At 74.2% G+C, this 228,435-nt stretch carries 208 protein-coding genes, 4 tRNA genes, 4 pseudogenes and 2 riboswitches (2 of these 218 running past the window's edge); of the genes and pseudogenes, 139 read left to right on the plus strand and 77 right to left on the minus strand.

The window, feature by feature from the left end; translation table 11 throughout:
* From DNL40_RS04150 to DNL40_RS04225, 16 genes are all read left to right on the plus strand, one after another.
* Nucleotides 1-462, plus strand: partial view of a flagellar basal body-associated FliL family protein gene (locus DNL40_RS04150; RefSeq protein ID WP_111249993.1) — the 3' portion only. The gene continues 66 nt to the left of window position 1, outside the view; the window shows 462 of its 528 coding nt (coding positions 67-528); the start codon falls outside the window, past its left edge; its stop codon occupies nt 460-462.
* Nucleotides 463-708: 246 nt separating this feature from the next.
* Nucleotides 709-1,656: a flagellar motor switch protein FliM gene (locus tag DNL40_RS04155; RefSeq protein ID WP_245885652.1), complete on the plus strand. Its 948-nt coding sequence runs from the start codon at nt 709-711 to the stop codon at nt 1,654-1,656.
* Nucleotides 1,653-2,381 carry a flagellar motor switch protein FliN gene (gene fliN / locus DNL40_RS04160; RefSeq protein WP_111249994.1) on the plus strand — a complete coding sequence of 243 codons (729 nt, stop codon included), beginning with the start codon at nt 1,653-1,655 and terminating at the stop codon, nt 2,379-2,381. The genes DNL40_RS04155 and fliN overlap by 4 nt, the downstream gene beginning before the upstream one ends.
* Nucleotides 2,381-2,884 (plus strand): flagellar biosynthetic protein FliO, encoded by a 504-nt coding sequence (locus DNL40_RS04165; protein WP_111249995.1) that lies wholly within the window; start codon nt 2,381-2,383, stop codon nt 2,882-2,884. The genes fliN and DNL40_RS04165 overlap by 1 nt, the downstream gene beginning before the upstream one ends.
* A complete protein-coding gene (gene fliP, locus DNL40_RS04170; protein ID WP_245885653.1) occupies nt 2,881-3,567 on the plus strand; it encodes a flagellar type III secretion system pore protein FliP in 687 nt (228 codons plus the stop codon). The genes DNL40_RS04165 and fliP overlap by 4 nt, the downstream gene beginning before the upstream one ends.
* A 1-nt stretch (nt 3,568) precedes the next feature.
* Nucleotides 3,569-3,841, plus strand: a complete 273-nt coding sequence (gene fliQ, locus DNL40_RS04175) for a flagellar biosynthesis protein FliQ (RefSeq protein WP_111249997.1) — start codon at nt 3,569-3,571, stop codon at nt 3,839-3,841.
* A gap of 1 nt (nt 3,842) precedes the next feature.
* A complete protein-coding gene (locus DNL40_RS04180) occupies nt 3,843-4,619 on the plus strand; it encodes a flagellar biosynthetic protein FliR (protein ID WP_179950931.1) in 777 nt (258 codons plus the stop codon).
* Nucleotides 4,616-5,797: an EscU/YscU/HrcU family type III secretion system export apparatus switch protein gene (locus tag DNL40_RS04185; protein WP_111249998.1), complete on the plus strand. Its 1,182-nt coding sequence runs from the start codon at nt 4,616-4,618 to the stop codon at nt 5,795-5,797. The genes DNL40_RS04180 and DNL40_RS04185 overlap by 4 nt, the downstream gene beginning before the upstream one ends.
* The gene (gene flhA / locus DNL40_RS04190) at nt 5,794-7,860 is read left to right on the plus strand and encodes a flagellar biosynthesis protein FlhA (RefSeq protein WP_111249999.1); all 2,067 of its coding nucleotides are present in this window, start codon (nt 5,794-5,796) and stop codon (nt 7,858-7,860) included. The genes DNL40_RS04185 and flhA overlap by 4 nt, the downstream gene beginning before the upstream one ends.
* Nucleotides 7,832-9,103, plus strand: coding sequence for a hypothetical protein (locus tag DNL40_RS04195; RefSeq protein WP_111250000.1), 1,272 nt, complete (start codon nt 7,832-7,834; stop codon nt 9,101-9,103). Before flhA ends, DNL40_RS04195 begins: the two co-directional genes overlap by 29 nt.
* A 61-nt stretch (nt 9,104-9,164) precedes the next feature.
* Nucleotides 9,165-9,473, plus strand: a complete 309-nt coding sequence (gene csrA, locus DNL40_RS04200; protein WP_111250001.1) for a carbon storage regulator CsrA — start codon at nt 9,165-9,167, stop codon at nt 9,471-9,473.
* 67 nt (nt 9,474-9,540) lie between these two features.
* Nucleotides 9,541-11,940 (plus strand): chemotaxis protein CheA, encoded by a 2,400-nt coding sequence (locus DNL40_RS04205; protein ID WP_111250002.1) that lies wholly within the window; start codon nt 9,541-9,543, stop codon nt 11,938-11,940.
* Entirely contained in the window at nt 11,937-12,356 is a 420-nt protein-coding gene (locus DNL40_RS04210) for a chemotaxis protein CheW (RefSeq protein ID WP_111250003.1), read from the plus strand. The genes DNL40_RS04205 and DNL40_RS04210 overlap by 4 nt, the downstream gene beginning before the upstream one ends.
* Nucleotides 12,357-12,447: 91 nt before the next feature.
* Nucleotides 12,448-14,145, plus strand: a complete 1,698-nt coding sequence (locus tag DNL40_RS04215; protein WP_111250004.1) for a methyl-accepting chemotaxis protein — start codon at nt 12,448-12,450, stop codon at nt 14,143-14,145.
* A gap of 99 nt (nt 14,146-14,244) precedes the next feature.
* Nucleotides 14,245-15,348, plus strand: a complete 1,104-nt coding sequence (locus DNL40_RS04220) for a substrate-binding domain-containing protein (protein WP_111250005.1) — start codon at nt 14,245-14,247, stop codon at nt 15,346-15,348.
* Complete coding sequence (locus DNL40_RS04225; protein ID WP_111250006.1) at nt 15,348-16,958, plus strand: methyl-accepting chemotaxis protein; 1,611 nt, start codon at nt 15,348-15,350, stop codon at nt 16,956-16,958. The genes DNL40_RS04220 and DNL40_RS04225 overlap by 1 nt, the downstream gene beginning before the upstream one ends.
* Before the next feature lie 152 nt (nt 16,959-17,110).
* On the opposite strand, the gene DNL40_RS04230 is transcribed toward DNL40_RS04225, so the two are convergent.
* Complete coding sequence (locus DNL40_RS04230; protein ID WP_146252012.1) at nt 17,111-19,054, minus strand: putative bifunctional diguanylate cyclase/phosphodiesterase; 1,944 nt, start codon at nt 19,052-19,054, stop codon at nt 17,111-17,113.
* Nucleotides 19,055-19,256: 202 nt separating this feature from the next.
* Between DNL40_RS04230 and DNL40_RS04235 the strand changes: the two genes are divergently transcribed.
* The 16 genes from DNL40_RS04235 to DNL40_RS04305 all read left to right on the plus strand — a co-directional run bounded on the left by DNL40_RS04235 (nt 19,257) and on the right by DNL40_RS04305 (nt 36,044).
* On the plus strand, nt 19,257-20,861 hold the full coding sequence (locus DNL40_RS04235) for a methyl-accepting chemotaxis protein (RefSeq protein WP_111250008.1): 1,605 nt from the start codon (nt 19,257-19,259) through the stop codon (nt 20,859-20,861).
* A gap of 41 nt (nt 20,862-20,902) precedes the next feature.
* Nucleotides 20,903-22,000: a protein-glutamate methylesterase/protein-glutamine glutaminase gene (locus DNL40_RS04240; protein ID WP_111250009.1), complete on the plus strand. Its 1,098-nt coding sequence runs from the start codon at nt 20,903-20,905 to the stop codon at nt 21,998-22,000.
* Complete coding sequence (locus DNL40_RS04245) at nt 21,997-22,902, plus strand: CheR family methyltransferase (RefSeq protein WP_111250010.1); 906 nt, start codon at nt 21,997-21,999, stop codon at nt 22,900-22,902. Before DNL40_RS04240 ends, DNL40_RS04245 begins: the two co-directional genes overlap by 4 nt.
* A complete protein-coding gene (locus DNL40_RS04250; RefSeq protein WP_111250011.1) occupies nt 22,899-23,282 on the plus strand; it encodes a response regulator in 384 nt (127 codons plus the stop codon). Before DNL40_RS04245 ends, DNL40_RS04250 begins: the two co-directional genes overlap by 4 nt.
* Nucleotides 23,279-23,764, plus strand: coding sequence for a chemotaxis protein CheX (locus DNL40_RS04255; protein ID WP_111250012.1), 486 nt, complete (start codon nt 23,279-23,281; stop codon nt 23,762-23,764). Before DNL40_RS04250 ends, DNL40_RS04255 begins: the two co-directional genes overlap by 4 nt.
* The gene (locus DNL40_RS04260) at nt 23,761-24,123 is read left to right on the plus strand and encodes a response regulator (protein WP_111250013.1); all 363 of its coding nucleotides are present in this window, start codon (nt 23,761-23,763) and stop codon (nt 24,121-24,123) included. Before DNL40_RS04255 ends, DNL40_RS04260 begins: the two co-directional genes overlap by 4 nt.
* On the plus strand, nt 24,120-24,608 hold the full coding sequence (locus tag DNL40_RS04265; RefSeq protein ID WP_111250014.1) for a hypothetical protein: 489 nt from the start codon (nt 24,120-24,122) through the stop codon (nt 24,606-24,608). The genes DNL40_RS04260 and DNL40_RS04265 overlap by 4 nt, the downstream gene beginning before the upstream one ends.
* A 321-nt stretch (nt 24,609-24,929) precedes the next feature.
* On the plus strand, nt 24,930-26,429 hold the full coding sequence (locus DNL40_RS04270; RefSeq protein WP_245885654.1) for a sugar transferase: 1,500 nt from the start codon (nt 24,930-24,932) through the stop codon (nt 26,427-26,429).
* A gap of 185 nt (nt 26,430-26,614) precedes the next feature.
* On the plus strand, nt 26,615-29,107 hold the full coding sequence (locus tag DNL40_RS04275) for a glycosyltransferase family 2 protein (RefSeq protein WP_111250015.1): 2,493 nt from the start codon (nt 26,615-26,617) through the stop codon (nt 29,105-29,107).
* Nucleotides 29,107-30,771 (plus strand): chitinase, encoded by a 1,665-nt coding sequence (locus DNL40_RS04280; protein WP_111250016.1) that lies wholly within the window; start codon nt 29,107-29,109, stop codon nt 30,769-30,771. Before DNL40_RS04275 ends, DNL40_RS04280 begins: the two co-directional genes overlap by 1 nt.
* A gap of 217 nt (nt 30,772-30,988) precedes the next feature.
* Nucleotides 30,989-31,573 carry a CAP domain-containing protein gene (locus tag DNL40_RS04285; RefSeq protein WP_146252013.1) on the plus strand — a complete coding sequence of 195 codons (585 nt, stop codon included), beginning with the start codon at nt 30,989-30,991 and terminating at the stop codon, nt 31,571-31,573.
* 109 nt (nt 31,574-31,682) lie between these two features.
* Nucleotides 31,683-33,131, plus strand: a complete 1,449-nt coding sequence (locus DNL40_RS04290) for an NCS2 family permease (RefSeq protein WP_111250018.1) — start codon at nt 31,683-31,685, stop codon at nt 33,129-33,131.
* A 184-nt stretch (nt 33,132-33,315) separates the two neighbouring features.
* On the plus strand, nt 33,316-34,482 hold the full coding sequence (locus DNL40_RS04295; RefSeq protein WP_111250019.1) for a nucleotide sugar dehydrogenase: 1,167 nt from the start codon (nt 33,316-33,318) through the stop codon (nt 34,480-34,482).
* A gap of 7 nt (nt 34,483-34,489) precedes the next feature.
* Nucleotides 34,490-34,675 (plus strand): hypothetical protein, encoded by a 186-nt coding sequence (locus DNL40_RS16150; RefSeq protein ID WP_146252014.1) that lies wholly within the window; start codon nt 34,490-34,492, stop codon nt 34,673-34,675.
* Nucleotides 34,672-35,295, plus strand: a complete 624-nt coding sequence (locus DNL40_RS04300; protein ID WP_245885655.1) for a DUF2238 domain-containing protein — start codon at nt 34,672-34,674, stop codon at nt 35,293-35,295. The genes DNL40_RS16150 and DNL40_RS04300 overlap by 4 nt, the downstream gene beginning before the upstream one ends.
* A complete protein-coding gene (locus DNL40_RS04305) occupies nt 35,292-36,044 on the plus strand; it encodes a glycosyltransferase family 2 protein (RefSeq protein ID WP_111250020.1) in 753 nt (250 codons plus the stop codon). The genes DNL40_RS04300 and DNL40_RS04305 overlap by 4 nt, the downstream gene beginning before the upstream one ends.
* Here the strand turns inward: DNL40_RS04305 and DNL40_RS04310 are convergent.
* From DNL40_RS04310 to idi, 7 genes are read right to left on the minus strand one after another with little or no spacing between them, the layout of a single operon-like run.
* A complete protein-coding gene (locus tag DNL40_RS04310) occupies nt 36,034-36,927 on the minus strand; it encodes a prenyltransferase (RefSeq protein WP_245885656.1) in 894 nt (297 codons plus the stop codon). The genes DNL40_RS04305 and DNL40_RS04310 overlap by 11 nt on opposite strands.
* A complete protein-coding gene (locus tag DNL40_RS04315; RefSeq protein ID WP_111250021.1) occupies nt 36,924-37,235 on the minus strand; it encodes a lycopene cyclase domain-containing protein in 312 nt (103 codons plus the stop codon). Before DNL40_RS04315 ends, DNL40_RS04310 begins: the two co-directional genes overlap by 4 nt.
* On the minus strand, nt 37,232-37,555 hold the full coding sequence (locus DNL40_RS04320; RefSeq protein WP_111250022.1) for a lycopene cyclase domain-containing protein: 324 nt from the start codon (nt 37,553-37,555) through the stop codon (nt 37,232-37,234). Before DNL40_RS04320 ends, DNL40_RS04315 begins: the two co-directional genes overlap by 4 nt.
* A complete protein-coding gene (gene crtI, locus DNL40_RS16270) occupies nt 37,552-39,129 on the minus strand; it encodes a phytoene desaturase family protein (RefSeq protein WP_150131896.1) in 1,578 nt (525 codons plus the stop codon). Before crtI ends, DNL40_RS04320 begins: the two co-directional genes overlap by 4 nt.
* Nucleotides 39,126-40,010 (minus strand): phytoene/squalene synthase family protein, encoded by an 885-nt coding sequence (locus DNL40_RS16275; RefSeq protein WP_150131897.1) that lies wholly within the window; start codon nt 40,008-40,010, stop codon nt 39,126-39,128. The genes crtI and DNL40_RS16275 overlap by 4 nt, the downstream gene beginning before the upstream one ends.
* Entirely contained in the window at nt 40,007-41,047 is a 1,041-nt protein-coding gene (locus DNL40_RS04330) for a polyprenyl synthetase family protein (protein ID WP_111250023.1), read from the minus strand. Before DNL40_RS04330 ends, DNL40_RS16275 begins: the two co-directional genes overlap by 4 nt.
* Nucleotides 41,044-41,595, minus strand: coding sequence for an isopentenyl-diphosphate Delta-isomerase (gene idi / locus DNL40_RS04335; protein WP_111250024.1), 552 nt, complete (start codon nt 41,593-41,595; stop codon nt 41,044-41,046). The genes DNL40_RS04330 and idi overlap by 4 nt, the downstream gene beginning before the upstream one ends.
* Nucleotides 41,596-41,774: 179 nt before the next feature.
* Here idi and DNL40_RS04340 point away from each other — a divergent pair, with 179 nt between their 5' ends.
* Both DNL40_RS04340 and DNL40_RS04345 read left to right on the plus strand, forming a co-directional pair.
* Nucleotides 41,775-42,230, plus strand: a complete 456-nt coding sequence (locus DNL40_RS04340; RefSeq protein WP_111250025.1) for a MarR family winged helix-turn-helix transcriptional regulator — start codon at nt 41,775-41,777, stop codon at nt 42,228-42,230.
* A gap of 61 nt (nt 42,231-42,291) precedes the next feature.
* Entirely contained in the window at nt 42,292-43,635 is a 1,344-nt protein-coding gene (locus tag DNL40_RS04345; RefSeq protein ID WP_111250026.1) for an MFS transporter, read from the plus strand.
* A 21-nt stretch (nt 43,636-43,656) separates the two neighbouring features.
* On the opposite strand, the gene serC is transcribed toward DNL40_RS04345, so the two are convergent.
* Nucleotides 43,657-44,802: a phosphoserine transaminase gene (serC, locus tag DNL40_RS04350; protein ID WP_111250027.1), complete on the minus strand. Its 1,146-nt coding sequence runs from the start codon at nt 44,800-44,802 to the stop codon at nt 43,657-43,659.
* Between the two features lie 89 nt (nt 44,803-44,891).
* On the opposite strand from serC, the gene DNL40_RS04355 reads away from it, so the two are divergent.
* From DNL40_RS04355 to DNL40_RS04370, 4 genes are all read left to right on the plus strand, one after another.
* The gene (locus DNL40_RS04355; protein WP_111250028.1) at nt 44,892-45,608 is read left to right on the plus strand and encodes an iron-dependent transcriptional repressor DtxR; all 717 of its coding nucleotides are present in this window, start codon (nt 44,892-44,894) and stop codon (nt 45,606-45,608) included.
* A gap of 157 nt (nt 45,609-45,765) precedes the next feature.
* Nucleotides 45,766-45,939, plus strand: a riboswitch (cyclic di-AMP (ydaO/yuaA leader).
* Complete coding sequence (locus DNL40_RS04360; protein WP_111250029.1) at nt 45,927-46,745, plus strand: C40 family peptidase; 819 nt, start codon at nt 45,927-45,929, stop codon at nt 46,743-46,745. It overlaps the preceding riboswitch by 13 nt.
* A gap of 227 nt (nt 46,746-46,972) precedes the next feature.
* Nucleotides 46,973-47,139, plus strand: a riboswitch (cyclic di-AMP (ydaO/yuaA leader).
* Nucleotides 47,140-47,895: a C40 family peptidase gene (locus DNL40_RS04365; protein ID WP_111250030.1), complete on the plus strand. Its 756-nt coding sequence runs from the start codon at nt 47,140-47,142 to the stop codon at nt 47,893-47,895. It begins immediately after the preceding riboswitch.
* A 214-nt stretch (nt 47,896-48,109) separates the two neighbouring features.
* A complete protein-coding gene (locus DNL40_RS04370; RefSeq protein WP_111250031.1) occupies nt 48,110-49,084 on the plus strand; it encodes a universal stress protein in 975 nt (324 codons plus the stop codon).
* A 106-nt stretch (nt 49,085-49,190) separates the two neighbouring features.
* Here DNL40_RS04370 and DNL40_RS04375 read toward each other — a convergent pair whose 3' ends face one another.
* The 8 genes from DNL40_RS04375 to DNL40_RS04410 form a co-directional block, all read right to left on the minus strand.
* The gene (locus DNL40_RS04375; protein WP_111250032.1) at nt 49,191-50,030 is read right to left on the minus strand and encodes an ABC transporter permease; all 840 of its coding nucleotides are present in this window, start codon (nt 50,028-50,030) and stop codon (nt 49,191-49,193) included.
* A complete protein-coding gene (locus DNL40_RS04380) occupies nt 50,027-51,109 on the minus strand; it encodes an ATP-binding cassette domain-containing protein (protein WP_111250033.1) in 1,083 nt (360 codons plus the stop codon). Before DNL40_RS04380 ends, DNL40_RS04375 begins: the two co-directional genes overlap by 4 nt.
* 139 nt (nt 51,110-51,248) lie before the next feature.
* On the minus strand, nt 51,249-52,556 hold the full coding sequence (locus DNL40_RS04385; protein ID WP_425450756.1) for an aspartate aminotransferase type Ic: 1,308 nt from the start codon (nt 52,554-52,556) through the stop codon (nt 51,249-51,251).
* Nucleotides 52,557-52,609: 53 nt separating this feature from the next.
* On the minus strand, nt 52,610-53,476 hold the full coding sequence (gene ddaH, locus DNL40_RS04390) for a dimethylargininase (protein WP_245885658.1): 867 nt from the start codon (nt 53,474-53,476) through the stop codon (nt 52,610-52,612).
* 10 nt (nt 53,477-53,486) lie between these two features.
* On the minus strand, nt 53,487-54,224 hold the full coding sequence (locus DNL40_RS04395) for a hypothetical protein (protein ID WP_111250034.1): 738 nt from the start codon (nt 54,222-54,224) through the stop codon (nt 53,487-53,489).
* 25 nt (nt 54,225-54,249) lie between these two features.
* Nucleotides 54,250-54,819 carry an OsmC family protein gene (locus DNL40_RS04400; RefSeq protein ID WP_111250035.1) on the minus strand — a complete coding sequence of 190 codons (570 nt, stop codon included), beginning with the start codon at nt 54,817-54,819 and terminating at the stop codon, nt 54,250-54,252.
* A gap of 76 nt (nt 54,820-54,895) precedes the next feature.
* Nucleotides 54,896-55,321: a MerR family transcriptional regulator gene (locus DNL40_RS04405; RefSeq protein WP_111250036.1), complete on the minus strand. Its 426-nt coding sequence runs from the start codon at nt 55,319-55,321 to the stop codon at nt 54,896-54,898.
* 112 nt (nt 55,322-55,433) lie between these two features.
* Nucleotides 55,434-57,623, minus strand: coding sequence for an amylo-alpha-1,6-glucosidase (locus DNL40_RS04410; RefSeq protein ID WP_218925996.1), 2,190 nt, complete (start codon nt 57,621-57,623; stop codon nt 55,434-55,436).
* Nucleotides 57,624-57,754: 131 nt separating this feature from the next.
* On the opposite strand from DNL40_RS04410, the gene DNL40_RS04415 reads away from it, so the two are divergent.
* The 5 genes from DNL40_RS04415 to DNL40_RS04435 all read left to right on the plus strand — a co-directional run bounded on the left by DNL40_RS04415 (nt 57,755) and on the right by DNL40_RS04435 (nt 62,098).
* Entirely contained in the window at nt 57,755-58,939 is a 1,185-nt protein-coding gene (locus DNL40_RS04415) for a glycosyltransferase family 4 protein (RefSeq protein WP_111250037.1), read from the plus strand.
* Nucleotides 58,940-59,047: 108 nt separating this feature from the next.
* Entirely contained in the window at nt 59,048-59,968 is a 921-nt protein-coding gene (locus DNL40_RS04420) for a hypothetical protein (RefSeq protein WP_146252015.1), read from the plus strand.
* 93 nt (nt 59,969-60,061) lie between these two features.
* On the plus strand, nt 60,062-60,877 hold the full coding sequence (locus DNL40_RS04425) for a thymidylate synthase (protein ID WP_146252016.1): 816 nt from the start codon (nt 60,062-60,064) through the stop codon (nt 60,875-60,877).
* Between the two features lies 1 nt (nt 60,878).
* A complete protein-coding gene (locus DNL40_RS04430; RefSeq protein WP_111250040.1) occupies nt 60,879-61,418 on the plus strand; it encodes a dihydrofolate reductase in 540 nt (179 codons plus the stop codon).
* 167 nt (nt 61,419-61,585) lie between these two features.
* On the plus strand, nt 61,586-62,098 hold the full coding sequence (locus DNL40_RS04435; RefSeq protein ID WP_111250041.1) for a hypothetical protein: 513 nt from the start codon (nt 61,586-61,588) through the stop codon (nt 62,096-62,098).
* Nucleotides 62,099-62,258: 160 nt separating this feature from the next.
* Here DNL40_RS04435 and xylB read toward each other — a convergent pair whose 3' ends face one another.
* On the minus strand, nt 62,259-63,746 hold the full coding sequence (xylB, locus tag DNL40_RS04440) for a xylulokinase (RefSeq protein WP_111250042.1): 1,488 nt from the start codon (nt 63,744-63,746) through the stop codon (nt 62,259-62,261).
* Between the two features lie 178 nt (nt 63,747-63,924).
* Nucleotides 63,925-65,082: a xylose isomerase gene (gene xylA, locus DNL40_RS04445; RefSeq protein WP_111250043.1), complete on the minus strand. Its 1,158-nt coding sequence runs from the start codon at nt 65,080-65,082 to the stop codon at nt 63,925-63,927.
* A gap of 87 nt (nt 65,083-65,169) precedes the next feature.
* Between xylA and DNL40_RS04450 the strand changes: the two genes are divergently transcribed.
* The 4 genes from DNL40_RS04450 to DNL40_RS04460 all read left to right on the plus strand — a co-directional run bounded on the left by DNL40_RS04450 (nt 65,170) and on the right by DNL40_RS04460 (nt 68,478).
* On the plus strand, nt 65,170-66,363 hold the full coding sequence (locus tag DNL40_RS04450; protein WP_342766631.1) for an ROK family transcriptional regulator: 1,194 nt from the start codon (nt 65,170-65,172) through the stop codon (nt 66,361-66,363).
* A 94-nt stretch (nt 66,364-66,457) separates the two neighbouring features.
* Nucleotides 66,458-66,530: transfer RNA gene (locus tag DNL40_RS04455), tRNA-Arg, on the plus strand.
* A gap of 240 nt (nt 66,531-66,770) precedes the next feature.
* Nucleotides 66,771-66,941, plus strand: coding sequence for a hypothetical protein (locus DNL40_RS16335; protein WP_179950932.1), 171 nt, complete (start codon nt 66,771-66,773; stop codon nt 66,939-66,941).
* A gap of 463 nt (nt 66,942-67,404) precedes the next feature.
* Nucleotides 67,405-68,478, plus strand: coding sequence for a beta family protein (locus tag DNL40_RS04460; RefSeq protein ID WP_111250045.1), 1,074 nt, complete (start codon nt 67,405-67,407; stop codon nt 68,476-68,478).
* Here the strand turns inward: DNL40_RS04460 and DNL40_RS16980 are convergent.
* The 5 genes from DNL40_RS16980 to DNL40_RS04480 form a co-directional block, all read right to left on the minus strand.
* Nucleotides 68,412-69,086 (minus strand): sce7726 family protein, encoded by a 675-nt coding sequence (locus DNL40_RS16980; protein ID WP_146252017.1) that lies wholly within the window; start codon nt 69,084-69,086, stop codon nt 68,412-68,414. The genes DNL40_RS04460 and DNL40_RS16980 overlap by 67 nt on opposite strands.
* Before the next feature lie 57 nt (nt 69,087-69,143).
* A complete protein-coding gene (locus tag DNL40_RS04465) occupies nt 69,144-70,112 on the minus strand; it encodes a hypothetical protein (RefSeq protein WP_111250046.1) in 969 nt (322 codons plus the stop codon).
* Nucleotides 70,109-70,609 carry an ImmA/IrrE family metallo-endopeptidase gene (locus DNL40_RS04470; protein ID WP_111250047.1) on the minus strand — a complete coding sequence of 167 codons (501 nt, stop codon included), beginning with the start codon at nt 70,607-70,609 and terminating at the stop codon, nt 70,109-70,111. The genes DNL40_RS04465 and DNL40_RS04470 overlap by 4 nt, the downstream gene beginning before the upstream one ends.
* Nucleotides 70,610-70,814: 205 nt before the next feature.
* Nucleotides 70,815-72,044 carry a saccharopine dehydrogenase family protein gene (locus DNL40_RS04475; RefSeq protein WP_111250048.1) on the minus strand — a complete coding sequence of 410 codons (1,230 nt, stop codon included), beginning with the start codon at nt 72,042-72,044 and terminating at the stop codon, nt 70,815-70,817.
* A gap of 50 nt (nt 72,045-72,094) precedes the next feature.
* Nucleotides 72,095-72,811 carry an SIR2 family NAD-dependent protein deacylase gene (locus tag DNL40_RS04480; protein WP_111250049.1) on the minus strand — a complete coding sequence of 239 codons (717 nt, stop codon included), beginning with the start codon at nt 72,809-72,811 and terminating at the stop codon, nt 72,095-72,097.
* A gap of 69 nt (nt 72,812-72,880) precedes the next feature.
* Between DNL40_RS04480 and DNL40_RS04485 the strand changes: the two genes are divergently transcribed.
* Nucleotides 72,881-73,330: an acyl-CoA thioesterase gene (locus tag DNL40_RS04485; RefSeq protein ID WP_245885659.1), complete on the plus strand. Its 450-nt coding sequence runs from the start codon at nt 72,881-72,883 to the stop codon at nt 73,328-73,330.
* A 9-nt stretch (nt 73,331-73,339) separates the two neighbouring features.
* Here DNL40_RS04485 and DNL40_RS04490 read toward each other — a convergent pair whose 3' ends face one another.
* From DNL40_RS04490 to DNL40_RS04500, 3 genes are read right to left on the minus strand one after another with little or no spacing between them, the layout of a single operon-like run.
* Nucleotides 73,340-73,906 (minus strand): GNAT family N-acetyltransferase, encoded by a 567-nt coding sequence (locus tag DNL40_RS04490; RefSeq protein WP_111250050.1) that lies wholly within the window; start codon nt 73,904-73,906, stop codon nt 73,340-73,342.
* A 37-nt stretch (nt 73,907-73,943) separates the two neighbouring features.
* Nucleotides 73,944-75,296 carry a permease gene (locus DNL40_RS04495; RefSeq protein WP_245885660.1) on the minus strand — a complete coding sequence of 451 codons (1,353 nt, stop codon included), beginning with the start codon at nt 75,294-75,296 and terminating at the stop codon, nt 73,944-73,946.
* On the minus strand, nt 75,293-76,096 hold the full coding sequence (locus tag DNL40_RS04500) for an ABC transporter ATP-binding protein (RefSeq protein ID WP_111250051.1): 804 nt from the start codon (nt 76,094-76,096) through the stop codon (nt 75,293-75,295). Before DNL40_RS04500 ends, DNL40_RS04495 begins: the two co-directional genes overlap by 4 nt.
* A 111-nt stretch (nt 76,097-76,207) precedes the next feature.
* On the opposite strand from DNL40_RS04500, the gene DNL40_RS04505 reads away from it, so the two are divergent.
* On the plus strand, nt 76,208-76,729 hold the full coding sequence (locus tag DNL40_RS04505) for a mycothiol transferase (RefSeq protein ID WP_111250052.1): 522 nt from the start codon (nt 76,208-76,210) through the stop codon (nt 76,727-76,729).
* Nucleotides 76,730-76,738: 9 nt separating this feature from the next.
* Here DNL40_RS04505 and DNL40_RS04510 read toward each other — a convergent pair whose 3' ends face one another.
* The gene (locus DNL40_RS04510; protein ID WP_111250255.1) at nt 76,739-77,965 is read right to left on the minus strand and encodes an MFS transporter; all 1,227 of its coding nucleotides are present in this window, start codon (nt 77,963-77,965) and stop codon (nt 76,739-76,741) included.
* A gap of 379 nt (nt 77,966-78,344) precedes the next feature.
* Between DNL40_RS04510 and DNL40_RS04515 the strand changes: the two genes are divergently transcribed.
* Both DNL40_RS04515 and DNL40_RS16160 read left to right on the plus strand, forming a co-directional pair.
* Nucleotides 78,345-82,655 carry a hypothetical protein gene (locus tag DNL40_RS04515; RefSeq protein ID WP_245885661.1) on the plus strand — a complete coding sequence of 1,437 codons (4,311 nt, stop codon included), beginning with the start codon at nt 78,345-78,347 and terminating at the stop codon, nt 82,653-82,655.
* Between the two features lie 119 nt (nt 82,656-82,774).
* Nucleotides 82,775-82,990, plus strand: coding sequence for a hypothetical protein (locus DNL40_RS16160; protein WP_146252018.1), 216 nt, complete (start codon nt 82,775-82,777; stop codon nt 82,988-82,990).
* A 52-nt stretch (nt 82,991-83,042) separates the two neighbouring features.
* Here DNL40_RS16160 and DNL40_RS04520 read toward each other — a convergent pair whose 3' ends face one another.
* Nucleotides 83,043-83,870 carry an enoyl-CoA hydratase/isomerase family protein gene (locus DNL40_RS04520; RefSeq protein WP_218925997.1) on the minus strand — a complete coding sequence of 276 codons (828 nt, stop codon included), beginning with the start codon at nt 83,868-83,870 and terminating at the stop codon, nt 83,043-83,045.
* Nucleotides 83,871-83,989: 119 nt separating this feature from the next.
* Here DNL40_RS04520 and DNL40_RS04525 point away from each other — a divergent pair, with 119 nt between their 5' ends.
* A complete protein-coding gene (locus tag DNL40_RS04525) occupies nt 83,990-84,382 on the plus strand; it encodes a winged helix-turn-helix transcriptional regulator (protein ID WP_111250054.1) in 393 nt (130 codons plus the stop codon).
* Between the two features lie 40 nt (nt 84,383-84,422).
* Here the strand turns inward: DNL40_RS04525 and mscL are convergent, their stop codons facing one another.
* The 3 genes from mscL to DNL40_RS04540 form a co-directional block, all read right to left on the minus strand.
* Entirely contained in the window at nt 84,423-84,896 is a 474-nt protein-coding gene (gene mscL / locus DNL40_RS04530) for a large conductance mechanosensitive channel protein MscL (RefSeq protein ID WP_111250055.1), read from the minus strand.
* Nucleotides 84,897-85,021: 125 nt separating this feature from the next.
* Nucleotides 85,022-85,753, minus strand: a complete 732-nt coding sequence (locus DNL40_RS04535) for an SAF domain-containing protein (protein ID WP_111250056.1) — start codon at nt 85,751-85,753, stop codon at nt 85,022-85,024.
* Nucleotides 85,754-85,917: 164 nt separating this feature from the next.
* On the minus strand, nt 85,918-86,169 hold the full coding sequence (locus tag DNL40_RS04540) for an FmdB family zinc ribbon protein (RefSeq protein ID WP_111250057.1): 252 nt from the start codon (nt 86,167-86,169) through the stop codon (nt 85,918-85,920).
* Nucleotides 86,170-86,305: 136 nt separating this feature from the next.
* Between DNL40_RS04540 and DNL40_RS04545 the strand changes: the two genes are divergently transcribed.
* A complete protein-coding gene (locus DNL40_RS04545; protein WP_179950933.1) occupies nt 86,306-88,963 on the plus strand; it encodes a penicillin acylase family protein in 2,658 nt (885 codons plus the stop codon).
* A gap of 65 nt (nt 88,964-89,028) precedes the next feature.
* Here the strand turns inward: DNL40_RS04545 and DNL40_RS04550 are convergent, their stop codons facing one another.
* The gene (locus tag DNL40_RS04550) at nt 89,029-89,679 is read right to left on the minus strand and encodes a 5-formyltetrahydrofolate cyclo-ligase (protein ID WP_111250058.1); all 651 of its coding nucleotides are present in this window, start codon (nt 89,677-89,679) and stop codon (nt 89,029-89,031) included.
* Nucleotides 89,680-89,780: 101 nt separating this feature from the next.
* On the opposite strand from DNL40_RS04550, the gene DNL40_RS04555 reads away from it, so the two are divergent.
* From DNL40_RS04555 to DNL40_RS04565, 3 genes are all read left to right on the plus strand, one after another.
* Nucleotides 89,781-90,392, plus strand: a complete 612-nt coding sequence (locus tag DNL40_RS04555; protein WP_425450757.1) for a GNAT family N-acetyltransferase — start codon at nt 89,781-89,783, stop codon at nt 90,390-90,392.
* Nucleotides 90,393-90,477: 85 nt separating this feature from the next.
* The gene (locus DNL40_RS04560) at nt 90,478-91,761 is read left to right on the plus strand and encodes a hypothetical protein (RefSeq protein ID WP_111250060.1); all 1,284 of its coding nucleotides are present in this window, start codon (nt 90,478-90,480) and stop codon (nt 91,759-91,761) included.
* Between the two features lie 79 nt (nt 91,762-91,840).
* Nucleotides 91,841-91,916: transfer RNA gene (locus DNL40_RS04565), tRNA-Ala, on the plus strand.
* On the opposite strand, the gene DNL40_RS16340 is transcribed toward DNL40_RS04565, so the two are convergent.
* Nucleotides 91,905-92,111, minus strand: a complete 207-nt coding sequence (locus DNL40_RS16340) for a hypothetical protein (protein WP_179950934.1) — start codon at nt 92,109-92,111, stop codon at nt 91,905-91,907. The two genes, DNL40_RS04565 and DNL40_RS16340, sit on opposite strands and share 12 nt — an antisense overlap.
* 199 nt (nt 92,112-92,310) lie before the next feature.
* On the opposite strand from DNL40_RS16340, the gene DNL40_RS16345 reads away from it, so the two are divergent.
* Nucleotides 92,311-92,745 (plus strand): DUF3592 domain-containing protein, encoded by a 435-nt coding sequence (locus DNL40_RS16345; RefSeq protein ID WP_179950935.1) that lies wholly within the window; start codon nt 92,311-92,313, stop codon nt 92,743-92,745.
* A gap of 90 nt (nt 92,746-92,835) precedes the next feature.
* Nucleotides 92,836-94,191 carry a Na+/H+ antiporter NhaA gene (nhaA, locus tag DNL40_RS04575; RefSeq protein ID WP_111250062.1) on the plus strand — a complete coding sequence of 452 codons (1,356 nt, stop codon included), beginning with the start codon at nt 92,836-92,838 and terminating at the stop codon, nt 94,189-94,191.
* Between the two features lie 5 nt (nt 94,192-94,196).
* Here nhaA and DNL40_RS04580 read toward each other — a convergent pair whose 3' ends face one another.
* Genes DNL40_RS04580 through DNL40_RS04615 form a run of 8 tightly spaced genes read right to left on the minus strand, consistent with a single transcriptional unit; the run spans nt 94,197 to nt 101,347 of the window.
* Entirely contained in the window at nt 94,197-94,712 is a 516-nt protein-coding gene (locus tag DNL40_RS04580) for a Na+/H+ antiporter subunit E (RefSeq protein WP_179950936.1), read from the minus strand.
* Nucleotides 94,709-96,487, minus strand: coding sequence for a complex I subunit 5 family protein (locus DNL40_RS04585; RefSeq protein WP_218925998.1), 1,779 nt, complete (start codon nt 96,485-96,487; stop codon nt 94,709-94,711). The genes DNL40_RS04580 and DNL40_RS04585 overlap by 4 nt, the downstream gene beginning before the upstream one ends.
* Nucleotides 96,484-98,007, minus strand: a complete 1,524-nt coding sequence (locus DNL40_RS04590) for a proton-conducting transporter transmembrane domain-containing protein (protein WP_111250064.1) — start codon at nt 98,005-98,007, stop codon at nt 96,484-96,486. The genes DNL40_RS04585 and DNL40_RS04590 overlap by 4 nt, the downstream gene beginning before the upstream one ends.
* On the minus strand, nt 98,004-99,485 hold the full coding sequence (locus tag DNL40_RS04595; protein WP_111250065.1) for a complex I subunit 5 family protein: 1,482 nt from the start codon (nt 99,483-99,485) through the stop codon (nt 98,004-98,006). The genes DNL40_RS04590 and DNL40_RS04595 overlap by 4 nt, the downstream gene beginning before the upstream one ends.
* Nucleotides 99,482-99,766, minus strand: coding sequence for an NADH-quinone oxidoreductase subunit K (locus DNL40_RS04600; protein WP_111250066.1), 285 nt, complete (start codon nt 99,764-99,766; stop codon nt 99,482-99,484). The genes DNL40_RS04595 and DNL40_RS04600 overlap by 4 nt, the downstream gene beginning before the upstream one ends.
* Nucleotides 99,763-100,677, minus strand: coding sequence for an MnhB domain-containing protein (locus DNL40_RS04605; protein WP_111250067.1), 915 nt, complete (start codon nt 100,675-100,677; stop codon nt 99,763-99,765). The genes DNL40_RS04600 and DNL40_RS04605 overlap by 4 nt, the downstream gene beginning before the upstream one ends.
* Nucleotides 100,674-101,096 (minus strand): monovalent cation/H(+) antiporter subunit G, encoded by a 423-nt coding sequence (locus tag DNL40_RS04610; protein ID WP_245885662.1) that lies wholly within the window; start codon nt 101,094-101,096, stop codon nt 100,674-100,676. Before DNL40_RS04610 ends, DNL40_RS04605 begins: the two co-directional genes overlap by 4 nt.
* Complete coding sequence (locus tag DNL40_RS04615; RefSeq protein WP_179950937.1) at nt 101,093-101,347, minus strand: MrpF/PhaF family protein; 255 nt, start codon at nt 101,345-101,347, stop codon at nt 101,093-101,095. Before DNL40_RS04615 ends, DNL40_RS04610 begins: the two co-directional genes overlap by 4 nt.
* A 121-nt stretch (nt 101,348-101,468) precedes the next feature.
* Here DNL40_RS04615 and DNL40_RS04620 point away from each other — a divergent pair, with 121 nt between their 5' ends.
* Genes DNL40_RS04620 through DNL40_RS04630 form a run of 3 tightly spaced genes read left to right on the plus strand, consistent with a single transcriptional unit; the run spans nt 101,469 to nt 103,995 of the window.
* Nucleotides 101,469-102,395 (plus strand): metal ABC transporter substrate-binding protein, encoded by a 927-nt coding sequence (locus DNL40_RS04620; RefSeq protein ID WP_111250068.1) that lies wholly within the window; start codon nt 101,469-101,471, stop codon nt 102,393-102,395.
* Nucleotides 102,392-103,126 carry a metal ABC transporter ATP-binding protein gene (locus tag DNL40_RS04625; protein ID WP_111250069.1) on the plus strand — a complete coding sequence of 245 codons (735 nt, stop codon included), beginning with the start codon at nt 102,392-102,394 and terminating at the stop codon, nt 103,124-103,126. Before DNL40_RS04620 ends, DNL40_RS04625 begins: the two co-directional genes overlap by 4 nt.
* Nucleotides 103,123-103,995 (plus strand): metal ABC transporter permease, encoded by an 873-nt coding sequence (locus DNL40_RS04630; RefSeq protein ID WP_111250070.1) that lies wholly within the window; start codon nt 103,123-103,125, stop codon nt 103,993-103,995. Before DNL40_RS04625 ends, DNL40_RS04630 begins: the two co-directional genes overlap by 4 nt.
* On the opposite strand, the gene DNL40_RS04635 is transcribed toward DNL40_RS04630, so the two are convergent.
* Together DNL40_RS04635 and DNL40_RS04640 are read right to left on the minus strand one after the other, a co-directional pair.
* Entirely contained in the window at nt 103,973-104,278 is a 306-nt protein-coding gene (locus DNL40_RS04635) for a hypothetical protein (protein ID WP_111250071.1), read from the minus strand. The two genes, DNL40_RS04630 and DNL40_RS04635, sit on opposite strands and share 23 nt — an antisense overlap.
* A gap of 40 nt (nt 104,279-104,318) precedes the next feature.
* Entirely contained in the window at nt 104,319-105,905 is a 1,587-nt protein-coding gene (locus tag DNL40_RS04640) for an FAD-dependent oxidoreductase (RefSeq protein ID WP_111250260.1), read from the minus strand.
* A 79-nt stretch (nt 105,906-105,984) separates the two neighbouring features.
* Here DNL40_RS04640 and DNL40_RS04645 point away from each other — a divergent pair, with 79 nt between their 5' ends.
* The gene (locus DNL40_RS04645) at nt 105,985-106,557 is read left to right on the plus strand and encodes a helix-turn-helix domain-containing protein (protein ID WP_111250261.1); all 573 of its coding nucleotides are present in this window, start codon (nt 105,985-105,987) and stop codon (nt 106,555-106,557) included.
* 73 nt (nt 106,558-106,630) lie between these two features.
* On the opposite strand, the gene DNL40_RS04650 is transcribed toward DNL40_RS04645, so the two are convergent.
* Nucleotides 106,631-107,800 (minus strand): GTP-binding protein, encoded by a 1,170-nt coding sequence (locus tag DNL40_RS04650; RefSeq protein ID WP_111250072.1) that lies wholly within the window; start codon nt 107,798-107,800, stop codon nt 106,631-106,633.
* 110 nt (nt 107,801-107,910) lie between these two features.
* On the opposite strand from DNL40_RS04650, the gene rpmB reads away from it, so the two are divergent.
* Both rpmB and DNL40_RS04660 read left to right on the plus strand, forming a co-directional pair.
* The gene (rpmB, locus tag DNL40_RS04655) at nt 107,911-108,147 is read left to right on the plus strand and encodes a 50S ribosomal protein L28 (RefSeq protein ID WP_111250073.1); all 237 of its coding nucleotides are present in this window, start codon (nt 107,911-107,913) and stop codon (nt 108,145-108,147) included.
* Between the two features lie 65 nt (nt 108,148-108,212).
* Nucleotides 108,213-109,505: a YibE/F family protein gene (locus tag DNL40_RS04660; RefSeq protein ID WP_111250074.1), complete on the plus strand. Its 1,293-nt coding sequence runs from the start codon at nt 108,213-108,215 to the stop codon at nt 109,503-109,505.
* A gap of 58 nt (nt 109,506-109,563) precedes the next feature.
* Here the strand turns inward: DNL40_RS04660 and DNL40_RS04665 are convergent, their stop codons facing one another.
* Genes DNL40_RS04665 through DNL40_RS04680 form a run of 4 tightly spaced genes read right to left on the minus strand, consistent with a single transcriptional unit; the run spans nt 109,564 to nt 111,378 of the window.
* Entirely contained in the window at nt 109,564-109,914 is a 351-nt protein-coding gene (locus DNL40_RS04665) for a hypothetical protein (RefSeq protein ID WP_245885663.1), read from the minus strand.
* Nucleotides 109,911-110,387, minus strand: a complete 477-nt coding sequence (locus DNL40_RS04670) for a hypothetical protein (protein WP_111250075.1) — start codon at nt 110,385-110,387, stop codon at nt 109,911-109,913. The genes DNL40_RS04665 and DNL40_RS04670 overlap by 4 nt, the downstream gene beginning before the upstream one ends.
* Nucleotides 110,384-110,713, minus strand: coding sequence for a hypothetical protein (locus tag DNL40_RS04675; protein WP_111250076.1), 330 nt, complete (start codon nt 110,711-110,713; stop codon nt 110,384-110,386). The genes DNL40_RS04670 and DNL40_RS04675 overlap by 4 nt, the downstream gene beginning before the upstream one ends.
* On the minus strand, nt 110,710-111,378 hold the full coding sequence (locus DNL40_RS04680; RefSeq protein ID WP_111250077.1) for a DJ-1/PfpI family protein: 669 nt from the start codon (nt 111,376-111,378) through the stop codon (nt 110,710-110,712). The genes DNL40_RS04675 and DNL40_RS04680 overlap by 4 nt, the downstream gene beginning before the upstream one ends.
* Nucleotides 111,379-111,530: 152 nt before the next feature.
* Between DNL40_RS04680 and DNL40_RS04685 the strand changes: the two genes are divergently transcribed.
* The 7 genes from DNL40_RS04685 to DNL40_RS04715 all read left to right on the plus strand — a co-directional run bounded on the left by DNL40_RS04685 (nt 111,531) and on the right by DNL40_RS04715 (nt 117,426).
* Nucleotides 111,531-112,472, plus strand: coding sequence for a GlxA family transcriptional regulator (locus DNL40_RS04685; RefSeq protein ID WP_111250263.1), 942 nt, complete (start codon nt 111,531-111,533; stop codon nt 112,470-112,472).
* Nucleotides 112,473-112,538: 66 nt separating this feature from the next.
* Nucleotides 112,539-112,988 carry an SRPBCC family protein gene (locus DNL40_RS04690; protein WP_111250078.1) on the plus strand — a complete coding sequence of 150 codons (450 nt, stop codon included), beginning with the start codon at nt 112,539-112,541 and terminating at the stop codon, nt 112,986-112,988.
* A 118-nt stretch (nt 112,989-113,106) separates the two neighbouring features.
* Nucleotides 113,107-113,760 (plus strand): DsbA family oxidoreductase, encoded by a 654-nt coding sequence (locus DNL40_RS04695; RefSeq protein WP_111250079.1) that lies wholly within the window; start codon nt 113,107-113,109, stop codon nt 113,758-113,760.
* The gene (locus tag DNL40_RS04700; RefSeq protein ID WP_111250080.1) at nt 113,757-114,014 is read left to right on the plus strand and encodes a hypothetical protein; all 258 of its coding nucleotides are present in this window, start codon (nt 113,757-113,759) and stop codon (nt 114,012-114,014) included. Before DNL40_RS04695 ends, DNL40_RS04700 begins: the two co-directional genes overlap by 4 nt.
* A gap of 13 nt (nt 114,015-114,027) precedes the next feature.
* Nucleotides 114,028-114,210 (plus strand): hypothetical protein, encoded by a 183-nt coding sequence (locus DNL40_RS04705; RefSeq protein ID WP_111250081.1) that lies wholly within the window; start codon nt 114,028-114,030, stop codon nt 114,208-114,210.
* A 91-nt stretch (nt 114,211-114,301) separates the two neighbouring features.
* A complete protein-coding gene (locus DNL40_RS16350; protein ID WP_179950938.1) occupies nt 114,302-115,852 on the plus strand; it encodes a hypothetical protein in 1,551 nt (516 codons plus the stop codon).
* Entirely contained in the window at nt 115,849-117,426 is a 1,578-nt protein-coding gene (locus DNL40_RS04715; protein WP_245885664.1) for a family 20 glycosylhydrolase, read from the plus strand. Before DNL40_RS16350 ends, DNL40_RS04715 begins: the two co-directional genes overlap by 4 nt.
* Before the next feature lie 64 nt (nt 117,427-117,490).
* Here DNL40_RS04715 and DNL40_RS04720 read toward each other — a convergent pair whose 3' ends face one another.
* Nucleotides 117,491-119,254: a dolichyl-phosphate-mannose--protein mannosyltransferase gene (locus DNL40_RS04720; RefSeq protein ID WP_245885665.1), complete on the minus strand. Its 1,764-nt coding sequence runs from the start codon at nt 119,252-119,254 to the stop codon at nt 117,491-117,493.
* A 35-nt stretch (nt 119,255-119,289) separates the two neighbouring features.
* Between DNL40_RS04720 and rsmI the strand changes: the two genes are divergently transcribed.
* Nucleotides 119,290-120,192 (plus strand): 16S rRNA (cytidine(1402)-2'-O)-methyltransferase, encoded by a 903-nt coding sequence (rsmI, locus tag DNL40_RS04725; RefSeq protein WP_111250082.1) that lies wholly within the window; start codon nt 119,290-119,292, stop codon nt 120,190-120,192.
* Between the two features lie 27 nt (nt 120,193-120,219).
* Here rsmI and DNL40_RS04730 read toward each other — a convergent pair whose 3' ends face one another.
* Nucleotides 120,220-120,819, minus strand: coding sequence for an isochorismatase family protein (locus DNL40_RS04730; protein WP_111250083.1), 600 nt, complete (start codon nt 120,817-120,819; stop codon nt 120,220-120,222).
* Nucleotides 120,820-120,942: 123 nt separating this feature from the next.
* Here DNL40_RS04730 and DNL40_RS04735 point away from each other — a divergent pair, with 123 nt between their 5' ends.
* The 8 genes from DNL40_RS04735 (at nt 120,943) to DNL40_RS04770 (ending at nt 132,238) form a co-directional block, all read left to right on the plus strand.
* Nucleotides 120,943-122,430, plus strand: coding sequence for a PQQ-dependent sugar dehydrogenase (locus DNL40_RS04735; protein WP_111250084.1), 1,488 nt, complete (start codon nt 120,943-120,945; stop codon nt 122,428-122,430).
* A gap of 65 nt (nt 122,431-122,495) precedes the next feature.
* Nucleotides 122,496-124,280: a methionine--tRNA ligase gene (metG, locus tag DNL40_RS04740; protein ID WP_111250085.1), complete on the plus strand. Its 1,785-nt coding sequence runs from the start codon at nt 122,496-122,498 to the stop codon at nt 124,278-124,280.
* A 73-nt stretch (nt 124,281-124,353) separates the two neighbouring features.
* The gene (locus DNL40_RS04745) at nt 124,354-125,292 is read left to right on the plus strand and encodes a TatD family hydrolase (RefSeq protein ID WP_111250086.1); all 939 of its coding nucleotides are present in this window, start codon (nt 124,354-124,356) and stop codon (nt 125,290-125,292) included.
* The gene (locus DNL40_RS04750; protein ID WP_245885666.1) at nt 125,289-126,689 is read left to right on the plus strand and encodes a resuscitation-promoting factor; all 1,401 of its coding nucleotides are present in this window, start codon (nt 125,289-125,291) and stop codon (nt 126,687-126,689) included. The genes DNL40_RS04745 and DNL40_RS04750 overlap by 4 nt, the downstream gene beginning before the upstream one ends.
* Before the next feature lie 166 nt (nt 126,690-126,855).
* Nucleotides 126,856-128,493 (plus strand): resuscitation-promoting factor, encoded by a 1,638-nt coding sequence (locus DNL40_RS04755; protein WP_245885667.1) that lies wholly within the window; start codon nt 126,856-126,858, stop codon nt 128,491-128,493.
* Between the two features lie 474 nt (nt 128,494-128,967).
* Complete coding sequence (locus DNL40_RS04760; RefSeq protein ID WP_111250087.1) at nt 128,968-130,299, plus strand: resuscitation-promoting factor; 1,332 nt, start codon at nt 128,968-128,970, stop codon at nt 130,297-130,299.
* Between the two features lie 36 nt (nt 130,300-130,335).
* Nucleotides 130,336-131,244: a 16S rRNA (adenine(1518)-N(6)/adenine(1519)-N(6))-dimethyltransferase RsmA gene (rsmA, locus tag DNL40_RS04765; protein ID WP_111250088.1), complete on the plus strand. Its 909-nt coding sequence runs from the start codon at nt 130,336-130,338 to the stop codon at nt 131,242-131,244.
* Between the two features lie 52 nt (nt 131,245-131,296).
* Entirely contained in the window at nt 131,297-132,238 is a 942-nt protein-coding gene (locus tag DNL40_RS04770; RefSeq protein WP_111250268.1) for a 4-(cytidine 5'-diphospho)-2-C-methyl-D-erythritol kinase, read from the plus strand.
* A 4-nt stretch (nt 132,239-132,242) separates the two neighbouring features.
* Here DNL40_RS04770 and DNL40_RS04775 read toward each other — a convergent pair whose 3' ends face one another.
* Nucleotides 132,243-133,244: an acetylxylan esterase gene (locus DNL40_RS04775; RefSeq protein ID WP_111250089.1), complete on the minus strand. Its 1,002-nt coding sequence runs from the start codon at nt 133,242-133,244 to the stop codon at nt 132,243-132,245.
* A 220-nt stretch (nt 133,245-133,464) separates the two neighbouring features.
* Here DNL40_RS04775 and DNL40_RS16985 point away from each other — a divergent pair.
* The 5 genes and pseudogenes from DNL40_RS16985 to DNL40_RS04795 form a co-directional block, all read left to right on the plus strand.
* A pseudogene (locus tag DNL40_RS16985) lies at nt 133,465-133,854 on the plus strand (ATP-binding cassette domain-containing protein); the annotation flags it as partial.
* On the plus strand, nt 133,834-135,201 hold the full coding sequence (locus DNL40_RS04780; RefSeq protein WP_425450759.1) for an ABC-F family ATP-binding cassette domain-containing protein: 1,368 nt from the start codon (nt 133,834-133,836) through the stop codon (nt 135,199-135,201). The pseudogene DNL40_RS16985 and the gene DNL40_RS04780, both read left to right, overlap by 21 nt.
* A 58-nt stretch (nt 135,202-135,259) precedes the next feature.
* Nucleotides 135,260-135,847, plus strand: a complete 588-nt coding sequence (locus DNL40_RS04785; protein WP_111250091.1) for an alpha/beta hydrolase — start codon at nt 135,260-135,262, stop codon at nt 135,845-135,847.
* A 119-nt stretch (nt 135,848-135,966) separates the two neighbouring features.
* On the plus strand, nt 135,967-136,881 hold the full coding sequence (locus tag DNL40_RS04790) for a hypothetical protein (RefSeq protein ID WP_111250092.1): 915 nt from the start codon (nt 135,967-135,969) through the stop codon (nt 136,879-136,881).
* Nucleotides 136,878-137,333, plus strand: coding sequence for a GntR family transcriptional regulator (locus DNL40_RS04795; RefSeq protein WP_111250093.1), 456 nt, complete (start codon nt 136,878-136,880; stop codon nt 137,331-137,333). The genes DNL40_RS04790 and DNL40_RS04795 overlap by 4 nt, the downstream gene beginning before the upstream one ends.
* Here the strand turns inward: DNL40_RS04795 and DNL40_RS04800 are convergent.
* A complete protein-coding gene (locus DNL40_RS04800; RefSeq protein ID WP_179950939.1) occupies nt 137,308-138,420 on the minus strand; it encodes an RDD family protein in 1,113 nt (370 codons plus the stop codon). The two genes, DNL40_RS04795 and DNL40_RS04800, sit on opposite strands and share 26 nt — an antisense overlap.
* A gap of 140 nt (nt 138,421-138,560) precedes the next feature.
* On the opposite strand from DNL40_RS04800, the gene DNL40_RS04805 reads away from it, so the two are divergent.
* Nucleotides 138,561-139,154, plus strand: a complete 594-nt coding sequence (locus DNL40_RS04805; protein WP_111250095.1) for a hypothetical protein — start codon at nt 138,561-138,563, stop codon at nt 139,152-139,154.
* Here the strand turns inward: DNL40_RS04805 and DNL40_RS04810 are convergent.
* The 3 genes from DNL40_RS04810 to DNL40_RS04820 form a co-directional block, all read right to left on the minus strand.
* Nucleotides 139,151-140,350 (minus strand): MFS transporter, encoded by a 1,200-nt coding sequence (locus DNL40_RS04810; RefSeq protein WP_111250096.1) that lies wholly within the window; start codon nt 140,348-140,350, stop codon nt 139,151-139,153. The two genes, DNL40_RS04805 and DNL40_RS04810, sit on opposite strands and share 4 nt — an antisense overlap.
* 43 nt (nt 140,351-140,393) lie before the next feature.
* The gene (locus DNL40_RS04815; protein ID WP_111250097.1) at nt 140,394-140,921 is read right to left on the minus strand and encodes a MarR family winged helix-turn-helix transcriptional regulator; all 528 of its coding nucleotides are present in this window, start codon (nt 140,919-140,921) and stop codon (nt 140,394-140,396) included.
* A 66-nt stretch (nt 140,922-140,987) separates the two neighbouring features.
* Nucleotides 140,988-141,596: a TetR/AcrR family transcriptional regulator gene (locus DNL40_RS04820; RefSeq protein ID WP_179950940.1), complete on the minus strand. Its 609-nt coding sequence runs from the start codon at nt 141,594-141,596 to the stop codon at nt 140,988-140,990.
* Nucleotides 141,597-141,775: 179 nt separating this feature from the next.
* On the opposite strand from DNL40_RS04820, the gene DNL40_RS04825 reads away from it, so the two are divergent.
* The 11 genes and pseudogenes from DNL40_RS04825 to DNL40_RS04880 all read left to right on the plus strand — a co-directional run bounded on the left by DNL40_RS04825 (nt 141,776) and on the right by DNL40_RS04880 (nt 153,110).
* Nucleotides 141,776-141,847 (plus strand) — tRNA-Gln (locus DNL40_RS04825).
* Nucleotides 141,848-141,975: 128 nt separating this feature from the next.
* Nucleotides 141,976-143,427, plus strand: coding sequence for a bifunctional UDP-N-acetylglucosamine diphosphorylase/glucosamine-1-phosphate N-acetyltransferase GlmU (gene glmU, locus DNL40_RS04830; RefSeq protein WP_245885693.1), 1,452 nt, complete (start codon nt 141,976-141,978; stop codon nt 143,425-143,427).
* Nucleotides 143,427-144,410, plus strand: coding sequence for a ribose-phosphate diphosphokinase (locus DNL40_RS04835; protein ID WP_111250100.1), 984 nt, complete (start codon nt 143,427-143,429; stop codon nt 144,408-144,410). Before glmU ends, DNL40_RS04835 begins: the two co-directional genes overlap by 1 nt.
* A gap of 173 nt (nt 144,411-144,583) precedes the next feature.
* Complete coding sequence (locus tag DNL40_RS04840) at nt 144,584-146,620, plus strand: glycosyltransferase family 4 protein (RefSeq protein WP_111250101.1); 2,037 nt, start codon at nt 144,584-144,586, stop codon at nt 146,618-146,620.
* Nucleotides 146,617-147,954 (plus strand): oligosaccharide flippase family protein, encoded by a 1,338-nt coding sequence (locus DNL40_RS16355; RefSeq protein ID WP_179950941.1) that lies wholly within the window; start codon nt 146,617-146,619, stop codon nt 147,952-147,954. The genes DNL40_RS04840 and DNL40_RS16355 overlap by 4 nt, the downstream gene beginning before the upstream one ends.
* Before the next feature lie 259 nt (nt 147,955-148,213).
* The gene (locus tag DNL40_RS04855; protein ID WP_111250103.1) at nt 148,214-148,816 is read left to right on the plus strand and encodes a 50S ribosomal protein L25/general stress protein Ctc; all 603 of its coding nucleotides are present in this window, start codon (nt 148,214-148,216) and stop codon (nt 148,814-148,816) included.
* Between the two features lie 129 nt (nt 148,817-148,945).
* Entirely contained in the window at nt 148,946-149,548 is a 603-nt protein-coding gene (gene pth / locus DNL40_RS04860; RefSeq protein ID WP_111250104.1) for an aminoacyl-tRNA hydrolase, read from the plus strand.
* A 16-nt stretch (nt 149,549-149,564) separates the two neighbouring features.
* Complete coding sequence (locus tag DNL40_RS04865) at nt 149,565-150,095, plus strand: DUF4190 domain-containing protein (RefSeq protein WP_111250105.1); 531 nt, start codon at nt 149,565-149,567, stop codon at nt 150,093-150,095.
* 160 nt (nt 150,096-150,255) lie between these two features.
* A pseudogene (locus tag DNL40_RS04870) lies at nt 150,256-151,403 on the plus strand (DUF1972 domain-containing protein).
* On the plus strand, nt 151,400-152,137 hold the full coding sequence (locus tag DNL40_RS04875) for a CDP-alcohol phosphatidyltransferase family protein (protein WP_111250106.1): 738 nt from the start codon (nt 151,400-151,402) through the stop codon (nt 152,135-152,137). The pseudogene DNL40_RS04870 and the gene DNL40_RS04875 overlap by 4 nt, the downstream one beginning before the upstream one ends.
* On the plus strand, nt 152,130-153,110 hold the full coding sequence (locus tag DNL40_RS04880; RefSeq protein WP_111250107.1) for a glycosyltransferase: 981 nt from the start codon (nt 152,130-152,132) through the stop codon (nt 153,108-153,110). Before DNL40_RS04875 ends, DNL40_RS04880 begins: the two co-directional genes overlap by 8 nt.
* Before the next feature lie 40 nt (nt 153,111-153,150).
* On the opposite strand, the gene DNL40_RS04885 is transcribed toward DNL40_RS04880, so the two are convergent.
* Nucleotides 153,151-154,170: a glycosyltransferase gene (locus DNL40_RS04885; protein ID WP_111250108.1), complete on the minus strand. Its 1,020-nt coding sequence runs from the start codon at nt 154,168-154,170 to the stop codon at nt 153,151-153,153.
* 149 nt (nt 154,171-154,319) lie between these two features.
* Here DNL40_RS04885 and DNL40_RS04890 point away from each other — a divergent pair, with 149 nt between their 5' ends.
* The 5 genes from DNL40_RS04890 (at nt 154,320) to DNL40_RS04915 (ending at nt 163,069) form a co-directional block, all read left to right on the plus strand.
* Nucleotides 154,320-155,309 (plus strand): glycosyltransferase family 2 protein, encoded by a 990-nt coding sequence (locus DNL40_RS04890; protein ID WP_179950942.1) that lies wholly within the window; start codon nt 154,320-154,322, stop codon nt 155,307-155,309.
* A gap of 87 nt (nt 155,310-155,396) precedes the next feature.
* Complete coding sequence (locus DNL40_RS04895) at nt 155,397-156,233, plus strand: hypothetical protein (RefSeq protein ID WP_111250110.1); 837 nt, start codon at nt 155,397-155,399, stop codon at nt 156,231-156,233.
* A 208-nt stretch (nt 156,234-156,441) separates the two neighbouring features.
* Nucleotides 156,442-160,647, plus strand: coding sequence for a PKD domain-containing protein (locus DNL40_RS04900; RefSeq protein ID WP_218925999.1), 4,206 nt, complete (start codon nt 156,442-156,444; stop codon nt 160,645-160,647).
* A gap of 59 nt (nt 160,648-160,706) precedes the next feature.
* Nucleotides 160,707-161,963, plus strand: a complete 1,257-nt coding sequence (locus DNL40_RS16360; protein WP_179950943.1) for a hypothetical protein — start codon at nt 160,707-160,709, stop codon at nt 161,961-161,963.
* The gene (locus DNL40_RS04915; RefSeq protein WP_179950944.1) at nt 161,960-163,069 is read left to right on the plus strand and encodes an acyltransferase family protein; all 1,110 of its coding nucleotides are present in this window, start codon (nt 161,960-161,962) and stop codon (nt 163,067-163,069) included. The genes DNL40_RS16360 and DNL40_RS04915 overlap by 4 nt, the downstream gene beginning before the upstream one ends.
* Before the next feature lie 69 nt (nt 163,070-163,138).
* On the opposite strand, the pseudogene DNL40_RS16685 reads toward DNL40_RS04915, so the two are convergent.
* Nucleotides 163,139-164,125, minus strand: a pseudogene (locus DNL40_RS16685) (glycosyltransferase family 4 protein); the annotation flags it as partial.
* Nucleotides 164,122-165,657 carry a tyrosine-protein kinase domain-containing protein gene (locus DNL40_RS04925; protein WP_179950945.1) on the minus strand — a complete coding sequence of 512 codons (1,536 nt, stop codon included), beginning with the start codon at nt 165,655-165,657 and terminating at the stop codon, nt 164,122-164,124. The gene DNL40_RS04925 and the pseudogene DNL40_RS16685, both read right to left, overlap by 4 nt.
* A gap of 182 nt (nt 165,658-165,839) precedes the next feature.
* Between DNL40_RS04925 and DNL40_RS04930 the strand changes: the two genes are divergently transcribed.
* From DNL40_RS04930 to mfd, 3 genes are all read left to right on the plus strand, one after another.
* Nucleotides 165,840-167,129, plus strand: coding sequence for a glycosyltransferase (locus DNL40_RS04930; RefSeq protein WP_111250116.1), 1,290 nt, complete (start codon nt 165,840-165,842; stop codon nt 167,127-167,129).
* Between the two features lie 139 nt (nt 167,130-167,268).
* A complete protein-coding gene (locus DNL40_RS04935) occupies nt 167,269-168,192 on the plus strand; it encodes a DUF4190 domain-containing protein (RefSeq protein ID WP_111250117.1) in 924 nt (307 codons plus the stop codon).
* A 166-nt stretch (nt 168,193-168,358) separates the two neighbouring features.
* Nucleotides 168,359-171,964, plus strand: a complete 3,606-nt coding sequence (gene mfd, locus DNL40_RS04940) for a transcription-repair coupling factor (protein ID WP_111250118.1) — start codon at nt 168,359-168,361, stop codon at nt 171,962-171,964.
* A gap of 26 nt (nt 171,965-171,990) precedes the next feature.
* Here the strand turns inward: mfd and DNL40_RS04945 are convergent, their stop codons facing one another.
* The gene (locus DNL40_RS04945) at nt 171,991-172,587 is read right to left on the minus strand and encodes an arsenate reductase/protein-tyrosine-phosphatase family protein (RefSeq protein ID WP_111250119.1); all 597 of its coding nucleotides are present in this window, start codon (nt 172,585-172,587) and stop codon (nt 171,991-171,993) included.
* Nucleotides 172,588-172,724: 137 nt separating this feature from the next.
* On the opposite strand from DNL40_RS04945, the gene DNL40_RS04950 reads away from it, so the two are divergent.
* From DNL40_RS04950 to DNL40_RS05000, 11 genes are all read left to right on the plus strand, one after another.
* Nucleotides 172,725-173,180: an FAD synthase family protein gene (locus DNL40_RS04950; RefSeq protein WP_111250120.1), complete on the plus strand. Its 456-nt coding sequence runs from the start codon at nt 172,725-172,727 to the stop codon at nt 173,178-173,180.
* A gap of 112 nt (nt 173,181-173,292) precedes the next feature.
* The gene (locus DNL40_RS04955; protein WP_111250121.1) at nt 173,293-176,832 is read left to right on the plus strand and encodes an endo-1,4-beta-xylanase; all 3,540 of its coding nucleotides are present in this window, start codon (nt 173,293-173,295) and stop codon (nt 176,830-176,832) included.
* Nucleotides 176,833-177,268: 436 nt separating this feature from the next.
* A complete protein-coding gene (gene eno, locus DNL40_RS04960; RefSeq protein ID WP_111250122.1) occupies nt 177,269-178,549 on the plus strand; it encodes a phosphopyruvate hydratase in 1,281 nt (426 codons plus the stop codon).
* A gap of 437 nt (nt 178,550-178,986) precedes the next feature.
* Nucleotides 178,987-179,577 (plus strand): septum formation initiator family protein, encoded by a 591-nt coding sequence (locus DNL40_RS04965; RefSeq protein ID WP_111250123.1) that lies wholly within the window; start codon nt 178,987-178,989, stop codon nt 179,575-179,577.
* A gap of 42 nt (nt 179,578-179,619) precedes the next feature.
* A complete protein-coding gene (locus tag DNL40_RS04970) occupies nt 179,620-180,129 on the plus strand; it encodes a DUF501 domain-containing protein (RefSeq protein ID WP_111250124.1) in 510 nt (169 codons plus the stop codon).
* Nucleotides 180,130-180,132: 3 nt separating this feature from the next.
* A complete protein-coding gene (locus tag DNL40_RS04975) occupies nt 180,133-180,750 on the plus strand; it encodes a hypothetical protein (RefSeq protein WP_146252021.1) in 618 nt (205 codons plus the stop codon).
* A gap of 122 nt (nt 180,751-180,872) precedes the next feature.
* Entirely contained in the window at nt 180,873-181,814 is a 942-nt protein-coding gene (locus tag DNL40_RS04980; protein WP_111250271.1) for a Ppx/GppA phosphatase family protein, read from the plus strand.
* A 187-nt stretch (nt 181,815-182,001) separates the two neighbouring features.
* Entirely contained in the window at nt 182,002-182,334 is a 333-nt protein-coding gene (locus DNL40_RS04985) for a PadR family transcriptional regulator (protein ID WP_111250126.1), read from the plus strand.
* A complete protein-coding gene (locus tag DNL40_RS04990) occupies nt 182,334-183,626 on the plus strand; it encodes a hypothetical protein (protein WP_111250127.1) in 1,293 nt (430 codons plus the stop codon). The genes DNL40_RS04985 and DNL40_RS04990 overlap by 1 nt, the downstream gene beginning before the upstream one ends.
* 88 nt (nt 183,627-183,714) lie before the next feature.
* Nucleotides 183,715-185,205, plus strand: a complete 1,491-nt coding sequence (locus tag DNL40_RS04995) for an NAD(P)/FAD-dependent oxidoreductase (RefSeq protein WP_111250128.1) — start codon at nt 183,715-183,717, stop codon at nt 185,203-185,205.
* A gap of 209 nt (nt 185,206-185,414) precedes the next feature.
* Nucleotides 185,415-185,488, plus strand: a tRNA-Leu gene (locus DNL40_RS05000).
* A 3-nt stretch (nt 185,489-185,491) separates the two neighbouring features.
* Here DNL40_RS05000 and DNL40_RS16690 read toward each other — a convergent pair.
* Together DNL40_RS16690 and DNL40_RS16695 are read right to left on the minus strand one after the other, a co-directional pair.
* On the minus strand, nt 185,492-186,151 hold the full coding sequence (locus tag DNL40_RS16690; RefSeq protein ID WP_245885668.1) for a helix-turn-helix domain-containing protein: 660 nt from the start codon (nt 186,149-186,151) through the stop codon (nt 185,492-185,494).
* A gap of 14 nt (nt 186,152-186,165) precedes the next feature.
* Nucleotides 186,166-186,411 (minus strand): hypothetical protein, encoded by a 246-nt coding sequence (locus DNL40_RS16695; RefSeq protein ID WP_245885669.1) that lies wholly within the window; start codon nt 186,409-186,411, stop codon nt 186,166-186,168.
* Nucleotides 186,412-186,607: 196 nt separating this feature from the next.
* On the opposite strand from DNL40_RS16695, the gene DNL40_RS05010 reads away from it, so the two are divergent.
* Complete coding sequence (locus DNL40_RS05010) at nt 186,608-187,855, plus strand: MFS transporter (protein WP_111250130.1); 1,248 nt, start codon at nt 186,608-186,610, stop codon at nt 187,853-187,855.
* Nucleotides 187,856-187,998: 143 nt separating this feature from the next.
* On the plus strand, nt 187,999-191,145 hold the full coding sequence (locus tag DNL40_RS05015) for an efflux RND transporter permease subunit (RefSeq protein WP_111250272.1): 3,147 nt from the start codon (nt 187,999-188,001) through the stop codon (nt 191,143-191,145).
* A 76-nt stretch (nt 191,146-191,221) separates the two neighbouring features.
* Here DNL40_RS05015 and DNL40_RS05020 read toward each other — a convergent pair whose 3' ends face one another.
* The 3 genes from DNL40_RS05020 to DNL40_RS05030 all read right to left on the minus strand — a co-directional run bounded on the left by DNL40_RS05020 (nt 191,222) and on the right by DNL40_RS05030 (nt 195,294).
* On the minus strand, nt 191,222-193,315 hold the full coding sequence (locus tag DNL40_RS05020; protein ID WP_281268426.1) for a catalase: 2,094 nt from the start codon (nt 193,313-193,315) through the stop codon (nt 191,222-191,224).
* Between the two features lie 141 nt (nt 193,316-193,456).
* Nucleotides 193,457-194,308: an ABC transporter permease gene (locus DNL40_RS05025; protein ID WP_111250132.1), complete on the minus strand. Its 852-nt coding sequence runs from the start codon at nt 194,306-194,308 to the stop codon at nt 193,457-193,459.
* Nucleotides 194,305-195,294 (minus strand): ABC transporter ATP-binding protein, encoded by a 990-nt coding sequence (locus DNL40_RS05030; RefSeq protein WP_111250133.1) that lies wholly within the window; start codon nt 195,292-195,294, stop codon nt 194,305-194,307. Before DNL40_RS05030 ends, DNL40_RS05025 begins: the two co-directional genes overlap by 4 nt.
* Nucleotides 195,295-195,575: 281 nt before the next feature.
* Here DNL40_RS05030 and DNL40_RS05035 point away from each other — a divergent pair, with 281 nt between their 5' ends.
* The 3 genes from DNL40_RS05035 (at nt 195,576) to DNL40_RS05045 (ending at nt 198,846) form a co-directional block, all read left to right on the plus strand.
* A complete protein-coding gene (locus DNL40_RS05035) occupies nt 195,576-196,427 on the plus strand; it encodes a Bax inhibitor-1/YccA family protein (protein ID WP_111250134.1) in 852 nt (283 codons plus the stop codon).
* A 129-nt stretch (nt 196,428-196,556) separates the two neighbouring features.
* A complete protein-coding gene (locus DNL40_RS05040) occupies nt 196,557-197,381 on the plus strand; it encodes a TrmH family RNA methyltransferase (protein WP_111250135.1) in 825 nt (274 codons plus the stop codon).
* 58 nt (nt 197,382-197,439) lie between these two features.
* A complete protein-coding gene (locus DNL40_RS05045) occupies nt 197,440-198,846 on the plus strand; it encodes a cystathionine beta-synthase (protein WP_111250136.1) in 1,407 nt (468 codons plus the stop codon).
* Nucleotides 198,847-198,992: 146 nt separating this feature from the next.
* Here DNL40_RS05045 and DNL40_RS05050 read toward each other — a convergent pair whose 3' ends face one another.
* Nucleotides 198,993-200,969: a glycoside hydrolase family 15 protein gene (locus DNL40_RS05050; RefSeq protein ID WP_111250137.1), complete on the minus strand. Its 1,977-nt coding sequence runs from the start codon at nt 200,967-200,969 to the stop codon at nt 198,993-198,995.
* Between the two features lie 68 nt (nt 200,970-201,037).
* Nucleotides 201,038-202,045 (minus strand): DMT family transporter, encoded by a 1,008-nt coding sequence (locus DNL40_RS05055; protein WP_245885670.1) that lies wholly within the window; start codon nt 202,043-202,045, stop codon nt 201,038-201,040.
* 82 nt (nt 202,046-202,127) lie between these two features.
* Between DNL40_RS05055 and DNL40_RS05060 the strand changes: the two genes are divergently transcribed.
* Entirely contained in the window at nt 202,128-203,033 is a 906-nt protein-coding gene (locus DNL40_RS05060) for a LysR family transcriptional regulator (protein WP_111250138.1), read from the plus strand.
* Between the two features lie 42 nt (nt 203,034-203,075).
* Nucleotides 203,076-203,477 (plus strand): FKBP-type peptidyl-prolyl cis-trans isomerase, encoded by a 402-nt coding sequence (locus DNL40_RS05065; protein ID WP_111250139.1) that lies wholly within the window; start codon nt 203,076-203,078, stop codon nt 203,475-203,477.
* A gap of 77 nt (nt 203,478-203,554) precedes the next feature.
* Here the strand turns inward: DNL40_RS05065 and DNL40_RS05070 are convergent, their stop codons facing one another.
* From DNL40_RS05070 to DNL40_RS05085, 4 genes are all read right to left on the minus strand, one after another.
* The gene (locus tag DNL40_RS05070) at nt 203,555-205,471 is read right to left on the minus strand and encodes an adenylyl cyclase (RefSeq protein WP_111250140.1); all 1,917 of its coding nucleotides are present in this window, start codon (nt 205,469-205,471) and stop codon (nt 203,555-203,557) included.
* 120 nt (nt 205,472-205,591) lie between these two features.
* Nucleotides 205,592-206,836: a class I SAM-dependent methyltransferase gene (locus DNL40_RS05075; RefSeq protein WP_425450760.1), complete on the minus strand. Its 1,245-nt coding sequence runs from the start codon at nt 206,834-206,836 to the stop codon at nt 205,592-205,594.
* A 6-nt stretch (nt 206,837-206,842) separates the two neighbouring features.
* Entirely contained in the window at nt 206,843-207,259 is a 417-nt protein-coding gene (locus DNL40_RS05080) for a DUF5997 family protein (protein WP_111250141.1), read from the minus strand.
* Nucleotides 207,260-207,278: 19 nt separating this feature from the next.
* Nucleotides 207,279-208,835: an amidohydrolase family protein gene (locus tag DNL40_RS05085; protein WP_218926000.1), complete on the minus strand. Its 1,557-nt coding sequence runs from the start codon at nt 208,833-208,835 to the stop codon at nt 207,279-207,281.
* Nucleotides 208,836-209,013: 178 nt separating this feature from the next.
* Between DNL40_RS05085 and DNL40_RS05090 the strand changes: the two genes are divergently transcribed.
* Nucleotides 209,014-209,949, plus strand: a complete 936-nt coding sequence (locus DNL40_RS05090) for a LysR substrate-binding domain-containing protein (protein ID WP_111250142.1) — start codon at nt 209,014-209,016, stop codon at nt 209,947-209,949.
* A 150-nt stretch (nt 209,950-210,099) separates the two neighbouring features.
* Nucleotides 210,100-211,158: a hypothetical protein gene (locus DNL40_RS05095; protein ID WP_111250143.1), complete on the plus strand. Its 1,059-nt coding sequence runs from the start codon at nt 210,100-210,102 to the stop codon at nt 211,156-211,158.
* Nucleotides 211,159-211,260: 102 nt separating this feature from the next.
* Here DNL40_RS05095 and DNL40_RS05100 read toward each other — a convergent pair.
* A pseudogene (locus DNL40_RS05100) lies at nt 211,261-211,569 on the minus strand (ATP dependent DNA ligase); the annotation flags it as partial.
* Between the two features lie 155 nt (nt 211,570-211,724).
* Here DNL40_RS05100 and DNL40_RS16990 point away from each other — a divergent pair.
* Nucleotides 211,725-212,264: a DUF262 domain-containing protein gene (locus DNL40_RS16990; RefSeq protein ID WP_111250144.1), complete on the plus strand. Its 540-nt coding sequence runs from the start codon at nt 211,725-211,727 to the stop codon at nt 212,262-212,264.
* Entirely contained in the window at nt 212,252-213,301 is a 1,050-nt protein-coding gene (locus tag DNL40_RS05110; protein WP_111250145.1) for a hypothetical protein, read from the plus strand. The genes DNL40_RS16990 and DNL40_RS05110 overlap by 13 nt, the downstream gene beginning before the upstream one ends.
* Nucleotides 213,302-213,341: 40 nt before the next feature.
* Here DNL40_RS05110 and DNL40_RS05115 read toward each other — a convergent pair whose 3' ends face one another.
* A complete protein-coding gene (locus DNL40_RS05115) occupies nt 213,342-214,907 on the minus strand; it encodes an ATP-dependent DNA ligase (RefSeq protein WP_245885673.1) in 1,566 nt (521 codons plus the stop codon).
* 103 nt (nt 214,908-215,010) lie between these two features.
* Entirely contained in the window at nt 215,011-215,691 is a 681-nt protein-coding gene (msrA, locus tag DNL40_RS05120) for a peptide-methionine (S)-S-oxide reductase MsrA (protein WP_111250147.1), read from the minus strand.
* 148 nt (nt 215,692-215,839) lie between these two features.
* Here msrA and DNL40_RS05125 point away from each other — a divergent pair, with 148 nt between their 5' ends.
* From DNL40_RS05125 to ilvA, 4 genes are all read left to right on the plus strand, one after another.
* Nucleotides 215,840-216,529 carry a YdeI/OmpD-associated family protein gene (locus DNL40_RS05125; protein WP_111250276.1) on the plus strand — a complete coding sequence of 230 codons (690 nt, stop codon included), beginning with the start codon at nt 215,840-215,842 and terminating at the stop codon, nt 216,527-216,529.
* A 9-nt stretch (nt 216,530-216,538) separates the two neighbouring features.
* Nucleotides 216,539-217,753, plus strand: a complete 1,215-nt coding sequence (locus DNL40_RS05130) for a cystathionine gamma-synthase (protein ID WP_111250148.1) — start codon at nt 216,539-216,541, stop codon at nt 217,751-217,753.
* A 69-nt stretch (nt 217,754-217,822) separates the two neighbouring features.
* On the plus strand, nt 217,823-219,091 hold the full coding sequence (locus DNL40_RS05135; RefSeq protein ID WP_111250149.1) for an AI-2E family transporter: 1,269 nt from the start codon (nt 217,823-217,825) through the stop codon (nt 219,089-219,091).
* A gap of 43 nt (nt 219,092-219,134) precedes the next feature.
* Nucleotides 219,135-220,358 carry a threonine ammonia-lyase gene (ilvA, locus tag DNL40_RS05140; RefSeq protein ID WP_111250150.1) on the plus strand — a complete coding sequence of 408 codons (1,224 nt, stop codon included), beginning with the start codon at nt 219,135-219,137 and terminating at the stop codon, nt 220,356-220,358.
* A gap of 84 nt (nt 220,359-220,442) precedes the next feature.
* Here the strand turns inward: ilvA and greA are convergent, their stop codons facing one another.
* Together greA and DNL40_RS05150 are read right to left on the minus strand one after the other, a co-directional pair.
* Nucleotides 220,443-220,925, minus strand: coding sequence for a transcription elongation factor GreA (gene greA / locus DNL40_RS05145; RefSeq protein ID WP_111250151.1), 483 nt, complete (start codon nt 220,923-220,925; stop codon nt 220,443-220,445).
* A 202-nt stretch (nt 220,926-221,127) separates the two neighbouring features.
* Nucleotides 221,128-221,616 carry a DUF4307 domain-containing protein gene (locus DNL40_RS05150; protein WP_111250152.1) on the minus strand — a complete coding sequence of 163 codons (489 nt, stop codon included), beginning with the start codon at nt 221,614-221,616 and terminating at the stop codon, nt 221,128-221,130.
* A gap of 120 nt (nt 221,617-221,736) precedes the next feature.
* Here DNL40_RS05150 and mca point away from each other — a divergent pair, with 120 nt between their 5' ends.
* The 3 genes from mca to DNL40_RS05165 are packed head-to-tail and all read left to right on the plus strand — an operon-like array spanning nt 221,737 to nt 223,837.
* Nucleotides 221,737-222,618: a mycothiol conjugate amidase Mca gene (mca, locus tag DNL40_RS05155; protein WP_111250277.1), complete on the plus strand. Its 882-nt coding sequence runs from the start codon at nt 221,737-221,739 to the stop codon at nt 222,616-222,618.
* Nucleotides 222,615-223,031, plus strand: a complete 417-nt coding sequence (locus tag DNL40_RS05160) for a hypothetical protein (RefSeq protein ID WP_111250153.1) — start codon at nt 222,615-222,617, stop codon at nt 223,029-223,031. The genes mca and DNL40_RS05160 overlap by 4 nt, the downstream gene beginning before the upstream one ends.
* Complete coding sequence (locus DNL40_RS05165) at nt 223,028-223,837, plus strand: carbon-nitrogen hydrolase family protein (protein ID WP_111250154.1); 810 nt, start codon at nt 223,028-223,030, stop codon at nt 223,835-223,837. Before DNL40_RS05160 ends, DNL40_RS05165 begins: the two co-directional genes overlap by 4 nt.
* A 13-nt stretch (nt 223,838-223,850) precedes the next feature.
* Here the strand turns inward: DNL40_RS05165 and trhA are convergent, their stop codons facing one another.
* Nucleotides 223,851-224,516, minus strand: a complete 666-nt coding sequence (trhA, locus tag DNL40_RS05170; protein WP_245885694.1) for a PAQR family membrane homeostasis protein TrhA — start codon at nt 224,514-224,516, stop codon at nt 223,851-223,853.
* Nucleotides 224,517-224,909: 393 nt separating this feature from the next.
* Between trhA and DNL40_RS05175 the strand changes: the two genes are divergently transcribed.
* From DNL40_RS05175 to DNL40_RS05195, 5 genes are all read left to right on the plus strand, one after another.
* Nucleotides 224,910-225,671, plus strand: a complete 762-nt coding sequence (locus tag DNL40_RS05175) for an isoprenyl transferase (protein WP_111250155.1) — start codon at nt 224,910-224,912, stop codon at nt 225,669-225,671.
* On the plus strand, nt 225,668-226,132 hold the full coding sequence (locus DNL40_RS05180) for a MarR family winged helix-turn-helix transcriptional regulator (protein ID WP_111250156.1): 465 nt from the start codon (nt 225,668-225,670) through the stop codon (nt 226,130-226,132). Before DNL40_RS05175 ends, DNL40_RS05180 begins: the two co-directional genes overlap by 4 nt.
* Nucleotides 226,133-226,181: 49 nt before the next feature.
* Nucleotides 226,182-227,384: a glycerate kinase gene (locus tag DNL40_RS05185; RefSeq protein ID WP_111250157.1), complete on the plus strand. Its 1,203-nt coding sequence runs from the start codon at nt 226,182-226,184 to the stop codon at nt 227,382-227,384.
* A gap of 126 nt (nt 227,385-227,510) precedes the next feature.
* Nucleotides 227,511-227,918 carry a transferase gene (locus DNL40_RS05190; protein ID WP_111250158.1) on the plus strand — a complete coding sequence of 136 codons (408 nt, stop codon included), beginning with the start codon at nt 227,511-227,513 and terminating at the stop codon, nt 227,916-227,918.
* A 232-nt stretch (nt 227,919-228,150) separates the two neighbouring features.
* Nucleotides 228,151-228,435, plus strand: the beginning of a protein-coding gene (locus tag DNL40_RS05195) for a ferrochelatase (protein WP_111250159.1). 867 nt of this gene lie beyond the right edge of the window; the window shows 285 of its 1,152 coding nt (coding positions 1-285); its start codon is at nt 228,151-228,153; its stop codon lies off the right edge, out of view.

The raw sequence follows: 228,435 nt of genomic DNA on the forward strand, positions 1-228,435 counted from the left end.
AAGCCCGTCAAGGAGGAGGCCGTCGCGGCCGAGGAGCCGGCGAAGCGGCCCCGGGGGCGCAGGGCGCTGGCCGTGGTCGGTGCGCTCGTGGTCGTCGCCCTCCTGGGTGCGGGCGCCGCCTGGTGGTGGCTCGGCCGCGACAGCGAGCCCGCGCCGCCGCCTCCCCCGGAGCCGGGGGAGGTCATGCAGATCGACCCGATCAGCATCAACCTGGCCAACGGCCGCTACCTGCGCCTGGGTCTGGGCCTGCAGCTCACCGCGGACGCCGGCGGCCACGGTGCCGGCCCGGACGCGTCGATCGCGCTCGACCACGCCATCAGCCTGTACTCGGGGCGCGACATCTCCGAGGTGGCCGACCCGGTGACACGCGAGGAGCTCAAGCAGACGCTCGCCGAGCAGCTCGAGCACGCCTACCACGGGGAGGTGATGGACGTCTATCTGAGGGAGTTCGTCTACCAGTGACGGTCACGGCACGGCCCGCCAGGGCTGCGGCCACCGTCCGGCGGGCTCGGCCCGCCTCACGTTCACGGCGCCACGGAGGGCGCCACACCGCCCCGCTCCGCCCCGGCACGACGCCGCCGGCGGGACCGGCCCACGAGGGGTCCGGCGCGGGGATCCGGGGCACGGGCGTGCCCCCACGGCCTCTCGTCGTGCGCTCTCACCCGTCGTTTTCCTCACACCTGCCCGCAGACGTCCGATGAGGGGCGCGTGACAGTCCCAGGCCCCAGCATCGTGCGTGCCGGACGAGGTGCGCGCGCCGTGCGCTCGAGCGAGCCGGTCCCGTACGACTTCCGCCGCCCCCTGACCATGTCCCGTGAGCACGCGCGTGCCCTGGAGATGGCGTTCGAACGGTTCGGCCGCCAGTGGGCCACGCAGCTCACGGCCCGGCTGCGCGCCGTCACCGAGATCACTCTCGAGGACCTGGCGCTGCGGCCCTACGACGAGCACGTCGCCTCGCTGCCGACGCCGAGCGTGCTGGTGGTCTGCTCCGCCGGCGAGCTGCGCCAGACGGCGATCCTGCAGCTGCCGCCGCCCATGACGCTGGTGTGGATCGACTACCTGTACGGCGGCACCGGAGCGGGCGACGACCGGTTCGAGCGGGAGCTCACCGAGATCGAGGTGACCCTGCTGCGCGACCTGGTCAACGCCGCGTTCTCGGACCTGTCGTACGCCTTCGCCTCCGTGCTGCCGCTGGAGGTGTCGTTCCGCAGCGTGCAGTACAACGCCCAGTTCGTCCAGGCCGTCGCGGCCGGCGAGACGGTGCTGGTCGCCACCTTCACCGTGCGGCAGGGCGAGCGCACCGACACCGCCACCTTCATGCTGCCCGCCGAGCTCCTCCTGGCCGCGCTGCGTGCCTCGGAGGGCACCGCGCAGGGCTCGGAGGCCGACCAGCACGCCGTCGCCATCGCCCAGGCCGAGCTCGACCTCGCTGTCAGCGAGGTGCCTGTCGACGTCGCCGTCCGGTTCGCGCCGGTCACGGTGCGCCCGCGGGACGTGGTCTCGCTCGAGGTCGGCGACGTCCTGCCCCTGTCCCACCCGCAGGAGCGACCGCTGGACGTCGTCGTCGACGACGTCGTGCTCGCCCATGCCGCCGTCGGGACCCGCGGGTCCCGCCTTGCCTGCCAGGTCGTCGCTATCGAGGAGACACGCTCATGAACACCACCGTCACGCCGAGCCGCGCCGCCGGTCCGGCGGCCGAGCAGGCCGCCTCCGCCGCCGCTGCCGCCGCGGCGCTGGTCCCGGCCACGGTGCCGCTCGTCGCGGTGCCCGCGTCGGACGGCGACCTGCCGCCCGCGACGGCGAGCGCCCAGGTGGCCTCGTTCGTCGGTGCCACGAGCGCCGAGCTCGCCCTGGTGGCCGACGCCGCGATCTCGGAGGCGCTGGCGGCCGACGCCGGTGCCGCCGGCGCGCTGAGCCCGGCGGACGCGCTGCGTCCGGCCCTGGAGGCCGCCGCTCAGACGCTGGGTGCTGGGCTGCTGGAGGACTCGCGCACCGAGGTGGCGGGCGACGTCGTCGCCGAGGACACGCTGGTGTTCGCGCTGCAGCACGAGGGCACCACGCTGGCCTGGTTCACGCTGCGGGCCCGCGGGGAGCGCGTGGCCCCGCCGGCTGCGGCTCCGGCGGGCGGCGCGCGTGCCAGCATGCGGATGCTGTACGACGTCGAGATGACGCTGACGGCCGAGATCGGTCGCACGCGCCTGCCGGTGCGGCACGTGCTCGACCTGGTGCCCGGCTCGCTGCTCGAGCTGGACCGCACGGCCGGCAGCCCGGCGGACGTCATGGTCAACGGCCGGCTCGTGGCCCGCGGCGAGGTCGTCGTCGTCGACGAGAGCTACGGGATCCGCATCACCGAGATCGTGCCGGGATCGGACGTGGGGTGATGGGGGACGCAGTCATGCTCCTCCTGCGCGTCGTCCTGTCCTTGGGCGTCGTGCTGCTCCTGATCTGGTACCTGGGCCGTCGGCTCGGTCAGGGGCGTGCTCCGGCCACCGGCGAGCACGAGGTGCGCGTCGTGGCACGGCAGCCGCTGGGCCGGCACGCCGGTGTCGCGGTGCTGGGCATCGGGGAGCGCCGGCTGCTGGTCGGGTTCGGCGAGCAGCAGGTGAGCCTCCTGGGCGAGCTCGACGCCGTCGCCGCTCCGGCGGCGGTGGCGGGCGACGTCGTGGGGGCGGAGGACGGGACGGTGACGGGGGCCGGCGTCGTCGCGCCGCCGTGGCTGCCGGTGCCGGTGCCGGCGCTGGCCGGTGCGCGCGCGCCACGGCACGTCGCGGCGAGCGTGCCGGACGACGGCGCGGGCGGCTCCCCGCTGGCGGGGTCCGTGCTCGACCCGCACACGTGGCGCCGCGCCGTGCGCGCGGTGCAGGAACGCACGGTCCGCCGGTGAACCCGGACCTGGGCGACACCGTCGCCGTCACCATCAACGGCGTCAACGGGACGCCGAGCAGCTCGATCGTCGTCCTGCTGGCGATCACCCTGCTGTCGGTCGCCCCCGCGCTGATCCTGATGACCACGAGCTTCACGAAGATCTTCGTGGTGCTCGCGCTAACCCGGAACGCGCTCGGCCTGCAGGGCGTGCCGCCGAACCAGGTCATCGCCGGCCTGGCGCTGTTCCTGAGCCTGTTCATCATGGCGCCCACGGTCAGCGGCGTGAACGACGCGGGCGTGCAGCCGTACCTGGACGGCAGCCTCACCTTCACCGAGGCGGTCGACGCCGGCTACGGCCCGCTGCGCGACTTCATGCTGGCCCACACCCGCGAGTCCGACCTGGCGCTGCTGACCCGGGCGGCGGGCCTGCCCAACCCGGCCACGCCCGCCGACGTCGGCTTCGCCCAGCTCGCGCCGGCGTTCCTGCTGTCGGAGCTGCGCGCGGCGTTCATCATCGGCTTCGTCATCTTCGTGCCGTTCCTGGTGATCGACCTCGTCGTCTCCTCGGTGCTGATGGCGATGGGCATGATGATGCTCCCGCCCGTCATGGTCTCGCTGCCGTTCAAGCTGCTGCTGTTCGTCATCGTGGACGGCTGGGGCCTGATCGTCACCGCGCTCGTCGGCTCCTATGGGGGAGGCTGACGTGGACACCGCCGCAGTCCTCGACCTGGGGATGGACGCCCTCGTGCTGGCCGCCAAGCTCGCGGCCCCCGTGCTCATCACGTCGCTCGTGGTCGGGTTCGTCGTCTCGCTCGCGCAGTCGGTCACGCAGATCCAGGAGATCACGCTGTCGTTCGTGCCCAAGGCCATCGCCGCGGCGATCGCGCTGGTGGTGTGCGGCAACTGGATGCTGTCCGAGCTCGTGACGTTCACGCGCGAGCTGTTCACCCGCATCCCCGCCCTGGTGGGTTCCTGACATGGGACCGAGCGACCCCGTGGCGGTCACGCTGCCGCTCGGAGCCGTGGAGGCGACGTTGCTGGCGGGCGTGCGGTTCGCCGCGTTCCTCGTCATCGCGCCGCCGTTCGCCCAGCGGGGCATCCCCTCGATGGTCAAGCTGACCCTCGCGTTCGGCCTGGCCCTGGCGGTGGCCCCGCGCCTGGACCAGGAGCCGGCCTCGAGCACCGGCGCGTTCGTCGCAGCCCTGGTGCTCCAGGCCGTGGCGGGGGCCGGGCTCGGGTTCCTCGTCGCCCTCGTGTTCTCGGCGGTGCAGGCCGCCGGTGGCCTGATCGACCTGTTCGGCGGCTTCCAGCTCGCCACCGCGTTCGACCCGATGAGCATGACCAGCGGCGCCCCGTTCGCCCGGCTGTACCAGTTCGCGGCGCTCGTGCTGCTGTTCGCCTCGGACGGCTACCAGGTCGTGCTGGCGGGCCTGGCCCGCAGCTTCGACGCTATCCCCCTCGGCACGTCGCCCGTGACCGGCGCCCTCGCCGAGTCGGTGGCCACCGGGCTGTCCCAGATGTTCCTGTCGGCGGTGCAGATCGCCGGGCCGCTCCTGGTGGTCCTGTTCCTCACCGACGTCGGCCTCGGCCTGCTGACCCGCGTGGCCCCCGCCCTCAACGCCTTCGCCCTGGGCTTCCCGCTCAAGATCATGGTGACCCTCACGCTGGGGGCCTTCGCCTTCCTCGCCCTCGGCGGCGTGGTCCGGGCGCTGACCGGCGACGCGGTCGACACGATGCTGGGGGTGAGCCCGTGAGCGACTCCCAGGAGCGCAACCTCCCCGCCACCCCGCAACGCATGAAGGAGGCGCGGCGCAAGGGCAAGCTGGGCCGCTCCCAGGACCTGTCGGCCTGGGTGGGCCTGGCCGCCGCCGCCGTCACCCTGCCCCTGGTGCTCGACGCCGGGGCCGCCGCCGCCCAGGAGCAGCTCGCCGTCGTGCGCGACGTCGCCGCCAGCCCCGACACGGGCGTGGCGGTGCGGGCGCTCGGCGACGGCCTGCGCTCCATCATCGGTGTCCTGGCGCCGCTGCTCGCCGTCGTCTTCGGCGTCGTCCTGGCCGTCTCGATCGCCCAGGGCGGCCTGCGGCCGCGCCAGATCCGGCTCCACTTCGACCACTTCAAGCCCGTCAGCGCCGCCAAGCGGCTCTTCGGCGCCCAGGCGTGGTGGATGGCCCTCAAGACCCTCCTCAAGAGCGCGCTGGTGGGCGTGGCCGTCTACGTCGCCATGCGCGCCCTCGTGCCGCTCCTCGCGGTGTCCGGCGACCTCACCCTGGGCCAGCTGTTGTGGACCGCCACGGACGGCGTCAAGGACCTGCTGCTGTGGGGCGTCGGGGCCGGCATCGCGATGGCCCTCCTCGACCTCGCCGTCGTCATCCGGCGCAACCGCAAGCAGACCCGCATGACGCTGCGCGAGTTCAAGGACGAGAACAAGCGCACCGAGGGCGACCCGCTCCTCAAGGGCGCCATCCGGTCCCGCCAGCTCGCCATGAGCCGCAACCGCATGATGGCCGAGGTCGCCGACGCCGACGTCGTGCTCGTCAACCCCACCCACGTGGCCGTGGCGCTGCGCTACCAGCCCGGCGCCGGCGCCCCCCGCGTCGTCGCCAAGGGTGCGGGCGCCGTCGCCTCCGCCATCCGCGCCCGCGCGCTGGAGAACCGCGTGCCCCTGGTGGAGGACGTCCCCCTGGCACGCGCCCTGCACGCCGCCTGCGACATCGGCCAGGAGATCCCCGAGTACCTGTTCACCGCCGTGGCCCGCGTGCTCGCCTTCGTCATGAACCTGCGTCAGCGCGGCGCCGCCGCCGGCTCCCACCGGATGCCGCAGGCCAGCACCGTGCCCGAGGCCCCGCCCCGGCGCCCCGGTCACCGGGGCCCGCCCCGGCACGCCCGCACCCCCCGACCCAGCCAGCCGACAGCCACCAGGAGCGCCGCGTGAGAAACAGGTCGATCTCCCAGCTCGCGGTCCCCGTGGGGGTCGTGGGCATCGTGATCCTGCTGGTGGTGCCGCTGCCGCCGGCGCTGCTGGACGTGCTCATCGCCGTCAACATCACGGCCTCGCTCGTCATCCTGCTCACCAGCATGTACGTGCGCCGCCCGCTCGACTTCTCCGTCTTCCCGTCGCTGATCCTCGTGTTCACGCTGTTCCGCCTCGGGCTCAACGTGGCCTCCACGCGGCTCGTGCTCGGCGACGGCTACGCGGGCGAGGTCATCGGCGCGTTCGGCCACTTCGTCGTGGGCGGCTCCCTCGTCATCGGCCTCGTGATCTTCCTGATCCTCGTGGTCATCCAGTTCGTGGTCATCACCAACGGTGCCGGCCGTGTGGCCGAGGTGGGCGCCCGCTTCACCCTCGACGCCATGCCCGGCAAGCAGATGGCCATCGACGCCGACCTGAACTCCGGGCTCATCGACGAGGACGAGGCACGCCGGCGCCGCGCGGACGTCACCGCCGAGGCCGACTTCTACGGCGCCATGGACGGTGGCTCCAAGTTCGTCAAGGGCGACGCCATCGCCGGCATCGTCATCACCGTCATCAACCTCATCGGCGGCATCATCATCGGCGTCGCCCAGATGGGCATGCCGGTCACCGAGGCCGTCGAGCGGTTCAGCCTCCTGACCGTGGGCGACGGCCTGGTCACCCAGATCCCCGCCCTGCTCCTGTCCGTCTCCACCGGCATCGTGGTCACCCGGTCCACGGCCGAGGGCGACATGGGCTCCGAGGCCACCAAGCAGCTCTCGCAGTCGCGCACCGCGCTGTACATCGCCGGCTCCGGGGCCATCGGCCTCGCCCTGCTGCCCGGCATGCCCAAGGTGCCGTTCCTGCTGGTGGGTGCCGCGCTCCTGCTGCTGGCCCAGCGGGCGGCGGCCACCGCCCGCAAGGCCGAGGAGGAGGCCCAGGCGGCCGCCGTCGTCCCCGCCGGGTCCACCCCGGCCGGGGACTCGCCCGAGGAGCTGCTCGACCAGATGCGCGTGCACGCCCTGGAGATCCGCCTCGCCCCCGACCTCGTGGAGCTGGTGGGCCAGGGCCCCGACCAGGACCTGCTCGGCCGGGTGCGCGGCCTGCGCCGTCAGCTCGCCCTGGAGCTCGGTGTCGTCGTGCCGCCCGTGCGCACCCGCGACAGCGTCGACCTGCCGCGCTCCACCTACGCGATCTTCGTGGCCGGCGTCGAGACCGCCCGCGGCCTCGCCCCCGCCGGCCGCCTGCTCGCCCTCGGCGACGACCTGGGCTCGCTGCCCGGCACCCCCGTCTCCGAGCCCGTGTTCGGACTGCCCGGCCGGTGGATCCCCGCCGAGCTGCGGCACGCCGCCGAGATGAGCGGCGCCACCGTGGTGGATCGTGTCTCCGTGCTCATCACCCACCTCGGCGCCGTCGTGACCGACAACGCGCCGCGCCTGCTCAGCCGCGAGGACGTCCGTCTGCTCACCGACGGGCTCAAGAGCGTCAGCCCGTCCGTGGTGGAGGAGCTCGTGCCCGGCCTGCTGTCCCTCGGCGAGGTGCAGCGGGTGCTGCAGGGCCTGCTGGCCGAGCAGGTCTCCATCCGGGACCTCGGCCGCATCTACGAGGGCATCGCCACCCGCGCCCGCACCTCGACCGAGCCCGAGGGCCTGATCGAGGCGGCCCGCGCCGCGCTGGGCCCCGCCCTGACCGCCAAGCACGTGCACGACGGCACGCTGCGCGTGGTCACCCTCGACCCCGCCCTCGAGCACGCCCTGGCCGAGTCCGTGCGCCCCGGCGACGCCGGCAGCCAGCTCGTGGTCGAGCCCGCCCGGCTCGACTCCCTGCTGTCCCAGCTGCGGCGCGCCGTGGCCGACGCCGAGGCCGACGGCCGCGACGTCGTCCTCGCCTGCGTCCCCGCGCTGCGGCCGGCCCTGCGCCGGCTCGTCGCGCTGGCGCTGCCCCGCCTGCCCGTGCTCTCCTACAGCGAGGTCACGGCCGCAGGAGCCGCCGTCGAGAGCGCAGGGGTGGTGAGCGATGGCCACGCGATTGCTGCTCGAGGGTGACGACCTCGCCGAGCTGATGGCCCACGTGCGCGGCGAGCTCGGGCCCCGCGCCCGCGTCGTGCGCGCCGAGCGGGTGCGTACCGGCGGGTTCGCCGGGTTCTTCGCCCGCGAGCGCTACGAGGTCACCGTGGACGTGCCCGACGACGTGCCGCTGCCCGAGCAGCCCGCCCCGCCCCGGCACCTGCCGCCCGGGTCGCTGCGGCCGCGCTCGTTCGAGGAGCTCATCGGTGCGGCCGACGCCGCCGACACCGTGACCGGCGCCGCCCGGCCGGCGGCGGCCGGCGGGGCCCCGGGCGCTGCTCCCGGCGGCGTGCCGGGCGGCGTCGCGGCGGGCTTCGACGGCAGCGTGCCCGCTGGTGCGCCGGGGGATGCCGACGTGCCCGGGCTCGACCGCGCACCCGTGCCCACGCCCTCCACCACCGGGGAGGACTTCGCGACCCTGCTGGAGCAGGTGCGCGGCATGGCGGGCCTGCAGCCCGAGGCCGACGTCGTGGTGCCCCCGCCGCCCAGCGGCTTCACGCCGATCGAGGCGCCCGTGGTCGACTCGTCCGCCGTCCGGACCCTCGGCGACCGCGACCCCGCCGGACCCGCCGGCGACCTCGCGAGCCACCTCGCCGCCCTTGGCGTGCCCGCCGAGCTGCTGGAGCCGCCCGTCACGTTCTCCGGCGTGCTGGGCCGGCTGCCCGGAGCGGTGATGCCGCTGCGCACCGCGGGCGCCGTCATCGTCGTCGTCGGCCCCGGCGCGGACGCCCTGGCCACCGCCGCGCTCCTCGCCGACCGCTGCGGCGTGCCCGAGACCGGGCGCGCCCACTGCGGCGACGTGCCCGTCATCGTGCCCACCGCGGGCGTCGGCCGCCGCCTCGGCACCGCCCCCGACGTCACCGCGTGGCGCGCCGGCGCCGAGCGGGCCCCGTACCCGGGCGTCCTGGCCGTCTGCCTCGACGCCCACGCCCGCGAGCACACCGAGGCCGTGGCCCTCCTGCGCGCGGCCCACGCCCGCCAGGTGTGGGCGGCCGTCGACGCGCACGAGAGCCTCACCGACACCCGCGCCTGGCTCGACGAGCTCGGTGGCGCGCGCACCGTCGACGCCCTCGCGCTGCGCGGCGCCCTCACCGCCGTCCGGCCCGCCGCCGCCCTCGCCCTGCCCGTCCCCGTGGGCTGGATCGACGGCGTGCCCGCCACCCGCGTCGCCTGGGCCGCGCTCCTCAGCGCCGCTCTCGACGACCCGGTGCTGTGGTCCTGACCGGGCACCGCGGGCCGGACCACGTGCCCGGCACCCGCCCGGGGCGCGATAGGGTCGCCGCATGCTGGTGCTGAGTCGACGGGTGGGCGAGAGCCTCGTCATCGGTGGCGGCATCACGGTCACCGTCGTCGAGGTGCGCGGCGAGACGATCCGCCTGGGTATCGACGCCCCGCGCGACGTCCGCGTCAACCGTGCCGAGGTCGTCGCCGCCGTCGAGGCCGAGAACGCGGCCGCCGCAGGGGCCGACGACGTCGCCGCCGACGCCCTGCGCGCGCTCGCTGCCGGGGTGCGCAGGCCGCAGGACCCCTCCGGCGACGCCCGCGGGGGAGACGCACGCCACGACGGCGCGGGGCAGGAACCCTCAGCCTGACCCGGGCGCATCCGATAGGTCCTTCGACCAGCCGGGATCCGACCACCGGCCGGTGGGAGGCCCAGTCATGGATGACGTGGACGAGATCGTCCGGGAGTTCCTGGTCGAGAGTCACGAGAACCTCGACCAGCTCGACCGAGACCTGGTGGCGCTGGAGAGCGACCCAGGGTCCCGCGGTCTTCTGAGCAGCATCTTCCGCACGATCCACACCATCAAGGGGACCAGCGGGTTCCTCGCGTTCAGCAAGCTCGAGCGGCTCACCCACGTCGGGGAGAACCTCCTCGTGGAGCTGCGCGAGGGTCGCCGCGTGATGGACCAGCCCACCACCGACGTGCTGCTGCACCTCGTGGACACCGTGCGCTCGCTGCTGTCCGCGATCGAGGCGGACGGCACGGAGGGCGACGTCGAGATCGACGCCGCCGTCGCCGCGATCCTCGCGGTGCAGGAGGGGACCCCGGGCGCGAGCGCCGCGGGCGAGCCGGCCGCGGGCGAGCCCGCGCAGGACGTCGCGGCGCCGGCGACGCAGGGCGACGGCGAGCAGGGCGGCGGCGAGCAGGGCGGCGGCGAGCAGCCCGCCCCCGCACAGCCTGCGGGCGAGGCGTCCGCGGCCACCGAGCCGCCCGCCGCTCCGCAGGTCGAGACCCCTGCACCGGCCCCCGCTCCCGCACCGCAGCCGGCGCACGACGCCGCGGCCGAGGCGCACCCCGAGGAGACCAACCTGCTGCGCTCGGCGGCGGACTCCTCGATCCGCGTCGACGTCGAGGTGCTCGACGAGCTCATGCGGCAGGTGGGCGAGCTGGTGCTGACCCGCAACCGCATCACCCGTATCGCGGGCGCCCGCGACACGGACACGGAGCTGGTGCGCTCCTCCCAGCAGCTCGACCTCATCGCGGCCGAGCTCCAGGAGGGCGTCATGCGCACGCGCATGCAGCCCATCGAGCACGTGTGGTCCAAGATGCCGCGCGTCGTGCGCGACCTCGCCTCCGTGGTGGGCCGTGAGGTCTCCCTGCAGATGACCGGCGGGGACACCGAGCTGGACCGCGGCCTCCTGGAGGCCGTCAAGGACCCGCTGACGCACCTGGTGCGCAACGCCGTCGACCACGGCATCGAGCCTCCGCAGGAGCGTGCCGCCAGCGGCAAGGACCGCCGCGGCACCCTGTCGCTGCGGGCGTACCACTCCGGCGGCCAGGTGGTCGTCGAGGTCGCCGACGACGGCCGGGGCATCGACCCGCAGAAGGTCGCCGCCAAGGCGGTCGAGCGTGGTCTGCGCACCCCCGACCAGGTCGCGGCGATGAGCCCCGCCGAGCTGCTGCAGCTGCTGTTCCTGCCGGGCTTCTCCACCGCGGAGAAGGTGACCAACGTGTCCGGCCGCGGCGTCGGCATGGACGTGGTGCGCACGCGCATCGAGGCGATCGGCGGCACGGTCGACGTCGAGTCCACCGTGGGCACGGGCACCGTGTGGCGCCTGCGCATCCCGCTGACGCTCGCGATCATGCCGTCGCTCACCGTGGTCTGCGACGGGGACGTCTACGCCCTGCCGCAGGTCAACGTGCTGGAGCTCGTCGCTCTCGACGTCCAGCGCACCGGTGCCGGCATCGAGCACGTGCACGACGCGCCCGTCTACCGGCTGCGCGGCGAGCTGCTGCCGCTCGTGCCGCTCGCCAACGCCCTCGGGCTGCAGGAGCGCGGCGCCGAGCGCGAGCGCTCGGCCGGCGTCATCGTCGTCGTGCAGGCCGACAGCCAGCGCGTGGGTCTCCTGGTGGACCGCGTGGTCAGCACCGAGGAGATCGTGGTGACCCCGCTGTCGCCGCGCCTGAAGGCCATCGGTGTCTACTCCGGCTCCACCGTGCTGGGCGACGGCAGCGTCGCCCTCATCCTGGACGTCCAGGCCATCTCGCGCTCCGCCCTGGCGCGCGACGGCGACCTGGGCCCCGGCACGTCGTTCGCCGGGCAGGAGACGGTGGTGGAGGAGTCCTCCACCGTGGAGCAGGTGCTGGTGGCGGGCGTGGGCGGTCGCCGCCTGGCCATGCCGCTCGCCTCCGTCGCCCGCCTGGAGAGCCTCGCGGCGGACCAGGTGGAGCAGGTCGGCGGGCGCGAGGTGGTCCGCTACCGCGGCTCGATCCTGCCGCTGGCACGCCTCGACCGCCTGCTCGGTACGTACACGCAGGAGACGGACACCCTCCTGGTCATCGTCTACTCGCAGGCCGGCCGCAGCGTCGGCCTGGTCGTGGACGAGATCCTCGACATCGTCGACGACGACGTCACGCACCGCAGCGACATCGAGGACGTCGGCCTGACCGGCTCCACCGTCATCGGCGACCGCGTCACCGAGCTCCTCGACCTGCGGGCCGCGGTGCTCGCGGCCGACCCGGCCTTCGAGCTGGCCGTCGCCGCGTCCGCCGAGGGGGACGACCACCTGTTCGACGGCCTGCGTGCCGAGTCCGAGCCCGCGGGAGCCACCCGATGAGCAGCTACGTCACCTTCACCATCGACGACGCCCTCTACGGCATCGACGTCCTCCAGGTCCGCGAGGCCCTGGTCGCCCAGGAGCGCACGCGCGTCCCGCTCGCTCCCGACGGCATCGCCGGGCTGGTCAACCTGCGCGGCCAGGTCGTCCTCACGGTCGACCTGCGCCCGCGGCTCGGGCTGCCCCCGGCAGCCGACGACGCCGAGCGGATGATGGTCGTCGTCCAGACGGACGGCGAGCCCACGAGCCTGCTCGTCGACCGCGTCGGTGACGTGGTCGACGTCGCCCCCGAGCGGTTCGGCCCGCCGCCGGACACGCTCGACCCCACGCTGCGCCCGCTGATCCGCGGGGCCTGCCGGCTCGAGGAGCGGCTGCTGCTGGTCCTCGACGTCGACGAGGCCGCCACCGTCGCCTGACGCGCTCGCGTCCTGCATCCCCTGCGCCACCCCGTCACCACCTGAGTCCCCGCCGCCCATCGCCCGGCGGGACCGAACCCCGGAGCACCACATGACCACCGCCTTCGCCGCGGCCCCCGCGGAGACGTCCGCACCGACCGCACCCTTCCCACCCGTCGCCACGGCGCCGGCCTCTCCGGCACCGCAGGCTCCCACCCCGGCGGGCGGGGGTCGCGGGCCCCGCCGCCTGCGCGACCTGCCCATCGCGGTGCGCGTCGCCTCGGCCCTGACCGTCATGGGCGTCGCCGTCGTGTCGGTGACCGTCATAGCCATGTCGAGCAGCACCACGCTGGCCGCGGACGTGGAGGACCTCGGGGAGAACATCATCGCCCCGCAGGCCTACCTCGTGGACGCCCAGCGCTGGTTCCAAGCCAGCCGGGCACGCGTCCTGGAGTACGGCATGGTCGCCCCTGAGGAGCGCGAGGCGCTCGCGCAGGACCGCGCCGGGTTCGACGCGGACGTGCTCAAGGACTTCGAGGACTACGAGCCCTTCGTCATCGACCGTGACGTGTTCGACGACCTGCTGGACGCCTACGCGCGGTACCAGGCCGCGGCGGACGCCATCGAGCCGGCCGCGGAGCTCGGCTCCGCCGGCTACCACGCGGCCTACGCGGAGCAGGTGCGCCCGCTGACCACCGAGGTCGGCGACGCCCTGCAGGCCCTCGTCGACTCGCGCAACGCGAAGGTCGGCGACCGGATCGACGAGGCGATGACCCTCTCCGCCGCGACCGACCGCGTCGTGCTGATCGTCGCGGGCCTCGGCCTCCTCCTCGGTGCCGCCATCGGCACCCTGCTGGTGCGCGGCCTCGTCCGGGACCTGCGCAAGGTGCAGCGCACCATCGTGGCGATGGGTTCCGGGGACCTCACGGTCACCGCGGACGTCGCCTCCCGTGACGAGCTCGGGCGCATGGCCGAGTCCCTGGGCAGGGCGCAGACCGCCCTGCGAGGGACCCTGTCCGGGGTCGTCGAGTCCTCGATGACGGTGGCCTCCACCGCCGAGGAGCTCTCCGCCGGGTCCAACCAGGTCGTGGCGGGCTCCGAGGAGATCAGCGCCCAGGCGGGCGTGGTGGCCGCGGCGGCCGAGCAGGTGAGCCGCAACGTGCAGGCCGTGGCCGCCGGTGCGGAGCAGATGGGTGCCAGCATCCGCGAGATCGCGCAGAACGCGTCGGAGGCCGCCAAGGTCGCCTCGCACGCCACCGGCGTCGCCGCCACCACCAACGACCAGGTGTCCAAGCTGGGCGTCTCGTCGCAGGAGATCGGCAACGTGGTCAAGGTGATCACGTCGATCGCGGAGCAGACGAACCTGCTGGCGCTCAACGCCACGATCGAGGCCGCCCGGGCCGGTGACGCGGGCAAGGGCTTCGCCGTCGTCGCCGGGGAGGTCAAGGACCTCGCCCAGGAGACGGCGCGCGCGACGGAGGACATCGCCCGCCGCGTGGAGGCCATCCAGGCCGACACCACCGGCGCGGTGGCCGCCATCGGGGAGATCAGCCGCATCGTGGCCGAGATCAACGACTTCCAGCTCACGATCGCCTCGGCGGTGGAGGAGCAGACCGCCACCACCAACGAGATGTCGCGCAGCGTCGCCGAGGCCGCCACCGGCTCCGGCGAGATCGCCGCCAACATCACCGGCGTCGCCGGGGCCGCCTCCGAGTCGTCCCGCGCGCTGGCCGCCAACGGCCAGGCCATCGCCGAGCTCGCACGGATCTCGGAGGACCTGCGCGCCAGGGTCTCCACCTTCACCTACTGACTGGCGGGCCCCCGGCGCGGTGCGCGCCGGGGGCCCGTGAGCCGGCGACCGCCGGCAGATCACCGACGATCGCACCACCCGAACCGAGGAGACGCATCGATGCGCATACGGATCGTGGCCGCAGCCCTGGCGGCCGGAGCCCTCAGCCTCACGGCCGGCTGCTCCGGCCCAGGCTCACCGGGAGAGTCCGGTGGTTCGGGTGGTTCGGGTGAGACCCCGCTCGTGGGCGTGGCCATGCCCACCACGACGTCGGACCGCTGGATCGACGACGCGGAGAACCTCCGCAACCAGTTCGAGTCGCTCGGCTTCGACGTCTCCGTCGAGTTCGCCGAGGACGACCCGGCAACCCAGGTGGAGCAGCTCGCCGCCATGGTCGAGGCCGGCGCCGACGCCCTGGTGGTCGGCTCCGTCGACGGCAAGGCGCTGACCGGCGTCCTGGCCGACGCGCACGCCGCCGGCATCCCGGTCGTCTCCTACGACCGGCTCATCCGGGACTCCAAGGACATCGACTACTACGCGTCCTTCGACAACGCACGCGTCGGCGTCCTCCAGGGCACCGCGCTGCTCACCGGCCTGGGGATCCTCGACGCATCGGGGGCGCCCACCGGCGTCACCGGCCCCTTCAACGTGGAGCTGTTCGCCGGCTCGCCGGACGACAACAACGCCACCGTGTTCTACGACGGCGCGATGTCCGTGCTGCGGCCGTACCTCGACGCCGGCGTCCTCGTGGTGCCGTCCGGCCAGACCGACTTCGAGTCGATCGCCACCCAGGCGTGGAGCGCCGACGAGGCCGCCGCGCGGATGGCCACCCTCGTGCCCGCCTACGGCGAGGGCCGCACCCTCGACGGCGTGCTCTCGCCCTACGACGGCATCTCCCGCGCCGTCCTCACCGCCGCAGCGTCCATCGGCCAGCAGCCCGTCGTCACCGGGCAGGACGCCGAGATCGACTCCGTGAAGCTCATCGCCCAGGGCACGCAGTACGCCACCGTCTACAAGGACACCCGCCAGCTCGCCGAGGTCACCGTGCAGATGGTGCAGGCCCTGCTGGCCGGGAGCGAGCCCGAGGTCAACGACACGACGTCGTACGACAACGGCGCCAAGGTCGTGCCCTCCTACCTGCTGGCACCGCAGGCGGTGACGCAGGCGAACTACACGAAGGTACTCGTCGACAGCGGGTACTACACGGCAGAGGAGATCCGCTGATGTCGCTCGAGGCCGCACCGCGCCGCCGCGGTGCCTGGTTCTGGGACCGCCCGCTCGCCACCAAGTTCGCCACGGCGATGCTGGTGCTCGGCGGGGCCTTCTCGGTGGTGGGCGGGGCGGGAGCGCTCGCCCTCTGGCGGGCCGCCGACGACCTGGCCGAGATGTCCGAGCTCAACACCGAGCTCCAGCGCTCCTTCTCCGAGCTCCAGGTGGACCAGGCGCGCAGCCACCTGCTGCTCCACCGCGCCGCCGGGGCGGACGAGTCCACCCGGGCCCAGTACCTGACGTCCCTGAGCTGGGTCGACGACGACGTCAAGGCGCAGATCGCCGTCATCGAGCGGTTCCCCTCGGCGAGCACCCCGCAGTGGCACGACTTCCGGGACCGTTGGGACGCCTGGACCGCCTACCGTGACTCCACGCTGCTCCCGCTGGTCGAGGCCGGCGACGCCACCGCGTTCGACGCGGCGCTGGCGGCCGACGTCGCCGCCGACCCGGACTGGGCCGGGCGGGCCCTGGCGCTCGCCTCGGCGCAGACGGACGCGGACGTCGTCGCCATCCAGCAGGCCGGGCAGACGCAGGCGCGCACCATGATCGCGGTGCTGGGCGTCACGTTCGTGGTCGCGGCGGCGCTGTCGGTGGCCCTCTCCGTCGCCATCGTGCGCCGCATCAACCGTTCGGTGCGCTCGGTGGGTGCCTCGCTCGAGGCGATGGGTGCCGGCGACCTCACGCAGCCGGCCGTCGTCGAGTCGCAGGACGAGATCGGCCGCATGGCCGCCTCCCTCAACGACGCCCAGCAGAACCTGCGCACCGTGCTGGCGGGCGTGGTCGAGACCTCTCGCTCGGTGGCCGCCGCGGCCGACGAGCTCTCCCAGGGCTCGGACGGCATGGCCGCCGGTGCCGAGGAGACGTCCGCCCAGGCGGGCGTGGTGGCCGCGGCCGCGGAGCAGGTCAGCCGCAACGTGCAGGCGGCGGCCGCCGGTGCCGAGCAGATGGGTGCCAGCATCCGCGAGATCGCGGAGAACGCGTCCCGGGCCGCGAAGGTCGCCGCCGAGGCCACCGGGGTCGCCGCCGAGACGAACGACCAGGTGGCCAAGCTGGGCACGTCCTCCCAGGAGATCGGCAACGTCGTCAAGGTCATCACGTCGATCGCGGAGCAGACGAACCTGCTGGCGCTCAACGCGACCATCGAGGCGGCGCGCGCCGGGGAGGCGGGCAAGGGCTTCGCCGTCGTGGCCGGTGAGGTCAAGGACCTGGCGCAGGAGACGGCCAAGGCCACCGAGGACATCGCGCGGCGGGTCGAGGCCATCCAGGCCGACACCACCGGCGCGGTGGCCGCCATCGGGGAGATCAGCCGCATCGTGGCCGAGATCAACGACTTCCAGCTGACCATCGCCTCGGCGGTGGAGGAGCAGACCGCCACGACGAACGAGATGTCGCGCTCGGTGAGCGAGGCAGCGGCAGGCTCGGGCGAGATCGCCGCCAACATCACCGGCGTCGCCGCCGCGGCCTCGCAGTCCTCGCAGACCGTGGCCGAGATCGGCACGTCGGTCACCTCGCTCGCCCAGGCGGCCGAGGACCTGCGCGAGAAGGTCGCGGCCTTCAGCTACTGACGGGCCGGCTGTCCGCAGCACGCACGACGGCGCCCCACCCGGTCCTGACACCGGGTGGGGCGCCGTCGTGCCGTGCTGGTGCTCGCCGCGGGGTCGCGATGGCCGCGTGCTTCGGCATGGTCGGCAGCGCTGCCGACGCCGGACGGTGCGGCTCAGATGCGCGGGCGCAGCGTGTTGAGCGCCTGCACGTACTGCGCGTCCTGCGGGCGCGGCTCGGGGCGCCCGTACAGGTAGCCCTGGATCTCGGTGCAGCCGTCGTTGCGCAGCCGCTCGAGCTCCTGCTCGGTCTCGACGCACTCGGCCACGGTGGTCAGGCCCATCTCGCGGGCCATCGAGATCAGGGCGCGTACCACCGTCGCGGAGGCGGGGCTCTCGCTGGACTCACGGACGAACGAGCCGTCGATCTTGATCTTGTCGATGTGGAACGCGATCAGGTGCGAGAGGGAGGAGTACCCGGTGCCGAAGTCGTCGAGGGCCACGCGCACGCCCAGCGCGGTCAGCTCGGCGAGCTCCTGCGTGCTGGCCTCGGCCCTGGTGAACATCGCGGTCTCGGTGATCTCCAGCTCGAGCCGCCCCGCGGGGAGCCCGGAGGCCGCCAGGGCCTCGCGCACCTCGCCCACCAGGGTGCCGCGGCCGAGCTGCTCGGCCGAGATGTTGACCGCCACCCGTGCTCCGTCGGCCCAGGTGGTCGCGTCCTGGCAGGCGCGGGTCAGTACCAGGCGGCCGAGGTCACCGATGAGCCCCGACTCCTCGGCCACCGGGACGAACTGGTTCGGCGGCACCCAGCCGCGGTCGGCGTCGTGCCAGCGCACGAGCGCCTCGCGGGCGGTGACGCGGCCCGTCGTCGCGTCCACGATGGGCTGGTAGAAGACGAAGACGCGCTCCTCGTCGGCCAGGGCGCGCCGCAGGGCGGCCTCGAGGTCGATGCGGGCGGTCAGACGGCGCTCCATCTCCTGGTCGAACACCCGCACGGTGCCCTTGCCGGCGTCCTTCGCGGCGTACAGGGCGATGTCCGCGCGAGCCAGCAGCGCCTCGCCGTCGGTGCCGTGCGCGGGAGCCAGGGCGGCGCCCACGGACGCGCCGATCCGGGCGGTGCGGGCCGTGTCGAGGTCGTAGGGCTCGCTGAGCGTGGCGACGATCTCCGAGCCGAGGGCCTCGCCGCGCGCACGGTCGTCGTGGGGGAGGAGCACTGCGAACTCGTCGCCGCCCAGGCGTCCCACCGACACGCGGTGGCGGCGCGCGGTGCGCTCCAGGCGGCGCGCCACCTCGGCCAGCAGCACGTCGCCCGCCTGGTGGCCGAGGGTGTCGTTGACCGTCTTGAACCCGTCGAGGTCGACGAACAGCACGGTGGCGCGCGGGTCGGGACGGTCGAGGGCCGAGTCGAGCGCCTGCGTGATGGTGTACCGGTTCGGCAGGCGGGTGAGCGGGTCGTTGAGCGCGAGGTCGGTGATCTGGCGCTGGGAACGTCCCTCGCGCTCCTGCGCCAGGACCAGGCGCCGCAGGTTCCGCTCGCGCGAGCCGGCCACCGGCAGCGCGGCGGCGAGGAGGAACGCCGTCTCGAGCCCGACCGCGAGCAGGAGCGGCTCGCCCGAGACGGCGAGCACCAGCACGGCGACGCCGCCGGGCGCGAGCACGGCCAGCAGCATGCTGCGGCGCGAGTACGTCAGGCACACGAGGCAGGCCACGAGGGAGACGGTCGCGAAGTGGGCGACGTACACGCGCTCGGCGAGGTCGGCGTACCGGTAGAGCGCCAGGGCCCAGCCGACGAGCCAGACGGCCATCCACAGCACCGCCTGGCGGTTCCAGGTCAGCCCGCGGGTCACGGCCTGCTCCGTGACGCCCGGGGCGCGGCGTGCCAGGCGCAGGGCCACGACGACGACGGCGGCCGCGGTCACCGGGACCAGGCCGGCGAGCAGCACCACCGGCGGGACCCGGTGCTGCATCAGCACGGCGGTGACCCACACGTTGGCGGCGCAGGCCAGGTAGAGAGGGACGGCCGTGCGGCGCACCGACTCGAGCTGGGCGACGCGCAGCGCGACGGAGTCAGGTGGCAGCGCGCTCGCCGAGCGTGCCTTGGTCCACCTGCTGATCACCATGCTCGTCACTTCCCTCGCTTCGCTGCGGCGCAGCCTCGGGAGACCCATCGGCACGTGTCAGCTTCCGTGAAGGGCCCTGGGGGGAGGGGCGGCCGGACTTCGCCCGTCAGAAAGACGGCGGGTCGACCTTCACATCGGCCCCAGGTGACCGATGAGAGGGGCGCCCACGGAAGGGCACTCCCGTCCCACTCATGGAGGAACCATGGCCGACGCCGGCACGCTTGCGCGACCGTCGAAGCTCGTCCTGCGGACGATCGGTGCGAAGGTCTTGGCCGCGCTCGCCGTCGTCATCGTCGCCCTGCTCGTCATCAACACCGTGGCCTACGCGGGGCTGACCTCGGCGCAGGAGCGTGCCGAGGACGCGTACGAGCACAGCCTCGTGCCGATCGTCGCGCTGAGCGAGATCCAGCGCTCCTACCAGGGTGACCGTGCCCGGGTGATCCAGTACGGCATCGCCGACGAGGAGACGCGCGCAGAGCTGCGCAGCGAGCTCGTCGAGCGTCGCCAGGACCTGGACGCGCAGATCGAGGCCTACCGTGACAACGCCGTCTCGCAGGACGCGGTGGACGACATCGACGCTGCGCTGGACGCCTACTACGACGCCGCGCTCGACACGCTGATCCCGCTGGCCGACGCCGGTGACGCGGCCGGGTTCGCCACCTACTTCCAGGAGACGATCCGTCCGCTGACGACGGACGTCGTCGAGGCGATCCAGGCCGAGGCCACCGGCCAGGCCGACCGGGCCGCGGCCGAGAACACCGAGGGCAGCGCCGAGATCGCCTCCACGGTGGTGCGCATGCTGGTGGTGGGTGTGCTCGGTGTCGTGCTCTCCGTGGTGTTCGTGCTGCTGCTGACCCGCTCGATCACGCGACGCATGCACGTGCTGCGGGGGGCGCTCGAGCGGGCGGCCGCCGGCGACCTGACGCCGCCGCCCGCGGTGGGGGGCAACGACGAGATCGCGACGCTGGCGCAGACGCTGAGCGTGACGCTGGAGCGCCAGCGCGAGGTGATCGCGGGCGTCACCGAGACCTCCGCATGGGTCGCCTCTGCGGCGCAGGAGCTGTCGGCCGGCTCGGGGCAGGTCGCCGCCGGTGCCGAGGAGACGTCCGCCCAGGCGGGCGTGGTCGCTGCGGCAGCCGAGCAGGTCAGCCGCAACGTGCAGGCCGTGGCCGCCGGTGCCGAGCAGATGGGTGCCAGCATCCGCGAGATCGCCCAGAACGCCGCCGAGGCCGCCAAGGTGGCCGCGCAGGCGACCGCCGCGACCAAGGACGCCAACGAGGCCGTGTCGCGCCTCGGGTCCTCCAGCGAGGAGATCGGCAACGTGGTCAAGGTCATCACGTCGATCGCGGAGCAGACGAACCTGCTGGCGCTCAACGCGACCATCGAGGCCGCCCGGGCGGGCGACGCCGGCAAGGGCTTCGCCGTCGTGGCCGGTGAGGTCAAGGACCTGGCGCAGGAGACGGCCAAGGCCACCGAGGACATCGCGCGGCGGGTCGAGGCCATCCAGGCCGACACCACCGGTGCCGTGGGCGTCATCGGCCTCATCGACCAGATCGTGGCGCAGATCAACGACTTCCAGCTGACCATCGCCTCGGCGGTGGAGGAGCAGACCGCCACGACGAACGAGATGTCGCGCTCGGTCAGCGAGGCAGCGGCAGGCTCGGGCGAGATCGCCGCCAACATCACCGGCGTCGCCGCGTCCGCCTCGCAGTCCTCGCAGACGCTGGGGCAGATCGGCAGCTCGGTGGAGGACCTGGCGCGGATGGCGGCCGACCTGCGCGCACGCGTCTCCGCCTTCACCTACTGACCCGCACCCGTGCGGCCCTCCGGGGCCGAGCAGGAGGAACCATGACTCCCATCAGGGTGCTGGTGGTCGACGACTCCGTCGTCATCCGCCGACTGGTGACGGACGCGCTCTCGCGCGACCCCGGCATCGAGGTCGTCGGTGTGGCCGCCAACGGCAAGATCGCCGTCAACAAGGTCGAGCAGCTCGCGCCCGACGCCATCACGATGGACGTCGAGATGCCCGAGATGAACGGCATCGAGGCGGTCCGCGCGCTGCGGCGCGCGGGCCACCGCATGCCGATCGTGATGTTCTCGACCCTGACCGACCGCGGGGCCGAGGCCACGCTCGACGCTCTCGCCGCCGGCGCCACCGACTACGTCACCAAGCCCGCCAACGTGGGCAGCCTGGCGCAGTCGCTGGCGCGGGTCTCCGAGGAGCTCGTGCCGCGGCTGCACGCGCTCGTGCCGGGTCGTGGCCCGAGCGTCCGTACCCCGGGGCCTGCCCCGGCGACGGCGCCCCGCGCCCCGCGGCTGCCCGTCGTGCTGCTCCCGCCGCCCCCGCCGCGCCCCGTGCGGGCCGTGGTCGTCGGGTCCTCGACCGGCGGGCCCGAGGCCCTCTCGCAGGTGCTCGGCTCCCTGACCCGGCCGCCGTCGGTGCCCGTGCTCGTCGTCCAGCACATGCCGCCCCTGTTCACCCGGCAGCTCGCCACCCGGCTCGACCGGCTGGGCCCCGCCCGGGTCGTGGAGGCCACCGGCGGCGAGAGCCTCGAGGCGGGCACCGTTTACATCGCCCCCGGAGACCACCACCTGGTGCTGCGCCGTGAGGGCGGGCGCCTCGTCACGGCCCTGGACGACCGCCCCCCGGTGAACTACTGCCGGCCCTCGGTCGACGTCCTCTTCGACTCCGTCGCCGACCACCTCGGCGGTGACGTGCTCGCCGTGGTGCTCACCGGCATGGGCAGCGACGGGCGCACCGGCGTGCGGCGCCTCGTCGAGGCCGGTGCCACCGCCGTCGTGCAGGACGAGCAGTCGGCCGTCGTGTGGGGCATGCCGGGCGCCGTGGCACTGGCGGGCCTGGCCCACCAGGTGCTGCCCCTGCCCGAGATCGCGGGAGCCGTGGAACGCCACCTGTCGGGTGCCCAGCTGGGGAGGACGGCATGAGCCTGTCGGCGGAGAGCTTCGAGCACGTGGCGGACCTGGTGCTGCGTCGCAGCGCCATCCGCCTCGCCCCCGGCAAGGAGTACCTGGTCGAGACGCGCCTGCTCGGCATGGCCCGCGAGCGCGGCCTGGCCGACGTCGAGGAGCTGGTGCGTCAGGTGCGCGCGAGCGGTACCGAGGCAGACCGGGAGCGGATCGTCGAGGAGCTGACCACCAACGAGACCTCGTGGTTCCGCGACCAGCTGCCGTTCGAGTCGCTGCGCGAGCACGTGCTGCCGCGCATCGTCGCCGAGCGGGGGCCGGCCGCGCGCGTGCGCGTCTGGTCGGCGGCCTGCTCCACGGGCCAGGAGCCGTACTCGATCGCGATGACCGCGGCCGAGGTGCTGCCCCCCACCGCGTCCGTCGAGATCCTTGCCACCGACCTGTCGGACCAGGTGCTGGCGCAGGCCCGCAGCGGCACCTACAGCCAGCTGGAGATCAACCGTGGCATGCCCGCGTCGATGATGGTCCGCCACCTGGTGCGCTCCGGCGCCCAGTGGCAGGTGAACCCCGACCTGCGCCGCAGCGTCACGTTCCGCAAGCACAACCTGCTGGACATGCTGCCCCTCGGGCCGTTCGACATCGTCTTCCTGCGCAACGTCCTCATCTACTTCGACGTCGCCGTCAAGCACGACATCCTGCGCAGGGTCGCCCGCGTCATGGCGCCCGGCGGCGTCCTGGTCCTCGGGTCCGCGGAGACGGTGTTCGGCATGGACGGCGAATGGAGCCGCGTGCAGGCCGGGCGCGGCTCGCTGTACGTGGTGCAGCGGCCTGCGACGGGCGCCGTCCCGTCCGTGGCCACCGGCATGACCCACACCCACCGAGCGGCGGTCGTACCCGCCCTGGCCCGAGGAGGGCAGGAATGAGAGCACTGGTGATCGACGACTCGCGTGCGATGCGGCGGATCGTCTCCGGGATCCTGAAGGACCTGGGACTGGAACCGTACGAGGCGGAGCACGGGCAGGCGGCCCTCGCCCTGCTCGAGGACGGCCTGGACCCGGCCCTCGCGTGCGTCGACTGGAACATGCCCGTGATGGACGGTCTGACGTTCGTGACCTCCGTGCGGGCGCGTCCCCAGTGGCGGTCCATGACCCTCATGATGGTCACGACCGAGTCGGAGCAGTCGCAGATCGTGCGTGCCCTGGCGGCCGGCGCCCACGAGTACCTCATCAAGCCGTTCACGCCCGACGCGATGCGAGCCAAGCTCGAGATCCTGGGCCTCGTCCGGACGGAGACCCACGCATGAGCCCTATCGCCGTCGGTGAGCGGGAGATCTTCGAGATCGCTCGCGAGGTGTTCGACGCCATGATCCCCGGTGGGGGAGCGCTCGAGGAGTGGCACGGCGACCTGCCCGTGCAGCACGAGCCGCTCACCGCGTGGGTCGCGTTCCACGGCCCGTTCTCCGGTCGCGCGGTGCTCAGCTCGGAGCGGGGCACCGTGGACGACCTGGCGAGCGCGCTGCTGGGCCTCGGCCCGGACGCCGTCGTGGGCGACGAGGACCGCCTCGACGCGTTCGGCGAGATCGCCAACATGGTGGGCGGCAACCTCAAGTCGCTGCTGCCGTTCCCCGGCACCCTGGGCCTGCCCGAGGTCGCCGCCGAGCCGCCCGCGGACGGCGTCCTGCTGGAGAAGCTGCGGCTCTCCTGGGGAGGCCGCCCCATCGTCATCACCCTGTGGTCGACGGACTCTGCCGCCGCGGCCCTGAGCGAAGGGAGCACCCTGCAATGATCCGAGCACTCGTGACCGACGACAGCCGCGTGATGCGGCAGATCGTCATCCGCACGCTGCGTCAGGCCGGCTATGAGTGGGAGATCCGCGAGGCCGCCAACGGCGCCGAGGCGCTGGAGGCCATCCGGGAGGACGAGCCGGACGTCGTCCTGTCCGACTGGAACATGCCGGAGATGACCGGCATCGACCTGCTGCGGCGCCTGCGCGCCGAGGGGTACGGGACGCCGTTCGGGTTCGTGACCTCCGAGGGCTCCCCGGAGATGCGGCAGACGGCGGAGGCGGCCGGTGCGCTGTTCCTCATCGCCAAGCCGTTCACGCCGGAGGCGTTCCGCGACGTCATCGAGCCGGTGCTCGCATGAGCGCAGAGACGCCGCTGCCGAACGCGCAGGAGCTGCGCGAGCTGGCCGAGGGTCTCCTGGGGCGTGAGGTCGACGTCCTGACGGGCGGGAGCATGGTGGACCCGGCCGCCGAGGGCGGTGCGCTGGTCGGCACGTACGTGGACCGGGGGATGCGCCTGCAGGCCCTGGTCCTGTTCGACCTGCCGCTCGCCGCGCACATGGGGGCCGCCATCGGTCTCATCCCGGCCGGGGCGTCGGAGGACGCCGCGGAGGGGGGCTTCCTGCCGCACAACCTGGCCGAGAACGCGGCGGAGGTGCTCAACGTCGTCGCTTCGCTGTTCAACACCGAGACGTCGCCGCACCTGCGCCTGGACACGGTCTACCTGCCGGGGGAGGCGCTGCCGAACGACGTGCAGCCCTGGGTGATGTCGTACGTGCGCCGGATGGACCTGGACGTGAGCGTCGCCGGGTACGGCAAGGGCCGCTGGTCCGTGCTCGTGCTCTGACCTGCCACGGCGCGCACGGGTGCGCCGCCATCTCCTGCGGGGCGTCTGCCCCTGGCCGGGTCTGGTCCGACAGCCGACCGTCGAGAAGCGGCGGTGACTGTCGGCCGCCCTGGCCCGGGCGCGGCGTGGACGCTCTTCAGCACACCCATCGGCCGGGCGTGGGGGACGTGAGGAATCCCACCGGGTGAATCGTGCCGCCTGCCGTGGGTGAAAGCCTCCGCGGCGCATTTTTCCGCGCGCAGACGGCTCATAGAGTCGGAGACCAACGGCGCGGGGGCAGCCGGGAACCGAGGGACCAGCGGTCGACCGAGGGAGCCCGACGTGAGCACTGCGACTCCAGGGCGGCTCACCAGCGCGCGTGCGAAGAACCGCGCGCGGTGGCTGCGCGAGGTGCGGGACCTGTTCGGTGCCCAGCCGTGGCACCTGTCCTACCGTCGCCGCCTCGCCCTGACCGACCTGGCCGTGCTCGTGGTGGCCGTGGGCCTGGCCCACGCGCTGCACCACGTCGTGCCCGGCGCGACGGCGGGCTCCGCCACGGCGCGCACGGCGCTGAGCCTCGCCATCGTCGTGGCCTGGATGGTGGGGCTCGCCGTCGCGCGCAGCTATGACCCGCGGGTGCTGGGCTCGGGACCGATCGAGTACCAGCGCGTCTTCGACGCCTCCTGGAAGCTGTTCAGCGTGGTCGCCGTCGGTGCCTTCCTCGTCTCGGCGGCGGGCGTGCGCAGCTACCTGCTGGTCACGCTGCCCGTCGGGCTGGCAGGGCTCCTGGCCGAGCGCTTCCTGTGGCGTGGCTGGCTGCACGGGCGGCGGTCCGAGGACGCCTTCACCACCGCCGTCCTCGCCATCGGCCTGCGCGAGCAGGCCGAGCGGCTCATCCGCGAGATGAACGGGCGGCCCGGCTCCGGCTACCGCGTGGTGGGGGTGTGCGTGCCGGTGGGGGAGGTGCGGGCGGGGGACGAGGTGGCCGGTGTGCCCGTGCTGGGCGACCTCGCCACCGCCGGCGCCATCGCGGCCCAGGTCGGCGCCGATTGCGTCGCCGTCAGCGGGTCGGACGCGATCACCTCCGACGTCGTCCGCCGCCTGGGGTGGGAGCTCGAGCCCGTGGGGGTGGACCTCATGCTCACCGCCGAGCTCGCCGACGTCGCCGGGCCGCGCATCACGGTCACCCCCGCCCAGGGCGTCTCGCTGCTGCACGTCGACGCGCCACGGTTCGCCGGCCCCAAGTTCCTCCTCAAGGCCGTCATGGACTGGACCGGCGCCGCGCTGCTGACGGTGGTGCTGGCGCCCGCGCTCCTCGGCATCGCCCTGGCCGTCAGGCTGACCAGCCCCGGGCCCGTGCTGTACGGCCAGGACCGGGTGGGTCGCGGCGGGCGCACGTTCCGGATGCTCAAGTTCCGCAGCATGAGGGTGGGCGCGGACGCCGAGCGCACCACCCTGCAAGAGGCCCGCAACGACGGGGCGGGGCCGCTGTTCAAGCAGCGCGACGACCCACGGGTCACGCCCCTGGGGCGTGTGCTGCGCCGCTACTCCCTCGACGAGCTGCCCCAGCTGTTCAACGTGCTCTCGGGGAGCATGAGCCTGGTGGGCCCGCGCCCGCCGCTGCCCGCCGAGGTCAGCCGGTACGAGGCGCGGATGCGGCGCAGGCTGCTGGTCAAGCCCGGCCTCACGGGGCTGTGGCAGGTGGGCGGCCGATCGGACCTGCCTTGGGAGGAGTGCGTGCGGCTCGACGTCTACTACGCCGAGAACTGGACCCCGTTCGGCGACCTCCTGATCCTCGCGAGGACCGCCAAGGCCGTCTTCGGAGGTCAGGGCGCATATTGACCCAGTGGGTGAGCAGCATCACCCGGGTGAGTTGGTTGAAGGGGGGATGACCGTAGCCCCGACGCATGTGAACATGCTGACGTGCCCTGCTCTCACGTCGCTTCAGCCTGCCCGCGTACCGCCCCTGCGGGCGCCGCCGGTCTGCGTGCCGGCCTGCGCCGTGCCCTCCCCTGGGAGGCGGCCGCATGAGCCGCCGCCGACAGTGGGGCGCCGAGCGCCGCACCGAGCCGCTGCCTATCCAACACCCTCGGCCGACGACGGGCAAGATCGCCCGCTCGCGCGTCGCCATCGTGCTGACCGTGACGTTCTGGCTGCTCTACGTGATCTCCACGGTGCTGCGCGAGTTCATCGACTCCGACGCGGGCTTCCGCTTCTCCGTCGAGGCCGTCGCCTACGTCGTCACCGTCTCCGCGCTCGGGTTCAGCGCCCTGATGTACCTGCTGGCCCGCGAAGGTGCACTGACCCGGTTCCGGGACCACCAGCGCACCACCCGCTCCGAGCTCGACCGCTTCTTCGCCCGGCGCACCCCGAGCCTCACCGTGCTCGTGCCCTCCTACGCGGAGGAGACCGACGTCGTGCGCGCGACGCTGCTGTCGACGGCGCTGCAGGAGTACCCCGACCTGCGCGTCGTGCTGCTCCTCGACGACCCCATCAACCCCTCCAACCCGGCCGACGCAGCGCGGGTCGAGGCCACCAAGAGCCTGCCCGAGCAGATCAACCGGCTCCTGGCCACCCCGCGCCGCCACGTCGAGGAGGCGCACGCCCGCTTCGTGGCCGGCCGGCCCGAGGGCACCGACCCGCAGACGCCGGCCACGCCCGCCGAGGTGCAGGCGCTCGCCGCCGAGTACCGGTGGGCGGCCCGGTGGACGGTGCGCCTGGCCGCGGTGGAGCGCACCGACGACCACGTGGGCACGTTCCTGGACGAGCAGGTCTACGGCAAGCTGGCCGAGGACCTGGAGACGACGGCGGCCGCCATCGAGGCCGGCGCCGTGGACGGCCAGGTGCTGCCCGTGGCCGCCCTCGACCGCTTCTACCAGCGCATGGTGCGCATCTTCACCGCCGAGGTGTCGGTGTTCCAGCGCAAGGCGTGGGTCAGCACGTCCCACGAGGCCAACAAGGCCATGAACCTCAACTCCTACCTGGCGCTCATGGGTGGCACCTACCGCATCGAGCAGACGCTCGACGGCCTGGGCCTGGCCGAGGTGGAGCCGGGTGACGAGCACGTGCTCACCGTCCCCGACAGCGACTACGTGCTGACCCTCGACGCCGACTCGGTGCTGCTGCGCGAGTACTGCCTGCGCCTGGTGCACTTCCTGGAGCAGCCGGGCAACGAGCGTGTCGGCGTCGTGCAGACGCCGTACTCGGCGTTCCGCGGCGCGGCCACCCGCATCGAGCGGCTCGCCGGCGCCACCACCGACATCCAGCACATGCTGCACCAGGGCATGACGCAGTTCGGTGCCACGTTCTGGGTGGGCGCCAACGCCGTCATCCGCAAGAGGGCGCTCGACGACATCGTCGAGGTCGAGTCCGTGGGTGGCTACGAGGTGCGCCGCTACATCCAGGACCGCACCGTCATCGAGGACACCGAGTCCAGCATCGACCTGGCCACGCACGGGTGGACCCTCGTCAACTACCCCGAGCGCCTGAGCTACAGCGCCACGCCGCCCGACTTCGGCTCCCTCGTGGTGCAGCGCCGCCGCTGGGCCAACGGTGGCCTGCTGATCATGCCCAAGTTCTTCGCGCACGTGCGGACCAAGCGACGCCAGGGCACGCCCGTGCGCCTCGCCGAGCAGTTCCTGCGGGTCAACTACATGGCCTCGACGGCGTGGGCCAGCGTCGCCCTCGTGCTGCTGCTCGCCTACCCCTACGACGGGCGCCTGCTGAGCCCGCTGGTGCTGCTCATGGCCGCCGGGTACTTCATCTCGATGGCCTCGGACCTCAAGCAGTTCGGCTACAAGCGCTCCGACGTGTTCCGCATCTACGGGTTCAACCTGATCCTGCTCACGGTCAACCTCGCCGGCGTGCTCAAGTCGCTCCAGCAGGCCGTGACCGGTGCGAAGATCCCGTTCGCCCGCACGCCCAAGGTCAAGGACCGCACCGCGGCGCCGCTGCTGCACGTGATGGCGCCGCTCGTCATCGTCGGGTTCTCGGTCTTCTCGTTCGTGCGGGACTTCCAGCTGCAGAACTGGGGCAACGCCGCGTTCGCCGGGTTCAACACGGTCATGGCGTCGTACGCGATCGTCGCCTACATCGGCGTCGGGGCGCTGCTCGTGGACATCGGGCGCGGCCTGGTCGGATGGTTCTGGGTCGACGTCCCCGACCGCAGGCCGCAGGGGCCGCCCGAGCGCGGATGGCACTCCGTGCTGACGGTCGGCTCCAGCGCCGACGGCACCGCCGCGCCGCTCGAGCTCGCCGCGCGCGAGAGCCTGGCCCACGCGCGCGCGACGGCGGTCGCCGCCGTGCGGCACGGGCAGGGCGCGCTCCTGCTGGAGGCGCCCGTGGTGGACGAGGCCGTCGTCGAGGAGGTCGTGGCCGCCGAGCTCGAGCAGTTCGAGCGCGAGGCCGAGCTGGCGCTGCAGGCCGCCGCCGGAGACCTCGGGGCCGAGCCCGACACCCCGCCGGCCCCCGAGCCCGGCACCGACCAGACCCGAACCCCTGAGCCCGACGGAGGCCGCTGATGGCACGACGACTCTCCCGCTGGCGGGTCGCGTTCGCCGCGACGGTCGCGGTGGGCCTGGCCGGCGCCGGCCTCATGACGGTCCAGGAGCGGCGCAGCGCCGCACAGGCCCCCGACGTGGTGCCCGCCTGGTTCGCGCCGTACGTGGACGTCACCGCCACGCCCTCGTACGCGTTCGAGCGCCAGGAGCAGGTGCGTGACGTCGTGCTGTCGTTCGTCGTCGCCGACTCCGCCCGCCCCTGCGTGCCCAGCTGGGGTACCCACTACACGATGGACGAGGCCGGCGAGTCCCTCGAGCTGGACCGCCGCGTCGCCCGCCTGCGCCAGCTCGGCGGGGACGTGAGCGTGTCGTTCGGCGGGCAGATCAACGACGAGCTCGCGGTGGCCTGCACCGACGACGGGGCGCTGCGCAAGGCGTACTCGCGCGTGATCGACCGCTACGACCTGACGCGGATCGACCTGGACATCGAGGGCGAGGCGCTGCGCGACGGCGCCGCGACCGACCGGCGCGCCCGGGCGATCGCTGCCCTCCAGGCCGAGCGCGAGGCGGCCGGCGAGCCGCTCGAGGTGTGGCTCACCCTCCCCGTGGCCCCCACCGGTCTGACCGACGAGGGCTTGCGCACCGTGACCGGGACGCTCGCCGGCGGTGTCGACCTCACCGGTGTCAACGTCATGACGATGGACTACGCCGAGAGCCTGCCCGCCGGCACCTCCGTGGTGGACGGCAGCAAGCAGGCGCTCGAGGCCACCCACCAGCAGCTCTCCCGCGCGTACGCCAACGCGGGCGTCTCCCTCACGAGCGAGGAGGTGTGGCACCGCGTCGGCATGACTCCGATGATCGGGCAGAACGACGTACCCGCCGAGGTGCTCACGGTGCGCGGCGCCGAGCAGCTCGCCGCGTTCGCCGTCGACAAGGGCGTGGGCCGTGCGTCCATGTGGTCGGCCAACCGTGACCGCGAGTGCGGCGGCAACTGGGGCGACCTCACCGTCGTCTCCGACTCGTGCAGCGGTGTGGAGCAGGAGCCCGGCCAGTTCCAGGCGGCCTTCGACGTCGTGGGCGCCGAGCGCGAGCCCGAGGACGGCGCCTCGGCGCGGCCGTCGGCGTCGGCCAGCCCCTCGCCGTCGGCCACCCGGGCCGCGGGAGACGACGCCCCGGGGCCGCGTGCGACCCCGGTCGACGACCCGGCCACCAGCCCGTACCCCATCTGGGACGAGAACGCGGGGTACGTCGCCGGCACCAAGGTGGTGTGGCGCCGCTACGTGTACACCGCGCGCTGGTGGACCCAGGGTGACGTGCCCGACGACCCGACCGTCTCCGTCAGCGACTCCCCGTGGCAGATCCTGGGACCCGTGCTGCCCGGCGAGACGCCCGAGCCCGAGCCCACCTTGCCCGAGGGCACCTATCCCGCCTGGGACGGGCAGAAGCCGTACGAGGGCGGTGCGCGCGTGCTGCTCGACGGCATCCCGTACCAGGCCAAGTGGTGGACGCAGGGCGACGACCCCCGCGCCAGCCTCGCCGGGGACAACACCTCCCCGTGGCGGCCCCTGACCTCCCTGGAGGTGGAGAAGGCGGCTGAGGAGGCGGGGACGGCCCCGGCCGAGGAGGGTGCGGGCGAGAGCGCCGAGGAGAGCGGGGAGGGCCCGGAGGCTCCGGCCGAGGGCTGACCACGGGACCGAGGCCCGGGACGGCGACGCCGTCCCGGGCCTCCGTCGTCCCACCGCTGCGCCCCTGTGCCGCTGCGCCCCTGTGCTCCGTGCGCCTGCACGGCCGACCCTCCCGGCGGGGTGCCGTCGTCTGCCACGATGGGCCACCACGGCAGGACGGCTGATGGAGGACGACGTGCCGCAGAGACCCGCACGGTGGGCTCGAGGTGGTGGGACGGTGCTCGTGCTGCACCTCGTGGTGCCCCTGGTGGCGGCGTGCGCGCCGGCGGGCGCGGCGGTGCCCGAGCCGGTGGTGGTGACGGTGACGCAGACGCCGTCGGTGCGGGTGGCCCCGCCCGCTCCGGCACCGGAGCCCGCAGCTGAGCCGGCACCCGAGCCGGCACCCGAGCCGGCGCCGGAGGAGCCCGACCTGACCGACCCCGCCGTCTACGCGGCGCTCGTGCAGGAGGGCGTCGACAGCAGCCGTGAGGAGGCCGGGCTCGCCGCGCTGCGGCACGACGAGTGCGCGGCACGCGTGGCCCACGAGCGGGCGGCAGCCCTGGCCGGGACCGGCGAGCTCGTGCACGCCCCGCTCGAGGGCGTGATGGACGAGTGCGGCCCGGTCCGCAAGGTCGCCGAGAACCTGGTCCGTTCCGGGTACCCGCCGGCCGGGGCGGTGGAGGCGTGGCTCGGCTCGCCGGGGCACCGCGCCAACATCCACGACCCCGGGCTGGACTCCGGCGCCGTCGGGTGCGTGGACGACGGGCCGCCGGGCCGGGCCCCGCAGATGCTGTGCGCGCACGTGTTCCTCGGCCTGCCGTAGCCCCACCACCTCCCGTCTCAGCGGGGTGCGTGTTAACACGTGGTCACGATCCGGCCACGCGACCTGGGAACTCATCGGTCCGCCGAATCGTTCTGGCACGATTGCGCCCATGGCGAACTCCACCAGCGCGCCGGCCTCCGAGCTCAGCGCGATCGACCGCTTCTTCAAGATCACCGAGAGAGGCTCGACCGTCGGCACGGAGATCCGTGGCGGCCTCGTCACCTTCTTCGCGATGGCCTACATCGTGGTGCTCAACCCGCTCATCATCGGCACGGTGCAGGACGGCACCGGGCAGTACCTGGGCGGCGGGGACGAGCCCAACCTCGGCATGATCGCGGCCGCCACGGCGCTCGTCGCAGGCGTCATGACCATCCTCATGGGCGTGCTCGCCAACTACCCGATGGCGCTCGCTGCCGGCCTCGGCCTCAACGCCGTGGTCGCGTTCTCCATCGCCGGCCTGCCGGACGTCACGTGGGCGGATGCGATGGGCCTGGTGGTCATCGAGGGCGTCATCATCCTCGTGCTCGTGCTCACGGGGTTCCGCGAGGCCGTGTTCCGCGCCGTGCCCGTCGAGCTCAAGACGGCGATCGGCGTGGGCATCGGCCTGTTCATCACCCTCATCGGCCTGGCCAACGCCGGGTTCGTCACCGGTGACGGCGCCACCGTGCTCGCCCTCGGGAACCTGGGCACGTGGCCGATCCTCGTGTTCGTCGTCGGCCTCGTGCTGACCATCGTGCTGTGGGTGCGCAAGGTCAAGGGCGCGATGCTCATCGCCATCCTGGTGGCCACCGTCCTGGCCGTGATCCTCGAGAACACCCTCCACATCGGGGCGCGCTCGGAGGAGAACCCGGCCGGCTTCAACTCCGCGCCCACCTTCAGCGGCGTCGTCGAGGTCCCCGACTTCGGCATCCTGGGCCACTTCTCGCTGCTCGGCTCGTTCCAGAGCATCGGCGTCGTCACCGTGATCCTGCTGGTGTTCTCGCTGCTGCTCGCCGACTTCTTCGACACGATGGGCACCATGGTGGCCGTCGGCGGCGAGGCCAAGCTGCTCGACGAGCAGGGCAACCCGCCCAAGACCAAGCAGATCCTCGTGGTCGACTCCGTGGCCGCCATCGCCGGTGGCATGGGCAGCGTCTCCTCCAACACCAGCTACGTGGAGTCCACCGCCGGCGTGGGCGAGGGCGCGCGCACCGGTCTCGCGTCGGTCGTGACCGGTGGCCTGTTCCTCCTCGCCACGTTCCTGTCGCCGATCGTGGCGCTGGTGCCCTACGAGGCCGCCGCCCCCGCCCTGGTGTTCGTCGGGTTCCTCATGCTCACGCAGATCGCGGGCATCGACTGGAAGAACGTCGAGATCGCCATCCCGGCGTTCCTCACGATCATCACGATGCCGTTCACCTACTCGATCGCCGACGGCATCGGCGCCGGCTTCATCGCGTTCCTCATCATCAAGCTCGCGCTGGGCAAGGTGAAGCAGGTCCACCCGCTCATGTGGACGGCGTCGATCCTGTTCGTCCTGTACTTCACGCTCGACCCGATCCGGGCCGCGCTGGGGCTCTGACCCGGTCCGGCACCCGGCCGGGCGCACGACGACGGCCTGCCGCCCTGCGAGGGCGGCAGGCCGTCGTCGTCCACGTGCCGTTCGCCTGCCGTCCACCACGGCGTCGCTCCTCCGTCCTGCCGGAGGCGGGCGGTGCTGGCACGATGCGGTGAGCAACGTCCGCAGCAGCAGAGAGCAGGTACCCGTGAAGATCGCGATCGCCGGAACCGGCTATGTCGGTCTCTCCAACGCCGTGGTGCTGGCCCAGCGCCACGACGTCGTGGCGGTGGACATCGACCCGGCCAAGGTCGAGAAGATCAACCGCAGGCAGTCGCCCATCGTCGACCCGGAGCTCGAGCAGTACCTGCGCGAGGAGCCGTTGTCCCTCCGGGCCACCACCGACGCCGTCGACGCGTACTCCGGGGCGGACCTCGTCGTCGTCGCCACCCCGACGGACTACGACCCTCAGACCAACTACTTCAACACCCGGTCCGTGGAGTCCGTCGTGGCCCAGGTGCTCGAGCTGAGCCCGGACGCCACCGTCGTCGTGAAGTCCACCGTGCCCGTGGGTTTCACGGGCCGCATGCGCGAGGCGCACCCCGGTGCCGCCGTCTTCTTCTCCCCGGAGTTCCTGCGCGAGGGCCGGGCCCTGCACGACAACCTGCACCCCTCGCGCATCGTGGTGGGGGACCGCGGCGAGCGGGGCAAGCTCTTCGCCGACCTCATGCTGGAGGGTGCGGTCGACAAGGACGTGCCCGTGCTGCTGACGGACGCCACGGAGGCCGAGGCGATCAAGCTGTTCGCCAACACCTACCTGGCGCTGCGCGTCGCGTACTTCAACGAGCTCGACACGTACGCCGCGACCCGCGGCCTGAACACCGCGCAGATCATCGAGGGCGTGGGCCTGGACCCGCGCATCGGGTCGCACTACAACAACCCGTCGTTCGGGTACGGCGGGTACTGCCTGCCCAAGGACACCAAGCAGCTCCTGGCGAACTACCAGGACGTTCCGCAGAACCTCATCTCGGCCATCGTCGAGGCGAACACCACGCGCAAGGACTTCATCGCGGCGGACATCCTGCGGCGCGAGCCCCGGACCGTCGGCATGTACCGCCTGATCATGAAGTCGGGCTCCGACAACTTCCGTGCCTCCTCGATCCAGGGCGTCATGAAGCGGCTCAAGGCCAAGGGCGTCGAGGTGATCGTCTACGAGCCCACGCTGGAGGAGGAGAGCTTCTTCAGCTCCGAGGTGGTGCGCGACCTGGACGCCTTCAAGGCCCGGGCCGACGTCATCGTGGCGAACCGACGCTCCGACGCGCTCGTGGACGTCGAGGAGAAGGTCTACACGCGCGACATCTACGGCCGGGACTGACCGAGCCTTGCGCCCCGGCCTCAGGAAGCTCGCCGTCGTGGTGGCGGTGCTCGCCGTGCTGCTCGCCGCCGTCCGGATCGGGTACGTGGTCACACGCCACGGGTTCTGGGACGACCGGCTCGGTTCCGCCGGGGCAGTCACGCCGACGCTGCCGACGCTGCTCTCCGCCGACGGGGAGGCCGCGTGGGTGTGACGAGGGGTCTGACGGGCGGGCTGAAGGGTGGGCGTGGTGCTCCGGCCGTGCTGGTACCGGGCGACGTGGTCCGCGCGGTGGCGGCCGTCAGCGTGGTCGTGGGCCTCGCACGCTTCGGCGTGATCGCCGGCGCGCTGTTCCTGCTGGTGCTCGGGGGTGCCTTCCTCGCACGTGCGCTCGCCCTGCCCACGGCGCTCGACGTCGGGTTCGGCGGGACGATGCTCGTCGCCGCGTGGGCGGCCCAGCTGGACTGGTACCTGGCGATCAGCTGGCTGGACCTGGTGGTGCACGCGGTCGCGACGGGGCTGGTCGCGGCGGTCGCCCACCGCCTCCTGGTGCGCCTCGGCGCAGCGCCTCCCGTGGAGGGGCCGCCGCTCGACGCGCCGCCGGTGCGGCGTGAGCGCCGGCCCCGGCTGGGCGCCGGTGTCCTGACCGCGGCGGCGGGCACGGCGCTGGCCACGCTGTGGGAGCTCGGCGAGTGGGCGGGCTACACCTACCTCGACAGTCGGATCCAGGTGGGCTACGACGACACCGTCGGCGACCTCGCGGCGGGGACCGCAGGCGCGGTCGTCGCGGGTGTGCTGGTCGCCCGGGCGGGTCTCCGGGGAGCGCGCTCATGACCGCGTCACGCCCCACCGTGTCGGTGGTGATCCCCGTCCGTGACGACGCCGTCGCGCTGGAGCGCTGCCTCGACCGGCTCGCCCGCCAGACGCGGCCCGCGGACGAGGTGGTGGTGGTCGACAACGCCTCGGACGACGACTCGGCGGCGGTGGCACGGCGGTACGGGGCCCGGGTGGTGGAGGAGCCGCGGGTGGGCATCCCGCACGCGGCCGCGACCGGGTACGACGCCGCCACGGGGGACGTGATCGTGCGCTGCGACGCGGACTCGGTGCCGGGCCCGCGGTGGCTGGAGCGGCTGGTGGGGCGGCTGGCTGACCGCGAGGACCTCGACGCGGTGACCGGGGTGGGCGTCTTCCACGACGCGCGTCCCGGTCTGCGCGTCCTGACGGCGGTCGTCTACCTGGGTGCCTACTACGCCGCGACCCATCTGGCGCTGGGGCACACGCCGCTGTGGGGGTCCAACATGGCGGTGCGCCGGCGCACCTGGGTGGCGGTGGCGGGGCAGGTGCACCGTGACGAGGACGTGCACGACGACATGGACCTGGCGTTCGTGCTCGGTCCCCACCGCCGCGTCCGCCTGGTCCCGGTGAGCGTCGGGGTGTCCGTGCGTTCCGTGCGCGGGGGCGCGCAGATGCGCCGGCGCTTCGCGCGCGCCCGGCGCACCCTCCAGGTCAACTGGGCGGTCAGCCCGCCGTGGCGGCGCTGGGCCGAGCGGTGCGGGGCTCCTGGGCAGGTGCCTACGCGGTGAGCGTGACCCAGATGAACAGCTGGGTCACGAGGAACCCCGTCACGTAGTTCAGCCAGAGGAACCGGCGCCAGCCGGCGTGCGCCCGCTCGCACTCGCCGTCGGTCAGCCGCAGGTAGGGCGCCACGTTGAGCACGTACGGGACCACGAGCACCGCGGAGAGCAGGCCGGGCCAGGGGAGGGCGAGCAGGACGGCGCCGCCCACCACGTACGCGGCGAGGGCCAGGCGCACGGTGCCCGCCGCACCGAGCCACGTGGCCACCGACGCGATGCCGCCGGCACGGTCCGCCTCGATGTCCTGGACGGCCCCGAAGGCGTGCGACCCGACGCCCCACAGGAAGAACCCGGCGAGCGCCGCGACGTGGTCGGCCGGTGACGCCCCGGCGAGCGCGAGGCCGAAGCAGGCGGGCCCGACGAAGTGGGTGCTGGAGGTGACCGAGTCCAGCAGCGGGCGTTCCTTGAACCGCAGCACGGGCGCCGAGTACGCCACCACCGCGGCCACGCACACGCCGAGCACGAGCGCCGACGTCGTGCTCCCCAGGACCAGCAGCGCCACGAGGAACGGGAGGTTGCTCGCCACGGCGGCGACGATCGTCACGCGGTGCACCGTGCGGTCGAGCACCACGCCCTCGACGCCGCCCTTGCGCGGGTTCCGCAGGTCGGACTCGTAGTCGAACACGTCGTTCACGCCGTACATCAGCAGGTTGTACGGGACGAGGAAGTACAGGACGCCGACCACGAGCGCGGCGTCGAGGCCGCCGCCGGCGAGCAGGTACGCCGCACCGAACGGGTAGGCCGTGTTGACCCAGCTCAGCGGCCGGGACGACGCCACCACCTGGGCGATCGGGCGCGGGGCTCTGCCGCCGGACACGGTGGGGGCGCTCACTGGGACTCCTCGGGTGGTGCGAGCAGAAGGGCGAGAGCGGGCAGCCCGATCCCCGCCACGAGCGGCCAGGCGAGGTCCTCGACCGGCGCCTGGCCCAGGCGCACCCCGGACAGGTGGGAGTGGTCGTAGCGGAAGAGGTCGGCGGCGATCATCACGTTGTCGAACACGATCGTCAGCACCACGAGCGCCACCACAGTGGCTGCCGTCGCGAGCCACCAGCGGCGGTCGGGGCGGCGCAGCACGGCCGCGGTCGCCAGCGTGGCGAGCGCGAGCCCGAGGAACGGGAGAGCCATGGTCGCGTACGTCATCGTGGCCGCCTGCTGCGCGTCAGGTGGAGCACCAGGCGGTGCAGCACCATGGTGAGGTAGCACAGGAACACCACGAAGAAGATCTCCTCGAGGGGCAGCTCCGGTGCGACCTCGATGCCGGTCATGCCGGGGGACTGGCCCCGCTGGTAGACGCCGGCGGCGATCGCGACGACGTCCCACAGCAGGAAGACGAGGGCGCCGCAGCCCACCACGACGGCCGCACGCCCTGGCCGGGCGAAGAGGAACAGGCGCCACCGGTGGTCCACCAGGCCCATGCAGACGGTGGATCCCACGATGCAGGCGAGGTAGACCCAGCTCACGCCGGCCCCGTGGCGGCCGTGGGCACGGGCAGCGGCGTGGTCGACGTGTCGCCTCGCACCCGCTTGAGGACGAGCTCGGCGCTGATGAGGCACATGGGCAGCCCGATGCCGGGGATGGTGCCGTTGCCGGCGTACAGGAGGCCGTCGATCGTGCGGGACGCGTTCTGCGCCCGGAAGAAGGCGCTCTGGCGCAGCACGTGCGCCGGGCCGAGCGCGCCGCCGGACCAGGCGTTGAGGTCGGCGGCGAAGTCGGCGGGTCCCAGCGTGCGGCGCACGACGACGCGGTCCTGGAGGTCGGGCACGCCGAGCGTCGCCGCCATGCGGTGCAGGACGCCGTCGACGGCCTTCTCGACCGCGGGGGAGCCGGCGCCGTCCAGACCGCCCCGGCCGATCCCGGGGTCGGCGGGGACCGGGACGAGCACGAAGAGGTTCTCGTACCCGGGGGGAGCCACCGTCGGGTCGGTGGCAGACGGGCGGCAGACGTACGCGGAGGCCGGGTCGGGCACACGCCTCGAGCCGCCGAAGACGTCGTCGAAGTTGCGCCGCCAGTCGTGGGTGAAGAACAGCGAGTGGTGGGCGAGCTGCGGCAGATGCCCTTCCACGCCGAGGAGGGCGAGCACCGCGCCGGGGCCCGGGTCGCGCCGGTCCCACCAGCCGGTGTCGTACGTGCGCAGGTCCTGCGGCACCAGCGAGGTCTCGACGTGGTGCAGGTCGGCGGCCCCGACCACCAGGTCGGCCTCCCACGGCTCGTCGCCGGCGCGCACGCCCCGCACCTGGGGGCGGCGCCCGCCCCGGCGGACCTCGACGGACGTCACGGGCGTCGAGGCGTGCAGCCGGGCCCCGGCTCGCCGGGCGACGCGCACGAGCGCGTCGACCACGGTGCCGAAGCCGCCCTGGGGGTAGTACACGCCGTCGGCGAGGTCGAGCCAGCTCATCAGGTGGTACAGGCTGGGCGCCCGTTCGGGGGAGGTCCCGAGGAACACCGCCGGGTACCCGAGCACCTGGCGCAGCCGGTGGTCGGCGAAGCGGGCGGCGGCGTGCGCCTCCAGCGAGCGGGTCAGCAGGCGCGCCAGGCGGGGGGCCTGGCGGAGCACGTCCGGCGCGAGGAGGGACGTGCGCGAGGCGAAGGTGCCGTACAGGAACCGGTGGACGGCGAGGTCGTAGACCTCGCGGGCCGAGTCGAGGTACCGCTCCAGCGCACGCCCGGCTCCCGGTTCGAGCGCCTCGAACGCTGCGACGTTGGCCTCGGCGTCGGCGCGGATCTCGAGCGGCTCGTCGAACCGCTCGAAGTGGACCCGGTACCCGGGGTCGAGGCGCACCAGGTCGAGCTCGGCGTCGGCGCTGGTGCCCATGAGACGGAAGAAGTGGTCGAACACCTCGGGCATCAGGTACCACGACGGCCCCGTGTCGAAGCGGAAGCCGCCGTGCTCCCACGTCCCGGCACGGCCGCCGAACGTGGCCTGCTGCTCGAGCAGGTCCACCGACCAGCCCTCCTGGGCCAGCAGCGCCGCGCTGGCGAGGCCGGCGACGCCGCCGCCCACCACGACGGCGCGGCCCGGGGTGCGGGCGCTCACGGCCGGCTCCGCAGAAGCTGCCGCGCCACGACGCGCGCCTTGACGGGCCCGGGGACGCGGATCCGCTCCGTCCGGATCTGTGCGACGGGTGCGCGGCCGATGCGGTCCGCGAGCTCGGTGAACAGGGCGTGGGCCAGCGCGACGGCGTTGCGGCACCCGTCCGGGAGGCCGGCGACGGCGACGCGTGCGGCGCGCAGGTCCTCGGTGATGTCCGCCAGGAGCTCGTCGCGCTGCGCGGCGGTGAGGTGGTCCGGGTCGATGCCGGGGAAGTAGCAGCGGCCCAGGTCGTCGTGGTCCGCGGCCAGGTCGCGCAGGAAGTTGAGCTTCTGGAACGCGGCGCCCAGCCGGCGTGCGCCGGGCGCGAGCAGCGCGTAGGAGCCTGCCGGGTCGGGCTCGTCGCGCAGGAAGGCGCGCAGGCACATCAGCCCCACCACCTCGGCCGACCCGTAGACGTAGGCCTGGAAGCTCTCCCGGTCGTGCACGTGCCGCTCGAGGTCGGTGCGCATCGAGGCGAAGAACGGGACCACCAGCCCGGGCTCGATGCGGCACTCGACCGCGGTGCGGGCGAAGGCGTGGACGACGAGGTTCGCGCTGTGGCCGCGGTCCATGGCGGCCAGGGTCTCGGTCTCGAGCGCGTCGAGGAGCGCGCGCCGGTCGTCGTCGGTCGCGCCGGGGCGTGGCGCGTCCACGAGCTCGTCGGCGATCCGTACCAGCGCGTACACGTTGCGCACGTGGGTCCGCACGGGCTCGTGTAGGAGCCGGCACGCGATGCCGAAGGACGTGGAGTAGCGCCGGATGACGAGGCGGGCGCCCTCGGCCGCGACCGCGTCGTACCGCTGTGCCGGCGTGACCGCCGTGGCACGGTGCTGGATCAGGCTCATGCCGCGGTCCTCTTCCCTCGATCGAGCACGGAGGCCACCCAGCCCGCCGCCGTCGTGCCGATGCCCGCCTCCTCGGCCCGGGAGAGGCCGTGGCGGACGTGATCCAGCGCGGCGTCCTCGACGTGGGCACGCGACCCCGACTCCTCGAGCGCCTGCCGCACGTGGCGCACGTCGTCGACGGTCGCGGCGGGGCTGCCCCACACCGGCCCGAGCACCGCCCAGGCCGGGGTGGACCGCGCGTGGCAGACGAGGAGGGTGAGCTTGCCCTCGCGCAGGTCCGCCACCGGGTCCTTGCCGGTGGACCCGGCGTCGTCGAACATGCCGGCGAGGTCGTCGAAGAGCTGGAACGCGACGCCGAGCGAGCGCCCGGCCTCGCCGAGGATGTCGACCGTGGCGGTGTCGGCGTCGGCGAGGACGGCGCCGACCTGCATCGGCAGCACGAACGAGTAGTCGGCGGTCTTGCGGTAGGCGAGCTCGAGCACGTCGCGGTGGGCGGGCCAGGCCCCACCCAGCGTGAGGCGCACGTCGGTCAGCTCGCCCGCGGCGGACGTCGTCAGCGCCCGGGTGACCCTGTCGAGCACCTGCACGGTCACGTCGGCGGGGGCGGGGAGCGTCGCCACCGCGCGGAGCGCGCCGCTGAGCGCGAGGTCACCGGTCAGCACGGCCCCGGCGACGGCGTAGGTGGCAGCGCCCCGCGCCGTCGCGCCCTGCGCCCTCGCAGCCGCGCGGAACCGGCCGGGGACGCTGGGGGCGCCACGACGCACGTCGTCGCCGTCGATCAGGTCGTCGTGCACCACGAACGCCGTGTGCAGCAGCTCGATCGCCGCAGCGGCACGGACGAGGGCCGCCTGCCTGCTCCCGCCGAGGCCCTCGTGGACCTCTGCGGCCAGCCGGGGCCGCAGCCGCTTGCCCCCCGTGACGGCCTCGTCCAGCGCGGTGCGCAGGGCCGCGGCCTCGGTGTCCGGGGCGACGCCGCGCCACAGCTCCTCGACCTGCCGGTCGAGCGCCTGCTGCAGCTCGGCGTCCCAGGCGGTCATCCGGATCCCAACGGCCAGGCGCCGGAACGCTCCAGCTGTGCCAGCTGGGAGACGAGCCAGGGGCTCAGCGCCCAGGGCGCCGCCGTGACGGCGCGGGACAGCTCATCCTGGGTCGCCCAGCGCAGCTCGGCGACCTCGTCGGGGGCCGGGGAGATCTCGCCGTCGAAGGTGGCGGCGTAGACGGGGCACAGCTCGTTCTCGACCATCCCGCCGGGGTCGACCGCCCGGTAGCGGAAGTCGGGCAGCAGGCACCGCACGTCGCGCACCGAGATCCCGAGCTCGTCCTGCGCGCGCCGCTCGACGGCGTGCGCCACCTCTTCACCCGGGCGGGGGTGGCCGCAGAAGGAGTTGGTCCACACCCCGGGCCACGTGCGCTTCGTGACGGCCCGGCGCGTGAGCAGCACGCGGCCGTCGGCGTCGAGCAGGTAGCAGGAGAACGCCAGGTGCAGGGGCGTGCGGGTGGTGTGGACCGTCGCGCGGGGCGCGGTCCCGGCCGGGCGGTCGTGCTCGTCCAGGAGCACCACCAGGTCGTCCGCGAGCGTTTCCATGCCGTCCCCGTCCTCGCCTTTTCGCTAGACAGGCTAGCGACGTCGACCGACAAGTTAACCGGGGGTGCCGGGGGCGGCAACCGGAGGCGGGGTGCCCGGACGCCCTCCCGGCGAGGAGGGGTGCCGGTGTGACGCACCAGCCAGGTCGTTACCGCGGGTAATGACCTAGACTAAGGGGCATGTCCGTCGTCACGCCCTCTCGCCACCGAGCCCGTACCGACGCCGCGGGCCTGGGCAGCGACCTGCGGGTCTCCCTCTCTCGCGTCACGCGCAGGCTCCGGGCCGAGCGGGGCGAGGCCGACCTCTCCGTCGGGCAGTTCGGCGTCCTGACCACGCTCCTGCGGCACGGCGAGATGTCTCCCGGGGCCCTGGCGTCCCACGAGCACGTCAAGCCGCCGTCGATGACCCGGACCGTCAACGGCCTCGTCCAGGCCGGCCTGGTCGAGAAGGTCGAGCACCCCACCGACCGCCGCCAGGTGGTGGTCCGGCTCACCGACGTCGGCCGGCGCGAGGTCACCGAGACGCGCCGGCGCCGTGACGCCTGGCTCGCCCAGCAGCTCAAGGCGCTCACCACCGAGGAGCGCGAGACCCTCGCCCGGGCCTCCGAGCTGCTCACCCTGATCGCGTCCCGATGACGCAGCCCTCCGCACCGGACGCACCCGCCACCGTCAGAAGGATCGAGATGACCGCCCCCCGATGAGCGCCACGTTCTCCTCCCTCCGCTACGTCAACTACCGCCTGTGGTTCGGTGCAGCCCTCGTCGCCAACGTCGGCACCTGGATGCAGCGAGTCGGCCAGGACTGGATCGTCCTGACCGACCTCACCCACAACTCCGGCACGGCCGTCGGCACCGTGACCGCGCTGCAGTTCCTGCCCTTCCTGCTCCTGTCGCCCTACGCCGGCGTCCTCGCCGACCGGCTCCCGCGCCGTCGTCTCCTCATGGCCACCCAGGGCGCCATGGGCGTGCTCGCCCTCGTCCTCGGCACGCTCGTGCTGACCGGGGTGGTCGAGCTGTGGCACGTGTACGTGCTGGCCCTGCTGCTCGGCGTCGTCTCCGCCCTCGACGCCCCGGTGCGCCAGACGTTCGTGGCCGAGATGGTGCCCGCCAGCAAGCTGTCCAACGCGGTGGGCCTCAACTCCGCCTCGTTCAACGCCGCCCGGCTCATCGGCCCGGGCGCCGCGGGCCTGCTCATCGCCGCCGTCGGTTCCGGCTGGGTCTTCATGATCAACGGCATCACCTTCGCGGCCACCATCGCCGCGCTCGCGTGCATGCGGGTCCGCGAGCTGCGCATGCTGCCGGCCGCACCACGGGCCAAGGGGCAGATCCGCGAGGCCGTGCGCTACGTGCGCGGCCGCTCCGACATCGTCGTGATCATGGTGGTCATGGCCGTCGTCTCGACGTTCGGCCTCAACTTCCAGCTCACCAGCGCCATGATGGCGCGCGTCGAGTTCGGCAAGGGTGCGGGGGAGTACGGCGTCCTCGGTTCCGTGCTCGCCATCGGGTCCCTGACGGGTGCGCTGCTCGCCGCGCGCCGTGACCGCCCGCGCGTGCGGCTCGTGCTCGGGGCAGGGTTCGCGTTCGCGATCGCGACGGCGGTCAACGCCCTCATGCCCACCTACCTGGGTTACATGCTCATGTGCATCCCGGTGGGCCTGGCGTCGCTGACCATGATGACGGCGGCCAACGCCACGCTGCAGATGTCCACCGACCCCGCCATGCGTGGCCGCGTCATGGCGCTGTACATGATGGTGTTCCAGGGGGCCACGCCCATCGGGTCACCGATCGTCGGTTGGGTGGGCGAGGCGTTCGGGCCGCGCTGGTCCATCCTCGTCGGCTCCGTCGCCACGTTCGTCGTGTGCGCGGCGGCCACCGTGTGGGCCATCCGCAGCTGGCACCTGCGGGTGCGCTACCGCGTGCGGCAGCGGCCCCACCTCGAGGTCGTGTACCTCGACAAGCCCTCGGTGGCCGCCGTGGCGCGCGAAGAGGTCCGTGACGAGCTCGCGAGCACCGACGCGCAGCACGCCAAGTCGAGCGCCTGACCTCCCCTCCTGGGGGAGGGGTCAGGCGAGCTGGGCGACGACGTGGTCCACGCACGCCGTCAGCGCGCGCACGTCGTCCGGCTCCACCGCGGGGAACATGCCCACACGCAGCTGGTTGCGGCCGAGCTTGCGGTAGGGGAAGACGTCGAGCACGCCGTGGTCGCGCAGCGCGGCGATCACCGCGCCGGCGTCGATCGCCTCGTCCAGGTCGATCGTGCCGACGACGGTGGACCGGTGGGAGGGGTCGGCCACGAAGGGCGTGGCCCACTCGCGCGCCTGCGCCCAGCCGTACAGCGCCGCCGCCGACTCCGCGCTGCGGGCCGCCGCCCACTCCAGGCCGCCCTGCTCCAGCAGCCACTCGACCTGGTCCGCCAGCATCACGAGCGTGGCCACGGCCGGGGTGTTGAGCGTCTGGTCGGCCCGCGCGTTCTCCACCGCCGTCGTGAACGACAGGAACTCCGGCACCCAGCGGCCCTCGGCCGCCGCGCCCGCCTCCACCTCGGCTGCCCGGGCCACCGCGGCGGGCGAGACGATCGCGAGCCACAGACCGCCGTCGGCGGCGAACGCCTTCTGCGGCGCGAAGTAGTAGACGTCGGTCTCGGCGAGGTCCACGGGCAGCGCGCCGGCGCCCGAGGTCGCGTCCACCACCGTCAGCGCGCCCCGCTCGGCCGACCCGGGCGCACGCACGGGCGTGATCATCGCACCCGTCGAGGTCTCGTTGTGCGGGGTGGCGTGCAGGTCGACGGCGTCGTCACCGGCGGGCGAGGCCTCCAGCAGGGCCACCGAGCCGGGCTCCGCGGCAAGCACCTGCGGGGCGGCCAGGAACGGGGCGCGTGCCGTGGCCGCCGCGAACTTGCCGCCGAACTCCCCGAAGACGGCGTGCTGGGCGCGGTGGCGCACCAGGCAGGCCGCCGCCACCTCCCAGAACGCCGTGGAGCCGCCGTTGCCCAGCACGACCTCGTAGCCGTCGGGGAGCGCGAACAGCTCCGCCAGGCCCCTGCGGACCCTGCGGACCAGGTCCTTGACCGGGGGCTGGCGGTGGGAGGTGCCCAGCACCCGCGCACCTGCCGCCACGAGCGCGTCGACCTGGCCGGGGCGCACCTTGGACGGCCCCGACCCGAACCGACCGTCAGCAGGCAGGAGATGGGCGGGGATGGTCACTGGCATACGAATAGACTAGGCGGGGCCGGGAAACCGAGTGCGGGGCGTCCACCCGGTGGCAGCGGCGCGGCCGAGAGCGATCGAGAGGAGAGGTCGTGACCGACCTGATCGACACCACAGAGATGTACCTCAAGACGATCTACGAGCTCGTCGAGGAGGGCATCACCCCGCTGCGCGCGCGCATCGCGGAGCGGCTCGGCCACTCGGGCCCGACGGTGTCGCAGACGGTCGCCCGCATGGAGCGTGACGGCCTCGTCGTCGTCACCGGCGACCGCCACCTCGAGCTCACCGACCGCGGCTACGACAAGGCCCGGAAGGTGATGCGCAAGCACCGCCTCGCCGAGCGCCTGCTGACCGACGTCATCAAGCTCGACTGGGAGCAGGTCCACACCGAGGCCTGCCGCTGGGAGCACGTGATGAGCGAGGCCGTGGAGAAGCGGCTGGTCACGCTGCTCGACCACCCGCAGCACGACCCGTACGGCAACCCCATCCCGGGCCTGTCCGAGCTGGGGGAGGACCTCGCCGAGGTGCCCTACCTCTCCGGTGTCATCTCCCTGCCCGGGGTGTTCGAGGCCGCCGCGCTGCGCGGGGAGACCGCCGGCTCCGTGAGCCTCGTGCTCCAGCGCATCGCCGAGCCGCTCCAGGTCGACGTCGAGCTGCTGGCCCGGCTCGCCGAGGCCGGGCTGGTGCCCGGCGTGGAGATCACGGCCACCCACGGGGCCGGCGCCTACACCGTCACCGTGGACGGCAGCGGCACGGCCCTCGACCTGCCGGAAGACCTCGCGCGGCACCTCTTCGTGGCCGCGCGCTGAGCCGCGCAGCCTGACCCGCAGCACGGACCGGCCCCGCTCGCAGCGCGAGCGGGGCCGATCTCGTCAGCCGTGACCGAAGCGTGACATCCGCCAGCAAGTCCGGTACGGTCCTACCGCACCCGGGGTTCTCCCTGGGGGCGCACGGTCGGACGCCGAACCCTGTCACCGGCCGGGCACAGACGAATTCCCAGGACAGGGACGGGGGACCCAACAACGGGCGTCGTCAGACGTCCTCGGGGTGAAGCCGACGCCAGGCCCACGGGCCAGCGCGGCCGGGTGTTTCTCCCACCCGAACCCGACAGCTCACCTCGTAGGCCGATGGAGAGGTTGACCTTGAGCGCACGTCCGACCAGCGCACGCCACCGCGCCGCGCGTCGTCCCGTGACCCCCCTCACCGAGCTGGCCCAGCAGAGCGCCGGCGTCGTCGGGCGCCGCGCCGCCGTCGTGGCCACGGCCGGTGGACTCATCATCTCGACGTTCGGCGGCGCCACCGCCGCCCAGGCTGCTCCCGCGCCTCAGGACGCGACGCGCCTGAGCACGGTCGACCTCGGCAAGCTCACCGAGCAGGCCCGCGAGGCCCTGTCGGCCGCGCCTGCCGTCACGGTCGACGCCGACGCGCAGGTGCAGGTCGAGGCCGTGACGGCCGAGGGCATCGCGGCCGTCGAGGTCACGCCGGCCCCGCGGCCGGAGCCCGTCGTCCGCGCGGCCTCCGCCCCGTCCCGCAGCGCCGAGCGCGCGGCCGCCCCCGGCGCGCAGGCCACCTCCGCGTCCGTCGGCGAGGTCAGCGCCGCCCCGAGCTTCGCGTCGGGCTCGGCCGTGGTCTCGATCGCCTCGCGCTACGTGGGCGTCCCGTACGTCTCGGGCGGCTCGACGCCGGACGGCTTCGACTGCTCGGGCTTCACCTCCTACGTCTACGCGCAGGTGGGCATCAACCTGCCGCGCTCCTCGGGCGCCCAGCGTTCCGCCGGCACCGTGGTCTCGGCTGCCGACGCGCAGCCGGGCGACCTGATCTGGACCCCGGGCCACGTCTCGATCTACGCCGGCAACGGCATGCAGATCGACGCCCCGCGCCCGGGCAAGACGATCCAGTTCCGCGGGATCTGGCAGTCGAACCCGACGTTCATCCGCGTCGGCTGACCTGCACCGCGCAGACTCTCTCCGTCCCGAGGCCTCGCCGCACGCACAGTGCGGCGGGGCCTCGTCGTCGGCATCAGCGCCGCTGTGCCTCGGCGGCGTGATCGTTCGCCGTCTCTTCATCCGTAACTCAAACGTGACTTTCGGTCGAGCGTCCGATACGGTGCAACCACCTGCCGGGCACACCGCTCGTCAGGACCTCGACCGGACGCCGAGCCCTGTCACCGGAAGAGGACCGCAGACCGACCGCATGACAGGGGCGGGGGACCCAATTTCGGGCGGCTGAGACAGCGTCCTTGGGGTGAAGCCGAGCAAGGCCCTCGGGCCGAGCGAGGCCGGGTGATTTCTCCCACCCGAACCCGACAGCTCACCTCGTAGGCGGATGGAGAGGGAACACGTGACCGCTCGTACGTCGCGCGCCCGGCACCGCGCCGCGCGCCGCCCGCTGACGCCGCTGTCAGGGATCAACGAGAACGCTGCAGTCGTCGGCCGTCGCGCCGCCGTCGTCGCCACCGCCGGTGGCATCATCGTCTCGACCTTCGCCGGCGCCACCACGGCCCAGGCGGCTCCGGTCGAGAACAAGTCCGCCAAGCTGAGCGCCGTCGACCTGGGTGCGCTCACCGCGCAGGCCCGCGAGGCTCTCGCGGCCGCCCCGGTCGTCACGGTGGCCCCGGACGCGCAGATCGAGGTCGAGGCCGTCACGGCCGAGGGCGTCGCAGCCGTCGAGGTGACCGCCCCCAAGGCTGCCTCCGTCGAGCGTGCCGCGTCGGGTGCCTCGCGCACCAGCGAGCGCGCCGAGGTCTCGTCGTCCACGTCGCAGGCCGCGTCGATCGCGCTGCGCTACGTCGGGGTCAAGTACGTGGTGGGCGGGTCGAGCCCCAGCGGCTTCGACTGCTCGGGTCTGGTCACGTACGTGTACCGCCAGCTCGGCGTCTCGCTGCCGCACCAGTCGCGCGCGATCCGCGACTCGTCCAAGACGCAGGTCATCTCGCGCTCCGAGGCCAAGGCCGGCGACCTCATCTGGTCCCCGGGTCACATCTCGATCTACCTCGGCAACGGCATGCAGGTCGAGGCGTCGCGCCCCGACGGCTGGAACGTCTCGGTCCGCAAGATCTGGCAGTCGAACCCCACCTTCCTGCGCGTCGTCGGCTGACGCTGCTCGCAGGCTCGCTGTCCTGACGACGCCCCGGTGCGCCCTCGTGGCGGGCCGGGGCGTCGTCGTCCCTGCCGACGGGCGCTCGTCCCGCGCCGCCGCAGGTGGCACGTTCCGCCCGCTCGCATCCCCCTTTGCCTGGTCATTCGCTACGCTTTAACAAACGCCCGGGCGGACGGACTCCTGGGCGCACCGTCGACGGCGGAGGTGCGAGATGACCCGACCGGAGATCGTCCTGGTGGGGGTGGACGGCTCTGCCCCGAGCCTCCACGCCCTCGACTGGGCCGCTGCGTACGCCGAGCGCGTGGGGTGGGGGCTGCACATGGTGTGCAGCTACTCGCTGCCCTCGTTCACCGCGGCGTCGCTCGACGGCGGGTACGCGGCCCTGGACGACACCGCGATCCAAGAAGGTGCCCGGGCGGTGCTCGAGGAGGCTCAGGCGCGCGTGGCGGGCCTCGGTGTCCCGGTCACCGCCTCGGTGGCCACGGGGGACGCAGCGGGCGTTCTCGTCGAGATGTCCAAGGACCACGGCCTGGCGGTGGTGGGTACCCGCGGCCGGGGCGGCTTCACGGAGCGGCTGCTCGGCACCGTGTCCTCGGCGCTGCCTGCGCACGCGGCGTGCCCCACCGTGGTGGTGCCCTACCGGGACGGGAGCTCCGGGACAGCGACCGAGCGGCGTGACGGTGACACCGTGCACGAGGTGCGCCGCATCGTGGTGGGCGTGGACGGGTCGCCGTCCGCGGAGGCGGCGCTCCGGTACGCGGTGCAGCAGGCCGAGGTGTGGGATGCCGAGCTCGTCGCGGTGGCGGGCGTGCCGGTGGGTGGCAGCGCAGGCGTGCTCGCCTGGCTGCCGTCGCAGATCGACCACGAGCAGGTGCTCGCCGACATCAAGGCGGGGCTCGACGTCATCGTCGACCGGTACGAGGCCGCGCACCCGGGCCTGCGGATCAAGCGGATCGTGCTCGACGGCACCGGTGCGGAGCTGCTGACGGAGTTCTCCACGGCGGCGGACCTGCTGGTGGTGGGCTCGCGAGGCCGGGGCGGGTTCCGCGGGTTGCTGCTGGGCTCCACGAGCCAGGCGGTGCTGCACCACGCGGCGTGCCCGGTGCTGGTGGTCACGCGCCGGTGCGCGGAGGTGGACGACGACGGCGGGGCCGACGCCGCGCCCGAGGACGCCCTGACCTCGTAGGGCCCCGTCCCCCTCGCCACGTGGTTGTGGGCGGGAGACTCGCCGCAGACCTGAACGGATTGCGGCGAGTCTCCCGCCCACAGCAGTGAGGGCCGGGGGTGGGAGGTCAGCGGCGGGTGCGGTACAGCCGCATCGTGATCGGGCCGAACACGGCCGTCAGCACCACCGAGGCCACGAGCACCCACGTGATCTCGCCGGCGTCGGCCTGGCCCGCCATGAGCCCGCGCACGGCCGTCACCAGGTGCGAGACGGGGTTGATCTCGACGAACCGCTGCAGCCCGCTCGGCATCGTGGACGGGTCCACGAAGATGTTCGACGCGAACGTCAGCGGCATCAGCACCATCATCGACACGCCCATCACGGCGTTGGGGGTGCGCAACAGCAGGCCCAGGATGGTGAAGATCCAGCTCAGCGAGAACGCGAACACCAGCAGCAGGAGCACGCCCAGCACCACGCCCACCACGCCGCCGTCGGGCCGGAACCCGAGGATCAGGCCCAGGCCGATGCACATCACCGACGCGATCGAGTAGCGCACCGTGTCACCGAGCAGGGCACCCACGATCGGTGCGGGCCGCCACAGCGGCAGCGAGCGGAACCGGTCGAACACCCCCTTGGTGATGTCCGTGTTGAGCGTGTAGCCGGTGTACACCGTCACGATCACGATGGTCTGCACCAGGATGCCGGGCAGCAGGAACTGGATGTACGCCTGGGTGGAGCCGGCCAGCGCCCCGCCGAACAGGTACGTGAACATCAGCGTGAAGATGACGGGGGAGACCAGCACGTCGAAGAGCTGCTCCGGCACGTGCTTGATCTTCAGCAGCGCACGCCACCCGAAGGTCAGGGTCATCGACAGGGCCGAGGGGCGGGGCGGACGCTCGGGCAGCGCGATCGCCTCGCGCAGCCGTGCCACCGAGGGCTGCGTCTCGTCGGTCGTCTGCGTGCTCATCGGGCCACCTCCTCGGTGCCGGTCGTGGTGGCTCGCCGCCGCCCGGCGTCGGTGCCGGCGGCACCGTCGTCGCTCCCGCCGGTGCCGCCCGTGCCGTCGCGGGGCTCGTCCTCCTCGGCCGGCCGCCCCGTCAGGGCGAGGAACACCTCGTCCAGGCTCGGCTGGCCCAGGCTCATCTCGGGCACCTCGACGCCGGCCTCGTGCAGCGCGGGCAGCAGGCGCGCGACGGCGGCACCGCCGTCGTCGGGCACCCGTGCCGAGAGGGCGTGCGGGTCGGAGGCGAGCGTGACCTCGCCCAGCAGCCGCTCCGTGATCTCGGCGGCCCGCGCACGGTCCGTGGGGCGGGCGACGCGCAGGTGCACCGCCCCCTGGCCCACGGAGCGCTTCAGCTCGCTCGAGGTGCCCTGCGCGATCACCGTGCCGTGGTCGATGACGGCGATCTGGTCGGCGAGCTGGTCGGCCTCCTCCAGGTACTGCGTGGTCAGCAGCACGGTGGCGCCGTCCTCGACCAGCACGCGCACGATGTCCCACACCTGGTTGCGGCTGCGCGGGTCGAGGCCCGTGGTGGGCTCGTCCAGGAAGAGCACGCGCGGCGCGAGCACCAGGGAGGCGGCGAGGTCGATGCGCCGCCGCATGCCGCCCGAGTACGTCTTGACCTGCCGGCCGCCGGCGTCGGTCAGCCCGAACGCCTCCAGCAGCCCGTCCACCCGGCGCCGGGCCGCGGCCCCCCGGAACCCGAAGAGGCGGGCGAGCATGAGCAGGTTCTCCACGCCCGTGAGGTCCTCGTCCACGGAGGCGTACTGCCCCGTGAGCCCGACGGCGGTGCGGACCGCGTCGGCCTCGCGCACGACGTCGTGCCCCAGCACGCGCGCCGTGCCGGCGTCGGGCGCGAGCAGCGTGGCGAGCATGCGCACGATCGTCGTCTTGCCGGCCCCGTTGGGGCCGAGCAGCCCGAACACGGATCCTTCGGGGATGGCGAGGTCGACGCCGTCGACCGCCTTGGTGGTCCGCTTGCCGGAGGTGAAGTGCTTGACGAGGCCGGAGGCCTCGACGGCGAGCGGCGGTGAGAGGTCGGACATGGGTGCTCCCTGCTTTCGTCGACGGCTACCACGCTACGACGGGGCACCCACACCGAACTCATCGGCCAGCACGAAAGCTCGCGGGTGCGGCTCTGGCCCGGTTCCCGCGGGGAACCAGGCCAGAGCCGCACCCACAGCGTCAGGGGGTGGTGGCGTGCGCCGCCTTCTCGGCGGCGGCCAGCAGCACGCACGTGGCGACGCCGTCCATCGCCACCTCGACCTCGGCCAGCGGCGGCATCGACGGCGCGAGCCGGATGTTGCGGTCCTCCGGGTCCTGGCCGTACGGGAACGTGGCGCCGGCCGGCGTGAGCGCGATCCCGGCCTCCTTGGCGAGCTGCACCACGCGCGCGGCAGTGCCCGGCTCGACGTCGAGGGACACGAAGTAGCCGCCCTGCGGGTCGGTCCACGAGGCCACGCCCAGGTCGCCCAGCCGCTCCGCCAGGATGCGCGTCACGGCCGCGAACTTGGGCGCGAGGATCTGGCGGTGCTTGCGCATGTGCTCGCGCACGCCGTCCGCGGTGCCGAAGAACAGGGCGTGCCGCAGCTGGTTGACCTTGTCCGGCCCGATCGACTGGACCGACAGGTGCTTCTTGTACCAGGCCACGTTCGCGGGAGAGGAGGCGAAGAACGCCACCCCGGCCCCGGCGAACGACACCTTGGAGGTCGAGGCGAACATCAGCACGCGGTCCGGGTTGCCCGCCTCGGCGGCGAGGTCGATCGCGTTCGCCGTCTTGGTCTCGTTCTCGGTGAGGTGGTGGATCGCGTACGCGTTGTCCCAGAAGATGCGGAAGTCGGGTGCGGCCGCGGGCATCGACACCAGGCGGCGGGCCACGGCCTCCGACACCACGGCGCCGTCGGGGTTGGCGTAGGTGGGCACCACCCACAGGCCCTTGACGGTCGGGTCGTCGGCCACGAGGGCGGCCACGGCCTCGACGTCGGGCCCGTCCGGCGTCATCGGCACGGTGACCATCTCGATGCCGAACGCCTCGCACACCGCGAAGTGCCGGTCGTATCCGGGCACCGGGCACACGAAGCGGACCTTCTCCTCCCGGCCCCACGGGCGCTCGGAGCCGGGCACCCCCCACAGGAACGCGTACGCCACGGCGTCGTGCATCAGCGTGAGCGAGGCGTTGCCGAGCGCCAACAGCTGCTCGACCGGGACGTCCAGCAGCTCGGCGAAGATGCGGCGCAGCTGGGGCAGGCCGTCGAGGCCGCCGTAGTTGCGCACGTCCACGCCGTCGGCGTCCGTGTGCACGCCGACGCCGGGCAGCGACAGCATCGGCTCGGCCAGGTCGAGCTGCTCGGCCGACGGCTTGCCGCGCGTCAGGTCCAGCCTCAGGCCACGGGCCTGGAGCTCGGCGTACCGGTCGCGCAGCGCCGGCAGCATCGCGGCGAGGTCGGCGGCACCGGGGGAGGGGGAGGTGGACGACGGCGCAGGAGTGCTCACGTCGCCAGGCTAGTCGCCACGGCGGCCGTCGCGCCCACCCACGGCACCGGTGGTCAGGCGGACCGCGGCTCGCCCCGCACCACGAGCGTGCAGCACTTCGCGCCGCCACCCCCGCGCAGCAGCTCGGACGTGTCCACCCCGATCACCTCGTACCCGCGCTCCTTCAGGCCGCCCTCGTACCCGGTGGCCGCCGGGTTGATGACCACGTGCTCGCCGTCGGCCACCGAGTTCAGGCCGAGCACGGCGGCGTCCTCCTCCGAGACCAGCAGCGCGTCCGGGTACAGGGTGCGCAGCACCTCCTGCGACCGCGGCGAGAACGCGGCGGGCAGGTAGGCGACGTCCACCTCGTCGTCGGAGGCGACGCCGCCCGGCCCGACGCCGTCGCCGCCCCGCAGCACCGTCAGCGCCGTGTCCAGGTGGTAGAAGCGCGGGTCCACCAGCTCCAGGGACACCACCTCGCGGCCCCACAGCACCTCCATCTCGGCGTGCGCGTCGACGTCGGTGCGGAACCCGTGGCCCGCCAGCACGCGGGAGCCGGCCAGCAGCACGTCCCCCTCGCCCTCGTTGACGTACCGGGCCTTGGCCGTGACGTAGCCGTGGTCGGAGAACCAGCGCAGGTACGCCGGGCCCTCCGCCGCCCGCTCCGGGTAGCGGAACCACGACTCGTACACGATGCCGTCGATCACCGTGGCGCCGTTGGCCGCGTACACCATGTCGGGCAGGCCGGGCACCGGGTCGATCTCCTCGACGGTGTGCCCCAGGTCGCGGTGCACGTCACGCAGCCGCTCCCACTGGGCCACCGCCAGGGCGTTGTCCACCGGGACGGACGGGTCCATCCACGGGTTGATCTCGTAGCTGACGGAGTAGTAGGTGGGCCGGCACATCAGGTAGCGGCGCCGCCCGGACGCGAAGGAGGTCACGCGCCCAGCATCACGGCTGGTGCTCCACCACGCGCGGGAAACGGTCCGGCGGCGGCCCGAACGCCTTGCGCGACTGCGCCACCACCCCGTGACCGAGAGCCCGCCCGCCGGCCACGCCCACGACCGCGCCCACGCCGAACGGCACCAGCCGGCCCAGTGCCAGCGACCCCTGCTTGGCCACCTGCCGGCGCAGGAACCGCCCCGCGAGCGCCTTGTTGACCTTGCGGACGCTGCCCTGCGGCATCGACGTCAGCAGCACCTTGCCCCACGCCGTCGTGGACCCGCCGATCGCGGACTCCACGTCCTTGGCGCCCTTGTCACCCAGCACCGTGGCCAGCAGCAGCGCGCGGCGCCGTGGCACGTCGTCGATGTCGATGCCGTGCACGTCCGCCACCGCCAGGGAGAACGCGGCCGACGCCGCGAAGAACGTCGCGATGTCCGCCGTCGTCAGCGCCACGCCCGCCGCCGTGCCGACGGCGGGCACCGCCGCCGCGGCACCGACCGCGCCGCCCGTCGTCGCCACCACCGCCAGGTACTCCTTCTCCAGGAGCTGCACGATGCGTGCCGGGGACGCCTCGGGGTTCTTCCGCCGCAGCTTGTCCACGTGCCTGTGGATGGTGGACGACGGCACGGTCACCGCCTTGCCCACCATCGTGTCCAGGAACGTCGTCGGGCGGTACTGCTCCCAACGGCTCGTGTCGACGTCCTGCCCCGCGTCCTTCGTGACGTCCTTGCCGTGCTCGGCCACGCTCGTCCTCCCCGTCTCGGCGTCCTTACCCCACCGTGCCCTGCTCGGCGCCCTCCTCGCGCGTCGGGGGCACGAACTCCGCCGGCGGCACCAGCGCCCCGGCCTTGAGCGTGTTGCCCACCGTGCACGCCCGGTCGATGGACCGCTGCGCCAGCAGCAGCGTCTTGTCACGCGTCTGCTCGTCCAGCGAGGACAGGTCGATCTCGAACACCTCGTGCAGCACCGGGTAGCGGTCCTCCGCCATGTCCTTGGGGCCGTCCACACGGATCGTCACCTTGTAGTCGTCACCCAGCACGCGGGAGAGCTTCAGGTCGCTGCTCATGCCCGCGCACGCCGCCAGCGCGATCTTCAGCAGCTCGCCGGGCGTGAACACCGCACCGGCGCTCGCCGGACCGATCGCCACGGTGGCGCCACGGCCCGAGTAGCCGGTGTAGGTGCGGGTGCCGTTGCGCTCCACCCACAGCGGGTCCGACGGCGTCGGCGTCACGGGAGCGACGTCGTCGAGCGAGGCCGGGTCGACGGCAGACGTGGCGGCCGGTGCCGGCGGGTCGGCCGGGCTCGGCGTGGCAGAGGGGTGCGATGACTGCTCGGACATGGGGTCGATCCTTCCACCGGTGTGCGCTGGGCGTGCGGTGAGGTCAACACCCTGGCAGCGGCCGGCAGTCCCGGTCTCAGCCCTCGTGCCCTGCTCCGGGCGCTGCCGCGCCGGCCTCGCCCCGTGCTCCGAGCCCCGCGTCGCGCCGCGCGTCGGCCAGCTCGTCCGCCTGCCGCGAGAGCTGGTCCTCCAGCTCGCCGACCCGGCGGCGCAGCTCCAGGATCTTGCGCACCCCCGGCAGCGTCACGCCCTCCTCGCCGAGGGTGATCACCTCGCGCAGCCGCTCGATCTCCCGCGCCGAGTACCGCCGCTGGTTGCCCTCCGTGCGGTCCGGCTGCACGATCTCCAGCGCGTCCAGGCGGCGCAGCTGGGCGGCAGGCACGTCCAGCAGCTGCGCCACCTGACCGATCGTGTAGAACGGCTGGTCGGCCGGGACGGCGGGCGAGGCGCCGGCGTCGTCCTCCACCGCACGCACCTCCTCGTCGGGGTCAGGCAGCTCCATGCTTCCGGTCGATCCTACGGACCCGCTCCGGCAGAACCCAGCGCGCCCGGCCCGCCGCGGCCGGGCCTGCCGCGGCCGGGCCCGGCCGGCCGCGGCGGTCCGGGGAGCGCGCTCAGCCGACGTCCACGCCCGCCTCGTCCGCGGACACCGAGAGCCGGTCGTCGCCCACGGCGAGGTTGTCGATCCGCACGGTGCCGACCCGGCCCTCGGTGTGGCCGGCGCTCACCCGGGCCCCGTCCCCGCCGGGCTCCAGGTCCAGCGAGATCCGCAGGACCTCGAACGGCACCGCCGCCGCCCACGCCTGCGGCGAGCACGACGTCGGGTACGGCACCGGGACCGGCTTGTCGTGCCGGTCGAAGCCGCAGAACAGCTCCGGCAGGCGCCCGTCGAACGCGCTCGCGGCGTCCACCAGCCCGTCCGTGACGCGCGTGGCGGCGTCGCGGCGCCCGTAGGCGGCCATGCCGGCGGCGGCGAGCACGGTGTCGTGCGGCCACACCGACCCGCGGTGGTAGCTGACGGGGTTGTATCCGCGCTCGCCGGAGCCGAGGGTGCGGATGCCGAACCCCGTGAACATGTCGGGAGCCAGGAGACGCTCGACGACGGTGTCGGCCACGGCGTCGTCCACGATGCCGGTCCACAGGCAGTGGCCCACGTTGGAGGACACGACGGCGAGGGGGCGCTTGTCGCGGTCGAGCGCCATCGCGTACGTCCCCAGCTCGGGCAGCCAGTACGCCTCGTGGAAGAGGCGGCGCAGCGCGTCGGCACGGGCCCGCCACGGGGCGGCCTCCTCGGGCCGGCCCAGGTGCTCGGCGAGGAACGCCCGCGCGCGGTAGGCGGCGTGCACGTACCCCTGCACCTCCGCGAGGGCGATCGGGGCGGCGGCCAGGGCGCCGTCGGCGTGCACCATCGCGTCGCCGCTGTCCTTCCAGCCCTGGTTGAGCAGGCCGCGGTCGGTGCGGCGGGCGTACTCGACGAACCCGTCGCCGTCGACGTCCCCGTGCTCGAGGATCCAGGCGAGCGCGGCGTCGACGGCCGGCACGAGCGGCTCGATCTCCTCGCGGGAGGCGCCCCAGCGGGCGGCCTGCCCCACGAGCATGACGAACAGGGGAGTGGCGTCGACGGAGCCGTAGTAGACGCTCTGCCCGCCGAGAGCGAGCGAGAGGTCGGCGCCCAGGCGCACCTCGTGGAGGATCTTGCCGGGCTGCTCCTCGGAGCGGGCGTCGTCCCGGGTGCCCTGGAGGCGAGCGAGGGTGCGCAGCGTGCCCAGCGCGAGCCCCGGGGCGAAGGGCAGGGTCATCCACCCGGTGAGCAGGGAGTCGCGGCCGAACAGGGCCATGAACCACGGGGCACCCGCGGCCACCACGTCGTCCTCGGGGTGCTCGGGGTCGACGATGCGCAGCGCGCCCAGGTCCTCCTGGCTGCGGGCGATGGCGTGGGCGAGCGCCGGGTCGTCCACCCGGATCTCGGGCGTGGAGTCGCGCCAGCCCTGCATGCGCCGCACGGGACCTGAGGAGGCGACCGGCGCGCCGAGCGGGAACGACGCCGCGATCTCGTCGCCGTCGACGCTCGCCACCACCTCGACCGTCGTCGTCCACTCCTGGCCGGGCTCGATCACCACGGACCAGCGCAGACGGCCGGGGGCGGCGACGGCCCCCTGGGCGCTGACGCGCACGCCGCGCGAGACGGGACCCTCGAGCCATGCCACGAGGTCGCTGCCCACCGCGCGGCGCCCCACGGGCCGCGAGCCGCGGTGGCGGCCGTCCTTGACCTCGAACAGGTCGGCGAAGTCGCTCTCCACCTCGAGCTCCACGTCGACGGCGGCGGCCTCGAGCCCGTGGTTGCGCAGCGTGACGTCCTCGCGCATGCCGTGGGCCACGAGGCGGTGGCGCTCGACGACGACGGTGGGTTCGAGCCCCTGGGCACGGCCGGCGGAGCGGCCCACGAACGTGGCCTCGAACGGCTCCGACCCGATGGCCGACAGGGAGTCGACGGGCACCCCGTCCACGAGCAGGCGCCAGCGGGACAGGATGCGGGTGTCCTGCACGAACAGGCCGTGCGCGGCACCCGGGTCGATGTCGCCGTCGAGGGCGCTGACGCAGAACGAGGTGCCCTCGACGAGGGTCATGGAGGGGCGGGCCACGGGCGCCACGCTGCGCGGCACGGGGGCGCTCGTGCCGGGGCCGGTGGCGGCGGGCTCGAGGGGGCGGTGCCACGCCTCGGCGCTGGCCGCCGTGCTGGGTGCGGGGGGCGTCCCGTCGTCGGTGGCGTCCGTCGGGGTGCCGGTCGTGGTCGGCGTCGTCATCACAGACCTCCGGTCGGTGAGTCTTGCGCGTTCGTTGACACTCACTTATAACCCGAGTTGCAGGTTTGTTCCCACCCGAGAGGAGACCCGCGCCCTCGCCCGTGGTCTCCCCGGCACCGTAGGGAGGTTCCATGTCGCTCTCGCCCACGCTCACCACGGCCACGGCCGAACCGGTGGCCCGCCCGCAGCCCGCGCCCGCGCCGTCCGACGGCGCGCCGCTGCGCATCGGCATGGTCGCCCCGCCGTGGTTCTCCCTGCCGCCCGCCGGGTACGGCGGCACCGAGGCCGTCGTGGCCGGTCTGGTCGACGCCCTCGTGGAGCGCGGGCACGAGGTGGTGCTCGTCGGGGCCGGTCGCAACGGCACCGCCGCACAGGAGTTCCACGCCGTCTACGACGAGCCGCCCACCGCCCGCCTGGGCGAGCCCCTGCCCGAGGCCGTCGCCGCGGCACGTGCCCGCCAGGTTCTCGACGAGGCCGGGGTCGACGTCGTGCACGACAACACCCTGTGCGGCCCCCTGCTCGCCGCCGGGCGCACCACCCCCACCGTGGTGACCATGCACGGCCCGGTCACCGGGGAGAACGGCAGGTACCACGAGCTGCTCGGCTCCACCGTGTCGGTGGTGGCGATCTCCGACGCCCAGCGCCGCGCCAACCCGCGCATCGCCTGGTGCGGCACCGTGCACAACGCCATCGACGTCGCCTCCTTCCCGGTGCGCGCCGACAAGGACGACTACGTGCTGTGGATCGGCCGGTTCAGCCCCGACAAGGCACCGCACCTGGCCATCGACGCCGCCCGGGAGGCCGGCCGGCCCATCCTCCTGGCCGGCAAGCTCAACGAGGCCGCCGAGCGCGACTACTTCGAGGCGCAGGTGCGCCCCCGCCTCGGCGACGGCGTCGAGTACGTGGGCGAGGCCGACGCCGCCACCAAGCGCGACCTGTTCGCCGGTGCCCGCTCCCTCGTGTTCCCCATCCAGTGGGAGGAGCCGTTCGGGATGGTCATGGCCGAGGCGATGGCCTGCGGCACCCCCGTGGTCGCCACCCGCCGCGGCTCCGTGCCGGAGGTGGTCGACGACGGCGTCACCGGACTGGTGCTCCAGCCGGAGGCCGGCGTCAGCGAGATCGCCGCCGCCATCGACGCCGCCGACGCCCTCGACCCGTGGGCCTGCCGCCGCCGCGCCGAGGAGCGGTTCGACCTGTCCGTGATGGCTGCCGGGTACGAGCGCGTCTACCGGTCGCTCGTCGAGCCCGCCGAGCCCGTGCTCGAGCAGGACCGTGTGGGCGAGGAGGGCGCCGACGGCGTGGAGCTGGCCGCGTGACGGAGCGCCGGCCTGTGCGTCGGCCCGTGCCCAGCGCGGCGCTGGCCGGGTGCTGGCCGGAGGGCTCTCACGATGCGGCGGTCCACGGCCGCTGCGACGATCGAGAGCATGAGCGGACGCGAGCACGCCGATGACCCCGGGCGCCCGGCCTCGCCGGGCGCTCAGACGCCGCGCACGCCGCCGGCGGGCCTCCCCTCGGCCGACGAGGAGACCTGGACGCCTCTGGCGGACGAGGCCGCCGGCGTGCCGTCCACCGGCCGGCCCGCGGGCGCACCGCCGTCGGACGTCTCGTCCCCGGCTGACCCGGGCGGCCCCGGCGGCGACCTCCCGGCGGCCGTGCCTCCGCGCGGCACCGGGGCCGGGGCCGGGGTCGCCTCGCCCGGCTCCGGGGCGTCGGGCTCCGGAGCGTCAGGGACCGGGACAGGGGCGCCGGGCGCCAGCGCGCCGGGAGCGGGCGCGGCGGACGCCGGCCCCGACACCGCCCCCCGCACCGGCGAGCGTCCGGCAGAGGACGAGCAAGGCATCGACTGGCGGTTCGTGGGCCGCCGGGTGCTCGTGTGGCTGATCCTCGCGGCGGCCGCGCTCGTCGTCGTCCTGATCCTCATGCAGATCATCCCGCGCTGGTGGGGCCAGGTCGTCGGCGACATGGTCGACGGCACCACCCCGCTCGGCGTGTGGTGGGGGCTGTTCTTCGGAGCCGTGTTCACCGGCGTGCCGCTGGCCGTCGCCTGGCAGGCCGCCCGCCCCGGCCGCACCTGGAGCCTGCGCGTCGCGTTCCTCGTGATCGCCCTCGTGCTCGCGCTGCCCAACCTGTTCACCCTCTCGGTGGTGCTCGGCACCAACGAGGCGGCCGTGGCCGGGCAGCAGCTGCTGAACGAGAACGCCCCGGCGTTCCGCGCCGCCACCGCCTGGGGTGTGGCGATCGGCGCGATCGTCGCCGTCGCCGTCCTCGTGCTGTGGGCGGGCTACCGACGGCGCGGACGCGAGCTCAAGGAGCTGCGCGAGTCCGAGCACCCGCACGGTCGCTGACGCCACGGGTGCCGCCGAGGGAGCCCGGCCGGTGGTGATCGCCACGGCCCGGTTCCCCGGTCCGCCCCCGGGCTCCGACCTAGACTGGCGGCCATGACCGAGCCGGCGGCGCCCATCCCCACCCCGTACGAGGACCTCCTGCGCGACGTGCTGGAGAACGGCACCCACAAGTCCGACCGCACCGGGACCGGCACCACCAGCGTGTTCGGGCGGCAGATCCGCTATGACCTGTCCCAGGGGTTCCCGCTCGTCACCACCAAGCGCGTCCACATGAAGTCCGTCGCGTACGAGCTGCTGTGGTTCCTGCGCGGGGACTCCAACGTGCGCTGGCTCCAGGAGCACGGCGTCAGCATCTGGGACGAGTGGGCCTCGCCCGAGGGCGAGCTCGGCCCCGTCTACGGCGTCCAGTGGCGCTCCTGGCCCACCCCCGACGGCCAGCACGTCGACCAGATCCAGGGCGTCATCGACCAGATCCGCGTCAACCCCGACTCGCGGCGCCTCATCGTCTCCGCCTGGAACGTGGCCGAGCTGAGCGACATGGCGCTGCCGCCCTGCCACCTGCTCTTCCAGTTCTACGTGGCCGACGGCAAGCTCTCCTGCCAGCTCTACCAGCGCTCCGCCGACATGTTCCTCGGCGTGCCCTTCAACATCGCCTCCTACGCCCTGCTCACCCACATGGTCGCCCAGCAGACCGGCCTGCAGGTGGGCGAGTTCGTGTGGACGGGCGGCGACTGCCACGTCTACGACAACCACGTGGAGCAGGTCCGCGAGCAGCTCACCCGGGACCCCTACCCGTACCCCACGCTCCAGCTCGCCCCGCGCGACTCGATCTTCGACTACACCTACGAGGACATCACCGTGGCCGGGTACCAGCACCACCCCGCCATCAAGGCCCCCGTGGCGGTCTGACGTGATCGCGCTCATCTGGGCCCAGGCCCGCGACGCCCACGGCCGCCCCGTCATCGGCGCCTCCGGCACCATCCCGTGGCGCGTGCCCGAGGACTTCGCCCGCTTCAAGAGCCTCACCACCGGCCACCCCGTGGTCATGGGCCGCCGCACCTGGGACTCCCTGCCCCGCAAGCCGCTGCCCGGCCGCACCAACCTCGTCGTCACCCGCCAGACGGGGTGGGCCGACGACGGCGCCACCCGGGCAGGCTCCCTCGACGAGGCGCTCGCGCTCGCGGCCGAGGCGCCGGGCGGCGACCAGGTGTGGGTGCTGGGCGGCGGGGAGATCTACCGCGAGGCGATCGAGCGTGACCTGGCCGACCGCATCGAGGTCACCCAGGTGGACCTCGAGGTCGAGGGGGACACGTTCGCCCCCGCCGTCGACCCCGCGCAGTGGCGCCTGCCCGACGACGGCGAGGTGCCTGGCGCCGCCGAGGGCGGCTGGGCGACGTCGTCCGGCCCCGGTGAGCTCGCCTACCGGTTCCGCACCTACGTGCGCCGCTGAGGCGGTCGGCCGCTGGCAGCTGGCCGGTGCGCCGCGCGACGGGTCTGCCGCGCTGCGTCTGCCGCGTCGGGGAACCTGCGCGCGGTGCGGCCCGTTCGACCAGGTGACCGGCCGATGCCGAGTCCGCCGGCGCTGAGCGCCGGCGCCGACCTCCGAGGAGCCGCCCGATGCCGTCCACGCAGGCCACGACCGTCCCGACGCGCGTCCAGGTGCTGACCGCGCTGGCCGCCGGGGTGGCGACCACCGCCTACTACGCCACGCCCGACTTCATCAGCAGCCGGCGTGCCCGCGGATGGGTCAAGGCGGGGCTCGCCCTGGCCAGCGCCGCGACGTCCGTGCCGGCGTTCCGTGCCGACCAGGCCGCCGCCCGCGCTTCCGCCCAGGAGGCCGCCCGTGCTGCTGCCACCGAGGCTGCGGCGACCAGCGAACCGGTGCCGGAGTCGGACGTCGAGCTGGGCGGCGGGGTCAAGGCCGCCATCGTCGCCTTCGGTGCGGTGGCGGTGGCGGGCACGGTGGCCGGGGCGGTCGCCATCGAGAGGTGGGTGTACCGCAAGGGGGAGGCGCGGGCGGCGGCCGGCAAGGCGCTGCCGCACACAGGACCCGCGCTGCTCTACGGCGTCGTCGCCGCGGGGCTCTCCCTGGCCCCCGACGTCTCCCGGTGGGGGAGCGCGCGGCGCTGAGCCTGGCTGCCCGCCGGAGGCGGCGCCCGCCGGGCACGCCGTCGTCGGCGCGGCTCCGACACGCCGCCCGTGCCGGCCTGCTCCCGGCACCAGACGCGACGAGGCCCTGCCGCCGGTGATCGCTCACCGGCGGCAGGGCCTCGCCGTGCGGAGGCGTACCTCAGACGAGGTCGCGCACCGCCGCGTACTGCTCGCGGATCACCGGCTGCGGGTCGGGCTCCAGCACCTTCGCGATCGTCGTCGACCACTGCGGCGCGTCGACGTCGGACCCGGCGGTCGCGGCGGCGAGCACCCAGGCGGCCTGGCGGGCGGCGCCGTCGGCTACGTACTCGCCCGGCTCGGGGATGGAGATCGGCAGGCCGAAGATCTGCGGCGCGATCTGCTGCACGGCCGGGGACTGCGCCGCACCGCCGATGAGCATGACGCGCTCGATCGGCACGTCGAGGGCGCGCAGGGCGTCGAGGCCGTCGGCCAGGCCGCACAGCATGCCCTCGATGTAGGCGCGGGCGATGTGCTCGCGCGTCTGGTTCTTGAGCCGCAGGCCGTGGAGCGTGCCCGTGGCGTCGGGGCGGTTGGGGGTGCGCTCGCCCTCCAGGTAGGGCACCAGCACGAGGCCGTCGGAGCCGGCCGGGGCGGCCAGGGCCAGGGAGGCGAGCTCGTCGAAGTCCGCGCCGAGCACGGAGCGGGCGGCGTCGAGCACGCGGGCGGCGTTGAGCGTGACGGCGAGCATGAGGGCGTTGCCGGTGGCGTCGGCGAAGCCGTTGATCGCACCCGAGCCGTCGGCCGTGCGCTTGGGGGCGACGGCGGAGACGACGCCGGAGGTGCCGATGGAGATGGCGATGTCGCCCGGCTCCATGCCCAGGCCCAGGGAGGCGCCCGCGTTGTCCCCGGCGCCGGGGCCGACGAGCGCGCCGCCCTCGACGTCGGCGCCCGCGACGGACGGGTGCGCGGTGGCGCCCGCCTCGGACGGCGCGACCACGCGCGGCAGCACGACGTCGTCGCGGCCCAGCGCCATGCGCAGCAGGTCGGGGCGGTACGCGCCCGCGCCGCCGTCGGCCTCGGCGTCGTAGTAGCCGGTGCCCGAGGCGTCGGACTTGTCGGTGAAGAGCTTGTCGAGCTGCGGGCCCAGCGGGGACTCGCCCTCGGGGCCGTAGCCGGCGATGCGCCAGCTCAGCCAGTCGTGGGGGAGGGCGACGGCGGCCACCCTGGCGGCGTTCTCCGGCTCGGCGTCGCGCAGCCAGCGCAGCTTCGTGACCGTGAGCGAGGCGACGAGCACGGAGCCGACGGCGTCGGCCCAGGCCTGAGCGCCGGCCTCGCGGTCGCCGTCGCCCAGCTCGGTGATGAGCTGCTCGGCCGCCTCGGCGGAGCGCGTGTCGTTCCACAGCAGGGCGGGGCGGATCACGCGGCCCTCGGCGTCGAGCGCCACCATGCCGTGCTGCTGGCCGCCCACCGCGACGGCGGCGACGTCGGCGAGGCCGCCGGCCTTCTCGGCGGCCTCCTGGAAGGCGTCCCACCAGTGGCGGGGGTCGATCTCGGTGCCGTCCGGGTGCTTGGCCGAGCCGCTGCGCACCAGGGCGCCCGTGTCGGCGTCGCGGACGACGATCTTGCAGGACTGGGTGGACGTGTCCACGCCGGCGACGAGGGGCATCGGTGCTCCTAGGGCGTCTGTGAGGCTGCGAGGGGAGGGGAGGCTCGGGGTCCTGCGGCGGGCTGGGCGCCGTCGGACGGACGGCGAGCCCCGCCGTCGGGCACGAGGCCGACGGCGGGGCTCACCGGTCGATCAGCGTGCTCCCCGGCGGGCCGGGGAGCACGGCGGCACCGCGGTCTTAGCCGATGAGGTGCTTGAGGGCGAGCTGGTGCAGCTGCACCAGGCCCTCGTGGCGCTCGGCGAGCTCGTCGGCGTTGGGGTCGGCCTCGGCGAGGAACGACTCGAACGACTCGCCCTCGGCCAGGGTCGGCTGCGCCGACTCGAAGATGCCGGCCTTCTCGAACGCGGCCTGGACCTCGGCGTCCTCGCGGTACGCCTTCGCCTTGGCGGCGAGCAGGTCGTAGGTGGCCATGTTGGCGGCGGCCGACTCCCAGACGCCGTCGAGGCCCTCGGTGCGCGACGGCTTGTAGTCGAAGTGGCGGTAGCCCTCGTAGCGCGAGATGCCGCCGTTCGGGGTGCCGTTCTCGAGCAGGTCGACCGTGAAGAAGGCCGAGAGCAGGTCGCCGTGGCCGAACACCAGGTCCTGGTCGTACTTCGGGCCGTGCTGGCCGTTGAGGTCGATGTGGAACAGCTTGCCCGCGTACATCGCCAGCGCGAGGCCGTGCGTGTAGTTGAGGCCGGCCATCTGCTCGTGGCCCGTCTCCGGGTTGAGGCCCACGATGTCGCCGTTGTCGAGCGTGTCGATCAGCGCGATGGCGTGACCGATCGTCGGCAGGAAGATGTCGCCGCGGGGCTCGTTCGGCTTGGGCTCCAGGGCGATCTTCATGTCGTAGCCCTTGGACTTGATGTAGGCGGCGACGGTGTCGATGCCCTCCGCGTAGCGGGCGTGCGCGGTGTGGAGGTCCTTCGAGTTGTCGTACTCGGTGCCCTCGCGGCCACCCCACATGACGAACAGGCCCGCGCCCATCTCGGCGGCGAGGTCCACGTTCTTGAGGACCTTGCGCAGGCCGAAGCGGCGGATCTCGCGGGAGTTCGACGTGAAGGCGCCGGCCTTGAAGATCGGGTGCGTGAAGGTGTTGGTGGTGACCATCTCGCAGACCAGGCCGGTCTCCTCGGCGGCCTTCTTCACCGAGTCGATGTGCTGGCGGCGCTCGTCCTCGCCCGCACCGAAGGGGAAGACGTCGTTGTCGTGGAAGGTGAAGGCAGACGCGCCGAGGTCGGCGAGCTTGCGGATCGACTCGGCCGGGTCGAGCGCGGGGCGGGTGGCGCTGCCGAAGGGGTCGGCGCCGTTCCAGCCCACGGTCCACAGGCCGAACGAGTACTTGATGTCGCTCACGGTGTCTCCTCATCGAGCCGCGCCGCCTCGGCGGGCGCATTAGTTGTACGGCTGAACTATTGCGTGATGCTCCGCTACAGTCAAGGCGTGACACTCGACCCGCCGACGACGCCCCGGGGAGCCGCGGCAGCGCGCCAGCACAGCCTGCGCGAACGCAACCTCGAGCTGGTCGCACGGGCCGTCTTCGAGTCGCCGGAACCACTCTCGCGTGCCGACGTCGCCACGTCTACCGGGCTGGCCCGGGCCACCGTGTCCACGCTGGTAGACCGCCTGGTGGCAGGGCGTCTGCTCACGGAGCTGCCGCCCGTGGCCGCCCAGCGGGCAGGGCGGCCGGCGGTGCCGCTCGCACCCGCCGCCCGGTCCGTCGTCGGGCTCGGGCTCGAGGTCAACGTCGACTACCTCGGCGCGAGCGTGATGGACCTCACAGGGGACACCGTCGACGAGCGCGTGGTGCCCGGCGCCTTCCACGACAGCGACCCCGCCACCGTGCTGCCCCGGCTCGGCGCCCTCGCCCAGGACCTGATCGCCGACGCCGAGGCGGAGGGCATGCGCGTCGCCGGTGCCCGGCTCGCCCTGCCCGGCCTCGTCGACGCCCGCACCGGGCTGCTGCAGGTCGCCCCCAACCTCGGCTGGTCGTCCGTCGCACCCGTGCCCCTGCTCGGCCTCGGCGACCTGCCCGTCGACGTCGCCAACGAAGCCAAGCTCGCCGCCCTCGCCGAGCTCACCGGCGACGTCTCGCCCTCCTTCCTCTACGTCTCCGCCGACGTCGGCATCGGCGCCGCCGTCGTCGTCGACCGCCACCTGTTCCTGGGGGAGCGGGGCTGGAACGGCGAGATCGGGCACGTCGTCGTCGACCCCTCCGGGCCCCGCTGCTCCTGCGGGGCGTTCGGCTGCCTCGAGCAGTACGCCGGCAAGGAAGCCCTCATGAAGGGCGCCGGGCTCGCCGTCGACGCGCCGCTCGAAGCGCTCGTGCACGCCCTCCAGGCGCACGACGACGGCGCCGTCGGTGCCGTGCGGCAGGCAGGGGCCGCGCTCGGCTCCGCGCTCGCCGACTTCGTCAACCTCGTCGACGTCGGCACCATCGTGCTCGGCGGGGCCTACACCACGCTGCTGCCGTGGCTGCGCGACGACGTGCGGGCGCTCCTGGCCGAGCGCGTGCTGTCGGCGCCGTTCGCGCCCGTGGAGGTGCAGGCCGCGGAGGCTGGGCCCTACGCAGCGATGGCCGGCGGGGCGAGGGAAGTGCTGCGCGACGTGCTGGCGAGCCCCGCCGACTGGGTGTGAGGGTGTGGCTGCCGGGTCCCGGTAGGCTGTGGGCGGTTCGCCCGAGGGTTCGTGCCCGACGGCGGGTTCGCGCTGGCCTGCGTGGTCGGTGTGAGCGCCTGTAGCTCAGTGGATAGAGCACCGCTCTCCTAAAGCGGGTGTCGGCAGTTCGAATCTGCCCAGGCGCACAGTGTTTGAGGCATCGACCCTTCCCGGGCCGCCGCGACGACCGCACGACGGCCCAGATGGTGCCGCACGTTCTGTGTGGTGGGGGCCCTGCGCGTGAGAGAGCGGGGGAACCGAGCGAGCGTCAACATGGACGTCGGAACGCTGGGCGTCATCGGGATCAACGCCGACAAGGCCAAGGTCGTCTCGATAAGTGGTACATCGCCGGGCCGGGCACCGGCATAAAACCGAAGGCCGGGGACGTGCTGCCGGTGGTGGTCGTCAAGGACAACGGCAGCGTGGTCAACCTCAAGGCGTTCCTCAACGGCACCGCGGACTCTTGGCTGCCGGGCGTCGCCCCCCCCCGCCGACGTCACGCCGGTCTGATGACCAGTGCTCGGATCCTCATTCGCCACAGCCAGGACATGCGCTAGCAGCTTCGAACGGCTTGCCGGCCGACGACGCGTCGTGGCAGTTGGAGCCCAAGGGCGACTCTCGAAGGCGACCGCGGCGAGCTCGCGGTGTGCCAGGGACCGCCCGGTACGGGAGGCGCGTCTGGCGTTCGCTCTCGTGAGGGAGGACGCGTGACCTCGCTGGGGCATCTGGGGCGGCACGTTGCCGCAGGACCGCGAGGTGCTGGCCCGGGCTGGCGCACCCGCTGACAGGGCTCGCGCAGGGCCGACTAGAACAGCCCGCAGAGCCGACGGCCCTACCGCGCTCGGGGCGGGGCAGGTCTACGTGCTGTGTGGCACGACAGCGAGCAGCGACTCCGCCACTGGTCAGGACGCTGACGTCATCGGGTGACTTTCAAACACCCGGCTCGGCGTTCCCGACGAGACGTCGGACATCTGCCAGTCTAGAAGCCCCTAGGCGGACTCATGGAAAGTTGCGCATCAGATGGCCGACAAGTACGTCCCGACGCTCAAAGCCCGGGAAGCCGAGATCAAGGCCCTGCTCGCCTCGCCGCGATCCCTTGACATCACGCCACTCTTCGAGCTCCAGCCGGCCTCGTTGGCGCAGGTGGATCCGACTACAGGACTTCAGAAGCGGTCAAAGGGGACAGCGACCGACGCGTCGTACTTTCTCGACGACGTCGCACGGCTCTGGGACGGGCCACTATACGTGGATATCAGCCGCATCGCGCAGGTTAACGAGCGAGCTCAGTGGTGGCGCCTACTGGCGGCACTTAACAGCGTTGCCAAACCTCCGTTGGAACTCATCCCGGTCGTCGCACTCGCCGACACAATGCTGACGATGCATGCCGCGGCAGACGCCGCGAGAACGTCCGGGAGGCTGGGACTGAGGATTCCCATGCACGCCATGCGCGGCGGCGCAAGTGCGATCACAGGAACTGTGACAGCGCTTGCAACCGAGGCTGCAATTCCCGAGGGAAGTGTCGACGTAATCCTGGATTGGTCCGACACGCTCGAGACGACTCAACTTGACCAGCTCGAACTGGAGACACGACGCGCGATCGCAGCAATCGGCCAGTGTGGAGAACTCGTGACCATCGGAACGCCCAATAGCGGCTCGTTTGTGCAGGTCGGAGATTGGACTGTCAAACGTCGCGAGTGGTGGCTCTGGCTAAGGCTTAGGAGTGCAGGCATCAACGTGACGTACGGCGACTACGCGCTGTACCCGCCCAGCGACCCGGTACCTGTATCTCCGCGGTACGGTCATCTTAGGTACTCCAGCGAGGATCGCCTTCATGTTCACCGACGGGCGGTGCCGTCGTCTGGTGGAGGCCTGGGTGGCGCATTCGAAGCATGCTGCAAGCACCTAACAGGTAGCACCCATTGGATGGGTTCGACATTCAGCAGGGCTGATCAGCGATTCTCCGACATCGCCGCGCGTGCGGATAAGGAATCCCAGCCCGGCAAGTGGCGGCAGTTGGCGACCGAGCATCACTTTTCTCTCGTTGCTCGCCAGCTCGCTAGTCCCCCGCCGCCACCGCCGCCAGGCACCTTGTGATCTTTGGAGAGTTCGCACTCTCTTTGCTCTATTCGAGGCAACAAGGCGCGACGTCGCCAATCATTTCGTGCGAGCATCGCGCTTCGAGCAATCCGCATGAGCATTGGACGCGGGACCGCGTCAGCGAGCCTAATTCTCATGCTGTCCACTGGTAGGCGAGTGGCGTCGCGCTCGCCTACCTGTCGCAGAGCCGCCACGAGCGCATCACGGGGCATGAACGAGAGGACTGCCAACGGGTTCACGCTCGGATTGAGTGCGCCGCCCCTAATGCGCCGGAGCTTTACTTGGCCCGAAGAGTTTTCGGCAAGCCACACGCTCCACCAATCGGGCGCCATGCGGAGCCCTGACGCCACGTGGCGTGCTGTCAACACAAGCGCCGCTCGCTCCGCTACGGCCTCGTAAGCCGAGACTTGGCGCGGAAAGCGCGCCAGCGAGTCCGACTGGCTCTTGATCTCGAAGGCGGTAAGCCGATCTGCGATCATCAGCGCGTCTATGCGTGCAGGGACACTCCAGCGGACGTCGACTTCTGGCACCAGGAGGTATCGCCTACCAGCGTGTCGCTTCTCGATGTCCAGAACCAGTGCAGCGCGCACATCGGCATCACGCACGAAGGGTCCCCTGGCGGCCTTGCTGCTGCTGTGCGGGCGGCATTGTACGAAACTCGATCATGATTGTACGACTTCATCGCCCAAGGGGGCGTCCTGCTCCAGGTTGTCGCCGGTGTCGCCTTCGGGGAGCACCGTCTCGGCGCCTTCCATGCTATTTGTTCGCAGATCGTCGAGAGTATCGACCGGTGTATTGCGAAACTCGACATGGCCGGAGTCGGGGAGGTAGATGCCGGATGGCCAATCAGGCTTACCCAGGCACTCCCTGCAGAGGTTCACCACGTCGATCGGTTCGACAGTTTCTGAGTGGATCCTCGCCATCGCAACATACACGGAATCAAGACTGTGCCGATCGAGGGCAAATAGCGGATACTCTCGGCCATTCCAAACACCCTTGAACTCGCGAGAGTCGAGGAGCCGGAGATCGGAAACAGGGAACTCGTTGCGCACACCACTGTCGACGGCGCATTGTGCCAGTGCCCATGCGGTCTCTACGGATAGGGTGAAGTATCGATTTGAGCAGGCCGACAGCACCCGAAAGCCGGTGTCGATAGAGGGGCCGAAGTAGTCGTACAGATAGTTCGGCGACCGCGTCGTGAGTGCCTCGTCGTTTAGTTCTACGACACCCTTGTCCGACTTCTCGATTGTCGGATCCCGCGGTATGGAACTCTCGCTGTCTGGGCCAGGGAAGGTGGCGATAAATGCACCGCCCTTGGTCTTCATGCCGACATCCCGCAAGGGGCCCTTCTCGTACGCGTCCATGGTCTCAACCCAGATTCGGGTGGCGCGAAACACGTCCGTTTCCGTTGTGACGGGAGTCGTAAAGATCAGTTCGTCACCGACAGGCTTCCAAAGATCAAACCCAGGCGCGTACTTCTTCTCTAGCGTCAGTTCGCCGAGAATCTGAGGGAACTCCCGATAAAACGAAAGGAAGGCTTCCTGCCATAGAGGCTCGCGCTGCTTATATTGGGTCGAGCCAACAAGGTCGCAGGACAGAAAGAGTAGCGATCGCGGAGTTGCTTTCGTCATCGGAGACCAAGAACCTGCGCGCGCACCTCCACGGCGGCGGGCGACACTTCAAGAATTCGGGCAATTGCGTGTGTGTCGCCTCTGAGCCGGGCGTAGGTCTTTCGAAACGGTTCCGCTGGCATCAACAACGAAGCGGCAAAGACGTTCGCCTGCGTCTCCACATCGTTCCTCTCGCCACGGCCAAATATGGCGCCGTCTGCTCGCTTGGCGTGCAGATAGTGCAGGAAGTAGTGACCTAACTCGTGTGCGATCGTGAAGCGATCTCGACGCGACGAGGTCACGCGCGGAAGGTAGATCACGAACTGGCCTTCGCGAATGACACGGAGCGACTCTCTGGTATCTCCGATTGCGATCGATCCGCCCAGTTCTCGTACGAGTGCGCGCACGTCGGCGGTACCGGCACGGTCGTAGATGTTGTAATGCTCGCCAATGCGCTCGGCGTATTCGCGTATTGCCGCATTAGACAACCGTGTCGGCTCGGCGGCGAGGGACGACATGGGCACCTCCCGGCTTGTGGGACCTCATTATAGGGTCGCCTGGAGGCGCCCCGCAGCAGGCTACGCCGCGCCTCCACGAAAGAGAATGCCACCACTGACAGGCCTCGTTCGCTGGAAGCGGCGCTGTGTGGCTGGGAGTCGCTGGTCCGGTTGCGAACGATCGGAGACCCAGTGAAAGAGCCGGGCCGCGCGGACGTGATGGTGCTCACCGCCGAGCTGCCTCGTACGTGTGCCCCGCGGCGCGCAGCCGCTCGACCAGCGCGTCCCCGATGCCGGTGGCCGGCGTGAGCGAGCCCGCCCTGTCCGGCAGCCGGCCCCCGTCGAACGCCAACGCCAGCGCCGACTCTCCGAGCATCACGGAAGTCGCCGCGTACCCAGGATCCCCAGGCCCGGCGGCGACAGCCTCGTAGCGTTCGCCGGCCGCCGTCACCGCCCGGAGCTCCATCCGGAACCACCCGGTGCGCCGCGTCTCCTCGTCGGGACCCCTCCCAGAGCCAGGCAGCACCCGGTCGAGCAGCGCCCGGGCGGGCGGCACGGCGAACGCCGCCCCGGCGACGCCCAGCCCGGCCGTCAGGCCGAACGCCCTGAACGCCCCGCGAATGCCGCGGCCCACACCCGCGACCTCCCCGTACCGGAGATCCCGCCCGTAGGCCCAGCCCTGCAGGGCGTTCGACCGTCGCACCACCCGGGTGTTGACGGAGGCCATGGGGAAGGGCGCCACCCAGCGGCCGTCCGTCAGCCGGCTCGGACCGGGGGAGTCGGCCGGCTGGGGTGTGTCCGGCTCGGCGTCGCGGTCCGGGCTGAGCGCGTATGGGTCGGCGAGCAGCCGCCGCACGGACGCGTCGTGCGCGGCGAGCTCGACGAGGCCGCGCATCGACGCCACGGTTCCGCCGCTGACGCCGCCGCGGGCTCGCGCCACCGTCAGCACGTGGCCGAGCGGCCCGGCGCCGTCGGCCTCGACGCGCCGGTGCAGGGTCAGCACGGCCAGGTCGGACGGGACGGAGTCGTACCCGCAGCAGTGCACCAGCCGCGCCCCGGACGCCCGTGCGACGGCGTCGTACCGGTCGGCCGCCTGGCGGATGAAGGGCACCTCGCCGGTGAGGTCCGCGTAGTGCGTCCCCGCCCGTGCGCAGGCCTCCACCACCGGCAGGCCGTGGCGCAGGTACGGCCCCACCGTGCTCACGACGACGCGAGCAGAGCCCGCCATCGCCGCCAGCGACGCCGGGTCGGACGCGTCCGCCACCAGCACCGGCCAGTCCTGGCCGCGGGCCGGAAGATCGGCGCGCGCCTGCTCGACCTTCTCGCGTGTGCGCCCCGCGAGGGCGATGCGCGCGTCGTCGGGTGCGTGCTCCGCGAGGTGGGCGGCGACCAGCCGCCCGACGAAGCCGCTGGCGCCGAAGACGACGATGTCGTGGTCGCGGGGGTTGCTCGTCATCCGGGATGGTCCCCCCGCCGCGGGCCGCGCCGCAACCGGCGGCACGGACGTCAGGTCGCCAGCAGCTCGCCGACGAGCGCCGGCACGGCCTCGTCGATCGGTTCGCGCAGCACCTCGGTCGCCAGCCGGTCGTACGGGGTCGGCTGAGCGTTGACGACGACGAGGTCGGCGCCGGCCTCGAGCGCGAGCATCGGCAGGTTCGCCACGGGGTAGACGGTCAGGGACGTCCCGATCGCGATCATGAGGTCGCACTGAGACGCAGCCTCAGTGGATCGGCTCAGGGCGTCGGCGTGCAGCAGCTCGCCGAAGTAGACGATGTCGGGCTTGAGGATGCCGCCGCACTCGGGGCACCGGGGGTCGGGCTCGGTGGCCAGCCGCTCCAGCACCGCTGCCGTCTCGCGCTGCCACCCGCACCCCATGCAGGACGTCGTGCGGAGGGTGCCGTGCAGCTCCACCACCTTGTCGGGGGAGTGCCCGGCAGCCTGGTGCAGCCCCTCGAAGTTCTGCGTGAGCACGGTGCCCAGCACGCCGGCCTCCTCGAGCGAGACCAGGGCTCGGTGCGCCGCCGTCGGCTCCGCCCGCCATGCCGGGTGCCCCGCCCACTCTCGCCAGCCGGCCTCGCGGACCGCCGCGTCCGCCCGGTAGGCGTCGATCTCCAGCAGCCGCGCCTGCTCGGGGCGGCGGGTCCACACCCCTTGCGGCCCGCGGAAGTCCGGGATGCCGGAGCCGGTGGAGATCCCGGCGCCGGTGAGCACGGTGACGTTCACACGGTCACGCTAGGGGGTGGCCGAGCGTCCCGGCACGGTGTCTCGGGATGAGGGGCATATCCTCACTCGGTGACCACGAGTGAGACCGAGTTCCACCCTGCCCGCGTGTCCATGCAGGTGCGGTGGTCGGACGTGGACCTGTTCGGCCACGTCAACAACGCCGCGTTCCTGCGCTACCTGGACGACGCGCGGTTCTCGGCGTTCACGCGCATGGGGGTCGACGAGCTGGGGGCGCTGACCGAGGCGCTGCTCGTGGTCGTGAAGCACGAGATCGACTACCGCGCCCCGCTCACGTTCACGCAGGTGCCGGTGGTGGTCGAGGTGTGGGTGCCGCGCATCGGCCGCTCGTCGGTGGACTTCTGCTACCGCGTGACGTCGGGGGAGACGGAGCACCTGGTGGCCCGCTCACGGATGGTGCAGCTCGACCGGGACACCCACCGGCCGCGCCCCTTCACCGACGAGGAGCGCACGGCGTTCGAGGCTCACCCCGGCCCGGAGCTGGATCTGCGCTCCTGGTAGCGGCGAAATTCAGCCGAGCTCTCGCCGCATGATCCACCGCTGCCGGTGCCCGCTGTGCCCGGTGGTGGGTGCTGCCCGCTCGAACCCGTGCGCCTCGAACAGCCGCGTGGTGCCCACGTAGGCCGAGATGGTGTCCACGCGCTCGGTGCCTTCGGCGTCGACCGGGTAGCCCTCGATCACCTCGGCACCGTGCGCGCGGGCGTGCTCGACGGCGCCGTCGAGCAGGTGGTGCATCAGCCCGCGGCGCCGGAACCCGGCCCGCACCACGAAGCAGACCGCCACCCAGGCGTCGCGCTCGTCGAGGAACGGGATGGTGCGGGAGTTCATCAGGCGCCGGTACGTGGAGCGCGGTGCCACCGAGCACCAGCCGGCGACGTCGTCGTCCACGTACACCAGCACGCCCGGCCCGGGCTCGGACGAGCACTCGGCCCGCATGTAGCCGGGGCGTTCGAGGTTCTTCACCCGGGAGTCGCGGTAGCTCACGCACCAGCAGCCGCCGGCGTCGGGCCTCTTCGTCCCGACCACCTCGGCGAAGTCGTCGAACCGCCCGACGGCGGGGCGGACCTCGATGGTCATGCGCGCCACCGTAGGCCCGCCCGCCCACACGGGCGCGCTACAGCACGCGCTCGGGCCGTGCCAGGATCCCGGGCACCAGCCGCGCGGCCACCGACGCGCCCGCCCGCACCAGCGCGAACCCGGCCACGAACACCAGCGCCACCACGGCCACGGCCACGGGCTGCACGAGGATCGCCGCCCCCAGGATGGGCAGCACCAGCACCGCGGAGACGACGGCGGACCCCACCACCACGGTGGCCAGCACGGACATCACGGACCGGCGGGACGCCTCGGCCAGCACGGTGCGGGGCACGCCCAGCCGGTCGAGCGAGACCAGCACCCGACCACGGTCGATCGTGGTGGCGGCCTGGTTGATGGCCACGGTGCAGGCCACCATGAGGAACGACGCGACGAGCGTGACGAACACGCCGGTGCGGATGTCCTCGAAGAGCCACGCCTCCTCGCCGGTCATCTCGCCGCCAGCGGCGTTGACCAGAGCGAGCCCGGCTCCGGCAACCACGCCGACGAACGTGGTCACCGAGACGCCGGCCACCTGCCGCCACGCGGCCTTCGGGTCCTCGAGGATGGTGCGCGCGGCGAGCAGCCGCGGCACGGTGGTCGCCTTGCGGTGCAGGCGCCGGGCGCGCACGCGCACGTACCAGGGGCCGACGGCGTCGAGGGCCAGCAGGCCGCCGCCGAACGCCATCGCGACGGCGACGAGGATGGCGAGGAACCCGCCCAGCTGGCCGAGGGTCCCGAGCCCCGCCATCGCCGCCACCCCCGCGAGCACGACGACGAGGGCGACGACTGCGCGCCGGCCCCGGGCGGTGCCGGGCTGCTGCCGGGTGCGCACGCCGAGCGGCGTCAGCACCACCTTGCGCAGCCCGACGGCGGCCGAGAGCGCCGCGGCGAGCGCCACGGCGGCCCAGACGAGCGGCAGCCAGTACCAGGCGAGCCACATCTGCGAGCCGACGGGCTGCCCGGCGAACCGCAGCAGGCCCACCAGCGGGGCGGTGGCGGCGTAGAGGGCGGTGCCGGCCAGCGCTCCGGCGAGGGCGACGGCGGCGGCCTCGAGCACGGTCAGCAGCGACACGGTGCCGGTGGTGGCCCCCAGCAGGCGCAGGGAGGAGAGGCGTTCGTCGCGGCGTCGGGCGGACAGGCGTGCGGCGGCGGCACCCAGGGTGAACAGGGGCACCACGAGCAGGGCCAGCGCGAGCACGGCGAGCGCCTGGTAGGTGCCGGCGATGTCTCCGTCCATGCGGAAGAACACCTGGGAGCCGCCGAGCACGAGCAGGAGCAGCGCGGTGACGAGGGTGAAGGAGACGAGGGGGAGGGCGGCGGCGAGCCGGTCGCCGCCCTGGCGGCGGGCGAAGAGGCGCGCGAGGACGAAGGTGGTGCGCAGGTCGTTCATCGCCGGGCCTCGTCGTACGGGGCCGCGACGGTGGTGTGCTCGACCTGGCCGCCGCGGACGGTCGCGACGCGGTGCACGGCTTCCCCGCCGCCGGAGCCTCCGGCGCGGGCGGCCCGGCGCTCGTCGGCGACGACGCGCCCGTCGCGGAGGGTGACGACGCGGTCGGCGCGGGCGGCGACGCCGGGGTCGTGGGTGACGACGACGAGGGTGCGGCCCTGCGCGACGGCGGCGAGCAGCAGGTCGAGCACCTCGGCGCCGGTGGTGGAGTCGAGGGCGCCGGTGGGCTCGTCGGCGAAGATGAGGCGGGCGCCGGTCACCTGGGCGCGGGCGATGGCGACGCGCTGCGCCTGGCCGCCCGAGAGCTGGCCGAGGCGGCGGTGCTCCATGCCCTGCAGGCCCAGGTGGGCGAGCCACTGGGCGGCCTCGCCCTCGGCCTGGTGGCGCGGCACGCCGGCGAGCATGCGGGCGACGGCGACGTTCTCCAGGGCGGTGAGCTCGTCGAGGAGCAGGCCCTGCTGGAACACGAAGCCGAGCTCTTCGCGGCGCAGACGGGCGCGCCCGGCGTCGTCGAGGGCGTGCACGGCCACGGGACCGGAGGCGGCGGCGAGGGTCACGGTGCCCGCGGTGGGCCGCAGGATGCCGGCGAGGGTGTGCAGCAGGGTGGTCTTGCCGGAGCCGGAGGCACCCATGATCGCGACCGACTCGCCGGGCAGCACGTCGATGTCGACGGCGTCGAGGGCGGGGGTGGCGCTGCCCGGGTACTGCACGGTGAGGCCGCGGGCGGTCAGGATCGGTGTCATGGCTCCAGCCTGGCCGCGGAGGCCGTGGTGGCGCGTCGCCCCGCGAGCGGATCCTGGCGGCGGCGTCGTCATCCCAGAGTATGAGCGGCGGTCCACCGCTAGCGTGGCCGCATGCCGCTCTCCGACGTCGAGCCGCAGCTCGACTCTGCCGACCCCGCCGCCCAGCTGATCGCCTACCTCGACTACTACCGCGGGGTGGTGGAGCGGAAGATCACGGGGCTGTCCGAGGAGGAGCTGACCACGAGCCGCCTGCCGTCCGGGTGGACGCCCCTGGAGCTGCTCACCCACCTGGTGCACATGGAGCGCCGCTGGTTCGTGTGGGGCTTCCTGGGGGAGCAGGTGCCCCAGCCGTGGGGTGACCACGCCGGGGGAGACCCGGAGGCTCCGTGGCAGGTGCCGGACGGCGCCACGGCAGCGTCCCTCCTGGCGGCGCTGCACGAGGGCGGTCAGCGCACGCGGGCGGTGCTGACGACGTCGGACCTGGCCGAGCGCGGCGCGGACGGCGGGCGGTTCGCGCACGAGCCGGCGCCCACGCTGGCCTGGATCGGGTTCCACGTGCTCCAGGAGTACGCACGGCACGCGGGGCACCTCGACGTCGCCCGGGAGCTGGCGGACGGCGCCACGGGCGAGTGACCCGCGCCGTCAGGCGTCGGCGTCGGCGTCGGCGTGCGAGATCTTCTCCAGCTGGCGCCACACGAGGGCGAGGGTGATCCCGGCGCCCACGAACGCGAACCAGAACGGGGCGGTGAGCCCCCAGCGCTCGGCGATGAGGCCGCCGAGGCCCTGGCCCACCACCATGCCGCCGAACACGCACATGACGTAGACGGAGCTGACGCGCCCCTGGAGGCGCTGGGGCACGGCCCGCTGGCGCACGGTGTTGGAGACCGTGCCCCACACGAACGCGTAGGCACCGAACTCGACCATGATGGCGATGGCGAGCCAGCCGGTGGTGGTCAGGGCGAGGGCCAGGTGGGTGAGCACCTCGAGCAGGAGGCACACGCGCATGACGGCGGCGAGGGTGAAGCGCTTCTCGATGCGTCCGTAGAGGGCGGTGCCGACGAGGCCGCCGACGGCGGCGGCGGTCGTGAGCAGGCCGTAGCCGACCTCGCTCATGCCGAGGTGGTCGCGGGACCAGAGCACGAGCACGGCCCAGGCGGCGGCCCAGGTGACGTTGAACGAGAGGATGACGAGCGCGAGGGTGCGCACGGGGGCGTTGGCCCAGATCCAGCGCAGGCCCTCGGCGATGTCACGGCGCACGTGGGTGGGTTCGCCGTCGCGCACCTGGAGCAGGCCGGGGGCGCCGTCGGGGGCGGGGGACGCGGAGATGCGGGCCACGAGGACGACGGCGAGGGCGACGCACACGACCTGCACGACGAAGGGCCACACGGCGCCGGCGGCGAAGAGGAACGCGCCGACGGGCGGGCCGAGGAGCTGGTTGCCGGTGAGGAACCCGGCCTGGAGCCGCTGGTTCCCGGTGCCGAGGTCCTTCCTGGCGACGAGGGAGGGCAGCAGGGTGGAGGAGGCGGTGTCGGCGAACACCTCGGCGACGCCGTACAGGAACATGGCGGCGAGCACGACGGTGACGTTGACGGTGCCGGTGGCGATGGTGGTGCAGAGGGCGGCGACCACGAGGGCGCGCAGGGCGTTGGCGACCATGACGACGCGGCGGCGGTCGAGGCGGTCGGCGAGGGCGCCCGCCCACAGACCGAGCACGAGCCAGGGCAGGCGCTGGAGCATGGCGGCCATGGCCACGAGGAACGCCGAGCTGGTCTGGGAGGCGACGAGGAGGGGGCCGGCAGCGAGGGCGATGCCGTCGCCGACGTTGCTGGTCCACGACGACGTGACCAGCCAGCGGAAGGGGCGGCCCATCCGCGGCGGGAACAGGATCTCGACCGCACGGCTCACGTGGGGAACCGTATGCCACCCCGTGCCCGGCGCTGCAAAGCATTTCACCTGCGGAAATGTTCGAGTGGCGGTTGACGTCAAGCCGAGGTAAGGGCCAGACTCTCTTCTGGCAGCGCGCATCGCCCGCCCCCTGCGCGGTGCGCGCTGCCCTCGACCGGGTCTTTCCCGGCGCGATGCCCTTCGGACCCCCTGCCGAAGGGCATCGTCGTATCCGGGACCTGCACCGCCGCGCGGTCGCGTGCCTGCCGCGCCGCGCCGCTGCGAACCCACGGCGTGGTGCCGTTCACCGCCTCCCGGCGTGCCGTCGCCACCAGGACGCCGCCACGCCTCTAGCGTGGCTGACGTGAACGCCGTCCGACGAAACTCCTCCGCGCGCGCGGCCCAGCCGTCGGCCGCGTCGTCGGCCCAGGACTCCCGCCCCGACGCGCCGGAGCGTCCGCGCCTCGTCACGCCCCCCACCCCTGAGGAGGCGGTGGCCCGCGCCCTGGAGGGCTGGCGCGAGCGGCTCGTCGACCAGGTCGGCGGGTCCACGCTGGCCGACGTCGGCCTGCTCGGCGAGGCGGTCGTCGACCTGTCCGCGGCGCACCCTTCGGGCGTGGCCCAGCTCTTCGCAGGCCGCCCCACGCGCCTGTCCAACCTGATCCGCGAGCGCGCCGCGCTCCCCGCCGCCCGCCGCCGGGCGCGCGCCGTCGCCTCCCGCTCGGCCGAGCACGCCCAGCGCTACGGCCTGGCCCCCACCTACCTCGCGATCGGCGTCGCGACGTGGACGGAGCCGGTCGACGAGCCGGACCCGGCCGACCACCCGTCGCAGGACGTCGCCGCGCTCGCTCGGGTCGCGGGCCGCCGTGCGCCCCAGGCGCTGCCGACGGCTGCCGACGACACCGAGCTGGTGCTCACCCAGTCGCTCCCGCTGGTCACGATGTCCGACGCCGGCCGGATCGAGCTGCCCGGCCTGACGGCGGGCGCCGGCACGGCCGACGGCCGGCGCGCCGGAGAGCTCGACCGCTCGACCGAGGGTGCCGCGCGCATCCGGGTCGTCCACGCCCCGGTGCTGCTGCGGCCCGTCACCCTCACCCCGCGCGGGGAGGGCGAGGGCGACTACGACCTCACGCTCGAGGCGACCGCCGAGATCAACCCGGTCGTCGCCCGCACGCTGCGCGCCCGGGGTGCGCTGCTCGACCCGGCGGCCCTCGCTCAGGCCACCTTCTCGATGGGCGGGTTCGACCCCACGGACGTGCTCGACCGCATCGGCGCGCTGGGCGACGCCGTCCTCGAGGGCTTCGAGCTCGACCGCCGCATGCTCGTGGGCACGTTCGTGCACCCCGGCCAGGCGCTGGTCGACGACGTCGACGAGCTCGCCCCCACCCTGGTGCGGCACGAGGTCGTGGCGGCGCTCGCGGGCGTGGAGGCGGCGGCCGAGGCGATCGGCTCGCTCGACGTCCCCGCGATGCCCGGCGGCGACCCCGAGCCTGCGTACGAGCGGGGCGTGGGCGACCTGGACCCGCACCAGCGGCACGTGGTCGACGCTCTCGCCACGGGTGGTCACCTGTACGTGGACGCTCCTGTGGGGGCGGACGTCGCGGGCACCGTGGCCGCCATCGTGGCCGAGGCCACCGCGGCGGGCCGCTCCGTGCTGTACGTGACGGGGCACCGCCGTGCCGCGGACGCGCTGGCCGCCCGCCTGGGCGCCCTCGACCTCGAGGGCCTGCTGCTGGACGTGCCGCCGATCCCGACGTGGCGCCAGGACGTGGCCCGCCGCCTGCTGTCCGCGATGGCCACGGAGCCGGAGCGGTACGACGAGGAGGGCATGGCCCGCCTGCGCGACGCGCTCATCGGCGCGCGGGCCCAGCTCTCGGCGTACATCACCGCGCTGCACCAGGTGCGCGCCCCCTGGCAGGTCTCCGCCTACGACGCGCTCCAGGCCCTGGCCCGCCTCACGTCCGAGCGGCCCTCGCCGTCGACGGCGGTGCGCCTGGCCCCGCAGACGGTGCTGGCGCTCGACGCCGAGCACCGCCGCGCGGTGGCGGCCGACCTGGAGCGGGCCGCCGCGCTGGGCGCCTTCACCCTGCGCTCGACCTCGACGCCCTGGTACGGCGCGCCGCTGCTGACTGACGAGGACGCCCACGAGGCGCTCGTGCGCGTCAACCGCCTCAAGGACACGACGCTGCCGCAGCTGCGCCGCCAGGTCGCCTACGTCACCGAGGTGACGGGCCTGACGCCGCCGACGACGGTGCGCCAGTTCGGCGAGCAGCTGCAGATGCTGGGCGGCATGCGCGGCACCCTGGACCTGTTCCACCCGATGGTGTTCGAGCGCACGGCCGCCGACCTGGTGCAGGCCACCGCCTCGCGCCGGTGGCGGTCCGAGCACGGTGTCGAGATGGGCTGGTTCACGCGCCGGCGGCTGCGCAAGCGGGCCAAGGACATGGTGCGTCCCGGCATCCGCGTGCCGGACATGCACGCGGCGCTGTGCGAGGTGCAGGCGCAGCGGGAGATCTGGTCCCAGCACTCGGAGCGGGGCGGCTGGCCCACGCTGCCCGAGGGGCTGGCCACCATCGAGGACACCCACGAGGCCGTGCGCATCGACCTCGACGCGCTCGAGCCCGTGCTCGGCCCCACGCCCCTCGGCGGCGGCCTCCAGGACGTGACCCTCGACGTCCTCGCCGACCGCCTCGAGCGGCTGTCCGCCGACGCCGAGGCCCTCGACACCCTGCCCGAGCGGACGGCGTCGCTGCGCCGGGTGGTCGCGGCCGGCGTCGGCGAGCTGGTCGAGGACCTGGCTGCCCGCCGCGTCGAGCCGCACCTCGTGGCCGCCGAGCTGGAGCTCGCCTGGTGGAGCTCGGTGTTCGAGCAGATCCTCGCCGCCGACCCGGCCCTCGCCGGCCAGGACGGCGCCGGGCTCGACGCCCTCGCCCGCCGCTTCCGCGAGCTCGACCGCGCGCACGTCGCCTCCCTGTCGGCACCCGTGCGCGCCGCGGTGCGCGCTCATCTCGGCGCCGCCATGCGCGACGACCGGGACGGTGCCGAGGCGCTGTTCACCGAGCTGGTCGAAGGCCGCCTGACGTCGCTGCGCGAGCTGGCCACCCGGCACGGGGACGTGCTGCGGCGCCTGCGCCCCGCCGTCGTCTCCACCCCGACGCTCGTGCCCCACGTGCTGCCCGCCACCCGCACCGTCGACCTCGTGGTGCTCGACGCGGTGCAGCACGTGCCGATCGAGGCCGTGGTGCCCGCCGTCGCGCGCGGCCGGCAGATCGTCGTCGTCGGCGACACGCGCTCGGCGTCCGGCTCGGCCGTGCCCGAGCTCGCCGGGGTGCTGCCCACCGTGACGCTGCAGCCGCGCGAGTCGCGCCGCGACCCCGAGCTGACGCGCCTGCTCGCCCGCCACGGGTACGCGGGCCTCGTGCGGCCCGCGCCCCTGCCGCGTGCCGAGGCGCTCGTGCACCTCGACCTCGTGGACGGGGCCGGCATGCCCGACCCGGCGTCCGGCACCGTCGAGTCCACGCAGGCCGAGGTGGACCGTGTCGTCGAGCTCGCCATCGAGCACGCCCTGACCCGGCCCGAGGAGACCCTCGGCATCGTCACCGTGACGGCCGTGCACGCCGACCGTATCCGCGAGGCGCTGCTGGCCGAGGTGCGCGCCAACGCCGCGCTCGCCCCGTTCTTCTCCGGCTCGCGGCCCGAGCCCGTCGTCGTCGCAGACATCACCGGCGTCTCCGGGCTGTCCCGCGACGCGATCGTGCTGTCGCTCGGCTTCGGCCGCACGCCCCACGGGCGAGTGCTGCACCGGTTCGGCGTGCTGGGGGAGGACGGCGGCGACGCCATGCTGCTCGGTGCGCTCGGCGCCACCCGCAAGCGCCTGCGCGTGGTCAGCTGCTTCCCCGCCTCCGACCTCGACCCCGAGCGCCTGCGCGGCGCCGGCCCCCGGCTGCTGGCCGAGGTGCTCGACTTCGCCCAGCAGCGCTCGGCCGTCGCCGACCAGGTCCAGCTCGGCAACGGCGTCGACGTGTCCAGCACCCCCGACCGCCTGGTCGTCGACCTCGGCGAGCGCCTGTGGCGCCTCGGCTACCTGGTCGAGACCGACTACGGCCTGCCCGACGGCGACCGCATCCCGCTCGTGGTCGGCCACCCCGACCTGCCCGGTGAGCTGCTCGTCGCCGTGCTCACCGACGACGCCGCGTACGTGGCCGAGCCGTCGGTGCGGGTGCGGGACCGCCAGCTCGCGGAGCGGCTCGAGCGGCTCGGCTGGGTGGTCACCCAGGTGTGGAGCGCTGCCGCGTTCCTCGACCCCGACGGCGAGGCCGACCGCGTACGCCGGTTGGTGCAGCGTGTGCGCGACGAGCGCATCGGCACCGCCGGTGGGCTGGTGCCGCCGCGCGAGATCGTGGTGCCCGTGCTCCCCGTCGAGGACGACGTCGCCACCGAGGCGTTGGTGCCGGACGGCGACGGGCTCGTCGCCGAGAGCCTCGCAGGCGGCACCCAGCCGGTGGCAGGGGAGCCGGACGAGGGGCAGGCCGGGGGGGCCGCCGGGGCCGAGCTCGCGCGCCGCACGCCCGGCCCCGTGCCGGCTGCCGACCGCGTGCCGGTCGACGACGTTCCGGCAGACGGTGTGCCGACCGACCCTGGCACCGGGACCGCCGCCGTCGGGCAGGAGCCGTAGGGAACGACCGACCGCAGCCCCTCGCGGGTGCTCCGGCCCGGTCCGCCTCACGACGGGCCGGGCCGGAGCCGTCCCGCGGAGGGCGCGGGGACGGGGAGCGCGGGGGGACAATCATGGGTGTGAGCGAGAACGCCGGACAGCCGGAGAGCCCCCCGCCCGCGGCGCGCCCGGAGGCGGAGCAGCCCGCAGCCCCGCGCCGTCGTCACCGTCGCGTGGTGCGTCAGGGCACGGAGCGGGAGGCGGTGCTGGGCGTGCCGTCGGACGAGCGTGGCGGCCACGGCGAGAACGACGACCGCCTGCTCAGGGACGTGCCGCCGCACTGGGGCCGCCGGTAGCACGGCACCGAGGCCCGGGCGGTGCGCGGCCGGGCCTCGGCGCCGGGGTCGGCTAGGCCCTGAGCGCGCGGAAGAGGCTCTCGAGCTCCTGTTCGCCCTCGCGCGTCTGGGCGCCACCCGCCAGCCCGGACCCCATGAGCTCTGCGGTGGCGGGCCGGAAGACGAGGCCGGACCAGGCGTCGTTCTCCCGTGCTAGTCCTTCCGCGTGGTCCGTGGGGCGGATCGCGTGCTTCGCGGCTGCCACCACGCCGTCGGGGAGGGCTGCGATGTTCTCGGCCAGGCGGTCGACGAACTGGTCGAGCTCGTCGTCGGGCAGGGCGCGGTTGATCCAGCCGTACCTCTCGGCGGTGCGGGCGTCGAAGAGGTCGGCGCCGAGCACGATCTCCAGGGCGCGGTTCCGGCCGACGCGCTCGGTGAGGTACTGGGTGGCCCCGCCGCCGGGGACGATCCCCATGAGGGCCTCGATCTGGCCGAGCCCGGCCGTACCGATGGCCGCGAACGCCATGTCTGCGGCCGCGACGAGCTCGGCGCCGCCTCCGCGTGCCTTGCCGGCGAGCTTCACGATGGTGACCTGCGGCTGGCGACGCAGCTGCTCCCCGACCGCCTGGAAGACGTTGACGCCCTCCGGCAGGTCGGCCATGAGCCCGGCGAGCGACTCCGGCGTGGCCGTCATGTCGACGTGGGCGAGGAAGAAGTCCGGGTCGGCACTGGCGAGCACGACCACACGCACGGTGTCGTCGTCCGCGAGCGTGTCGAGCAGGTGCCGCAGGTCGGTCATGACCGCGACGCTCAGGAGGTTGATCGGCGGGTTGTCGATCGTCACCTCCATGACCGCGCCTGTCCGCTTCAGCCGCAGCGTCTGGTATCCACTGTCGTTCAACTGTCCACTCCTGGTATGCGATGAGACCTTGGTTCCTCTTGCATACCGATGGTGAGATGGACCAGAGAGCGCGTCAATGACGCACTCTGGGCATACCAGGGATCGTGGAGGGTACCGACATGGCCACAGGCTCCGTCTACCAGGACGTCTCAGAGCACGACGTCTCGTTCCGCTCGGACTGCCCGAGCCGGCCGATCCTCGACCAGATCGCCGACAAGTGGTCGATGATGGTGATGGCGGTCCTGGTGAGGCCGCGACGGTTCAACGAGATCAAGCGACGGCTCGAAGGCGTCACCCAGCGTGTGCTGACGCAGACGCTGCGGCGGCTCGAGCGCAACGGGATGATCGAGCGGCGCGTGCTGCCCACCTCACCGGTCGGCGTCGAGTACTCCTTGACCCCGCTGGGGGAGTCCCTGCGCGAACCGTTCGGTCACCTGTACGACTGGACGGTCGCTCATGCCCCCGAGATCCAGTCGCACCAGCGCGACTACGACGAGCGCGCCCAGCGCTGAGCCTGCCGGTACGCCGAGGACTGGCGCCCGGGCCTGACGCTCAGGCCTGGGGGCCGGAGGGCGGGCTGTTGGGGGTGCTGCGGCCGGACTGCGCGGCGAGCAGGTCGCGGATCTCCTGCAGCAGCAGCACGTCCTCCGCGGGAGCCTCGGGCTCCGGCTCCTCGCCGGACTTGCGCAGGTTGGAGAGCCGGTTGATCGGCAGCACCACGAAGAAGTAGAGGGCGGCAGCCACGATCAGCAGGTTGATGACCGCGGTCAGGATGGCGCCGAAGGCGATGACCGACGGCTCCACCATCTCGCCGTCGATGCCCTCGTAGGCGCCGCGGATCTCCCACTGCCACACCGAGGAGAAGTCGGGCTGGCCGAAGATCGCGCCGATGAGCGGGTTGAGGAAGTTGTCCACGAGGGACGTGACCAGCGTGGTGAACGCGGCGCCGACCACGACGCCGACGGCGAGGTCGATGGCGTTGCCGCGGAGCACGAACTCCTTGAAGCCGTTGAGCACGCTTCGCATGGTGGGTCCCCTCTGGTGGTCCGGGTGCGGCGGGAGCCGTACGGGCTCCCGGGCAGGAGCCGTCCGCTCGGATTGTTGACGGGTCCGGGCGGTACCGCAACGGCAGGCCGTGCGGCGCGGGGTGCTCAGGGCACGAGCACCGCGGCCACGGTGCCGCTGCCGGACGCCGCCGACAGGGCCGGGGCGTCGTCGGGAGCGACGGCGACGAGCGTGACGGGGGCCGGGCCGCTGCTCGCGGCGGGGCCGGCGAGGAGGCCGCCGGACCCGCCGGCGTCGGGGGCCGTGCGGGTGGCGCCGGGCAGCACGAGGGCGCGGCGGGCGAGGTAGGCGTGGCCGCTGGCGTCGTCGTCGGGCCCGACGACGTGCGCAGCGGTGGTCACGAGGTCCACGCGGTCGCCCGGGCGCAGCAGGGCGGTCGCCGCGGCGTCGAGCCGCACGGGCACGACGACGGTGCCGGCCGGAGCCTGCGCCACGACGTCGCCGCCGGCGACGAGGGCCGCGGACAACGGCATTCCGGCCTCGATCGGGACAGCGGGCACGCGCCCGACGGCGTCGGCGGGGTCGCTGAGCACGTCGGCCGGGACGAGGGTGGCGGGCAGCTGCCGCACCTCGATGTCGCCGTGCGCCACCTGCGCGCCCGGGGCGAGCCGGTGCGTGGGCACGACGACGTCGCGGACGGGGAGCGGTTCGGGGCGCAGCGCCTCCACGGTGCTGGTGGCGGCGATGCCGCAGCAGAGCGCGACGACGGCGAAGCGGGAGCGCCACAGCAGACGGCGCAGCGCCCGGCCGTGGCGGTGCGGGCTGGTGCCGGTGGTGCCGGTCGGGGGCGCAGGCGGGGTGTCTCGGCGGGGCCACATGAGCCGGACGGTAGGGGTGCCCGGCTGCGTCCCGGGGTGCCGTCCGCGCCGGCCTGTGCACGCAGGGGCCGGCGGTGGTGCTGGGGGCAGCGCCTGGGGGCGAGACGACGACGGCGCGCCCCGGGAGGACCGGGGCGCGCCGTCAGGTCACGGAGGAGCAGACGTCAGGCGGACGCCTTGGAACCGCTGCTGCTCGACGAGGTCGAGGAGCTGGACGAGCTCGAGGACGAGCCCGACGAGCCGCGCGAGTCGGTGCGATAGAAGCCCGACCCCTTGAACGTGACGCCCACGGACCCGTACTGCTTGCGCAGGGCGCCGCCGCACTCGGGGCACTCGGTCAGGGCGTCGTCGCTGAACGACTGGTGGATGTCGAAGGCGTGGCCGCAGTCGGCGCACCGGTACGCGTAGGTGGGCACGGGCTCTCCTCGGAAGACGGACTCGTGGCGGGTGCGGCGGCGGCTCGGGGACCCGTGCCTCTGGCACTCGCGCTTACCGAGTGCCAATGATACGCGCGCGCCGGGCATCCGTGGGCGTCGCGGTAGTCTCGCCTGCGTGTCCGCCCCCACGACGCCCGCCGAACCGTCCGAGCAGTCCCCGACGCCCGCGCCGAGGCGGAGCAGGAGCAGACTCCGCCGGGCCGTCGTCGGCATCGCCGTCATCGTGCTGCTCGCCATCGTCGCCACCGTGACGTTCACGGCCGTGGTGATCCGCCGGCCGCTGCCCGAGACCTCGGGCAGCCTCCAGCTCGACGGGCTGGAGCGCGAGGTCACCGTGACGCGCGACGAGCAGGGCGTGCCGCGCATCTACGCCGACACCGCCGAGGACCTGTTCCGCGCCCAGGGCTACGTCCAGGCGCAGGACCGCTTCTTCGAGATGGACTACCGCCGCCACGTGACCTCCGGGCGCCTGGCCGAGCTGGTGGGCGACGTGCCGGCCGCCATCGAGGCGGACAAGGTGGTGCGCACGTTCGGCTGGCGCCAGGTGGCCCAGCAGGAGCTCGACCTGGTCTCGGACGAGACGCGCTCCTACCTGCGGGCGTACGCCGAGGGCGTCAACGCCTACCTCCAGGGCCGTGACGCCGGCGACATCGCCTTCGAGTACACGGTGCTCGGCACCACCGCCCAGGTGGAGCCGGAGCCGTGGGACCCGGTCGACTCCCTCGCGTGGCTCAAGGCGATGGCGTGGGACCTGCGCGGCAACTACGACGACGAGCTGGACCGGGCGCTCGCGTACTCGACCCTCGACGACGTCGCCCTCGTGAACGAGCTCTTCCCGCCCTACGAGCAGGGCGGGAACGCGACCGTGCTCGACCCGGCCGACCTCCCGGAGAGCGAGTCCGGTGGGGCCGGGGCGCCGGTCGACGTGGCGACGGCCCAGACGACGTCGTCCCCCGCGGGCCCGAGCGTGCGCGGGGCGCGGGTCGACGACGCCCTGGCGTCCGCGCGGGCCGCCCTGGAGGCCGTGCCGGTGCTGGTGGGCCGCGGTGAGGGCACGGGCTCCAACGCCTGGGTGGTCTCGGGCGAGCACACGTCGTCGGGCGCGCCGATGCTGGCCAACGACCCTCACCTGGCGCTGGGCGCGCCCGGCATCTGGGCCCAGGTGGGCCTGCACTGCACCACCGTGGGCGCTGACTGCCCGTTCGACGTCGCCGGGTTCTCGTTCGCCGGGTTCCCCGGCGTGATGATCGGCCACAACGGCCAGCTCGCGTGGGGCCTGACCAACATGGGCGCCGACGTCACCGACTTCTTCGTGGAGCGGGTGCGTGGCGAGACGTACCAGCGCGGCGAGGAATGGGTGCCGCTCGAGGTGCGCCGGGAGACCATCCGCGTGGCCGGGTCGGCGGCGGTGGACATCGACGTGCGCTCCACCGTGCACGGTCCGGTGATCTCCGACGTGCTCGAGGTGGGAGCCGTGACGGGCGCGCCGTCGGCCGCCGGCACCGCGCTGGGCAGCTACGCCGTCTCGCTCGCGTGGACGGCGCTGACCCCCGGGCGCACGGCCGACGCCGTCTTCGCGCTCAACACGGCGCAGGACGCCGAGGACGTCCGCGAGGCAGCCGCCCTGTTCGACGTGCCGGCGCAGAACATCGTGTTCGCGACCGCCGACGGCCACATCGGGTACCAGGCCCCGGGACGCATCCCCGTGCGTGCGGAGGTGCCGGGCAGCCCGGTCCCCTCCGACGGATCCTGGCCGCGCGACGGCCGCGACCCCGCCTACGACTGGCAGGGGTGGGTTCCGGCCGAGCAGATGCCGCGGGCGCTGGACCCCGAGAGCGGGTTCATCGTCACCGCCAACCAGGCGGTGCTGCCCGCGGGAACCGGCCCGTTCCTCACGAACGACTGGGACTACGGGTTCCGCTCGGAGCGCATCCGGGCCCTGCTGACCCAGCAGATCGACTCGGGCCGGCCGTTCGGGGTGGAGGACTTCAACAACATCCAGAACGACGACTGGAGCCCCTACGCCCAGGTGCTGCTCCCGGCGCTGCTGGACGTGCAGCTCGACGACGACTACGACGCGGCCGGTCAGGAGCTGCTGCGCGGCTGGGACGGGCGCATGGCCGCCGACTCGGCGCCCGCCGCGTACTTCGCCGCCGTGTGGCGCAACCTGCTCCAGGCCACGTTCTGGGACGACCTGCCGCAGGACATGCGGCCCGACGGCGGCGACCGGTGGCTGGTGGTGCTGCGCACCATGCTGGAGAACCCCGACGACCGCTTCTGGGACGACCGCTCGACGCTCAACGTGGTCGAGTCGCGCGACGAGATCCTCACGCAGGCGCTCGTCTCCGCCCGGCGGGACATGACGGTGGAGATGGCCAAGGACCCCAGCCGCTGGAGCTGGGGCAAGCTGCACACCCTGCGCCTGGAGCACCCGATCCTCGGCGGCGAGGGCGTGCCCGGCCTCGTGCGCGAGCTGGTGAACCCGTCGCCGGTGGAGATGTCCGGCTCGTCCTCGGTGGTCAACGCGACCGGGTGGGACGCGGGCACGGGCAGCTTCGCCGTGCGCACCGGTCCCTCGATGCGCATGGTCGTGGACCTGGGGGACATCGACGACTCGACGTGGGTGACCGTGACCGGCACCTCCGGCCACCCGGCGTCCAAGCACTACGCCGACCAGCTCGGTGCGTGGGCGGAGGGGCGCACCTTCCCGTTCGCGTTCACGCGGGACGCTGTCCAGGAGACGGCCCGCGAGGAGCTCACGCTCACGCCGTGACCGGTCCGGTGGGCTGACGGCGCGCTGCGCCCGTCAGCCCACCGGTCGCCGCCTGTCCACGAGGCTCAGCGCAGCGTGTGCCAGCCCTCCGGGGTGGCGACGGCGTCGACGGGGATGTCGTGCTCCTCCGAGGGCAGCGGCCGCTCGGCCGCGTCGTAGACCTCCTCGGGGAACACCATCGCGACGACGGTGACGCCGTCGCGCTTGAGCTCGAGCACGCGGTCGTACCAGCCGCCGCCCTGCCCGAGCCGCACGCCGCGGCTGTCGACGGCGAGCGCTGGGGCGATGACGACGTCGGCCTCGGCGACGGCGTGCGCGCCGAGCGCGGGACCCGGCGGCTCCGGCGGGCGGCCGGGGGCACGCTCGCGCAGCTCGTCGGGGCCGGTGTACTCGGCCCAGTCGCGGGCCAGGCCAGCCCCCAGCACGGGCAGCAGCACCCGCGCCCCGCGCGCCGCGAGGCGTTCGAGCAGCACGCCGGTGCCGGGCTCGGTGGTGCGGGCGGCGTAGGTGGCGACGCACACGGCGTCGCGCACGGCCGGCACCGTCTCCAGCACGTCGGCGAACGCGACCGCTGCCTCCGCCCGCTGCCGTGAGGTGCGGGCGGCGCGCTGCGCCCGGATCGCGCGACGCAGCTCGTCCTTCGCGTCAGCGGTCTCCATCCCGGTGATCAGCGGGTACGGCTGGTGCGTGCTGCTGCCGTTGGGGTCGCCGCGCATGCCCTCATTGTGTCAGTCTCCGTCCCACACGATCGACGGCGGGACGAGGGGGACCGGTGGCACGATCGACGGCGCACGACAGGACGAGAGGGCTGACAGCCGTGACGAAGGCGTGGCCGGTGACCCTTCGCGAGGACTCGACGCGGGGCTCCGTGGTGCTGCGACCGCTGCGGCGGCGTGACGGCAACGACTGGATGCGCCTGCGCGCCGAGAACCATGCGTGGCTGGAGCCGTGGGAGGCGACGTCGCCCGGTGGGCAGTCGGCCAGCGCGACCTTCGGCGAGTACGTGCGCCTGCTGGGCCAGCAGGCGAGGTCGGGCTCGACGCTGCCGTTCGCCGTCGAGCTCGACGGCGCGCTGGTGGGCCAGCTGACGGTGTCCTCCATCACCTACGGGTCGTTGTGCTCCGGCTCGATCGGGTACTGGGTCTCGCGCGACGTCGCCGGACGCGGGGTGATCCCGACGGCGGTGGCCATGGCCACCGACTACTGCTTCGCGGTGCTGGGCCTGCACCGGGTCGAGATCAACATCCGCCCGGAGAACGCCCGGAGCCTGCGCGTGGTGGAGAAGCTGGGGTTCCGCGACGAGGGGCTGCGGCGCCGATACCTGCACATCCAGGGGGAGTGGCGCGACCACCGCACGTTCGCGCTGACCACGGAGGACGTGCCCGGCGGGCTCCTGGCCCGGTGGCAGCAGCGGCGCGACGCCGGGTGAGGCGGGTACCCGCCTGCGCACGGTCTTGACAGACACGCCGCGATCACTCCACGCGAGCGGCGCGTCGCTCGCCTAACGTCGTGGCGTGGAAACTCCGGCAGCAGGTCTCGCAGCGCTCGCGCTGTTCGTCCTGGTGCTCGGCTTCTGGGTGCCGCAGCGCGTGCAGCACCGGCAGCAGCTGCTCGACTCGCGTGCGGAGGACAGGTTCTCCGGCGGGCTGAGGGTGCTGGCGGTCGCCGCCGACGCCGGCTTCCGGGTGCCGGAGGCTCCCGCCCTGGGGCGGGGACCTGTGATGCTGCTCGACGTGGCCGACGGCGGCCCGGGGGCGGCACGGCCGTCGTCGGGGCTCCCGCAGCTGCCGGCAGGGTCGGGGAGCGGACGAGGGGAGTCATCGATGGTCGAGCCCAAGGCCGCCGAGGGGCGCACGCCGCGCCTGACCGTCCTGGAGCTGCGGGCGCAGCGCGCCCGCCGTCGTCTCACGCTCACGCTCGCCCTGCTGGTGGCCAGCGCCGCCGTGTGGGCGCTCGCGGCCACCACCTCTCTGCCCTGGTTCGCCGGCCTGGTGCCCACCGCGCTGCTCGTCGCCGTGCTGGTGCTCGGACGGGTGGCAGCCGTGCAGGCGCGCAAGGCGGACGCCCGCTGGGAGGCCGAGCGGCGTGCCGCCCAGCGCCGTGCCCTCGAGGCGCGGGCGCTCGCCGCCGGTGGGCCCCGCGCCCCCCGCAACCACGTGCGGGTGACGGGCCGTGCGGTGCACGGCTCGACCGCCCTGACGCAGATGATCCCGCGTGCCCGCGTCGTCGACGGCAAGGCCGAGGCCCCCGGTTCCGCGCCGGCCTCCCGGCCGACCCCACGCGTGCAGGGGACCGCCGAGGCGGCCCGCACGGAGCAGCCGGCAGAGGCGCCGTCGTCGGGCACCGCCGAGGCGCAGCCGGCCGAGCCCCCCGCGGAGCGTGCTACCAGCACCGCGCCCGAGCCGGGCGCGGCCTGGGAGCCGCGGCCGGTGCCGCTGCCCACCTACGTCACCAAGCCCGAGGCCCCCCGCCCCGAACCCAAGCCGATCTCGGGCACGACGCCGGCCGTCTCGACCGGGTGGTCCACCTCGCCGTGGCAGCGCGTCGAGGACAAGGGCGAGGACGTCGCCGAGGCGACGACGTCGTGGTCCCTCGGGGCGACGCAGGACGCCGCCCTCGGCCAGACGGCGACCCCGGCCCCGCACCGGGCGGCGACGTCGCTCGGCGAGCAGGGCGTGGCCGAGGCCGTCATCGAGGCGCTCTCGGCCGACTCCGAGCCGTACGAGCCGCGCGTCAAGACCGAGACGCTGGGCCTGCCGCTCGACCAGATCCTGGCCCGCCGCCGCGCCGCCGGGTGACGTGCGCCACCTGCGGCTCAGCAGGCCGGTGGCGATTTGCGATCCGGGCCGCCGCGGGTGTTAATCTAGGGCGCACCTTGGGGCTATGGCGCAGTTGGTAGCGCGTCTCGTTCGCAATGAGAAGGTCGGGGGTTCGAATCCCCCTAGCTCCACCACCGAGGGCCGCTGACCTGCCGACACCATTGTTGTCGGCAGGTCAGCGGCCTTTCGCGTGTGGACGGCACCGGGGCGCTCACGGTGGCCAGGACGCGGACCTGCGCCTGCTGCTTGCGGATCGCCGGGGACGTCGTGGCCACGTGCTCGTTGAACGCGACGTCGTCGTCGGCGGTCAGTGCGTACTCCAGCAGCACGGGGGCGATCCTTCCGGAGCCGGAGCGCTGCTCGGAGGGTCGGCGTCGTCCGGCGGCGGGGACCGGCCATCGGCCCTGGCAGGATCTCGGCCATGAGAACCAGCGTCTGCCGCGACGGCGTGGGTGCCGCCGCTCCCGTGCTCCGAGACCTGGCCCCGGCCGCAGCAGCGGCCCCGTCGACGGCGACGGAGGGCTGAGCGTGCATCCCTATGGGGTGGTCGCGCTCGCCGTGGGCGGGGCGTGCGCTTTTGGTGGTCTCTTCTTCCTGATCGGCTGGGTCCGCTCCCGCCGTGCACGGGACTGGGTGCGTGCCCGGGGCATGGTGATCAACCGCCGGACCGGCCTGCCCAGCGGATTCCCGTCGCAGTACCCCACGTTCGAGTGGTACGACGCGCACGGCCGCCGCCACCAGCACACGTCGTCGGTGCGGCAGTCCCCGGCTCCGTTCCCGGGCCGGCAGGTGGACGTGCTCTACGACCCGGCGAACCCGAGCCGGGCGCAGATGGACACGTGGGCTCAGTCCGGGCGTGCGTTCATGGTGGTCGGGATCGTCATCGCGTCGGTGGCGGTGCTGGGTGGTGCCTTCGCCGCGTTCGTGGTCTCGATGGTGCTGGAGGTGCGGCCCACGGGCTGAGCGGCCTCTGGGGAGGCGTAGGTTTGTTCTGATGTCTCGGGCAATCGTCGAGGAGACGTCGTCCCATCTCCCCGCCGACCTGGAGCAGCCGTGACCGAAGCGCGCACCCCGCAGCACCCCGCCCCGGTGGCGAGCGAGCCGCAGGAGCACCGGTCGCGCGACCGGCTGGGCCGGCTCAGGCGCGCGCTGAGCCGCGAGACCACGGGCGGCGCGCTGCTGCTCGGTGCGGCGCTGCTGGCGCTGGTGCTCGCGAACTCGCCGGTGCGCGAGTGGTACTTCCGGGTCTCCGAGGCAGAGCTGGGGTTCGGCCACCTGCACATGCCGGTCGCGGCCTGGGCGGCGGACGGCCTGCTGGCGGTCTTCTTCTTCACCGTGGGCGTCGAGCTCAAGCACGAGTTCGTGGCCGGCTCGCTGCGCAACCCCAGGGAGGCCGGCGTCCCGATGCTGGCCGCGGTGGGCGGCATGGTGATGCCAGCCCTGATCTTCACGGTGCTGGTGAACCTGCTGGGTGACCCGGGGGCGGTGGGCGGCTGGGCCATCCCGACGGCGACGGACATCGCGTTCGCCCTCGCCGTCCTGGCCGTGTTCGGCAAGGGGCTGCCGCTGGCGATCCGCACGTTCCTGCTGACGCTGGCGGTGGTCGACGACCTGCTGGCGATCGTGGTCATCGCGGTCTTCTACACCTCGGAGCTGCACCTGGGCTTCCTGGCCGCCTCGCTCGCGGTGGTCGTGGTGGCCGGTGCCGTGTTCCGCTCGCGCCGTCCCCGCTGGTGGCTGCTGCTGCCGCTCGGGGCGGTGGCGTGGGCGTTCATGCACGCGTCGGGCGTGCACGCCACGGTGGCCGGCGTGCTGCTGGGCTTCACCGTCCCGGCGGTCGTGGTGCACGGCGAGCGCGTGCCGCGCACCACGCACCACGAGCACGCGCTGCGGCCCTGGTCGCAGGGGCTCGCGCTGCCCGTGTTCGCGTTCTTCGCCGCGGGGGTGGACATCGTGGACGCCGGTGGCCTGGGGGAGATCCTGCGCCAGCCCGTGGTGCTGGCGATCACGGCGGGGCTCATCGTGGGCAAGTTCGCCGGCATGCTCGGCGTGACGGCGCTGGTCACCCGGTTCACGCCGTTGCGCCTGGCGCAGGGCATCGGCGTGCGGGACCTGCTGCCGATCGCGTTCCTCGCCGGCATCGGGTTCACGGTGGCGCTGCTGATCTCCGAGCTGTCGTACGGCCAGGGGTCGGAGCACACGGACGCGGCCAAGTTCGCCATCCTGGCCGCCTCCCTGATCTCCGCGGCGCTGGGGGCGGTGTGCCTGCGCTGGGACGCCCGCAAGGCCCGCTCGCAGGACATGAACCGGGACGGCGTGGCCGACGACGTCACCACGCTCATCGGCGACCCGGACGTCGAGGAGCAGCAGGCCGTGCGCGCCGACGAGAGGCCCGGTCCGCGCCCCTGACACGGTCAGTCCTGCTCGCCCTCCGGGGGCGGCGCTGGTGAGGGCGGCACGACGAGGGCGATCCGCCGCTCGAGCTCGGCGATGGTGGCGTCCACGTCCAGGTCGGGGCTGATGACGTGCACGTCCATGCTGTCGCCGTGGAGCCGGGCGGAGACGGTGCCGGGCATGAGGTTGAGCACGAACGCCAGCGCCGCCCGCGCGCCGGGGGTGGGCAGCGTGGTGGTGTGGGAGCGCCAGTACGGGTCGACGTCGGGCCCAGGCAGGGTCAGGGCGCGGCGGGCGACGTCGACGCCGCCGACGACGGAGCGCCACAGCACCCAGCCGGCGAGGCCCGCGGCGGCGAGGAACCTCCCGGGGGTGAGGGGGGTGCCGGGGCGAGGCCGGCCGGTGACGGCGTAGCTGAGGGCGACGGCCACCGGCACGGTGACGAGCCCGTAGCCCACGACGGTCGGGTCGCCCTCGACCACCGCCCACCAGGCGGCGCCGAGGCCGAGCAGGCGCAGCAGCACGGATCCGGTCACGGGGAGCTCCCTCCGGTCAGGGCGAGCAGCAGGCCCGCCGCGGCGAGGAAGAGGAGCACGGCGCCGGAGGCCTCCCACAGGCCGAGGCGGGCCTGGACGGCGCTCAGCGCGGGCAGGGGCGAGGGCGTGGCGGCCAGGGCCGTGCGCACGCGCCCTGTCACGGAGCCGAGCCGTGCCGCCGCCCGCCGCAGCGCCCGGCCCACGGCGAGCGCGGCCCGTTCCTCGACGGCGACGACGTCACCGGGTGGCACCACGTCGCCGCGCGGGTGGGCCAGGGGGGAGTCGTCGAGCTCGCGGCGGCGGGCCAGGCGGGCGGCGGCGAGGGCGAGGGCGACGCCGAGGAGCACGGGCCAGGACTGGGCCCACAGGGTTCCGGGGGAGAGCCACCCGGGAACGGCCTGGGGCGGGTCGAGGCGCTGGGCGAGCCAGGCGACGGGGACGACGGCGACCACCGCGGAGGCCGCCCACACGCCGTCGCGCACGGGGGCGCTGTGCTCGCCCTTGCGCTCGCGGCGCCACAGCACCACGGCGCACCGGGCGAGCAGCAGGGTGGAGCCGAGCCCGAACCACGGCAGCACGTCGGCGAGCGCGGCACCGCCCGCGGCGGGGAAGGTGGCGTCGCCCACGGCCTCCTTGGCGCCGTACTTGGCGACGTACCCGCTGGTGAAGGGGGCACCGGCGAGGGAGAGACCGGCGACGGCGAGAACCGTCGTCGTCGTCCACCGGGGCACACGCTCGCTGCTCCACACCTGGACGCCCAGGAACAGCGACGCCTTGGTGACGCCGTGGTGGACGGCGTAGACGACGGCGGCGAGCACGCAGGCGTGGGCGAGCCCGGGCTCGGCGAGGGCCACGCCCACCAGCACGGCGAGGAAGCCCATCTGGCTGATGGTGCTGTAGGCGAGGATCACCTTGGGGTTGTCCTGCAGCAGGCCGGCGACGACGGCGAGGAACCCGCCCAGGAGGGCCAGCAGCACGAACGTGGTGCCCCAGCCGGGGCTGGCGTCCTGCCCGAGGGGCAGGAACCGCAGCCAGCCCACCAGCCCCGCCTTGACCATGACGCCGGAGAGCACGGCGCTCGCGGGGGTGGGGGCAGCGGAGTGGGCGAGCGGCAGCCACACGTGCAGGGGCGCGGTGCCGGCCTTGACGCCGAACCCGACCAGCAGGAGGGCCACGATGAGGTCGCGACGCTCGGAGGCGGCGACGGCGGCGGGAGCGTCGGCGAGCACCAGGCCGCCGTCGGCGGTCACGAGCGCCATGGCGGCGAGCACGGCGCTCTCGCCCAGCACGGTCATGACCATGTAGATGCGGGCGGCGCGGCGGGCGCCGGCGGTGCGGTCGTGCAGCACCAGGGCGTACCCGGTGAAGCTCATGACGGTGAACGCGAGGTAGAAGGTCACCACGTCCGCGGCGGCGACGACGCCGACGCTGGCGGCGAAGCACACGAGGAGGAACCCGCTGAGCACGGGGCCGCGCCGCGCCCCGGAGCGGGGCACGAACGCCAGGGCGACGGCGTACAGCACCACGGTCAGGGCCAGCAGGGGCCGGGCGACCTCGTCGAGGTGCGCGCTGACGCCGAGCAGCAGCCAGTCCAGGCGCACGACCTCGTCCCCGCCGGTGAGCGTGAGGGTGGCGGCGGGCAGGGTGGCGAGCCACGCGGCACGGCAGACGGTGTCGCGCAGCGCCCCGGCGCGGGGGCCGGAGACGAGGGTGGCGACCATGAGCAGCAGCGCGACGGCGAGCGGCAGGCCGAGGGCGAGGACCCAGAGCGTCACGGGTAGCTCCCCTCGGCGATGATGCGGGCGATCTGCCACGGCGAGTAGTCCCACCCGGCGAAGACGCCGCACGCGAGGGTGAGGGCTGCGGTGATCAGGGCGGGCACCAGGAGCGAGGCGGGGGCCTCGATGCTGCGCACGCGGTGGGGCTCGGTGACCCACCGGGCGCCTTCCTCCGGCGGCCGCACCCACAGGGTGTGGATGACGGGCAGGAAGTAGGCGGCGTTGAGCAGGGTGCTGGTCAGGAGCACGGCCAGCACCCAGGGTTCACCGGCATCGAGCCCGCCGAGCGCCAGCGGCCACTTGGACACGAAGCCGGCGAGGGGTGGCAGGCCGATCATGCCGAACGCCGCGACGGTGAACGCGATCGCCGTCAGCGGCATCCGGCGGGCCACCCCGGCCAGCTGGCTCACCTTGGACAACCCCAGCACCTCGGCGAACAGCCCGGCGCAGAAGAACAGGGTGATCTTCATGATGCCCTGGTGGAAGATGTGCGTCAGGGCGCCCGCGGTGGCCACCGGGGACAGCAGGGCGGCACCCAGGGTCACGTAGGAGAGCTGGGACACGGTCGAGTAGGCCAGCCGCTTCTTCAGGTCGTCCTGCGTGAGGGCGCGCAGCGAGCCGTAGACGATGGTGACGCCGGCTGCGACGGCCAGGACGTGCAGCAGGCCCAGGTCGGCGAAGACCCGCAGCCCGAACACGTCGTGGACCACGCGGACGATCCCGTACACGCCCGCCTTGACCACGGCCACGGCGTGCAGCAGCGCGGAGACGGGGGCGGGCGCCACCATCGCGACGGGCAGCCAGCGGTGCAGCGGGAAGATCGCGGCCTTGACGCCCAGCCCGGCGAGCAGCACCAGACCGATCGCGGTGGCCGTGCCGGGCCGCTCGGCGGCGAGCTCGGCGACGGCAGCGGCGCCCCCGGCGGTGAACTCCACCGGCCCCACCAGCACCGTCAGCCACACCACGCCCAGCAGCACCAGCACCCCGCCGCCGAGCGTGTACGCCAGGTAGGTGCGGGCGCCGTCGAGCGCGGCGCGCGTGCCTCGGTGCGCCACCAGCGGGTAGGTGACCAGGGTGAGCATCTCGTAGAAGAACAGGAAGGTCAGCAGGTTCCCGGCCAGGGCGATGCCCACGGTCGCGGTGACGCACAGGCTGAAGAACCCGAAGAACCGGCTGCGGTGCGGCGCCCCCTCGAGGTACCCGATGGCGTAGACGGTGGTGACCAGCCACAGCAGCGAGGACAGCGCGGCGAAGAACAGGGAGAACGTGTCGGCGGTGAGCACCAGCTCCACGCCGGGCAGCCACGGGAACGCCGCGCGCTGCACCTGCCCGGCCACGACCAGCGGCACCAGCACCGCCACGAGCGCCACCTTGGCCACCGCCCCGGCCATGTTGAGGGTGGTGCGCAGCCGCACCTGGTCCTCGCGCAGGAAGAAGATCACGAGCCCGGGCACGAGCGAGGTCAGCAGCATGACCACGGGCAGCACGCTCTCGTGCACCTGGGCGTCGGGGTTCATGCCAGCCCCCTCGGTGCCGTGTCGGCCACCAGGCCCGCCAGGCCGCCGGCCAGCACGCTGAGCACGACGGCGGCCACGGCCAGCGCCAGCGGCACGGCGGCCTGCACGGTGGGCACCGCGGCGGGCGGCGGCTCCGGAGCCTGCTCCCCGGCGTCGGCCGGCGCCGAGACCGCCCGCAGCACCACGGCGGTGTAGCCCACCGTGAGCAGGCCGCCGGCGAGCAGCGCCGCCACCCACCACCACTGGCCGCTCTCGACGCCCGCGGCGAGCAGCTGCCACTTCGCCGCGAACCCGAGCGTGGGAGGAAGGCCCGCCAGGCTCACCCCCGCGACGCCCAGCGCGGCCACCACCCAGGGCCGGTGCCGCATCGCGCCCCGCAGGTCCTCCAGGTGGTCCGACCCGTAGGCGGCGGTGAGCACGCCTGCCGCGAGGAACATGGCCGCCTTGGCGAGCCCGTGCGCGACGACGAGCAGCAGGCCGCCGCTCCACGCGGCGCGGGCGGCCTCCCCGCCCGGTGCCATCAGCGGCAGCACCAGGGCGAGGTAGCCCACCTGCGTGACCGTGGAGTAGGCGACGATCCGCTTGAGCCGCCGCTGCCGCAGCGCCATCAGCCCGCCCCACAGCACCGCCGCCGACCCGGCCACCCCGCTCGCTACCGCCAGGACGTGCGCGGCTCCGCCGGCGGCCGGGGCCAGCGCCACCCAGAACCGCCACAGCACCACGAGCGCCGCCTTGACCACCAGAGCGGACAGCACCGCGCTCACGGCGGCCGGGGCGGCCGGGTGCGCCACCGGCAGCCACGAGTGCAGCGGGAACAGCGCCATCTTGGCGCCCATGCCCACCAGCGTCAGTGCCAGGGCCGCCGTGAGCAGCGGGCCGGGTGCGACGCGCCCGGCCGCCGCCGACATGTCCAGGGTGCCCGCCTCGGCGTACACCAGCGCGATCGCCAGCAGGAACAGCAGCGATCCCACCACGGCCACGAACAGGTACCGCAGCGCCGGGCCCGCCGACCTGCCCTTGCCCAGCGCCACCAGCGAGACCGCCCCGACCGTCACCAGCTCCAGCAGCACGTAGGCGTTGAAGAGGTCCTGCGTGACGTAGACGCCGTGGAGCGCGGCCCACAGCCCCAGCCACAGCGGCCAGAACGCCGGGCCACCGCCGGCGTCGTCCCGCACGGCCACCGTGACGCTCACGGCCACGCCCACCAGCGTGGTCAGCACGAGCAGCGCGGCGCTGGCGGCGTCGGCCCGCAGCACGATGCCGAGCGGTGGCTCCCAGCCGGCGAGCGCCACCCGGACCTCGTGGCCCGGGGCGGTGGCCACACCGCCGACGACGACGGCGCAGGCGAGCGCGGTCAGCGCCGCCGTCGTGAGCCCGACGGCGGCCCGCACCCGGCCGCGCTCGCGGGGCACCACGGCCGCGACGGCACCGGCGGCCAGCGGCCCCAGCACGAGGGCCGGCAGGAGGAGAGCGCTCACGGCGCCTCCTCGTCCTCGGGAGCCTCCACCCGCCGCACCAGCGCCAGGGCCAGCCCGGTGATGGCGGCCATGATGACGATGCCGGTCAGCACCAGGGCCTGGGCCACCGGGTCCGGCTCCGTGCCGCGGGTGGCGAGCACGAGCAGCACGATCATCACGCCTGCCGAGGCGACGTTGAGGGCCACCACCCGGCGCACCAGGTCACGCGCGAGGAGGTGGGCCACGAGCCCCACCACGAGCACGGCGCAGCCCAGCGCCAGCAGCAGCTCCAGACGCGTCACGACGGCACCCGCCGGGCCTCGCTGTTGGCCACGAAGACCTGCGCCAGGCCCACGCCGATGCTGACGGCCAGCACCGTCTCGACGGTGAGCACGGCTGCCCCGGCCCACCGCGGATCGAGCACCAGCCACCCCTGGCCGAGCATGGCGGTGCCGGCGGCGAGCGCCACGAAGGCCAGCACGCCGGCCACCGTCCAGGCCCGGGCGGCCGTGCCCTGGGAGGCGGCGAACCGGGCGCCGGCCACGAACGCGACCACGAGGGCGCCGGCGAACATCGCGCCGGCCTGGAAGGCGCCGCCGGGGCGGCTGGTGCCTGCCAGGAGCAGCCAGGTGCCGAGCAGCACGAGGGCAGGCAGCAGCACGCGGGCCAGGGCCGTGACCGGGGCGGGCACGGGGTCGGGGGCGCGCACGGGCGTGCGCACGAGAGCCCCGGCCCCCGCGGCCGCGAAGACGAGCACGGCCGCCTCCAGGAGGGTGTCCAGGCTGCGGAAGTTGAGCAGCACCGCCGTCACCGCGTGGTCGGCGCCCGCCCCGTGGATCTCCTCGGCCACCGCGGCGGGCAGCAGGCTGGGCTCGTCGGGCACCGCCCGCACCACCACGGTCAGGGCCGCGAGGGCGACCGCGCCGGCCAGCAGACCGACGACCACGGCGGTGCGCCCGGCCCGCCGTCCTGGGCGGGCGGGGTCGGCGGTCAGGGTGTCCATCAGCAGCGCCCCGGCCACGCCGGAGCCGAGCGCTGCCTCGGCGAGGGCGATGTCGGGGGCGTCCAGCCGTGCCCAGAGCACGGCGAGGACGACGCCGAGCACGAGGAAGGCGGAGACGGCGCCGCGCCGGCTCGGCAGCAGCACGGCGACGAGGGCGACGGCGAGGACGGCGGCGGCGAGCACGACGTCGAGGACGGAGGCGGGGCTCACGGAGCCTCCCGGGTGGCCGGCGCCTCCGGCTCCGGCGTGGTCTCCGGCCCCGGCCCCGGCCCCGGCTCCCGCTCCGGCTTCTCCTCGGCGCCCGGCTCGGGGCGGGCGGGCGCGGCGAGCAGGTGGCTGTTGGCTGCCGTGCCCAGGAGCGCGAAGAGCCAGACCAGCACGAGCTTGGCCACGATCCCGCCCGCGCCGCCACCTCCGCCGGCGATACCGCCCCCGTGCGCGAGGGCGTGCACCACCAGGCCGGCGGTGATGAAGCCCAGGCCCAGGTTGTCGGCCTTGGCGACGCCGTGCAGGCGGGTGGGCAGGTCGGCGAACCGCAGCAGGCCGAGGGTCCCCGCCACGACGAAGAAGCAGCCGGCCGCCAGCAGCAGCACGGCCAGCACGTCGGCCACCGCCACCACGGCCGTCACCGCTCGGCCGTGCCGCGGGTCACCACGACGACCACCACGGTGGCCAGAGCCACCAGCACGAGGGCGGCGTCACGCAGGGCCGCCGTCTGCGTGAGGGTGGCGAGCACCACGAGCAGCGCCGCACCGGTGGTGCCGAGCAGCGCGAAGGCGGTCACCCGGTCGCGCGTGCTCGGTCCGCGGGCGGCGCGCCAGAGCCCGGCCAGCACGCACAGGAGCAGCACGGTCGCGACGGCGTGCAGTGCGATCTCCATCGGGACGATGTTTCCCCAGGTCGCACGTCCTCACCACCGCACGCCCGCGTCTCGTCCTGGCGGGGGTGCCCGACGGGGTGCGCGTGTGGCGAGCGCACCCCGTGGCGGGATATTTTTCGGTATGCCGAAAAATCCTCGTGGCACGGTCCGGGCAGCCCTCACCGTGCTCCTGGCAGCGGTGCTCGGCGGGTGCGGTGCCCAGGGAGGTGCGAGCGAGCCCGACGACCGCCCCGTGGTGCTGACCACCTTCACGGTGCTGGCCGACGTCGCGCGGAACGTCGCCGGCGACGAGCTGCGCGTGGAGTCCCTGACCAAGGTCGGGGCGGAGATCCACGGCTACGAGCCCACCCCCGGCGACGTGCGCCGCGCGTCGGGCGCGGACCTGATCCTCGACAACGGCCTCGGGCTCGAGGCGTGGTTCTCCCGGTTCGTGCAGACGGTGGACGTGCCGCACGTCGTCGTCTCCGAGGGGGTCGAGCCGATGAGCATCACCGGGGACGCGTACGCCGGGCGGCCCAACCCGCACGCCTGGATGAGCCCGCTCAACGTGCAGGTCTACGTCGACAACATGGCCGAGGCGTTCACCGCGCTCGCCCCCGAGCACGCCGAGGTCTTCGCCGCCAACGCCGAGGAGTACAAGGAGCAGCTCCAGCAGGTCCAGGACGACCTCGTCTCGGCGCTCGCGGCGGTGCCGCCCCACCAGCGCGCGCTCGTCACCTGCGAGGGCGCGTTCTCCTACCTGGCGCGCGACGCCGGTCTGACGGAGAGGTACATCTGGCCGGTCAACGCGGAGCAGCAGGCCACCCCGCAGCAGATCACCAGCACCATCGAGTTCGTCCGCGACAACGAGGTGCCGGCGGTGTTCTGCGAGTCCACCGTCTCCGACCGGCCCATGCGCCAGGTGGTCGAGGCCACGGGTGCCGCGTTCGGCGGCCAGCTCTACGTCGACTCGCTCTCCGAGCCGGACGGCCCCGTCCCCACCTACCTCGACCTGATCCGGCACGACGTCGACACGATCGTCGCGGGGCTCACCGGGAGCACGTCGTGACCGCCATCGAGGTGCGTGACGTGACCGTGCGCTACGGCGACGTGCTGGCGCTCGACGGCGCCTCCCTCACGGTCCAGGCCGGGCGCGTGTGCGGACTGGTCGGCATGAACGGCTCGGGCAAGTCCACCCTCTTCAAGGCCGTCATGGGCGACGTGCGGCTGGAGGCGGGGCGGGTGCTGCTCGACGGCGCCGACCCGCGGGCCGCGCGCCGGCAGGGTCACGTCGCCTACGTGCCCCAGCGCGAGCACGTGGACTGGGGCTTCCCCGTCTCCGTCCACGACGTCGTGATGATGGGCCGGTACGGGCACCAGGGGACCACCCGCCGCCCCCGTCCCGCCGACCGGGAGGCCGTGGCCCACGCCCTCGACCGCGTCGACCTCGCCGGGCTCGCCGACCGGCAGATCGGCCGCCTGTCCGGTGGCCAGCGCCGGCGCGCCTTCCTCGCCCGAGCGATCGCGCAGGAGGCCCGCACGCTGCTGCTCGACGAGCCGTTCGCCGGGGTGGACAAGCGCTCGGAGGCCACGATCGTGCGGCTCCTGCGCGAGCTCGCCGCCGAGGGCCGCACGGTGCTCGTCTCGACCCACGACCTGCAGGCGCTGCCCGAGCTCGCCGACGAGGCCGCCCTGCTGCTGCGCCGCGTCCTGTTCCACGGCCCGGTGGCCCAGGCGCTCGAACCGCGCAACCTCGGCCGGGTGCTCGGCCTGGACGTGCCCGAGGAGGCGGCCCGGTGAACCCGCTGGACCTGCTGCTGGAGCCGCTGGCCTACGACTTCATGGTCCGGGCCCTGGCCACCACGGTGATCGCCGCCGTGGTGTGCGCGCTGCTGTCGTGCTGGCTGGTGCTCGTGGGCTGGTCGCTCATGGGCGACGCCGTCTCGCACGCCGTGCTGCCCGGCGTGGTGCTCGCCTACGCGTTCGGAGCGCCGTTCGCGCTGGGGGCGCTGGTGTTCGGGGTGCTGGCCGTGGTGCTCATCGGTGCCGTGCGCTCCACGGGCCGCGTCAAGGAGGACGCCGCCATCGGCATCGTGTTCACCACGCTCTTCGCCCTCGGCCTGGTGCTGGTCTCCGTGACTCCGAGCCACACCGACCTCAACCACATCGTGTTCGGCAACGTGCTGGGCGTCTCGAGGGCGGACCTGGTGCAGGTGGCCGTGCTGGCCGCCGTCGCGCTCGTGGTGCTCCTGGTCAAGCGGCGGGACCTGACGCTCTACGCGTTCGACCCCACCCACGCCCACGCCATCGGGCTGTCCCCGCGGCGGCTCGGTGCGCTGCTGCTGGGGGTGCTGGCGCTGACCGCCGTCGTCGCGCTGCAGGTGGTGGGCGTGATCCTGGTGGTGGCGATGCTCATCATCCCCGGCGCCACGGCGCACCTGCTCACCGACCGGTTCGGGCGCATGCTCGTGCTCGCCCCCGCCCTGTCTGCCCTGTGCTCGGTGACGGGGATCTACCTCAGCTACTGGCTCGACGCCGCCTCCGGCGGGCTCGTGGTGCTGGTCCAGGGAGCCGTGTTCGCGCTCGTGTACCTGCTGGCGCCGCGGCACGGGCTGCTGGGGCGCCGGCTCGCCGGCCGGCGTCGGCTCAGGGCAGACGCCGGCCGATGACGACGCCCACGGCCAGGCCGACCAGCAGCAGGCCCGCCCCGACGAGCAGCAGGCCCGGGGTCGGCGACGGGGAGATCGTGAGGGTGCTCTCCGAGAGCGGCGCGTAGGCGAACCAGGCCACCGACGTCTGGGCGCGCGAGGTGAGCCACGAGCCCGCCCCCAGGGCCACGACGCCGAGCACCACCGCGGTCCGGGCCACCACGGTGGCCGAGACGTGCGAGCCGCCTCGCGCGGGCGGAGGGCCGGGGAACGGCACGGGACCGTGGTGCGGCGTCGTCGTCATGGACCACACCCCACCAGCCGGCCCCGCGCCCGTCAACGACTCAGCGCCGCCGCAGCAGCACCACGCCGTCCTCCAGCACGGCCTCCTGCCCGTCCGGGCCGGTCGCCGCGCGGTCGCGGGTCTCGGCGAGCACCACCTCCCAGGCGCCCGGGTCGAGCGCGATCTCCTCGACCTGCTCCTGCGGGCTCAGCAGCCCGGTGTGCGCCTGGTGCTCGTGCTCCCCGCCGGCGTCGGGGCCCGCGGCCCACGGCGGCACCGTCGCGTGCGTGACCACGAGCAGGTGGCCGCCCGGCACCACCGCGGCGGCCGCACGGCGCAGCACCTCGGCCCGTGGCAGGTGCACCGGGGACTGGAAGAACGCCGCGGTCACCAGGTCGTACGCGGCGCTGGGCTCCCACGCGGAGAGGTCGGCCACCTCGAACCGCGCCTCGTCGTCGGGCAGCCCGGCGGCTGCGGCCGCGCGACGCGCACGGTCGACGGCGGTGGCCGAGATGTCGAGGCCGGTGGCCCGCCAGCCCTGCCGGGCGAGCCAGACGACGTCGGCGCCCTCGCCGCAGCCGAGGTCGAGCGCACGCCCGGGCTCCAGGCCGGAGACGACCTGGACCACCGTCGCGTTGGGGCGGCCCGACCAGACGTTCCCGGCGCCGGCGTAGCGCTCCTCCCAGAACCGGGCCGGGTCCTCGCCGTCGTCCACCGGAGCTGCGGCGGCGGTGTCGAAGTCCTCCGCGACCAGCGCGGCGTTGGCGGCCGCGCCGGCAAAGCTGCCCGTGCCCAGGGACAGCGGGACGTTCGCCCCCGCGTTGACCACGTTGCCGGCAGCCCAGACGCGCTCATGGCTGGTGCGGCCCGTCGGGTCGACGGTCAGGAAGGATCCCCACGGCGTCTCGGTGCGGTCGAGGCCGAGCGGAGCCAGGAAGCCGTCGTGGGGCAGGGGCGCCCCGGCGGTGAAGATCGCGTCGACGACGGTCTCGTCGCCGTCGTCGGTGCGGACGAGCAGCGCGCCGTCAGGGCCGTCGGTGACCTCGGTGACCGCGGCGGGTCGCAGCTGGATGCCCCGGGAGCGCAGGCGGTGGGTGGTGGCCGGGTCGAGGGGGCCGAGGCCGGCGGTGAAGACGACGAGGTGGTCGGTCCACTGCCGGACGAGCTCGGCCTGGTGCAGGCCCTGCGGGGAGGTCGTCAGGACGCCGAGGCGCTGCCCGCGCACCTCCCAGCCGTGGCAGTAGGGGCAGTGCAGGACGGTGTCGCCCCAGCGTTCTGCGAGGCCGGGCACGTCGGGCAGCTCGTCGGAGATCCCCGTGGCGACGACGACGGCGCGGGCCGTGAGCGTGCGGCCGCCGGCCAGGGTCAGGAGCAGGCCACGCTCCGCGTCCTCGACCCGCTCCACGATGCCGTCGAGCACCTCGACGCCGTAGGCGGCGACCTCCTCACGACCACGCCGCATGAGGCCGGCCGGGGGCACGCCCTCCTGGCCGAGGACGCCGTGCATGTGGTCGGCGAAGCGGTTGCGGGGGCTGCCGGCGTCGACCACCAGCGTGCGGCGGCGGGCCCGGCCCAGCATGAGCGCGGCGCTCAGCCCTGCGGCGCTGCCGCCGACGACGACGGCGTCCCAGGTGTTCTCGTTCTCCATGTCCCCACCGTCCGCCACTGCGTGACAAGATGGCAACGATCCTTGCGGAAACAGCAAACAACTTCTGGCGGTGGGTGTGGTGGCGAGCGAGCTCGACGAGATCGGTCCCCGGCTGCGCGCTGCACGGCACGCCCGCGGCTGGACCCTGGGGGAGCTGGCGTCCCGGGCCGGGATGTCCGCCAGCACCCTCTCCCGGCTCGAGTCCGGCAAGCGCCAGGCCAGCCTGGAGCTGCTGCTCCCGCTGACCCGACAGCTGGGCGTGCGCATCGACGACCTGCTGCCGGCCGACCCGCCCGACCCGCGCGTGCGCCGGCCCGTCATCCGCCGTGACGGCCTGGTCATCGCACCGCTGGCGCCCGAGTCTGCGCCGGTGCGCACCTACAAGATCACCTACCCGCCCGGCGTCGGCTGCCCGGAGCAGCGCACGCACGCCGGCTACGAGTGGCTCTACGTGCTCTCCGGCCGGTTGCGCCTGCGCCTCGGGGAGCAGGACCTCGTGCTGACGCGCGGGGAGGCCGCCGAGTTCGACACGCGCGTCCCGCACGCCGTGTCCGCGGTCGGGTCGCGTCCGGCCCAGGTGATCAGCATCTTCAACGACGACGGCGTGCGCATGCACGTGCACTCCCCGTCGTCGCCTGCCCCCGACGCCTGAGGGCGGGGGCGGGTGCCCGCCCCCGCCTCCCGCTGCGGCCCTGCACGCCGCCGTCCTGGGCCGCGGGCACGGCTCACGCGGCGCGCGCCCCCAGCCACGGGGCGAGGACGTCGGTGCTGCCCAGCCAGCGCAGGCCGCCGTCGGCGCACTCCTCCGGGGTGGCGAGGGACTCGTAGAACGCCTCCACGAGGCGCTGGCGCCGGGCACGGGCCTCGTCGGGGTCACCTGCACCGAGCACGACGATCCGGGTCACCGGGGTGGTGCCCGCCGCGGCCTCGTCCCAGGTGCCGAGGTCCGCGACGCACAGCTGGCCGCCCGCCCCGTCCCACAGGCACACCGAGTCGGGCCGGTCGGGCACGTGGAACACGCCACGGCTGCGCAGCCGTTCGGGGCTGAGGCGCTCGACGTTGGCCAGGAGGCGCTCGGGGTGGAACGGCAGGGGCGACTCGAGCACGAGGGTCCAGGAGCGGTCCCCGGTCGCGTCCTGCACCTCCCGCCCGGTCTCGCTGCTGGGGGCGCGGGTGCCGTGCGCACCGAGGGGGTGGGCACGGCGCTCGGCGGCGGCAGGGTCGTGGCGCGCGGTCATGACGTGAGCGGTGGTGAGCTCGAACAGGCCGTCGACGCGCCGGGACTCGCGGGCGCGCAGGCCGTCGAGCAGACCGGACCCGGTGGGGTCGGCGCCGGTGGTGACCACGAGGTCCACCTGCTCGAGCTGGGCGGCGAGCGCCTCCCCGACGGCGCGCTCGTCGTCGTCGGTCATGGCGAGGTCGCGGTCGCCCACCAGGTCGTCGCCGAGGAGGTCGTGCTCGAGGGTGTCGAGGTCGACGGCGGCGAGGGTGCTGGAGAGGTGGAGCAGGTCGAGCTCGCCGCCGGGCTCGCTGAAGGCGGCGAGGGCGCGGGCGACGGGCAGGGGCTCGGCCGTGGTGGGCAGGGCGAGCACGAGGGAGGTCCACCGGCCGTCCGCGGCGAGCCGGGCGAGGGTGGGGACGGCGTCCTCGCGGACGCTGCACGAGAGGCACGCGTGCTCCAGGGGAACGGTCTCGTCCTCGATCACGCCGGTGGAGTCGAGGACGACGCGGCGCAGCGCTCCTTGGTCGGGCAGCAGGTCGTGGCGCACCGCGACGGTCCCGGGCGAGTCGAGCACGAGGCCGGTGAGGGTGGACTCGCGCAGCACGGGGTCGACGGCGGCGAGCAGACCCAGCGGCACGGTGCTGGGCCGGGACGAGGGGAGGGGTGCTCGCATCGGAGGATCCAATCTAGTTGAGAACCATTCTCGACAGTGCTTCACTCTACTCACGTGAGAACGGTTCTCATCAAACCGCCGCGTGGCGGTGGACACCGGAAGGACCCCAGATGTCAGCCCGCTGCCAGGTGCTCGGCACCGTCCCCGGCTTCGGCCACTCCATCTCCCACTCCCACGCGCGCACCAAGCGGCGGTGGGACCCCAACGTCCAGAAGAAGCGCTACTGGGTGCCCTCCCTCGGCCGACACGTGACCCTGCGCGTCAGCGCCAAGGGCATCAAGACCATCGACCGCAAGGGCATCGACGTCGTCGTCGCCGAGATCCTCGCCCGCGGCGAGAAGGTCTGAGCCCACCGCCCGCCCTCGCAGGGAGGGGCTCCCGGCGGGCGCGACGGCGTGCGAGGCTGCGTGCCATGCCCGGCCGTCACACCCACGCCCGCTCCCGCCGTGCGCTCCTCCCGCAGATCTCCGACCAGGCTCCCGACCAGGCGCACGACAAGGTGCTCGCGCCGGACCGCGCTCACGGGCACGGGCACGGGCACGGGCACGGGCGGGCGGCCCCGGTGGCACCCCGCGTGCGGTGGACGCTCGCGGCGATCCTGCTGCCGGCGCTGCTGGCGACCCTGTGGGGGATGGTGGCGCTGTGGCCGTCTGCCGCCGACGTGCCCGACCGGGTGCCGGTCGTGGCCGGCGGTACGCGGTTCGCCGACGTCACCGTCACAGGCCCGTTCGACCCGGAGACCAACAGCTATCCGGTGCGCGCCTCCGACGGTTCGCCGTCCACCATGACCTCCCCGGGAGAGCTCATGGTCATCGAGCCGGGGGACCAGGTGCGCGCCCTGTACGTGGGCGACGTGCCCACCGAGCCGGACCCGTACGTCTTCCTCGACTTCCGGCGCCAGCTGCCGCTCGCGCTCCTCGCCGGGGCGTTCGTGATCGCCGTCGTCGCCGTCGCCCGGTGGCGCGGGCTGGCGTCGCTCGGCGGGCTCGCGTTCGCGTTCGCCGTGTTCGTGGCCTTCACCGCGCCCGCCCTCCTGGCAGGGAGGCCGGCGCTCGCGGTGGGGCTCGTGACGTCGTCGGCGGTGATGTTCGTGGTGCTCTACCTGGCCCACGGGTTCTCCGCCCGCACCACCACGGCGCTGCTCGGCACGCTCGTGGGGCTGGGGCTCACCGCGGCCCTCGGCACGTGGGTGGCGCACGCCGCGCACATCAACGGCGTCACCAACGAGTCCGCGACGTGGCTGCCCACGGTGGCGCCGGACGTCGACCTGCGCGGGGTGGCGCTGTGCGGGCTGATCCTCGCGGGCATGGGGGTGCTCAACGACGTGACGATCACGCAGGCGTCGGCCGTGTGGGAGCTGCGCGAGCTCGCCCCGCACGCACCCCGGCGGGTGCTGTTCGCCCGTGGAATGCGCATCGGCCGCGACCACATCGCCTCCACCGTGTACACGATGGCGTTCGCCTACGTGGGCGCGGCGCTGGTGGTCATCCTCAACCTCTGGCTGCTGGACCAGCCCGTGGTCAGCGCCCTGGCGTCCGGGGAGATCGCCGAGGAGGTGGTGCGCACGCTGGTGGGTTCCATCGGCCTGGTGCTGGCCATCCCGGCGACGACGGCGATCGCCGCGGCAGTGGTGCCCTCGGCGTCGCGTGCTCCCCGTGAGCCCCGAGAGCACGCGACCGAGCCTGTCGCCGGGCTGTCGCGCTGAGCGCAGGCTCGTCGGCCGCGGTCGTGCCCACGCGCCGTCGTGCTCGCGCTGGTCCTGCTCACGCGTCCGTCGCGCTCCTGCGGGCGCTGCGCCGCAGCGCGCGCTCGGCCAGCAGGCCGCCGACGCCGGGCACCAGCCCGCTGAGCCACACCCCGCGCCTTCCGCCGGCCACGCCCAGGGCCGCCACGATCACGGCCAGGTAGAGCATGCCGTGCAGCGGCCCGACGGCGCTGCTGACGGCGGGGGAGTGCACGGTGGCGAGGTTGCCGAGCAGCACCAGCAGGCTGCCGAGCTCGGCGGCACCGAGCACCCGCAGCGCGGTGCGGCCCCGAGCGGGCCGGGTCTGCGCCACCTCGTCCTCCAGCACCTCGTCCGCCGCGGCCTCGTCCTTCGCCGCTCGCTCGTTCACAGCCCCGCCCCGGTGGTGGAGCCCGGGCGGTAGATCATCAGGACCACCACGACCGCCCACAGCAGGTTGAAGACGCCGGTCAGCATGGCCAGCCGCCGGGCGGTGGCCGTGGCGGCCGGTGCCAGCGCGGGGGCGTCGAGCGCGGCGACGACGGTGCGCTGACCGGGCAGGACGGCCGCGACCAGCACGGCCGCCGCCGCGGCGGTCAGGGCCATCGACACCACGAGCCAGGCGTCCCCGAGCACCCCGAGCGCGGCGCCGGTGGCGTACCCCAGCACGGGCACGGCCACGCCGACCACGGCGTAGGCGCGGGTGATGCGGTGCAGCAGCCGCACGGGGGCAGCCGCCTGGACGTCTCCGGGGGCGGCGAGGGCGTGGCGGGCCAGCCGGGGGAACATGCTGGCCGCGACGGCCACCGGCCCGACGGCCAGGATCGCGGCCAGCACGTGGAGGGACAGCAGGAACGCGGTCATGCGGGCCTCCGCGTGCCGGTGACGGCGGTGCGCGGCAGGCGGCCGGCGCGGGAGGTGCCCGCGAGCGTGTCACCGGTGACGACGACGTCGAACCGCAGGTGCAGGCGCATCGGGCGGGTCACGCTCTGGTGCCACGTGGCGTGGACGCCGTCGTCGGGGGCATCACCGGGGGCAGCGGAGCGGGCGAGCGCGATGCCCTCGAGCGGCACGGCCTCCGCCGCGGTGGCGGCGGTGCCCGTGAGGTCCTCGGTGAAGGTGTAGACGGCCTCGACGGTGCCGACGGGGGTCTTCATGCGCACGTCCCACGTGCCGGTCAGGGCGCTCACGCGTGCGTCTCCTGCCCGGACCGGTGGGTGGCACGCCAGACGGTGCCGCGCCGTTCGTGCTCGAAGAGGCGCTCGACGGCGATGGCCACCTGGGGACCGTGCTCGCGCTCCAGGAGGTGCAGGGCGAGGTCGAGGCCCGAGGTGACGCCGCCGGAGGTGACCAGGTCGCCGTCGTCGACCACGCGGGCGTCGACGACGGTGACGCCGGTGGCGTCCAGGACGTCGAGCCCCAGGTGGTGGGTCACGGCGTTCCGGCCCTCCAGGAGGCCCGCCATCGCGAGGGCCAGCGAGCCGCCGCACACGGCCGCGACCGTGACGTCGGGGTTGCGCAGGGCACGCTCGAGGAGCGGTGCGGCACCGCCGGTGGCGAGGCGGGAGAGCAGCACGGGGACGGTGGTGACCTCGTCGGGGTCGCCGTCCACGGGGCCGGAGGCGCCGGGCACGATCACGTAGCCGGGCCGCTCGGGGTCGAGGGCAGAGGTGGCCTGCAGGGTCAGGCCGAGCGTGCCGGAGATGACCGGGCCCGGGCCGTCGGCACTGACGAGCTCGACGGCGAGGCCGTCGGCGCCCGCGGCCTCGCTGCCGGCAGCGAGCACCTCGAACGGGGCGACGACGTCGAGGGGGTCGAACCCCTCGAACAGCAGGATCTGGGCGGTGCGTGGCACAGGACCTCCGGGAGTCGGGTCGGAGCGGGCAGCACCATGCTGGGCCGCGGCGCCGCCACGCGACCACTGGCCCTCGTGCCAATGAACGACGGGATCTGGCCAGCGGTGTGGTCACGGCCACAGCCCTCGCCAGCACCCGTAACATGCGGAAGATGCTCACCGTCGCCGTCGTCGCCCTCCCCGACACGATCGCCTTCGATCTGGCCACCGCCGTCGAGACGTTCGGGCGCACGTACCTGCCCGACGGCCGCCCCGCCTACCGCGTGGTCGTCTGCGGGACCGAGCCGCAGGTGCAGGCCGGGCCGCTGCGGCTGGCCACCGACGTCGGGCTCGAGGCGCTGGAGCACGCGGACACCGTCGTCGTCCCCGGCCGCAACGACCCGGGCGTGCCGAGCCCGCCCGCGGTGCTGGACGCGCTGCGGAGGGTGGCGGCCGACGGCACCCGTGTCGCCTCCGTCTGCGTCGGCGCCTTCACGCTCGCCGAGGCCGGGCTGCTCGACGGGCGGCGGGCCACCACGCACTGGCGCGCCGCTGACGAGCTCGCCCGCCGGTTCCCCGCCGTCCGTGTCGAGCCGGACCGCCTCGTGGTGGACGAGGGGCAGGTGCTGACCTCCGGCGGCGCCTCGGCCGGCATCGACCTGTGCCTCCACATGGTGCGGCGCGACCACGGCGCCGCCGTCGCCGCCTACGCGTCCCGGCTCGCCGTCGCGCCCCTGCACCGCAGCGGCGGGCAGGCCCGCTACATCGTGCGCAACACCCCCGGCCGAGCGTCCGGCTCCCTGGAGCCCGTGCTCGACTGGATCGAGCAGAACGCCCACCGGGACCTCACGCTGGAGGACCTCGCCCGGGCCGCCCGCACCAGCGTGCGCACGCTCAACCGGCGCTTCCACGCCGAGACGGGCCAGAGCCCCGTCGAGTGGCTCACCGGCGTGCGGGTGCGGCACGCGCAGGAGCTGCTGGAGAGCACCGACCACGGCGTCGAGCGGGTCGCCCGGCAGGCCGGGTTCCCCAGCGTCAGCAACTTCCGGGTGCAGTTCCGGCGGCTGGTGGGGGTCAGCCCGCGGGAGTACCGCGCGGCGTTCGCCGGCGGCTGACGTCTCGCCCTGCGAGCGGCACGGACGCGGGTCACGGTGAGGTGGTCGCCGACGGAAGGAGACCCCATGGCCAGCGTGACCAAGTCGATCGACGTGGACGTCCCGGTGCGCACCGCGTACGACCAGTGGACGCAGTTCGAGCAGTTCCCCCAGTTCATGGAGGGCGTCGAGGAGATCCAGCAGCTGGACCCGACGCACACCCGCTGGAAGACCAAGATCGGCGGGGTCGAGCGTGAGTTCGACGCCGAGATCACCGAGCAGCACCCCGACGAGCGGGTCGCCTGGAACAGCACCAGCGGACCGGATCACGCCGGCGTGGTCACGTTCCACAAGCTCGGCGACTCCCAGACCCGCGTCACGGTGCAGATCGAGTGGTCGCCCGAGGGTGCCGTCGAGGCCGTGGGCAGCGCCCTGCAGCTCGACGACCGCCGCGTGGCCGGCGACCTCGAGCGGTTCAAGGAGTTCATCGAGAAGCGCGGCGTCGAGACCGGCGCCTGGCGTGGCGACGTGAGCTGACCGCCCGTGCGCCACGGGCCCCGGCCGGCACCCGCCGGCCGGGGCCTCGCGCGCTCCGGGCCGCCACGCTGGGAACAGTGCCGGGAACAGTGCCGCACGGCACGAGGTTGACGCGCACATGAGCGACCCCGTGAAGGTGGACATCTGGTCCGACGTGCAGTGCCCGTGGTGCTACATCGGCAAGCGCCGGTTCGAGGCGGCCGTGGCGGCGTTCGACGGCGAGGTCGAGGTGGAGTTCCACTCCTTCGAGCTCTCGCCCGACACCCCGGTGGACTACGAGGGCACGCCCGCCCAGTTCCTGGCCGAGCGCAAGGGTCTGCCCATGCCGCAGGTCGAGCAGATGATCCAGCAGGTCACGGACATCGCCGCCTCGGTGGGCCTGGAGTACGACTACGCGCACATGCACCAGACCAACACCGTCAAGGCGCACGAGCTCATCCACTACGCCAAGGCCCACGGCCGGCAGGCGGAGATGAAGGAGGCGCTGCTCAAGGCCTACTTCGTCGACGGCGGCCACGTGGGGCGGGTCCAGGACCTCGCCGACCTCGCCGCCGGCATGGGGTTCGACCGCGACGACGTCGTGGCGGCGCTCGAGGCCGGCACGTACACCGCCGACGTCAAGGCCGACGTGCAGCAGGCCGCCGCCTACGGCATCAACGGGGTGCCCTTCTACGTGTTCGACGGGAAGTACGGCGTCTCCGGCGCCCAGGAGCCCGCGACGTTCGCCCAGGTGCTGGCCCAGGTCGCCGCCGAGAGGCAGGGCGTCGCGTGAGCGGCGCGCCGCAGGCCCTGCCGGGCCTGACCATGCTCGGAGGTTCCGGCGTCGTCTGCGAGGGCGACGTGTGCTTCGTGCCCGGCGCGGCCCTCGCGCCCGCGGCCGACGGCGCAGCCCGGCGCTCGCTGCTGGACGCCCCGGCGGAGGCCGGACGCACGGCGACGAGGAGCACCTCGGGCACCTCGGGCGCTGGCGGGGCCGCTGGCTCTGACGGCTCTGACGGCTCTGACGGCCTTGACGGCACGGCCTGACTACGCTCGGGCCATGCAGTACACGGTGCGCGTGACACGGCTCGCGGCAGGCTGGCGGGCCGACGTCGAAGGGCTCGACGGCGGCACGGTCGAGGTGGCCGAGTGGGCTCAGCTCGACCCCGAGGTGCGTGCGCTCGTCGCCGACCTCACCGGCGTCTGGATCGAGGACCTGGACCTGGAGTGGGCCGACGCCTGAGACCGGCGAGCCGTGCACGTCTGGTGCAGAGTGATGTTCGTCGGGTGCCAGGCATCGACCCGGGAGCGGGTGATACGACAGTATGGGTGCCGTGGATCTCCGGAAAGACCGATTCGTCCGTGCTGCCCTGATCCCCACGGTGATCGTCGTGGCGCTGGCCAGCGGCTGTGCTCCCTCGTCTGCCGACGCGAGCCCCGACCCTTCCGGCAGCCCCGCGCTCCAGGTGCGTGAGCTGGGGATCCACTCGCTCACCCTGCCCTCCGGCGACCCGGGCGAGCTGGCCGTCACCACCAGCCAGCTCCTCTTCGACCGTGCCCCCGTCGTCGTGCTGGCCACCGCCGGCGACGAGTCGGCGGCCCCGGCGCTCGCCGCCGTGGCGACCGCCCTGAACGCGCCGGCGCTGCTGGTCCACTCCGATTCGGACACCGCGCCGGCCGTCGAGGCCAAGCGGCTCGGTGCGCAGGCTGCCGTCGTGGTGGGCGAGGACGTCGAGGAGCTCCCGGCGCAGGACCCGGCGATGACCGGGGCCCAGGAGCCCGTCGAGGACCTCGCCGCCGCGGCGCAGGTGGTGGCCGAGCGGGCGGGTCTGCACGTGGTCCGGCTCGACCCGGACGCCGTCCTGCGCAGCGAGCCCGGCGGTGGAGCCGAGGGCGCGGCCGGGACGGCCGGCGACGCCGCCGCGGGTGAGCAGGCCGCGCCCGGTGTCGTCGCCGACGACGCCGTCGGCACCCTCGACCCCCGGCGCCTGAGCGCGCTGCGGGAAGAGCTCGCGGAGGCGGCGCCGGCGGTGCGCGACCCGGAGCTGCTGACCGAGGTGCTCGCGCTCGTCGACCCGCAGCCGGGCCAGGAGGCGGCGCTCGCGACGCTGCGCGCGGCCGGCGCCGTCCTGTACGCGGTGCCGGGCGGCGATCCCGGTGCCAGCGCCGAGGCGGTGCAGATGATCCACGACGCCCAGGCGCTGACGGTCATCGGCGTGGGCCCGTCGTTCGACGACGCCGACCGGTTCACCTGGCAGGTGCGGGCCGCGGAGAAGGGCCAGCAGCTGCCCACCGGCACCCAGCGGTTGCTGCCGGCCCGCTTCGACGCCGTCGCCACCCGGCTGGGCCGCACCACGCAGCAGACGCTCGCCGCCACCGACTCCCTCGGCGAGACGGCGCCCGGTGCGGGCGCCGCGGACGCCCCGGTGGTGCCGACCCTGGTGCTGCGCGCCTCCGCACGGCAGACGGCCCCCGGCCCCGACGGTCAGTACCTGCGGGCCGAGGCCGTCGAAGACCTCGAGCCGGTGGTCGCGGCAGCCCAGCAGGAGGGTCGGTACGTGGTGCTGGAGCTCGAGGGCGGGGCGGTCGCGCTCGACGACCAGGTCCGCGCGCTGGCGCCGCTGCTGGCCCGTGGGGGCGTGGGCGTGCTGGTGCACCCCGAGCAGCGCCGCTCGGGCGCCGGCGTCGTCAAGGGCGGCAGCGTGCCGGTCGCCGAGCTGCAGGCCACGGTCGACTACCTTGCGGGGATGGTGACCAAGTCGGCGCTGCCCCAGACGTTGCTGGCCGTGAGCGACCTCGACTCGGCGGTGCAGGACGCGGACGAGCTCGTGGCCCGGCCCCAGGTGGCCGTGATCGACGCCGACGAGCTGCGGTCCCGCCGGTGAGCGGCGCGACCGGAGGCCCGACCTCGCCGGTGCTGGGCCTGGTGCCCTGGCCCGTGTCGGTGGAGCCGCAGGGCGGTGAGCCGCTGGCGCTGCAGGCCGTGCGTCTCGACGTCTCGGCGGCCGGTGACCCGCCGGTCGGATGGTCGCCGCTCGTCGCCGAGCTGCTCGAGCCCGCGGGGATCACGGTCCGGTCAGGCGGGGACCAGCCTGCGTCGGGCGGGAGCCAGGAGGCGCCCGGCGTGCTGCCGCTGGTGCTGCGCCTGACGGACGACGCCGGCCCTGGGGCGGCGGCAGGGCATGGCGCCGGTGCTCCCGACGGCGTGCGCGCCGGTGGGGCCGCGACGAGCGACGAGCGATACACGCTGACCGTGAGCCCGGAAGGCGTCGTCGTCGCGGCGCCCCAGCCGGTGGGCCTGCTGCACGGGGTCCGCACGCTGCGCCAGCTCGTCACCGCGGACGGCTCGGTGCCGGCGGTGGTGGTGCGCGACGCGCCGCGCTACCCGTGGCGGGGCCTGTCGGTCGACGTCGTGCGGCACTGGTTCGGCCCTGCGGTGCTGCGCCGGGTCGTCGACCTGGCCGGGGCGTACAAGCTGAGGGTGCTGCACCTGCACCTGACCGACGACCAGGGCTGGCGGATCGAGATCCCCTCGCGCCCCGCGCTGACCGAGCGGGGCGGCCGCACCCAGGTGGGCGGCGAGCTGCCCGCCGGGGAGCGCGGGTACCTGACGGTGGACGAGTTCCGCGAGCTGCAGGAGTACGCCGCGCGGCGCTTCGTGACCGTGGTCCCGGAGATCGACCTGCCGGGCCACACGAACGCCGCCACCCACGCGTACGGGGAGCTGACGCCCGACGGCGTGCCCACCGACGCGTACGGGGGCATCGAGGTGGGCTTCTCGCGGCTGTGGGCCGACAACCCTGCCACCGAGCCGTTCCTGCGCGACGTGCTCGGTGACGTGGCAGCGATGACCCAGGGCCCCTGGGTGCACGTGGGCGGCGACGAGGCCCCCCAGCTCGACGTCGCGGAGTACTCCGCGATCATGGACCTCGCCCAGCGCGTCGTCCGTGAGGCGGGCAAGACGCCTGTGGCGTGGCAGGAGGCCGCGCGGGCCGGGATCGAGCCGGGCACGGTGCTGCAGTTCTGGGACCCCAAGGTGGAGACGGGCGTGGAGCCGTTCACGCGTGCCGCCGAGGCCGGGGCCCGGTTCGTGGCCTCGCCCGGGTCGAACGCCTACCTGGACATGAAGTACACACCCGAGCACCCGCTGGGCCTCGAGTGGGCCGGGCACGTGGAGCTGCGCGACGCCTACGACTGGGAGCCGGCCGAAGCCGTGCCCGGGGTACCGGCCGACGCCGTCGAGGGGGTCTCGGCCGCCGTCTGGACGGAGACGCTCACCACGCAGGACGAGCTGTTCTCCATGCTGCTGCCGCGGCTGCCCGCGGTGGCCGAGCTCGCGTGGACCACGCCGTCGGGCCGCGACTGGGAGTCGTTCCGGGTGCGTGTGGCCACCCACGCCCCCGGCTGGCGGACCCAGGGCTGGTCGTTCCACCCCACCCCGCAGGTCGACTGGCCCTGAACTGGCCCTGAACTGGCCCTGACGCGGGGCGGGGCGGGTGGCGCGCCGCCTGCACCCGGGCCGTCTACACCCAGGAGGGCAGGCGCACCACGTTGCGCCAGTAGTCGAACGAGACCTGCTCCGCCGTCCACAGCGGGTAGAACGCCGCGGAGACGGCGCAGATCGCCGCCACCACGAGGCCGATCACCAGGATCACGGTGCGGTGCCGTCGCGGCCGGCGCTCGGTGTGCTCAAGGGCTATCACCCCGACGTACACGAGGGTGAGCACCACCCAGGGCGTGAACACGATCGAGTAGAAGGTGAACACGGTGCGGTCCAGGTACTGGAACCACGGCAGCCAGCCCGCGACCGTCCCGGACAGGACGGCCACGGCCCGCCAGTCGCGGCGCGTCACGCCCAGCACGACGACGGCCACGATGGCCAGGGCGGCCAGCCACCACAGCAGCGGGTTGCCGAGCGAGGTGATCGCGGCCGCGCACCTGCTGGTCGCAGTGACCGGGCAGTCGCCCACGCCCGGGTCGTCGCTCTGCCAGTAGAACGACGTGGGCCGCCACTGGACGATCCAGCCGATCGGGCTGGCCTTGTAGGCGTGGTCGGAGTCGAGAGTGGTGTGGAACCGCCACATCTCCGCGTGGTAGTGGGTGAACGAGCGCAGCGCCTCCGGCAGCCAGGTGACGCCCTGGCCGGGGTTCTGCGCCGCCCACTGGCGCATGTACGCCCCGGGGGTGGCGAACCACGACCACCAGCTCGCCACGTACACGACCACGGCGGTGGGCACCATCTGCAGGAAGGCCGGCACGCCGTCGGCGAGCAGGGAGTCCTCCCACCAGCGCCTCACGCCCGCGGAGCGGCGCGCCGCCATGTCCCACGCGACGGTGAGGATCCCGAACACCGCGAGGAAGTACACGCCCGACCACTTGACGCCGCAGGCCAGGCCGAGCGACACCCCGGCGGCCAGGCGCCACCAGCGGAACCCGAGCCGTGGGCCGTACAGCAACGAGGTGCGGCCGGTGCCGGCCACGCCGGCGTCGACGATCGCGGCGACCCGTTCGGCCAGGCGCCGGCGTGCCCACTCCCGGTCCATGAGCAGGCAGCCGAACGCGATCAGCACGAACAGCATGAGGAACTGGTCGAGCAGGGCGGTGCGCGAGTGCACGATCGCCTCGCCGTCCACTGCCAGCAGCAGCCCTGCGACGAGGCCCATCGCCGTGGAGGCGAACAGCCGCCGTGCGATGCGGATCAGGAGGAACACCGCCACGATGCCGGCCACGGCGCTCGCCAGGCGCCAGGCCGTGGAGCTCTCCGCCCCGCCGCCGAGCTGGATGCCCAGCGCGATCAGCCACTTGCCCACCTGCGGGTGCACCACGTACGCGGCCTGGTCCAGGTAGGTGTCGACCTGCCCGGCCTCGAACGCCGGGTTGGGCTCCGGCGGCCACTGCGCCTCGAAACCCAGGTTCCACAGCGTGTAGGCGTCCTTGACGTAGTACGTCTCGTCGAACACCAGGGTGTGGGGGCGCCCGAGCTGCCACAGCCGCACCGCCGCGGCGACCAGCACCACCACGACGGTTCCGAGCCAGCCCCACACCTGGTCGTGGTCGGAGCGGCCCAGCACCACCCGGCGGTGGCCCAGGAGGGTGCGCAGCAGCCGGTCGCGTGTGGGCAGCAGCTCCAGCGGGTGCGCCGACGTCGGGGCGAACAGGGGCTGCTCGGCCCGCAGCTCGCCCAGGTGGCGGGCCCGCACGGGCGGCGGAGCGCCCACGAGAGGGGACTCGGCGCTGACGGGTACGGGCTCGGCGCTGGCGCGGGCGTCCCGGGAGGCGTCGGTCACCCGGGCATCGTAGGGGCCGTGGGATCGTAGGCACCATGACCTCCCACCCCGGTGACCTCGACGACGTCCCTGGCGCCGGTGCGGAGGCGGGCGCGCTCGTGCTGGCCGCGACCCCGATCGGCAACGTCGAGGACGCCTCCCCGCGCCTGCGCCGCCTGCTCGCGACCGCCGACGTCGTCGCCGCCGAGGACACCCGCCGTCTGCACGCCCTCGCGGACCGCCTCGGCGTCACCGTCCGCGGCCGCGTCGTGTCCTCCCACGAGCACAACGAGGCGGCCCGAGCGGACGAGCTGCTCGACGTGGTCGACGGCGGCGGCACCGTCGTCGTCGTCACCGACGCCGGCATGCCCACCGTCTCCGACCCGGGCTTCCGCGTGGTGGCCCGTGCCGTCGAGCGCGACCTGCGCGTCACCACGGCGCCCGGGCCGTCGGCGGTGCTGACCGCGCTCGCCCTCGCGGGCCTGCCCACGGACCGGTTCACGTTCGAGGGGTTCGCGCCGCGCAAGCCCGGCGAGCGCGCCCGGGCGCTGGCGGCGCTGGCCGCCGAGCCGCGCACGATGGTGTTCTTCGAGGCGCCGCACCGCATCGCGGCCACGCTGGAGGCGATGGCGCAGGCGTTCGGCACCGACCGGCCCGCCGCCGTGTGCCGAGAGCTGACCAAGACGTACGAGGAGGTGCTGCGCGGCCCGCTGGGCACGCTCGCGGCCGACGTCGCCGCGCGCGCCGAGGCCGGTGACGGCCTGCGCGGCGAGATCTGCGTCGTCGTCGGTGGCGCGCCGCCCGTCGAGGCGCCCAGCGCCGAGTCGCTGGTGGACGAGGTCCTCGAGCGCGTCGCTGCGGGGGAGCGGCTCAAGGAGGCCGCGGCGGACGTCGCCGCGGCCGCCGGCGTCTCCCGGCGCGACCTGTACAACGCCGCGCTCGCCGCACGGCAGGGATAGTCGACGCGGCGAGCGTGCGCCGTCGGGTCAGACGGCGGCGCTGTCCGCCAGCTCCACGCCCGCCTCCCGCAGCTCGGCCCGGGCGGTCACACCCTGCTCGGCCGAGACGGGGATCGTCAGGTCGGTGAGCACCCGGGCAGAGAACCCGGCGGCCACGGCGTCGATCGCCGTGTGCTTGACGCAGTGCGACTCCACCAGCCCCACCACGTCCACGGCCTCGACCCCGGCGTCGCGCAGCACCTGCACCAGCGGCCGGCCCTGCTCGTCCACGCCCTCGAAGCCCGAGTAGCCGTGCGCGTACTGGCCCTTCTTGACCGACGCGTCCGGCCGCAGGTCCGCCAGAGCGGGGTGCAGCTCGGCGTTCGGGGTCCCGGCGATGCCGTGCGGCGGCCAGCTGTCCACGTAGTCCGGCTCGTCGCTGAAGTGCGGGCCCGGGTCCACGTGCCAGTCCTGCGTGGTGACGACGGCGGCGTACCGGTGGCGGTGCCCCCGCACGTACTCGGCGACGTCGGCGGCGACCTGGTCGCCGCCCTCCACGGCGAGCTCGCCGCCCTCGCAGAACGTGGGCTGGACGTCGACCACCAGCAGGGCACGCCGGGTGGGCTGGACAGGGGTCTCGCGCGGCATGGTCGTCCTCCGTGCTCTCGGGTGCGTTCGAGCCTAGCCCGCGCCCGGGCGCTCGCCGAGGTGGCGTGGCCCACGGGCCGGGCCGGGTGGTCCGGGGCGTGACGCCCCGGGCAGGATGGGGTGATGGAGCACGCCGCGTCCCGGACGCCCGACCGCCGCTGGCCCCGCCGCCGCTGGCCCCGCCGCCGGTGCCACCGTCCGCCCGCCGCGCCGACGGTCGTGCTGCCCGTGGTGCTGTCCCTGGTGCTGGCGGCGTGCGGTGCCGGGGGAGAGGCCGGGGAGCGGGTGACGCCGCCGATCTCCCCGCCCGCGCAGACGGCGCCGCCGTCCGCCCAGCCCGAGGCGCCCGCGGGTGGGGTGCCCGAGGCGCACGAGGGCGCGGTGACCGCGCAGGTCCGGACGGTGGCGACGGGCCTGACGACACCCTGGGGCCTCGCCCGTCTGCCGGGTGGCTCCCTGCTGGTGAGTCTGCGCGACGAGGGCCGGCTCGTGGTGGTGGACCCGGCCTCGGGCAGCGTGGACGAGGTGACGGGCCCGGGGGCGGACGAGCTGGCCGAGCAGACGGTGGCCAGGGGCGAGGGCGGGCTGCTCGGCGTGGCCGTCGCGCCGACGCCGGCCGACGCCGTCGGCCGCACGCCCGCCGGCGGCGACACCGTGCCGCAGGCGCGCGACGACACCGTGCCGCAGGCGCGCGACGACACCGTGCCGCAGGCGCGCGACGACACCGCGCCGCAGACGCGTGACGGCGCCGTGCCGGAGGCGCGCGACGGCGGCTCGCCCGCCGACCGCGTGGCGGTCTACGTCTACCGCACGGGCGCCGACGACAACGCGGTGCTGCGCGGTGTGCTCGACGTCGGCAGCACACCCACCCTCGGTGCGCTGACGCCGGTGGTCGAGGGCATCCCCACCGGGTCGTCGCACGACGGCGGGCAGGTGGCGTTCGGCCCGGACGGTCACCTGTACGTGGCCACGGGCGACGCCGGAGACCGGGAGAGCGCGCAGGACCTGGGCTCCCTGGCGGGCAAGGTGCTGCGCGTCACGGGCACCGGGGAGCCCGCACCCGGCAACCCGTTCGACGGCTCGCCCGTGTGGAGCCTGGGGCACCGCAACGTCCAGGGCCTCGGCTGGGACCCCGCCGGGCGCATGCTCGCCAGCGAGTTCGGTGCGGCCGCCTGGGACGAGCTCAACCAGGTGGTGCCCGGCGGCAACTACGGCTGGCCCGACGTCGAGGGAGCGGCCGACGGCGAGGTGGAGCCCGCCTACCCGGGCGGGCCGCCGGTGGTGGACGGGTTCGTGGACCCGCTCGTGACGTGGCCGCCGGCCGACGCGTCGCCGTCGGGCCTGGCCGTGACCGCAGAGGGCGTGTACCTGGCGGCGCTGCGCGGCGAGCGGCTGTGGCGGGTGCCGCTGCTCGGCACGGACGGCGCCACCGCCGGCGAGGAGGTGCGGCTGGGTGAGCCGCAGGAGCTGCTCACCGCCGCCGGGCGGCTGCGCGCCGTCGTCGCGGACCCGGACGGGTCGCTGTGGGTGCTGACCAGCAACACCGACGGCCGCGGGGCGCCGGGAGCCGACGACGACCGCCTGCTGCACGTCACGCTCGCCCCGTCCTGAGCGGGGGTCGCACGCCTGCCGAGACGGCCTCGCGGCCCCGGTCGGGGCCCGTAGGATCGGGGACCATGACCCACATCCTCTCGGCCGTGGCGTGGCCCTACGCCAACGGCCCGCGGCACATCGGCCACGTCGCCGGCTTCGGCGTTCCCTCCGACGTCTTCAGCCGGCACATGCGGATGGCAGGTCATGACGTGCTCATGGTCTCGGGCACCGACGAGCACGGCACCCCGATCCTCGTGCAGGCCGAGCAGGAGGGCGTCACGCCGCAGGAGCTGGCGGACCGCTACAACCGGGTCATCGTCGAGGACCTCACGTCTCTCGGCCTGACCTACGACCTGTTCACCCGCACCACGACGCGCAACCACTACGCCGTGGTGCAGGAGATGTTCCGCACGGTGCACAAGAACGGCTACATGGTCGAGAAGACGACCATGGGGGCCATCTCGCCGTCCACCGGCCGCACCCTGCCGGACCGCTTCATCGAGGGCACCTGCCCGATCTGCGGGTACGACGGGGCTCGCGGCGACCAGTGCGACAACTGCGGCAACCAGCTCGACCCGATCGACCTGAAGAACCCGCGCAGCCGCATCAACGGCGAGACGCCCAAGTTCGTCGAGTCGAACCACTTCTTCCTCGACCTGCCCGCGTTCGTCGACGCGCTGGGGGACTGGCTGCGCGGCCGCGAGGGCTGGCGCCCCAACGTGCTGAAGTTCAGCCTCAACCTGCTCGACGACGTACGCCCCCGGGCCATGACGCGTGACATCGACTGGGGCATCCCGGTGCCGCTGCCCGGCTGGGAGGAGAACTCGACCAAGCGGCTGTACGTCTGGTTCGACGCCGTCATCGGCTACCTGTCGGCGTCGATCGAGTGGGCCCGCCGCACCGGTGACCCGGACGCGTGGAAGCAGTGGTGGACCGAGGAGAACGCGCGCTCGTTCTACTTCATGGGCAAGGACAACATCACGTTCCACTCCCAGATCTGGCCGGCCGAGCTGCTGGGCTACGACGGCAAGGGGACCAAGGGCGGGGCTCCGGGCCCGTACGGCTCGCTGCAGCTGCCGACCGAGGTGGTCAGCTCGGAGTTCCTGAACGTGGAGGGCCAGAAGTTCTCGTCCTCGCGCGGCGTGGTCATCTACGTGCGCGACATGCTGGCGCGCTACCAGCCGGACGCGTTCCGCTACTACGTGGCCGCTGCCGGTCCGGAGACGCAGGACGTCGACTTCACCTGGGACGGGTTCCTGCGCCGCACCAACGACGAGCTGGTGGCCGGCTGGGGGAACCTGGTCAACCGCACGGCGAGCATGGTGCACAAGAACTTCGGCCAGATCCCGACGCCGGGCGAGCTGACCGACGTCGACCGTGCTGTGCTGGCCACGACGCAGGCGGGGTTCGCCGAGGTGGGCCGGCTCATCGAGTCGCACCGTCAGCGGGCCGCGATCGCCGAGGCCATGCGGGTGGTCGGGGACGTCAACCGCTACGTGTCGGAGACGGAGCCGTGGAAGCTCAAGACCGACCCGGAGCGCCTGGGCACGGTGCTGCACACGGTGACGCAGGCGGTGAGCGACTGCAACACGCTCCTCTCGCCGTTCCTGCCGCACTCGGCGCAGACGGTGCACGAGGTGCTGGGCGGGACGGGCACGTTCGCCCCGCAGCCGCGCATCGACGAGGTCACCGACCTCGACGACGACTCGCGCCACTACCCGGTCATCACGGGTGACTACGCGTTCCCGGCCTGGGAGTCGCGGCCCGTCACGCCGGGCACCCCGATCGACAAGCCGACGCCGGTGTTCACCAAGCTCGACGACTCGATCGTCGAGGAGGAGCTCGAGCGCCTGCGCGAGAAGGCCTGACGAGGCCCCCGACGAGGTCGTCAGGACCAGCGCACGCCGTGGCGTGCGCTGGTCCTGACGCGTGAGGAGCGAGATGGCGCGCACGCGCGAGCGGGGTTTCCCCGTGGACCCGGAGCCGCTGCCGGTGCCGGTGGTGGACGACCACACGCACCTGGAGTCGATCGCCGGCGTGCTGCCGGACGACGTGGTGGCGCCCACGGTGGCCGAGCACGTGGCGCGGGCGGCCGCGGCGGGGGTGGACCGCATGGTGCAGGTGGGCTGCGACCTGCCCTCGGCGCGGTGGACGGACGCGCTGCTGCGGGAGGCTCCCGCCGACGGGGCGCGGGACGTGCGGGGCGCCCTGCTCGGCGCCGTCGCGATCCACCCGAACGAGGCGGTGCTGCACGCGGACGCGCACGACGTCGGGCCGGACGGCATGACGTACGAGCGCGCCGAGCACCACCAGGTGCCCCTGGACGACGCGATCGCGGAGATCGCGCGGATCGCGCGCGGCAACGAGCGGGTCCGGGCGATCGGTGAGACGGGCATGGACCTGTTCCGGTCCGGCCCGCGGGGGGCGGCCGTGCAGCGCGAGTCGTTCCGCGCGCACGTGGCGCTGGCCAAGGAGCTGGGCCTGGCCCTGCAGATCCACGACCGTGACGCCCACGCCGAGGTGATCGAGGTGCTGCTGGCGGACGGGGCCCCGGAGCGCACCGTCTTCCACTGCTTCTCGGGCGACGAGGAGATGGCCCGCCTGTGTGCGGAGCACGGCTGGTACCTCTCCTTCGCGGGCCCGGTCACCTACAAGGCGAACGACCACCTGCGGGCAGCGTTGCGCGCGGTGCCGCTCGAGCTGGTGCTCGCGGAGACGGACGCGCCGTACCTGACGCCGCACCCGTTCCGGGGGCAGCCGAACGCCCCCTACGCGGTGGCGCACACGGTGCGGGCGATGGCGCAGGTGCGCCAGGTCGCGCTCGAAGACCTGTGCCGGGCGGTCTCCGCGAACGCCGAGCGCGTCTATGGCCCCTGGTGAGAGGGCTGCTGACCCGCTACGGTCTGGTGCTCGTGGCACGGACGGGACGCGGGACGCACGCGGGCGGCAAGGGCCGCCGGTACGCCGCGCCCGCCCCGCGGCACGGCGGCCGCGCGGCTGAGTCTCCCGAGGGCCTTGCGGGCGGTCGTGCGTCCGCCAGGTCCGCCTCCCACAGGTCCTCCAGCGCCGGGTCGTCGTCCGGCGGTCGCACCTCCGGCGCCCGCGCTGTCGGCGGCCGCCGTGCCGCGGCGCCCGAGGGGCGGCTGCGGCGGGTGCTGCACGGCGTCGTCGTGCTCGCGCTGGTGGGGTCCACGGTGGCGCTGAACGACGCGCACAAGGCCGTGATCATCGACGACGACGGCGTGGTGCGCCACGTGTCCGCGTACGGCCGCACGGTGGCGGACCTGCTGGCGTTCCAGGGCGTGCCGGTGGAGCACGGCGACGAGGTGACTCCCGCGATGGACGCGCGCGTCGGCGACGGCGACACGATCGTGGTGCGCTCGACGCGGACGGTGACCCTGGAGGTGGACGGGCAGACCTCGACGTTCCAGACGACGGCGCTCACGGTGGGGGACCTCGTGGCGGCGCTGGGCTCGCGCGGGGACGGCGCCGTGGCCTCGGCGTCGCGCTCCGAGACGCTGGGCCGCGAGCCCGTGCGCGTCTCCACGCGCAAGACGGTCAACGTGGTGGTCGACGGCGTGGTGCTGCCGATCCGCACCACGCGCGCCACCGTGGGCGAGCTGCTCACCGACTCCGGGATCGCGCTGGGGGAGCAGGACGCCACGTCGGTGCCCCTGCAGGCCGCCGCGGTGGACGGCATGGTGGTGCTGGTGTCGCGGGGCTCGACCGGTTCGGACACGGTGACCGAGGTGCTGCCGTTCGAGACGCGCACCATCGAGGAGCCGAACCTGCCGCAGGGCTACCGGCAGGTGCGCACCACGGGCCGCCCCGGGCAGGCGGTGACCACGTACGAGACCAGGGCGCTCGACGGCGCGGAGGTGGAGCGCACCGTGGTGGAGCGCACCGTGACGCGCGAGCCGCGCGACGAGGTGATCGTGGTGGGCACCATGGACCCGGCCAAGATCCGTGTGGACCCGGGCTCGGCGAAGGCGGCGGCGCGCGCCCTGCTGGCCGAGCGCGGCTGGGGCGACGACCAGTTCGCGTGCCTGGACCGGCTGTGGACCAAGGAGTCGAACTGGCGCGTGAACGCGGCGAACCCGTCGTCGAGCGCGTACGGCATCCCGCAGGCGCTGCCGGGCTCGAAGATGGCGTCGGCGGGGGCCGACTGGCGCACGAACCCGGTGACCCAGATCCGCTGGGGTCTGGGGTACATCTCCGGCCGGTACGGCACGCCGTGCGGGGCGTGGGCGCACTCGATGGAGCGCGGCTGGTACTGAGACGGGGCAGATTCGCCCGGTGACATTTCCGGACAACGTGGGGCGGGTACGGCGAAACGCCGGGTCCAGCAGTTGGCGTCAGATAACGGCGAGGTTACGGTCGCCTGCAGGAATGTTCTGCCCCACGCTCCCCCGACCGGGTGGGCGGCGACCGATCTGGACCCGTGTGACTGCTCCGAACCCCGCTCAGCCCGACCGCCCCGCGCCGCACTACGGCGCGGGTGCCGAGCCGATGCCGGCCCGCCGCACGGCCCGTCCCGGCCTGGGTGCCGAGCCGATGCCGGCCCGGCGTGCGGCCCACCTCGGCCCGGCCCGCCCGTCGTCGCCCGGTGAGGGCTCCCCGCTCTCGCGCGGGCGCCACCTGGTGGTCGGCACCGTCCAGGCACCGGAGATCGAGGTGCTCGTGAGCCCGCCGGCCACGCCTGGAGCGGTCGTGTCGCCGTGGGCTCGCACGGGCGCGCGGCGGGCGCGGGGCGAGGAGCGGACGGGCCGGCGCCGCCGCCGTGCGCCGCTCGTGGCGGCCCTCACGGCCGCGGCCGTGGTCGCCGGCGGAGCGGTCGCGTACGGCAGCGCCCGCAAGACGATCACCCTCGACGTGGACGGCAACGTCACCCAGGTCACCACGCTGGCCGGCTCGGTCGAGGGGCTCCTGCGTGCCGAGGGCGTCCGGGTGGGCGACCGTGACGCGGTGGCCCCGGCCGTGGAGTCGCCGCTGCGGGACGGCGCCGAGGTGGTGGTCCGGTACGGCCGGCTCGTGACCCTCCTGGCGGACGGCGCGCAGTCGGACGTGTGGGTCACCGCGCTGGACGCGAACGAGGCGCTCTCGCGCCTGTCGGCCCGCGGCGACGACGTGCGGCTCGTGGCGTCGCGCTCGGGCGACCGCCTGTCATTGCCGCTGCGGCTGGTCGCCGACGGCGGACCGGTCGCCGTCGTGGCCGACGGGGAGGCCCGGGCCACCCGGGACGCGGGCGCGGGCCTGGACTCCCTGCTCGAGTCGGTGGACGTCGACGTGGACGCGGACGACCGCGTCAGCGTGCTGGACGCCGCCGACGTCGAGCACGTGGCCGGGGTGTCCGCCGTCGAGGCGGGCGGAGCTGCGCCGCAGGTGGCGCTGCTGGTGCAGCGGGTCGAGGTGCAGGATGTCGAGGAGATCACGCCCCTGCCGTTCGAGCGGGTCGAGCAGGAGGATCCCGACCGGTTCTCCGACCTGCCGCCCCGTGTCACCCAGCAGGGCGTCGAGGGTGCGCACACCAAGGTCTTCCGGGTGACGACGGTCGACGGCGTGGAGGAGTCCCGCGAGCTCGTCTCGGAGGGGGACACCACCCCGCCCGTGGACGAGGTGGTGGTGACCGGTACCAAGGAGCGTCCCGCCGAGACCTCGCGCGCACAGGCGGCTCCGCAGCAGGAGTCGCGCTCGGGCTCGGCGAGCGGGCCGGCGTCGTCCGCCCCGTCGGCCGGGGCTCCGGCGGCGGGTGCCGAGGTGCAGGACGGTCCCGCGGACGCGGCGGCCCCGGAGGGGGCGGCTCCGGAAGCGGCGCCGGCGCCCGCCCCGGCTGCGCCGACGGACGACGTGTGGGCCCGTCTCGCCCAGTGCGAGTCCGGCGGTCGCCCCGACGTCGTCTCCTCGAACGGGCTCTACCACGGCCTCTACCAGTTCAGCGTCTCCACCTGGCAGTCGGTCGGGGGGACGGGGCTGCCCTCGCAGGCGTCGCCGGCCGAGCAGACCGAGCGGGCCAAGATCCTGCAGGCACGCTCGGGCTGGGGCCAGTGGCCCGCGTGCTCGCGCAAGCTCGGCCTGCGCTGACGGGGAGCCGCTCCGCCCGCGGACGACGGCCTCGGCGCGGCTCCTTCCGTGCCCTGGTGCAGAGCGCTCACGTGGCCCGGCCCCCTCGCGGGGCCGGGCCACGGCCGTGCTCCCCGCCGGTGCTCGTGAGGGTGGGTCCGGTCACCTTTTCGCTCTCAGGACTTGGCGTTCGATAACGAAGCGGTTACGGTCGAGTGTCTCTCGGGCGCTGGAGCGCCACGGAGTGTAGGCCCCCCTGCCTTGCACGACGGCGCCCTGGCGCGAGACGACAGGCCCCGGAGCGCCTCCGGCGGGCGAGAAGAGCCCGCCAGGCCCCGGGAGCCCGACCGCCGGATCGGCAGGTCGAGCCCGCCCGCGTGCCCCGGGACCCTGGTCCCGCCGCGCGCCGCGACGCCCCGGCGTCGTCGCGGAGGTCCACCGTGACCGACACCCGCTCGACCGACCGTGCCCGGGACAGCACGACGACTGGACCTGATGAACAACGCTGCACAGCCCGCCGCCGCCCCGCAGGGGCCGCAGGCGGACGTCACCCCCGAGAACACCACCACCCCGACGCGTCGCCGTCTGCGCCGCCTGCCGGTCGTCGCGGGCCTCGTGGCCGCCTCGCTCGCAGCCTCCGGCGGCGCCCTGGCGTACGGCAACGCCCGCAAGACCGTCACGCTCGACGTCGACGGCCAGGTCACCACGGTGGCCACGTTCGCCGGCTCCGTCGACGGCCTCCTGCAGGCGCAGGGCGTGCGCGTGGGCGACCGCGACGCCGTCACCCCCGCCGCCGACGAGCGGCTCACCGAGGGCGCCGACGTCGTCGTGCGCTACGGGCGCGAGCTCACCCTCCAGGCCGACGGCCAGGAGTCGCAGGTCTGGGTCACCGCGCTCGACGCGGACGAGGCGCTGTCGGCGCTCTCCTCCCGCGGCGGCGACGTGGCCCTCGTCGCGTCCCGCTCCGCCGACCGCAGCGACATCGGCCTGCGCCTCGACGCCGACAAGCCTGTCGCCGTCGTCGCGGACGGGGAGACCCGCACCGCCGAGGACGGCGCCGCCGACGTCGAGCACGTGCTCGACGCCGTCGACGTCGAGCTGGGCGAGCAGGACCGCGTCCGCGTGACGGACGCCGCCGCTGCGGGCGTCCAGCCGCAGGACGGCGCCCCCGCGCCGGGCGTGGCCGTCGTCGTCCAGCGCGTCGCGCAGGAGGACGTCGCCACCGAGCACCCCATCGGGTTCGAGACCCAGACCACCGAGGACGGCGACCTGTACGAGGGCGAGTCCAAGGTGGTCCAGGAGGGCAAGGAGGGCGTGCGCACCGTCGTCGAGCGGGTGGTGACCGTGGACGGCCAGGAGGAGTCCCGCGAGGTGCTCTCCGACGACGTCACGGCCGAGCCCGTCGCCAAGATCGTGGCCAAGGGCACCAAGGAGCGCCCGGCACCCCAGCCGGTGGCTCCCCGCTCCTCGGGCTCCTCCAGCGGTACCTCCGAGGAGGCCGCCACCACGTCCGGCCCGTCCGTGAGCGGCTCGCCGCGCGCCATCGGCCAGCAGCTCGCCGCAGCCCGCGGCTGGACCGGCGAGCAGTGGTCGTGCCTCGACTCGCTCTTCCAGAAGGAGTCGGGCTGGAACCCGTCGGCCGCCAACCCGTCGTCCGGGGCCTACGGCATCCCGCAGGCGCTGCCCGGCTCGAAGATGGGCTCGGTCGCCGGTGACTGGCGCACCAACCCGGCCACCCAGATCACCTGGGGCCTGAACTACATCGAGGGTCGCTACGGCACCCCGTGCGGCGCGTGGAGCCACTCCCAGGCCAAGAACTGGTACTGACCGGCCCCGCGGAGCCCTGCCGATAGGCTCTGCTGCATGAACTCACGCCCAGGCGCCCTGCTCGGTCCCGCGGAGATCCGCGAGCTGGCAGGGCGTCTTGGTGTCCGCCCCACCAAGACGCTGGGGCAGAACTTCGTGCACGACGCCGGCACGGTCCGCAAGATCGTGCGTGCCGCGGGTGTGGAGCCGGGGCAGCGCGTCGTCGAGGTGGGGCCGGGGCTCGGCTCCCTGACCCTCGGTCTGCTCGAGGCGGGGGCGTCCCTGGTCGCCGTCGAGATCGACCCCGTCCTCGCGGGCCAGATCGCCGCCACCGTCGCCGAGCGGCTGCCCGGCGCGGACTTCGAGGTGGTGCTCTCGGACGCCCTCGACGTCACCTCCCTGCCGGGCGAGCCTCCCACCGCGCTCGTGGCGAACCTGCCCTACAACGTGGCCGTGCCCGTGCTGCTGACGATGCTCGAGCGGTTCCCCACCCTGGAGCGGGTGCTGGTCATGGTGCAGGCCGAGGTGGCCGACCGGGTGGCCGCCGCCCCCGGCTCGAAGGTCTACGGGGTGCCCTCGGTCAAGGCGGCCTGGTATGCGCGGGCCTGGCGCTCGTTCGACGTCAGCCGCAACGTGTTCTGGCCGGTGCCCAACGTGGACTCCGCCCTGGTCGCGCTCGAGCGGCGCGAGCCACCGGCCACCTCCGCCACCCGCGAGGAGGTGTTCGCCGTCGTCGACGCCGCGTTCGCCCAGCGACGCAAGACGCTCCGCGCGGCGCTGTCCGGCCTGTTCGGGTCGGGGGCGGCAGCCGAGACGGCCCTGCGCGCGGCGGGGGTGGACCCGTCGGCCCGCGGAGAGACGCTCGGGGTCGAGGAGTTCGCACGCATCGCCGAGCAGCGGCGTGCCGCGGGCGCGGACCCCGACGGCGTGCAGCACGGCTCAGCCCCTGGCACGGTGGGGGCGTGAGCCGCCCCATGCCGTCGAGCACCCCGTCGACCGCCCTGCGGGGACGCCGCCCGTGAGCCGTCACCGCCTCACGGCAGCACCGTCCCCGTCGGTGCGCGTGCGCGCGCCCGGCAAGGTGAACCTGTCGCTGCGCGTCGGGCCCGTGGGGGAGGACGGCTACCACCCGCTGGTGAGCGTGTTCCAGGCGGTGAGCCTGTTCGAGGAGGTCACCGCCACGCAGGTCTCGCCCGGTTCGGGCGTCTCGCTGACCGTCGAGGGCCCGCAGGCGGCGGGCGTGCCGCTCGACGCGACCAACCTGGCCTGGCGCGCCGCGGACGTCCTGGCCCGGCACGTCGGCGTGGAGCCCGACGTCGCGCTGCACGTGCGCAAGGGCGTGCCCGTGGCGGGCGGCATGGCGGGCGGCTCGGCGGACGCGGCAGCGGCCCTCGTGGCCTGCGACGCGCTGTGGGAGACGGGCGTGCCCCGCAGCGAGCTCGGGGTGCTGGCCGCGCGGCTCGGCGCCGACGTCCCCTTCTGCCTCCTCGGGCACACCGCCGTCGGCACGGGCCGCGGCGACCTGCTGACCCCCGCCATGACGCGCGGCGAGTTCCACTGGGTGTTCGCCGCCTCGGAGGAGGGGTTGTCGACCCCGCGCGTGTTCGCCGCCTACGACGAGCTCACCGGTGGCCAGGCGCCGCCCGTGGGCGTCGAGGACGACACCGCGCTGATGCAGGCGCTGCGCGCCGGCGACCCGACGGCGCTCGGAGCGGCCCTGCACAACGACCTGCAGGAGGCGGCACTGTCCCTGCGCCCCGACCTGCGCCGCACGCTGGACCTGGCGCGGGAGGCCGGGGCGCTGGGAGCGCTCGTCTCCGGCTCGGGCCCTACCGTGGCGGCCCTGGCCCGGTCGCGCCAGCACGCCCTGGCGATCGCTGCGACGTGGACCGCCGAGGGCGCGGCCGACACGGTGTGGACCGCGACCGGCCCTGCCCACGGCGCCCGCGTGGTGGGCTGACGCCTCAGCCCAGGTGCTCGCGCAGCCACGCGAGCTGGGGCGGGAACCGGTAGGCCTGGCCGCCCTCGTGGTCGTTGTACGGGTACACGTCGATGCGCCGGGTGTCCCCGCCCCAGGCGTTGAACGCCGCGTACACGGTGGACGGCGGGCAGGTGGTGTCCATGAGGGCCACCGAGAACAGTGCCGGCGCGGTGGCGCGGCGGGCCAGGTTCACGCCGTCGAGGTAGGAGAGCGTGCGCCACACCGTCTCCTCGGCGGCCGGGTGGCGGTGCACGGACAGGTACTTGGTGATCTCGCCGTAGGGGTGGGAGTCGGTGATCTGCACGGCCCGGCGGAAGTGGGCGAGGAACGGCACGTCCGGCATCGCGGCCGAGACCCCGGTGCCGGTCAGGGCCGTGAGCGCGGCGACGGCGACGGTGCCGCCGCCGCCCTGGCTCGCACCTGTCACCGCGACGCGCGCCGGGTCGACGCCCGCCACCTGGCGCAGCGCGTCCACGGCACGCACCCCGTCGGTGTAGAAGCGGCGGTAGAAGTGGTCGTGCGGGTCCTCGATGCCGGCCGTCATGAACCCGGAGACGGACGCTCCGCGCCCCACCGGGTCCGGCGTGGAGCCGCCCCCGCCCCAGTGCGACCCCTGCCCGCGGGTGTCCATCACCAGGTGCGCGAACCCGGCGGCCGCCCACTCCAGCCGCTCGTGGGGCAGGCCGCGGCCGCCGCCGTAGCCGAGCAGCTCGACGACGCCGGGCAGCGGGCCGTCGCGGTCGACGTCGTGGTGAGCGGGGCGCACCAGCCACCCCTTGATCGGGTGCCCTCCGAACCCGGGGAACGTGACGTCGTCCACCACCACCTGGGTCAGGCCCGTCTCGACGCGCTCCAGCGTCGGGGCGCCGCCCAGGGCGCGGGCCTCGGCCACCGTGCTCGTCCAGAACTCGTCGAGGTCGGCGGGCTCGGCGACGTCGGGCGCGTAGGCCTCGAGCTGGTCGAGAGGCATGTCGAACTGGGCCATGAGGGTCCTTCCTGGGGGCGCGGCGCCGGGGCGTCGCGCGTGTCGGCGGTGACGGAGCGAACATATCGTTTCGACAGGCCCGTCCGGTGGTCCGGCCCACGGTCCGTACCCTTGTCGGGTGGCACATCTCCTCGGCGCGGACGGCATCGCGCTCACGATCGGCACCCGGACGCTGCTGGCCGACGTCTCGCTGGGGCTCGACGACGGCGACCGCGTGGGCGTGGTCGGCCCCAACGGCGCCGGCAAGTCCACCCTGCTGCGCATGCTCGCCGGCACGACCGCGCCCGACGCCGGTCGTGTGACGCGCGTGGGCGGCTCCACCGTGGGCGTGCTCCAGCAGCGCGACGACGCCGCTCCCGGCGCCTCGGTGCTCGATCTCGTGCACGGCCAGGCGGCCACGCACGAGTGGGCCTCGGACGCCCGCGTCCGTGCGGTGCACGACGGCCTGCTCGCCGACCTCGACCTGGAGCAGCCCGCCTCCACGCTGAGCGGCGGCCAGCGCCGTCGGGTGGCGCTCGCGGCCCTGCTCGTCACGGACCCGGACGTGCTGCTGCTCGACGAGCCCACCAACCACCTCGACGTCGAGGGCGTGGACTGGCTGGCCCGGCACCTCCAGGAGCGGTACGGGCGGCCGGGGGCGCGCGGCGCCCTCGTCGTCGTCACGCACGACCGCTGGTTCCTGGACGCGGTGTGCTCGCGCATGTGGGAGGTCGTGGGGGACGGGCGCGTGGAGGGCTACGAGGGCGGCTATGCCGCCTACGTGCTGGCCCGTGCCGAGAGGTCGCGGCAGGCGCAGGCTGCCGCCGAGAAGCGGGACAACCTGCTGCGCAAGGAGCTCGCCTGGCTGCGGCACGGGGCGCCGGCCCGGACCTCGAAGCCGAAGTTCCGGCTCGACGCCGCGGCCGCGCTCATCGCCGACGAGCCGCCGCCGCGCGACCCCATGGAGCTCACGCGCATGGCGACGCGCCGCCTGGGCAAGGACGTGCTCGACCTGGAGGACGTGACGGTCACCGTCGGCGAGGGCGAGAGCAGCAGGGCCCTCCTCGACGACGTCACCTGGCGGCTCGGACCCGGCGACCGGTTCGGCGTCGTCGGGGTCAACGGGGCGGGCAAGACCACCCTGCTGTCCCTGCTGGCCGGGCGGCGGGAGCCCGACGGCGGCCGCGTCAAGCGCGGCAAGACGGTCGAGGTCGCGGAGCTGAGCCAGGACGTCGGCGAGCTCGACGACGTCGGCCATCTCACCGCCGTGCAGGTGGTGGACCGTGAGAAGTCGTCGGTGGTGGTGGGCGGCAAGGAGCTGACCGCCGGGCAGCTCACCGAGCGCCTCGGCTTCACGCGTGAGCGCGCCCACACCCCGGTGCGCGACCTCTCGGGCGGCGAGCGCCGCCGTCTGCAGCTGCTGCGCCTGCTCGTGGCCGAGCCGAACGTGCTCCTGCTGGACGAGCCCACCAACGACCTCGACACGGACACGCTGGCCGCGCTGGAGGACCTGCTCGACGGCTGGACCGGGACGCTGATCGTGGTGTCCCACGACCGCTACCTGCTGGAGCGGGTGTGCGACCGGCAGTGGGCGCTGCTCGGTGACGGCAAGATCCGCGACCTGCCGGGCGGCGTCGAGCAGTACCTGGACCTGCGCCGGGCCGCGCAGGGCGGGGCGTCGTCGTCGCCTGCTGCGGCGGTGCCCGACGGCGGAGCGCCCGCAGCGGGCGAGGGTGCCGCGGGCAGCGTGCCCGCGCCGTCCGCCGCCGACGTGCGGACGGCGAAGAAGGAGATCGCCCGCATCGAGCGGCGGCTCGCGCGCATCGCCGACGACGAGAAGAAGCTGCACGAGAAGATCGCCGCCGACCCGACGAACTTCGAGGCCGTGGCCGAGCTGGACGGCCGCCTGCGCGAGCTGGCGGCCGAGAAGGAGGAGCTGGAGCTCGCCTGGCTGGAGGCCGCCGAGGTGGCTGGCTGACGGGCCGGGCACGCCGCCTGCGGCCGCGAGCGGCGCGGCTCCTTGCCATGCTCGGGGCATGGCCGACTTCACTCTCCTGACGCACGACGGCGACCCGGACCGGGTCGCGACGATCCTGCCCGGCCAGGGCTACACCGCCGACGGCCCCCTGCTGGCGTACGCCGCGGCGGTGCTGCGCGACGCCGGGTGGAGCCTGCGCACGTTCGTGTGGGACTCCGGGCCGAGCGGGCGTGACGAGGCGCGCGAGACGTACACGCGTGTGGTCCGCGAAGGGCTCGACGCCGCCCCGCACGCCAAGCACCTCGTGGTGGGCAAGTCGCTCGGCACCCTGGCGCTGCCGGTGTGCTCGCTGCTGAGCGTCCCCGGCGTGTGGATCACGCCGCTGGTCTCCGACCAGGGCACGGTCGACGTGCGGGACGCCGCGCTGACCCTGCACGTCTCCGGCCTGCCGACCGTGCTGGCGGGCGGCTCGGACGACCCGCTGTGGGACCCGGTGGTCGCCGCGAAGAGCGGCGCTCGCGTGGTCGAGGTGGCTCACGCCGACCACTCGCTCATGGTGCCCGGCGACTGGCGTGCGTCGTTGGCGGCGCTGGGTGAGGTGACGGCGGCCGTGGCGGAGCTCGCCGAGCAGGTGGCCGGCTCCTGACGTGAGCTCCGGGCGGCACGGCGACGGGTAGCGCGGGGCGGGCTGGCTCGTGCGACGCCTTGTGCGTGGGGAGCTCCATATGCTCCAATGAGGCAACGCATTGATTCATTGGAGACCTGATGGCTGCCCTGCTCGCGCTCGTCCTCCTCGCCGCCGTCCTGGGGCTGGCATCCGTCCTCGTCGCCTCGCAGCGACGCGGCCCGGCCGCTCACGCCCCCGCGGTCGCCGTCGCCGCGCGGCGCCACGAGACGCTCGTCTCGCTCGCCGCTGTCCTCGCCAGCGTCGCCACGGTGCTGGCGATCACCTCCGCACCGTTCGCCTCCGGGCCGCTCCACGGCACGGTCCCCGGGCCGCCCGGCGGGCTGGAGGCCACCTCCCCGTTCGTCGGCGCCGTCGTCCTGTGCCTGGTCCGCGCGCTCGGGGAACGCACCTGGCCGCGCCCGCGCGGGGTGCTCCGCAGCGCGGTGCTGGTCCGGCGCACCGTCGCAGACGTCGGCGGCTGGCGGTTGCGCACCTTCCTCGCCACGGTCCTGGTCACAGCCGCCGCCCTCGTGGTCTTCGGCCTCACCGCTCGCCCCGACGGGAGATCGGTGGCCTCCCCGAACGTGCTCGACGAGCACGGCGCCGTCGTGGGGTGGGGAGCGTCCGGCCCGTATCCGGGCTGGGCCTACGGCGTGCCCCTCCTGGTGGCGCTCGGCCTCGCCCTCGCCGCGGTGCTCGTCGTCCTGGGCGTCGTCACCCGCAGGCCGCCGCTGGCCCTGGTGCCGGCCGAGCACGACGACGCCGTGCGGCGCACCAGCGCGGCCCGGGTCCTGGCCGGCGCGCAGGCGTGGGCCGGGAGCGGCGCGGGGCTCGTGATGCTCGTCGCGGCGAGCGCGCTGCACAGCGCCGAGCGGCCCGGCCCCTCCGTCACCGTGCTCGTCGCCGGGCTCGTGCTGCTGAGCGGGTCTCTCGTGGTGGCGGCCACCGCGATCCCCGCCCGAGCGCCCCGGCGGCCCGAGGCCACGTCCGGCACCGTGCCGGTGAGCGCGTGACCGCCCTCACCGTCGACGTCTCGGCGCCCACGCCCGTCTACGAGCAGATCCGCGCCCAGGTCGCCGGGCTCGTCGCCGTCGGTGCCCTGCGCCCCGGCGACCGGTTGCCCGCCTCCCGGGACCTCGCCCGGGACCTCGGCATCGCCGTCGGCACCGTGCAGCGCGCCTACCGCGAGCTCGAGGCGCAGGGCGTCGTCGCCTCCCGCCGGCGCGTGGGCACCGTCGTCACCGGCACGACGGCGGCCGGCACCGCGCCCCCAGCACCCCGGGAGCCCGCCTCGCCCGCCGGGACGGCGTCCGCCCAGCCCCCGACGCTGCTGGACGACGTCCGCTCGCTCGTGACGCGCGCACGCGCCGAGGGCATCCAGGACGGTGAGCTGCTCGCGCTCGTCCGCGGGGCGCTCACCGAGGACGAGCGCGGGGACGTCACCAGCCCGAGGGTGCCGCGCTGAGGACCAGCCGGTCCACGGTGCACGTCGCCACGACCTCGCCGTCCAGCACCAGCGCGGACGTCAGCCGCACCTCGTTGCCCAGTGCCCGGGCCTGGACCGTCTCGGGGCCCGGCTGCGAGGTGCGGCGGGCAGTCTCCAGCGAGACGACGGCCTCGGCCCGCGCCGTCGAGCCGGTGTGCTGGACCAGCAGACCGTCCACGTCCCCGACGCGGGTCTCGGTCTCCGTCGTGCCCGTGCCGTCCGGGCGGGCGGCGGACACGGTGAGGACGGCGTCCTCCACGTCGAGAGCCTGCGACCCGGCCCGAGACGACTGCGACCACCGCCAACCGAACGTCACGTCCCGGCTGTCCGGGGCCGAGCGCACCATCCACAGGCGCCGCTCGCGGTCCCAGCGGTCGTCGACCTCCACCACGACCGGCTCCGCCGTCACCCGCTCGTCGGTCACCTGCGGCACGCACTGCGCCGAGCCGACCCTGGAGACGCCTCCCGCCGACCAGGAGGGGATGGAGAAACCCACGCCCAGCGCGCAGACGAGCGCCGCCGCAGCCGTGAGCGCCACGTGCCACCCCCGGTTCAGCCGCGTGGGGTGGCGCAGCACCACCACCGTGGCCATCGCCGAGTCGGCGAAGGTGCGACGCTCGGCGTTCCACAGGGGGCGCAGGTAGCCGATCATCAGGAGGGCGTCGACCAGGTGGAAGACGGCCCGCGCGACGGTCCGCAGGAACCCTGCCGGGCGCAGGTCGCCGTCACGCACCACGGCGATGCCCACGACGAGCTTGCCGGGCGTCCACCCGGTGTCGCCCTGGAGCCCCAGCAGCAGCACCGCCACGATCACCAGGGCGAACGAGGACGTCCACGGCTGGGCGGCATCGACGTCGGCGTCCCAGAGGGTGGGCCACAACGTCGGTGCGCCCACGTCCGGGCCGGCGAAGAACCACGCCGCGCCCACCAGGAGGGACTGGTCCAGCACCGCTGCGAGCACGCGCCGGGTCCACGACGCGTGCACGACGCCGGTGACCGTCAGCTCCGCCTCCTCGGCGGTGGCCGACGGCGGAGCGGCGGGTGGCACGGTCCCTGCGCTGGTCACGGGCCGACCTTCCCAGCACGGGGCGCCGCAGGGAAAGCCGCTGGCGGGAACCCGCCGGGTGAGGTGCGGTGCGCCATCCCCGGGCGGGGAGCCCGTCGTGCGTCCGGCAAGGGTCGCTCCCCCTGGAACACAGGGAGGGCATGACCGTTCTCGTCGCGGCCGTGCGCCGCGCCGCCGCCCTCGCCGGTGCGGGCCTCCTGCTCGCGGGAGCCGCCGCGTGCGCCGCACCCGACGCCGTCCGCCAGCCCGGGCAGGCGCCGCCGTCCCCGGTGCCGCCGAGCCCGGCCGTGACGACGGCGCACGGCCCCGCCGGGGACGACACCGCACCGCCGCCGTTCCTGGTGCGGTACGGCACCGCAGAGCTGCGGCTGACGCCCCACACGTACTGCCTGACCGACCCTCTCGCAGGCTCCGGCTGGATCGGGTGCGCGGACGGTTCCGACGCGGACCCGGTGCCCCTCGGCTCGCCGCAGGAGGTCTTCGTCCTCGTCCCGGTCGCCGGCATGGACCGGCTGGTCGTCACGCAGGTGGGCGACGGCGCACCGTGCGCGGGCTGCCGAGTCCAGGCCGAGGTCACGAGCCTCGGCGACGGCTGGTGGCAGGTGCGTCCGCAGGGCCCGGCGGGCGACTACGACGTCGAGATCTTCGCCTACGGCGAGGAGGCCGGTGACCTGGTCGCCAACGTCCGCTGGTCGAGGCTCCCTGGCGAGAGCGCACCGGGGGCGGGCGGCTAGCCGCGCACCGGCCGGGTGGCCACGAGCATCATGCCGCCCATGACCGTGAGCACGCCCAGCACGAGCAGCAGCGGCGCCGTCCACCCGTCGGAGCCCGGGCCGGTCGAGGCGGTGTGCACGGCTCCGAGCACGGTGGGCGCGAGCGAGGCGCATGCGTAGCCGGTGGTCTGCACGATCGCCGAGGCGCGGCGGGCGGCGGCCACGGACGGGGCACGCTGGGCCATGAGCGTGAAGATGAGCGTGAAGCTGCCGCCCTGGGCCGCCCCGGCCAGGGCCACCCACAGGCCGGTGGCGCCCGGGGCCAGGAGCATGCCCGTGGGCAGGGAGAGCCAGCACAGGCTCACCACGGCCGACACGGCCCGCGCGGGCACCCTCCGGGACAGCGCCAGGGGCACGGCGAAGGAGCCGGCCACCGCGCAGAGCTGGAACGGGGCGGCGGCCCCGCCGGCTGCCGCGAGGTCCAGGCCGAGGCGCGAGTGCAGGATCTCGGGCAGCCACGCGGTGATCGCGTAGTAGGCGAACGCCTGCCCGCTGAACGCGACGCACAGCACGGCGGTCAGCACCGCCATCGGGCGGCCGAGGTGCGGCGCGCCCGAGCCGTGCTGTGCGCCGTCGAGCCGGGCGGCGGGCGCCGTCGAGCGCATCGCTCCACCCCACGCGGCGGTGGCGACGACGGCGAGCACGCCCCAGCCGGCCAGCGCCCACTGCCAGCCCCACACCGCGGCCAGCGGCACGGTGAGGGTGGTGGTGAGCGCGGAGCCCAGGTTCATGGTGGCCGAGTAGGCGCCGGTCACGGCCGCGGAGCGGTCGCGGAAGTCGCGGGCGATGACCACCGGCACGGCCACGTTGCCCACGGTGATGCCCGCGCCCAGCACCGCGGTCCCGGCGAGCGCGGCGGGCACGCTGCCGGCCGAGCGCAGCAGCTCCCCGGCGAGCACCCCCACCACGGCCACCAGCACGGACCGCTCCGGTCCCAGGCGCGCCAGCAGCAGCGCGGCCGGCGGCGTGAGGAGGGCGAAGCACAGCACGGGCACGCTCGTCAGCAGCCCCGCCTGGGCAGGGGTGAGGGCGAGCGCGTCGGAGACCTGGCCCACCACGGGCGGCAGCGACGTCAGCGGGGCTCGCAGGTTGAGCGCCACCAGCAGGAGCGCGGCCAGGAGGAACCAGCGCGCACGGCCGGTTCTCCCTGGGTTCACCCGGTCACGCTACCCCTGCGGCGGCGTTGCCCCCGGCTGCGGCTCACTCGTCGAACTGGGCGGCGACGGTGCGCAGCAGGGCGGCGAGCTGCGGGCGCTCCTCGGGGGAGAGCGCGTCGAGCACGCGCGCCTCGACCTCGAGCAGGTCGGTGAGGGCGGCGTCGACGCGCTCGCGGCCGGCCGGGGTGAGCTGGACGAGCACGCCGCGGCGGTCGTCGGGGGAGCGGTGGCGCTCCACGAGGCCGTGGCTCTCGAGCCGGTCGATCCGGTTGGTCATGGTGCCGCTGGTCACCAGGGTGGCCGTGACCAGGGCGCCGGGGGACATGCGGTACGGGTCTCCGGCGCGGCGCAGCGCGGAGAGCACGTCGAACTCCCAGGCCTCCAGGCCGTGACGGGCGAACGCCCCGCGGCGGGCGCGGTCGAGGTGCCGGGCGAGCCGGCTGACCCTGGAGAAGACGGCGAGCGGCTCGACGGCGAGGTCGGGACGCTCGCGCTGCCAGGCCTCGACGATGCGGTCCACCTCGTCGGGGCGGGACGCGTCGTGCGCGTCGTGCGGTGCGGGAGCCTCCATGGAGGGAGACTACAACCGATCTCTCGACGTCAAGACTCTTGACGTGACGCGTGTGTCAGGTCGGGGTCACTCCCGCGGCCGGGGCTTGGTCAGCACCGGCTTCTTCTCCATGCCCTTGAGCCCGTTCCACGCGAGGTTGACCAGGTGCGCGGCCACCTCGGCCTTCCTGGGCGAGCGGGCGTCCAGCCAGTACTGGCCGGTGAGCGCGATCATCCCCACCAGCATCTGCGCGTACAGGGGTGCGACCCGCGGCTCCAGCCCGTTCTCCTTGAACTGGGCCACCAGGATGTGCTCCACCTGCGTGGCCACGTCGCCGATCAGGGAGGAGAACGTGCCCGTGGCCTGCGCCACGGGGGAGTCGCGCACCAGGATGCGGAAACCGTCCTCGTGCGCCTCGATGTAGTCGAGCAGCGCCAGGGCGGTGCGCTCCACCATCACCTTCGGGTGCCCGCCCTCGGCGAGGGCCCCGGTCAGCGCACCGGTCAGGCCCTGCACCTCGCGGTCGACGACGACGGCGTAGACGCCCTCCTTGCCGCCGAAGTGCTCGTACACCACGGGCTTGGACACGGCCGCTCGCGCGGCGATCTCCTCGACGCTGGTGCCCTCGAAACCTCTCTCGGCGAACAGGCCGCGGCTGACGGTCAGCAGCTGTTCCCGTCGCTCGCTGGCGGTCATGCGAGAGCGGGGGGTACGTCGGTTGTCGGCGGCCACGGCCCTCATCCTGCCCGACTCGGGGCCGGAGCGGGGCGGCCCGGGGTGCCGCGGCTCACCGTCCCGGCACCGGAGCACCGTGCGGGACCTGGCAGACTGTCGGGGGACGTGGGACGGTGGCTCGCCACCGCAGGACGGCCCGTTCCGCCTTGGTGTAATCGGCAGCACAGGGGTTTTTGGTGCCCTTGGTCCAGGTTCGAGTCCTGGGGGCGGAGCTCGCGGCGTCCCACCCCGCGCAGACGCCAGAGCCGAGAAGAGAGGCACCCTCGTGTCGACCGAGACCTCGCCCGCCACGACGCCGCCCGCCGCCGTCGTCGTCCTCGCCGCAGGTCAGGGCACCCGCATGAAGTCCGCACGCCCCAAGGTGCTGCACGCCGTGGGCGGGCGCACCCTGCTGGGGCACGCGATGGCGGCGGGCCGCGCGCTCGCGCCGCAGCACCTCGCCGTGGTGGTGCGCCACGGCCGCGACCTGGTCGCCGCCGAGGTGGAGCGGGTGGACCCGCAGGCCCTCGTGGTCGACCAGGACGACGTGCCGGGCACCGGCCGCGCCGCCCAGGTGGGGCTCGCGGCGCTCGACGCGCACGTGGGCGGCGAGCTGACCGGCGCCGTCGTCGTCACCGCCAGCGACGTGCCGCTGCTCGACGGCGCCACGCTCGGCCAGCTCGTGGCCGCCCACCACGCCGACGGCAACGCCGTCACCGTGCTGACCACCGTCGTGGAGGACGCCACCGGCTACGGCCGCATCGTCCGCGAGGACGGCACGGGCGACGTGCTGGCCATCGTGGAGCACAAGGACGCCACCGACGAGCAGCGCCAGGTCCGCGAGATCAACACCTCGATCTTCGTCTTCGACGCCGACGTGCTGCGCCGCGGGCTCGCCTCGGTCACGCAGGACAACGCCCAGGGCGAGATGTACCTGACCGACGTCGTCGCGTTCGCCCGTGCGGAGGGCCGCCCCGTGCGCGCCGTCATCACCGACGACCCCACCTCGGTCGAGGGCACCAACGACCGTCTCGCGCTGTCGGTGCTGGGCGCCGAGCTCAACCGCCGCACGCTCGAGCGGTGGATGCTCGAGGGCGTGACGGTGGTGGACCCGGGCAGCACCTGGGTCGACGTCGACGTGGAGCTCGCGCCCGACGTCACGCTGCTGCCGGGCACCCAGCTGCACGGCGCCACCAAGGTCGAGGGCGGTGCCACCATCGGCCCGGACACCACGCTCACCGACGTCGAGGTCGGCGCCGGGGCCACCGTGGTGCGGACCCACGGCTCGCTGTCCGTGATCGGTGCGGGCGCGAGCGTCGGGCCGTTCGCCTACCTGCGGCCCGGCACCGTGCTGGGCGACAAGGGCAAGATCGGCACGTTCGTCGAGACCAAGAACGCCGAGATCGGCGCCGGCTCCAAGGTGCCGCACCTGTCGTACATCGGGGACGCCACGATCGGCGAGGGCTCCAACATCGGTGCCGCCACCGTGACGCTCAACTACGACGGCGTGAACAAGCACCGCACCACGATCGGCTCCCACGCGAAGGTGGGCGGCGACAACATGCTCGTGGCCCCGGTGACGGTGGGCGACGGCGCCTACACCGCCGCCGGGTCCGTGATCACCCGCGACGTGCCCGCCGGCGCCCTGGGCGTCAGCCGCGCCCAGCAGCGCAACGTCGAGGGCTGGGTCGAGCGCAAGCGCCCCGGCACGGCGGCCGCCGACGCCGCCGCGGCTGCGCGCCGGGCCGAGGGCCAGCACAATTCCACCACCACCGATGACGGCGTCGCCCCGACCGAAGGAAGCAGCAACTGATGAACAACTCGATCCACGGCGCCGGTGACCGGGAGCTCGTCCTCGCGGCGGGCCGCGCGCACCCGGAGCTGGCGGAGGCGGTGGCCAAGGAGCTGGGCATCGCGCTGCTGCCGGTCTCCGCCTACGACTTCGCCAACAGCGAGACGTACGTGCGGTTCGGGGAGTCGGTGCGCGGCACCGACATCTTCCTGCTGCAGCCGCACACCGCGCCGGTCAACCAGTGGCTCATGGAGCAGCTGCTCATGGTCGACGCCGCCAAGCGCGCCTCGGCCCGCACCATCACGGCGGTCACGCCGTTCTACGCCTACGCCCGCCAGGACAAGAAGAGCCGCGGCCGCGAGCCCATCTCGGCCCGCCTGGTGGCAGACCTGCTGCGCACCGCGGGTGCGGACCGCATCATGAGCGTCGACCTGCACACCCCGCAGATCCAGGGCTTCTTCGACGGCCCGGTCGACCACCTGTGGGCCATGCCGGTGCTGACGGACTACGTGCGCACCCGCGTCGACACCTCGAACGTCACGGTCGTCTCGCCCGACGCCGGCCGCATCCGTGTCGCCGAGCAGTGGGCCGCGAAGCTGGGCGGCGGCCCGCTCGCCTTCGTGCACAAGACGCGCGACGTGACGCGCCCCAACACGTCCCACGCCAACCGCGTGGTCGGTGACGTCGAGGGCAAGGAGTGCGTGCTGGTCGACGACCTGATCGACACCGGCGGCACCATCGCCGAGGCCGTCAAGGTGGTGCTCGACGCGGGCGCCAAGTCGGTCATCGTGGCCGCCACCCACGGTGTGCTCTCGGACCCCGCCGCCCAGCGCCTGTCGGAGTGCGGCGCTCTCGAGGTGGTCGTCACCGACACGCTGCCGATCGAGCCCGCCAAGCGGTTCGGTTCCCTGACGGTGCTGTCGATCGCGCCGCTCATCGCCCGTGCGATCCGCGAGGTGTTCGACGACGGCTCGGTCACGAGCCTCTTCGACGGCAACAGCTGAGCCCGCGGCGCCGCCCTGGCGCCCCGCCCCCTGGTGCGAGAGACGCCCGGCCCTCGTGGCCGGGCGTCTCTCGTGCTGCCCGGGTGAGCGAAGGTGAAACCGGCGGCGGCCGGGGGTGAAACGTGCGCCCGCCCCCTTGTGGCCGCACGGGCGCGGACGGCGAGCATGGCCGGATGGCACGGCTTCTCGCGGGGCACGTCCTGATCGCGCACCCGTCGACCGAGCTCTACGGCAGCGACCTGCAGACGGTCGAGACCGTGCGCGCCTGCGTGGAGGCAGGGGCACGGGTGACCGTCGTGCTGCCTGGCCCGGGGCCGCTCGTCGCCCGGCTGGAGGAGGCCGGCGCACGCGTGGTGGTGGTGCCGTTCCCGGTGGTCCGCAAGGCAGCGCTGCGCCCGGCGGGCCTGGTGCGGCTCGCGCTCGGGGCGGCTCGTGCGCTGCCCCGGGCGGTGGGCGTCGTGCGTCGCGCGGGTGCCGACGTCGTCCTGGTGAGTACGCTCACCGTGCCCTGGTGGGTGCTGGCCGGGCGCCTGGCGAGGGTCCGCGTCGTCGTGCACGTGCACGAGGCCGAGGCGGACGCCCCGCGCCCGGTGCGGGCTGCGCTGGCCGCGCCGCTGCTGCTCTCCTCGGCCGTGGTGGCGAACTCCCGGGCCGCGCGCGACGTGCTCGTCGGTGCCGTCGGGCGGCTGGCCCGCACCACCCGGGTGGTGCACAACGGCGTGCCCGGCCCTGCCCGGGCGCCGGAGCCGCGCCCGCGCTCCGCGGGCGACCCGGCGCACCTCGTGCTCGTGGGCCGCCTGTCCCCGCGCAAGGGCACCGACGTCGCGCTCGAGGCGCTCGCCCTCCTGCGCCGCGACGGTCGCGAGGTCACCCTCACGCTGGCCGGCACCTGCTTCGCGGGCTACGAGTGGTTCGAGCGGCGGCTGCGCGACAGGGCCGGCGAGCCTGACCTCGTGGGGGCCGTCACGTTCGCGGGGTACGCCGACGCGTGGGAGCAGCTCGCCGCCGCCGACGTCGCCCTGGTGCCCTCAAGGGTCGAGCCGTTCGGCAACGTGGCCGTCGAGGCGATGCTGGCCCGCAGGCCGGTCGTCGCGTCGCGGACTCAGGGCCTGGCCGAGATCGTGCGCGACGGCGTCACAGGCCTCCTGGTGCCGCCCGGCGACCCGCGGGCGCTGGCTCGCGCCGTCGCCCGCCTGCTCGACGCTCCGGACCAGGCCCGTGCTCTGGCGCGGGCGGCGCACCGCGAGGCGCGGGAGCGGTTCTCCGTGACCCGGTACCGCGAGCAGGTGCGGGCCGTGCTCGCGCCCGCAGCGGCGCCGTCGGTCGCCCGCAGCCTGGCCAAGCTGCTCCTCACCGACCTGCCGGGGGCGGGGCGGCTGCTGCGGGCCCTGGCCCGGAGCGCCGCCCTCGCGGCCCGCAACCGGTGGAGCTCGGCACCGCTCACCGGCGACGCCCCCGTCGACCTGTGCGTCACCACGTACGGCCGGCGCGCCGCGACGGTGCACCTCGCGCTGGAGTCGGTGGCGGCCGGGACGGTACGGCCCCGGCGCGCGATCCTCTGGGTCGACGAGGAGCGCCTGGTCACCGCCCCGCCCGCCCCGCTGCGCCGCCTGCGCGCGCGCGGCCTGGAGATCCGCCGCTGCGAGGACCTGGGGCCGCACAAGAAGCAGTTCCCGTACGTGACGGCGGGTGGGCCGGGCCCGTTCGTCACGGCCGACGACGACGTGCTCTACCCGCGCGGGTGGCTGGCCGGGCTCCTGGCCGCGCACCGGCGGCTGCCCGGCTGCGTCGTGGCCCACCGGGCGCACCGGGTCACCACCGTGGCCGGCACGATCGGGCCGTACGCGGGGTGGGTGGCCGAGACCGCCACGGAGCCGTCGGCGGCGACGCTCCCCACCGGGGTGTCCGGGGTGCTGTACCCGCCCGCGATGGTGGCAGCGCTGCGCGAGGCGGGCCGGGCCTTCCTGGCCGTGGCCCCGCGGTGCGACGACGTGTGGGTGCACGCCGTCGCCGTCCGCGCCGGCGTCGGGGTGGCCCAGGTGTCCGCCACGCCCCGCGACTACCTGCTCGTGCCCGGCACCCAGGCCGGCGCTCTGTTCCAGGAGAACGGGTCGGGCGGCGGCAACGACCAGGCGGCGGCCGCGGCATACGTCGGCGAGGTCCGCCGTGCCGTCCTGCGCGACGCCGCCCCGGCCGGGTCGGTGGCGTGACCGCGGGCCCCGCCGCCCCGCCGGCCGCCCGCACCGGGCTCTCGGGCGCCATCGCCACGCTGGCGGCGGGCAACCTCTTCCCGGCGCTGGTCTCCGTCGCCACCGGGCCCGTGCTCGCCCAGGCCCTCGACCTGGAGGGGCGGGGGCAGGTGGCCGCGGCCATGGCCCCGTTCACCCTCGTCACGTCGATCCTCACGTTCGGCGTGCCCGAGGCGGCCACCTACGCCGTGGCCCGCGCGCCCGGTCTGGCCCGCACGGTGCTGCGGCGCAGCTCGTGGCTCATGGCGGGCGCGGGCCTCCTCGCGGTCGCCGTCGTGTGGCTCCTCTCGCCGTTCCTCAGCGGCGGGCAGGACGCGATCCGCAGCCTCATGCTGCTCGCCTCCTGCGCGCTGGTGCCCCAGCTCGTCGTCGGGAGCCTGCGCGGTGCCGCCGCGGGGCTGGGCCGGTGGCGGGCGCTCGCCGCGGAGAAGGTGCTCAGCTCCGTCACCAAGCTCGTGGTGCTGGTACCGCTGTGGCTGACCGGCCACCTGACGCCGCTGACGGCCACGGTGGTGCTCGCGGGCCTGCCCCTGCTCGGCGCGGTGCCCTACCTCCTGGTGCTGCGCGGGACGGGCCCGGTGGTGGCGTCCCCGCCGGCGCAGGTGCGGGCCGCGGGGCTGCTGCGGTTCGGGCTGCGCGTGTGGGCGGGGTCGCTGGCCGGGGTGCTGCTCATGCGGCTCGACCAGTCGCTCGTCACGCCGTTGTCCGACGCCGACCAGGCGGGCCTGTACGCCGTGGCCGTCGCCGTCGGGGAGCTTCCTCTCCTGCTCAGCGCGGCCGTGCGGGACGTCACCTTCGTCAGCGAGGCCGCCGGGTCCGACGACGCCCGCCTGGCCCGCACGTCCCGGGTCGCCACCCTCGTGTGCGGCGCTGTCGCCCTGGGAGTCGGGCTCACGATGGGGTGGTGGCTGCCCCTGCTGTTCGGTGCCGCGTTCGCGCCCGCGGTGCCCGTGACCGCCGTCGTCCTGGCGGCCGTGGTGCTCGGCATCCCGGGCTCGGTGGCCGGCAGCGCGCTCGGGGGCAGGGGCCGGCCCGGCCTGCGGTCCGTCTCGCTCGCCGTGGCCTGCGCGGTCAACCTGGTGGTGCTGCTCCTGCTCGTCCCGTCGACCGGCGCCCTCGGCGCGGCCTGGGCCACGCTCGTGGGCAACGCCGTGGCGGCGGGCATGAACCTCGTCTTCGCCCGTGCGGTGCTCGGCACGGCCGTGCTGCCGTTCCTCGGTCTGCGCCGCGGGGACGTCGGCGTCCTGGTCGCGGCCGGGCGCCGCATGCTGGGTGGCGCCCGACGGCGTCGCTGAGCGCCGCGTTTTCGTCCTCCCGCCCGGGCCGGGTACAGTATTCCGGTTGCCTCGGCGAGGGACGTCTGGCGGGCGCGCGGAACACGCGACGACCGTAGGGCTCCGTGATCGACTGGGCGGTCCGGCACGGTGCATCGCACCGCAGCCGCCGCGCCCACGCGCGCGTCCGTCATGTGTCCCGCGCCGACGCAGCCGCCCTCTCGTAGACCTTCCGCTGGTGATGCCAGCGGCACCATCAGCGATTCTCAGGAGTATCCCCATGGCTGACACCAAGCTCGTCGCCGAGGCCCGCACCGAGTTCGGCAAGGGTGCGGCCCGCCGCATCCGCCGTGAGCACAAGATCCCCGCGGTCCTCTACGGTCACGGCACGGACCCGGTCCACGTGACCCTCCCGGGCCACGAGTCGATGCTCGCGCTGCGCCAGGCCAACGCGCTCTTCACCATCGAGCTCGACGGCAAGGAGCAGCTCGCGGTCGCCAAGGACGTCCAGCGCGACCCGGTCCGCAACATCATCGAGCACATCGACCTGCTCATCGTGAACAAGGGCGAGAAGATCGCCGTCGACGTCAACGTCGTCGTCACCGGTGAGTCGGCCCCCGGCACCATCCACGTCGTCGAGGCGCAGACCCTCTCGCTCGAGGCGGAGGCCACGCACCTGCCCGAGTCGATCGAGGTCTCGATCGAGGGCCTCGAGGCCGGTGCGGTCGTCACCGCCGCCGACGTGAAGCTGCCGTCCGGCTCCGTCCTGCTGACCGACGCCGAGCACGTCGTCGTCACGGTCACCGAGCCCCGCGGGACCGAGGACGAGTCCGCCGAGGGCGAGGCCGCCGAGGGTGCTGAGGCGCCCGCCGAGGGCGAGTGACCCTCACCTGATCCAGCGCCGAGGCGCCCGGTACCCTCGTGGGCCGGGCGCCTCGGCGTCTCCCCGGCCGGATGCGCCGGGCCGGGCGCGCCCGCTCGCGCCTGCCCCGGCACGTGAAGGAGTGCGCAGATGTCGGATGGCCCCTGGCTCGTCGTCGGGCTCGGCAACCCCGGGCCGCAGTACGCGGGCAACCGCCACAACGTCGGGCAGATGGTGCTCGACCTGCTGGCCGAGCGGGCCGGCACCCGGTGGGCGCGGCACGCCCGTGCCCAGGCCGTCGTGGGGGAGGGGCGCCTCGGCACGCTCGCGGGCGGCCGCCCCGGGCCCCGCGTGGTGCTCGCCAAGCCCACGACGTACATGAACACCTCCGGGGGGCCCGTCGCCGGGCTCGCCAAGTACTACGGCATCGAGCCGGGCGGCGTGGTGGTGGTCCACGACGAGGTGGACATCCCGTTCGACACCATCAAGCTCAAGACCGGTGGTGGCGAGGGCGGCCACAACGGGCTGCGGGACATCACCAAGGCGCTCGGCACCAAGGACTACCTGCGCGTCCGCGTGGGAGTGGGCCGCCCTCCGGGCCGCATGGACACCGCCGACTTCGTGCTCAAGGACTTCTCCAGCACGGAGAAGAAGGACCTGCCCATCCTGGTCGACGACGCGGCGGACGCCGTGGAGATGCTGCTGACCGAGGGGCTGCTGGCCGCCCAGGGCAGGTTCCACACGAAGGCCTGACCGGTAGCATCCGACCATGAGCTCTTCGGACCCGTACAACCCTCCGCCGGCGGGCGGCGAGGGCCGTGACGAGACGAGCGGCGCCGGGCAGGCCGGCTGGTCGCAGCCGTCGCCCGGCTACCAGGCGCCGCAGGGCCCGTCCTCCGGCTCGCCCTACCCCGGCGGCGGGCACAGCCCGTACCAGGGGTACGAGCAGCCCGGATCGCAGTCCTCGTACGGTCAGTCCCCCTACGGTCAGTCCCCGTACGGGGCGTCGTACGGCCCCGCCGCGCAGACCGACGGGCTCGCCGTCGGTGCGCTCGTGTGCGGCATCGTCGGCCTCACCGTGGTCCCGGTGCTGGGCAGCATCGCCGCGGTGGTCCTCGGCCTGATGAGCCTGAGCCGGCTGCGCACCAGCGGCCAGGGTGGCAAGGGGCTGGCCGTCGCGGGCCTGGTCATGGGCGGCGTCGGGGTGCTGGGCGCCCTGCTGCTCGTGGTGCTGGTGTTCGGGCTGCTCGGTCTCGCGGCCTCGGCGCCCTGGGGCTACTCGATGGGGTCGTTCGTCTGACCTCGCTGGGCGCCGGCTGGGAATTCACCCGCTGTTTCGCCCGCAGAATCCCTCACGCCCCCGGGTGAGGCGCATCTAGCCTGGCCAGACCGCCGTGGTCTCCTCCGCGGCGGACGCCGGGAAGGTGGGCCTCGTGGCGAGGGACGCTCTGACGATCGCGATGGTGGGCACGCGGGGCGTGCCGGCCCGGTACGGCGGCTTCGAGACCGCGGTCGAGGAGATCGGCTCCCGGCTGGTGCGGCGCGGTCACCACGTGCGGGTGTACTGCCGGGCGGGGGCCGCGCGGCCGCCGCTGGACGAGTACCTGGGGATGGAGCTCGTCACCCGGGGGGGGCGCTGCGCACCCGCACCCTGGAGACCCTGAGCCACACGGCGCTCTCGGTGGCGCACCTGGCACGGCACCGCACCGACGCGGCGTTCGTGTTCAACGCGGCCAACGCCCCGCTGCTGCCCGTGCTGCGCGCGGCGGGCGTCCCGGTGGCCACCCACGTGGACGGCCTGGAGTGGCAGCGCGCCAAGTGGGGCCCGGTGGGGCGGCGCTACTACCGCGTGGCGGAGACGGCGGCGGTGCGGCTCTCGGACGCCCTGATCGCCGACGCGCAGGGCATCGCGGACTACTACCGCCGCGAGTACGGGGTGCCCACCGCGCTGCTGTCCTACGGGGCGCCCCTGCTGGTGGACGTCGCCTCGGACCGGGTGGAGGACCTGGGGCTGGAGCCCGGCGGGTACCACCTGGTGGTCGCGCGGTTCGAGCCGGAGAACCACGTGGACATGATCGTGGAGGGCTACGTGGCCGGCGGGGCGGTGCTTCCGCTCGTGGTGGTGGGGTCGGCGCCGTACGCCCACGGGTACACCCAGCGCTGTCACGACCTGGCGGCGGGTGACCCGCGGGTGCGGTTCCTGGGCGGGGTCTGGGACCAGAAGCTGCTCGACCAGCTCTACGCCCACGCGCTGACGTACGTGCACGGGCACTCGGTGGGCGGCACCAACCCGTCGCTGCTGCGGGCGATCGGGGCGGGCACCGCCACGGTGGCGTACGACGTCGTCTTCAACCGGGAGGTGCTGGGCCGCGGCGGACGTTACTTCTCGACCGCCGCGGGCCTGGCCCGGCACCTGGAGGAGGCGGAGGCCGACCCAGGGACCACGCGCGCCTCGGCCGAGTACCTGCACCGCCGCGCCCACGGCTACGACTGGGACGAGGTGGCCGACGGCTACGAGGCGCTGGCGCGCGAGCTGGCGGCAGGGCGGGCTCCGGGCCCGTGGCCCTCGGCGCGTCGTGGCGCGGTGGCGCACGAGGAGCAGGCGTGACCACGCTCGCGCCCCGGGAGACGTACCGGCAGACGCTGGCGCGGCTCGCGGGGGCGCAGAAGGGTGCGGCCCGCAGCGCTCCCGCGTACTCGCGGTTCGTCAACCGCCGTCTGGGCCGGGTGCTGGCGGCGTGGGCGTACCGGGTGGGGCTGAGCCCGAACGCGGTGACGGGGATCAGCGCGTGCTTCACCTTCGCTGGCGTGGTGGCGCTGGCGGTGCTGCCTCCGGCCTGGGGGGTCGGGGTGGCTGTCGCGCTGCTGCTGGCGCTCGGGTACGCGTGGGACTCCGCCGACGGTCAGGTGGCCCGGCTGACGGGTCGTGGCAGCCCTGCGGGCGAGTGGCTCGACCACGTGGTCGACGCGGTCAAGGTGGTGTCCCTGCCTCTGGCGCTGCTCGTCGGCTGGTACCGGTCCGGGGCGGTGGAGGGCCTGTGGCTTCTGGTGCCGCTGGTCAACGCGGTGGTCAGCAGCGTGCTGTTCTTCGGCATGATCCTCACGGAGCAGCTGCGCCGCGCCCGGGGTGTCACCTCTCGGGCGCAGGTGACGGGCCGGATGCCGTGGCTGCGCTCGGTGCTGGTGCTGCCCACCGACTACGGCGTGCTGTGCCTGACGTTCCTCCTGTACGGCGCGACGGCGGTGTTCGCGGCGGTGTACGCGGTGGTCACCGCGCTCACGCTGGTGTTCGTGCTGCTGGCGCTGCCCCGCTGGTTCCGGGAGATGCAGGCGGATGCCTGAGGGCCGGCGGGGCGTCGTCGTCGTCAGCTACGGCAGCAGCGCCCTGCTGGCGCGCAACCTCGTGGCCAGCACCGTGCCGGGCGACGTCGTCGTGGTGGTGGACTGCTTCACCGACGACGGCGAGCGGGCGGCCGTGGCTCGGCTCGCCGAGCGGCACGGGTGGCTGCTGGAGGCTCCGGCCACGAACCTGGGGTTCGGGGCCGGCACGAACCGGGGTGTGGCCCGGGCGCTGGCTGCCGGCGCGGGCAGCGTGCTGCTGCTCAACCCGGACGCCCGCATCGCACCGCCCGACGCCGCCCGGCTGCACGAGCGCGTGGAGCAGGACCCGGGCGTGCTCGTGGCTCCACGCATCCTGCGGCCGGACGGGACGCCGTGGCTGGTGCGGACCGCCCGCATGGACTGGGGTGACGGCACGATGCGCCCGCGCTCGGCGCCCGACGGCGGAGCGGACGCCGGTGTCCTGGAGTGGTTGTCCGGGGCGTGCCTGGCCGTGGGGGCACAGCTGTGGCGGAAGGTCGGGGGGTTCGACGAGGAGTACTTCCTGTACTGGGAGGACGTCGACCTCTCGCACCGGGTGCGCCTGGCCGGCGGCACGCTCGCCGTCGACGGCGTGGCGACCGCCCACCACGACGAGGGCGGCACGCACCCGGGCCGGCGCCGTGGCCGGGCCAAGAGCGAGACGTACTACTACTTCAACGTGCGCAACCGGCTCGTGTTCGGTGCGCGGTGGCTCGACGACGCCGGCTACCGCGCGTGGGTGCGGACCGTCCCGCGCGCGGTGCGTGCGGTGCTGCTGCAGGGCGGGCGGGCCCAGCTCGTCACCGGTGCAGCACCCTGGCGCGCCGCGGCCCGCGGCGTGCGCGACGGGCTGGCGGCGGGGCGCCGGGTGCGGCGCGCGGCCCGAGGCAGAGGCGGGGCGCCGGGGGAGCACGGGGCACCGGGGACAGGCGGTGCGGTGCCGGTCGGCGCCTAGGCCGGCCCGCGCGCGGCGGCTCAGAGCGCCGCGCGGCGGCTCAGCGGGTCCCCGGGCTCGCGGGGGTGCCCACGGCCCGCCGGTACACGCGGGCGTGCGCGGCACCGGCGTGCGCCCACTCCCGCCCAGACAGGTCGGGAGCCGCCGCGCGCGGCTCCCGGGCTGCCCGCAGGGCGCGCTCGAGGGCGGCGCCCGTCAGCGTGCCCTCGAACGTGTGCACCCAGCCGGGGCCGGTCTCGGCCGCGAGCAGGCGGTTGACCTCGTTGTCGGGCACGAGCACGGGCCGGTCCAGGGACAGGGCGGCGAGCACGGACCCGGAGTTGTGCATGAACCGGTAGGGCAGCACGACGAGCTCGGCGGCGCTGACGGCCTCGACGAGCTCCGCGTCGCCCAGGAACGCCAGGTGCGTGGAGATGCGCGGGTCGCCCGCGGCGGCCGCCTCGATCTCCGCGACCAGGTCGTCCGACGACGGCCGGCCGGCCACCCCGAGCGTCAGCGACGGGTCGGTGGTCTCCGTGAAGGCCCGCACCAGCGCCTCGACCCCCTTGTACCGCCGCACCAGGCCCACGTACTGCAGGCGGCCCGGCACCGGCTCGCGCGTGGGCCGGCCGTACCAGTCGCGGTAGTGCCCGTGCGGCACGAGCGTCGCCGTGGCCCCGGCCGGCACGGGGGTGTGCTCGTTGAGCACGACGGCGTGCCGTGTCAGCCGGTCGAACCAGCGCAGCAGCAGGCGCTGGACGCGGGTGGAGTCCTGCGGCAGGCCCACGTTGTGCACCGTGCGCACCACCGGGGTGCGCGTCAGCGTCAGGCGCAGCAGCAGGAGCAGCGTGACCAGCTCTCGCGCCGCCCGCCCGGCCCGCCTGCGGCCGTCCATGAGCACCTCGGGCCAGTGCAGGTGGACCACGTCGTAGGAGCCCAGGAGCGCTCGTCGCGTGCTGAACGGCACCAGCTCCACCCCGGGCGTGGCTCGCAGCGCCCGCACCAGCAGGGTGATGTACGGGTTCGTGGTCGCGCTCGGCTCGCGGTGCGACGCCAGGACGGTGACGGTGCGGCCGGCCATCGTGCTCCGATCTGCGGGCGACGGCCCGGCACCCGCCGGCGGGTGCCCGGGGGTGAATCCCCGCCGGGCCCGAGCCGCCGGGGCGCGGGTCGGACTACGTTACGGTAACCGCGCCACGCCGCGGTGCCGACGGCCCGTGGGGGTGAATCGTGGGGGACCAGACCGCTGCCGGTGCCCGCGTCACGGTCGCCGTGCTGACCTACCGGCGGCCGAGCCAGGTGGCCGCCCTCGTCCCTCTGCTCCTGAGCCAGCTCGACGCGCTCGAGACGGCCGTCCCGGGCGCTCGTGGCCGCCTCGTCGTGGTGGACAACGACCCCGCGGGCAGCGGACGGGCGGCCGTCGAGCGGGTGGTGGGCGGGGCTGACCGCCGGCTGAGGTGCGTGGTCGAACCGGCTCCTGGCATCTCGGCCGCCCGCAACCGTGCCCTGGACGAGGCGGCGCCGAGCGACGCCGTCGTCTTCGTGGACGACGACGAGACGCCTGCGGCGGGCTGGCTCACCGCCCTGGTGGGCGCGTGGCGCCGGTACGCGGCGGGCGCGGTGGCCGGCCCCGTGGTCTCCGTGTTCGCCGAGGAGCCCGACCCGTGGGTGCGGGCGGGAGGCTTCTACGACCGTGAGCACCGTGCTGTCACGCCCACGGGTCGGCGGCTGGGCTCGGCCGCCACGAGCAACCTGCTGCTCGATGCCGCGACGGTCCGTCGGCTCGGGCTGCGCTTCGACCCCGCGTTCGGCCTCACGGGTGGTGAGGACAGCCGGTTCACGGCCGCTCTCACCGCGGCGGGCGCCCCGCTGGTGTGGTGCCGCGAGGCGGTGGTGACCGACCACGTCCCGCCCGAGCGGGCGACCCGCGCCTACGTGCTCCACCGGACCACCGCCCTGGCGGACGCGACCGCCCGGGTGCGGCTGCTGGAGCACCGCGGGGGGCTGCCGCGTCTTCTGGGCCGTGCTCGCGTGCTGGCGACCGCGGCGTGCCGGGCCGGTCTCGGCGTCGCGCTGTGGGGCCGCGGGCGGTGGCGCGAGGTCGTGCTGCGGCGTGCTGCCGTCCGTGACGACGCCCGCGCGCACCGTCACCTGGCCCGGGCCCGGGGGGAGCTGTTGGCCGCCGTCGACCGTCACGTGCAGCCGTACGCGCGCACCTGATCCCGGTCGGCATGGCGGGTGAAGGCCGGGGGTGAATCGCGCCCGGGGCGGGTGCGCGTGACGCGCGGCTCGCTAGCGTGATGAGGCATGTCGGCCAGGCGGAACGGCGCGGAGGGTGGTGGCACCGGAGACCCCGGTGCCACCGGTGGCACCCGCGGCGCTGGCGCCCGTGCCGCTCACCCGGCTGCCGTGCGTCGCGCGGCGCTCCTGACGGCGGCGGCCGTCGTGGTCGCCGTCGTGGTCGCGATCGTCCTCGCAGCCGGTGCGGGGCGCTGGGGGCGTGACGGCGGCGACGCGGGAGCGGCCGGACCGGTGGGGGCCTCGTCGTCGGCATCCCCTGACGGCTCCGCGCGAGCCGGTACCGGATCCGGGGCTTCGGCGCCCGCCGCCGACGACGGCGCGGGGCGCACGGGCAGCGCGGGGGACACGGGCGGCGCGGGGGACACGGGCGGCGCGGGGGGCGCAGGAGGCACCGCCGGTGCGCAGGGTCCGGCGTCGGCCCCAGTGGTCGACGCCGACGGGCGGCCGGTGCTGGCGCCGGTGCCGTTCACGGCCACGCCCGAGCCGGTGCCCGGGGTGCTGGTCTCGGTCTCGGACGTCGAGGCGGTCGAGGGGGAGGCGTGGCTGCCGGGGGAGGCGAAGGGCCCGGCGCTGCGGTTCACGATCGAGCTGACCAACGTGACGGCCGAGCCGCTGGACGCCCGCACCGTGGTGGTCAACGCCTACTCGGGGGACGACCTGCTGCCGGCGGCCCCGCTGACGCGACCCGGGGCGCGGGCGTTCCCCCGCGAGGTGGCGCCGGGAGTGGGTGCGGTGGGGGCGTACGTGTTCAGCGTCCCGGCCGAGCGGCGGGCGGCGGTGCGGCTCGAGGTCGACCTGGGGGTCGGTGCGCCGGTGGTCCTGTTCGAGGGTCCGGTGGGCTGAGCGGCTCCGCGATCGGCCGGGGTGGTTGCCTGCTGAGGGTTCGGGGCCGGTAATCACCCGCGACGGCAGAGCATTCACCCGGTCGGGGACGCGACGTCTGTGAGGCGCGTCACTACTGTCGAAGGGTGCGCCGCTCGCGGCACGCCGAGAGACCGCTCCCGGCGGCCGCCCGCAGGCGACGCGACCCTGTGAGGTCAGTGTGACGTCAGTGGTGAACCTCCCCGCCCGGCTCGTCCGCCGGGCCTGCGCGGCGCTGGGCGCCGCGGCCCTGCTGCTCGGTGCGGCACTGGTGGGGCCTGCTCCCGCGGCCGCCGACGACGCCCTGCCGCCGCTCCCGGAGACGGTGTCGGCCGACTCCCTGCCCACCGTCCAGATCGACGACGGCGTGGTGTGGAAGCAGGTGGTGGTGGGCGGCACGGTGTACGTGGGCGGCAACTTCCAGAACGCCCGCCCGGCCGGCGCCGCCAAGGGGCAGAACCTGGTGCGCCGCACGCACCTGCTGGCCTACGACCTCGCCACGGGCGTGCTCACCTCGTTCGCCCACACGCTCAACGGCGACGTCACCGACATGGCGGCATCCCCGGACGGGCGCCGGCTGTACGTGGTGGGCGGGTTCACCAGCGTGGACGGCCAGACCCGCAACCGCATCGCGGCGTTCGACCTGCCCAGCGGGGCGCTGAGCACCTCGTTCGCCCCCAGCATGAACGGCAACACCCGTGCGGTGGCCGCGACCGACACCACCGTGTACGCCGGCGGGTACTTCTCGGCCGTCAACGGCACCCGCAAGTACCGGCTGGCGGCGATGAACGCCTCCAACGGCTCCGTCGTCCCCGGGTTCACGCCCGTGGTGGACGACAACCAGGTGATGTCCATCGTGGTCGCCCCGGACCAGCGCTCCGTCGTCGCCTCCGGCAGCTTCACGTCCGTGAACGGCTCGAGCCGGCCGGGCTACGGCCTGGCCCGGCTGGACGCCGCCACCGGAGCCTCGCTGCCGCTGCCCGTCAACGACCGCATCCGCAACGCCACCGACAACGCCTCGATCATGCGGCTGACGAGCTCCGGCGACTCGTTCTACGGCGTGGGGTGGGCCTGGAACCGGGACGGCCAGGTGTACGGCACCACCGAGGGCACCTTCTCCGCCCGGTGGTCGGACGGCACGCTGCGCTGGCTGGAGGACTGCCACGGGGACACGTACGACGTCGCGGTCGGGCACGGCGTCGTCTACACCGCCAGCCACAAGCACTACTGCGGCAACAGCGGAGGGTTCCCCCAGACGGACCCGTGGACGTACCACAAGGCGACGGCGTTCACCGAGGACGTGCGGGGCGTCAACACGCGGGACATCTACGGCTACCCCTCGCACGAGGGCACGCCCCGGGGCGAGATGCTCAACTGGTTCCCCGACACCGAGTGGGGGAGCTTCACCAGCTCCAGGCAGTCGACGTGGAGCGTGACCGTCACCGACGGCTACGTCCTCTACGGCGGGGAGTTCCCCTCCGTGAACGGCCAGCGGCAGTACGGCATCGCCCGGTTCGCCACGCGTGCGCAAGCCCCCAACAGGGTGGGGCCCGAGGGCAGCGGGGCGGCGCTCGACCCCACGGTCGTGTCCGTGGTGCCCGGCACCGTGCGCGTCTCGTTCCCCACCACGTGGGACCGTGACGACAAGACGCTGACGTACCGCCTCTACCGGGACAGCGACACGGGTGCCCCGGTGCACGAGAAGCAGGTCACCAAGAACTTCTGGGACGACGTCCGGGAGTCGTTCGTGGACACCGGCGTGACGCCGGGCGCCACCCACCGGTACCGCGTGGCGGTGTCGGACCCCTGGGGCAACGTCAAGCGGTCGGGATGGGTGTCCGTCACGGTCGCCGCGGGCACGCTGAGCACGTACGCGTCGACCGTGCGGGCAGACGGCGCGTCCAGCTACTGGCGCCTGGGCGAGCCGGCGGGCACGGTGGCCGCCGACTGGGCCGGCGACCGCGACCTGCAGCTCGGGGACGGCGTGGTGCGCGGCACGCCCGGCGCCGTCCCGGGCGACGCCGACGGTGCCACGACGTTCGGCGGCACGCCGACGGCGACGGGCGGCACCACGGTGCGCACGCCGGGCCCCGGCACGTTCACGCTCGAGGCGTGGTTCCGCACCACCACGACCCGGGGCGGCAAGATCGTCGGGTTCGGCAGCTCCCCGACCGGGGACTCCGGGTCCTACGACCGGCACGTCTACATGACCGACGGCGGCCAGCTCGTCTTCGGCGTCTACCCCGGGCGGGTGCAGACGGTGTCGTCGTCCGCCGCGTACAACGACGGCGCCTGGCACCACGTGGCAGCCACCCTGGGCCCCGACGGGATGCAGCTGTTCGTCGACGGGACGCGCGTCGCCCAGCGCGGAGACGTGACGGGTGCCGAGCCGTTCGACGGCTACTGGCGGGTGGGCGGCGACAACCTCGGGGGCTGGCCCTCGGCGCCCACCAGCAGCCGGTTCGCCGGGGTGGTGGACGACGTCGCCGTCTACCCGGCGGTGCTCACCGCGGCGCAGGTGCGCTCGCACCTGGCGGCCGCCGGCGTCACGGTGGACGTCCCGCCCCGCCCCACCGACGTCTACGGCGGTCTGGTCTACGACGCCGACCCCGCCCTCTACTGGCGGTACGACGAGCCCGCGGGTGACGCCGTGGCCGACTCCGGCACCCAGGGCAGTCCCGGCCGGCTCGACGGTGCCTGGTCGCGCGGGGAACCGGGGGCGCTCGCGGACGGCACGGGCACCGCGGTCCGGTTCTCGGGCCCGGGCAACGTCTACGCGCTGGGTGCGGTGGACGACCCCCAGGGGTTCACGCTGGAGACGTGGGTGCGCACCACCTCGACGCAGGGCGGCAAGGTGATCGGCCTGGGCGACCGGCAGACGGGCCTGTCCGGCTCGTACGACCGGCACGTCTACATGCAGGACGACGGCCGCCTCGTGCTCGGGGTGTGGACCGGGGTGTCCACCAAGGTGACCACCGCCCGGCCCTACAACGACGGCGCCTGGCACCACGTGGTCGCGTCGCAGGGCCCCGAGGGCCTGCGGCTGTACGTCGACGGGGCGCTCGAGGGCTCCGACCCGCAGACGGGCAACCAGCAGCACAGCGGCTACTGGCGGGTGGGCGGCGACACCACGTGGGGGTCGACGTCGCCGTACCTGGCCGGTGCGTTCGACGAGACGGCGGTCTACGGGCGCGTGCTGTCGCCGCAGGAGGTGGCGCTGCACCACGAGGCGGGGGTCACCGGGAAGGTGCCGAACGTGCCCCCTGCCGTCGCCCTGGGCGTCACCGCCACCAAGCTCGACGTCGTCCTCGACGGCTCCGCCTCCCACGACCCGGACGGCACGCTGACCGCCTACGAGTGGGACCTCGGGGACGGCACCACCGCCACGGGTGTGACGGCCACGCACACCTACGCCTCGCCCGGCACGTACACGGTCACGCTCACCGTGACCGACGACCGCGGCGCCACCGCCACCGCCCGCCAGGACGTGACCGTGGTGGCCAACGTGGCGCCGGTCGCCGCGTTCGTCCCGGCGGTCACGGGCCTGCGGGTCGACGTGGACGCCACCGCCTCCCACGACCCGGACGGCACGATCGAGTCCTACGAGTGGGACCTCGGGGACGGCACCACCGCCACGGGCGCCACCGCCTCGCGCACGTACGCCGCCGCCGGCACCTACACCGTCACGCTCACGGTCACCGACGACGACGGCGCCACGGCCACCGCCCGCCAGGACGTGACCGTCGAGGTGCCCGCCGTCGTCGCCCAGGACTCGTTCGGCCGCACCGTGACCTCGGGGTGGGGCACCGCTGACGTGGGCGGCGCCTGGTCGACCAGCGGGGCGGCGTCCAGCTTCTCGGTGGGTTCCGGCACCGGCAGGGTGCAGCAGGGTGCGGGAGCCACGCGGGCCGCGCAGCTCCAGAGCGTCTCGGCGGCCGACGTCGAGCTCTACGGCGAGCTCGCGGTGGACAGGATCGCCGACGGCGGCGGCACCTACGTCTCCTTCACCGCCCGCACCGGCGGGTTCTCCAGCGAGTACCGGGCCAAGGTGTGGGTCAGGTCCACCGGCGCGGTGCAGCTGCAGCTCGTGGCGCTGCAGACCAGCGAGACCACCCTGGCCGCCGCCAACGTCGCCGGGCTCACGCTGGCCCCCGGCGAACGCCTCGCCGTGCGCGCCCAGGTGGAGGGCTCCGCCCCGACCGCGCTGCGGGCCAAGGTGTGGAAGGTCGGCCAGGCGGAGCCGCCAGGGTGGCAGCTGACCGGGACCAGCGCGGTCGCCCTGCTGCAGGACGCCGGAGGGGTCGGCGTCGTCACCACGGTCAGCGGGTCGGCCACCACCGGGACCTCGACCATCACCGTCGACGACCTGCGCGTCGGCCCGTTGCCACGGCCCTGACCGGCCCTGACCGGCCCTGACCGACCCTGAGGACCACCGCCGACCCACCGGAGGACGGGATGCCAGGCAGCCGCACCGGGGCGAGCGCCGTGGTCGCGGCCCTGACGCTGGCCGCCCTGGCCGCCAGGGCCGGGGTGGCCGCGGGGCTGACGGCCGGGCTCCTCCTGGCCCTGGCCCTGACCCCCCTGTGGTGGCCGCACCTGCGGCGCAGCCGGTTCGCGCTCGCCGTCGCGGTGCTGGGGCTGGCGTGCGTCGTGTCGAGCGCCTGGCTGACGTGGTGGTCCGCCGCCGACCACGACGTCTCCCGCTGGGGCCTCGTGGAGACGGCTGCCCTGCTGGCCACCCTCGTGTGCGGCGTCGGCTGCGTGCTGTGGGCACGGACCCTGCTGCCCGTGTGGGCGGTGGGTGCCGTCTACGGCCTGGGGCTGTTCGCCGGCGTCGGCACCGGCGGCATGTTCGCCACCAACGCGTGGCGGTTCGGGTTCTCGCTGCCCACGACGGTGCTCCTCCTGGCGCTCGCGGCCCGGTTCCGCAGGACGTCGGTGGACCTGCTCGCCGTCGGCGTCCTCGCCGTCGTCTCCGCCGTCAACGGCGGCCGCTCCAGCAGCGCGATCCTCGCTCTCGTCGGCCTGCTGGCCCTGTGGCAGGCGCGCCGCCCCCGGCCGCCGTCCGCTGCCGCCACAGCACGCACCGTGCTGTTCTTCGGCGCGCTGGCCGCCGGGGTCTACCTCACCGTCCAGGCGGCCGTGCTCGAGGGGCTGCTGGGCGACGCGGCCCGGGAGCGCAGCGAGGCGCAGATCGCCACGGGCGGCACCCTCATCACCGGCGGCCGCCCCGAGATGGGTGCCACGCTCGCGCTGGTGACCGCCCGCGCGTGGGGGTACGGGGGCGGCACGGTGCCCTCGCCGTCCGACGTCGCCACGGCCAAGGCCGGCATGGCCGCGCTGGGGTACGACCCCGACAACGGGTACGTCGAGTCCTACCTGTTCGGCAGCGGGTTCGAGCTGCACTCCGTGGTGGGTGACCTGTGGGCGTGGAGCGGGATCCCCGGCCTCGCGCTCGCCCTGGCCCTGGTGGTGTTCCTCGTGGTGCGGCTCGCGTCGGTCACGGCGTCACGCACCGGTTCGGCGCTGGTGCTGTTCCTCGGCCTGCGCTCCCTGTGGAACATGTTCTTCTCGCCCGCGGAGAGCTCCCTGACGGTGCTCGTGCTCGCGGTCGGGCTGCTCGCGCTGTCCGGCGGGCTCTCGCCCGGCCCCCGGGCGGTGCCCGCGGCTGCGCCGCCGCTGGCGGCGGAACGGGCGGAGGGGCGGTCGTGACGGCGCAGCCGCGGGTCGCGACGACGGACCCGGCGCGCCCCGGGCGGGTCGCGTGGATCGACGCCGGCCGCGGCGTCGCCATCCTGCTCGTCGTGCTGTACCACGCGGCCCGCTGGCTGGGCTCCGAGCCGTGGGAGGCGGTCAACGCGTTCGTCGCCACGCTGCGCATGCCGTTCTTCTTCGTGCTCTCCGGCCTGCTCGCCACCCGGGTGGCGAGCATGGCGTGGAGGGAGCTGTGGCGGCGGCGCCTGAGCCTCTACCTGTGGGTGTTCGCCGTGTGGGAGGCGGTGGGTGTGCTCGCCTACCTCGCCGGGTTCGCGCTCCAGGGCACGCGGCTCGGGATCCGGGGCCTGGCCCTCGACCTCCTGCTGGCCCCCGTGCGCCCCCTGTACGAGCTGTGGTTCGTGTGGGCGCTGGCCGTGCTCTGCGTGCTGGCCCGCCTCACCCGGCACGTGGACCTGCGGGTGCGGCTCGCCGTCACCGGCGCGGCCGCTCTCGTGGCGCTCACCGACGGCTTCGACGCCGGCAACCTGGGGTGGAACGGCGTGCTGCGGTACGCGTTCTTCTTCCTGTGCGGCATGTACGGCCGCGAGCTGGTCCTGCGCCTGGCCGCCGTGCGCGCCCCGTTCCGGCTCGGCCTCCTCGGCGGGTGGGCGGTGCTCGCGGTGCTGGAGGAGAGCCTCGGGTGGGCGACCGTGCCCGGCGTGCACCTCGTGGTCTGCTGCGCCGGGGTGGCCGCCGGGGTGAGCCTCGCCGTCCTCGTGGCCCGGTGGGGCGGCCTGCGGTCGCTCGGCGCCGCCACCCTGCCGGTCTACCTCGGCCACACGCCCGTCATCATCTTCGCCGCCTCGGCCGCCGTCGGGGTCCTCGGCAGCCGGGTGACGGGCGGGTGGGCGGTGGTGGCCTGCCCCGCCCTGGCCGCGCTCGCCGTCGTGGCCTCCAGGGCCGTGCACCGGTGGGTCGACGGCGGCCCCCTAGCCTGGCTGTACGCGGCGCCGGGGTGGTTCGCCGGCACCGCCAGGCGTCCCTCCGTCCCGCAGCCAGCGCCCGGCGGCCAGCCGAGCGTCGTGGGCCGGCAGAGCACCGAGGACGACGCCCGGCCGTAGCGGCACCGCCAGCGCGCCCACCAGAGCACCCGGCAGGTCGGACGCCGTGCGCGCCGCCGGAACCACCCGGTGACCGTGCGCGGACAGCCACGCCGCGAGGCCCGTCTCGTCGGTGGTCACCACCGTGCACCCGTGCGCCAGGCCCTCGACCACCGGCAGGCCCACCTGCTCGCGCCACGCCCCGTGCCGCTGCGACGGCAGCACCAGCACGCAGGCCCGGTCCAGCTCCCGGTGCACGACGTCGCGCGCCGGGTCCGGCAGGAACGTCACCCGGTCGTCCGCCGCGGCCAGCGCCGCCGCCCGCCCGGTCAGCTCCCCGCGCCCCACCACCACCAGCCGGGCGTCGTCGTGACGCTCGCGGACCACCGGCCAGGCGGCCAGCACGTGGTCGAACCCCTTGCGCGGAGAGAGGTCGCCCACGAACAGCAGCGACCGCTCCGCCTTGGCCCGCCCGCCCGGGCACGTGCACGGCGAGGGCAGGGCGAGCACCGTGCGCGTATGTGCGCGCCGCCCCGGAGGGCCGAACGCCGCCGGGTAGAGCTCGCCGGCCGCGTCCGTGCCGAGCACCACCCGGTCGCACCGGCGCCACGCCCACCGGGCGAGCGCCAGGTCCAGCCGTCGGCCCAGCCGCGGCCACCACCCGTGCGGCGCGGGCACCGTGCGGGGGTCCACGTTCCCGATGGCGTACGTGACCACCGCGGTGCGCCGGCCGGTCAACGCGTCGCGCAGCCGCACCGCCACCACCACGAGCCCCGCCAGCCGTGCCGACTCCAGGGCGGCCGGCTCGTTCACCTCGACCGACGCGTAGCCGTGCCGCAGCACGTGCGCGACGGCGCCGGCCAGCCCCACGCGTGCGTGGGGGACCCGCGCGGCGAGCGTCGGGTCGAAGTCGTACCGGGTGCGCAGGTAGAGCAGGTCGGCGGGCGGCAGCGACAGCGCACGCTCCAGGTGGGCGGTGCGCAGGTCGCGGTACACCTGGAGGTGCCGCGGTCGCGCCGTCGGGCCTGGACCTGCTGCCGCGCCTGGCCGCGCCGTCCGGCCTGGGGCCGTCGTCATGCCGGGGGCCGGGCGTCCGCCGCGGCGACGGCGGGCTCTGCGTCCGGGGCCGCGGGCTCGGCGTCGGGCGCTGGTGCGTCCTCGGCGGCACCGACGGTCGCACGCTCGGCAGGCAGCACCGGGCCGACGGGCCGGGCAGGCCCCTCGCCCCGGCCGCGCAGCCGCCCGAGCAGCCGGGCCACCGCGCCACGGGTGCCGTGACCGTACCCGTAGTACGCGGTGTCCTGGCCGGAGCGGGGCACGAACGTCATCACGAGCCCGAGCACCCGGGCGTCCACCGACGCGAGCGTGCGCAGCGCGTGGGTGAGCTGTTGGCGCCGCACCCGGCGGCTGCCGACCACCACGATGGTGCCGTCGGCCATCGTGGACAGCACGGCGGCGTCGGTGACCGGCAGCACCGGCGGGGCGTCGAGGATCACGACGTCGTACCGCGCCCGCGTCCGTGCGAGCAGCGCCCGCATCGCGGGCGAGGCCACGAGCTGGTGCGGGTTCGGCGGCACCGACCCCACGGGCAGGATGTCCAGGCCCGGCCCCACGGGCTGCACCACGTCGTCGAGGTCGGCACGGCCCACGAGCACCGTGGTGAGGCCGGCAGCCCCCTCGACGCCGAGCACGGTAGACACCGACGGGCGGCGCATGTCGGCGTCCACCATGAGCACGTCGCGGCCGCCCTCCGCGAGGGCGGCCGCGAGGTTGCGGGCGGTGGTCGACTTGCCCTCGCCCGGCACCGAGGACGTCACGACCACCAGGGAGGCCGGCTTCTCGACGTCGACGTAGCGCAGGTTGGTCTGCACGATCCGGTACGCCTCCGCCGTCGAGCCCAGCGGGTCCTCGACCACGCTGAGCACCTGCGGGCGGCGGGCCCGGGGGATGGTGCCGAGCGTGGGCAGCCCCCCGGCCACCGGCTCCAGGTCCCGCGGCAGGCGCAGCCGCGTGTCGAGCAGCGCCCACAGGAGCGCGCCCACCAGGCCGAGGACCACACCGCCGCCGCCCCCGGTCGCCACCAGGAACCTGGTGCGCGGCTGCGACGGGTGGGTGGGCTCGACCGCGGGAGACACCACCGTGATCGCCACGCCCTGCGCGTCCGCGTCCGCCGCGGCCGTCAGCGCGTCGACCGACAGGGGGAGCTGGTTCGCGACGGCGTCGGCGACCCGCGCCGCCCAGGCCGGGTCGCCGCCGCTGACCTTGATCTCGATGATCGACGTGTTCAGGGGAGCCTCCGCCGTCACCGCCCCCGCCAGGCCGCGGCCGCCGCCCGGCTGCCCCAGGGTCTCGGCCACCGGGTCCAGCACCACCGGCATGTCGATCAGGGCGGTGTAGGAGTCGATGAGGTTCTTGACGTACGTCGAGCCCTGGAGCAGGTCGCTGGTGGTCTGCCCGCCACCCACGGCCACGAACACCTTGGCGGTGGCGGTGTAGGAGGGCGGCGTCCGTTCCGCGACGCCCAGGCCGACCACCGCCCCGAGGATCCCCAGCGCGGCCGCGACCGGCCAGCGCTTGCGCAGCACGCCCAGGTACTCGATGAGATCCATGCGTCTCTCCTCAGGCATCGCCGGACGGTTCGAGCGCTCCTCACGACGATACGGCTCGTGGCGCGGGTCACATCGGGCCGGGAAGGGGTGAAAAGGCGAGATTCGCCCGGACCTCCGGGTGCCGCGGCCCGCACCCCGCTGCGACGATCGCAGCAGGCGCTCGCGCCCGGAGGAGGACCGACGTGACGGCACCGGCTGACGACGACCGCCCGAGGCCGCACGTCCTGGTCGGCGCCTACGCGCTGGGACCCGGCGACGAGCCCGAGGCGGGCGCCGGGTGGGCGTTCGCCGTGGCTGCCGCCGCCCGGCACGAGGTGTGGGCCGTGACGCGGCGCCGGTTCCGGCCCGCCGTCACGCAGGCCCTGGCCGCCGACCCCCGGCTGGCCGCGCACCTGCACGTCACCTATGTCGACGCCCCGGCCGCGGTGCTCGCCCTCAAGCGCCTGCCCGGCGGCGTCTACTGGTACTACGCGTGGTGGCAGGCCCTGCTCGCACGCACGGCCCGCCGGCTGCACGCGCAGGTGGGGTTCGACGTGCTGCACCACGTCACCTGGGCCAACGACTGGATGCCCTGCGGCCTGGCCCGTGTGGAGGGCGTGCCGCTCGTCTGGGGCCCGGTGGGCGGCGCGAGCAGGACGCCGTACCGGCGCCTGCGGCGCTGGCTCGGCGTGCGCGGCGTCGTCGTCGAGCGCCTGCGGGACACCGTGGTGGCGCTGGCCCGCCGGCGGTGGGGGGACGCTGCGGCGCGGCGCGCGAGCCTCGTGGTGGCGCAGAACCCCGAGGTCGCGGAGCGGTTCGCCGGGGCGCGGCGCGTCGTCGTCGAGCCCAACGCCGTCGTGGACCCCGAGGTCGAACCGGCCCCGGCACCTGCCGGCACGACGCCGGGGGAGCCCGCCGTGCCCGCGCGGACGGCGGTGCACGTCGCCCGCCTGATCCCGTGGAAGGGCACGGCGCTGGCGCTCGACGCCCTCGCCCGTCCCGAGGCCCGCGGGTGGCGGCTCGACGTCTACGGCGACGGACCGCTGCGGCGGGCGCTGGAGGCACGCGCCCGGCGGCTCGGGCTGACCGGCCGGGTCCGGTTCCACGGCCGCCGGCCGCGGTCCGAGGTGCTGGCGGCCACGGCGCGTGCCGACGCGCTGCTGTTCCCCTCCATGCACGACCAGGCGGGCTGGGTGGCCGCCGAGGCCAGCACGCTCGGCACGCCCGTGGTGTGCCTGCCGCTCGGCGGCCCGCCCCTGCTCGCGCAGCCCGCGGCGTTCGTCGCGGCGCTCGAGGGTGACGTGGTGGGCAACCTGGCCCGCGCCCTGGTCGCGGCGGGGGAGGCCGGCGGCACCCGGCACGGCCGGTGGTCCGCCGCCCGGCTGCCGGGGCTGCTGGCCGGGTGGTACGCCGCGGCGGCGGCCGACGCCGCCGCCCTCGCCGCACCCACCGCCCCGGCGGTTCCCGCGCAAGGTCCTGCGGCGGACGCCTGACAGCGCCTCCGGACCGCCCCGCCTCCGGACCGCCCCGGACGTCCGCCGGATCTCTCCCACACCTGTTCACGCTCGGTGCGCACGGCGAGCCTGCGGCGTTGCTACCGTCTGGCGCTGACACCGACCGAGGAGCACCCCGATGAGCCACCCGTACCCCCAGGGCCCCGTGCCGCCGACGCAGACGATGCCCGCCGGCTACGGGCGCGGCGCGGTCCACGACCCGGCGGGGTACCAGCAGGGCGGCTACCAGCAGGGCTACGACGGGTATGAGGGCTACGGCGGTCACGGTGGCGGCCAGGGTGGCCCCGTGCCGCCGCACCCGGCCTCGCACCAGCGCCGGGCCTCGGGCACGGACGGCCCCTCGGTCGCTGCCCTCCTTGCCGGTCTCGTGGGTCTCGTCGTGCCCCTGGTGGGCGTGCTGGCCATCGTGCTGGGCGGGATCGGTGCCGAGCGCACGCGCCGTCGCGGCACCCGCGGGCGCGGGATGGCGCGGGCCGGGATGACGCTCGGCGTCCTCGAGGTGATCGTCACCACCCTCGTGGTGCTGGCCGGGTGGTGGCTGTGGAACAGCTACGGCGACCAGGTGCGCCGCGGGCTGGATGACGCCTCGCAGTTCTCCTCCCGTGCGGGCGAGCTGTCCCAGCAGCTCGACCGCGCCTCCGGCGGGGACCTCGGTGCGATCCGGGACCTCGTGACCGGGTTCTCGTTCCAGGAGCTGCGGGACCTGGCGGGGGCCGCGGCCGACGCCGGCACGCTGCGCACCCTGGCGGGCGAGTGCCAGTCGGGAGACCCGGCGGCGTGCGGCCAGCTGTGGGAGCGGATGCCTGACAGCATGCGGCCCGACCAGGTGCCGCAGGGCCTGGTGGACCAGCTGCCCGACGGCGTGGCCCAGCGGCTGGAGGAGGCCTACCCCGGCGGCGTGCCCGCCGACATCCTCGACCAGCTGCCGCCGGGCGCGCTCGACCAGCTGTCCCCGGGCACCCTCGAGCAGCTTCCCCCCGGCACGCTCGAGCAGCTGCCGCCGGAGATCCTCCAGCAGCTGCCGCCCGAGCTGCGCGGCTGACGCCCGCCGCGCCGCCCACGTCGGCGGCGCGGCGTAGTCTTGACGACGAAGCCCGCCACCCCGCCCACGGCCTGCCCGGCCCCCTGGACGGCGAGAAGCGGGCCCGTCGTCGTGCGCCCGGGCGGTGCCGGCGGCGGTCTCGGCACGCTCGACCTCCGGAGAACTCGTGAACCTCACCGGCATCGTCCCCGCCCTGCTCGCCGACCCTGGTGCTGCCGCCGCGCTGGAGGACGTGCGGGCGCGCGGCTTCGTCGACGTCGTCGGCCCGCAGGGCGTGCGCGCCCCGCTGCTCGTGGAGGCGGCGCGCCGCCGCCCGCTCGTGGTGGTCACCGCCACGGGCCGGCAGGCGGACGAGCTGGCGGCGAGCGTGCGCGCGTACCTGCCGGACGAGCAGGCCGACGACGTCGCGGTGCTGCCGAGCTGGGAGACGCTGCCGCACGAGCGGCTCTCGCCGCGCGCCGACACGGTCGCCCGCCGCATCGCGGTCTTCCGTCGCCTGGCGCACCCGACGCCGGAGCGTGGGCAGGCAGGCCCCGTGCGGGTGCTCGTCATGCCGGTGCGCGCCCTGCTGCAGCCGGTGGTCGACGGGCTCGGGGAGCTCGAGCCGGTGTCGCTGCACACCGGTGACACGGCCGACCTGACGGACGTGGCGGAGCGCCTGGTGGGCGCGGCCTACAGCCGGGTGGACATGGTGGAGCGGCGCGGCGAGTTCGCGGTGCGGGGCGGCATCCTCGACGTCTTCCCGCCCACGGAGGACCACCCGCTGCGCATCGAGTTCTGGGGCGACGAGGTCAGCGAGGTCCGCTGGTTCTCCGTGGCCGACCAGCGCTCGCTCGAGATCGCCGAGCAGGGCCTGTGGGCCCCGCCGTGCCGGGAGATCCTGCTGACGGAGCAGGTGCGCGAGCGGGCCCGGGCGCTGACCGAGCAGCTGCCCGGCGCCGTCGACATGCTCGACCGGCTCGCCGCGGGCGTCGCCGTCGAGGGCATGGAGTCGCTCGCCCCGGTGCTGGTGGACCGCATGGTGCCGGTGCTGGACCTGGTGCCGGACGACGCGCTGCTGGTGGTCGACGAGCCGGAGCGGGTGCGCCGTCGCGCCCACGACCTGGTGGCGACGACGGAGGAGTTCCTCGCCGCGGCCTGGACGGGGGCGGTGGCGGGCGGCCAGGCCCCGATCGACCTGTCGGCGGCGTCGTTCGCGACGTTCGCCGAGGTGCGCGAGATCGCGGCGCGGCGCGGCCTGGGCTGGTGGACCCTCTCGGCGTTCGGGCTCGACCCCGAGGCCGAGGCGTCAGAGGCGGCGCACGGTTCGGCGGGAGCTGGTCCTGACACCACCTACACGGTGAACGCGCGCGAGGTCGAGTCCTACCGCGGCGACCTGCAGCGTGCGCTGGACGACGTGCGCCGGCTGCAGAAGGACGGCTGGCGCCTCGTCCTGACCACGGAGGGCCCCGGGCCGGCCAAGCGCATGGTCGAGCAGCTCATGGCCGCCGACACCGCGGCCCGGCTCGTGGCACGGCTGGACGAGGAGCCCGAGGGCGGCGTCGTGCTCGTCACCCCGGCGCTCGTGGGCAAGGGCTTCGTGGCCCCGGACCTGCGCCTGGCCGTCTTCTCCGAGTCGGACCTCACGGGGCGCCAGGGCACCACCACCCGGGACATGCGACGGCTGCCCAGCCGCCGGCGCAACGTCGTCGACCCGCTGCAGCTGCGCGCCGGCGACTACGTGGTGCACGAGCAGCACGGCGTGGGCCGGTTCGTCGAGATGGTGCAGCGCACCCTGGGGGCCGGGGCCAACGCCGCCACCCGCGAGTACCTCGTGCTGGAGTACGCCAGCAGCAAGCGCGGCCAGCCGGGCGACCGCCTGTTCGTGCCCACAGACCAGCTCGACCAGGTCACCAAGTACGTGGGTGGCGAGGCGCCCAGCCTGTCCAAGATGGGCGGGGCGGACTGGAAGAACACCAAGGCCAAGGCCCGCAAGCACGTCAAGCAGATCGCGGGCGAGCTCATCCGCCTCTACAGCGCGCGCATGGCCACCCAGGGGCACGCGTTCGGCCCGGACACCCCGTGGCAGCGCGAGCTGGAGGACGCGTTCGCCTACGTGGAGACGCCGGACCAGCTCTCCACGATCGACGAGGTCAAGGCCGACATGGAGAAGCCGGTGCCGATGGACCGGCTGGTGTGCGGCGACGTCGGCTACGGCAAGACGGAGATCGCCATCCGTGCCGCGTTCAAGGCGGTCCAGGACGGCAAGCAGGTGGCGGTGCTGGTGCCCACGACCCTGCTGGTGCAGCAGCACTTCGAGACGTTCTCCGAGCGGTACGCCGGGTTCCCGGTGAAGGTCGCGGCTCTGAGCCGCTTCCAGTCGGAGAAGGAGTCGGCCGAGACGATCGAGGGCATCAAGGACGGCACGGTCGACGTCGTCATCGGCACCCACCGCCTCATCACCGGCTCGATCCGCTTCAAGGACCTGGGGCTGGTGATCATCGACGAAGAGCAGCGTTTCGGCGTCGAGCACAAGGAGACGCTCAAGCAGCTGCGCACCAACGTGGACGTGCTGGCGATGTCGGCCACCCCGATCCCGCGCACGCTGGAGATGGCGGTGACCGGCATCCGGGAGATGTCCACGCTGCAGACCCCGCCGGAGGAGCGCCACCCCGTGCTCACCTACGTGGGCGCCTACGAGGAGAAGCAGATCGCCGCCGCCGTGCGCCGCGAGCTGCTGCGCGAGGGGCAGGTGTTCTACGTCCACAACAAGGTGGACTCGATCGACAAGACGGCGCAGCGGCTGCGCGAGCTGGTGCCCGAGGCCCGGGTGGGCGTGGCCCACGGCAAGATGACCGAGACGCAGCTCGACCAGATCATCCGCGCCTTCTGGGAGAAGGAGCTCGACGTCCTGGTCTGCACCACGATCATCGAGACCGGCATCGACATCTCCAACGCCAACACGCTCATCCTCGAGCGCGCCGACATGCTCGGGCTCTCCCAGCTCCACCAGCTGCGCGGGCGGGTGGGCCGCGGGCGCGAGCGCGCGTACGCCTACTTCCTGTACCCGCCGGAGCGGCCGCTGACCGAGACGGCGCACGACCGCCTCGCCACGATGGCGGCCCACACCGACCTGGGCGCGGGCATGCAGATCGCGATGAAGGACCTCGAGATCCGCGGCGCCGGCAACCTGCTCGGTGGCGAGCAGTCCGGGCACATCGCGGGCGTCGGCTTCGACCTGTACGTGCGCATGGTCGGCGAGGCCGTGGCCGCCTACCGCGGGGACGGGCAGGAGGAGCAGCCCGAGGTCACCATCGAGCTGCCCGTGGACGCCCACCTGCCGGAGTCGTACATCGCCACCGAACGGTTGCGGCTGGAGGCGTACAAGAAGATCGCGGCGGCCGCGGACGCCCCGGCGCTCGCGGAGGTGCGGGCCGAGCTGGTGGACCGGTACGGGGCGCTGCCCGAGGTCGCCTCTGCCCTGTTCGACGTCGCCGACTTCCGCAACCACGTGCGCCGCGCGGGCCTGACCGACGTCACCGCGCAGGGCAAGTTCGTGCGGTTCGCGCCGGTGGACCTGCCCGAGTCGGCACAGCTGCGCCTCAAGCGGCTGTACCCGGGGACGATCCTCAAGCCGGCGATCCGGGCGTTCCTGGTGCCGTTCCCGACGACGGCCCGCATCGGCGGGCGGCCGCTGCGCGGTGCCGAGGTGCTGACCTGGGCGCGGCAGCTCATCGACGCCGTGGTGCTGGGAGACGTGAGCGCCGCGGCGGGCGTGGGCACCTCCCGCTGACGGGGTCTGCCGCGGGTGCGCGGCGGTCAGCGGGAGCCGGCCGGCGGCACGGCGCGGGCGACGGTCTCGACGGCGGCCGCGACGGTGGCGAGCACCTGCCGGTGGACCCGCTCGGGCCGCCGGTAGGGGTCGGTGACGTCGACGTCGTCGAGGCGGCCCAGGCACAGGCCTCGGTTCGCCGTGGCGACGGCGGGGAGCTGCGCCCAGCCGGTGGTGGGGGCCGGCCCTCGGGCGGGCCCGCCCCTGCTCCCGGGCTCCACGTCCGCCTGGACGAGGGTGGCGAGCTCCAGCAGGGTGAACGTGCGCCGCACGGCCCGTGGCTCGGCCCGCACGACGGCGGCACGCTGCTCGCGCGTCATCGTGACCACGAGGTCTGCGGCACCGACGTCCTGGGGCCGCAGCTGCCGGGCGCGGAAGCCCGAGGCGTCCACCCCGAGCTGCCGCAGCAGGGTGGCGGTGGGCCCGGCGACGCCCGCGCCCACGAGGGCGTGGGTGCCCGCGCTGGACACCGCGACGTCGTCGGCGCCGCGCCGGAGCAGGAGGTCGCGCAGGAGGAGCTCTGCCGCGGGGGAGCGGCACACGTTGCCCGTGCACACGAACAGGACCGACGCGGGCGCTGCCATGCCCACCTCCTGACCCCGGGGACGTCCCCAGGATGCGGCCGGCGGCCGGGGCGGGAGCGGCCTCACCCGGGTGATCCCGCAAGTTCACCCCCGCAGACCCCTACAGCCCGCCGGAGACCGGTGCCTAGCGTGCCGTCATGGTGGTCGGATACGCAGCGGGTGCCTGGGACCTGTTCCACGTGGGTCACCTCAACGTGCTGCGCCACGCCCGCGCGCACTGCGACTACCTGGTCGCCGGGGTGGTGGACGACGACACCCTGGAGGTCACCAAGGGCCACCGGCCCGTGGTCCCTGTGACGGAGCGGGCCGAGATCGTGCGGCACGTGCGGTTCGTGGACGAGGTGTTCGTGGAGCACCAGCCGGACAAGCTGGCCACGTGGGGGCAGCGCCCGTTCGACGTGTTCTTCAAGGGCGACGACTGGAAGGGCACGGCCCGGGGCCTGGACCTCGAGCGCCGGTTCGCCCAGGTGGGGGTGCGGGTCGTCTACTTCCCCTACACGGTGCACACGTCGTCGACCGTGCTGCGCCGCGCGCTGGCCGCGCTGGAGGGCGGCGGCCGTGCCGACCCGGCTGCCGTCGTCGGCGGGGACTGACATTCGTTCAACCGTTGCCGGAATTCACCCGTCCCCGTAACCTCGGCCCCACGGGTGCGACGGCGCGCCCGCGGGCACGTGGGGACGAGCCCACCGACGTCGCGAGGGAGCGATGACGATGGACGCAGTGCACGAGGTGCGACACGGCGGGGTACGCCGGGTCGGGGGATGGCGCAGGGCGGTCGCCGGGGTGGCGACGGCCGTGCTCACGGCGAGCGGCGCGGCCGCCGCCACGACGGCGTCGGCAGCCACGGCGGCCGAGACGGTGGTGAGCGCCGTGGACTTCGAGGACGGCACCACGGGGGCGTGGACGCCGAGCGGCGGGGCCACGCTCGCGGTGGTGGAGAGCCCCGACGGGGCCGACGACGGCCAGGTGCTGTCGATCACGCGCGCGGCCGACTACGAGGGCATCCAGTCGCCCGCCGGGATCTACGAGGCGGGGGCGACGTACAGCTTCACGATGCGGGCCCGCCTGGGTGCGGGCGTCGAGGGCAGCGCCGGGGTGCGGTTCGTGGCCAAGCCGCAGTACACGTGGATCGGTGACACGGCCGTGACGGCCGACGCCTGGACCACCGTGAGCGGCACGTGGACAGCACCGGCCGCCGACGCCGTCGACCCGGCCGAGCTCCAGGTCTACCTGGGCACGGAGGACCGCGAGGGGCCCTACGAGGTGCTCGTGGACGACGTCGTGGTGACGCTGACCGGCGCGCCGGGTGGCCCGGGCGGTGGTGGCACGCCCGGCGACGTCGTCGTGGACACGGACTTCGAGGACGGTACGGCGCAGGGCTGGACGGCGCGCGAGACGCGCGAGCCGGGCACCGAGGTGGCCGTCGTCGAGGGTGGGGCTGCCGGCACGGCGCACGCGCTGCAGGTCTCTGGCCGCGACAACCAGGGCGACGGGCCGCAGATCGACGTCACGGACCGGGTGGAGCCGGGTGTCACGTACCGGTTCAGCGCGTGGCTGCGGTTCGCCGACGGGCAGGAGCCCGGTGACCTGACGCTCTCCTCGCGCACGGTGACGGGCGGCACCGAGACGTTCTCGAACCTGCTGCAGCTCACCGGCGTGGGTACCGGTTGGACGCAGGTGGCGGGCGAGTTCACGGTGCCGGGCTTCGACACGGCGGCCGAGCTGTACGTCGAGACGCGGTGGGCCTCGGGCGAGGCGGGCAACGTCTCGACCTTCCTGCTGGACGAGGTGCGGGTCGAGGTGCCGGCGCCGCCGGTGGTGCAGGACCTGGTGCCGCTGCGCGACACGGTGGACTTCCCGCTGGGCGTGGCGATCGACAGTCGGGAGACCAGCGGTGCGGCGTCGGAGCTGCTGCTGCGGCACTTCGGGCAGGTCACGGGCGAGAACCACATGAAGGTGGAGGCCTGGTACGACGCCCAGCAGCGCTTCCAGCGGCACGCGGAGGCGACCGCGCTGCTCGACTACGCCCAGGCGAACGACCTGCGCCTGTACGGGCACGTGCTGGTGTGGCACAGCCAGAGCCCTGAGTGGTTCTTCGAGCGGGAGGACGGCACGGCCCTGACCTCCTCGGAGGCCGACAAGGCGTTCATGCGTGAGCGTCTGCGCACGCACGTTTTCGACGTGGCCCGCAGCATCGCGGAGGACTACGGGCCCTACGGCTCGGACACCAACCCGCTCGTGGCCTGGGACGTGGTCAACGAGGTGGTGAGCGACGCGAACGAGCCGGGTGACGGTCTGCGCCGCAGCGCCTGGTACTCGATCCTCGGCGAGGAGTACATCCACCTCGCGTTCCGCTACGCGGACGAGGCGTTCAACGAGGTCTACGCGGCCGAGGGCACGGACCGCCCGGTGGCGCTGTTCATCAACGACTACAACACCGAGCAGGGTGCCAAGCAGGACAGGTACCGGGCCCTGGTGGAGCGCCTGCTGGCGGCGGGCGTGCCGGTGGACGGCGTGGGGCACCAGTTCCACGTGAGCCTGACGACGCCGGTCTCGTCGCTGACGGTGGCGCTCGACCGGTTCGCGGACCTGCCGGTGGTGCAGGCGGTCACGGAGCTGGACGTCACGGTGGGCACGCCGGTGACGGAGGCGAACCTGGTGGCCCAGGGGCACTACTACCGTGACGCGTTCGACGTGTTCCGGGACTTCCACGCCCGGACCGGGGACATGTACTCGGTGACCGTGTGGGGCCTGACCGACAACCGCTCGTGGCGGTCCACGCAGGCGCCGCTGCTGTTCGACGGCGCGCTGCAGGCCAAGTACGCCTACTACGGGGCGGCGGGGCTCGACGAGGGCGTGCCGCCGCTGGTCACGGGCGCGAACGTGTTCGCCGGTGACGTGGCGCTGGAGCCGGCGGCGGCGGCGGACGCCGTCGAGTGGCGCAACCTGCCGGCGCAGGCGCTGACGGAGAGCGCCGGGAGCTTCGTGCCCCGGTGGTCGGACGACCACCTGACGCTGCTGGTGACGGTGGCCTCGCCGTCGTCGGACGTGGTCGAGGTGGAGTACGACGGCGAGACGTACCGGCTCGCGCGCGACGGCTCGGGCGACGTGCCGGGCCTGGTGCTGGACGCCGCGGGGGGCGCGGGCGGCTGGAGGGCCGTGCTGCACGTGCCGCACGAGGGTCCGGCGGTGGGCGACGAGCGCCAGCTCGACGTCCGGGTGCTGGCTGGCGGCTCGGTGGTCGGGGCGTGGAACAGCCCTGGCGAGACCGGCACGCTGACGTACCTCGAGGAGCTGTCGACGCTCGAGGTGGTCCAGGCGGCTGCCGCCCCGGCCGTGGACGGCGTGGTGGACGACGTGTGGGCCGACGCCCAGGTGGTGACCACCGGCAAGACGGTCGAGGGCGCGGCGGACGGCGCGAGCGCCGAGGTGCGCACCCTGTGGGAGGGGGAGCACACGCTGTACGTGCTGTTCGAGGTCACCGACCCGGTGATCGACGTGTCCTCCGGCGACCCGTGGAACCAGGACTCCGTGGAGCTGTTCCTGGACCTCGGCAACGCCAAGGCCGGCGGGTTCGGGCCCAACGACGCGCAGATGCGCATCAGCGCGGACAACGTGCGCTCGTTCGGCACGGGGGACGTGGCCCGGCAGGCGGCGCGGCTGACCAGCGCCACCGCCCGCACGGACACGGGTTACGTGGTCGAGCTGGCGGTGGACCTGCGCGGCCAGTCGGGCGGGCAGAGCGACGTGCCGTTCGGCGGTCTGGACACCTTCCAGGGGCTGGACTTCCAGGTCAACGACGGCCGCGACGGGGCCCGGTACTCGGTGCGCACGTGGGCCGAGCCGACGGGCACGGGGTACCAGTCCACGGCCCGCTGGGGTGTCGGCCACCTGGTGGCGGCGCCCGAGGGGCCGCAGGAGCCGGAGCAGCCCGCGCACCCGGAGTGGGAGCGTGGCACCGTCTACGTCGCCGGTGACCGCGTGCTGCACGGCGGGTCCGTCTACGAGGCGCAGTGGTGGGTGCTGGGCGAGGTGCCCGGTGCGAGCCCGTGGGGCTCGTGGATGCAGCTCGGCGAGGAGGTGACGACGCCGCGCGGCGCCGTCCGGTCGTGGACGCCGTCGTGGGTCTACACCGGCGGCCAGACGGTGGCCCACGAGGGCCACCTGTGGAAGGCCAAGTGGTGGACCCGCAACCAGGTGCCGGGCGACCGCTGGGGACCGTGGGAGGACCTCGGGGCGTACTGACGCCCTCTCGTGACGTCGGGGCTGGTGGCGCTCTGGGCCTGAGGGACCACCAGCCCCGACGTCCGTCGGGGGCCTCAGGAGCTCAGGCGGCCTCCTCCACCCGCCCGCCGGCGATCCGCAGCCGCCGCTGGGAGGTGAGGAACATCGGGGCTCCTGGGGGCGGGTACGGGGCGCGCGGCCCGGCGATCGTGTGGTGGTGGCGACGCTAGAAGCCCGACCTGCGAGGACGTCTGTGTCGCGCTGAGGTGTTCCTGGAGAGCACGGTCTCCGCCTGCCGCGTCGCGCTGTGCGGGGGGCGTCGCTGCGCGGCGCGGAGGGGCGATAAGGTCTGACCACAAGGTGGTCATCGCCGTCCGGCCCTCAGGAGGGCGCGCCGCACCCCCGCGGGGCAACTACGCTGACGTACGACCACAAGGCACATCGACAAGGAGCACCCGTGGCTAGCATCGAAGCCGTTGGCGCACGCGAGATCCTCGACTCGCGCGGCAACCCCACCGTCGAGGTCGAGATCGTCCTGGACGACGGCACGTTCGCGCGGGCGGGCGTCCCGTCCGGCGCCTCGACCGGCGCCTTCGAGGCCGTCGAGCTGCGTGACGGCGACAAGGGCCGTTACCTCGGCAAGGGCGTGGAGCAGGCCGTCAACCACGTCATCGACGACATCGCCCCCGAGCTCATCGGCTACGACGCCGAGGAGCAGCGCCTCATCGACCAGACGCTCATCGAGCTCGACGGCACGCCCAACAAGGGCAAGCTGGGCGCCAACGCCATCCTCGGCGTCTCGCTCGCCGTCGCGAAGGCCGCCGCCAAGTCGGCCGGCCTGGACCTGTACCGCTACGTGGGCGGCCCGAACGCCCACGTGCTGCCCGTGCCGATGATGAACATCCTCAACGGCGGCTCCCACGCGGACTCCAACGTCGACATCCAGGAGTTCATGGTCGCCCCCATCGGCGCCACGACCTTCCGCGAGGCCCTGCGCACCGGCGCCGAGGTCTACCACTCGCTCAAGTCGGTGCTCAAGGCCCAGGGCCTGGCCACCGGCCTCGGCGACGAGGGCGGCTTCGCCCCGAACCTGCCGAGCAACCGTGCCGCGCTCGACCTGATCGTCTCGGCGATCGAGAAGGCCGGCTTCACGCCGGGCACCGACGTGGCGCTCGCGCTCGACGTCGCCTCGACCGAGTTCTTCAAGGACGGCGCGTACCAGTTCGAGGGCGGCAGCAAGACGCCCGACGAGATGATCGCCTTCTACGAGCAGCTCGTGGCGGACTACCCGCTGGTCTCCATCGAGGACCCGCTGTCCGAGGACGAGTGGGACTCCTGGTCGCAGCTCGTCGCGAAGGTGGGCGGCAAGGTGCAGATCGTGGGCGACGACCTGTTCGTCACCAACCCCGAGCGCCTGGCCAAGGGCATCGAGACCAAGGCCGCGAACTCGCTGCTGGTCAAGCTCAACCAGATCGGCACGCTCACCGAGACGCTCGACGCCGTCACCCTGGCCCAGCGCAACGGCTTCACCACCATGACGTCGCACCGCTCGGGCGAGACCGAGGACACCACGATCGCCGACCTGTCGGTGGCCACCAACGCCGGCCAGATCAAGACCGGCGCCCCGGCCCGCGGCGAGCGCATCAACAAGTACAACCAGCTCCTGCGCATCGAGGAGGCCCTCGACGAGGCCGGCGTGTACGCCGGCCGGAGCGCCTTCCCGCGCTTCCAGGGCTGAGCGCACCCGCGCCGCACCACGACGGGCCGTCCGGCGGAGAGATCCGCCGGGCGGCCCGCCGTCGTCTCCGCTCGCTCCCGGGTTCGGCAGCCGGCCGCGGTGCGCGCGGGGCCCACGTGAAGGTTTCGTGCCGGGACCGCTCAGACCGCCCGGCGCGCCGACGCCGGTGCCGGGCGCGGGCGCCCGCGGTCGGCACAATCGTGACCGTGCCCGCCCGTCGCCCCTCCACGCCGCCTGCGCGCCGCCCGGCCTCCCGCCCGGCGCCCCGCGGGGCTGCCTCGAGCGGGCGCTCGGCAGCGGGGGCCGGCGGGCGCTCAGCGTCGTCGTCGAGCGGGCGCCCCGCCTCGTCGTCGGGCCGCCCGGGCTCCTCCCGCGGTGCGCGGACGACGGCGAACGGCTCTGTCCCCGCCTCGGCGCGGGGCACGGGGGCGCGCGCCATGCTCAACCGCCCGGCCGGCCCCGCGCGCGACGAGCGGCGCCGGGGCCGGCATGGCCTCGTCCTGCCCGAGGTGCTCACGGTGCGCCTGCTGGTGCTGGCGGTGGTGCTCCTGATCGCGGTGGTGCTGCTGGTGCCGACGGCACGGGCCGCGCTGCAGCAGTCGATGGAGCTCAACCGGTTGCGCAGCGACCTGGAGCAGCACCAGGCGGAGGCCGCGCGGCTGGATCGTGAGCTGCAGCGGTGGGAGGACGACGCGTTCGTCGAGAGCCAGGCGCGGCAGAAGCTGCAGTTCGTCATGCCGGGGGACCGGGTGTGGCGCACGATCGGCGGCGAGGAGCTGGTGGACGACGTCGACCCGGTGACGGGCAGGCCGGTCGAGGCAGGCGTCGTGGGGACGCAGGGCGGCCCGGGCCAGCCGTGGTACACGACCCTGTGGGAGTCGCTGCAGGTGGCGGACGGGCCGCCGGACGAGGCGGGCCACGACGGTGCAGGCCAGGGCGAGGGTGCCCCTGCCGGTGAGGGTTCTGGCGAGCCCCCTGCCGGGGACGCGCCCGCGGATGGCGAGCCGGCGGTGACGCCCGGCGGCTGAGGCGCGGCCCCAGGCCTCGGCCGGATCGGGGACAATGGCGACGTGACCCATCCCGTCCCCGCCGACCCGACCGTCGCCACCCCCGCCGACCTCGACGTGCTGGCCGAGCAGCTCGGCCGCGAGCCGCGCGGCGTGGCCGGCATCGCCGCACGCTGCGTGTGCGGCCGCCCGCTGGTGGCTCGCACGGTTCCTCGCCTGCCTGACGGCACGCCGTTCCCGACGACGTACTACCTGACCCATCCCGGTGCGGTGGCCGCGGCGTCGACCCTCGAGGCGAACGGCGTGATGAAGACGATGACCGAGCGTCTGGGGGAGGACGAGGAGCTGGCGGCGGCGTACGCGGCGGCCCACGAGTCGTACCTCGCGGACCGGGAGGAGCTGGGGCACGTGGACGAGATCGACGGCATCTCGGCGGGCGGCATGCCCACGCGCGTCAAGTGCCTGCACGTGCTGATGGCGCACGCCCTCGCCCGCCCCGGGGTCAACCCGCTGGGGGAGGAGGCGCTGGCGCTGGCCGCGCCGACGTGGCGCCGCGACCGCTGCACCTGCTGACCCGTGAGCGGACCGAACCTGCCCGACGGTGCGTCGTCGCGGGAGCGTCCAGGGGTGGTGCGCCGCGGCAGGGCAGCCGCGTACGCGCTGATGGCTGTGCTCGCCGTCGTCCTGTTCCTGTGGTTCTCGAGCGGCGTCGACCAGCGGCGCGCGGCGATCGAGGCGCGGCAGGAGGAGCGCAGCAGCCGGGTCGAGAGCACGCCGAACCCCACGGTGACGGCGGCAGGTGACGCCGTGCTCCCTGCGCTGACCGACGTGCTGGCCCCGACGGGCGAGGTGTACGGGGCTCCGTTCGTGCGGGTCGGGAGCAGCCGGGTGGTGGTCGTGTCGCTCACGGTCACCGCTCCGGGCGGCTCCGGGCGGGTCACGGTGCAGGCTCCTGAGGTGACGCTGCTGGTCGGTGGTGCCGAGCACGAGCCGTGGCCTGCGGACGTGGACGAGCGCACGACGTCCGGCGGGGGCACGGTCGGGTTCTCGGCATCGTTCGAACCGGCTGGTGTGGAGCCGGGCGACGAGGTGGGGGTCCGGCTGACGCTGGCTGACGGCACGGTGCTCGAGTTCGAGGACGTGACGGTGCGCGACGCCCGGAGGGGTGCGGGCGCGCGGCCCGGGACCGGGTAGCGCTGCGGGGTGCGTCACGCGTGTTCGCGCGCGGCGGGCCCCGCCCGGGTGAGAAGGTGGTCCGCGTGATCCACCCCGTGCCCGAGAGCTCGTCGCTGCCTGCCTCCGACCCCGCCCGTGGCGTGCGCCGCGTCGCCGCCGTGGACTGCGGCACCAACTCGATCCGCCTGCTGGTGGCCGACGTCGCGGCGGACGGCACGCTGACGGAGGTGGAGCGGCGCACCACGATCGTGCGCCTGGGCCAGGGTGTGGACCGGACGGGGGAGCTGGCCCCGGAGGCGCTGGAGCGCACGTTCGCCGCCACGCGCGAGTACGCGCGGGTGGTGCGCGAGACGGGCGCGGAGAAGGTGCGGTTCGTGGCCACCTCGGCCACGCGGGACGCCCGCAACCGCCAGGTGTTCGCCGACGGCGTCCGGGCGGCGCTGGGCGTGGAGCCCGAGGTGGTCTCGGGGGACGAGGAAGCTGCGCTGTCGTTCCGTGGTGCCACCGGGGCGGTGGCCGTGTCGCACCCGGGGCCGTACCTGGTGGCCGACCTGGGTGGTGGCTCGACGGAGCTGGTGCTGGGGGAGTCGGCGCCGCAGGCGGCGTTCTCGATGGACGTGGGCTCGGTGCGCATGACGGAGCGGCACCTGCCGTCCGACCCGCCGACGCAGGCGGAGGTCGAGGCGGCCCGGGCGGACGTGCGCGCGGCTCTGGACGAGGCTTCCGCCGTCGTGCCGCTGGGGCGCGCCACGACGCTCGTGGGCCTGGCCGGCTCGGTCACCACGATCACCGCCTACGCCCTGGGGCTGCGGGAGTACGACCGCTCACGGGTGGACGGCGCGGTGCTGGCGGTCGACGACGTGCTCGCCGCGTGCGACCGGCTGCTGGCGATGACGCGCGAGGAGCGCCTGGCGCTGGGGTTCATGCAGCCGGGGCGTGCTGACGTCATCGGCGCGGGTGCGCTGGTGTGGTCCCAGGTGGTGCGTCGGGTGCGCGACGAGGTCGCGGCGGCCGGGGGCGAGCTGACCGGTGTGGTGACCAGCGAGCACGACATCCTGGACGGCATCGCGCTGTCGGTCTGAGGGCGGCTCGGTCGCGCGACCGCCCGCCTCGGCGGTCACCCGGCCGCCCGGCCGGGCGGCTGGTCGGCTGGCCGGCGGGATGCGAGGCGGCGCCTGATCGGGATCCCCCTGCATTCCGGCGTGCCTCTTGCGCACTAGTGTGCTCTGCGTAGTAGCGTCCGGAGCGCAAGCGAGACCGGGAGGACTCATGGACACGACCCAGCTGCTCAAGGGAGTGCTGGACGCCGCGGTGCTCGCCGTCGTCGAGAGCGAGGACGGCTACGGCTACGACGTCGTGCGGAGGCTGCGCGCGCAGGGGCTGCACGACGTGGGCGACGCCTCGGTGTACGGGACGCTGCGGCGCCTCTACAGCGCGGGCGCGCTGACCAGCTACGTCCAGCCCTCCGAGGAGGGCCCGCACCGCAAGTACTACGGCATCACCCCGCACGGGCGGCAGATGCTCGCGACCCAGCGCAAGGAGTGGCAGGAGTTCGCCGGGACCCTCGGCAGCCTGCTCGGGACCAGGAACGAGGCAGCGTGATGACCAGCGGAACGACGCTCGACGCCCACGTGCGCGGCTATGCCCAGGCGGTGCGGCTGCACCTGGCGGACCTGGGGCCGGACGTCGTCGACGACCTCGCCGGCGGGCTCGAGGCCGACCTCGCCGAGGCGGTCGCCGACCGGATGCCGACGGCCGCAGGCGGCACCGACGACGACGTCGTCCTGGACCTGGTGAAGGTCTTCGGGCCGGCCGAGCGGTACGCCGCCGAGCTGCGCGCTGCCGCAGGCCTGCCGCAGGCCGCCCCCCGCACCCGCATCGGGCTGCGCGCCCGGGCCGCCGCCCGTGGCCGCAAGGTCCGCGACGCCTGGTCGCGCGCCTGGGCGCCGCTGACTTCCACGCCGGCGTGGGCGTCGTTCCGGGAAGCGCTCGGCGAGCTCCGGCCCGTGTGGTGGGTGGTGCGCGGCTGGGTGCTGGGCGCGCTGGCGGCCTACTTCGTCAACGGGTGGAGCGACTTCGTCGCCGTGCCGACGCGCACCGACCAGCTCGTGCTGATGGTCGCCGGCGCGGTGGTGAGCGTGCAGTGGGGACGTGGTCGGTGGATGCCGTGGCGCTGGTCGCCGCGGCTCGTGACCGCTACGACGGTCGCCGCCGCTGTGCTCGTGCTGCCCCTGTGGTCCGCGACGCGCGCCCAGGTCGCGCAGGGCGAGCACGCCGTGACGGCGGGCTCCTACGACCGAGGGTGGCAGGACGGCTACGAGTCTCGCCAGGTCGGTTACGGTGGCGCGGCCGCCGGTGCGGACGACGGGGTCTGGGTCGACGGGATGCAGGTGTCCAACCTCTTCGTCTACGACGCGAACGGTGACCCGCTGCGCGACGTCCAGGTCTTCGACGACCGGGGACGCCCTGTGCGGACGGTCCCCACCGGCCGCGAGGAAGAGACGTGGCACGTCCCGGACGTCGAGGAGCCCTGGTACTTCCGTCCCGCCGAGGCCACCGACGGGCGCGAGCGCTGGAACGTCTACCCGCTCCGGGCGTTCGGCGAGCGCGACATGACCTACGACGAGGCGGGCGACGGCCTGCGCCCCACCGTCGGTGCCCGCCCGCAGCCGACGCCGTGGCCGTTCCTCAAGGCGCCCACGGCCATCGCGCCGTCCGAGCGCTCCGCCGGGGCCGACCCGCAAGAGCCGCACGGCCCGCAGGATCCGGCCGCCGAGGGCGAGGTGCAGTCCCCGGCGCCCTCGGAGCCGGCCGGCGACGGTGCGACGACGGAGCAGTCCGGCGTCCCGGCCGCTCCCGGCCCTGTCGCGCCGACGGCCGTCGCGGCGCCCTGACCTGCGGGGACGGGGTCCGTGGGCGCCATCGAGTGTGATGTGCGAGACGCGCGCCTGCGGGCCCCCCGCACGGTCGTAGACTGAGGCCATGCCTCAGAACGACCTGACCTCGGTCACCCCTGCCCAGGAGGCGGCTGCGACGCCGCGTCCGCGCAAGGTGCCCCGCATCGTGGTGCTCGGCGGCGGGTCCGTCGGCCTCTACGTGGCGCGCCGCCTGCGCAAGAAGCTCAAGAAGAGCGAGGCGGCGATCGTCGTCGTCGACCCTCGCCCCTACATGACGTACGCGCCGTTCCTGCCCGAGGCGGGTGCCGGCTCGATCGACGCCCGTGACGTCGTCGCGCCGCACCGCCGCGCCCTCAAGGGCATCGACGTGCTCCAGGGTCGCGTCGTGGAGATCAAGCACGGCGAGAAGCGCGTCGCCATCCGCCCCGAGGAGGGCGAGGACTACGAGGTCTCCTACGACCAGCTCGTGGTCGGCCTCGGCTCCGTCTCCCGCACGCTGCCCATCCCGGGCCTGGCCGAGACGGCGATCGGCTTCAAGAACGTGGAGGAGGCCATCGCGGTCCGCAACCACGTGCTCAACCGCATGGACGTCGCCTCGTCCACGTGGGACGCCGACCTGCGCAAGCGGATGCTGACCTTCACGTTCATCGGCGGCGGGTTCGCCGGTGTGGAGGCCATCGCCGAGATCGAGGACATGGCGCGCTACGCCACGCGCAACTACCCCACGATCGACGCCGAGGACCTGCGCTTCGTCATGATCGAGGGCTCGGGCCGCATCCTGCCCGAGGTCTCCGAGCCCATGGGCCTGTGGGCCATGGAGGAGATGAAGAAGCGCGGCATCGAGTTCCACCTCAACACGTTCCTCAGCTCGTGCGTCGACGGCCACGTCGTGACCTCGACGGGTGTGGAGTTCGACTCCGACACGATCGTGTGGACGGCCGGCGTCAAGGCGAACCCGGTCCTCAAGGAGGCCTCGGACCTGCCGGTCGACAAGATCGGCCGCGTCACCGTGCTGCCCACCCTCCAGGTGGCCGACGAGGACGGCACCGTGGTGCCCGACGCCTGGGCCGCCGGTGACTGCGCCGCGGTGCCGGACGTCCTCAACCCGGGCAAGTTCTGCCCGCCGAACGCGCAGCACGCGATCCGTGAGGCCACCCGTCTGGCCGACAACATCGTGGCGCAGACCAAGGGCGAGGCCCCGGTCGAGTACAAGCACAAGAGCGTCGGTGTGGTCGCCTCGCTCGGCCTGTACAAGGGCGTGGCCGAGCTGTTCGGCTTCGTGAAGCTGCGTGGCCCGCTCGCGTGGCTGGCCCACCGTGGCTACCACGTCATGGCGATGCCCACCGGCAACCGGAAGATCCGCATCCTCATCGGCTGGATCGGCCAGTTCCTCATGGGCCGCGAGGTCATCTCGCTGGGCTCGGTGCACGACCCGCGCGACGAGTTCCGCAAGGCGGCCGTGCCGCCGAAGGCTCCGGGCGAGAAGGTCGAGCAGAAGGCCGAGTCCTCCGCGGCGACGGCCGCCGAGGGCGGCAAGGACGAGGGCGCCCCGGCCGAGGCAGTCGCCAAGCGCTGACCTGCGGCGTCCGGCCTGACGAGCCCTGACGAGCCCTGAGGGGCTCTGACGGGCTCTGACGGCGGTCACGCACGACGACGGCCCGGACCTTCGTGGTCCGGGCCGTCGTCGTTCCTCCCGGGACTGACCGCGGGGGAGAGGTAGCGTCGGTGCCCGACGGTGTCGTGCCCGTGCGGGTGCGAGCCCGGCTCGCCCCGCGCGAGCGTCGAGCCCCCGTAGCCCAACTGGCAGAGGCAGCCGGCTTAAACCCGGCCGAGTCCCGGTTCGAACCCGGGCGGGGGCACTGTCACGCGTCGTTGTCCGGGCCCACCACGGGGAACGCGTTGAAGTGGATCTGGGTCGCCACGGCGCCGGGCACGTCACGCCGGCCGAGCAGCGGGGCGATGTGCTCCTCCTCGAACCGTTGCCAGGCGTCGATCACGCGCTCGAGCTCCTCGGGCGTCGCGTGGAGGTTGAGCGTCGCGAGGGTGGTGGAGTGGCGCCAGCGCTCGCGCGCCTCGTCGTCCTGCTTGCCGGCCCAGCGCAGGAACGCCACGAGCTTCTCCTGGCGGGCGCGCTCGAACTCGAGGTTGACGAGGTCGGCGGCCATGGCCGTCCCGGCGTCGGTGGCCACGTCGCCGGAGATGGCGAAGCCGCCGGGGACCCGTTCCCACCAGCGCTCCCGCGCGGTGCCCTTGCCCTCGACCTCGCGGACGAAGCCGTGCTTCTCGAGCTGGCGCAGGTGATAGCTGGTGGCGCCGCTGGACTCGCCGACGAGCTGGGCGAGACCGCTCGCGGTCAGGGTCTGGTGGGTGCCGAGCAGGTCCAGGATCCGTACCCGCAGCGGGTGGGCCAGCGCCTTGAGGGCGGCCGGTCCGACCGCGGCCGGCTCCTGAGCGTTCCCGGGAGCCGGCACCAGGGCGTCGGGGGAGGGGGCCACTGCGTCGTCGCTCGGCGAGGTGCTCACGTGCTGACCGTACGTCAGCGGAGGGTGAGCGGGTGAACCTGGGCGGCGTTGTCGCGGCGGCGCTCGAGGGCAGCGTCGCGGTAGGTGTCGCGGGCGCCGGAGGCCAGGGCGCGGGCCGCGCGCTCGGCGCGTGCTGCGGCGCGGCGGCGGCCGGCCTCGGCCAGTGCCTGGCCGGCGAGGACGAGCGCGCGGTCGAGGCCGTGCAGCTCGGTACGGGTGGTGCTGCGGGTGGGGTACAGGGCGACTGCGTGGGCGTTCATCGTTGCTCCGGATCTTCTCCTCAGGCGGAGGTGGTGCTGGGGACGGCACCAGCGTACGAGCGCAAAGATCTCTTTGCAAGCGTTTATTTGCAATCAGTTCTTGGCAACCATCCATACAGGGAAGGTAATTGCCTTGGGCAACCAAAAGGGCGTAGCGTGGAAGCCGACCCCACCCCTCCCGAAGGAGCGCTCCCCGTTGCCCAGCACGCGCCACGAACCCCACCGGACAGCGATCTACGCGACCGCCCTGACCGCCTTCTTCGCCATCGCCGGCATCGCTGTCGTGGACCCCATCCTTCCCGCGATCGGGGAGGAGATCGGCGCCACCACCTGGCAGATCGAGCTGCTGTTCACCGCCTACATCGCCGTCATGGCGATCTTCATGATCCCCGTCACGGTGGCCACGGGGCGTTTCGGGTACAAGAAGATCCTCGCCGCCGGCGTCGGGCTCGTGGCCGTGGCCGCCATCAGCGCGTCGCTCGTCGGGTCGATCGGCGCGCTCGCCGCGCTGCGCGGGCTGTGGGGCCTGGGCAACGCCATGTTCTTCGTCACCGCGATGGTGCTGCTCATCTCGCTGGCCAGCGACCGCGAGTGGGTCGTGGAGCTCTACGAGACCTGCCTCGGCCTGGGATTCGCGCTCGGCCCTCTGCTGGGCGGCCTCCTCGGCCAGATCTCGTGGCGCGTGCCGTTCTTCGCCTGCGGCATCTTCATGATCGGCGCCCTGGTGCTCTCGGTCACGCGCCTCAAGGACCCGGCCGAGCCGCCGGCGCCTCTCACGTTCGCCCGTGCCTTCACGCCGTTCCGCCGGCCGGCCTTCCGGATCCTGTCGGTGATCGTCGCCACGTACAACTTCGTGTTCTTCACCGTCCTGGGCTTCGCCCCGGTGGCGCTGGGCCTCGACGTCGTGCCGCTCGGACTGGTCTTCACCGGCTGGGGCGTCGGCCTCGCCGTGGGCATCCTCGTCGTCGGGCACCGCGCGGCCCACCGCCTGGGCGCCGTGCAGACCGTGGGGCTGGCGATGATCGTGCTGCTCGCCACCCTCGTGGGCATGGCGCTCTCGCCCGCCACCTGGTTCTCCGTCGTCGTGATCGTGGTGTCCGGGCTGTGCATGGGGGTCATGAACGCCAACGTGACCGACCTGGCGCTGGCCGTGGGGGACCCGGAGCGGCGGGTCACCACCGGGTCGTTCAACCTGGTGCGCTGGGGCTTCGCCGCGCCCGCCCCGGTGGTCTCGGGCCTGCTGGCCGAGCACGTGAGCCTCGCCTCGCCGTTCTGGGTGGGGGCTGCAGTCCTGACCGTGGGCGTGCTGACCTTCCTCTTCCTGGGGCACCGGGTCGCGGCACCGCTGGGGGAGCGGCACCTGTGGCACCGGGCGCCCGCCGGGGCGGGCGCGCGGGTCCGGGCGGTGGAGGGGGCTCCGGAGGGGGTCATGGCCGAGCTGTAGGGCGGGCCCCACAGTGGCGTGGGTCACATGCCCCGGGCGACGGAGCCGGGAACCGTGCCGGACCCGGCACCGTTCACGTAGCGTCCTCACCGCCCGTCCACGACAGCGCCGTCGTGTGCACCTCCGCCACGACTGGAGTGCTCGTGTCCCAACTCGCCCGGCTTTCCCTGGCCAACCGCGCCGTGGTGGCGCTGACGACGGTCGCCGTGTTCCTCCTGGGCCTCGTCAGCCTCGGCTCCCTCAAGCAGGAGCTCATCCCGTCGCTGCAGATCCCGCAGGCGGCCGTCGTCGCCGTCTATCCCGGGGCCGCCCCCGACGTCGTCGCCGACCAGGTGAGCGAACCGCTCGAGGAGGCCGTCCGGGGTGTCGAGGGCGTCGAGGCGGTCCGCTCCACCTCGTCCACCTCGATGTCGGTCACCACCGTCGAGCTGACCTACGGCACCGACATGGACGCCGCCGCGGCCCAGCTGCGCGGCGCCGTGGACGACGCGCGCCGCAGCCTGCCGCAGGACGTCGACCCGCAGGTCGTCACCGGGTCCGTCGACGACCTGCCCGTGGTCCAGCTCGCCGTCTCCCGCACGGAGGGCGGGGCCGACGGCGCCGCCCTGGCCGCGTTCGTCCAGGACACCGTGGTGCCGCGCCTGCAGGAGGTGGCCGACGTCCGCTCGGTCAGCGTCTCCGGCGTGGCCGAGCAGCAGGTCGTCATCGACCCGGACCACGCGGCCCTCGCCGGGGCCGGCCTGAGCGTCACCGACCTGGGCAGCCTCCTCGAGGACAACGGCGTGGTGCTGCCGGCCGGCACCGTCACCGACGGCGACAAGGAGCTCAGCGTCCAGGTGGGCGCCCCGCTCGCCAGCGTCGACGAGCTGCGCGCCCTGCCGCTCGTCTCTCCCGCCGCCGCGCCCGGCTCCGCCCCCGTCACCCTCGGTGACGTCGCCGAGGTCACCGCCGGGCCCGCAGACCCGACGTCGTACTCCCGCCTCGACGGCGAGCCCTCGCTCGGAGTCGCCATCACCAAGACCCCCCAGGGCAACACCGTCGAGGTGTCGCACGCCGTCGCCGACGCCCTCGACGAGCTGCAGCCGGCGCTGGACGCCGCCGGCGTGCGCACGGCGGTCGTCTTCGACCAGGCCCCCTTCATCGAGGAGTCGATCCACGGGCTCGCCACCGAGGGCGGGCTCGGCCTGATCTTCGCCGTCGTGGTGATCCTGCTCTTCCTCGCGTCGATCCCCTCGACGCTCGTGTCCGCGATCTCGATCCCGCTGTCGCTCGCCGTGACGTTCGTGGTCATGAACCTCACCGGCTACACGCTCAACATCCTGACGCTCGGCGCCATGACCATCGCCATCGGGCGCGTGGTCGACGACTCGATCGTCGTCATCGAGAACATCAAGCGGCACCAGTCGTACGGCGAGGACAAGCGCAGCGCCATCCTCACCGCCGTGCGCGAGGTCGGTGGCGCTATCACCTCCTCGACCGTCTGCACCGTGGCCGTGTTCGCCCCCATCGGGTTCGTCACCGGCATGGTCGGCGAGCTGTTCCGCCCGTTCGCCATGACCATCGCCATCGCCATGCTGTCCTCGCTGGTCGTGGCCCTCATGGTGGTGCCGGTGCTGGCCTACTGGTTCCTGCGCAGCCCGCAGGTCGCCTCGGCCGAGGACGGCGCCGCCCTGCGCGAGGCCGCCGAGGCCAAGGAGCGCCGCGGCCTGTGGCAGCGCGCCTACGTGCCCTCGCTGGCTGCCTCGCTGCGCCGTCCGTGGGCCGTGGTGGGCGTCGCCGTCGTCGTCCTGGCCGGGACGGGGGTGCTCGTCCCGCGCATGGAGACCAGCTTCATCGGCGACTCCGGCCAGAACACCCTCAACGTGACCCAGACCTTCGAGGCGGGCACCGCGCTCGAGACGCAGGACGCCGGCGCGCGCGACGTCGAGGACGTCCTGGCCGGCGTGCCCGGCGTCGAGACGGTCCAGTCCACCGTCGGCAACGGCGGCGACCCCATGGCAGCCATGTTCGGCGGTGGCGGGGCGAACCGTGCCACCTTCGCGGTGACCCTCGGGGGCGACGTCGACGGCGAGGAGACGCGCGCCGCCGTCCGCGACGCGCTGGCCGCGGCCGGCGTCCCGGGCGACATCGAGGTCAGCGGCGGCGACTCCGGCTTCGGGTCCTCCACCGTGGACCTCGTGGTCACCGCGCCCGACGGCGACGCCCTCGCCGCCGCGGCGGAGCAGGTGGCCGACGCCGCCCGGGACGTCGACGGCGTGGCCGAGGTGACCAGCAACCTCGCCGCCGCGCAGGAGACCGTGCGGGTCACGGTCGACCGGGCGGCGGCCGCCGCAGCCGGGCTGACGGAGACCCAGGTCAACGGCATCGTCGTCGGCACCGCCACCGACCGCACCCTGGGTCAGGTCGACCTCGGCGACGGACCGGTCGACGTGGTCGTGGCCGCCGACGCCGCACCGCAGACGGTCGCCGACCTCGAGCAGGTGGCCCTGCCCGGCCCGGCCGGTCCCGTGCCGCTGGTCCAGGTGGCCACCGTCGAGGTGGTGGACTCCCCGGCGTCGGTTACCCGCGCCGACGGGCGCCGCTCGGCCACCGTGGCGGTCACGCCCGCCGGCCAGGACCTCGGCTCCCTCACGACGGCGCTGACCACCGCCGTCGACGGGCTCGAGCTGCCGGCCGGCGCCGACGTCACCGTGGGCGGCGTCGCAGCCGACCAGGCAGAGGCGTTCGCCGACCTGGGCCTGGCGCTGCTGGCGGCGATCGCGATCGTCTACGTGGTCATGGTGGGCACCTTCCGCTCGCTGGTGCAGCCGCTGATCCTCATGGTCTCGGTGCCGTTCGCCGCCACGGGCGCTCTGCTGGCGCTGCTCGTCACCGGGACGCCGCTGGGCGTGCCCGCCCTCATCGGCGTGCTGATGCTGGTCGGCATCGTGGTCTCGAACGCCATCGTGCTCATCGACCTCATCAACCAGTACCGGGAGCGGGGCCGCACGCTCGACGACGCCGTGGCCGAGGGGGCGCGCAAGCGCCTGCGTCCCATCGTCATGACGGCGGCGGCGACGATCTTCGCCCTGACGCCGATGGCCCTGGGCGTCACGGGTGGCGGGTCGTTCATCAGCCGACCGCTCGCCCTCGTGGTGATCGGCGGCCTGCTCTCCTCGACGCTGCTGACGCTCTACGTGGTGCCGGCCATCTACGTGCTCGTCGAGCGCAGCAAGGAGCGCCGGGGGGCCCGACGGCGTCCGGCGCCCGTGGTCGACGGGGAGGCGGCCGGAGCGCCCGCCGGCGCCTGACCGCGCCTGACCGCGCCTGACCGCTCGCCGGGACGGCACCGCCCGTGGTGGTGCCGTCCCGGCGAGCGCGTCGGCGTCAGCGGCCGGTCACGCCCGCCAGGGCCGCCAGCCGCTCCCATGAGCGGTGCATCGCCAGGTCCTGGCGCAGCGGGCCGAGCACGTCGGCAGCCTGCTCGACGACGTGCACGCCCGGCTCCCGGCCGTTCAGCCCGACAGCGGCGAGCACCTGGGCGCCGTCGCCGGACGCCAGGATCGGCTTGCCGTGGCGGAACGCCTCCTGGATCAGCACGGCGGTGCGGGCGTCGTCGCCCGCGGGCGTCCCCGCCGTGCCGTCGGCCACGACGACGGCGTCGTACTCCACCGACCGGGTGGTGAGCAGGGTGCGCTCCACCGTCAGGGCGGTGTCGGCCGAGGTCACCTCGCCACCGTGCGCGGCGACCACGCGGACCACCGCGCCGTCGTCGCCCAGCGCGGAGCGCAGGCGCTCCACGACGGAGAGGTCCCCGCCGTCGGCCACGAGCACCCCGACGACGCGCCCGTCCACGCGCCCCGGCTCGGTGGGCAGCTGGGACAGCGCAGGCGAGGGCTCGGCCTCCTCGGGCCCGGTGACGCCCTCCTTCTCCAGCGGCGGCGGCACGGGGACCCCCAGACCGGCGGCCACGCGCGCCGCGAGGTCGGTGTCGATGCGCGCGAGCACGGACAGCTCCCGGGTGCGGATCTCCTGGGAGAAGCACTTGCCCAGCTCGAACGTGTACGCCTCGACGATGTGCGCCTGCTCCACGGGCGACATCGAGACCCAGAACAGCCGGGCCTGCGTGAAGTGGTCGCGGAACGACACGGGGTGGTGGCGCCCCTTCTCGCCGGAGACGGGGGTGGGCAGGGTGACGAACCCGTCCTCGGGCGACGCGGTCGGCTCGTCGTCCTCGACGGCGTTGGGCTTGTACACCGCGACACCGGTGTGCACCTCCGTCTGGTGCATGCCGTCGCGCAGGTTCGAGTCCACCTCGGCCCGCGGGCGGTTCACGGGGAGCTGCGCGAAGTTCGGCCCGCCCAGCCGGGAGAGCTGGGTGTCGAGGTAGGAGAAGAGGCGGCCCTGCATCAGCGGGTCGTTCGTGACGTGGATGCCCGGCACCAGGTGGCCCACGTGGAAGGCGACCTGCTCCGTCTCGGCGAAGTAGTTGTCCGGGTTCTGGTGCAGCGTCAGCAGCCCCACGCGCTGCACCGGGCACAGCTCCTCGGGGACGATGTTCGTGGGGTCGAGCAGGTCGATCCCCTCGAACGTCTCGTCCGGGGTGTCCGGCATGACCTGCAGGCCCAGCTCCCACTGGGGGAAGGCGCCGGAGTCGATGGCCTCGGCCAGGTCGCGGCGGTGGAAGTCCGGGTCGGCGCCCTGCGTGATCTGGGCCTCTTCCCAGACCTGCGAGTGGGTGCCCAGCAGCGGCTTCCAGTGGAGCTTGACCAGCGACGTCGTGCCGTCCGCGGCCTCGAGGCGGAAGGTGTGGACGCCGAAGCCCTCCATGGTGCGGTAGCTGCGGGGGATCGCCCTGTCCGACATCGCCCACATCACCATGTGCGCCGACTCGGTGTGCTGGGAGACGAAGTCCCAGAACGTGTCGTGGGCCGTCTGCGCCTGGGGGATCTCCCGGTGGGGGTGCGGCTTGCCGGCGTGGATGATGTCCGGGAACTTGATCGCGTCCTGGACGAAGAACACCGGCATGTTGTTGCCGACCAGGTCGAACACGCCCTCGCGCGTGAAGAACTTCGTGGCGAACCCGCGCACGTCGCGCACCGTGTCGGCCGATCCGCGCGAACCGAGGACGGTCGAGAAGCGGACGAACACCTCCGTCTCCTCGTCGGCGGTGGCGAGGAACGCCGCCTTCGTGACGGAGGCGGCGTTGCCGTAGGCGCGGAACGTGCCCCGGGCCCCGTAGCCGCGGGCGTGGACCACACGCTCGGGGATGCGCTCGTGGTCGAAGTGCGTGATCTTCTCGCGGAGGTGGTGGTCCTCCAGGAGCACCGGACCGCGGGGGCCCGCGGTCAGCGAGCGGTCCGTGTCGTCCACCCGCAGCCCCTGGGCCGTGGTCAGCCGGCGCGAGCCGGCCTCCCCGCGGCGCGGGTGCTCGGGGGACGGGTGGCGCGGGTCGTAGGTCGGTGGGGTCTGCTCGGCCACTGTCGCCTCCTGCTCGGGCGGGTGGGCCCGGGCTGCTTCAGGCCCGCCACCAGCCGAGCACGACCGCACCGCGCTCGCAGCGCGGTGCGGTCGTGCACCGCCGGTGGTGGAAGCGGTCCGCCTCCACCACCAGGGGCGGTGTCAGGCGTCGCGGCGGCGGAGCACGACGGCGGCCGCGACGAGCGCGACGACGGCGTAGCCGGCGAGCACGGCGAAGCCGACCCAGGGTGTCAGCAGGTGGTCCGGGGTGGTCCCCGTCGCGATGACGCGCTCGCCGGCGGTGCTGGGCAGGAACTTGTTGATGGTGCGCACCCACTCGATGTCCGAGGTGCTCACGAGGATGTTGAACACCATCGGCAGCACGAACAGCAGCGCCACCAGCGTGAAGATCGCGCCGGCCGTGTGGCGCAGCAGCGTGCCGACACCGAGGGCCAGGGCCACGACGGCGACGAGGTACAGGACGGTGCCGCCCAGCGCACGGAGGGTCTCGCCGTCGGACAGGTCGAGCGAGATGTCGACGGACGACAGGATCGGCATGGTCACGAGCCAGGACAGCGCGAGGCCGACGACGCTGAGGGCGACCGTGGTCACGACCAGCACGGCCAGCTTGGCGGTGAGCACCTGGATCCGCTGCGGCACGGCCGCGAAGGTGGCCCGCACCATCCCGGACGAGTACTCGTTCGTGACGGCCAGGGCGCCGAGCACGGCTACCACGAGCTGGGCGAACGAGTAGCCGATGGTGACCACCGCGACCGCGTCGAACATGCCCTCGACCTGCACGCTCGGGTCCTGGGCCATCTCCTGCTGGATGTCCGGGGACTGCATCGTGAGGCGGGCGATCGCGGCGAACATGAGCGCGAAGCCCACCATGATCACCACGGTGGCCCCGACGGTCCACCAGGTGGAGCGCAGGCTCCACAGCTTGATCCACTCCGAGCGCAGGGTGCGGCCGAAGCCGACCCGCGCCGGGCGGGCGGTGGCGGTGGCGGTCATCGGGCGGTCTCCTGGTCCTCGGTGGGGCTCGTGCGGTACTCGACGGCGTCCGCCGTCAGCTCCATGTAGGCGTCCTCCAGGGTGGAGCGCACCGGGGTGAGCTCGTGGAGCACGACGCCGCTGGTCAGCGCCAGCTCGCCGATCGCGGGGGCGTCGAGGCCGGTGACCTCGAGCACCTCGGCGCGCGGCGGGGCCCCGTGGCGCCCGGGGCCCTGCGCGAGGGCGTCCGCCTCGTCGTCGGGCCGGGGCACCGCGACCGAGGCGCCGGCGCGCTCCAGGGCCTCGCGCAGCGTGGCGGCTCCGGGCGTGCGCACGCGCACGGAGCGGCGCGAGGCGCTGTCGACGAACTCGCTCACGGGGGCGTCGGCGAGGATGCGGCCCCGCCCGATGACGATCACGTGGTCGGCGGTGAGCGCGACCTCGCTCATGAGGTGGCTGGAGAGGAACACGGTGCGGCCCTCGGAGGCCAGGTGCTTGGCCAGGTTGCGCACCCACAGCACCCCCTCGGGGTCGAGACCGTTGACGGGCTCGTCGAGGATGAGGGTGCGCGGGTCGCCCAGGAGCGCCGTGGCGATGCCCAGGCGCTGGCCCATGCCGAGGGAGAAGCCGCCCACCCGCTTGCGGGCCACGGGGGCGAGCCCGGTCAGCTCCACCACCTCGTCCACCCGCGAGTCCGGGATGCCGTGCGTGGCCGCCAGCGCGCGCAGGTGCTGGTAGGCCGAGCGTCCGGGGTGCACGGCCCGCGCCTCGAGCAGGGCACCCACCTCGGTGAGCGGGGCGTGCAGCCGGGCGTACGGGTGGCCGTTGACCGTCACCGACCCGGCAGTGGGCCGGTCCAGGCCCATGATCATGCGCATCGTGGTGGACTTGCCGGCGCCGTTGGGGCCCAGGAACCCCGTGACGACTCCGGGGCGCACGGTGAACGAGACGCCGTCCACCGCCGTCTTCGACCCGTACCTCTTGGTCAGGTCGTGTGCCTCGATCATGGGCGTCCTCTCGTGTGCTCCGGGTACCTGTCCGAGCCTAGGGCGGCGGACCCTCGCGGTCACCGGCGACCCACGGACGTCACCCGGGCTGCGTCCCGAGGCGCGGCCGTTGCCCGGGGCGTCCGCAATGGCCCGTGGCGCAGGCCTCGGGGAGGATGGGAACTCCTCGCACGCTCTCGGCGTTGTGCGAGGTGGACACGGCAGTTGTCACGGTAGGACCCGGCTCTGCGTGCCGACGACCCGTCGGTGCGGACCCGGCAGGCCGCGACCAGGAGGAGCCCATGAGCAACCCCGTCTTCTCGAACAGCGACGTCTTCGGCGAGCCGCGCCGCACCGGCGCGCGCCGTCCGTCGGGCGGCGTTGGCACGGCGCCCGCGCCCGGCTACGGCCAGGCGCAGCACGGCCAGTACGGCGCGCAGGCCGCGGACGCCGCGGCCCTGGAGAACATGTACAACGCGCCGTCGGCGACGACGGCGGACACCAAGCGACTCACGTACGACGACGTCATCGTCAAGACCGGCGGCCTGCTCGCCGTCCTCGTCGTGGCGGCCGCCGCGACCTGGTACGTCGCCCCGGGCCTGTGGCCGGTCGGCATGATCGCCGGCCTCGTGCTGGGCCTGGTCAACGCGTTCAAGAAGAACCCGAGCCCCGTGCTCATCAGCCTCTACGCCGTGGCGCAGGGCATCTTCCTCGGCGGCATCTCGGCGATGTTCGAGTCCGTGTCGAACGGCATCGTGCTGCAGGCGGTGCTCGCCACGGTCTCCACGTTCGCCGCCGCCCTGTGGCTGTACAAGTCGGGCCGCGTGCGCGTCACGCCCAAGTTCACGCGCTGGCTGCTCATCGCGATGGTGGGCTACCTCGTCTTCTCGCTCGTCAACGTCGTCCTCGTGTGGACCGGCGTGCTCGGCGGGTGGGGCATGCGCGGTGGCACGATCGGCATCCTCATCGGCCTGTTCGCCGTCGGCCTCGCCGCCGCCTCGCTGATCGTCGACTTCGACTCGATCAAGCGCGGCGTCGAGCAGGGCGTGCCGGCCAAGTTCGCCTGGGCCGCCGCCTTCGGCCTCCTGGTCACGCTCGTGTGGCTGTACCTGGAGTTCCTGCGTCTGCTGGCGATCCTCCGCGGCGACAACTGACGCCACCGGTACGGACCGCAGGCCCGCGACCCTCTCGGGGGTCGCGGGCCTGCGGCGTTCACGCCCCGGGTCCGCGGGTACCCTGACGCAGCCCCCGCCAGGCCCGCCCGACCGTCAGGAGACCGCCCGGTGACCCAGCGCATCAGCACGCGCAACGCCCGCTTCCAGCTGCTCGAGACGCTGCTGACCAACCGCACCAAGCGTGGGCGGGCCGGGCAGTTCCTCGTCCAGGGCGTGCGGCCGATCAGCATGGCCGTGGAGCACGGGTGGCAGGTGGACACGCTGCTGTACGACGTCGAGCACCGGCTCTCGGACTGGGCACGCGGCCTGCTGCACGACGTCGACGCCGAGCACGTGGCGATGTCGCCCGAGCTGCTGGCCGAGCTGGCGGAGAAGCCGGTGGGGGAGACGGAGCTGCTGGCGGTGGTGCGCATGCCCGCCGACGACCTGAACCGTGTCCCGGTCCCGGCGGACTTCCTGGGCGTGGTGCTCGACCGGCCGGGCCAGCCGGGCAACGTGGGCTCGATCGTGCGCTCGGCCGACGCGTTCGGGGCGCACGGCGTGATCGTGACGGGGCACGCCGCCGACCCCTACGACCCGCGCGCGGTGCGGGCCACCACCGGCTCCCTGTTCGCGGTGCCCGTGGTGCGCGCCCCCTCCCACCGGGAGGTGCTCGAGTGGGTGGACGAGCGGCGGGCGGCGGGCGTTCCCGTCACGGTGGTCGCCACGGACGAGGACGGCGACGCGGACGTCGCGCACACCGACCTCACGGGGCCGGTGCTGCTGCTCGTGGGCAACGAGACGGTGGGGCTCACGCGCGCCTGGCGCGAGGCGGCCGACGTCGTCGCGAGCATCCCGATGGGCGGCAGCGCGAGCTCTCTCAACGCCGCCAACGCGGCCTCGGTGGTGCTGTACGAGGCGCGCCGGCAGCGCGGCGCGGCGTCGGCCGGGTGACGCCCGGGCGCTCGCGCCGGCTCCGACGCGGGCGCCGCGCATAGGGAAGGATGGGCCCATGCGCTACGCCGAGCACATCTCCGACCTCGTGGGCGGGACCCCGCTGGTCAAGCTGAACACGGTCACCGAGGGCCTGTCCGCCACGATCCTCGCCAAGGTCGAGTACCTGAACCCGGGCGGCTCCGTGAAGGACCGCATCGCCCTGAAGATGATCGAGGCCGCGGAGGCCTCGGGAGAGCTGGAGCCGGGCGGCACGATCGTCGAGCCCACCTCCGGCAACACGGGGGTGGGGCTCGCGCTGGTGGCCCAGCGCAAGGGGTACCGGTGCGTGTTCGTGTGCCCGGACAAGGTGGCCAAGGACAAGCGGGACGTGCTCGAGGCGTACGGCGCCCGTGTGGTGGTGACGCCCACGGCGGTGCCGCCGGACGACCCGGACTCGTACTACTCCGTCTCCGACCGCCTGGTGCGGGAGATCCCGGGGGCGTGGAAGCCCAACCAGTACGCCAACCAGAACGGCCCCGCCTCGCACTACGAGTCGACCGGCCCGGAGATCTGGGCGGACACCGAGGGTCGCGTGACGCACTTCGTCGCGGGCGTGGGCACGGGCGGCACCATCACCGGCACGGGCCGCTACCTGCACGACGCCTCCGCCGAGCGCCCGGCTGCCGAGGGCGGGCGCGTGCACGTGGTGGGGGCCGACCCGGCGGGATCGGTGTACTCCGGCGGGGACGGGCGCCCGTACCTGGTCGAGGGCGTGGGCGAGGACTTCTGGCCGCCCGCGTACGACCCGACGGTGCCGGACGAGATCATCGCCGTCACCGACGCGGAGTCGTTCGCGATGACGCGCCGCCTGGCTCGCGAGGAGGGCCTCCTGGTGGGCGGCTCGTGCGGCATGGCCGTGGTGGCCGCGCTGCGCCTGGCCCGCCGGCTCGAGGAGGAGGACCCGGCGGCGGCCGCGAAGGCCGTGATCGTGGTGCTGCTGCCCGACTCCGGGCGCGGCTACATGTCCAAGATCTTCGACGACTCCTGGATGCGCTCCTACGGGTTCCTCGACGCGTCGGACGGCGTGACGGCGGGGGACATCCTGCGCTCGAAGGCCGGGGACATCCCGCAGCTGGTGCACGCCCACCCCACGGACACGGTGCACGACGCGATCGAGATGCTGCGCGAGTACGACGTCTCGCAGATGCCCGTGGTGGTGGCGGAGCCGCCGGTGAAGATCGGCGAGGTGGCGGGCTCGGTGACCGAGCGCGTGCTGCTGGACCTGGTGTTCTCCGGCAAGGCGCAGCTCGCCGACCGCGTCTCCGACCACATGGAGCCGCGCTTCCCCCTGGTGGGCGCGGGCGAGAGCGTCGAGGCGGTGCGCCAGGCGCTGCACGACGCCGACGCCCTCCTGGTGGTGGACGGCGGCAACCCGGTGGGCGTGCTTACCCGTCACGACCTGCTGGGCTACCTGGCGCGCTGAGGCGGGGCCGCGAGAGGGCCCTCCTCCGACCGGCGTCCGCGGATCGCGGCGCCGGGCACGACACGGGGCCGTGGCCCGTCCTCTCCGGACGGGTCACGGCCCCGGCGCGTGCGGGCGGCGCCTCGCGGTGTGCCGCGCTGGCGCCCTCAGGCCGAGTGGTGCGCGGCCTCGAAGTGGAAGCCCTCCGTGCTCGTGTTCTCGGCCCGGATCACGTGCATGACGGCGTTGATGAGTGCCAGGTGCGTGAACGCCTGGGGGAAGTTGCCCAGGTGGCGGCCGCTGCGCGGCTCGATCTCCTCCGCGTAGAGGTCCAGCGGGCTCGCGAAGCCCAGCAGCCGCTCGCACAGCGCCCGCGCCTGCTCCACGTCACCGATCTCCACCAGCGCGGAGACCAGCCAGAACGAGCAGATCGTGAACGTTCCCTCCTCGCCCTGGAGGCCGTCGTCGGTCTCGTCGACCCGGTAGCGCAGCACCAGGCCGTCCTCCGTCAGCTCCTCGGCGATGGCGCGCACCGTGTTGACCACGCGCTCGTCGTCGGCCGGCAGGAACCGCAGCAGAGGCACCAGCAGCAGGGACGCGTCGAGCGCGTCGGAGCCGTAGCGCTGCACGAACACCCCGCGCTCGTCCACGCCGTTGGCGCAGATGTCGGCGTGGATCTCGTCCGCCACCTTCTGCCACTGCTCGGCGAAGTCGTGCTCGTCGTACAGCCGCGCCAGGCGCGCGCCACGGTCCATGGCCACCCAGCACATGAGCTTGCTGGACGTGAAGTGCTGCGGCTCGCCACGCACCTCCCAGATGCCGCGGTCGGGCAGGTGCCAGTGCTTGGCGGCCTCCTCGACCTGCCGCTTGAGGATGGGCCAGAGGGACTCGGGGAGCTGCTCGCGGGACTTGGTGTGCAGCCACACCGAGTCCAGCACGGCGCCCCACACGTCGTGCTGGCGCTGGTCGTAGGCGGCGTTGCCGACGCGCACCGGGCGGGCGCCCTCGTAGCCCGAGAGGTGGTCGAGCTCGCTCTCCTCGAGCCGCTCCTCGCCGCCCACGCCGTACATGATCTGGAGCTGCTTGTTGTCGCGGCACACGTCGTGGATGAACGCGAAGAAGTCGTTCGCCTCGCGGTCGAGGCCGAGCGTGTACAGGCCCCACAGCGCGAACGTCGAGTCCCGGATCCACGAGTACCGGTAGTCCCAGTTGCGCTCCCCGCCGGGCGTCTCGGGCAGCGACGTGGTGGCCGCGGCGATGAGCGCCCCGGTGGGGGCGTAGGTCAGGCCCTTGAGGGTCAGCGCCGATCGCTGCAGGTAGGCGCGCCACGGGTGGTCGGGGAACACGCCCTGGGTGATCCAGTCGCGCCAGAACTGCTCGGTGCGCCACATGGCGTCCGCGGCCTCCGACCACGTGGACGGCGGCGTCAGGCCCGACCACGCCAGGGCGACGAAGTGCTGGTCACCCTCGCTCATGCGGCTGCGGGCGTTGGCCCGGCCGCCCTCGATGCCCAGGCGCAGGCTCGAGGTCAGGCGCAGGTCGGGGTGCGGGGCGCCACCGTGCAGGGCGACGTTCTCGGCCTTGGCGACGACGGTGTCGTAGCCCTCGCCGTCGTACTTCCAGTTGGCGTGGGTGCGCCCGTAGCCAGGCATGGGCTCGCAGACCACCTCGAGGTCCACGGTGCCGGAGACGCACTTGACCGTGCGCAGGAGCAGGTGCTCGGCGTCGTCGTCGGTGGGCGTGCGGCGGTGGGTCTGCGAGCGCTTCTGCGTGTTGTGCCACGGGCCCATGACCATCGCGTCGCGCACCACGAGCCAGCCCGTCGACGTCTGCCACGTCGTCTCCAGCACCAGGGTGCCGGGCAGGTAGCGGCGTGCCACGGGGACGCGCACGCCGTACGGGCCCACGCGGAACATCCCGGCCCCGCGGTCGAGCACCGCGGAGAAGATGCTGGGGGAGTCCGGGCGGGGCACGCACATCCACTCGATCGAGCCGGACGGTGCCACGAGCGCGTTGGTCTCGCAGTCGGACAGGAACGCGTAGTCCGCGATGGACGGGAAGGGGCTGCGGCCGTCCTGGAGGAGGCCGTGCGAGGAGATCGCGGGCTGCGCGAGGTGCGAAGTGCCGGAGGCGTCTGGCGACATGCTCCCAGAGTGCCTGGAACTGCCCGTCGGAGGCTACTCCGGGGGCGCGAGCCCGCAGGCTCCTCACATCACCGCCGGCGCCGTCGGGAGGTGGCCAGCGCGACACCCGCCAGGCTCACGGCGCCGCCCACGAACGCGAGCGGCGCGGGTGCCTCCGCCAGGAGCAGCCACGACAGCCCCACGACGATCGGCGGCACCAGGAACGTGGAGGCCGCCAGGCGCCCGGCGCTGCTGCGGGCCAGGGCGTACCCCCAGGTGGTGAAAGCCACCGCGGTGGGCAGCGCCCCGAGGTAGACGACGGCCAGCGTGGACGACGTCGGCGCGGCGGCGACGTCGCGGACCAGCGCTCCGGTGAAGGGCAGACAGGCCACGGTGGCGGCCACGCAGCCGAGCCACGTCATGGTGAGCGCGTCCACGTGCGCCAGGATCCGCTTCTGCGCCGTGGCGCCGAGGGCGTAGACCACGGCGGCGGTCAGTCCCAGCGCCACGCCCACGGCGTCGTGCGCCCCGGTCGACGTCGTGACGGCGATGAGCGCGACTCCGGCGAAGGCGACGGCGACGCCCGCCAGCAGGCGGCGCGGGAACCCCTCGCCGAGCAGCAGGCCGGCCAGCACGGCGACCAGCACGGGCGCCACGTTGACCAGCAGCGCCGTGGTGCCCGCGTCGAGGTGCCGCTCGGCGGCGTTGAGCGCCAGGTTGTACAGGCCGAACCAGCCGGTGCCCCAGGCGGCCACCGCCGCCAGCGCGCGCCCGCGCGGCAGGCGGGGCCAGGCGCCACGACGGGCGGCGGCGACGGCGACCACCGCGGTGAGCGCGACCGACCCGACGAGGTGTCGCCCCAGGGTCAGGGCGAGGGGGGAGTAGTCGTGGCCGGCGGCACGCACGCCCACGAAGGCCGAGGCCCACAGCACCAGGGTCACGGCCACGGCCGCGGGGGCGGCCCAGCGAGGGCCGGGTGCCACCGCCGTGCCGGCGGCCGTGCCGGCGGCGGGGCCTGTGGCGGGGGCTGTGATGAGGGCGGCGGTGGCGGGGCGGGCAGCGGGTGTCGCGGGGGTCGTCGGCGTCGTGGAGGTCACGTGAGGATCGTGCGCCTCCGGGAGGATGAAGCACCAGCACGTATCGCTGTCGTTTCATTCAGTCTGGCTGTACGGTCTGCTCATGCTCGACGTCCACCGGCTGCGCATCTTCCGCTCCGTCGTGGCCAGCGGCTCGGTGGTCGCCGCCGCCGCGAACCTCGGCTACACGCCGTCGGCCGTGAGCCAGCACGTCGCGGCCCTCCAGCGCGAGACCGGCCTCACCCTGCTCGAGAGGGCAGGCCGCGGGCTGCGACCCACCGCTGCCGGGCTCGAGCTCGCCGCCCAGGCCGACGCCGTCCTCGCCCGCATCGGCGAGGCGGAGTCCGTCGTCGCCGACTTGCGCGCCGGGCGCACCGGTCGCCTCTCGATCGCCTACTTCGCCTCCGTCGGCGCGGCGTGGCTGCCCACCGTGGTGCAGCGGCTCACCACCCAGTTCCCCGGCGTCCGCCTCGACCTGCGGCTGGAGGAGACGGTGCCCGACGACCCCGACGAGCGCGCCGACGTCCAGGTGGTCGTCGCCGGCCCGGGCGTCGAGCCCGGCCCCGGGTTCCGCTCCCACCACCTGCTCGACGACCCGTACGTCGCCGCGGTGCCGTGCGGTCACCGCCACGCAGGCCGCGCCGAGGTGGAGCTCGCCGAGCTGGCCTGCGAGCAGTGGGTCGACAACGACTTCGCGCGCGGCTGGTGCCGCCGCAACCTCCTCGAGGCCTGCACCGCCGCCGGGTTCAGCCCCGCGTTCCACGTCGAGGCCCACGACTACCCGACGGCGCTCGCCTTCGTCGCCGCCGGCGTCGGCATCACCGTGCTGCCCGAGCTCGCCGCCGCACGGCTGCCCGCCGGCGTCACCGCCGTGCCGGTGGTGCGCCCCACCCCGGTGCGGTCGCTGCACGCCGTCGTGCGCGACGCCGTCGCCGGGACGCCGACGGCGCGGGCGGCGCTCGCCGGGCTGCACGCCGCCGCGGCCGCGGGCCGCCCCGCCGCCGCATAGGCTGGACGGGTTCTGACCCCGGACGAAGATGAGGTACCCCTCGTGACCACGCTCCCCACCGCCACCGGCAGCTTCGGCGACAAGCCCGAGCTGACGTTCCCCGAGGGCGGCGCGCCCGCCGGCCTGCAGGTGCAGGTGCTCGAGGAGGGCACCGGCCCCGTCGTCGAGTCGGGCCGCACCATCGTCGTGAACTACCTGGGCCAGACCTGGGGCGGTCACGTCTTCGACAACTCCTACGACCGTGGCGCCACGATCGACTTCCCGATCGGCGTCGGCGCCGTCATCGGCGGCTGGGACAAGGGCCTCGTGGGCCGCAACGTCGGTGACCGCGTGCTCCTGTCGATCCCGCCGGAGCACGGCTACGGCATGCGCGGCGTGCCGCAGGCCGGCATCGGCGGCGGCGACACCCTCGTCTTCGTGGTCGACGTCGTCGGCGTGCGCTGACACCCGCCCACCGGGCAGGGGCCCGACGGCGGTACGGCCCTCGCTGAGGGCCGCACCGCCGTCGGGCCCCTGCTGCGTCACGGGTACGCCACCACCTGCGGCGAGGCGAACCCGCCCACGGCCGGGCCGCCCACGTCGTTGACCACGTGCTCGATCCCGCCCGACCCGTTGAGGAACACGCTGGTCATCGAGCGGAACGCGATCCCCGGCCCGGCGGGCGTGCGGATCCCCGAGGCGGCCCGGACGTCCACCCCCTGATTGAAGAACGAGTAGACGCCCAGGCCGGTCGCCCGGTGGGTGCCCACGTGGTCGGCCACCCGGTAGGACGCGTAGCCGCCCGGCCCGCCCCACGCCGCCTGGCTCGGCGGGTCGTAGGGCAGCTCGCTCTGGTAGAAGACGGTGGTGCCGCGCTCGCCGTTCCACACGGTCTGCTCCGCCTGGTAGTGCTCCACGAACAGGCCCGTGGCCGTCACGTCGTCACCGTTGACCACCAGGCCGTGCGCCCCGGTGTTGCGGTCCCAGGCGACGCCGTCCCCGTGGTCGGCACGCCACAGCCACAGGTGGTCGAGCAGCACGCCGTCGCTGTTGACCTCCACCGACGTGACCGCCTTGCCCTCCCACGGGCCGCCCACGCGCACGAACACGTCGGTCAGCGTGGTGGGGTCGGCCGGGTCGGAGGCCTGCGCACCGCCCGGGCCCACCCGCACGAGCACCTGCGACTCGGGCACGTTGGCGTCCACGGTGATGCCGGCGACCTTGACGCCGGTGACGTCGCCGACCTCGAGCGCGGCGTTCCCGCCGGTCGGGGTCAGCGACGCGTAGCCCAGGCCCAGCACCACGGTGCCGGCGCGGTCCACCTGCAGGGGGCGGTCGAGCCGGTAGACGCCGGGCGTGAGGATCAGGTGCCGGCCCTGCGCGAGCTGGGCGTTGATGCTCTGGGCGTCGTCGCGGTCCGGGCGGGCCACGTAGAAGTCGCCGATCGGCACGGACCGCCCGGCGTCGGCGGCCGTGGACCAGTCGACCCCGCGCGTGTCACGGCGGGCGTGCGGCACGAACACCGCCAGGTTCCCGTCTCCGCCCCGGTACAGGAACGGCGCCTCGCGGCTCAGCGGGGTGCGGTCGAGCGTCGTGGTGACGCCCGTGCTGCCGTCGGCCCGGGGGCCGAAGTCGGTGGCCGGGGCACCCTCGACGCCGGAGAACACCATGTTCCACACGCCGCCGTCCCAGGCGCCCACCTCGGAGTTGCGCGTGAACCACTGCTGCTGCGAGCCGCTCACGATCGTGCCGGTCACCCGCGAGTTCGCCAGGTAGCCGCCCGACGCGAACTCGCCGTACCGGCCGAACAGGGTCAGGTCGCCGCGGATCTCCACCCGCCGCATCGGCGCGGCCTGCGACACGGCCCAGCGCATCTGGTGCGGCTCGGTCACGCCTGCCGGGTACGGCAGGTGGGCGTCGTCGCCGACGGGGCGCTGGATCGGGTTGATGGCGAGGTTCGACATCGAGCGCCAGAACCGGGTCAGCGAGCCGGGGTCGCCGCACGCCCACGGGTACTCCGGGCACCCGACCACGGGCTCCACGTGCAGGGCGCCGTTGATCAGCACGTCGCCCGGCTGGGCGCCGAGCCCCGCCACGGCCTGGTAATAGCCCACGGACGCGTTGACGATGTCGGTCGCCGTGGAGGGGTCGGCCTGGCCGGCGGCGCTGCCGTAGACGCCCGGCTCGAAGAACACCTGGTGGCGGTTCTGCGAGAACTCGGGCTCGTCGTTGACCTGGTCCAGGAACGTGTTGATCCGGTCGGTGGACCACGACGGGTCGATGAACGTCACGTGCGGGCCGAAATCGGGGTCGGCCGCCAGGGTGCCCGGCCCGGTGCGCTGCACGTCCGAGCTCGTGGCGGGGCTCGGACCAGGTGCGGCGGCGGCCGGTGGCAGGGAGGCGCTCGCGACCAGCGCGAGCACTGCTGCTCCGAGGGGGAATGCGCGAATCGTCTTCATCGACTTCTCCTCGATCGGTGGCGCGCGCCACGACGTCGTGGCGGGCCGTGAGAGGGAACGCGCGCCGCTCGGTGAGCGACGTGCCACCGACCGTACCGGAGCCTTACTGACCTGTCAGTGTCAGCGGGTGCGCACGCTGCGGGTCACCGTGAAACGGGCATCCCGGGCCACCTGCTCCGTGCGCCCCACGGCCCGCTCCAGCGCAGGCCGGTACCGCAGCACCGAGTTGTAGACCGTCCACAGCTCCCCGCCCGGCCGCAGCACCCGGCCCGCCGCAGCGAACATCCGGTGCGCGGCATCGGTGGACACCGCCGCCCGGTCGTGGAACGGCGGGTTGCACAGCACCAGGTCGGCGCTCGCAGGCTCCTCGCCCTGGCCCGCGTCGTCACGCAGCACGACGACGCGCTCCGCCACGCCGTTCGCCTGCGCCGTCGCGCGCGCCGAGGCCACCGCGGCAGCCGAGCGGTCCGTGGCCACCACCCGCGTGCCCGGGTCGCGCAGCGCCAGCACGACGGCCAGCAGGCCCGTGCCGCAGCCCAGGTCCACCGCGTCGGCCGGAGCGGCGGGCCAGCGGTCGGCCGTGCGCAGCAGAGCCCGCGTGCCGAGGTCCAGGCCCGTGCCGGCGAACACCCCGCCGTGCGCCACGACGCTCACCCTCGACCCGGGGGGCAGGCCCGCCGCGGCCACGAGCTCGGCGTCCGCCAGCGCCGCCGTCACCGGGAACGACGACGCAGCTGCGCGCGCGGCCGGGAGCGGACGGGAGGCGACCAGCACGCGCGACTTGCTGCGCGCCCGCGTGGCCCGCACCTCGCCGAACGACGCCCCCAGCACGTCGTTCATCGCGTGCGTCATGTGCTTGACGCGCCCGCCGGCCAGCACCACCACGTCCTCGGACGCCTCCCGGGCGACCAGCTCGGTCACCTCCTGGAGCTCGGCCAGCGACCGCGGCAGCTGCAGCAGCACCAGCCGGGCACCGCGCACCAGCCCCGCCTCCAGGCGGTCGTGCGCGGTCACCCCGAAGGTGCCGACGGCGGCGCGCACCGCTGCCCCCGCCGCCGCGCGGGCGTTCTCCGCCAGCGCCCGCTCCGAGGTGAGGGCGTCGGTGTGCGCCCGAGGCTCTCGCGCCCCCAGGGCCACCGCCCCGAGCGTGAGCGCCCCGAACCGGTCGCCGACCACGACGACGTCACCAGGCCCCGCGGCCTGCGCGAGGTAGGGGCGCGCCTCGTCCAGCAGCAGGCGGTCCGTGGCGTCCGCCGCGACCGGGCCGTCCGCGCGAGAGCCGTCCTGCGGCCACGGCACCAGGGCCGCCAGCGTCGCGTCCAGCACCGCCGCGGCGCCGTCGTCGGGCACGCCGTCGTCGGGCACCACGGGTCAGTCGCGGGCGGCGGGCCGGCGGGCGGCGCGCGCCTTGTCCTGCGCGGCCTTCGCCGCCAGGCGCTCCTCCTCCTCGCGAACCTTCGCGAAGACCTCGCGCTCGTGGGTCAGCCAGGCCGGCGGGTCCGCGCGCAGCTCGTCGATCTGCTCGGTGGTCAGCGCCTCCGTGACGCCACCGCGGGCCAGCCCGGCGATCGAGACGCCCAGACGACCCGCCACGACCGGGCGCGGGTGCGGCCCGTCACGGCGCAGGTCCGCCAGCCACTGCGGCGGGTTCTTCTCGAGCTCCTCCAGCTCGGCCCGGGTCACGCCGTTCTCCTGGAACTCCGGGGGAGTCGCCGGGAGGTAGACCCCCAGGCGCTTGGCCGCGTTCGACGGCTTGAGGACCTGCTGCGAGAAGGGGGTGCCTGCCATGGACCCAAGCCTACGGCGCTCACCGCGGGGGAGCCGCCGCGGCCGCACCCCGGTGGTCGCTGTAGGTGTACGGGCTGTCGAAGCCGCCGGTGCCGGACCCCGGTACCCGCCCGGCGCTCCACGCCTCCTCGCCCACCTCGCGCCGCAGGTGCTCCACCGTGGCCTCCGCGGCGGCGCGTGCCCGGGCCACGTGGTCGCCCAGCAGGCGGTGGTCGTGCTTGACCACCCGGCCGTCCACCAGCACCGTGCGGACGTCGCCCCGCTGCGCCTGGAGCGCCACGTGCCCCCAGGGGTGCAGCACCGGGGCCATCACCGGCGAGGCGTCGTTCTTCAGGAGCACGACGTCGGCCTTCTTGCCCGGCTCCAGGCTCCCCGTCACGTCGTCGAGCCCGAGGGCCCGCGCCCCGCCGCGCGTGGCCCACCACACGGCCTGCTGGGCGCGCAGCCCGACGTCGGTCACCGTCTCGTCGCGCGCGTGCGCCTCCAGGTGCTCCCGCGCACGGTCGGCCGCGAGCGTGGCCCGCACGGCGGAGAACATGTCCGCGCTGCCCCACACGCTGCTGTCGGTGGACAGGGAGACGGGGATGCCGTGGGCCCGCAGCCGCCACGTGGGCGGGTAGCCCTGGCCGCCGCTCGACTCCGCCTCGCTCGCCACCGACACCGACCCACCCGTCTCCGCGATCAACCGGTAGGACTCCTCGCCCAGCGTCGCGGCGTGCACGTAGACGGTGCGCTCCTCCATGAAGCCGTGCTCGTGCATGAGCCGGACGGCCGCGTCGTCGGTGGCACCACGGACACCCGCGTGCGTGGTCACGGCGGCGTCCAGGTCCCGGGCCACCTCGAACGCCGCCCGCTCCGGGAACTGCGGGTCGCCGGTGACGTCGAACGCCATCTGGAAACCCAGCAGGTCGCTGCGCCGCAGGCGCCGGGAGACGAGATCGTGCAGGCCGGCCGTGCGCGACCACGTCCACGGGGCGTCGAAGATGTTCCCGTACGCCAGGACGAACCGGCCCGGCACCTCCTCCAGCGCGTCGACGGCAGCCTCCGCGTGGTCCGGGGTGCGCAGCCCGTGCGACCAGTCGACCGTGGTCGTCACCCCCTCGTCGAGCGCCTCCACGGCACCCAGGAGGTTCCCGGCGTAGACGTCCTCGGGGCGGAACCGGGCGCCGTGCTGCACGTAGTACCAGTCGAAGTACTGGCTCAGCGTCCAGTCCGCGCCGTAGCCGCGCATCGCCGTCTGCCACAGGTGCCGGTGGGTGTCGATCATGCCGGGCATCACGATGCCGCCCCGCGCGTCGATCTCGACGGTCCCGGGCGGCACCGCCAGGGCGGGTCCGACGGCGGCGATCCGCCGGCCGGTCACCAGCACGTCCGCGCCCTCCAGGACCGACCCGTCGTCGTCCATGGTGAGCACCGTGCCGCCGCGCAGCACCAGGGAGCGGCCACCGGCGCCCGCTTCGGGGTCGAGGGAGAGCAGGTCGGCAGCTGCGGGTCCGGCCGCACGGCCTGCTGTCGGCTGGGCTGCCGGGCCGGCTGCGGGCGGGGTCGCGGGCTGGTGGGAAGGGTCGGCGGTCACAGGGCCTCCGTCGTCGGTCGCCACCGGCGCCGTGCGCGGTGGTGCGGGGCGCGGCCACGGCCACGCCGCGCTGCGGACACGTGTCAGCCAGTCTTCGTGCCGTGGTGCGGGTGCGTCAAGGAACGGTCCGCGGCCGGTCACGGGCCGTCGCGCGGACGCCGGCCCGTAGCCTGGCAGGGTGACCGAGCCCAGCCAGCACGACCCGGCCGAGACCCCCGCGGCTGCGCCCGAGGCGCCCGCCCCCGCAGCCGGGGAGGCCTTCCGGCTCGCCTACGTGCCCGGGGCCACCCCGGGCAGGTGGGCGCGGACGTGGCGCGAGCGTCTGCCCGCCGTCCGCCTCGACCTCGTGCAGGTCGAGGCGGCCGACGCCGTCGCCGTCCTCGAGCGTGGGGACGCCGACGCCGCCGTCGCGCGTCTGCCCGTGGACAAGACGAGGCTCAGCGCCATCGCGCTCTACGAGGAGCTGCCCGTCGTGGTGGTCTCCCGCGACCATCTCTTGGCCGCCACCGGTGAGGACGAGGCGGTGACGGCCGCCGACCTCGCCGACGACGTCGTGCTCCTGCCCGCGGACGACGTGCTGTTCGGGCCGGGGGTGCCCGTGCCGGGGCTGCGACCGCTCGCGTACGCCGAGGACGGCTCCGTCGACCCGGCGGGCGAGCCGCAGGTGCCCGAGACGACGGCAGAGGCGGTCGCCTGGGTCGCCGCCGGCGCCGGGGTCACGGTGGTGCCCATGTCGCTCGCCCGGCTGCACCACCGCAAGGACGTCACCTACCGGGTGCTCGACGGCGGGCCGCTGGCGCCCGTGGGCCTCGTGTGGGTCTCGGAACGCACCACCGACCTCGTCGACGAGCTGATCGGCATCGTCCGCGGTCGCACCGTCAACAGCTCCCGGGGTCGGGGCGTGACCGGCGCGGGAGGGGCCGGAGCGGCGGGCGCGGGTGAAAAGCGAGGTGCCGGAGGGCGGGCCGAGGGGCGCTCCAGGGGTGCTGCCGCAGGTCAGGGCGGCGACCACGGGCGGGGCGGCGGAAAGTCCCGTCACGGTGCGCGAGGCAAGCACGGGGGCGGCCGTGGCGGGGGAGGCAAGCCGGGCGGCAAGCGCCATAAGCGACGTTGACGGTTATCGCAACCGGACACGCCGTACAAGACCGCTACCGGGTGAAAACGACGGAAACTGGGTATAGAACCCGGATGTCCGGATTCGCTAGGGTCCAGCTGACACGTTCGACGTGTCGTCCCCCTGCAACCGTTCATCCAAGGAGCGCACGTGCGCATCTCAACCGTCCGTCAAGCGGCCCGCCGCTCGGGCGACGCTGCCCGCCGTACCCGCCACCGCGTCGCCGCCGTGATCGGCGCGAGCGTCCTCGCTGTGGGCCTGGCCGCCGCGCCCGCCTCGGCCCTCTCGACCACCTACCCGCCCGGTGGGGGCTGGGGCGGTCACAAGGTGACCCACGACTGGTCCAAGTACGACTGGTCCAAGTACGAGTGGGCCAAGGACTGGAAGAAGGCCGAGCAGTGGAACGGCGGTTCCGCCCACTACGCCGGCAAGACGTACACCTGGCCCAAGAAGACCTGGGACTACAAGAGCGACGCGTGCCCGGAGATGGACACCGCGATCTCCACGCCCAAGCAGGGCGACCGGACGAAGCTGGTGCTCAAGGCGCCCCCCGGCAAGCTCATCGCCGCCTACTGCCTGAGCTCCGGCTCGTACAAGAAGGGCGAGGGCGCCAAGGTCGTCGAGCTCGACGAGCCCCAGGCCGAGGTCGAGGTCGCGTACGTCTCCGGCGGCAAGTGCAAGCCGATCGGCAAGTACACCGTGCGCTACGTGGACATCCCCACGGAGACCGAGCAGCCGACGCCTCCCGGCACCGTGACGCCCGGTGACGAGGAGCCCACGACGCCTGTCGACGGCGGCGAGCCCACGACGCCTGCCGAGCCCACGACGCCTGCCGAGCCCACGACCCCCGTGGACGAGGGCGGCGAGCCCGAGCCCACCCCGGGCGAGACCGAGGGTGACGAGGAGGGCGAGCTCGCCCCCGGCGGCGACGAGGACGTCCCCCCGTCCGAGGAGGAGACGGGCGCTGCTCCCGAGGTCCCCACGACCGAGCCGGTCGACACCGACACGACGACGCCCACCCCGTCTCCGGAGGAGTCCTTCCTCGCCGCCACGGACGGTGACGACGAGGCCGGCCCGGTGGTCGAGGCCGCCACGCCGAGCCTGGCCTTCACCGGTGCCAAGGTCGGTGCGCTGATCGCCGGGGCGCTCGCGCTCATCGGTGCCGGTGTCGCCTTCGTGATGGTGCGCCGCCGCCGCGTCGAGGCCTGACGCACGCGGTTCGCAGTGGGTGCAGTCCTCGGGGGAGCACCCCCCGCATTCCCCCGAGGCTGCACCCACGCGCACCCGCCGACGCCCACCCGCGCGTGGGCGTCATCCTGGCGGCGCGAGCGCGCGCACGGTGTCGACCGTGTCCGCCTCCGCCGCCGTCTTGTCGTCCCGGTAGCGGACGACCCGCGCGAACCGCAGGGCCATGCCGCCCGGGTAGCGCGAAGACCGCTGGACTCCATCGAAGGCGACCTCGACCACCTGCTCCGGCCGCACCCGCACCACGTACCCGTCGGCGGGACCCTCGGCCAGCTCGGTGAACCGGCGCGTCTGCCACTCGAGCATCGCGTCCGTCATCCCCTTGAACGTGTTCCTGGGAACAGAATGACCCACCGTCCCGACTCGCAGACCCAGCAGCGCGGAGCGGGACCGGTCATCCAAGCGCGCGGACCGCGGGCTGCCTGACTCAGTTAAAGGCCAACGGAAATCACCCTCTCGGGACCCGGGATGTCGTGTGCAGTGCCACCGAATCCTGAGACGATGCCAGCGTAGCGAGGGAGAGGAAGGTCATGAGCGACCCGCTTACCATCGAGAGACTTATTGGACGTGTCCGCTTAGGCGAACTGCGAATCCCGGGATTTCAGCGTGAGTTCGTGTGGGAGCCGCGACAAGCGGCCCTCCTCATGGACAGCATCTACAAGGGATTCCCTTTCGGGTCGATCCTGCTATGGCGGACGGGGAACAAGTTGAAGACCGAGCGAAAGCTCGGTGGGTTCATGCTCCCGGACCCTGCCAAGGACTACCCGATCGACTACGTGCTGGACGGCCAGCAGCGGGTTACCTCCATTTTGCGACATTTCAGAACGATATCGCTGGTGAGGAAGAAGATCCCGAGGTTTGGCTGCCGATCTACTACGACTTCGAAGCAGAATCAGACGCGCAGGAGTCCAGGTTTTTCGCGCTGCGGCCCGACGAGGTCGAGGCGGACCGTCACTTCCCAATCAAGACCTTCTTCAACCCCGTGGGATTCTCGCGCGCTGCGCAGAAGCTGCCTGAGAAGCGCTATGAAGAAATCGTCACCGTTCAGCAGAAGTTCGTGTCCACGCTGATCCCTGTGCAAACGTTCGAAAGCGAAGATCAAACAAGCGTGGCGATCGTTTTTGAGCGTGTGAACAGGCTGGGCATTGAACTCGACATGTTCCAATTGCTGACGGCATGGACGTGGAGTGAGGACTTCGATCTCCAAGAGAAGTTTCGTAGCCTCGCAGAGGCCCTGGAAGACTTTGGCTTTGGGGAGGTAGGCGCAGATGAAGACTTGATGCTGCGCTGCACGGCCGCGATCTTGGTTAATGACCCGTCGCCCACGGCGCTTATCGACGTCCGGGGGTCGCAGGTGCGAGAGCAGTTTCCTATCGTTTCCAAGGCGCTCGAACTCGCTATCGACTTCCTCCGCCGAAACCTGCATGTGCGGCATCTGAAGTTCCTGCCATACTCCGCACTTCTTATTCCACTCGCAGCCTATTTTTCGATCAATCAGAACCAAACAGTGCCGGACGGGGACAGGCGCCGACTGTTGCGTTGGTTCTGGCGCACGTCGTTCTCTCACCGGTACAGCGGCAATCCTCTGCGGAACGTCCGGACGGACGTTCTTGAGGCGATCGCACTTCGGAAGGGCGAAGATTCGTCGCTCGACCACGTGCGCGCGGATATCGGGCCCGAGTTTTTCTTGGACCATGCATTCCGCGCTTCAAACGTCGCCTCGAAGTGCCTAATCCTTACTCTGGCTGCCCGCAGACCGCGCAGTTTCCTTAGTGGCGAGTTTGTTGACCTGGACGTGGTGCTGGCGGAGCCGAACAGGAAGGAGTACCACCACTGCTTCCCGCGTGCATACCTGCGCGAGTCCGGAACGGAGAGCGACGAGAGCCAGATAAACGCGCTCGCAAACATCGCCTTCATAAGCCGAGTTGACAATCGGACGATCCTTCACAAGGCGCCGTCCGAATACCGAAGTCTCATGCCGAGCGATATTTCGGACATCGTCGACGCCGCTCTCCTGCCGGACTCCCTCTTCGAGGACAGGTGGATCGACTACCTACTCGAGCGCGCTGCCCTACTGGCCGCGGAAGCGCAGAAGCTGGTCGCTTAGTGCTCGGGCTAGAGTGCGACTGGGCGGCCACGCACAGCCCCTACGTCGATTTGAGGTACTCGCGCACGGTTTGGATCGTGTCGGCTTCGGACACGGGCTTGTCATCTCTGTAGCGGAAGACGCGGGCGAAGCGGAGCGCGACCCCGCCGGGGTAGCGCGTCGAACGTTGGACGCCGTCAAAAGCAATCTCGACGACTTGCTCCGGGCGTACTGTGACGACCCAGCCGTTGTCCTCAACCTTGAGCTCGTTGAAGCGCTCCGTTTGCCACCGCAGCACTTCATCTGAAAGCCCCTTGAAGGTCTTGCCCAGCATGACCCAGCCGTCGGTTCCCTCGGCGCCGGCGCCGGGCACGCGGGCACCGAGGTGGATGTTCGACAACCAGCCCTCACGGCGCCCTGACCCCCGCTCGACGGCGAGCACCACCAGGTCGAGCGTGTGCCGTGGCTTCACCTTGACCCAGGCGCCACCGCGACGCCCCGCGTCGTAGGGCGCCTCCAGGCTCTTGACCACCACGCCCTCGTGGCCGCTCGCCACGACGTCGGCGAAGAACCGTGACGCCTCCTCGGGGTCTGCGGTGACCATCCGGCGGACCAGCGCGTCGGCCGGGACGGTGCGGCCCAGGGCCGCCACCCGCTCCGAGGCCGGGGCGTCGATCAGATCGGTGCCGTCCAGGTGCAGCACGTCGAACAGGTAGGTGGTCAGGGGCACCTGCCCCCGGAGCGCGGCGCCGTCGCGGCTGCCGGTGCGCGAGGCCGTGTCCTGGAAGGCTCGCGGGCGCCCCTCGGGGTCCAGCGCGATGGCCTCGCCGTCGAGCACCACCGCCTCGACGGGCAGCGACCGGGCCAGCTCCACCACCTCGGGCAGCCGGTCGGTGACGTCCTCTAACGACCGCGTGTAGACGACGACGTCGTCACCGTGGCGGTGCACCTGCACGCGGATTCCGTCGATCTTGGCGTCGACCGCCACGGCGTCGCCGTCGAACCCCGCGAAGGCTGCGAGGACGTCGGGCGCGGCCGACGCGAGCATCGGCCGCACGGGGCGGCCGACCTCGAGGCGGAACGACTCCAGGGCACCGTCGCCACCGGTCAGGGCTGCCCGGGCGATGGGTCCGGAGAGCGCGCTGAACATGGCGGCGCGCCGCACCGCGGTCACGGGCACGTCGGCGGCCGCGGCGACGGCGTCGAGCAGCAGGGAGTCGAGCGCTCCCTGGCGCAGCTCGCCCAGGAGCAGCCGGCGCAGGAACTGCTGCTCGTCGGTGGTCGCGGCGGCCATGAGCCCGGCGAGAGCCGTGCCGCGGGCCGCCTGCGACCCGGTGCCCGCCGTCGCGGCGAGGGTGTCGAGGGCGGCGTCGACGTCGAGCACCCCCAGGCTCGGCGTCGCGGCCGGCGGCGGCAGCTCGGTCAGGGACCGCCAGCCGACGCCGGTGCGTCGCTGACGCGGCCGGCCGGAGAGGAACGCGGCCACCACCTCGACCTCGTCGCCGGCGCGGGGGCCGCCGTCGTCGGCCGCAGACCTCAGGGCGGCGGCGAGCAGCTCCCGCTTGGTGAGGCGGGAGCGCGTCGCGGCGACGGCCGCGGACGTGGCGACGACGTCGGCGAGCAGCACGTCCGTGATCGTCGCACGCCGCCGCGCCGCACGCTGTGGGCGGGAGACTCGCCGCAATCACGACATGGTTGCGGCGAGTCTCCCGCCCACAGCGGGGAGAGGGTCAGGCGGGGACGGGGTAGGAGACGCCCGTCGTGGCGTGGCAGCGGTAGCCGTTCGGGTTCTTCACGTCCGAGAGGTACTGCTGGTGGTACTCCTCGGCGTAGTAGAACGGCCCGGCCTCGGCCGCAGGCCTCAGCTCGGTGGTGATCGGGTCGTAGCCCTTGCCGGCCAGCACCTGGCCGTACACCCGGGCGGTCTCGCGCACGGCGGTCTCCTGCTCGGGCGTGGTCCAGTACACCGCCGAGCGGTACTGGGTGCCCACGTCGTTGCCCTGCCGGTAGCCCGACGTCGGGTCGTGCCGCTCCCAGAAGATCCGCAGCAGCTCCTCCTCCGACACCTTCGCGGGGTCGTAGGCCACCAGTGCCGTCTCGGTGTGCCCGGTGCGGGCCGTGCACACCTCCTCGTAGGTGGGGTTCGGCGTGGTGCCGCCCATGTAGCCCACGGCGGTGCTCACGACACCCGGCACCTGCCAGAAGATCTCCTCGGCGCCCCAGAAGCAGCCCATCGCCAGGTAGATCACACGCGTGCCCTCGGGCCACGGGCCCGTGATGGACGTGCCCAGCACCGTGTGGGGGGCGGGGGCGTGCAGCACGGGGACCTCACGGCCGGGCAGCGCCTCCTCGGGCGTCACCATCGTCTGCTTCGCGGCCCCACCCGTGAGGAAGTCGAAGATCGAGCTCATACCGGATTACCTCCTTGACGGGAGCGAGAGGTCGGCGCGCTCCCCGCAGTGCCAACCACGGTACGGCCGCGGGTGTTCCGCCCGACGGCGGACGCCCAGGACGCAGGCTCCCGGTGCGGTGTCGGTGGCCGCCCCTACCCTCCGGCACATGCCCTCCACTCCTCGCGGCCCGCTCGACGGCGAGCTGATCCTGCCCGACGTCGAGGCCTGGCGTGCCTGGCTCGACGAGCACGAGGACGAGCCGGACGGCGTGTGGCTCGTGCTGGCCAAGAAGAACCGGCCGGCGCCCACGACCCTCACGTACGACCTCGCGCTCGACGAGGCGCTGTGCAGCGGCTGGATCGACGGCCAGGGCCGTTCGCGCGACGCCGACACCACCCTGCAGCGCTTCACCCCTCGCAGGTCTCGCAGCATCTGGTCGGTGCGCAACGTCGGCATCGTCGCCCGGCTCACCGAGGAGGGCCGGATGCGGCCGCGCGGGATCGCCGAGGTCGAGCGGGCCAAGGCCGACGGCCGGTGGGACGCCGCCTACGCCGGCAGCAAGGACATCGCGGTGCCCGACGACCTCGCGCAGGCGCTCGCCGCCAGCCCGCTGGCCGCCGCGAACTTCGAGCTGCTCACGGCACAGAACCGCTACGCCATCCTCTTCCGCCTCACGCACGCCAAGCGGCCAGAGACCCGGGCGCGCAACGTCGAGCGGTTCGTGGCCATGCTGGAGCGGGGCGAGACGGCGTACCCGCAGCGGCGGGCGCTGCTGACCGCCACGGAGGCAGGGACCGAGACCGGTCCGCAAGACGGTCCCGGCCCCGCCCCGGAGGCAGGCGCCCCCGCCCCGTAGGCTGGTGCGGTGACCACGAACGACTGGACCGACGCCGGCTTCTCCACCCGTTCCATCCACGCCGGGCAGGACCCGGACCCGACGACGGGCGCCGTCGTCCCCCCGGTCTTCCTGACCTCCACGTACAAGCAGGACGGCGTGGGCGGCCTGCGCGGCGGCTACGAGTACTCGCGGTCGGGCAACCCGACCCGTGCCGCGCTCGAGACGGCGCTCGCGGCGGCCGAGACGCCCCGGGGTGGCACGCCGGCGCGAGGCTTCGCGTTCGCCTCCGGCCTCGCCGCCGAGGACACGCTGATGCGGGCGGTGCTGCGCCCCGGTGACCACGTGATCCTGCCCGACGACGCGTACGGCGGCTCGTACCGCCTGGTGGCCCGGGTCTTCGGCGCGTGGGGCGTCGAGCACACCCCGGTGGACCTGACGGACCTGGACGCCGTGGCGGCCGCGGTGCGGCCGGGCTCCACCCGGCTGGTGTGGGTGGAGACGCCCACCAACCCGCTGCTCGGCATCAGCGACATCGCGGCGCTGGCGTCCCTCGCGCACGACGCCGGTGCGCTGCTGCTGGTGGACAACACCTTCGCCACGCCGTACCTGCAGACGCCGCTGGCGCTCGGTGCGGACGTCGTCGTGCACTCGACCACCAAGTACGTGGGCGGCCACAGCGACGTGGTGGGCGGCGCGCTGGTCGTGGCCGACGGCGTCACCATCCCCGGTGGCCTGGTCTCGCCCGACGGCGCCACCGACGTCGCCTCCGCCGTGGCGTTCCTGCAGAACGCCTCGGGCGCGGTGGCGGACCCGTTCGCCTCCTGGCTCACGCTGCGCGGCCTCAAGACGCTCGCGGTGCGCATGGAGCGCCACCAGGCCAACGCGCTGGCCGTGGCGCGCTTCCTCGAGTCGCACCCTCGGGTCACGCGGGTGCTGTACCCGGGGCTGTCCTCGCACCCCGGTCACGAGCTCGCTGCGAAGCAGATGCGCGGGTTCGGCGGCATGGTCTCGTTCCAGGTGGGGTCGGAGGCCAAGGCGCTCGACGTCGTGGACCGCACGCACGTGTTCACGCTCGCCGAGTCGCTGGGCGGCGTGGAGTCGCTGATCGAGCACCCGGGCCGGATGACGCACGCGTCGGTGGCCGGCTCGGCCCTCGAGGTGCCCGCCGACCTGGTGCGCCTCTCGGTGGGGATCGAGGACGCCGAGGACCTGGTGGCCGACCTGGAGCGTGCGCTCGACTGACGGGTGAACGGACCGTGCAGATCGTGTCTGCGCAGGCGAGAGCGCTGCCGGGGTCCGTACTGTGAGCACATGAGTGCCGACCGTGCGCCGTCAGGTGCCGATGCCGTCCCCCTGAGTGTCCGTGCCGCCGCGGCGTGGTCGTGGCGTGTGCTGCTCATCGGAGCGATGCTCGCCGGGGTCGTCTGGCTGACCGCGAAGCTGAGCACCATCGTCGTGCCGGTGGCCGTGGCCCTGCTGCTCACGGTGCTGCTGCGGCCGGTGCGCTCGTTCCTCGAGCGGGTGCGCTTCCCGCGCGGGCTGGCCACCGCCACGGCCATCGTCGGGTTCATCCTCGTGGTCACGGCGCTGGTGTCCCTGGCGGGGCGTCAGATCGTCTCGGGGTTCGCCGACCTGGCCGACCAGGCGGTGGCGGGCTTCAACGAGGTGCGCGACTGGCTGGCCGACGGGCCGCTGGGCATCGACAACGACCAGCTCAACGAGTACTGGGACCAGCTCTCGGGCGCGATCACCGACGGTGCCGGGGCGTCCTCGATCGTGACCGGCGCGCTCGGCGCCGCCACCACGGTGGGGCATGTGCTCGTCGGTGCGCTCATCGCGCTGTTCTGCACGATCTTCTTCCTGCAGGACGGCCGCAGCATCTGGACCTGGCTGGTGAACCTGCTGCCGATCGCGTCCCGCGAGAAGGTCCACCAGGCCGGCCGTCGCGCGATCGTCACGCTGTCGGCCTACGTGCGCACGCAGATCCTCGTGGCGCTCGTGGACGCCGTCGGCATCGGCGTGGGTGCCGCGTTCTTCGTGCCGGCGCTCGCGCTGCCCATCGGCATCCTGGTGTTCGTCGGGTCGTTCATCCCGATCATCGGTGCGATCGTCACCGGCGCGATCGCCGTCGCCGTGGTGCTGGTGGCGCAGGGCTGGGTCGCGGCCCTCATCATGCTCGGCATCGTGCTGCTCGTGCAGCAGGCCGAGAGCCACATCCTGCAGCCGTTCCTCATGGGTCACGCCGTCTCGCTGCACCCGGTGGCCGTGGTGCTCGTCGTGGCCGCGGGCAGCCTCGCCGCCGGCATCGTGGGCGCCCTGTTCGCCGTGCCGTTCGCCGCGGTGCTCAACACGTTCCTGCTGTACCTGCACGGGCACGACAAGTTCCCCGAGCTGGGCACTGACGACCACGTGCCGCTGCTGCGGCGCAGGCCGCCGTCGTTCTCCGAGCTGGCCGGTACGCTGCGCAGGTCGGGCCGCGGCGAGAGCGCCGAGGTGCCCGGCGGCGACGACGCCGGGAGCGCGCCGAACAACGCGGGCGCCACCGTGACCCAGGAGGTCAGGGAGGCGCGCGAGGACTGAGCGGCCCGCGCCCGGTTCCCCGGTGCGAGGAGAGAGACCGCCAGTGAGCACGACCCCCACCCACCCGCTCGCGGTGACGCTCGACGACGTCCGCGCGGCGGCTCGGCTGCTCGAGGGCGTGGCCACGCGCACCCCGGTGCAGGCGTTCCGCGCGCTGTCGGAGCCGGTCGGCGCCCCGGTGATGCTCAAGCTGGAGAACCTGCAGCGTGCGGGCTCCTTCAAGGTGCGTGGTGCCTACACGCGCATGTCGCGGCTGACGGCACAGGAGAAGGCGGCCGGGGTCGTGGCGGCCTCGGCGGGCAACCACGCCCAGGGCGTCGCGCTCGCGGCCCAGCTCCTGGGCCTCGACGCCGTGGTCTACATGCCGGTGGACGCGCCGCTGCCCAAGCTCGCTGCGACCCGCGGCTACGGTGCCGACGTGCGCCTGGTGGGGTCCAGCGTCGACGACGCGCTGGTGGCCGCCCGCGCGGAGGCGGCACGCTCTGGCCGCGTGCTCATCCACCCGTTCGACCACGTCGACGTCGTGGCCGGCCAGGGCACCCTCGCCCTCGAGGTGCTCGAGCAGGTCCCCGACGTCGCCACGATCGTGGTGCCGCTCGGTGGCGGGGGCCTCGTGGCCGGCATCGCGACGGTGCTGGCCGAGGCCGCGCCGCACGTGCGCGTGGTGGGGGTGCAGGCCGAGCGGGCCGCCGCCTACCCGGGCTCGCTCGCGGCCGGCCGGCCGGTGGCGGGGGCGCTGGGCCCCACGATGGCGGACGGCATCGCCGTCGGGACCCCGGGGGAGGTGCCCTTCTCGATCCTCGACCGGCTGGGCGTGGAGGTGCGCACGGTGAGCGAGGACCAGCTCTCGCGTGCGCTGCTGCTGGTGGCGGAGCGGGCGAAGTCGGTGGTGGAGCCCTCGGGCGCCGCGGCGGTCGCGGCCGTCATGGCTGCGCCGGGCGACTTCGAGGGTCCTGTGGTGCCGGTGCTCTCCGGCGGGAACATCGACCCGCTGCTGCTCATGCGGGTCATCCAGCACGGCATGGTCGCCGCGGGCCGCTACCTGCAGCTGCGCGTGCGCGTGGACGACCGGCCCGGCAGCCTCGCCACGCTCGTCGAGGCTGTGGCGTCGGCGGGCGGCAACATCGTCAACGTGGAGCACTCGCGCACGGACGTCGCCCTCGCCGTCTCCGACGTCATGGTGACGCTGCAGGTCGAGGCGAAGGGGCCCGAGCACTGCGCCGAGATCGTGGACCGGCTGCGCGGGGCGGGCCTCGAGGTGCTCTGAGCCCAGACCCGCACGCGAGGAACGGCTGTGGCCCGGCCCCGACGAGGGGACCGGGCCACAGGCGCACCACGGTGGGGGAGCGCGTCAGCCCGCGAAGGGCTTGGCCTCCGTGATCTCGACCGTGAACTCCTTGCCGTTGGGTGCGGTGTAGCTCACGGTGTCACCGACCGAGTGCCCGTCGATGGCCTCGCCCAGCGGCGAGGTCGGCGAGTAGACGTCGAGGTCGGTGGTGCCGGCGATCTCGCGGGAGCCCAGGAGGAACGTCATGGGGTCGCCGGCCAGCAGCACGGTCACCACCATGCCCGGCTCGACCTTCCCGTCGTCCGGGGGCGTGCCGATCTGGACGTTGCGCAGCTTCTCCGTCAGCTCACGGATGCGCGCCTCGTTCTTGGCCTGCTCCTCGCGCGCGGCGTGGTAGCCGCCGTTCTCCTTGAGGTCGCCCTCGTCGCGGGCGGCGGCGATGCGCTCCGCGATCTCGGTGCGGGCAGGCCCCGAGAGGTGCTCCAGCTCGGCCTTCAGCCGGTCGTGAGCCTCCTGGGTGAGCCAGGTGACGTTGCTGTCGGTCACGAGGGCTCTCCTTTCGTGGTGCTCGTATGCCTGGCCCTGGCCGCGCGTGTACGGCCGACGGGCGTCGGCACGCGCGTCGGCTGGTTGTCAGGACAGCGTGTGAATCCCTCAGGGTAGCCCGTCTCGCCTGGCTCGGGGCAACTTGCGCCCCGGTGAGTCGGCGGCGGTGAGCCGGCGGTGAGTCGGCGGCGAGTCTCCGGTGTCAGGCGGGGCGGCAGCCCTCGACCACGCCCGTGTCGGCCTGCTGGGAGGTGCGCAGCGTGACCGAGTAGCGGCTCGTGCGCGTCTCGCTCGGACCCACCTCGACGTCCATCGTGCCCACCTGGGCGAAGCTGGACGACATCGCCTCGACCGTGCACACCGCCGTCGTGCCCACCGGCATCGACACCTGGAAGTCGATCTCGACCTCCTCGGCGCTGACCACCCGGTAGGAGACGACGTCGCCCGTGACCGGGTTCTGCTGGTGCTGGGACGCGGCGATCCACGCGACCGCGGCCACCGCCACGGCGATCGCGGCAGCGGCCGCCGCCTTGGCACCGCGGCTCAGCCCGGGGCCGCGGTGACCGCCGTCGTCCGGCTCGAGCGCCTCGCCCCCCGGGGTCCCCGGGGGCACCTCGCCACGGCCGGCGGGGGTGCGCCGACCGCGCCCGTACCGGTCGGCGGGCGGCGTGGGCGGGGTAGGGGTGCTCATGGAGGATGATTGTGGTCCATGAGCGCGGTGCGGCTCGACCCGCGCCGACGTCGAACCCCACGACCTTGGAGGTCTGTCTTGACCAGCGCTCCCGTCGGCACCCCCGGCCGCCTGCGGCTGATGGCGGTGCACGCGCACCCCGACGACGAGTCGAGCAAGGGCGCCGCGACCACCGCGAGGTACGCGGCCGAGGGGGTCGAGGTGCTGGTCGTCACCTGCACGGGCGGGGAGCGCGGCGACGTCCTCAACCCCTCCTACGCGGTGCCGGAGGGGCACTCCTTCGACACGCTCGAGGCCAAGCGCGCCGTCCGCCGGCTCGAGATGGCGGCGGCGGCCCAGGCGCTGGGCGTGCAGCAGCACTGGCTCGGCTTCGTGGATTCCGGGCTGCCCGAGGGCGACCCGTTGCCCCCGCTGCCCGACGACGCGTTCGCCCTGGTGCCCCTGGAGGAGGCCGCTGCCCCGCTGGTCGAGGCCGTGCGCCGGTTCCGCCCGCACGTCATCACCACCTACGACCCCAGCGGCGGGTACCCGCACCCGGACCACATCTACACGCACACCGTCACCGCGGAGGCGTGGGAGGCGGCCGGCGACGCGTCGCGCTACGTCGTCGACGGCGGTGCCGAGCCGTGGACGCCCCTCAAGCTGTACTACAACCACGGGTTCTCCGTGGAGCGGCTGCGCACGGTGCACGAGGCGATGCTCGGCGCCGGCCTGGAGTCGCCGTTCGGCGACTGGATCTCCTCCCGCACCGCCCGTGAGATCCCCGAGCGTCCCGTCACCACCAAGGTGCCGGTGGCGGAGTTCTTCGCCCGGCGCGACGCCGCCCTGACGGCGCACGCCTCCCAGATCGACCCGGCCGGGTTCTTCTTCGCCGTGCCGCGGGACGTCGAGGCCGACGTGTGGCCGTGGGAGGAGTACGAGCTCGCCGAGTCCCGGGTCGAGACGTCGATCCCCGAGGACGACCTGTTCGCCGGCATCCGTGGCACGGAGGTGGCCCGATGAGCGCCCTGCACACCCTGACCGCGGTGCTCGCCGCCGCGCCGTCCCCCTCCCCGACGAGCCCTGCCCGCCAGCTCGAGTCGACCGACGTGACGCCCGGCCTGGCCGGGTTCCTCGCCACCTTCCTGCTGGTGGTGGCGGCCATGTCGCTGTTCCTGCTGCTGACCCGCTCGATGCGCCGCACCTCCCACAACGCGCGGCTCGCAGGCATCGAGGTCCCCGAGCCCAAGCGGGTCGGCGGCGCCACGCGCGTGCCCGTCGCCGAGGGGCCGGCGGGCGACGCCGCCGAGGGACCGGAGCACGCGGGCGACGCGGAGCCGGAGACGGAGCCGGAGACCGAGCCGGACGCCGAGAGGGACGCCGAGACGGACGAGGAGCCGGGCGCCGAGGGCGGGCCGGGCACCGCGCGCGCATGACGTCGCCGGTGCGGGTCACGGTCGCCCAGGTGGAGGTCTCGGGCGACCACGGGGCCAACCGCGCCGTCGTGGCCGACGTCGTGCGGGAGGCCGCGCGCGTGGGAGCTCAGCTCGTGGTGCTGCCCGAGTACGCGTCGGGCTACGACCCGCGGGGCGTGGGCGCCGAGCACGCCGAGCCCGTGGACGGCCCGTTCGTGACGCACCTGCGCTCGCTGGCGCGCGAGCACGGGCTGACCGTGGTCGCGGGCACGACGCTCCCGGGCGAGGCGGGCGACGGTGCCCGCGGCGTCAACGCGGTGGTGGCGGTGGCGGCGTCGGGCGACCTCGCGGGGGTGTACCGCAAGGTGCACCTGTACGACGCCTTCGGCACGCGTGAGTCGGACCGGCTCGAGCCGGGACCGGTGGACGCGCCGCCGCTCGTGGTGCCGGTGGGGGACCTGCGGTTCGGCGTGATGACCTGCTACGACCTGCGCTTCCCGGAGTCGGCCCGCCGTCTGGTGGACGCGGGCGCGCAGGTGCTCCTGGTGCCCGCGGCGTGGGTCGCCGGCCCTCTCAAGGCCGACCACTGGACCACGCTGCTGCGCGCCCGGGCGATCGAGAACACCGCCGTGGTGGTCGGGGTGGGCATGGCGGGCAAGGGCGTCACCGGGCGCTCGCTGCTCGTGGGGCCCGACGGCGTCGTCGGGCTGGAGCTGGGGGAGCGGGCCGAGGTCCGCACCGTGGACCTGGACCCGGCTCCGCTGGCCGCTGCGCGCGAGGCGAACCCGTCGCTGGCGAACCGCCGCTACGCCGTCGTGCCGCGCTGACGGTGCCGCGCCGTCAGACGGCGGCGATGAAGATCGCCACGGTGTGGCAGGCGAACCCGGCGACCGTCAGGGCGTGGAAGATCTCGTGGAACCCGAACCAGCGCGGGGACGGATCGGGGAACTTGGTGCCGTAGACGATCGCACCGAGCGTGTAGGCGAGGCCGCCGGCCACCACGAGCCAGACGACGGCGGCCCCGCCGCCGGCCCAGAACTGGCCCATGTAGGCCATCGCGACCCAGCCGAGCGCGAGGTAGACGGGCACGTAGACCCAGCGCGGGGCGTTGATCCACAGCACGCGCGCCAGCAGGCCGAGCACGGCACCGCTCCACACGATCACGAGCAGGGTGGTGGCGGTGCGCGGTGGCAGCAGCAGCACGGCCAGGGGCGTGTACGTGCCGGCGATGATGAGGAAGATGTTGGAGTGGTCCAGCCGTCGTAGCGCCAGGGCGGCCTTCGCGGACCAGGTGCCGCGGTGGTACACGGCGCTGGTGCCGAACAGCAGGAGCGAGGTCAGGGCGAAGACGGCCGCGGCGACCTTGCCGGCGACGGGCGGCGCCAGCACCACGAGCACGATGCCGGCGGCCAGGGCGAGGGGAGCCGTGACGGCGTGGATCCAGCCGCGCAGCCGCGGCTTGAGCTGCGCGACGGCCACGGAGACCGTCTGGACGGTCTGGATCACGGCGCTGCGGGCGTCGACGGCCACCTCGCGGGCGCCGTCGGCTGCGGCGGACGCGGCCTTCTGCGCGCCGTCGGCTGCGGCGGACGCGGCCTTCTGGGCACCGGCTGCGGCGTCGCGGGCGACGTCGGCGGGGCGGGGCAGGTCGTCGGGGCGGCGGTGGTCGGCGGCGGCTGCCACGAGTGCCTCCTGGCGTGTGTGCTGTGCGGTCGGGGAGGAGTGTCCCGGCGGGGCGAGACACCAACCTACGGTTCCGTAGGTTACGCCACCGTAGGCCCGTCCGCGCCCTGGTGGCAGGGGTTGCCCCGGGCGCGTGTTGTGAAGATCGTGCGACGGGCGCGGCGCCCTCGCACGCGGCCGTCGAGAGGCCGCTCCGCCGCCCGGTACCGTGGCCCCGTGCGACTGCCCCATCCGCTCTACCGCCTGTACGAGGGCCGCCTCGCCGCCGGGCTCACCCCCGACCGGCTGCCGCGGCACGTCGGCGTCATCCTCGACGGCAACCGCCGGTGGGCGAAGTCCTTCGGCGAGACGGCCGCGACCGGTCATCGCCGTGGTGCCGACAAGATCGCGGAGTTCCTCGGGTGGGCCGAGCCGCTGGGTATCGAGGTCGTGACCCTGTGGATGCTCTCGACCGACAACCTGGCCCGCTCGGCCGCGGAGCTCGGCAACCTCCTGGAGATCATCGAGGACGCCGTGCGCGAGCTCGCCGACTCCGGCCGCTGGCGCCTGCGCGTCGTCGGCCGCCCCGAGCTGCTGCCCGAGTCGCTCGCCGGCGCGCTGCGCGAGGCCGCCGAGCGCACGGAGGGCATCGACGGCCTCCAGGTCAACGTGGCCATCGGCTACGGCGGCCGCCACGAGATCGCGGACGCCGTGCGCTCCTACCTGCGCGAGCAGGCCGGCAACGGTGCCACGCTCGAGGAGCTGGCCGAGCGGATCGACGTGCAGGACATCACCGACCACCTCTACACCCGGGGCCAGCCCGACCCCGAGCTCGTCATCCGCACCTCGGGCGAGCAGCGCATCGGCGGGTTCCTGATGTGGCAGTCGGCCCACTCCGAGCTGTACTTCTGCGAGGCCTACTGGCCCGACTTCCGCCGGGTGGACTTCCTGCGCGCGCTGCGCGACTTCACGCGGCGAGAGCGACGGCTGGGCAGATGAGCCCCGCCGAGGGCGAGCGCCGCGCGGCCGCGACCTGGGAGGCGCTGTTCCGCACCCAGGTCGTGCTGCTGCGGCGCCTGCAGGACGACCCCATCTGGGACGAGGTGTCGCTGCGCGAGTACGACGTGCTGTTCGTGCTCGTGTCCTCGGGCGGCGCGCTGCGGCTGCGCGAGCTCACCCAGGAGATCCTGCTCGTGCAGTCCTCGGTGTCGCGGCTCGTCGAGCGCATGGAGGCGCGAGGTCTGGTCACGCGCTCCGTCCCGGCCGACGACGCCCGCGGCACGCTCGTGACGGTCACCGACGAGGGTCGCCGCCTGCAGCGGGAGGTCGGCGCGCGCCACGTCGAGGCGATGGGCCGCTACGTGGGCGGCGCCCTCGACGACGACGAGCAGCGTGAGCTGCGCCGCCTCCTGGACCGGCTCCGGCTGGCCCAGCGCGACATCCCGCCGATCGAGCGCTGACCGGCGGCGTCGGGCCGGACCGCGGCTCCCGCCCGCACGCGGACCCGCTATGGTCGGCGGCGTGACAGGGCAGTCCACCACCCCGCACGTCGTCGTCGCCCCCGACTCGTTCAAGGGGTCGCTGAGCGCGGCCGAGGTCGCCGCGGCGATCGCCGACGGCGTGCTCGCGGCCGTCCCCGGCGCGCGGGTGACGCTGCGCCCCATGGCCGACGGCGGGGAGGGCACGCTCGCCGCGCTCGCCGCGGCCTGGCAGGTGCCCCTGCGAGCGTGCTCGACGGTCGACGCGATCGGCCGCCCCACGACGGCGCGCTGGGCCGTGGGCCCTGGCGGTCGTGTCGGCGTCGTCGAGCTCGCCCAGGCCAGCGGCCTTCCCGGCGTCCGGGACGTGGAGCTGCGGCCCCTGCACGCGCACACGCGCGGCACGGGAGCGGTGGCGCACGCCGTCCTCGACGCCGGCGTCGAGGAGGTGCTGGTCTGCCTCGGTGGGTCGGCCTCGACCGACGGCGGCGCCGGCCTGCTCCGGGGGCTCGGCGCCCGCCTGCTCGACTCCGCGGGACACGAGGTGCCCGACGGCGGTGAGGGGCTCGCCCGCGTCGAGTCCGTGGACCTGACGGACCTGCACCCCCGGGCGCGGCAGGTGCGGTGGCGCCTGGCGGTCGACGTCACCAACCCGCTGACCGGCGAGCACGGGGCCGCCGCCGTGTTCGGCCCGCAGAAGGGTGCCGGGCCGGGCGAGGTCACGTTCCTCGACGAGGCGCTGGCCCGCTGGGCCGGGGTGCTGGAGCGCGAGACGCGCGTGGCCGTGCGCGAGCTGCCCGGTGCCGGGGCGGCCGGTGGTGTGCCCGCGGCGCTCGTGGCCGTGCTCGGCGCGCACGTGGAGCGCGGCGTCGACCTGGTCGCCGAGGCCGTGGGCCTGCCCGCCGCGCTGGCCGACGCCGACCTCGTCGTCACGGGGGAGGGCTCGTTCGACGCGCAGTCGGTCCGTGGCAAGGTGGCCGACGGCGTGGCCCGGGCTGCCGCGGCCGCCCCTGCCCGCCCGCCGGTGGTGGTGGTCGCCGGCCAGGTGCTGCTGCCCGCGGCGCAGGCACGCGCCGCCGGCATCCGCGCCGCGTTCTCGATCGCCCCCGGCCCCGTGGACCTCGACGACCTCCTGGGGCGCACCGCGGGACGGCTGCGGGAGACCGCCGCGCACGTGGCGGCGCTGGCGCTCGGACCCGGGTGCCAGGGGCCGCCGGAGGGGGCCCGCGCCTGACCTCGCGGGAATACGCAGCGCCGAGATTGCGCTGTTCTTCACAAGTGGCTCGCCAAGGGTCTCGTCCCGGGACGACGGCGAGGTGCCACGAGCACGAGACGGCTCATCCGGGACAGGGAGGACCGCATGGCTGGACGCAGCAGCACCCGAGTGGAGTTCGAGGAGCACGGTCGCACCGTCGTCTACCGACGGCACCGCAACGGTGGTGGCCTCGTGTCGCCGCAGGCCACCGTCGAGCCGACGGCGTTCGTGGCCCGTGACGCGTGGGTGGAGACGGGTGCGCGCATCGGCGCCGGCGCGAGCGTCGGCTCCGGCAGCTGGATCGACGTCGACGCCCGCCTCGGCGAGGACGTCGCCGTGGGGCGCAACGTGCACGTGGGCCCTGGCGCCGAGGTGGGGGACGGTGCGCAGATCGAGACGGGCGCACGGCTCGGGGCAGGCGTGCGCGTGCAGGCGCGCACCCGCGTCCCCGCGGACGCCAGCGTCGCCGACGGCGACGTCGTCACCCGCGAACGGTTCGGCATCGCCGCCTGAGAGCGGCCGCGACGGCCCGCCCCACGGCGGCCGACGACGAGACGAGGGGCTGGGCCCCGCCCGTGGCCGGTGCAGCACGCACCGGCCACGGGTGCGTCCGGGCCCGTGACGTGGGTCGACGCCCGCTCCCGCCCGGCGACGAGGCGTGGTGACAACGCGTCGGTACAACGTCACGTCCGGTGCGTCCGGATCTGGCGGGGTGCGTGACCCAAACGGTGGAATGATTCCAGGTATGCCGACGACCACGACGTCCCAGGCGCTGGACGCGCGCCCCTACGACGCCCTGCTGCTCTACTCCTTCGGCGGGCCCAACAAGCCGGAGGACGTGGTCCCGTTCCTCCGCAACGTCACCGCGGGCAAGGGCATCCCCGACTCCCGCCTGGAGGAGGTCGGCGAGCACTACTACGGGTTCGGCGGCAAGAGCCCCATCAACGAGCAGAACCTCGCGCTCAAGGCGGCGCTCGAGAAGGAGCTCGCGGAGCGCGGCCTGGACCTGCCCGTCGTGTGGGGCAACCGC

The organism is Xylanimonas oleitrophica, assembly GCF_003244315.1.
Lineage (GTDB): Bacteria > Actinomycetota > Actinomycetes > Actinomycetales > Cellulomonadaceae > Xylanimonas_A > Xylanimonas_A oleitrophica.

Bases quoted from the DNA above. Each gene is read 5' to 3' on its own strand.
- DNL40_RS04180 (WP_179950931.1), top strand. From the start codon at position 3,843: ATGGGACCGAGCGACCCCGTGGCGGTCACGCTGCCGCTCGGAGCCGTG.
- DNL40_RS04775 (WP_111250089.1), bottom strand. From the start codon at position 133,244: ATGGCCCAGTTCGACATGCCTCTCGACCAGCTCGAGGCCTACGCGCCC.
- DNL40_RS04230 (WP_146252012.1), bottom strand. From the start codon at position 19,054: ATGGTGATCAGCAGGTGGACCAAGGCACGCTCGGCGAGCGCGCTGCCA.
- DNL40_RS04165 (WP_111249995.1), top strand. From the start codon at position 2,381: ATGGGGGACGCAGTCATGCTCCTCCTGCGCGTCGTCCTGTCCTTGGGC.
- DNL40_RS04670 (WP_111250075.1), bottom strand. From the start codon at position 110,387: ATGACCGCGTTCCTGCTGTCCCTCCACGTGCTGGCCGCGATCCTGGCC.
- DNL40_RS04635 (WP_111250071.1), bottom strand. From the start codon at position 104,278: ATGACGACGACGCCGCACCACGGTCCCGTGCCGTTCCCCGGCCCTCCG.
- DNL40_RS04510 (WP_111250255.1), bottom strand. From the start codon at position 77,965: ATGGGCCGCCCCTTCCGCTGGCTGGTCACGTCGTCGTGGACCAGCAAC.
- DNL40_RS04215 (WP_111250004.1), top strand. From the start codon at position 12,448: ATGACCACCGCCTTCGCCGCGGCCCCCGCGGAGACGTCCGCACCGACC.
- DNL40_RS04225 (WP_111250006.1), top strand. From the start codon at position 15,348: ATGTCGCTCGAGGCCGCACCGCGCCGCCGCGGTGCCTGGTTCTGGGAC.
- rpmB (WP_111250073.1), top strand. From the start codon at position 107,911: ATGTCAGCCCGCTGCCAGGTGCTCGGCACCGTCCCCGGCTTCGGCCAC.
- DNL40_RS04460 (WP_111250045.1), top strand. From the start codon at position 67,405: ATGGCCGACAAGTACGTCCCGACGCTCAAAGCCCGGGAAGCCGAGATC.
- DNL40_RS05025 (WP_111250132.1), bottom strand. From the start codon at position 194,308: ATGACCGCCACCGCCACCGCCCGCCCGGCGCGGGTCGGCTTCGGCCGC.
- DNL40_RS05135 (WP_111250149.1), top strand. From the start codon at position 217,823: ATGAGTGCCGACCGTGCGCCGTCAGGTGCCGATGCCGTCCCCCTGAGT.
- DNL40_RS04590 (WP_111250064.1), bottom strand. From the start codon at position 98,007: ATGAACCCCGACGCCCAGGTGCACGAGAGCGTGCTGCCCGTGGTCATG.
- DNL40_RS04235 (WP_111250008.1), top strand. From the start codon at position 19,257: ATGGCCGACGCCGGCACGCTTGCGCGACCGTCGAAGCTCGTCCTGCGG.
- DNL40_RS05180 (WP_111250156.1), top strand. From the start codon at position 225,668: ATGAGCCCCGCCGAGGGCGAGCGCCGCGCGGCCGCGACCTGGGAGGCG.
- DNL40_RS04425 (WP_146252016.1), top strand. From the start codon at position 60,062: ATGACCGAGCCGGCGGCGCCCATCCCCACCCCGTACGAGGACCTCCTG.
- DNL40_RS04360 (WP_111250029.1), top strand. From the start codon at position 45,927: ATGGAGAGGTTGACCTTGAGCGCACGTCCGACCAGCGCACGCCACCGC.
- mscL (WP_111250055.1), bottom strand. From the start codon at position 84,896: ATGCGAAGCGTGCTCAACGGCTTCAAGGAGTTCGTGCTCCGCGGCAAC.
- DNL40_RS05035 (WP_111250134.1), top strand. From the start codon at position 195,576: ATGAGCAACCCCGTCTTCTCGAACAGCGACGTCTTCGGCGAGCCGCGC.
- metG (WP_111250085.1), top strand. From the start codon at position 122,496: ATGACCCACATCCTCTCGGCCGTGGCGTGGCCCTACGCCAACGGCCCG.
- DNL40_RS04640 (WP_111250260.1), bottom strand. From the start codon at position 105,905: ATGGAGAACGAGAACACCTGGGACGCCGTCGTCGTCGGCGGCAGCGCC.
- DNL40_RS04660 (WP_111250074.1), top strand. From the start codon at position 108,213: ATGCCCGGCCGTCACACCCACGCCCGCTCCCGCCGTGCGCTCCTCCCG.
- DNL40_RS05080 (WP_111250141.1), bottom strand. From the start codon at position 207,259: ATGGCAGGCACCCCCTTCTCGCAGCAGGTCCTCAAGCCGTCGAACGCG.
- DNL40_RS04840 (WP_111250101.1), top strand. From the start codon at position 144,584: ATGGCACGGCTTCTCGCGGGGCACGTCCTGATCGCGCACCCGTCGACC.
- DNL40_RS04535 (WP_111250056.1), bottom strand. From the start codon at position 85,753: ATGTGGCCCCGCCGAGACACCCCGCCTGCGCCCCCGACCGGCACCACC.
- mca (WP_111250277.1), top strand. From the start codon at position 221,737: ATGGCGGTGCACGCGCACCCCGACGACGAGTCGAGCAAGGGCGCCGCG.
- DNL40_RS04855 (WP_111250103.1), top strand. From the start codon at position 148,214: ATGGCTGACACCAAGCTCGTCGCCGAGGCCCGCACCGAGTTCGGCAAG.
- DNL40_RS04505 (WP_111250052.1), top strand. From the start codon at position 76,208: ATGCCGCTCTCCGACGTCGAGCCGCAGCTCGACTCTGCCGACCCCGCC.
- DNL40_RS04420 (WP_146252015.1), top strand. From the start codon at position 59,048: ATGAGCGGACGCGAGCACGCCGATGACCCCGGGCGCCCGGCCTCGCCG.
- DNL40_RS04865 (WP_111250105.1), top strand. From the start codon at position 149,565: ATGAGCTCTTCGGACCCGTACAACCCTCCGCCGGCGGGCGGCGAGGGC.
- DNL40_RS04245 (WP_111250010.1), top strand. From the start codon at position 21,997: ATGAGCCTGTCGGCGGAGAGCTTCGAGCACGTGGCGGACCTGGTGCTG.
- DNL40_RS04820 (WP_179950940.1), bottom strand. From the start codon at position 141,596: ATGACCGCCAGCGAGCGACGGGAACAGCTGCTGACCGTCAGCCGCGGC.
- fliN (WP_111249994.1), top strand. From the start codon at position 1,653: ATGAACACCACCGTCACGCCGAGCCGCGCCGCCGGTCCGGCGGCCGAG.
- DNL40_RS04695 (WP_111250079.1), top strand. From the start codon at position 113,107: ATGAGCGACCCCGTGAAGGTGGACATCTGGTCCGACGTGCAGTGCCCG.
- DNL40_RS04615 (WP_179950937.1), bottom strand. From the start codon at position 101,347: ATGGAGATCGCACTGCACGCCGTCGCGACCGTGCTGCTCCTGTGCGTG.
- DNL40_RS04305 (WP_111250020.1), top strand. From the start codon at position 35,292: ATGACCGCGTCACGCCCCACCGTGTCGGTGGTGATCCCCGTCCGTGAC.
- DNL40_RS04500 (WP_111250051.1), bottom strand. From the start codon at position 76,096: ATGACACCGATCCTGACCGCCCGCGGCCTCACCGTGCAGTACCCGGGC.
- DNL40_RS04330 (WP_111250023.1), bottom strand. From the start codon at position 41,047: ATGACCGCCTGGGACGCCGAGCTGCAGCAGGCGCTCGACCGGCAGGTC.
- msrA (WP_111250147.1), bottom strand. From the start codon at position 215,691: ATGAGCTCGATCTTCGACTTCCTCACGGGTGGGGCCGCGAAGCAGACG.
- DNL40_RS04785 (WP_111250091.1), top strand. From the start codon at position 135,260: ATGGCCGACTTCACTCTCCTGACGCACGACGGCGACCCGGACCGGGTC.
- DNL40_RS04410 (WP_218925996.1), bottom strand. From the start codon at position 57,623: ATGACGACGCCGACCACGACCGGCACCCCGACGGACGCCACCGACGAC.
- DNL40_RS04815 (WP_111250097.1), bottom strand. From the start codon at position 140,921: ATGGAGGCTCCCGCACCGCACGACGCGCACGACGCGTCCCGCCCCGAC.
- DNL40_RS04995 (WP_111250128.1), top strand. From the start codon at position 183,715: ATGCCTCAGAACGACCTGACCTCGGTCACCCCTGCCCAGGAGGCGGCT.
- DNL40_RS04415 (WP_111250037.1), top strand. From the start codon at position 57,755: ATGTCGCTCTCGCCCACGCTCACCACGGCCACGGCCGAACCGGTGGCC.
- DNL40_RS16695 (WP_245885669.1), bottom strand. From the start codon at position 186,411: ATGAACGCCCACGCAGTCGCCCTGTACCCCACCCGCAGCACCACCCGT.
- DNL40_RS04730 (WP_111250083.1), bottom strand. From the start codon at position 120,819: ATGCCGCGCGAGACCCCTGTCCAGCCCACCCGGCGTGCCCTGCTGGTG.
- serC (WP_111250027.1), bottom strand. From the start codon at position 44,802: ATGCCAGTGACCATCCCCGCCCATCTCCTGCCTGCTGACGGTCGGTTC.
- DNL40_RS04745 (WP_111250086.1), top strand. From the start codon at position 124,354: ATGGCGCGCACGCGCGAGCGGGGTTTCCCCGTGGACCCGGAGCCGCTG.
- DNL40_RS04550 (WP_111250058.1), bottom strand. From the start codon at position 89,679: ATGCGCGGCGACCCCAACGGCAGCAGCACGCACCAGCCGTACCCGCTG.
- DNL40_RS04690 (WP_111250078.1), top strand. From the start codon at position 112,539: ATGGCCAGCGTGACCAAGTCGATCGACGTGGACGTCCCGGTGCGCACC.
- DNL40_RS04195 (WP_111250000.1), top strand. From the start codon at position 7,832: ATGGCCACGCGATTGCTGCTCGAGGGTGACGACCTCGCCGAGCTGATG.
- DNL40_RS04240 (WP_111250009.1), top strand. From the start codon at position 20,903: ATGACTCCCATCAGGGTGCTGGTGGTCGACGACTCCGTCGTCATCCGC.
- DNL40_RS04490 (WP_111250050.1), bottom strand. From the start codon at position 73,906: ATGACCATCGAGGTCCGCCCCGCCGTCGGGCGGTTCGACGACTTCGCC.
- DNL40_RS05030 (WP_111250133.1), bottom strand. From the start codon at position 195,294: ATGATCGAGGCACACGACCTGACCAAGAGGTACGGGTCGAAGACGGCG.
- DNL40_RS05150 (WP_111250152.1), bottom strand. From the start codon at position 221,616: ATGAGCACCCCTACCCCGCCCACGCCGCCCGCCGACCGGTACGGGCGC.
- idi (WP_111250024.1), bottom strand. From the start codon at position 41,595: ATGGAAACGCTCGCGGACGACCTGGTGGTGCTCCTGGACGAGCACGAC.
- DNL40_RS04525 (WP_111250054.1), top strand. From the start codon at position 83,990: ATGGCCACAGGCTCCGTCTACCAGGACGTCTCAGAGCACGACGTCTCG.
- glmU (WP_245885693.1), top strand. From the start codon at position 141,976: ATGAAGTCCGCACGCCCCAAGGTGCTGCACGCCGTGGGCGGGCGCACC.
- DNL40_RS04340 (WP_111250025.1), top strand. From the start codon at position 41,775: ATGTCCGTCGTCACGCCCTCTCGCCACCGAGCCCGTACCGACGCCGCG.
- DNL40_RS04400 (WP_111250035.1), bottom strand. From the start codon at position 54,819: ATGTCCGAGCAGTCATCGCACCCCTCTGCCACGCCGAGCCCGGCCGAC.
- DNL40_RS04885 (WP_111250108.1), bottom strand. From the start codon at position 154,170: ATGGCCGGCCGCACCGTCACCGTCCTGGCGTCGCACCGCGAGCCGAGC.
- DNL40_RS04620 (WP_111250068.1), top strand. From the start codon at position 101,469: ATGCCGAAAAATCCTCGTGGCACGGTCCGGGCAGCCCTCACCGTGCTC.
- DNL40_RS04265 (WP_111250014.1), top strand. From the start codon at position 24,120: ATGAGCGCAGAGACGCCGCTGCCGAACGCGCAGGAGCTGCGCGAGCTG.
- rsmI (WP_111250082.1), top strand. From the start codon at position 119,290: ATGACCTCCCACCCCGGTGACCTCGACGACGTCCCTGGCGCCGGTGCG.
- DNL40_RS16990 (WP_111250144.1), top strand. From the start codon at position 211,725: ATGAGCGACCCGCTTACCATCGAGAGACTTATTGGACGTGTCCGCTTA.
- DNL40_RS05190 (WP_111250158.1), top strand. From the start codon at position 227,511: ATGGCTGGACGCAGCAGCACCCGAGTGGAGTTCGAGGAGCACGGTCGC.
- DNL40_RS04220 (WP_111250005.1), top strand. From the start codon at position 14,245: ATGCGCATACGGATCGTGGCCGCAGCCCTGGCGGCCGGAGCCCTCAGC.
- DNL40_RS04495 (WP_245885660.1), bottom strand. From the start codon at position 75,296: ATGAACGACCTGCGCACCACCTTCGTCCTCGCGCGCCTCTTCGCCCGC.
- DNL40_RS04935 (WP_111250117.1), top strand. From the start codon at position 167,269: ATGAGCCACCCGTACCCCCAGGGCCCCGTGCCGCCGACGCAGACGATG.
- DNL40_RS05125 (WP_111250276.1), top strand. From the start codon at position 215,840: ATGCCCTCCACTCCTCGCGGCCCGCTCGACGGCGAGCTGATCCTGCCC.
- DNL40_RS04210 (WP_111250003.1), top strand. From the start codon at position 11,937: ATGAGCAGCTACGTCACCTTCACCATCGACGACGCCCTCTACGGCATC.
- DNL40_RS04275 (WP_111250015.1), top strand. From the start codon at position 26,615: ATGAGCCGCCGCCGACAGTGGGGCGCCGAGCGCCGCACCGAGCCGCTG.
- DNL40_RS04945 (WP_111250119.1), bottom strand. From the start codon at position 172,587: ATGGCAGCGCCCGCGTCGGTCCTGTTCGTGTGCACGGGCAACGTGTGC.
- DNL40_RS04650 (WP_111250072.1), bottom strand. From the start codon at position 107,800: ATGCGAGCACCCCTCCCCTCGTCCCGGCCCAGCACCGTGCCGCTGGGT.
- pth (WP_111250104.1), top strand. From the start codon at position 148,946: ATGTCGGATGGCCCCTGGCTCGTCGTCGGGCTCGGCAACCCCGGGCCG.
- DNL40_RS05185 (WP_111250157.1), top strand. From the start codon at position 226,182: ATGGTCGGCGGCGTGACAGGGCAGTCCACCACCCCGCACGTCGTCGTC.
- DNL40_RS05050 (WP_111250137.1), bottom strand. From the start codon at position 200,969: ATGTCGCCAGACGCCTCCGGCACTTCGCACCTCGCGCAGCCCGCGATC.
- DNL40_RS04260 (WP_111250013.1), top strand. From the start codon at position 23,761: ATGATCCGAGCACTCGTGACCGACGACAGCCGCGTGATGCGGCAGATC.
- DNL40_RS05060 (WP_111250138.1), top strand. From the start codon at position 202,128: ATGCTCGACGTCCACCGGCTGCGCATCTTCCGCTCCGTCGTGGCCAGC.
- DNL40_RS04835 (WP_111250100.1), top strand. From the start codon at position 143,427: ATGAACAACTCGATCCACGGCGCCGGTGACCGGGAGCTCGTCCTCGCG.
- DNL40_RS04895 (WP_111250110.1), top strand. From the start codon at position 155,397: ATGTCGGCCAGGCGGAACGGCGCGGAGGGTGGTGGCACCGGAGACCCC.
- DNL40_RS04250 (WP_111250011.1), top strand. From the start codon at position 22,899: ATGAGAGCACTGGTGATCGACGACTCGCGTGCGATGCGGCGGATCGTC.
- DNL40_RS04370 (WP_111250031.1), top strand. From the start codon at position 48,110: ATGACCCGACCGGAGATCGTCCTGGTGGGGGTGGACGGCTCTGCCCCG.
- DNL40_RS04965 (WP_111250123.1), top strand. From the start codon at position 178,987: ATGCTCAACCGCCCGGCCGGCCCCGCGCGCGACGAGCGGCGCCGGGGC.
- DNL40_RS04405 (WP_111250036.1), bottom strand. From the start codon at position 55,321: ATGGAGCTGCCTGACCCCGACGAGGAGGTGCGTGCGGTGGAGGACGAC.
- DNL40_RS04705 (WP_111250081.1), top strand. From the start codon at position 114,028: ATGCAGTACACGGTGCGCGTGACACGGCTCGCGGCAGGCTGGCGGGCC.
- DNL40_RS04280 (WP_111250016.1), top strand. From the start codon at position 29,107: ATGGCACGACGACTCTCCCGCTGGCGGGTCGCGTTCGCCGCGACGGTC.
- csrA (WP_111250001.1), top strand. From the start codon at position 9,165: ATGCTGGTGCTGAGTCGACGGGTGGGCGAGAGCCTCGTCATCGGTGGC.
- DNL40_RS04805 (WP_111250095.1), top strand. From the start codon at position 138,561: ATGACCGTTCTCGTCGCGGCCGTGCGCCGCGCCGCCGCCCTCGCCGGT.
- DNL40_RS04465 (WP_111250046.1), bottom strand. From the start codon at position 70,112: ATGACGAAAGCAACTCCGCGATCGCTACTCTTTCTGTCCTGCGACCTT.
- DNL40_RS04950 (WP_111250120.1), top strand. From the start codon at position 172,725: ATGGTGGTCGGATACGCAGCGGGTGCCTGGGACCTGTTCCACGTGGGT.
- DNL40_RS04925 (WP_179950945.1), bottom strand. From the start codon at position 165,657: ATGGATCTCATCGAGTACCTGGGCGTGCTGCGCAAGCGCTGGCCGGTC.
- DNL40_RS05165 (WP_111250154.1), top strand. From the start codon at position 223,028: ATGACGTCGCCGGTGCGGGTCACGGTCGCCCAGGTGGAGGTCTCGGGC.
- DNL40_RS05160 (WP_111250153.1), top strand. From the start codon at position 222,615: ATGAGCGCCCTGCACACCCTGACCGCGGTGCTCGCCGCCGCGCCGTCC.
- DNL40_RS05070 (WP_111250140.1), bottom strand. From the start codon at position 205,471: ATGAAGACGATTCGCGCATTCCCCCTCGGAGCAGCAGTGCTCGCGCTG.
- DNL40_RS04380 (WP_111250033.1), bottom strand. From the start codon at position 51,109: ATGTCCGACCTCTCACCGCCGCTCGCCGTCGAGGCCTCCGGCCTCGTC.
- DNL40_RS04345 (WP_111250026.1), top strand. From the start codon at position 42,292: ATGAGCGCCACGTTCTCCTCCCTCCGCTACGTCAACTACCGCCTGTGG.
- DNL40_RS04205 (WP_111250002.1), top strand. From the start codon at position 9,541: ATGGATGACGTGGACGAGATCGTCCGGGAGTTCCTGGTCGAGAGTCAC.
- DNL40_RS04255 (WP_111250012.1), top strand. From the start codon at position 23,279: ATGAGCCCTATCGCCGTCGGTGAGCGGGAGATCTTCGAGATCGCTCGC.
- xylB (WP_111250042.1), bottom strand. From the start codon at position 63,746: ATGCCCCTCGTCGCCGGCGTGGACACGTCCACCCAGTCCTGCAAGATC.
- DNL40_RS04760 (WP_111250087.1), top strand. From the start codon at position 128,968: ATGAACAACGCTGCACAGCCCGCCGCCGCCCCGCAGGGGCCGCAGGCG.
- DNL40_RS04685 (WP_111250263.1), top strand. From the start codon at position 111,531: ATGCTCACCGTCGCCGTCGTCGCCCTCCCCGACACGATCGCCTTCGAT.
- DNL40_RS16275 (WP_150131897.1), bottom strand. From the start codon at position 40,010: ATGAGCCTGATCCAGCACCGTGCCACGGCGGTCACGCCGGCACAGCGG.
- DNL40_RS04435 (WP_111250041.1), top strand. From the start codon at position 61,586: ATGCCGTCCACGCAGGCCACGACCGTCCCGACGCGCGTCCAGGTGCTG.
- DNL40_RS04315 (WP_111250021.1), bottom strand. From the start codon at position 37,235: ATGACGTACGCGACCATGGCTCTCCCGTTCCTCGGGCTCGCGCTCGCC.
- DNL40_RS04475 (WP_111250048.1), bottom strand. From the start codon at position 72,044: ATGACGAGCAACCCCCGCGACCACGACATCGTCGTCTTCGGCGCCAGC.
- DNL40_RS04985 (WP_111250126.1), top strand. From the start codon at position 182,002: ATGGACACGACCCAGCTGCTCAAGGGAGTGCTGGACGCCGCGGTGCTC.
- DNL40_RS04880 (WP_111250107.1), top strand. From the start codon at position 152,130: ATGCCTGAGGGCCGGCGGGGCGTCGTCGTCGTCAGCTACGGCAGCAGC.
- DNL40_RS05045 (WP_111250136.1), top strand. From the start codon at position 197,440: ATGCGCTACGCCGAGCACATCTCCGACCTCGTGGGCGGGACCCCGCTG.
- DNL40_RS04375 (WP_111250032.1), bottom strand. From the start codon at position 50,030: ATGAGCACGCAGACGACCGACGAGACGCAGCCCTCGGTGGCACGGCTG.
- DNL40_RS04290 (WP_111250018.1), top strand. From the start codon at position 31,683: ATGGCGAACTCCACCAGCGCGCCGGCCTCCGAGCTCAGCGCGATCGAC.
- DNL40_RS04735 (WP_111250084.1), top strand. From the start codon at position 120,943: ATGGAGCACGCCGCGTCCCGGACGCCCGACCGCCGCTGGCCCCGCCGC.
- rsmA (WP_111250088.1), top strand. From the start codon at position 130,336: ATGAACTCACGCCCAGGCGCCCTGCTCGGTCCCGCGGAGATCCGCGAG.
- DNL40_RS16360 (WP_179950943.1), top strand. From the start codon at position 160,707: ATGCCAGGCAGCCGCACCGGGGCGAGCGCCGTGGTCGCGGCCCTGACG.
- DNL40_RS04990 (WP_111250127.1), top strand. From the start codon at position 182,334: ATGACCAGCGGAACGACGCTCGACGCCCACGTGCGCGGCTATGCCCAG.
- DNL40_RS04470 (WP_111250047.1), bottom strand. From the start codon at position 70,609: ATGTCGTCCCTCGCCGCCGAGCCGACACGGTTGTCTAATGCGGCAATA.
- DNL40_RS04790 (WP_111250092.1), top strand. From the start codon at position 135,967: ATGGCTGCCCTGCTCGCGCTCGTCCTCCTCGCCGCCGTCCTGGGGCTG.
- DNL40_RS04955 (WP_111250121.1), top strand. From the start codon at position 173,293: ATGACGATGGACGCAGTGCACGAGGTGCGACACGGCGGGGTACGCCGG.